This window comes from Polyangium jinanense, assembly GCF_028435365.1.
The window spans coordinates 1-174,768 of sequence record NZ_JAGTJJ010000022.1; the positions used below are offsets into that span (position 1 = coordinate 1).

At 68.9% G+C, this 174,768-nt stretch carries 128 protein-coding genes, 28 tRNA genes and 1 pseudogene; 52 read left to right on the forward strand and 105 right to left on the reverse strand.

The window, feature by feature from the left end:
• Nucleotides 1-750, reverse strand: a pseudogene (locus KEG57_RS29105) (M13 family metallopeptidase); the annotation flags it as partial.
• Nucleotides 751-1,407: 657 nt separating this feature from the next.
• On the opposite strand from KEG57_RS29105, the gene KEG57_RS29110 reads away from it, so the two are divergent.
• A complete protein-coding gene (locus KEG57_RS29110) occupies nucleotides 1,408-1,779 on the forward strand; it encodes a sigma factor-like helix-turn-helix DNA-binding protein (protein WP_272459046.1) in 372 nt (123 codons plus the stop codon).
• A 98-nt stretch (nucleotides 1,780-1,877) separates the two neighbouring features.
• Here KEG57_RS29110 and KEG57_RS29115 read toward each other — a convergent pair whose 3' ends face one another.
• The 7 genes from KEG57_RS29115 to bioB form a co-directional block, all read right to left on the reverse strand.
• The gene (locus KEG57_RS29115; RefSeq protein WP_272459047.1) at nucleotides 1,878-2,441 is read right to left on the reverse strand and encodes a hypothetical protein; all 564 of its coding nucleotides are present in this window, start codon (nucleotides 2,439-2,441) and stop codon (nucleotides 1,878-1,880) included.
• A 69-nt stretch (nucleotides 2,442-2,510) separates the two neighbouring features.
• Nucleotides 2,511-2,921 carry a hypothetical protein gene (locus tag KEG57_RS29120; RefSeq protein ID WP_272459048.1) on the reverse strand — a complete coding sequence of 137 codons (411 nt, stop codon included), beginning with the start codon at nucleotides 2,919-2,921 and terminating at the stop codon, nucleotides 2,511-2,513.
• 288 nt (nucleotides 2,922-3,209) lie between these two features.
• Nucleotides 3,210-3,887 carry a hypothetical protein gene (locus KEG57_RS29125; RefSeq protein ID WP_272459049.1) on the reverse strand — a complete coding sequence of 226 codons (678 nt, stop codon included), beginning with the start codon at nucleotides 3,885-3,887 and terminating at the stop codon, nucleotides 3,210-3,212.
• A gap of 25 nt (nucleotides 3,888-3,912) precedes the next feature.
• Nucleotides 3,913-4,998 carry an alpha/beta hydrolase family protein gene (locus KEG57_RS29130; protein WP_272459050.1) on the reverse strand — a complete coding sequence of 362 codons (1,086 nt, stop codon included), beginning with the start codon at nucleotides 4,996-4,998 and terminating at the stop codon, nucleotides 3,913-3,915.
• A 57-nt stretch (nucleotides 4,999-5,055) separates the two neighbouring features.
• Nucleotides 5,056-5,466: a GFA family protein gene (locus tag KEG57_RS29135; RefSeq protein WP_272459051.1), complete on the reverse strand. Its 411-nt coding sequence runs from the start codon at nucleotides 5,464-5,466 to the stop codon at nucleotides 5,056-5,058.
• 564 nt (nucleotides 5,467-6,030) lie between these two features.
• Entirely contained in the window at nucleotides 6,031-6,927 is an 897-nt protein-coding gene (locus KEG57_RS29140) for a GIY-YIG nuclease family protein (RefSeq protein WP_272459052.1), read from the reverse strand.
• Between the two features lie 622 nt (nucleotides 6,928-7,549).
• A complete protein-coding gene (bioB, locus tag KEG57_RS29145) occupies nucleotides 7,550-8,596 on the reverse strand; it encodes a biotin synthase BioB (protein WP_272422902.1) in 1,047 nt (348 codons plus the stop codon).
• A gap of 136 nt (nucleotides 8,597-8,732) precedes the next feature.
• On the opposite strand from bioB, the gene KEG57_RS29150 reads away from it, so the two are divergent.
• The gene (locus tag KEG57_RS29150) at nucleotides 8,733-9,644 is read left to right on the forward strand and encodes a CBS domain-containing protein (protein WP_272422901.1); all 912 of its coding nucleotides are present in this window, start codon (nucleotides 8,733-8,735) and stop codon (nucleotides 9,642-9,644) included.
• Here the strand turns inward: KEG57_RS29150 and KEG57_RS29155 are convergent.
• The 4 genes from KEG57_RS29155 to KEG57_RS29170 all read right to left on the reverse strand — a co-directional run bounded on the left by KEG57_RS29155 (nucleotide 9,641) and on the right by KEG57_RS29170 (nucleotide 13,736).
• Complete coding sequence (locus KEG57_RS29155; protein WP_272459053.1) at nucleotides 9,641-10,696, reverse strand: type IV pilus twitching motility protein PilT; 1,056 nt, start codon at nucleotides 10,694-10,696, stop codon at nucleotides 9,641-9,643. The genes KEG57_RS29150 and KEG57_RS29155 overlap by 4 nt on opposite strands.
• 34 nt (nucleotides 10,697-10,730) lie before the next feature.
• A complete protein-coding gene (locus KEG57_RS29160; protein ID WP_272459054.1) occupies nucleotides 10,731-12,248 on the reverse strand; it encodes a right-handed parallel beta-helix repeat-containing protein in 1,518 nt (505 codons plus the stop codon).
• Nucleotides 12,249-12,401: 153 nt separating this feature from the next.
• Nucleotides 12,402-13,037 carry a thiamine biosynthesis protein gene (locus KEG57_RS29165; RefSeq protein ID WP_272422898.1) on the reverse strand — a complete coding sequence of 212 codons (636 nt, stop codon included), beginning with the start codon at nucleotides 13,035-13,037 and terminating at the stop codon, nucleotides 12,402-12,404.
• A gap of 60 nt (nucleotides 13,038-13,097) precedes the next feature.
• Nucleotides 13,098-13,736, reverse strand: coding sequence for an immunity protein Imm33 domain-containing protein (locus KEG57_RS29170; RefSeq protein WP_272422897.1), 639 nt, complete (start codon nucleotides 13,734-13,736; stop codon nucleotides 13,098-13,100).
• Nucleotides 13,737-13,891: 155 nt separating this feature from the next.
• Between KEG57_RS29170 and KEG57_RS29175 the strand changes: the two genes are divergently transcribed.
• Nucleotides 13,892-14,674 carry a c-type cytochrome gene (locus tag KEG57_RS29175; protein WP_272422896.1) on the forward strand — a complete coding sequence of 261 codons (783 nt, stop codon included), beginning with the start codon at nucleotides 13,892-13,894 and terminating at the stop codon, nucleotides 14,672-14,674.
• Between the two features lie 339 nt (nucleotides 14,675-15,013).
• Here KEG57_RS29175 and KEG57_RS29180 read toward each other — a convergent pair whose 3' ends face one another.
• Nucleotides 15,014-16,015, reverse strand: coding sequence for a fatty acid desaturase family protein (locus KEG57_RS29180; RefSeq protein ID WP_272422895.1), 1,002 nt, complete (start codon nucleotides 16,013-16,015; stop codon nucleotides 15,014-15,016).
• A gap of 171 nt (nucleotides 16,016-16,186) precedes the next feature.
• On the opposite strand from KEG57_RS29180, the gene KEG57_RS29185 reads away from it, so the two are divergent.
• Both KEG57_RS29185 and KEG57_RS29190 read left to right on the forward strand, forming a co-directional pair.
• The gene (locus KEG57_RS29185) at nucleotides 16,187-17,464 is read left to right on the forward strand and encodes a tetratricopeptide repeat protein (protein ID WP_272422894.1); all 1,278 of its coding nucleotides are present in this window, start codon (nucleotides 16,187-16,189) and stop codon (nucleotides 17,462-17,464) included.
• A 56-nt stretch (nucleotides 17,465-17,520) separates the two neighbouring features.
• Nucleotides 17,521-21,567, forward strand: a complete 4,047-nt coding sequence (locus KEG57_RS29190) for a serine/threonine-protein kinase (RefSeq protein ID WP_272422893.1) — start codon at nucleotides 17,521-17,523, stop codon at nucleotides 21,565-21,567.
• On the opposite strand, the gene KEG57_RS29195 is transcribed toward KEG57_RS29190, so the two are convergent.
• Together KEG57_RS29195 and KEG57_RS29200 are read right to left on the reverse strand one after the other, a co-directional pair.
• On the reverse strand, nucleotides 21,548-23,521 hold the full coding sequence (locus KEG57_RS29195) for a coiled-coil domain-containing protein (protein ID WP_272422892.1): 1,974 nt from the start codon (nucleotides 23,519-23,521) through the stop codon (nucleotides 21,548-21,550). The genes KEG57_RS29190 and KEG57_RS29195 overlap by 20 nt on opposite strands.
• Nucleotides 23,522-23,524: 3 nt before the next feature.
• Nucleotides 23,525-26,176 carry a dynamin family protein gene (locus KEG57_RS29200; protein ID WP_272422891.1) on the reverse strand — a complete coding sequence of 884 codons (2,652 nt, stop codon included), beginning with the start codon at nucleotides 26,174-26,176 and terminating at the stop codon, nucleotides 23,525-23,527.
• A 98-nt stretch (nucleotides 26,177-26,274) separates the two neighbouring features.
• On the opposite strand from KEG57_RS29200, the gene KEG57_RS29205 reads away from it, so the two are divergent.
• The 4 genes from KEG57_RS29205 (at nucleotide 26,275) to KEG57_RS29220 (ending at nucleotide 32,390) form a co-directional block, all read left to right on the forward strand.
• Nucleotides 26,275-27,711 carry a P-loop NTPase family protein gene (locus KEG57_RS29205; protein ID WP_272422890.1) on the forward strand — a complete coding sequence of 479 codons (1,437 nt, stop codon included), beginning with the start codon at nucleotides 26,275-26,277 and terminating at the stop codon, nucleotides 27,709-27,711.
• A gap of 473 nt (nucleotides 27,712-28,184) precedes the next feature.
• Nucleotides 28,185-29,300: a hypothetical protein gene (locus KEG57_RS29210; RefSeq protein WP_272422889.1), complete on the forward strand. Its 1,116-nt coding sequence runs from the start codon at nucleotides 28,185-28,187 to the stop codon at nucleotides 29,298-29,300.
• 85 nt (nucleotides 29,301-29,385) lie between these two features.
• Nucleotides 29,386-31,566, forward strand: a complete 2,181-nt coding sequence (locus KEG57_RS29215) for a cation:proton antiporter domain-containing protein (RefSeq protein ID WP_272422888.1) — start codon at nucleotides 29,386-29,388, stop codon at nucleotides 31,564-31,566.
• Between the two features lie 8 nt (nucleotides 31,567-31,574).
• A complete protein-coding gene (locus KEG57_RS29220) occupies nucleotides 31,575-32,390 on the forward strand; it encodes a helix-turn-helix domain-containing protein (RefSeq protein WP_272422887.1) in 816 nt (271 codons plus the stop codon).
• Nucleotides 32,391-32,717: 327 nt separating this feature from the next.
• Here KEG57_RS29220 and KEG57_RS29225 read toward each other — a convergent pair whose 3' ends face one another.
• Together KEG57_RS29225 and KEG57_RS29230 are read right to left on the reverse strand one after the other, a co-directional pair.
• Nucleotides 32,718-33,467, reverse strand: coding sequence for a TerC family protein (locus KEG57_RS29225; RefSeq protein WP_272422886.1), 750 nt, complete (start codon nucleotides 33,465-33,467; stop codon nucleotides 32,718-32,720).
• A gap of 74 nt (nucleotides 33,468-33,541) precedes the next feature.
• On the reverse strand, nucleotides 33,542-33,856 hold the full coding sequence (locus tag KEG57_RS29230) for a hypothetical protein (protein ID WP_272422885.1): 315 nt from the start codon (nucleotides 33,854-33,856) through the stop codon (nucleotides 33,542-33,544).
• Between the two features lie 317 nt (nucleotides 33,857-34,173).
• Between KEG57_RS29230 and KEG57_RS29235 the strand changes: the two genes are divergently transcribed.
• From KEG57_RS29235 to KEG57_RS29250, 4 genes are all read left to right on the forward strand, one after another.
• Complete coding sequence (locus KEG57_RS29235; RefSeq protein WP_272422884.1) at nucleotides 34,174-35,181, forward strand: hypothetical protein; 1,008 nt, start codon at nucleotides 34,174-34,176, stop codon at nucleotides 35,179-35,181.
• Between the two features lie 108 nt (nucleotides 35,182-35,289).
• Nucleotides 35,290-36,546: a sugar MFS transporter gene (locus tag KEG57_RS29240; RefSeq protein WP_272422883.1), complete on the forward strand. Its 1,257-nt coding sequence runs from the start codon at nucleotides 35,290-35,292 to the stop codon at nucleotides 36,544-36,546.
• A 101-nt stretch (nucleotides 36,547-36,647) separates the two neighbouring features.
• Complete coding sequence (locus KEG57_RS29245) at nucleotides 36,648-38,495, forward strand: bifunctional metallophosphatase/5'-nucleotidase (RefSeq protein WP_272422882.1); 1,848 nt, start codon at nucleotides 36,648-36,650, stop codon at nucleotides 38,493-38,495.
• Nucleotides 38,496-38,751: 256 nt separating this feature from the next.
• Nucleotides 38,752-40,137, forward strand: coding sequence for a Kelch repeat-containing protein (locus KEG57_RS29250; protein WP_272422881.1), 1,386 nt, complete (start codon nucleotides 38,752-38,754; stop codon nucleotides 40,135-40,137).
• Between the two features lie 231 nt (nucleotides 40,138-40,368).
• On the opposite strand, the gene KEG57_RS29255 is transcribed toward KEG57_RS29250, so the two are convergent.
• From KEG57_RS29255 to KEG57_RS29275, 5 genes are all read right to left on the reverse strand, one after another.
• Nucleotides 40,369-40,929: a hypothetical protein gene (locus KEG57_RS29255; RefSeq protein WP_272422880.1), complete on the reverse strand. Its 561-nt coding sequence runs from the start codon at nucleotides 40,927-40,929 to the stop codon at nucleotides 40,369-40,371.
• A gap of 104 nt (nucleotides 40,930-41,033) precedes the next feature.
• Nucleotides 41,034-41,753 carry a hypothetical protein gene (locus KEG57_RS29260; RefSeq protein ID WP_272422879.1) on the reverse strand — a complete coding sequence of 240 codons (720 nt, stop codon included), beginning with the start codon at nucleotides 41,751-41,753 and terminating at the stop codon, nucleotides 41,034-41,036.
• 7 nt (nucleotides 41,754-41,760) lie between these two features.
• On the reverse strand, nucleotides 41,761-44,574 hold the full coding sequence (locus tag KEG57_RS29265; protein WP_272459055.1) for an acetate and sugar kinases/Hsc70/actin family protein: 2,814 nt from the start codon (nucleotides 44,572-44,574) through the stop codon (nucleotides 41,761-41,763).
• Nucleotides 44,575-44,640: 66 nt separating this feature from the next.
• Nucleotides 44,641-45,354 (reverse strand): hypothetical protein, encoded by a 714-nt coding sequence (locus tag KEG57_RS29270; protein WP_272422877.1) that lies wholly within the window; start codon nucleotides 45,352-45,354, stop codon nucleotides 44,641-44,643.
• 91 nt (nucleotides 45,355-45,445) lie between these two features.
• On the reverse strand, nucleotides 45,446-45,871 hold the full coding sequence (locus KEG57_RS29275) for a SpoIIAA family protein (RefSeq protein ID WP_272422876.1): 426 nt from the start codon (nucleotides 45,869-45,871) through the stop codon (nucleotides 45,446-45,448).
• 61 nt (nucleotides 45,872-45,932) lie between these two features.
• Between KEG57_RS29275 and KEG57_RS29280 the strand changes: the two genes are divergently transcribed.
• The 3 genes from KEG57_RS29280 to KEG57_RS29290 all read left to right on the forward strand — a co-directional run bounded on the left by KEG57_RS29280 (nucleotide 45,933) and on the right by KEG57_RS29290 (nucleotide 51,111).
• A complete protein-coding gene (locus tag KEG57_RS29280; RefSeq protein ID WP_272422875.1) occupies nucleotides 45,933-47,756 on the forward strand; it encodes an MYXO-CTERM sorting domain-containing protein in 1,824 nt (607 codons plus the stop codon).
• Between the two features lie 100 nt (nucleotides 47,757-47,856).
• On the forward strand, nucleotides 47,857-50,196 hold the full coding sequence (locus tag KEG57_RS29285) for a hypothetical protein (protein ID WP_272422874.1): 2,340 nt from the start codon (nucleotides 47,857-47,859) through the stop codon (nucleotides 50,194-50,196).
• 42 nt (nucleotides 50,197-50,238) lie between these two features.
• Nucleotides 50,239-51,111, forward strand: a complete 873-nt coding sequence (locus KEG57_RS29290; RefSeq protein ID WP_272422873.1) for a hypothetical protein — start codon at nucleotides 50,239-50,241, stop codon at nucleotides 51,109-51,111.
• Between the two features lie 16 nt (nucleotides 51,112-51,127).
• On the opposite strand, the gene KEG57_RS29295 is transcribed toward KEG57_RS29290, so the two are convergent.
• A complete protein-coding gene (locus tag KEG57_RS29295; protein ID WP_272459056.1) occupies nucleotides 51,128-53,725 on the reverse strand; it encodes a tetratricopeptide repeat protein in 2,598 nt (865 codons plus the stop codon).
• Nucleotides 53,726-53,856: 131 nt separating this feature from the next.
• On the opposite strand from KEG57_RS29295, the gene KEG57_RS29300 reads away from it, so the two are divergent.
• The 3 genes from KEG57_RS29300 to KEG57_RS29310 all read left to right on the forward strand — a co-directional run bounded on the left by KEG57_RS29300 (nucleotide 53,857) and on the right by KEG57_RS29310 (nucleotide 56,066).
• A complete protein-coding gene (locus KEG57_RS29300) occupies nucleotides 53,857-54,414 on the forward strand; it encodes a protein N-terminal glutamine amidohydrolase (RefSeq protein WP_272459057.1) in 558 nt (185 codons plus the stop codon).
• Nucleotides 54,415-54,477: 63 nt separating this feature from the next.
• Nucleotides 54,478-55,626: a PAS domain S-box protein gene (locus KEG57_RS29305; RefSeq protein ID WP_272422870.1), complete on the forward strand. Its 1,149-nt coding sequence runs from the start codon at nucleotides 54,478-54,480 to the stop codon at nucleotides 55,624-55,626.
• A 44-nt stretch (nucleotides 55,627-55,670) separates the two neighbouring features.
• Entirely contained in the window at nucleotides 55,671-56,066 is a 396-nt protein-coding gene (locus KEG57_RS29310) for a DUF7793 family protein (protein WP_272422869.1), read from the forward strand.
• A gap of 152 nt (nucleotides 56,067-56,218) precedes the next feature.
• Here the strand turns inward: KEG57_RS29310 and KEG57_RS29315 are convergent, their stop codons facing one another.
• The 3 genes from KEG57_RS29315 to KEG57_RS29325 are packed head-to-tail and all read right to left on the reverse strand — an operon-like array spanning nucleotide 56,219 to nucleotide 62,100.
• A complete protein-coding gene (locus tag KEG57_RS29315; RefSeq protein ID WP_272459058.1) occupies nucleotides 56,219-57,259 on the reverse strand; it encodes a hypothetical protein in 1,041 nt (346 codons plus the stop codon).
• Nucleotides 57,260-57,314: 55 nt separating this feature from the next.
• On the reverse strand, nucleotides 57,315-59,627 hold the full coding sequence (locus tag KEG57_RS29320) for a hypothetical protein (RefSeq protein ID WP_272459059.1): 2,313 nt from the start codon (nucleotides 59,625-59,627) through the stop codon (nucleotides 57,315-57,317).
• Complete coding sequence (locus KEG57_RS29325; protein WP_272422866.1) at nucleotides 59,617-62,100, reverse strand: LysM peptidoglycan-binding domain-containing protein; 2,484 nt, start codon at nucleotides 62,098-62,100, stop codon at nucleotides 59,617-59,619. The genes KEG57_RS29320 and KEG57_RS29325 overlap by 11 nt, the downstream gene beginning before the upstream one ends.
• Before the next feature lie 113 nt (nucleotides 62,101-62,213).
• Between KEG57_RS29325 and KEG57_RS29330 the strand changes: the two genes are divergently transcribed.
• Nucleotides 62,214-63,596 (forward strand): carotenoid oxygenase family protein, encoded by a 1,383-nt coding sequence (locus tag KEG57_RS29330; protein WP_272422865.1) that lies wholly within the window; start codon nucleotides 62,214-62,216, stop codon nucleotides 63,594-63,596.
• Between the two features lie 7 nt (nucleotides 63,597-63,603).
• On the opposite strand, the gene KEG57_RS29335 is transcribed toward KEG57_RS29330, so the two are convergent.
• From KEG57_RS29335 to KEG57_RS29345, 3 genes are all read right to left on the reverse strand, one after another.
• Entirely contained in the window at nucleotides 63,604-63,927 is a 324-nt protein-coding gene (locus KEG57_RS29335) for a rhodanese-like domain-containing protein (RefSeq protein ID WP_308215647.1), read from the reverse strand.
• A 133-nt stretch (nucleotides 63,928-64,060) separates the two neighbouring features.
• The gene (locus KEG57_RS29340) at nucleotides 64,061-65,350 is read right to left on the reverse strand and encodes a hypothetical protein (RefSeq protein WP_272422863.1); all 1,290 of its coding nucleotides are present in this window, start codon (nucleotides 65,348-65,350) and stop codon (nucleotides 64,061-64,063) included.
• A gap of 222 nt (nucleotides 65,351-65,572) precedes the next feature.
• A complete protein-coding gene (locus KEG57_RS29345) occupies nucleotides 65,573-66,055 on the reverse strand; it encodes a DUF433 domain-containing protein (protein ID WP_272422862.1) in 483 nt (160 codons plus the stop codon).
• A 130-nt stretch (nucleotides 66,056-66,185) separates the two neighbouring features.
• Here KEG57_RS29345 and zwf point away from each other — a divergent pair, with 130 nt between their 5' ends.
• Genes zwf through KEG57_RS29365 form a run of 4 tightly spaced genes read left to right on the forward strand, consistent with a single transcriptional unit; the run spans nucleotide 66,186 to nucleotide 70,650 of the window.
• The gene (gene zwf, locus KEG57_RS29350) at nucleotides 66,186-67,778 is read left to right on the forward strand and encodes a glucose-6-phosphate dehydrogenase (RefSeq protein WP_272422861.1); all 1,593 of its coding nucleotides are present in this window, start codon (nucleotides 66,186-66,188) and stop codon (nucleotides 67,776-67,778) included.
• Nucleotides 67,775-68,815: a glucose-6-phosphate dehydrogenase assembly protein OpcA gene (locus KEG57_RS29355; protein WP_272422860.1), complete on the forward strand. Its 1,041-nt coding sequence runs from the start codon at nucleotides 67,775-67,777 to the stop codon at nucleotides 68,813-68,815. Before zwf ends, KEG57_RS29355 begins: the two co-directional genes overlap by 4 nt.
• Entirely contained in the window at nucleotides 68,812-69,546 is a 735-nt protein-coding gene (pgl, locus tag KEG57_RS29360; RefSeq protein WP_272422859.1) for a 6-phosphogluconolactonase, read from the forward strand. The genes KEG57_RS29355 and pgl overlap by 4 nt, the downstream gene beginning before the upstream one ends.
• A gap of 42 nt (nucleotides 69,547-69,588) precedes the next feature.
• A complete protein-coding gene (locus tag KEG57_RS29365; protein WP_272422858.1) occupies nucleotides 69,589-70,650 on the forward strand; it encodes a glucokinase in 1,062 nt (353 codons plus the stop codon).
• A 12-nt stretch (nucleotides 70,651-70,662) separates the two neighbouring features.
• Here the strand turns inward: KEG57_RS29365 and KEG57_RS29370 are convergent, their stop codons facing one another.
• Nucleotides 70,663-71,235 (reverse strand): GNAT family N-acetyltransferase, encoded by a 573-nt coding sequence (locus tag KEG57_RS29370; protein WP_272422857.1) that lies wholly within the window; start codon nucleotides 71,233-71,235, stop codon nucleotides 70,663-70,665.
• 232 nt (nucleotides 71,236-71,467) lie between these two features.
• Here KEG57_RS29370 and KEG57_RS29375 point away from each other — a divergent pair, with 232 nt between their 5' ends.
• Complete coding sequence (locus KEG57_RS29375) at nucleotides 71,468-74,629, forward strand: AAA family ATPase (protein WP_272422856.1); 3,162 nt, start codon at nucleotides 71,468-71,470, stop codon at nucleotides 74,627-74,629.
• 80 nt (nucleotides 74,630-74,709) lie between these two features.
• Nucleotides 74,710-75,240 carry an RNA polymerase sigma factor gene (locus tag KEG57_RS29380; protein WP_272422855.1) on the forward strand — a complete coding sequence of 177 codons (531 nt, stop codon included), beginning with the start codon at nucleotides 74,710-74,712 and terminating at the stop codon, nucleotides 75,238-75,240.
• Here the strand turns inward: KEG57_RS29380 and KEG57_RS55755 are convergent.
• Nucleotides 75,226-76,347: an SUMF1/EgtB/PvdO family nonheme iron enzyme gene (locus KEG57_RS55755; RefSeq protein ID WP_272422854.1), complete on the reverse strand. Its 1,122-nt coding sequence runs from the start codon at nucleotides 76,345-76,347 to the stop codon at nucleotides 75,226-75,228. The genes KEG57_RS29380 and KEG57_RS55755 overlap by 15 nt on opposite strands.
• A 161-nt stretch (nucleotides 76,348-76,508) precedes the next feature.
• Here KEG57_RS55755 and KEG57_RS29390 point away from each other — a divergent pair, with 161 nt between their 5' ends.
• Together KEG57_RS29390 and KEG57_RS29395 are read left to right on the forward strand one after the other, a co-directional pair.
• Nucleotides 76,509-77,930: a c-type cytochrome gene (locus KEG57_RS29390; protein ID WP_272422853.1), complete on the forward strand. Its 1,422-nt coding sequence runs from the start codon at nucleotides 76,509-76,511 to the stop codon at nucleotides 77,928-77,930.
• A 2-nt stretch (nucleotides 77,931-77,932) separates the two neighbouring features.
• Complete coding sequence (locus KEG57_RS29395) at nucleotides 77,933-79,012, forward strand: hypothetical protein (RefSeq protein ID WP_272422852.1); 1,080 nt, start codon at nucleotides 77,933-77,935, stop codon at nucleotides 79,010-79,012.
• Here KEG57_RS29395 and KEG57_RS29400 read toward each other — a convergent pair whose 3' ends face one another.
• From KEG57_RS29400 to mltG, 6 genes are all read right to left on the reverse strand, one after another.
• Nucleotides 79,013-79,606, reverse strand: a complete 594-nt coding sequence (locus KEG57_RS29400) for a GTP-binding protein (RefSeq protein ID WP_272422851.1) — start codon at nucleotides 79,604-79,606, stop codon at nucleotides 79,013-79,015.
• Nucleotides 79,607-79,618: 12 nt separating this feature from the next.
• Nucleotides 79,619-80,767 carry a hypothetical protein gene (locus tag KEG57_RS29405; protein WP_272422850.1) on the reverse strand — a complete coding sequence of 383 codons (1,149 nt, stop codon included), beginning with the start codon at nucleotides 80,765-80,767 and terminating at the stop codon, nucleotides 79,619-79,621.
• Between the two features lie 199 nt (nucleotides 80,768-80,966).
• On the reverse strand, nucleotides 80,967-81,797 hold the full coding sequence (locus tag KEG57_RS29410) for a hypothetical protein (protein WP_272422849.1): 831 nt from the start codon (nucleotides 81,795-81,797) through the stop codon (nucleotides 80,967-80,969).
• A gap of 26 nt (nucleotides 81,798-81,823) precedes the next feature.
• Nucleotides 81,824-83,173, reverse strand: coding sequence for a hypothetical protein (locus KEG57_RS29415; RefSeq protein WP_272422848.1), 1,350 nt, complete (start codon nucleotides 83,171-83,173; stop codon nucleotides 81,824-81,826).
• 71 nt (nucleotides 83,174-83,244) lie between these two features.
• Nucleotides 83,245-83,880 carry a hypothetical protein gene (locus KEG57_RS29420; protein WP_272422847.1) on the reverse strand — a complete coding sequence of 212 codons (636 nt, stop codon included), beginning with the start codon at nucleotides 83,878-83,880 and terminating at the stop codon, nucleotides 83,245-83,247.
• Nucleotides 83,877-85,121 carry an endolytic transglycosylase MltG gene (gene mltG, locus KEG57_RS29425; protein ID WP_272422846.1) on the reverse strand — a complete coding sequence of 415 codons (1,245 nt, stop codon included), beginning with the start codon at nucleotides 85,119-85,121 and terminating at the stop codon, nucleotides 83,877-83,879. Before mltG ends, KEG57_RS29420 begins: the two co-directional genes overlap by 4 nt.
• Before the next feature lie 107 nt (nucleotides 85,122-85,228).
• On the opposite strand from mltG, the gene KEG57_RS29430 reads away from it, so the two are divergent.
• Nucleotides 85,229-85,996 (forward strand): hypothetical protein, encoded by a 768-nt coding sequence (locus KEG57_RS29430; RefSeq protein WP_272422845.1) that lies wholly within the window; start codon nucleotides 85,229-85,231, stop codon nucleotides 85,994-85,996.
• Between the two features lie 367 nt (nucleotides 85,997-86,363).
• On the opposite strand, the gene KEG57_RS29435 is transcribed toward KEG57_RS29430, so the two are convergent.
• From KEG57_RS29435 to KEG57_RS29455, 5 genes are read right to left on the reverse strand one after another with little or no spacing between them, the layout of a single operon-like run.
• Nucleotides 86,364-87,917 (reverse strand): vWA domain-containing protein, encoded by a 1,554-nt coding sequence (locus KEG57_RS29435; RefSeq protein ID WP_272459060.1) that lies wholly within the window; start codon nucleotides 87,915-87,917, stop codon nucleotides 86,364-86,366.
• A gap of 58 nt (nucleotides 87,918-87,975) precedes the next feature.
• On the reverse strand, nucleotides 87,976-90,231 hold the full coding sequence (locus KEG57_RS29440) for an NAD(P)-binding domain-containing protein (RefSeq protein WP_272459061.1): 2,256 nt from the start codon (nucleotides 90,229-90,231) through the stop codon (nucleotides 87,976-87,978).
• 17 nt (nucleotides 90,232-90,248) lie between these two features.
• A complete protein-coding gene (locus KEG57_RS29445; protein ID WP_272426708.1) occupies nucleotides 90,249-92,555 on the reverse strand; it encodes a cyclic nucleotide-binding domain-containing protein in 2,307 nt (768 codons plus the stop codon).
• Nucleotides 92,552-95,626 carry a serine/threonine-protein kinase gene (locus KEG57_RS29450; RefSeq protein ID WP_272426709.1) on the reverse strand — a complete coding sequence of 1,025 codons (3,075 nt, stop codon included), beginning with the start codon at nucleotides 95,624-95,626 and terminating at the stop codon, nucleotides 92,552-92,554. The genes KEG57_RS29445 and KEG57_RS29450 overlap by 4 nt, the downstream gene beginning before the upstream one ends.
• Nucleotides 95,623-96,870: a serine/threonine protein kinase gene (locus KEG57_RS29455; RefSeq protein ID WP_272459062.1), complete on the reverse strand. Its 1,248-nt coding sequence runs from the start codon at nucleotides 96,868-96,870 to the stop codon at nucleotides 95,623-95,625. Before KEG57_RS29455 ends, KEG57_RS29450 begins: the two co-directional genes overlap by 4 nt.
• A gap of 117 nt (nucleotides 96,871-96,987) precedes the next feature.
• Between KEG57_RS29455 and KEG57_RS29460 the strand changes: the two genes are divergently transcribed.
• Nucleotides 96,988-97,569, forward strand: coding sequence for a hypothetical protein (locus KEG57_RS29460; RefSeq protein ID WP_272459063.1), 582 nt, complete (start codon nucleotides 96,988-96,990; stop codon nucleotides 97,567-97,569).
• 1 nt (nucleotide 97,570) lies between these two features.
• Here KEG57_RS29460 and KEG57_RS29465 read toward each other — a convergent pair whose 3' ends face one another.
• The 3 genes from KEG57_RS29465 to KEG57_RS29475 are packed head-to-tail and all read right to left on the reverse strand — an operon-like array spanning nucleotide 97,571 to nucleotide 100,347.
• A complete protein-coding gene (locus tag KEG57_RS29465; RefSeq protein WP_272459064.1) occupies nucleotides 97,571-98,773 on the reverse strand; it encodes a hypothetical protein in 1,203 nt (400 codons plus the stop codon).
• Nucleotides 98,774-98,816: 43 nt separating this feature from the next.
• Nucleotides 98,817-99,146, reverse strand: a complete 330-nt coding sequence (locus tag KEG57_RS29470) for a hypothetical protein (RefSeq protein ID WP_272426713.1) — start codon at nucleotides 99,144-99,146, stop codon at nucleotides 98,817-98,819.
• A gap of 7 nt (nucleotides 99,147-99,153) precedes the next feature.
• On the reverse strand, nucleotides 99,154-100,347 hold the full coding sequence (locus KEG57_RS29475) for an acyl-CoA dehydrogenase family protein (RefSeq protein ID WP_272426714.1): 1,194 nt from the start codon (nucleotides 100,345-100,347) through the stop codon (nucleotides 99,154-99,156).
• Between the two features lie 74 nt (nucleotides 100,348-100,421).
• Between KEG57_RS29475 and KEG57_RS29480 the strand changes: the two genes are divergently transcribed.
• Nucleotides 100,422-101,186 (forward strand): crotonase/enoyl-CoA hydratase family protein, encoded by a 765-nt coding sequence (locus tag KEG57_RS29480; RefSeq protein WP_272426715.1) that lies wholly within the window; start codon nucleotides 100,422-100,424, stop codon nucleotides 101,184-101,186.
• A 6-nt stretch (nucleotides 101,187-101,192) separates the two neighbouring features.
• On the opposite strand, the gene tssD is transcribed toward KEG57_RS29480, so the two are convergent.
• The 6 genes from tssD to KEG57_RS29510 form a co-directional block, all read right to left on the reverse strand.
• On the reverse strand, nucleotides 101,193-101,678 hold the full coding sequence (gene tssD, locus KEG57_RS29485) for a type VI secretion system tube protein TssD (protein ID WP_272426716.1): 486 nt from the start codon (nucleotides 101,676-101,678) through the stop codon (nucleotides 101,193-101,195).
• A gap of 123 nt (nucleotides 101,679-101,801) precedes the next feature.
• Nucleotides 101,802-102,305, reverse strand: a complete 504-nt coding sequence (locus tag KEG57_RS29490) for an Hcp family type VI secretion system effector (protein WP_272426717.1) — start codon at nucleotides 102,303-102,305, stop codon at nucleotides 101,802-101,804.
• A 435-nt stretch (nucleotides 102,306-102,740) separates the two neighbouring features.
• A complete protein-coding gene (locus KEG57_RS29495; RefSeq protein WP_272426718.1) occupies nucleotides 102,741-103,655 on the reverse strand; it encodes an isoaspartyl peptidase/L-asparaginase family protein in 915 nt (304 codons plus the stop codon).
• Complete coding sequence (locus KEG57_RS29500) at nucleotides 103,652-104,374, reverse strand: hypothetical protein (RefSeq protein ID WP_272426719.1); 723 nt, start codon at nucleotides 104,372-104,374, stop codon at nucleotides 103,652-103,654. Before KEG57_RS29500 ends, KEG57_RS29495 begins: the two co-directional genes overlap by 4 nt.
• Entirely contained in the window at nucleotides 104,374-104,919 is a 546-nt protein-coding gene (locus KEG57_RS29505; RefSeq protein ID WP_272426720.1) for a hypothetical protein, read from the reverse strand. Before KEG57_RS29505 ends, KEG57_RS29500 begins: the two co-directional genes overlap by 1 nt.
• A 593-nt stretch (nucleotides 104,920-105,512) precedes the next feature.
• On the reverse strand, nucleotides 105,513-106,088 hold the full coding sequence (locus KEG57_RS29510; protein WP_272426721.1) for a hypothetical protein: 576 nt from the start codon (nucleotides 106,086-106,088) through the stop codon (nucleotides 105,513-105,515).
• Between the two features lie 353 nt (nucleotides 106,089-106,441).
• Between KEG57_RS29510 and KEG57_RS29515 the strand changes: the two genes are divergently transcribed.
• Together KEG57_RS29515 and KEG57_RS29520 are read left to right on the forward strand one after the other, a co-directional pair.
• Nucleotides 106,442-108,382, forward strand: coding sequence for a hypothetical protein (locus tag KEG57_RS29515; protein WP_272426722.1), 1,941 nt, complete (start codon nucleotides 106,442-106,444; stop codon nucleotides 108,380-108,382).
• Between the two features lie 13 nt (nucleotides 108,383-108,395).
• Entirely contained in the window at nucleotides 108,396-109,760 is a 1,365-nt protein-coding gene (locus tag KEG57_RS29520; protein WP_276074466.1) for a pyridoxal phosphate-dependent aminotransferase, read from the forward strand.
• On the opposite strand, the gene KEG57_RS29525 is transcribed toward KEG57_RS29520, so the two are convergent.
• Together KEG57_RS29525 and KEG57_RS29530 are read right to left on the reverse strand one after the other, a co-directional pair.
• The gene (locus KEG57_RS29525) at nucleotides 109,744-111,009 is read right to left on the reverse strand and encodes a hypothetical protein (protein WP_272426723.1); all 1,266 of its coding nucleotides are present in this window, start codon (nucleotides 111,007-111,009) and stop codon (nucleotides 109,744-109,746) included. The genes KEG57_RS29520 and KEG57_RS29525 overlap by 17 nt on opposite strands.
• A gap of 14 nt (nucleotides 111,010-111,023) precedes the next feature.
• Nucleotides 111,024-112,088: an alpha/beta hydrolase family protein gene (locus KEG57_RS29530; RefSeq protein ID WP_272426724.1), complete on the reverse strand. Its 1,065-nt coding sequence runs from the start codon at nucleotides 112,086-112,088 to the stop codon at nucleotides 111,024-111,026.
• A 95-nt stretch (nucleotides 112,089-112,183) separates the two neighbouring features.
• On the opposite strand from KEG57_RS29530, the gene KEG57_RS29535 reads away from it, so the two are divergent.
• Nucleotides 112,184-113,113, forward strand: coding sequence for a hypothetical protein (locus KEG57_RS29535; protein ID WP_272426725.1), 930 nt, complete (start codon nucleotides 112,184-112,186; stop codon nucleotides 113,111-113,113).
• Nucleotides 113,114-113,195: 82 nt separating this feature from the next.
• Here the strand turns inward: KEG57_RS29535 and KEG57_RS29540 are convergent.
• The 33 genes from KEG57_RS29540 to KEG57_RS29700 all read right to left on the reverse strand — a co-directional run bounded on the left by KEG57_RS29540 (nucleotide 113,196) and on the right by KEG57_RS29700 (nucleotide 120,674).
• Nucleotides 113,196-113,278, reverse strand: a tRNA-Ser gene (locus KEG57_RS29540).
• A 94-nt stretch (nucleotides 113,279-113,372) separates the two neighbouring features.
• Nucleotides 113,373-113,457: transfer RNA gene (locus KEG57_RS29545), tRNA-Ser, on the reverse strand.
• Nucleotides 113,458-113,889: 432 nt separating this feature from the next.
• The gene (locus KEG57_RS29550) at nucleotides 113,890-114,405 is read right to left on the reverse strand and encodes an HNH endonuclease (protein WP_272426726.1); all 516 of its coding nucleotides are present in this window, start codon (nucleotides 114,403-114,405) and stop codon (nucleotides 113,890-113,892) included.
• Nucleotides 114,406-114,464: 59 nt separating this feature from the next.
• A tRNA-Leu gene (locus tag KEG57_RS29555) sits at nucleotides 114,465-114,537 on the reverse strand.
• A gap of 10 nt (nucleotides 114,538-114,547) precedes the next feature.
• Nucleotides 114,548-114,632, reverse strand: a tRNA-Leu gene (locus tag KEG57_RS29560).
• Between the two features lie 5 nt (nucleotides 114,633-114,637).
• Nucleotides 114,638-114,719, reverse strand: a tRNA-Leu gene (locus tag KEG57_RS29565).
• A 2-nt stretch (nucleotides 114,720-114,721) separates the two neighbouring features.
• Nucleotides 114,722-114,799, reverse strand: a tRNA-Pro gene (locus tag KEG57_RS29570).
• 16 nt (nucleotides 114,800-114,815) lie between these two features.
• Nucleotides 114,816-114,889, reverse strand: a tRNA-Pro gene (locus KEG57_RS29575).
• Between the two features lie 17 nt (nucleotides 114,890-114,906).
• Nucleotides 114,907-114,988, reverse strand: a tRNA-Leu gene (locus KEG57_RS29580).
• 5 nt (nucleotides 114,989-114,993) lie between these two features.
• Nucleotides 114,994-115,067: transfer RNA gene (locus KEG57_RS29585), tRNA-Leu, on the reverse strand.
• A gap of 1 nt (nucleotide 115,068) precedes the next feature.
• A tRNA-Pro gene (locus tag KEG57_RS29590) sits at nucleotides 115,069-115,145 on the reverse strand.
• Nucleotides 115,146-115,232: 87 nt separating this feature from the next.
• Nucleotides 115,233-115,304 (reverse strand) — tRNA-Arg (locus KEG57_RS29595).
• Between the two features lie 45 nt (nucleotides 115,305-115,349).
• Nucleotides 115,350-115,423: transfer RNA gene (locus KEG57_RS29600), tRNA-Glu, on the reverse strand.
• A gap of 5 nt (nucleotides 115,424-115,428) precedes the next feature.
• A tRNA-Gly gene (locus KEG57_RS29605) sits at nucleotides 115,429-115,499 on the reverse strand.
• 6 nt (nucleotides 115,500-115,505) lie between these two features.
• Nucleotides 115,506-115,579 (reverse strand) — tRNA-Ala (locus KEG57_RS29610).
• A 9-nt stretch (nucleotides 115,580-115,588) separates the two neighbouring features.
• A tRNA-Asp gene (locus KEG57_RS29615) sits at nucleotides 115,589-115,660 on the reverse strand.
• Nucleotides 115,661-115,670: 10 nt separating this feature from the next.
• Nucleotides 115,671-115,743: transfer RNA gene (locus KEG57_RS29620), tRNA-Ala, on the reverse strand.
• 77 nt (nucleotides 115,744-115,820) lie between these two features.
• Nucleotides 115,821-115,891: transfer RNA gene (locus tag KEG57_RS29625), tRNA-Ala, on the reverse strand.
• Nucleotides 115,892-115,906: 15 nt separating this feature from the next.
• A tRNA-OTHER gene (locus tag KEG57_RS29630) sits at nucleotides 115,907-116,031 on the reverse strand.
• 90 nt (nucleotides 116,032-116,121) lie between these two features.
• Nucleotides 116,122-116,195, reverse strand: a tRNA-Asp gene (locus KEG57_RS29635).
• A gap of 59 nt (nucleotides 116,196-116,254) precedes the next feature.
• Nucleotides 116,255-117,913: a TROVE domain-containing protein gene (locus KEG57_RS29640; RefSeq protein ID WP_272426727.1), complete on the reverse strand. Its 1,659-nt coding sequence runs from the start codon at nucleotides 117,911-117,913 to the stop codon at nucleotides 116,255-116,257.
• A 138-nt stretch (nucleotides 117,914-118,051) separates the two neighbouring features.
• A tRNA-His gene (locus tag KEG57_RS29645) sits at nucleotides 118,052-118,124 on the reverse strand.
• 8 nt (nucleotides 118,125-118,132) lie between these two features.
• Nucleotides 118,133-118,205, reverse strand: a tRNA-Glu gene (locus KEG57_RS29650).
• 82 nt (nucleotides 118,206-118,287) lie between these two features.
• Nucleotides 118,288-118,360, reverse strand: a tRNA-Thr gene (locus KEG57_RS29655).
• Nucleotides 118,361-118,369: 9 nt separating this feature from the next.
• Nucleotides 118,370-118,442 (reverse strand) — tRNA-Asn (locus KEG57_RS29660).
• A 95-nt stretch (nucleotides 118,443-118,537) separates the two neighbouring features.
• A tRNA-Lys gene (locus tag KEG57_RS29665) sits at nucleotides 118,538-118,608 on the reverse strand.
• A gap of 58 nt (nucleotides 118,609-118,666) precedes the next feature.
• Nucleotides 118,667-118,745: transfer RNA gene (locus tag KEG57_RS29670), tRNA-Tyr, on the reverse strand.
• 118 nt (nucleotides 118,746-118,863) lie between these two features.
• The gene (locus KEG57_RS29675; protein ID WP_272426728.1) at nucleotides 118,864-119,022 is read right to left on the reverse strand and encodes a hypothetical protein; all 159 of its coding nucleotides are present in this window, start codon (nucleotides 119,020-119,022) and stop codon (nucleotides 118,864-118,866) included.
• Nucleotides 119,023-119,135: 113 nt separating this feature from the next.
• A tRNA-Gln gene (locus tag KEG57_RS29680) sits at nucleotides 119,136-119,211 on the reverse strand.
• 107 nt (nucleotides 119,212-119,318) lie between these two features.
• Entirely contained in the window at nucleotides 119,319-119,489 is a 171-nt protein-coding gene (locus KEG57_RS29685) for a hypothetical protein (protein WP_272426729.1), read from the reverse strand.
• A gap of 117 nt (nucleotides 119,490-119,606) precedes the next feature.
• Nucleotides 119,607-119,679: transfer RNA gene (locus KEG57_RS29690), tRNA-Gln, on the reverse strand.
• A gap of 319 nt (nucleotides 119,680-119,998) precedes the next feature.
• Nucleotides 119,999-120,072 (reverse strand) — tRNA-Lys (locus KEG57_RS29695).
• 410 nt (nucleotides 120,073-120,482) lie between these two features.
• Nucleotides 120,483-120,674, reverse strand: coding sequence for a hypothetical protein (locus tag KEG57_RS29700; RefSeq protein WP_272426730.1), 192 nt, complete (start codon nucleotides 120,672-120,674; stop codon nucleotides 120,483-120,485).
• Between the two features lie 316 nt (nucleotides 120,675-120,990).
• On the opposite strand from KEG57_RS29700, the gene KEG57_RS29705 reads away from it, so the two are divergent.
• From KEG57_RS29705 to KEG57_RS29720, 4 genes are all read left to right on the forward strand, one after another.
• Nucleotides 120,991-121,491 (forward strand): DUF2505 domain-containing protein, encoded by a 501-nt coding sequence (locus KEG57_RS29705; RefSeq protein ID WP_272426731.1) that lies wholly within the window; start codon nucleotides 120,991-120,993, stop codon nucleotides 121,489-121,491.
• Nucleotides 121,492-121,567: 76 nt separating this feature from the next.
• Complete coding sequence (locus tag KEG57_RS29710; RefSeq protein WP_272426732.1) at nucleotides 121,568-122,986, forward strand: NAD(P)/FAD-dependent oxidoreductase; 1,419 nt, start codon at nucleotides 121,568-121,570, stop codon at nucleotides 122,984-122,986.
• Between the two features lie 168 nt (nucleotides 122,987-123,154).
• Nucleotides 123,155-123,985: a hypothetical protein gene (locus KEG57_RS29715; protein ID WP_272426733.1), complete on the forward strand. Its 831-nt coding sequence runs from the start codon at nucleotides 123,155-123,157 to the stop codon at nucleotides 123,983-123,985.
• 252 nt (nucleotides 123,986-124,237) lie between these two features.
• Nucleotides 124,238-124,717 (forward strand): hypothetical protein, encoded by a 480-nt coding sequence (locus KEG57_RS29720; protein WP_272426734.1) that lies wholly within the window; start codon nucleotides 124,238-124,240, stop codon nucleotides 124,715-124,717.
• Nucleotides 124,718-124,798: 81 nt separating this feature from the next.
• Here KEG57_RS29720 and KEG57_RS29725 read toward each other — a convergent pair whose 3' ends face one another.
• The 3 genes from KEG57_RS29725 to KEG57_RS29735 all read right to left on the reverse strand — a co-directional run bounded on the left by KEG57_RS29725 (nucleotide 124,799) and on the right by KEG57_RS29735 (nucleotide 129,368).
• Entirely contained in the window at nucleotides 124,799-126,322 is a 1,524-nt protein-coding gene (locus KEG57_RS29725) for a tetratricopeptide repeat protein (protein ID WP_272426735.1), read from the reverse strand.
• A gap of 64 nt (nucleotides 126,323-126,386) precedes the next feature.
• The gene (locus KEG57_RS29730) at nucleotides 126,387-128,693 is read right to left on the reverse strand and encodes a serine/threonine-protein kinase (protein ID WP_272426736.1); all 2,307 of its coding nucleotides are present in this window, start codon (nucleotides 128,691-128,693) and stop codon (nucleotides 126,387-126,389) included.
• 15 nt (nucleotides 128,694-128,708) lie between these two features.
• Nucleotides 128,709-129,368, reverse strand: coding sequence for a hypothetical protein (locus tag KEG57_RS29735; RefSeq protein WP_272426737.1), 660 nt, complete (start codon nucleotides 129,366-129,368; stop codon nucleotides 128,709-128,711).
• 131 nt (nucleotides 129,369-129,499) lie between these two features.
• On the opposite strand from KEG57_RS29735, the gene KEG57_RS29740 reads away from it, so the two are divergent.
• On the forward strand, nucleotides 129,500-130,630 hold the full coding sequence (locus KEG57_RS29740) for an LNS2 domain-containing protein (RefSeq protein ID WP_272426738.1): 1,131 nt from the start codon (nucleotides 129,500-129,502) through the stop codon (nucleotides 130,628-130,630).
• A 110-nt stretch (nucleotides 130,631-130,740) separates the two neighbouring features.
• Nucleotides 130,741-135,633: a translocation/assembly module TamB domain-containing protein gene (locus KEG57_RS55760; RefSeq protein WP_272426739.1), complete on the forward strand. Its 4,893-nt coding sequence runs from the start codon at nucleotides 130,741-130,743 to the stop codon at nucleotides 135,631-135,633.
• Here KEG57_RS55760 and KEG57_RS29750 read toward each other — a convergent pair.
• Nucleotides 135,627-136,127, reverse strand: a complete 501-nt coding sequence (locus tag KEG57_RS29750; protein WP_272426740.1) for a hypothetical protein — start codon at nucleotides 136,125-136,127, stop codon at nucleotides 135,627-135,629. The two genes, KEG57_RS55760 and KEG57_RS29750, sit on opposite strands and share 7 nt — an antisense overlap.
• Before the next feature lie 127 nt (nucleotides 136,128-136,254).
• Here KEG57_RS29750 and KEG57_RS29755 point away from each other — a divergent pair, with 127 nt between their 5' ends.
• Together KEG57_RS29755 and KEG57_RS29760 are read left to right on the forward strand one after the other, a co-directional pair.
• A complete protein-coding gene (locus tag KEG57_RS29755) occupies nucleotides 136,255-137,016 on the forward strand; it encodes a class I SAM-dependent methyltransferase (protein WP_272426741.1) in 762 nt (253 codons plus the stop codon).
• A 196-nt stretch (nucleotides 137,017-137,212) separates the two neighbouring features.
• The gene (locus tag KEG57_RS29760; RefSeq protein WP_272426742.1) at nucleotides 137,213-137,845 is read left to right on the forward strand and encodes a hypothetical protein; all 633 of its coding nucleotides are present in this window, start codon (nucleotides 137,213-137,215) and stop codon (nucleotides 137,843-137,845) included.
• A 136-nt stretch (nucleotides 137,846-137,981) separates the two neighbouring features.
• On the opposite strand, the gene KEG57_RS29765 is transcribed toward KEG57_RS29760, so the two are convergent.
• The 3 genes from KEG57_RS29765 to pyk form a co-directional block, all read right to left on the reverse strand.
• Nucleotides 137,982-139,028: a hypothetical protein gene (locus KEG57_RS29765; protein ID WP_272426743.1), complete on the reverse strand. Its 1,047-nt coding sequence runs from the start codon at nucleotides 139,026-139,028 to the stop codon at nucleotides 137,982-137,984.
• Between the two features lie 86 nt (nucleotides 139,029-139,114).
• The gene (locus KEG57_RS29770; protein WP_272426744.1) at nucleotides 139,115-141,067 is read right to left on the reverse strand and encodes a serine/threonine-protein kinase; all 1,953 of its coding nucleotides are present in this window, start codon (nucleotides 141,065-141,067) and stop codon (nucleotides 139,115-139,117) included.
• Complete coding sequence (pyk, locus tag KEG57_RS29775; protein ID WP_272426745.1) at nucleotides 141,064-142,485, reverse strand: pyruvate kinase; 1,422 nt, start codon at nucleotides 142,483-142,485, stop codon at nucleotides 141,064-141,066. The genes KEG57_RS29770 and pyk overlap by 4 nt, the downstream gene beginning before the upstream one ends.
• Nucleotides 142,486-142,657: 172 nt before the next feature.
• Here pyk and lysA point away from each other — a divergent pair, with 172 nt between their 5' ends.
• On the forward strand, nucleotides 142,658-143,962 hold the full coding sequence (gene lysA, locus KEG57_RS29780) for a diaminopimelate decarboxylase (protein ID WP_272426746.1): 1,305 nt from the start codon (nucleotides 142,658-142,660) through the stop codon (nucleotides 143,960-143,962).
• Nucleotides 143,963-144,066: 104 nt separating this feature from the next.
• Here lysA and pnp read toward each other — a convergent pair whose 3' ends face one another.
• Entirely contained in the window at nucleotides 144,067-146,352 is a 2,286-nt protein-coding gene (gene pnp / locus KEG57_RS29785; RefSeq protein WP_272426747.1) for a polyribonucleotide nucleotidyltransferase, read from the reverse strand.
• A 370-nt stretch (nucleotides 146,353-146,722) separates the two neighbouring features.
• Nucleotides 146,723-146,989 carry a 30S ribosomal protein S15 gene (gene rpsO, locus KEG57_RS29790; protein WP_272426748.1) on the reverse strand — a complete coding sequence of 89 codons (267 nt, stop codon included), beginning with the start codon at nucleotides 146,987-146,989 and terminating at the stop codon, nucleotides 146,723-146,725.
• Nucleotides 146,990-147,310: 321 nt separating this feature from the next.
• Between rpsO and KEG57_RS29795 the strand changes: the two genes are divergently transcribed.
• Nucleotides 147,311-148,894: a serine/threonine-protein kinase gene (locus KEG57_RS29795; protein ID WP_272459065.1), complete on the forward strand. Its 1,584-nt coding sequence runs from the start codon at nucleotides 147,311-147,313 to the stop codon at nucleotides 148,892-148,894.
• On the opposite strand, the gene ruvX is transcribed toward KEG57_RS29795, so the two are convergent.
• Complete coding sequence (ruvX, locus tag KEG57_RS29800) at nucleotides 148,891-149,526, reverse strand: Holliday junction resolvase RuvX (protein ID WP_308215648.1); 636 nt, start codon at nucleotides 149,524-149,526, stop codon at nucleotides 148,891-148,893. The genes KEG57_RS29795 and ruvX overlap by 4 nt on opposite strands.
• Nucleotides 149,527-149,540: 14 nt before the next feature.
• On the opposite strand from ruvX, the gene hisS reads away from it, so the two are divergent.
• The 3 genes from hisS to KEG57_RS29815 are packed head-to-tail and all read left to right on the forward strand — an operon-like array spanning nucleotide 149,541 to nucleotide 153,401.
• Entirely contained in the window at nucleotides 149,541-150,830 is a 1,290-nt protein-coding gene (gene hisS, locus KEG57_RS29805) for a histidine--tRNA ligase (RefSeq protein ID WP_272426751.1), read from the forward strand.
• On the forward strand, nucleotides 150,827-152,533 hold the full coding sequence (locus KEG57_RS29810; RefSeq protein ID WP_272426752.1) for a hypothetical protein: 1,707 nt from the start codon (nucleotides 150,827-150,829) through the stop codon (nucleotides 152,531-152,533). The genes hisS and KEG57_RS29810 overlap by 4 nt, the downstream gene beginning before the upstream one ends.
• Before the next feature lie 52 nt (nucleotides 152,534-152,585).
• Nucleotides 152,586-153,401, forward strand: coding sequence for a hypothetical protein (locus tag KEG57_RS29815; protein ID WP_272426753.1), 816 nt, complete (start codon nucleotides 152,586-152,588; stop codon nucleotides 153,399-153,401).
• A 6-nt stretch (nucleotides 153,402-153,407) separates the two neighbouring features.
• Here KEG57_RS29815 and KEG57_RS29820 read toward each other — a convergent pair whose 3' ends face one another.
• On the reverse strand, nucleotides 153,408-154,286 hold the full coding sequence (locus tag KEG57_RS29820) for a PAS domain-containing protein (RefSeq protein ID WP_272426754.1): 879 nt from the start codon (nucleotides 154,284-154,286) through the stop codon (nucleotides 153,408-153,410).
• Between the two features lie 17 nt (nucleotides 154,287-154,303).
• Complete coding sequence (locus KEG57_RS29825) at nucleotides 154,304-158,290, reverse strand: serine/threonine-protein kinase (RefSeq protein WP_272426755.1); 3,987 nt, start codon at nucleotides 158,288-158,290, stop codon at nucleotides 154,304-154,306.
• A 165-nt stretch (nucleotides 158,291-158,455) separates the two neighbouring features.
• Here KEG57_RS29825 and KEG57_RS29830 point away from each other — a divergent pair, with 165 nt between their 5' ends.
• Nucleotides 158,456-159,742 (forward strand): tetratricopeptide repeat protein, encoded by a 1,287-nt coding sequence (locus tag KEG57_RS29830; protein WP_272426756.1) that lies wholly within the window; start codon nucleotides 158,456-158,458, stop codon nucleotides 159,740-159,742.
• A 45-nt stretch (nucleotides 159,743-159,787) separates the two neighbouring features.
• Here the strand turns inward: KEG57_RS29830 and KEG57_RS29835 are convergent, their stop codons facing one another.
• From KEG57_RS29835 to KEG57_RS29850, 4 genes are all read right to left on the reverse strand, one after another.
• Entirely contained in the window at nucleotides 159,788-162,232 is a 2,445-nt protein-coding gene (locus KEG57_RS29835; RefSeq protein ID WP_272426757.1) for an ATP-binding protein, read from the reverse strand.
• An 11-nt stretch (nucleotides 162,233-162,243) separates the two neighbouring features.
• Nucleotides 162,244-164,574 (reverse strand): tetratricopeptide repeat protein, encoded by a 2,331-nt coding sequence (locus KEG57_RS29840; RefSeq protein WP_272426758.1) that lies wholly within the window; start codon nucleotides 164,572-164,574, stop codon nucleotides 162,244-162,246.
• Nucleotides 164,571-166,970: an endopeptidase La gene (lon, locus tag KEG57_RS29845; RefSeq protein WP_272426759.1), complete on the reverse strand. Its 2,400-nt coding sequence runs from the start codon at nucleotides 166,968-166,970 to the stop codon at nucleotides 164,571-164,573. Before lon ends, KEG57_RS29840 begins: the two co-directional genes overlap by 4 nt.
• Before the next feature lie 66 nt (nucleotides 166,971-167,036).
• Nucleotides 167,037-167,798 (reverse strand): nuclear transport factor 2 family protein, encoded by a 762-nt coding sequence (locus tag KEG57_RS29850; protein WP_272426760.1) that lies wholly within the window; start codon nucleotides 167,796-167,798, stop codon nucleotides 167,037-167,039.
• 48 nt (nucleotides 167,799-167,846) lie between these two features.
• On the opposite strand from KEG57_RS29850, the gene hisB reads away from it, so the two are divergent.
• Entirely contained in the window at nucleotides 167,847-168,434 is a 588-nt protein-coding gene (hisB, locus tag KEG57_RS29855; protein ID WP_272426761.1) for an imidazoleglycerol-phosphate dehydratase HisB, read from the forward strand.
• Between the two features lie 2 nt (nucleotides 168,435-168,436).
• A complete protein-coding gene (gene hisH, locus KEG57_RS29860) occupies nucleotides 168,437-169,081 on the forward strand; it encodes an imidazole glycerol phosphate synthase subunit HisH (RefSeq protein WP_272426762.1) in 645 nt (214 codons plus the stop codon).
• A gap of 3 nt (nucleotides 169,082-169,084) precedes the next feature.
• Here the strand turns inward: hisH and KEG57_RS29865 are convergent, their stop codons facing one another.
• Genes KEG57_RS29865 through KEG57_RS29875 form a run of 3 tightly spaced genes read right to left on the reverse strand, consistent with a single transcriptional unit; the run spans nucleotide 169,085 to nucleotide 172,586 of the window.
• Nucleotides 169,085-169,513, reverse strand: a complete 429-nt coding sequence (locus KEG57_RS29865) for a nuclear transport factor 2 family protein (protein ID WP_272426763.1) — start codon at nucleotides 169,511-169,513, stop codon at nucleotides 169,085-169,087.
• Nucleotides 169,514-169,536: 23 nt separating this feature from the next.
• Nucleotides 169,537-170,913 (reverse strand): DUF1552 domain-containing protein, encoded by a 1,377-nt coding sequence (locus tag KEG57_RS29870; RefSeq protein ID WP_272426764.1) that lies wholly within the window; start codon nucleotides 170,911-170,913, stop codon nucleotides 169,537-169,539.
• On the reverse strand, nucleotides 170,910-172,586 hold the full coding sequence (locus KEG57_RS29875; RefSeq protein WP_272426765.1) for a DUF1592 domain-containing protein: 1,677 nt from the start codon (nucleotides 172,584-172,586) through the stop codon (nucleotides 170,910-170,912). Before KEG57_RS29875 ends, KEG57_RS29870 begins: the two co-directional genes overlap by 4 nt.
• 202 nt (nucleotides 172,587-172,788) lie before the next feature.
• Here KEG57_RS29875 and KEG57_RS29880 point away from each other — a divergent pair, with 202 nt between their 5' ends.
• Together KEG57_RS29880 and KEG57_RS29885 are read left to right on the forward strand one after the other, a co-directional pair.
• Entirely contained in the window at nucleotides 172,789-174,165 is a 1,377-nt protein-coding gene (locus KEG57_RS29880; RefSeq protein WP_272426766.1) for a hypothetical protein, read from the forward strand.
• Between the two features lie 7 nt (nucleotides 174,166-174,172).
• Nucleotides 174,173-174,697 carry a hypothetical protein gene (locus KEG57_RS29885; RefSeq protein ID WP_272426767.1) on the forward strand — a complete coding sequence of 175 codons (525 nt, stop codon included), beginning with the start codon at nucleotides 174,173-174,175 and terminating at the stop codon, nucleotides 174,695-174,697.
• Nucleotides 174,698-174,768: the final 71 nt, after the last annotated feature.

Consider the following 174,768-nt stretch of genomic DNA (forward strand, 5'->3'; position numbering starts at 1 on the left):
CGCCATCACGTCGTCGGCGGCCTTCTTTGCGTCGGCGGGCTTCTTGCCGGCAAGCTGCATCATGCGACCGACGTGGTCGAGATAGTGCGTTCGAATCTCTTTCGACCGCGCGTCGTCGTTCAGGTAGTCGTCGCGGTCGGGCAACCCGAGGCCGCCTTGGTCGAGGCGGGCGATGACGCGCGTCGCGTCCTTCGCGTCTTGCTCGCTGCCGATGACGAAGATCGAAAAGATGCCGTGTCGGTGCAGCTCGGCGACGGCGGCGACGAGCGAAGGCAGGTCACGCACCGCGCGCACTTTCTGTACAAGGGGGTCGATGCCCTTGGTGCCGGCGGCATCGCGCGCCGCTTCGTCGACGCACGTGCCGTAGAAGGTGCCGATGGCCTGAAGCGCCAGGTCGTCGGTCTGCGACGAAGCGCTCTCGAGAATGCTTCTGAGTGCGTTCTGGTTTCGTTCGACGATCTCGATATTGCGACCCACGCGGGTGCGGTCGGCGGGTATCTCGTTCTTGGCAAGCCAGCCGCCGCAGGCGTATTGATAGAAGTCTTGGCAAGGGTCGGCGGTGCGATCGAGCGCGGTCGGGTCGAGGCCGACGTCGCCGAGCGTGACGTGCTTTTGAGGGGGGGCTGGCGCCGTCACCGGAGTGGGGCTCGGGCGGGGCGACGCGGGGGTGGCCACCGAGGGGCGGCTGGCGTCACAGGCGGCCGTCGCTGCCGCGAGAACGGTCAGTACGAAATATCTCAACCCTGTCATGTTTGAAGATTGTAGGGCAAAAACCAGAGCTGTAACCATAATTTTGTTCTCGCCGTCGATGCTGCCTCTCGGCCGAAATCTTGTACGTCTTCGCCGTAGGCCGTCGTGACGGGTCGGGGGGGCGCGCGGCACGCGGGCGGGCCGGCGGGCCGCCAGCGACAAGCGCTCGGGGGGGGCGGAAGCGCCGGGGAGGCGCACGCGAGCCGACGGCGCGCCCCGCCGAAGTTTATTGACGTCGTTTACGCGCCCGTCACCGGCAGCGGGCTGTGCACGCCGTAAAGAGGACGCGACCCGGCCCTGGGCAGACGACCCCGGGAGCCGGGTGTCGGCGCTGGTGTGTGGGCGGGGGCGGCGTCGCTCGACCCGCACGCAGGACGACGCGCGCGTCCGCGCTGCAGCGTAGCGCACGGGACAGAGGCGAGGGAGATGCGGTTGGTCGGGGGGTTACGCTGAGACATCAGCAAGGCTTGCGGCAGCGGGTGTCAGGACACGACGTCACGAGGGCGAGAGGGAGCGGGCTTGGTAGGGCCAGCAGAAGCGGTGGGGGGCGCCCACGGGTCGGCCGTGGCTCCGAGCGTGGTCAACGACATAAGGACGACGAGCTCGATTCCTGTGGCGGTGGGTCGACTCGCATAGAGCTCGCAGCCCTCGGGCGAGATGCCCACGGGCACGAGATTCGTCGCCGCGCTCGCGTTGCTCGAAGCGCTCGACGAACTCCGCGACGAAGCGACGCGCCGCATGGTCATTGCAAACAAGGTCCCCGGGTACACCGAGCCCGAGATCGCCGAGCTGTTCGGCATGCCCGTGGGTACAGTGCACGCCCGCATTTCTCGGGCCTGCGTGAAGCTCGCCAAGCGGCTCCGCGCGAACGACGAGCGCCAAGAGCGACGCGGCGTCCTGCTCCTCCCCAGCGCCTCGAGCTCGCCCGCAGCGGTCTTTTCGTGCCGCCCCTGCGCATCGAGATCGGCCAGGCGCACGAGAGCGCGCAGGCGGCTGCTTTGTTGTTCTGGCTGGCGATCTTCGCTCTGATATCAGTGCCGGCAACCGAAGCACTTGCCGACCCCGTCCCTCAGCAATCGAAGACGGAGGCGCGAAAAAGACGCTGTGCCGCAAGCCTTGCCGATGTCTCAGCTGCCGCCGGGCCCTGCCGGCGGTGTCCGCTTCAATGGCGAAAGCGGAAGCCAGAAGCCTGGCGCCTGGAAGACGCAGTTTTTCCGCTCGATGAGCACCGCCTTGCTTCGCGGCGCATAACCAGGGTGCGACGCGCGCAAGGTGTACTCGCCCGCAGAATCGACGACCCAGGAGGACTTGCAGTCCCCAGGCCGTCGAGGTTGCCTGAGAATCTCTTTCCCCTGCGGGCTCGTCAACGTCACCGTTGCGTCGCAGAGCGGCCTCTCCGTCGACGCGTCCTGCACCTCGACGACCAGCGACTCGACCAGCACGAGGGATCGGTGTGTACAAGGCGGGGCGTTCGCGGCCGCTTTCTCTTCCTCGGTCGGAGGTGCCGGCGGCTCTTCCGCAGGCGGCGCCTGGGAAGGGGGAGGCGCAGCCGGATTCGAGGGGGGCGAGCCCGGCGCAGGCCCCTGCGTGGCCACAGGGCCGGGCGCCGGGCCAGGCGATGTCGCGCGCGCGCCGCAGGCGGCAGTGGCCAGCAAGAGGAGAATCGAGCCGATTGCGGAGCGAGCCTTCATGGAAAACCCTACGGTGCTGTTACCTGCGGCCTGTACAATACGTCGTTCGTGGGCGGAGGCGTGCGTGGCTCATTCGCTCTTGGGCTCCGTGTCCGGAATGGCCATGTAGGGTCCTCCGGCGCCGAGCTGCACCTCGATACGGTGACGAATGTACTCGTCCGCGTGCGTTCTCGCGATCTCGATGGCGCGTGCAATGAGCGGCCGCAGCTCCTCCGCGTAGGCTTCGGGCTCAAGACGGAGCGATGGAAGGATCCGGCGGCGCACCTGCAAGTCATCATTGCGAATGAACACCTGCAACTTGGCCGCTCGAATGCGTGACAGAAGTTCATCGAGGTCCTCATCCGGCCGTGGGCGCCACGCCCAGTAGAGCGCGCTGGCCGCGCCAGCGACCTCCTCGTTGCTTCCGGTCTCGAGATAGGAGAGCAGTACCGTGCAGACGCGTGCCGTACCGAACGAGCGCACGCACGGATCGATGAACACGCGGTTCGAGCTCGGATTTCTCTCGAGGACAGCAGCTCGGAGCATGGGCACGAGCAGACGCTTGGGCACGGGATGGAGCTGGAACACCGCGGCGACAAACCACTTCCGCTCCTCGTCACGCAGGGAGGTGCAGAGCCACTCCCAATCCTCGGGGCTGTTCTGAGGGACGCGTTTCCTCGCCGCTCGAAGCCGTAGGTGGAGCTCGCTTCTCCGATGTCCCGCCTCACGCCACAGGCGGTAGTGCTCGTCCCAAGTCATGCCGTACCCCGCCGGCCAACGTACCGGCGTTCAGCTGCGGGCGCCAGAGCGAGCCGAAGGCGAGCGACGGCCACCGCCAGCTGCAAAGGCTTGCTGGGCAGCCCCTCCAATGGATGAAGGATCGACTTTGCCGATGAGACCAGCAGCCTTCAGGAGCTGAAGTGTTCGGCCAAGCTGCGAAGGTACCACCGTTGTCGTGAGGTTGCTGCAGACGCCGTCAATCATGTCATTCAATGCGAGCACCCGAATAGGATTCCCCTCAATCGCCTGACGAAACGGCGCATGGTTCTCCCACAGTGAACGGTCACCACGAATCGCAGTCACCGCCAGCACGTAGGTGAACTTTCTCGTGCCGGTCATGGCTTCAACGGCATCGACGAAAGCTTCCGACCATTTGGGCTCGACGAGCTCCCGAAAGTACTTCCATGACTCGCGCCCGCCGCGTCGTTTGTTCTGCGTGACCTCCTCGAGCTTGCTTCTGACGTCGAACCCCGACTGCCAGCTTTTACAGCTCACGGCGACCACTCGGTCATCGCCAAGGCGCGTCGGATGAAAGCCCACAACGTCGATGTCACTGTGATTGGAATCGTGCCTCTTGCTGAAGGCGAGATGATCCGACCGGGGCTTGAACTTCAGGTTGTGACGCGTGAAGTAGCCCTGAAGCTGAAGATGGTCGTCGACGAGTTGTTCAAGGATGTCTTCGCGCATGCATACACCCGAGTCGCGGGCACAATCACTCCCGCAATTGCAGTGATAGCCAGTCGTCGATGGCTGCCGTCATTTCTCGTGCGTGGCTCAACCACAGGAAGTGATCGGCTGGAAACGTCTCGACGTTGACCCGAGCCCCGCTCCCCCGCAGCGATTCGGCCGTGCTCTGGATGTGGTCCAGCGGAAACCGTGGGTCGTCGGTACCTGCAATCAGAAGGACGTTCGCCCCCGGGTTCGGCTGCACGACCTCGCCGATCCCGGAAACGAGGACGAATCCGCGGAACTGCCGTGACAGCTCTGGATCCTGCAGGATCGCAGTCGCAGAAGTCGCGCCATTCGACAGACCGACGAGGAAGATACGCGATCGATCTACCTCGGGGGGCAAGTGCTTCGTGACGAGAGCGCTGACCACCGCCTTGCCGCGTGGTGTCCAGAATGCGCCCGTGTAGTCGAGGAAAGGCGCGACGATGACGAACCGGTCGCCGAACGCCTGGTGGAGCACCCGTACATAGGCCGTGAGTTGGCCACCGAAGCCGTGGAGAAAAACGATACACGGAACGGCCGCCCCGCCCCTCGGAACATGCTCGAGGTGTCTCGAGGCATGGGACGAGGACTCGATGAGAACAGCATTGGGCCAAGGGCGCGATGATTCCGCGTAGGCGTCGCGAAGGAGCTGGTCGAGGTGATCCCTCTCACGACCCTTGATGAGCCCCAGCACATCCGAGAAGTACAATCCAGCCAGGACCGTTTCCCGTTCGTCCGCGAGCCGGCTGAGCCATGGAGGCGACGCGTCGCGGCGACCTTCCTCGACGAAATGAAATTCCTGCGGCGGAGGTACGGCGAGCAATCTTGCGACGACGAACGTCGAGACGCCGATCAAACACAGGGCTGTGGTCGTGCTCCATGCGACCCGCCTGGATCCATCGGGCGGAGGTCGTACCATGGTCATCAGGCCGATCGCCACCGACAGCGCCCCGAGGGCCAGGGTGGACGTCGTCACGCCGTTCGCGGCAACGAAGAGGATCAGAACGAGGGCAAGCAACACCAGTGCAATGGCACCAAGCATCCGCGCGACGACACGCCCGCGCCCGACCGGCTTCATGGCGGCCATTTCGCGATCGACGTCGTCCGTGGGGGTCGCCTGCTGCATCCGTAGGTCCTACATCTGTCAGCTCGGCGGATTCTGGGGAGGGAACTCCGCGTACTGAGGGGCATCTCCCCCAATGTGATCCCAGGGCGCCTTCGAGCCGACGAAGATATGCATCTCGATCTGGACGCCCGGATCTCCATCCACGCTACCGAGCGTCACTCCGTGCACCTTCTCTCCGGACATGCCGCACAGCGTGCTTCCACAGGTCCGGCAGAAGCACAGGCCCCATCCAGGCGTCGTTTCATAGAAGGTGAGATTGTCCTCCCCACTGAGCCACGAGAATGAACCCGGCACGACTTCCGCGTAAGCGGACCCGGTCCCGCTGAATGCTTTTCTACATCGAGAGCAGTGGCAACTGCGCCCTGGTCCAAGCGGGGCATCGATCTGGTACCGAACTTTTCCGCAGAAACAACCACCAGTCAACGGCATGACCTCTCTCCTATCTTGTTTCTCTTGCCCAGTTGTTCAGTAGCTTGATTCGCCCGTCCTTCTCGACGGACCGCCATCCATATGGAACTTCCGGCCCCCTGATACGAAAGGGCGCAACAGGATCATCCTCGTCGACGGCCGAGGGTAAGTCACGCGGGAGTCTCTTCTCGTCTGCCGGAACGAAATCGTCGCTGCAGCACAAGCGAACATGGGTCGCGCTCGAGTCCAACGATGTGACATTCACATTGATCCAGGCTGGGACTTTGCCATCCATCCACAGGAGGTCGGCCGCACGCGCAGACGGAACGAACTGCAGTTCTTCCGGCCTGAGGAAGCGGCCACCGAGGAACTTGAGCGTTCCCTCTGGCCCCCGCCTGCCTCTCGGGTCATCGAAGGGTGGGAGTATATACAGAAGCGGCAATGGTAGGATCTCCACGACATACCGCTGGGCACATTCACGCGCGCGGTCCCCTGCCCGCTCCAGGCGTCGGCGGAATTCTCGTTTATCCATGCCTCGAGACCTCACGCGCCATGCAGGCACGGCGCGCCCGCAGCAGTGCCACGTCAGGCATTCATCATTGCAACAGCGTCCTCCATCTCGCCGAATGTCCGTCCGTCTTGGGCCTTCCAATCCTTACGTCCGTTTCTGGATTGGCCCGTGACGAATGCTGCAGCGTAGGATGGCGAGCTGAACACCATATTCTTCTTCACGACCATGGTGGTGCCGTTGCTCGCGAGGTCGCCGCTAGCCTTGGCAGTTTCCCAGAGCTCACGCATCACGCCGGGCATGCTCGCCGCCGGAGTGGCACTCACCTCGGAACCTTTGAGGAGCAAGAACCCTTCGTCAACCAACCGTCCCCGAGCATTGTAGGACTTGCCGCTCATCGAAAACTGCACGGATGACATCGGGGGCGGCTTGGCTTGAGGCTCTTTGGTTGCACGCGAAGAAGGGTCTTCGATCGGCTCCAGCACCGGGTACCCAAGCGTGCCGAGGACGAGGCGCAAGTACTCGAGGTACTCCTCCATCGCAGCGAGGTCGGCACGAGGCAGGCTTGGTGCATTCGATCCGTCGACGTTCTCCACCTGGAAACGGCGGGCTGTGGTGGCCTGCTGGATCAATCGCGCCTCCAAGAACTTCACATGGGACTTCGTGAGGTTCTCGTCCTTGCTGGAGAACACGACGAGCTCATTCCAGAAGTCCTTCTCCTTCAGGTGAGCTTTCAACCGGACGAGGACATTCTCCGCCTCGCCGACGTACGCGATGCCCGCACTCGATCCCGTTGGTCGCGAGAGCAGAAAGTAGACGCCTGGTCTTGACACCTCTGCCCAATGTTGGAGCTCCGAAAACCGAGCGCGTGGGCAGGCGATGGCTTGCCCGGTCCAGTTCACGATTTCGGCGTGCCGGATACCGGTCGGAACTCCGTCGGCCAGGTAAATTCGGACGCTCTTCCCGTGTGTCATAGAATGGCCTGTATCTCCTCGCTCGGCTCACACCCTCGGCCCGCCAGCGCCGGGACCGGGTCTCCAGGAATGACCGGCATCACTTGCATGACGCCGGAACAGGTGCGTTTACGAGGGGCGCCCGAATTTGAGCGAGCCGCTCATCTTCAGATTCAGGCACCGGAGTGCCGACGAACTTGTCGCAGATGCGCCTTGCCGCCAAGTATTCCACTTTCATTGCGTTCGGAGCGGCGTTCGCATTGTGATGAAGTGCCCCACAGCACCGCGAGGTGCGGCTCATCCAATGGTCCGAGCGTCGCTGTTGCGAAGGCTCGTCTTTGGCGGCAGGCGGTGGAATGGCGGATGCGGTCGGTGCACTCGACGGGGGCACATCCTGCCTCGTACGCACCGATTGGATCGGACTCGGGCCTTCCGCGCTCTCCGGCGAAGAGCACCCGAGTGACGACGGCATGTGAAATGCCACCGCAAAGAGGCTCGAAAGCCAACCAAGGCCGTTCGTCGTCGACTGCCACCGCATAACCGCCCCCCTCGTGCTGGTTAGCCCGCTGCGGCCTCAAGTGGCGATCGACAGGCCGCCCGCGTGTCCCCCAAAAACCCTTGACACGCGGGCCCCTGCCCTACCTCACTCCTCCGCCGCCGCGTCCGACAGCCCCACCGCAGGCTTCCGCGCCGTGAGCCCCGCATCCCGGATGAGCGCCGTGTCCTCGTCCGCCTCCGGGTTCGGCGTCGTGAGCAGCTTGTCGCCGTAGAAGATCGAGTTCGCCCCGACGTACAGGCACATCATCTGCGCCTCGCGCGACAGGTCCGTTCGGCCGGCCGACAGGCGCACCATGCTCCTCGGGAACACGATCCGCGCCGTCGCGATCATCCGGATGAACTCCACCGGGTCGAGCGGCGGCAGGCTCTCGAGCGGCGTGCCCGGCACCCGCACGAGCGCGTTGATCGGCACGCTCTCCGGGTGCGGACGAAGGCGCGCGAGCTCCACCAGCATCGCCGCGCGATCCCGCACCGACTCGCCCATCCCGATGATCCCGCCCGAGCACACCGTGATCCCCGCCTTGCGCACGTTGCGCAGCGTCACGAGCCGCTCGTCGTACGTGCGCGTCGAGATGATCGAACGGTAGTGCTCGCGCGACGTGTCGAGGTTGTGGTTGTACGCGTCGAGCCCCGCGTCCTTCAGCTTCTTCGCCTGCTCCTCGGTGAGCATCCCGAGCGTCACGCACGCTTCGAGCCCGCGGTCCTTCACGCCGCGCACCATCGCGAGCACCCGGTCGAACGCCGGGCCGTCCTTCACTTCGCGCCACGCCGCGCCCATGCAGAAGCGCGTCGAGCCCGCGGCCTTCGCGCGGTCGGCCGCCTCGAGCACGCCGTCGACGTCGAGCATCTTCTCCGGCGACGTGCTCGTGTCGTGGTGCGACGACTGCGGGCAGTAGGCGCAATCCTCGGGGCAGCCGCCCGTCTTCACGCTGAGCAGCGTGCAGAGCTGCACCTCCCCATCGACGTGGTGCGCCCGGTGCACACCACGCGCGCGGTCCATCAAAGCAAAGAGCGGCAGGTCGTGGATCGCGACGACCTCGTCCACAGTCCAGTCGTGGCGGATGGGGTTTGGGGCGAAGGGCGCCGAAGGCGACCCGGAGCCCCAAGCGTCAGAAGGGTGAGCCTCGGTCATGGCCGGCCGGTGTAGCCGACAATGGCCCGCGCGAAAAGTCGTTGCCCCACCCCGCCCGAGCTCGCCCCCCTGCGCGGCCAAGGCCTGGCACCGATCTGGCACGTTCTTCCCGGACAAAAACGCAGAGGAGTGCCCCATGTCCCTCGATCGATACCGTCGCCCCCGGTTGATCGTCCTCCACCCCCGGTCCACCACCTACGAGGCCGCCCGTGCCATGGCCGACAACCACGTCGGCGCCGTCCTCGTCGTCGAGGATCAGCGCCTCGTCGGCATCGCAACCGACCGCGATCTCGCCCTGGACGTCGTGGCCGCCGGCCTCGACCCGCGCACCACGTTCCTGCGCGACGTCATGAGCGACGAGGTCACCCCCGTGGACATCGACGACACCATCCAGGACGTCATTCGCGTGATGCGCACGCACGCCTGCCGTCGCGTCCCCGTGCTCGAAGAGGGCCGGCCCGTCGGCATCGTCTCGCTCGACGATCTCCTCATCGAGCGCGCCGTCGATCTCGACACCGCCCGCTCGATCATCACCGCGCAGCTCGAGGTCGCCGCGCGCTTCAAGCCAGCCGGCGCGACGAGCCCCGGGGCCGTGCCGCAAGGCCGCGGCGGCGAACGCGCTCGCCAGCGCCGCGCTGCGCGCGCGGAAAACACCTACGGGCGCCTCCTGCACGCCTGCATGCGCCAGACGGGCCTCGCCAAGCGCGAGCTGGCCGAGCGCGCGCTGCTCATCGTCCTCGGAAACCTCTGCAGCCGCCTCACCGAGGACGAGGCGCAACACCTGCTCGCGCAGCTCCCGTCGAAGCTCGTCCCGCAGCTCGACGCGACGATCGGCGGCTCGAACAAGAGCATCACGCCCGACACGATCGAAGCCGAGCTCCGCCGCGCCCTGCAGCTCTCGCCCGAGGCCGCGACGGACGTGCTCTACGCGACGTGCGAGGTCATCGCCGACAGCGTGTCCGCGGGCGAGATCGAGGACGTGCGCTCGGAGCTGCCGGCCGCGATGAAGGACCTCTTCCCGCCGATGCCGTATCGCCGCGCGGGCTAGAACTGCGTTGCGGTCCGCGCGACGTCCGCGTCCACGAGCCCCTCGGCGACAAGGCGCTCGATGTGCATCGCGAACGTCTGCATCCCGTAGGGCGTCACGCCCTTCTCCATCAGCTCGCGGAGCGACGGGTTTCCCTCGGGACGCTTGATCGCGGCGCGCACCGTGCCCGTCGCGACGAGCACCTCCGACGCGAGCACGAGCCCGCCGCCTTCACGCCGCGGCAGGAGGCGCTGCGCCACGATCCCCTGCAGACACTCGCTCAGCCGGTCGCGCGTCTCCTCTGGCATCGGGCTCATCGACAGGAGCCGACCCACGGTCCGGCCGACGTCGGGCGTGTGCAGCGACGAGAGCACGAGGTGCCCGGTCTCGGCCGCTTGCAGCACGACCTCCATCGTCGCCGCGTCGCGGATCTCGCCGACGAGCAGCACGTTCGGATCCTGCCGGAGCGCCGCGCGCACGCCCGACGCGAACGACTCGGTGTCGCTTCCGACCTCGCGCTGGCTCACGGTCGCGCGGCCGCCTGCGTGGACGAACTCGATCGGGTCCTCGATGGTGACGAGGTGCTTCGGGTACGTCTCGACGATGTGCGCGAGCATCGACGCGAGCGTCGTGGTCTTGCCTTGCCCCGCGGCGCCGACGACCAGCACGAGCCCGCGGCTCTTGTCGGCGAGCGCGCGCGCCGCGGGTGGCACGCCGAGCGCCTCGAACGCAGGGATCTTGCCGGGGATCACGCGCAGGACGAGCGAGATCGTCCCGCGCTGCAGGTAGACGTGGACGCGGAAGCGCCCGAGGCCTTCGATCTCGTAGGAGACATCGACCTCGCGGAGGGATCCGAGCGTGCCGAGGACCGAGGGCCGCCGGGCGAGGACGAGCCGGGCGACGGCCTCGGTGTCCTCGGGCGCGAGGGGTTCGGCGCGGAAGTAGACGATGTCCCCGTGGACCCGGGCCCCGGGCGGCTGCCCCACGCGCAGGTGGATGTCGCTCGCCTGGGCCGCTTGCGCCTTGGCCAGGATCTGGTGGAGGAACGCCTCGCTCGCGTAGGGAGTGGTCACGGGGGCGTCACGGTAACGCAAGTCGGCCGGGGCCTCACCCCCGCCGCCGCCTCCCCCAAAGCACCACCATCCCCGCCAAGAGCCCCCCGATCCACGCCGCGCCCGTCGTTCGTCCCGGCCCGACCGCGCACGCAACGCCGGCGGCATTCTCCTCGACGCTCACCGATTCCGCGTCCGCTTCCGCCTGCGCTCCCGCTTCCGCTTCCGCCTCCGCTTCCGCTTCCGCTTCCGCCTCCGCCTCTTCCTTGACGCCCCCGAGCCCTGCCCCCTCGTACGCGCCGATATCGATCGCCCCCGCCGCGGCCCGACCGAGCAGCCCCGCATCCGTCACGACCTTTTTTGCCGGCGGCACGAACAGCGGCGTCGCGAGCGGCGACGGGAAGGGATACCCTGCCGGGCTCGCCGGCACCGCGGCGCCCGCATCCCGAAGGGGACTATCCGCCGCCGGGCGCAGGTCGAACGCCGCGAGATCCGCGAATTTCGGGTTGCTCCCCTGGATCGTCCCCTGCCATTGCGACGGCACGGTGCTCCCCTGCGGCACCCAGTTGTTCTGGCCGCTGATCACCGCTTTGCCTGCCGCCCATGCCACGTCCGTGAGCTTCAGGATCGTGACCGCGCCTCCCCCGACCCGGTAAAACGCGTTGTTGTGCATCTCGATGCTCTCGATGCCCCAGAAAATCTCCACCACCGGCTTCGCGTTCTGCGGCAGGAGAAACGTATTGTTCACGAAGCGATATCGCCCGTTCGTCGACCCGCCTGTCGCGTCGCTCCCGATCCGCACCGTGTAAAACGTCCCCGTCTTGCGAAAGACGTTCCCCACGATGTCGCCGTCCTCGCGCGCCACGTCCTCGGCCTCGCCGTCCGGCGCCACGAGCTCGAGCTCCCGGTAATAGGCGCCCTCGATCCAGTTGTAATAAATCTCGTTCCGCTCGGCCCGGCTCTTCACCGCGTGCCCGCCGAGGCCGTCGTGCACGAAACAATGCTGCATCCGGAACACGGCGCCGGGATGGCTGATCTCGTCCGTGTCCATGTAAATGGGGTGGCGCTTGTCGCCGAGGCCCGCCTTGTAGACCTCGACGTATTCGAGCGTCAGCGAGCCCGAGCCGTCCATCGCGCCGAGGATGCCGTGCGAGGGACAATCGTGGACCGCCGTGTCCCGGATCGTGACGTCGTGCCCGCGGTGAAAGACACAACGGGAGCTGCCGCCCACCACCTCGAAACCCTCGATCACGTAATGGTTCGCCCCGACCTCGAGCGTGTTCGTCCCGCCCGAGAGCACCGGGCGCTTGCCGGCCGCACGCACGCCCCGGATCGTGATCTTGTTCGAATCCGTGCCCGATTTCGTGAGCTTGACGTCGCCCGCGTACGTCGTGTTCCCGGAGACCTCCACCACGTCGCCCGGCTGCAAAAGCGACGCCACCACTTTCAGGCTCGCATAGGGTTTGCCCGGCCCGACCTGATATGTCGTGGCAAACGCGCTCGACGAAAAGAAGAGCGTCGCCCCGAAAACCCCCGCCACGGCCCCACGGTGAATGGTCCATCCGTTTACCATGAACGGAGCTTCACCCGGCCCACGTGGTGCACTCAAGCAATACCAGCACCCATATCGGGCCACGAGCTGCCAGAAATGTGCTTGACCAACGAAATGGGAAGCCCGACTGGCGCGCCAAACCTTGGCGCTCCCGATGTTCCACCTTTTTCCAGGTCAGGGCGGATCAAGCTCGCTCGGGATTTTCGCCGGGTCGACGAGCTTTTTTTCCGCGAGCGCCCGCGCCGCCGAGACCGCGAGCGCCCGGTGATCCCGCGGAAGCGCGGTGTTCGTCGCGATCGTGAGCACCGCCGCGGCCGCCTCCGCGGCGCCCTCCGGATCGAGCGGCTCCCGCGCGGTCGCAGGCCGGCCCGCCACGCCGAGGAGAGCTTCGAGCGTGGGCCCACGCTCCTCGTCCGTGGCCGCGAGCGCCCGCTTCCCGAGCGCGCCAAGCGCGAGATCCGCGTCGTCCGCGAGCGGCAAGGCGAGCAGCGCCGTCTTCGTGATCGCCCCGCCGTCCCCGAGCGCCTCCACGAGCCCCGCCGCACCGAGCGCATCCGCAAGCCCCCCGAGCCCCGCCGGATCCTCATCCATCGCCCGCTGCCACCGCGGATCGTCGAGTCGCACGCTCCTCCGCGGCGGCGCGTTCGCCGAAGCCGGCGCCCCCGACGCCGCCGCCGCCTCGTTCGATCCCGACGAACCCCCCGACGGCGAAGAGACCTCCGACGGCGCGGATCCGCGGCTGCACGCGGCGAGAGTCGCCACGAAAAGCACGGTCCACGTTCTCCTCGGGCGCGCGTTCGAGTCCAGCATGGCCCCGGCGGCTTACCGCGCCTCGACGGCTCTGCCAAGCGTCCCCGTCGGGGAGGTCGGTCAGTTACGCGCCCGCTTCGGCGAATACACTTCCCGATTCCGCGCGTCGGCGATCCCGAGGAGCGTGTCGCCGTCGAATCGCGCGATGTACCCAACGGGCAGCGCCAGCACATCGAGCAGCCGCTCGCGGCCGAGACGCACGAGCCCACAACTCATGAAGCCCGCGAGCTCCTCGGCCGACGGTTTTCCCTTGGCATCCGCGCGGCCCATGTACCAGCCCGAGGCCCCGCCCTTCGCGACCCCTGTCCGGTGCAGAACCACCTCGCGGGCGCGCAGGGCCGCGCGATCCGCGACGATCTTGTCGTCGAAGCGGCACCCCTCGGGCTTGACGCCGAGCATCTTCACGAGCCCGACCTGCCGCGCCACGACGCGCAGCGACGCCGACACGTCGGACCGAAATTGCCGCGGATCCTCGTCGAAGTCGGGCTCGCACGCGAGGAGCTGGCCCTCGCGCCGCTCGAGCCGGTAGGCGGCCCAGCCGAACACGACCACCGCGCCTTCGAGCCCCGGCTTTCGTCCGGCGAGCGGGCCGAACCCCCGCTCGATCATCGTGCGCGCTTCGTGCGCCTGCTCCGGCGCGCACCGGGCCACGACCGTCTCGCCTGCGATCTTCGCCGTGACCTCGAGATAACGTCCCACCGGATCCCTCCGCGTCCCTTCGAGCGGCGCGAGTCTGCGCCTCCCACGGTCCGCTCCGCAAGCCCGGCGAGGCCTCGATCGGCAGTCTTTCGCCGCCGCGCTCGCTCGATCGTCCAGCCGAACCAGCCGCGCGCATGGCAAGGTGGGGCCGCCGAATGCTCTATCCGATCGTCCTCACGCTCCACTCCTGGCTTCGCTGGATCGTCCTCGGGCTCGGCCTCGGCGCCGCCGTCGCGTCGGCCCGCGCGCGTGGGCGATCCGGCACGTACGAGCGTTTCCACGACCGGCTCGGCCTCTTCTTCGTCGCCGCGCTCGACCTCCAGATCACGCTCGGGCTCGTGATGTACCTGTGGTTGAGCCCCATGACGCGCCTCGCGTTCCAGGATCCCGGCGGCGCGATGCGCTCTTCGGCGCTCCGATTTTTCCTCGTGGAGCACGTGTTCTCGATGGTGCTCGCGCTCGCCTGCGCCCACGTCGGCCGCGTGCGTGTGCGGCGAAGCGGGAACGACGCGGACAAACACAAGCGCGCGGCGTGGGGCGCGGGGCTTGCCGTCGTGTGTATTCTCGTGGGGATCCCCTGGCCGTTTATGCCTTATGCCCGCCCTCTCGCGCGGCTCTCGATGGAAGAAGCGCCCCGACAGGAGCTTTCGGGCGCGGCGCTCGAAGAGACGCGCAAGCTCTACGAGTCCCGATGCGGCCCGTGCCACGGTGCGAACGGGCGCGGCGATGGTCCGGCCGCGGTGAACCTCGTCCCGCGGCCGCGTGATTTCGGCGATCCGGAATGGCAACGCGGGACGAACGACGAATCGATCGAGCGGATCATCCGCCAGGGCGGCCGCCCCATGGGCAAGAGCATGATGATGCCCGCGAACCCGGATCTCGACGAGGCGACCGTGAAAGCCCTCCGCGCCTACGTCCGCCGCATGGCCCGCGACTGAGCATGGGTCTCATGTCGAAGCCGCTGCGCTGGGGCGTTGCCCCAGGCCCCAGCAGGGGCTATCCGCCCCTGCACCCGGACCAGCGCAAGCGCTGGACCCGGGGTCGATGAACTGCGCATCGCGCAGTTCATCGAACAGGCCGAGGCAAGACCAGCGAAGGCCCTGCCAATCAAGACCGCTGCGACCGGCAACGGCGTCCCTGGTCTTGCACCGGCCTTTGGGAAGAACTGCGCATCGCGCAGTTCTTCCCCAAATGGTCCAGGGCTTGCCCTGGTCCGGGTCGAGGGGCGGACAGCCCCCGCGGGGCCCGGGGCGGCGCCCCGGCGCGGCGGCCCCAAGTCAGGCCGGCTCTGCCACTTCCGCCGGGGGTGCGTCCTTCGGGTACGGCACCATCTTGCCGGCCTGCGGGTCCCAGAGCTTCAGCGAGAAGCAATGCAGGATGTCGCGCGGCGACAGACTCGTCTGCGGCTCGACCTGGAGCTCGGGGATCGCGGCCATCGCCTCGCGCAGCCGGTAGAACGGGATCGCCGCGTTCAGGTGGTGCACGTGGTGATAGCCGATGTCGCCCGTGAAATAACTCATGATGGGCCCGCAGCGCATGAAGCTCGACGACTCCACGGCCGCGCGCGCGAACGTCCAGGTTTGCCGCGGCTGCATGTGCACGCCCGGGAAGTTGTGCTGCGCATAAAAGAGATACGAGCCGAGCGCGCAGGCGATGAACAGCGGGCCCACGAGCACGAGCAGCGTCATCTCCCAGCCGAAGAAATACGTGATCGTCGTGACGAGCGCCGCGTGCAGCACGAGCGCCGCCGCCGAATCCCAGTTCTCCTTCGGATTCCGCAGGAACGCCGAGATGCACATCCCGCCGAGGAAGATCGTCACGTACCCGAAGAGGATCGTCAGCGGATGGCGAGCGAGCGCATACGCGATGCGCTTGCCGCGCGGCGCCCGCTTCCACATCTCCACCGTCATCACCGGATACGAGCCGATCTGCGCGCCCACGATCTTCGCCGTGTGCGCGTGGTGGTAGTTGTGCGTCTGCCGCCAGACCCGCGGCGGCGTCAGCACGAGCGCGCCGTAGAGGCCGAAGATCACGCTGCCGACCTTGGACTTGCGCAGGAGCGCGCCGTGCTGGAAGTCGTGCGCGAGAATGAACGCGCGCACGATCACGAGGCCCTCGATCACGCTGCCGAAGATCCGGAGCGGTTTGTACGGCGCGACCGCGGCCACGGCCGTCGCGAGCGCGAGGACCGCGAAGGTCGACGCGACGTGGTAGACGCTGCGGGCCCGATCCTCGGAGGCAAAGGGCCGCGTGACGGCGACGAGCTCGTTTCCCTGCATGGTCCGCAAAGATGGCCGGTGGAATCCGGGCGAAGAAGAAGCTTTGGTGCGCGTGCTCTTATCCAACCTCGCGCGCCGTGGCAAGGTCCGCAAGGGCTTCTTGGCTGCGCAAAAAGCTACGCGCCGAGCCTCTTGGATCCCGGACGCCTTTGGACTAGCCCCGAGCCCGTCATGCGCTCTGCCCTCCTCGCCCTCCCCGCCGCGCTGCTCCTCGGCTGCGCGACGCAGGCGGTCCCGAAGCCGGACGATCCGGCCGCCCTGGCCGCCGCGACGCCCCAGACGCTCCGCGCGCGTTGCCTCGAGGGCGACGGGCCGAGCTGCACCGAGCTCGGCATCCGCGTCGAGCGAGGAATGCGGAGCGGCCGCGAGACCGCCGCCTCGTTCTACGAAAAAGGCTGCGACTACGGCGACGCGAACGGCTGCAACGACCTCGGCTGGCTCCTGCACAATGGCAAAGGCGTCCCCGTCGATCTGGCGCGCGCCGGGCACGTCTATGCGCGTGGGTGCGACCTCGGCAGCGCCCGGGCCTGCACGAACCTCGGCAACCTCTACGAGGACGGACTCGGCGTGCCCATGGATGTCTTCAAGGCGCGCGAGCTTTACCGCAAGGCGTGTGAGCTCGGCTTCGGTGTCGGCTGCCGCAACGAGGGCCTGCTCCTCGAAAACGGCTACGGGGGTCTCACCCCCGCGTCTCCCGAGAGCGCGCGCGTGGCCTACGATCGCGGCTGCAGCCTCGGCGACGCCGGCGCGTGCGTGAACCTCGGCAACCTCGTCCGCGAGGGGCGCGGCGGCCCCGTCGACTTCGCCCGCGCGCACGAGGTCTTCACGCAGGCCTGCCGCGACGGCGATCTGCTCGGCTGCAACAACCTCGGATTCCTCTACGACAAGGGGCTCGGGGTCGCGCCGGACATGTGCAAGGCCGTCGCCGAGTACAAGCACGCCTGCGCGGGCGGCGAGCCGCTCGGGTGCACGAACCTCGGCAATGCCTACGACGAAGGCGCCTGCCTGCCCAAGGACGTGCGCCGAGGCCTCGCCCTGCACACCCGCGCCTGCGATCAGAAAGAGCCCCTCGGCTGCAACAACCTCGCCGTCTTCCTGGAGCGCGGCGAGGAGGTCCGGCGGGATCTGAACCGAGCGATCGAGCTCTACCACTTCGCCTGCGACAAGAAGGAGCCGCTCGCCTGCTCCAACCTCGCCCGCATGTACGAGCACGGAGAGCTGCTCCCGCGGAACCTCGACCTCGCCGCGAGGTACCACCGGATCGCCTGCGAGAGGGCCCATGGCAAGTCCTGCGCGGCCCTCGCTCGGATGCACCACGAGAGCCTGGGTCGCCTCGCGCCGGACCCGGACGAGGAGCGCAGGCTACGCGCACGCGCCTGCCAGCAGGGATACGTCGAGGCTTGCGAGAAAGCGGGGACCACACCGCCGGAAAATCCGTCTCCGCGGTGAAGCAACCCGCGTCCCCCTTGCGCTCCTCCCCCACCGCTGGTGCATCCTCGTAAGTGGTGCGCAAACCAGGTGACGTGATCGGCGGTCGTTTCGTGCTGGATGGGCGGCCCATCATCGGAGGGATGGGCATCGTCTGGCCCGCCTACGAGAAGGACACGCGCGCGCGCGTCGCGATCAAGTTCGTCGCGGAGCCGAGAGACGGATCGACGCCCAAAGAGAGCATGATCCGCAGGTTTCGCCGCGAGATCGAGATCCTCTCCCGGCACCTGCGCAACCATCCGCACATCGTCCGCTACGTCGACCACGGGATGATCGAGAGCGAGCCCTGGCTCGCCACCGAGTGGCTCGACGGTCGGGGCCTCGACGACGTGCTGAAGAACGGCCCGCTGCGCATCGACGACACGATCAAGCTCGGGCTCCGCGTGGCCCAGGCCCTCGGCGCGGCGCACACGGCGGACGTCGTGCACCGCGACATCAAGCCCTCGAACCTCTACCTCGTGGCTTCCGATGTCGAGCGCGTGAAGGTGCTGGATTTTGGCATCGCGCTGCTCGCGGGCGGACACATGACGTCGACGGGCGTGGTCATCGGGACCGTGGGGTACATGGCGCCCGAGCAGATCGACTACGGCGGGAACGTGGGCGCCGCGGCGGACATGTTCTGCCTCGGCGCCGTGCTCTTCGAATGCCTGACGGGTCGCAGAGCCTTCGAGGGAGGGCCGCAGCACGTCGTGCTCGCGAAGATCGTGATGGCCGAGGTGCCGCGCGTCGCCGAGATCCGCCCCGAGGTGCCGTACGCGCTCTCCGAGCTCGTGGCCCGCATGCTCTCGAAGGATCCTTCGCAGCGGCCGCAGACCGGCACCGCCGTCGCGAACACGCTCGAGGGCCTGGCGAAAAAAGCGTCGACGCGGCCGCCGGAGCGACGCTCGAGCCCGGTCATCACGACCTACCCGCCCGCCTCGCCGAACGACCCGTGGGCGCGCAAGCTCACGCCGATCCCGCCGCCGCCGGCCGTCCCCGGGAGCGAGCGGATGAGCCCGCAGGAAAAACAGCTCCTCTTCGTGGTCGCGGCGAAGCCCGTCCCCGATGTCGACGAGCTCCTCTCCGACAAACCCCCGCGCGGGATGCCGCCCGAGGTCGTCGCGGCCATCCGCGCCGAGGTCGATCCGAAGAAAAACGAGCAGTTCCACGAGCTGCCGGGCGTCGCGTTGCTCATCAAGATCCAGGGCCGCGGCAACCCCACCGAGATCGCGGGCCGCGCGGCCCGGCTCGCGCTCGAGATCGCGGGGCTCGCGAAGGGCTCGCGTGTGGCGATCTTCGCGGCGTACGCCGAGGCGAACGACAAGGCGCCCGTCGGCAAGATGCTCGACGGCGTCTTCCACCTGCTCGACATGCCGACGCTCGACGGGGGCAAGGGGCCGAGGCCCGTGCGCATCAACGACGTCGCGTGCGCCTTCCTCGACGCGCGCTTCGAGGTGGCGAGTTACCTCGGCGAGTTCTGGCTGCGCGGCGAACGCGAGGCCACGCGCGCCGTGCGCACGCTGCTCGGCAAACCCAGCCCCTACGTCGGCCGCGACGAGGAGCTCGGCACGGTCCGCAAGTACGTCGAGCAGGCGCTCCAGGGCAAGAAGCCGAGGGCCGTGCTCGTGCTCGGCGAGCCGGGCGCCGGCAAATCACGCCTGCGCTTCGAGCTCGTCGAGCGCCTCGCCATCGAGAAGCCGATCCTCAGCGTCGTTCTCGGCCGCGGCGATCCGCTGCGCGCCGGCTCGGCCTTCTCCATCGTCGGCTCCGCGCTGCGCAGCGCCGCCGGGATCTCCGCGGGTGAACCCGTCGACGCGAGCCAGGAAAAACTCCGCGCGCTCGTCGGAACGTACCTCGCGGGCTCGGAGAAACGGCGCGTGACGGAGTTTCTGGGCGAGGTCGTGGGCTTGCAGTTCCCCGACGAGGGCCGGACCGAGCTCCGAGCCGCGCGCAGCGACGCGGCCCTGATGGCCGATCACATCAAGGAAGCGTTCTTCGATTTCGTCCGCGCGCTCACGGAGACGACCCCGTTCCTGCTCGTGCTCGAAGAGCTCGAGTGGAGCGACGCCGCGTCGCTGAAGCTCGTGGACGCCGCGCTCGACGCGCTCCGGGATCGGCGGTTCGCGGTGCTCGCCCTCGCCCGGCCCGACGTACGCGAGCGGCTGCCAGGCCTGTGGGAAGGCCGCGAGGTGCAGGACGTGCGGCTCCACCCGCTCGACAAGGACGACGCCGAACGGATCGTCCGGAGCGCGCTCGGCCCGCAGACGCCGCGCGCCGTGGTCGATCACATCGTCGAGCTCGGCGCGGGCAACGCGTTTTACCTGGAAGAGCTCATCCGCGCGGTGAACGAGGGCCGCGGCGGCGCCCTGCCCGAGACGGTGCGCGGGATGGTGGACGCGCGCATCGATTCGAAGTCGCTCGACGACGAGGCGCGGCGGGTGCTGCGCGCCGCGAGCATCTTCGGCGAGGCGGCGTGGGAGGGGGCCCTGCGCCCGATCGTCTTTGGTCACGGCGAACCCACGGTCTCGCTCGGCAAGACGCTCGACCGGCTCTGCGACTGCGAGCTCCTCACGCGGCGAAGGCAGAGCCGCTTCGCGGGCGAGACCGAGTACGCCTTCCGCCACCCACTCCTGCGCGAGGCGGCGTATGGGCGGCTCACGGACGACGATCGGCAGTTCGGCCATCGTCGCGCCGCCGAGTGGTTGCTCTCGGCCGGCGAGAACGATCCGAGCGTGCTCGCGCTCCACTTCGAGCGCGCCGGCGACGGTCCCCGCGCCGTCGAGTTTTGCGTACGCGCGGCCGAACAAGCGCTCTCGGGCGGCGCCCTCGAAGCGGCCATCGAGCTCGCCAAGCGGGGCCTCGATCTCGGTGCCGATGGCGAGGCCGCGGCCGAGCTCTGGGCCATTGCGACGGACGCGCAGACCTGGCGATCGAGCCACGCCCGCGCCTACGAGGCGGCGCGGTGCGCCTTCATCTACGCGACGCCGGGCAGCCGCCACCACGCCCGCGCACTGGGCGGCGCCATCCGCTCCGCGCTCGCTCAGGGTGACGCGCGGGGCGCGGCCGAGCTCTTCCAGAAGCTCCTCCACGAGCGCCCCTCGCCCGACGCGGTCCTCGCGCTCTCCTGGGCCTTCAGCGCCACGATCGACTCGCTGCTCGATCACGAGCCGGCTTCAGCCCTGCCGTACCTCGAACGCATGCGGCAGGTCACGGCCGCCGCCGCCGAGCGCGAGCCCGTCGTCGCCGCGTGGACGCTGCACACGCACGCCCACTGGGCGCGCGCGGTCGAGCAGGATCCCTGGGCCGCGCTCGGGCTCGATCGCGAGAGCGTGCTGCGCTTCAATGCCATCGGCGACCGTCGCTACCTGCCCTATGCGCGCGTCCACGTCGGCCTCGATCTCTTGCTCCTCGGCGCGCACGAGCTCGCGGACAAGGCGCTCCAGGAGGGCCTCGATCAGGAGCCCGAAGGCAGCCTCACCTCGATCGTGGGCAGCACGTTCGAGGCCCTGCGCAGCCTGGAGCGCGGCGCGTTCATCCCGGCGCGCGAGATGGCCGAGGACGTGGTGAAGCTCGCCGCGTCACGAGGCGAACGGCTCGCGGAGCGGCGGGCGCGCCTGCTCGCGGCGCGCGCGAGCATCGCGCTCGGCGAGCTCGACAAGGCCGATCGGATGCTCGGCCCGCTGCGGGCCGCCGGTGCGCCTCCGGGTGCGCTCTACAGCGTGCGCGCGGCGTTTTTCCTCGCCTCGAAGGAGCCCGACAAGACGCTCACGCTCGTCGATCGCGCGCTCGCCTTGCGCCCTGTCCGCGGCGCGCATCCGGCTCCGGCGCCGCCCGAGATCACGCTCCTCCGCGTCGAGGCGCTCCTCCAGCTCGGCGCGCACCACGAAGCGCAGGCGACGCTCGCCGCGACCCGGGCCGACATCTACAAGCGCGCGGCGACCATCCTCGACGACGAGCTCAGGCAATCGTTCCTCGAGCGGCGCGCCGCGAACGCCCGCCTGCTCGGTCTCTGCAAGGAGTGGCTCGCCGGCGACGACCCGGGCGACGACCCGGGCCGGCGCCTGATCATCCGCCCCACGCCGTGACGCACGCGCCTTCGGCCACGTCGCAGAACTCGCGCTGGATCTGCCCGAGCGTCGCGTCCTGCGCGAGCAGCTCCGGATCGAGCTCCTTGTAGAGCCTGTCCACCACGGGCGCCGCCGCCTCCGCGGCTTCGAGCACGCGCGTCGTCACCTCGGCCTTCGGCTCCGTCGCGGCGACGAGAAGATCCCGCGCCGGATCCACGAACACCGGCCCCACGTGCGCGATCGACTTCTCCAGCGTCGAAAGCACCTCGCCCACGTGCCGCTCCACGCCGGCCCGCCGCTCGCGCGCGAGCTGCCGGAGCGCCTCCTCGCGGCCCTGCGTCGCGGCCGTCTCGGCGCTCTGCACCATCGCCGTCACGTGCTGCCGCTCCACGCCGATTTGCTTCATGCGATTCAGCACGCGCACGGCCTCGTCCTTCTGCCGCCGCATCTCGGCCTTGAGCGCTTCCATCCGCTCGGCCACGCCGAGCTTCGCCTGCTGCAGCGATCCGAGCGCCTTGCGCGCGTCGTCCGCGGACACCGCCCGCGATGGCCTCGCCGCCCCGAGCTTCGTCCCGATCTCCCGGATCGTGAGCTCCAGCGTCGCCGCCTTGCTCTGCGCCTCCACGATCTGCCGCTCGAGCAGCGCTTGCTTCTGCTGCTCCGTCTGCACCTCGACCGACACGCTCGAATGATCGATCTGAAACTGCTGCAGCGTCGCGAGCCTTTGCCCGTAGACCGCCTGCTGCTGGGCCTTCTGCTCCTCCATCGCGGCGACCTTCGCGCGCCACTCGTCCTTGCCGAAGAGAACCGGCTCGTCCTTGCGTGTCTCCACGAGCTGCGCTTCGAGCGCCCCGAGCTCAGCGTGCCTTCGCCGGAGCTCGTCTTCGAGCAGCTTGATCGCCGCCTCGATCTGCCGTTGCCGCGACAGCACCGCGCCCGCGCTCTCGACCCGCGACGCTCGCTGCGCCGCGAGCCCTTCGAGCTCGATCCGCGTCGCCTCCGCCTGCTCGGCGGCCACCGCGAGATCCAGGATCGCGTGTGCCGTCGCGATCTCCTGCGCGATCTCGGCGTCCTTCATCTGCGCCGCGGCCATCTCTCCTTCGAGCCTCGCTGCGGCCGTGGAGACGGCGTCTCGCGCGCGGCCGAGCTGGATCTCCTCCTCGGCGAGGGACGCGACGCTCGCGCGCGCCTGCGTGAGCTCCTGCGATCCGGCCGGCGGCACGGTGACGAGCTCCGGCGGCAGATCCTTCGTGATCGGCAGCGTGTCCGGCCACGACGCGGTGGGCTCGGCGTTCACGAACGCGTAGAGGTTCTGGATCGCCTTGCGCAGGAAGGGCAGGCACGTCTGGTAGACGTGATCGAGCTTCGCCGCGTACTTGCGGTACTCCTCGGCCGCGATCTCGGCGTTCGAGAGATCCGGGAACGGCACCGCGCGCACGGCCTCGATCGTCTGCTTCGCGCGCGTCACCACGGTCTCGGCAAGCGGGCCGAACGCGGCCATCTTCTCGGCCCGCTCGGCGGCGGCGCGCGCCTCCTCCTCGGCGCGCAGGCGCGCGGCCGCGGTACGCGCCGCGTTCGGCAGCTCGCGTAGATCGGAGAGCCTGCGCCGATGCCCAAGGATCTCGTTCCGCGCGGACGCGACGAGCCGCTGCACGCGCGCGAGGTTCTGGTTGTCCTCGCCCTGGAAGCCGAACCTCCCGGCGACCTCGTAGATATCGTTCAGATCCGAAAGGTCTTTCTCGTCGACCGGCCGCCAGAGCGCGGCGATCGCTTCCTCCGACGGCGCGGGTTCTTCCAGCGCGGCGAGGAGCGGCGCGTAGGCGACGGGCGCGAGCGGCTCGGCGAGCGGGGCGAGCGCGTCCTTCGCCGTGAAGTGCAGACGCGTGAGGTTCTGCCAGGCGGCCGCGAGCTGGTTCACGACCGTCTGGTAAAACCGCACGTAACTCGACAAACGCGCGAGATCGTAGGCCACGGATCACGCTCCTGCCGTCGCGGGGCGGGCCGCGGCGGGCTTCTGCGGTTCGGACTTCGTGACGGGCGCGCTCCCGCCGAAGAGCTCTTCGAGCGCCTCGATGTCCGCGCGCGCGCGATCCTTCTCCGCCTCGATCGCGGCGAACTTGTGCGGCCAGATCCGCGCGCACTCGCTGCGCACCCAGCGCCGGAGCGACTGCTCCCCTTCCCGATCGAGCCACGAGTCGTGCACCGTCCGCACCGCCTCCTCGTGGTATTTCTGCAGGCCGCGCGGGTGCTTCGCCAGCGCTTCGAGGAAGTCGCAGATCCGCTCCACGTCCACGCGCACCCGCGCGAGCATCTTCGACCAGTCGCGCACGTTCCCCGGCGTCGCCGCTTGCGCCGACGCCGCGCCGGGGTTCGTCTGCGGAGGCTTCGTGCTCCCGGCCGGCGCCGCGCCTGCTTGCGGGGCCGGCTGCTGCCTCGCCACGGGCATCGCGGCGCCCACCGTGGGAAAACCGCCGATCGCCGGCGCGGGCGCGGGGGCCGTGGCCGCCGTGGTCCCGTCGGCTTTTTCCTCGCCGAACCCGAGCTTCGCCTTCACCGAACCGATGACGCCGCTCGCGGTCGCGGCCGCGCCCGTCGCCTGCGCCTTGTCGGCGATCCCCATCCCGAAGAACTGCTCGAGCCCGCGCATCTCGCGCTCGCGGATCTCGCGATCGTACGGATCCGTCGCGTCGAGGATGTCCACGATCTGCCGCGCGAAGTACCGCGAGAGCACCTCGAACGCGACGTCCGCCTTGGCCATCTCCTGGTTCTGGTACCGGACCACGCTCTCCGACACGTGTCCCGACCGACCGAGCGCATCGATCCGCTCGATGAGCGTCTTGCCCGCCGGAAGCAGCACTTCGAGCCGCCCACCTTCGTAGCCTGCCTCGATGAACATCTCGTGCAGCATCCGCTCCACGCTCTCACGGGCCGTGTTGCGGAAGTCCTCGCCGAGCCCCGCGATCCGCGACGCCACGCGCTCGCGCATCTGCTTGCGCATCTCGATCTCGACGGCCGTCTCGTTCATGAGCCCCGGGCTCGGCATCTGCCGCCGCTTCGCCTCCGCCTCCTCGGGCGTGAGCCGCGCCAAGAGATCGTTCCGGATCTGATCGATCCGCACATCCGCGCGCGCGGCCCGGGCCGACCGCTGCGTGTCGCTCATCTCGAAGTCCATGAAGGCCGACATACGCTTGCGGATCTCGGGCAAGAGCCCCGTCGGATCCTCGCCCGACTGGATGTGCTCGTAGTGCAGATCGAAGACCTGCTCGGCGCGCCGATCGAACTCCCGATCGCTCAGCCCGTCCTTCACGGTCACGAGCACGCCGCGGAGCAGCGCCTCGACCTCGCCGAACTCCGCGTTGATCGCCTGCGTCACCTTGCGATCGAGCGCCTCGACGTCGGTCGAGAGGTACCGCTCGACGGCGTCCTTCAGTTTGTCGAGCCCGTTCACGGGCGTCGTCGTGCCGAAGAAGTCCATGAGCTGCCGCGCCACCGGGTGCTGCGTGTCGACGCCCTGGTGCACCCACACCTTCGAGTACGGGAAGATCCGATCGACGCCCTGCTCGCGGAAGTTCCGCGCGGCCAGCGACCAGTGCCAGTTCCCGTTCTCGTCGGCGTGATCGAAGAGGTCCACCTTCGTCAGGACCACGAAGATCCGGTCCTTCAGCGAGATGCTCCGATCGGCCGTCTGCGCCATGCGGAGCAGCTCGACCTCGTTTCGCACGAGCGACGGCCGCGTGATGTCCTTGACGAAGATCGTGACGTCGACGTCGTTCGCGAGCGCCTCCTCGGTGTCGCGCCGCGCCTTATCCGAGGGCGCGTCGATGCCGGGCAGATCCATCAGCTCGACGCCGGGCATCGCGCCCTCGACGGGGATCGTGACCGTGACGATCTTCACGGCTCGCACGCCCGGGTAGGGCCTGTTCCCGTTCTTCGTATCCTTGAGCGCGATGTAGGGCCGGATCTGCTCGGCGAGCGCGTCGAGGCTGCTCGCCGTGATCTTCTCGGGCGTTCGACCGAGCCGGGCCTTGATCTCGGACAGACCCGCGCTGATCTCCACGAGCTCGGCGAGCGCCGTCTGCTCGCGCCGCCCGGCGCGATCCGGATCGTCGACGTCGTAGCCTTCGCGCGTCTTGAAGCTCGCCTTGAGCCGCAGGATCTCGGCCTGGTTCAGGCCTTGCCAGCGCTCGACGCTCCCGGGCTCGAGCGCGTCGAAGTAGCTCTGGATGCGCGCCTTGAAGTCGGCCTCGTTGTAGTACGTGACCGTCGCGGAAAACTGCCCGGCCTCGCCCGGCTCGATGACCGTGGTGCTCCAGGTGCAGCGCTCCGCCTCGCTCGGCAGGAGTTTTTCGCTCTTCAGCCACGCCGAGAGGAACGCGCTCTTGCCCTGCTTCTCCAGGCCGACGACGCCGATCTTCACGACGCCCTTGGCGAGCCGCTTCTCCCGATCGAGCGCGCGCCCGCGCAGATCTTCGAGCTTGCTGCGGATCTGACGGAGCTGGCGGGCGTTGTCGCTCTCGGGCTGGAAGTAACTCGCGAAGCGGTCGCAGAGCTGGCGGTACCGGAGCACCTTGTCGGCGATCCGGCGCAGCTCGCGAGCGTTCTCCTTGCGGCCTTCAGGGCTCCACATGGCCGACATGGCAAGCCATGCCTGCCGTGGGTGTCAACAGGGATGAGGGGGCGAAAGCTTCCCTGCCTTGGGGCCGACGCTTGGTCTACACTTCCCTCGTGTCGAACACGAGCGTCCAGATCCCGAATCGCTTCGAGGGTCTGGAGAGAATGATAAGGCACGGCGACGAGCTCTCCTCGATTGTTCGGCCCGTGCGTGGGGCGCTCAACGCCATCGACGAAATTTACGACGACATGCAGAGCGCATGTCAGGGCGCCTTCCTGGTCCTCCACGGGCAACCGGGCTCCGGCAAGTCCACCTTCCTGCACACGTTGAAGCTCTTTCGTGACGGTGTGCGAACCATCAAGGTGGATGCCGAGCAGCCCATCCCCGAAGCGCTGGAGGAGCTCCTCGAGCCCCACGAGCGGCTGCGCGTCGTCGTCCTGGCGGGGCGCGAGGCGCTCCCGAGCACATCGGAGGCAGACATGGAGCTTGCGCTCCATGCCATCAACCAGTTCATCCGTTCACGCGAGGGGCAACGAACGCTCGTCGTGTGGCCATGTACCGGCGAAGACGTCGCGCAACGCATCCTCGCGAAGGCCAACAAAATCGGCGGCGACGCGTTGCTCGGCGTATACGACAAGGGTTATTGCTTCGAGGGGCCGCCCAAGTCCGAATACGTCGACATCGCGCGTGGCACCATCCAGGCCCTGAACGGCGGAGCCTCGCTGATCGCCCTGGGGATCACCGAAGAGCGCGCCCGAGAGCTCGCGGCGAAGGCGACGACCATTGGCAATTTCTTCAACAGCCTCCGGATGGAAGAGCGCCGCAACCGCACGGCCCTCGCCAACCTCTTGCCCGAGCAAGCGCGGCACAACCTCTGGATCGTGGTGATCGCAGGCAACGACCCCGAGACGGAGGTCGGCACACTCACGAGTGGTGCCCATTTCAGCGCGGACATCGAGAGATTGCTCGCCTCGACGGACGCGAACGTCGTGCAGGACCTCAAGCGGTACCCGGACAAGCTCGGTCTCCTCGGCCGCTCCTTCGACGCGCGGATCCTCTACATCCCCATCATGACTGCGATGTCCATCATGCGTGATTACGCGGACGCGGACCTCCGCGCGCGCCTCAAAGAAGCGAAGTTCCCCGTGACGGAGCCGGGCGATGGCCTCGACCGGCTGCGCGAGAGTCAACTCGGCCTTGCGTTCCAGGGGCAGCCGGTGACGATCCGGAGCGTCGGACGAAAGCCTGGCAAGGAACGCAAGGACGAGTTCCAGAAGCTGAGCCAGTACGCGAGCAAGGACGATGGCGCGCTCAATCGCACCATGGGCGAAGCGCTCGAGGCGGCGGGCCTCATCAAAGCGTACAAGCCCGAGGATGGTCTCGGCGTCACGCAGAACCGCAACAGCGATGTGCTGTGCGCGACAGCGGATGGGTCGGTCCGATTGGAGTTCATGTGGCGCGTTGAGACATCGGTCGGCGACATCGCCCGTTACGTGCTGGAGAAGCTCTATCAATACGGCAAGGCGATCGGTTACCTGAACGGCACCTGAACCGCCCTCCCCGCCCGGAAGCCTTGACGGTCGATCGCCCTTGGCCGCAGCCTCCCGCGCGCCGCCACGCCGGAGCCGCCCGCGGCAGAGACCACCCCCTGAAGCCCGGCGCACGTGCGGACGGCAGCTCGGGCGTCGGAAAACGCACCTGCGATGGTGCAGGACCCTTCGCAAGCGCCTGAGGAACCCTCCCGCGATGGTGCGGAAGCCTCTGCAATCGCCTGCGTGACGCCCCGCGGAGATGCCGGACCGTTCGCAAGCGGCTCTCCATGCGTTCCGCAGACGTGCGGGGAGCGCCTCGGCCGCCTGAGCGCGTCTCCGCACCATCGCGGTGGCCGCCGCGAGCCGGTTGCGGAGCTCTCTGCACCATCGCATGTGGCTTCTCCGACGACTGCGCGCGCTCCGGCACGAGATCGGCAGCTCCCCGACACGCGTCAACCCCCGAAGGCACGCCATGATACCGTGCGCTCGCCATGCCTCGCGCCCCGGGCTTCCCGCTCCTCGTCTTCCTCGCGGCTTGCGCCTCCCCGCCCCCGCCCCCGGCGCCCCCGCCGCTCGTCGCCATCCCGCCGCCTCCCGCCGCCGCGCCTCCCGCGCCCCCGGACCCGCCACCGCCGGAAAAGCCCTTGCCTCCGCCCGTCGCGCTCGACGCCCCGGTCGCGTGCGCCTTTGAAGCGGCGCAGTGGAGCGGCGCTGCGGACGTCACGAACCTCGCCTTGCTCCCCGACGCCACCCCCTTCGCCCGCATCCGGGGCGGCGCGGCTCGGCTCTCCATCCCCGTCGGACCCGTGGGCGACACCCTCCTCCGGATCCGCGACCAAGGCGTCACCGTCGAAGGCCACACCCCCGCCTCCGCCTCGGTCCTCCGCGCGAACGTACCCATCGTCATGAATGGGTTCGCCATTCCGACGATCTTCGCCCACCTCGGCTGGTCTACCGCCGAAGGCCAATCCCTCACCGTGACGCACCCCGACGCCGAGGAGCTCGAAGTCCTCGACCCGCCCCTCCGCGCCACGCGTCCGTGCGGCGACGTCGGCCTCGAAGGCGACTCCTTCTCGGCGGAGGACGCCGTCCCCGGCGGGGGGGAAGCGAAACGGAAGGAGGTCAAAATCATCCTGCCCGGGAGCCCCGTGCCCCTCTCGCTCGAACCCAAGGGCAAACCCGTCGCCCGCATCACGCTCTCGACGGCGACCCACGTGAGCGTCTTCGAATCCCGCGGCGGCATGTCGCGCATCTCGCTCCCGGTGGACACGCTCTACGTGTTTGGCTGGGTGAAAACATCGGACCTGAAGCCGTCCCGATCGCTCACCGGATACGGGTCCGGCGGCGGCCGCGGGGGCATCCGGCACCCTCCGTTCGTCGTGAAGGAACGATTGCGCTGCGAGCACGACGTGCCGCTCGTCGCGGAGGCCGGAGGCGAGCGCAGGACGGTGGGTTCGATCGGGAAAAACACCACCCTCGAGATCCTGGACCGCACCAAGGACGAGGCGCGTGTACGCGTCTGGACCAGGGTCATTCACATGGCCGAGAGCACGAGCTTCCTCGTACGCAGCGTCGACATTTCCGGCTGCTCCCGCATCGACGGCTGAGCACGAAAGCGGCCGAGCGCAGGTGGTCACGGCTCTTTCCGTCCGCCTGCGCTAAGTGATAACTTATCACTCAGGAGGCCGAGCCATGCATGCGATTACGCACAACCCGCTGACCCTGCTCATCTTGCAGATGACGGTCGTCGTGGCCCTGTCACGGCTGCTCGGCGCGCTCCTCCGGCGGATAGGCCAGCCCATGGTCATCGCCGAGATCACGGCCGGCATCCTCCTCGGCCCCTCCTTGCTCGGGTTGGTTGCGCCGGGCGTCATGGATGCGGTCTTCCCGAAGAGCTCGATGCCCGTGCTCGGCATGCTCAGCCAGGTCGGGCTCGTCCTCTTCATGTTCCTCATCGGGCTCGAGCTCGACCCGAAGCTCCTCAAGAACCGCGGCCGCGCCTCGGTCGTCATCAGCCACACGAGCATCGTCATCCCCTTCGCGCTCGGCGCCCTCGCGTCCTCGTGGCTTCGCAGCCGCCTCTCCGAGCCCGACGTCCCGTTCACCTCGTTCGCCCTCTTCATGGGCGTCGCCATGAGCATCACGGCGTTCCCGGTCCTCGCGCGCATCCTCGCCGAGCGCCGCCTGCTCCGGACCAAGGTCGGCGCCCTCGCCATCACCTGCGCCGCCGTTGATGACGTGACGGCCTGGTGTCTGCTCGCGTTCGTCGTCTCCACCGTCCGCTCCACGGGCCTCGACGGCGCCGTCCGCACGACCGTCATGGCCCTCGGCTACATCGCCGTGATGCTCTTCGTCGTGCGGCCCTTCCTCGCGCGGCTCGGGGCGCGCGTCGGATCGGGGCAACACGTCAACCAGGGCGTCGTCGCGATCTCGCTCCTGCTCCTGCTCGTCTCCAGCATGGTCACCGAGGCCATCGGGATCCACGCGCTCTTCGGCGCCTTCGTCCTCGGCGCCGCGATCCCCAAGGACGGCGGCCTCGCCGAGGCGCTCGCGCACAAGCTCGAAGACCTCGTCGTCGTGCTGCTCCTGCCCCTGTTCTTCGCGTACAGCGGCCTGCGCACGCAGATCGGCCTCCTGTCGAGCCCGCATCACTGGGGCATCTGCGCCTTGCTCATCCTGCTCGCCTGCCTCGGCAAGTTCGGCGGCAGCGCCCTCGCCGCGCGCTTCACCGGCCTCGGCTGGCGCGAGTCGAGCGCGATCGGAATCCTCATGAACACCCGCGGGCTCATGGAGCTCGTGGCCCTCAACCTGGGCCTCGATCTCGGCGTCATCTCGCCGACGCTGTTCACGATGATGGTGCTGATGGCGCTCTTCACGACCTTCATCACCACGCCGCTCCTCCAGCGCATCTACCCGTTCGAGCTCTTCGCCAAGGAGGTCGCCGACACGCCCGAGGCGACGCCCGTGCCCGTGAACCAGGCGCCGCCCTTCACCGTCGTCATGTGCGTCGCGGATGATCGCACCGGCCCCGGCATGGTCACGCTCGGCCACGCGCTCGGCGGACCCGCGGCGGCCGAGCGGCTCTACGCACTGCACCTCATCCATCCCGACGATCGCGCCTCGTTCGTCCTCCGCCAGGAGCGCGGCGACACCTCGAGCGACGGCGACGCACTCGAACCCCTGCTTTCCCGCGCCACGTCCCTCTCGGTCCCGGTCAAACCGCTGAGCTTCGTCTCCGGCGAACCCGCCGTCGACATCTGCCGCGTCGCCGAGGCCAAGCACGCCGATCTCCTCCTGCTCGGCTGGCGCAAGCCGCTCATCGGCAAGGCCGCGCTCTCGGGCACGGTCTACGAGGTCATGAAGCGCGCGCCGGCCGACGTCGCCGTGCTCGTCGATCGAGGCCTCACGCAGATCCGCCGCGTCCTCGTGCCCTTCCTCGGCAGCGCGCACGATCGCGCGGCGCTGCGCCTCGCCCAGCGGATCACGCACATCGCCGGGGCAGACGTGACCGTGCTGCACGTGGTCGCCAAGGGCCGCGACGGCGGCAAACCGCTCGGCGCGAAGGCGCGCGTGGAGGAGGTCTTCCAGGAGCCCGGGGCCGCGGGCCAGGTGAAGTTCGAGGTCGTCGAGCACGACGTGCCCTCCGAGGCCGCGCTCGCCGAGGCCGCGCGTGGGTACGACCTCGTCATCGTGGGCGCGGGGGCCGAGTGGGGCCTCTCGGAGCGCCTGTTCGGCCTGCAAGCCGAGCGCATGATCCACGCCTGTCCGATCTCGCTGCTCGTCGTCCACCAGCACGGCGAAGTCCGCGCCGCGGCGCCGAAGCCCTCGCTCGCCACGATCGTCCGGGCGACGGGTGAACAAGCTTCATCCTGAAACACGCCATGCACCTCGGAGCGACGATCCGCCTCTTGCGTCTCGACGCGGGTTTATCCCTGCGGGACCTCGCGCAACGCATTGGTGTCTCCAGCGCTTACCTGAGCCGCGTCGAGCACGGCCGCGACGCCGTCCCGACCCCGGATCGGCTGGAGGCCATCGCGCGCGAAATCGGCATCCCTCCACGATTGCTCGTGGGCGCCGCGCACAAGGTCGGCTGTGCAATCGAGGGCTATGCCGAGGACGTCCCGAGCGCGGGGATGCTTTTCCTCGACATTGCGCGCAGGAAGCTCGGTCCTGCCGAGATCGCGCGGATCCGCGCCTTCGTGGAGCGCGAGTTCCCAGCAGCCGAGCGTCGCGAGGAGCGCCCCTCCCTCGCGCGCCTGCTCGCGCCGGAGCGCGTGATCCTGCAGCTCACGTGTCCCGGGCTGGAGGATGCCATCGAAATCGCCGCGAGCCGGTTTCCCCGATTGCGCGGGGAGCCGAGCGTACGGCAGGTGGTGGCGGAGCTGTTAGCGCGGGAGCAGACAGCATCGACAGCGCTCGGGGGCGGTGTGATGCTCCCGCATGGCGTGTTTCCGCCTTCGGAGACGGCAGCAGCGCTGGTCACACTGGCGCGGCCGCTGGTCTTACCCGAGGCGCCGGACGGTCTGCCGATCCGGGTGCTATTGGTCTTGCTGCTCGGAAAGCCGGGCGGCGCGGCGCTCTCGCTCCTGGCGCACGCAGCACGGCTATCGAGTGATGGTCTCGCGGACAGGCTCGCCGCAGCGACAAGCCCCGCGGAGGCAATTCGCGGGGTCGAGGAGATCGAGGACGCAGGCTGAGCCGGGAGTGGCTGGGGCGTTGCCCCAGACCCCACCAGGGGCTATCCGCCCCTGGACCCGGACCAGCGCAAGCGCTGGACTCGGGGTCGATGAACTGCGCGATGCGCAGTTCATCGAACAGGCCGGGTCAAGACCAGCGATGACCCTGCCAATCTTATTTCGACCGGCAACGCCGTCCTTGGTCTTGCCACCGGCGCCTTGGAAGAACTGCGCATCGCGCAGTTCTTCCACAAAAGGTCCAGCGCTTGCGCTGGTCCGGGTCGAGGGGCGGACAGCCCCCGCGGGGCCCGGGGCAGCGCCCCGGCGAGGCGCCCCAGGCCCCGCCGCTTACGCCGCCTCCGGCGCGTTCTTCCGCCGCTTCTTGCGGAATCGCATGTTGAGCAGCTCCACGCCGAGGGCGAAGGCCATTGCGAAGTAGATGTAGCCCTTCGGGATCTTCTGCCCCATCCCTTCGGCTACGAGCATCACGCCGATCAGCAAGAGGAACGCGAGCGCGAGCAGCTTCACCGACGGGTGCGCGAGGACGAAGCCCGAGATCCCCTTCGCGAAGAGCAGCATCACGCCCACGGAGACCAGCACTGCGGTCACCATGACCCACATCTGCTCGGGCGGGATCATGCCTACCGCTGTGATCACCGAGTCGAGGGAGAACACCACGTCGAGTGCCAGGATCTGCGCGATCACGAGCCCTACGCTCACCGCCTTGGCTCCGCCTCCGTGCTCTTCTTCCTCGTCGTTCTCCACCTTTGCGTAGATCTCGTTTGTCGACTTGCCCATCAGGAACAGGCCGCCGACGAGCAGGATCAGGCTCTTGCCCGAGATCGCTGCGCCCACGAGGGGCAGCGTGAAGAGCGGCTTCGTGAGACCCATCAGGAAGCTGATCGTGAAGAGCAGACCGATCCGCATCACGAGTGCGAGCAGGAGCCCCATCCGCCCTACGCGGTCCCTCTTCTCTGCTGGCAGGCGCGCCGTGAGGATCGAGATGAACACCACGTTGTCGATGCCGAGCACGATCTCCATCGCGCAAAGCGAGACCAGAGCGACCCACGTCTCCGGATCCTGGATCCCTGAAAGCATCCTCTCACACAACCCTTTCGTAGCTCATGACTGGCGCGTCGAACTCGTTGCGGGACCAACTATCGCACAGCCGGTCATCCCCCTCTAGGGCCTGCGTCCTCGCCTGGGAAGCTCCTGCTCTGGAAACCTCGAACCAGTCGTTCGAGGAAATTCCTCTCCGGGGGTTCGAGAAACTCGTACACCTCGGACCAATCGGCCTCCGTCGAACGCTCCGTCAGATTGAGCACGCAGGCTCGGAACAGGTGGAACATCCCGACGAAGTCGTAGGGGGGATCTCCCCCCCAGTTACGAAGCAGGGACTCCAATTCATCGTACTTCACGGTGTTCACGCCTCCGGTTTCGCGATTCGTCAGGGTAAAATGGTGGCCGTAGCCCTCGACGAGCGTCAACCCACGCTGTTCATCGTGACCAGCGCCCCCTGACGCGCGTCAACACCCGCTGTTCATCGTGACCAGCGCCCCCCTGACGCGCGTCAACACCCGCTGTTCATCGTGACCAGCGCCCCCTGACGCGCGTCAACACCCGCTGTTCATCGTGACCAGCACCCCCTCGACGAGCGTCAACACCCGCTGTTCATCGTGACCAGCGCCCCCCTGACGCGCGTCAACACCCGCTGACCATTCTGTTCAGCGCCCCCTGACGCCCATCCACCCCTGAAGACCACGCCGATGCTGAACACCGCACGGTGGTAAGCTCACTCCGTGCCATGAAGACCACCTTGCGGATGCAGACCGACAGCCCTGCGCGTTGCCTGACGGTGATCCTCGATCCGGGCGAGTCCCTGGCGGGCGCCCTGGTCGACACGTTCGTGTCCCGGCATATCAATGAGATCAGCGAGCTCGTGCTCGTCGCGGACCCTTTCGACGACGACCCTCTCGCGGGCTGCGACGCCGTGCGGGCCCGCATCGCGCGGGGCGACCTCGTGCTCACCCTGCGTTCGCGCGCGGAGCAGGAGGACGTCGAGGTCGACGCGTTCGTGCAGCGCATCCATGGAGCGAGGCGCATCCCAGGCCCGAGTGCGCTCCCGAAAACCCCACGGATTCGCCCGCCCCATCCCGACGCGGCATCCCTCCGATCCCCGCCGATCAGCGGCAGCGACCGCCTTTCGCGCCTCACCGAGCAGGGCCGGCGCGGCCCCGCGTCCCCACCTCCGACGAAGCCCACCGGCCCGCTCGCGCCCTACCTCGGCGCCCAGCACGAGCTCGACGCGCTCCTCACCGAAACCGAGGGCCCCGAGGAAGCCGCATGTGTCCTCGCGTGGCCCGTACCCGCGCTCGTCGGCCGCGCGATCGTCGCGCCCGACTTCGAGGGCCTCGCGGGCGCGATCCGCGCCGTGTTGTTCGAGGCGCTCGGCGACCTGCCCATCGCCGTCGATGGGAGTGGGTATGGGGGCCTCGGAAAATACATGCACCTGCACACGAGCGTCCTCGCGCCGCCGATGGGCGACGAGCCAATGGCGCTCGAGCTTTATGGTCGCCTCGTCGCCGTGGGTGATTACGACTTCAGGACACGCGAAGCCGGACGTTACCTGCTCCACCGCGAGCGCGAGATGCATTCGCTCCACCCCGCCGATCCCCCGACCGACGCCGCGCACCTGCGCATGATGGATCTCATCCACGGCCGCGATTTTCCCGGGCCGCTCGTCGTGGTCCTCTCGGCAGCGACCTACGCGAACGTCCGCTTCCCCGGCGTGGGCGTGCCGTTCTACATGTGAACGCGCGAGCGTCGCGGGCGGAAGCGCTCGCCAGCCGAGCACGCGCGAGCCTTTCCACGGTCGCGACAATCGTGGCGCGCCCGCGCCGCCCGTGAGAAGACAAGGGGCATGGAGGTATCGACCCCTCGGGCGGCGGCGGTCACGGATGCGCCTTCCAGGACGTACATCGGCGCCCTCGGCGTCGTGACCACGATCTTTTTCATGTGGGGCTTCATGACCTGCATGAACGACATCCTGATCCCGCACCTGAAAAACGTGTTCCGTCTCGGCTATGCCGAGGGCGCCCTGGTGCAATTCTCATTTTTCTCGGCGTATTTCCTGATGTCGCTGCCCGCCGGCAAGCTCATCGCGCGGATCGGCTACAAACGAGGCCTGCCGTTCGGCCTCGCAACGGCCGGCACCGGCGCGCTGCTCTTTTATCCGGCCGCCAGCCTGCCCTCGTATCCCTTTTTCCTGGCCGCGCTCTTCGTCCTCGCCACCGGAATCACGATCCTCCAGGTCACCGCGAACCCGTACGTCGCCGTGCTCGGCCCGCCCGCCACCGCGTCGAGCCGCCTGAACCTGACGCAAGCCTTCAACTCGCTCGGCACGACGGTGGCGCCCTATTTCGGTGGTCATTTCATCCTCGGCGCCGTGAAACAAGCCGAAGACCCGCTCGCCGAGGCGCACGCCGTCCGTCTGCCCTACCTCGGTCTCGCCGTCATGCTCTTCGTGCTCGCCGGCGCGCTCGCGGTCCTCAAGCTGCCGACGATCCCGTCGGTCGAAGGCGAGGAGGCCAAACGAGGCACCTTCCTCGACGCACTCAAGTATCCGCAATTGCGACGCGCCGCCCTGGGCATCTTTCTCTACGTCGGCGCCGAGGTCGCGATCGGCAGCTTCCTCGTCAACTTCTTCGCGCTGCCCTCGATCGCAGCCTTCACCGAGGCCCAGGCCGCCAAATACGTATCCCTCTACTGGGGCGGCGCCATGGTAGGCCGCTTCATCGGCTCGGCGGTCCTGCGCAAAGCCGATCCGGGACGCGTGCTCGGGGGGAGCGCAATCGTCGCAGCGCTGCTGGTGACGGCAACCGTCGTGCTCGACGGTCCCGTGGCAATGGGGACCATTCTCGCCGTCGGCCTCTTCAACTCGATCATGTTCCCGACCATCTTCACGCTGGGCATCGAGGGTCTCGGCAAGCTCACGAGCCAGGCGTCGAGCATCCTCGTGATGTCCATCGTCGGCGGCGCAATCGTACCGGTGCTCTTCGGCTGGCTCGCCGACAGCATCGGCGTCCACCACGCCTTCCTGCTCCCCGCCCTCTGCTACCTCTACATCGTAGACTTCGGCTTTCGTGGCTCCCGCCGCGCGAGCATCGCTGCAGCGTAGCGCCGGGGCGGCGCCCCGGCGCGGCGGCCCCAGGTCATGCTGCCTCCCGTTCGTGACGAAATTTCACTACCGGAATCCGGCCTGCGGCGCATCTTTGGCGCATGCAGCGTGTACGTTCCGTTCTTGGATGGGTTTCTGCGGGGCTCCTCGGCCTGCTCGTCGTTGCCGGCTGTGGCGGCACCGAAACGCGGCCTTCAGATGCCTCCTCGTCCAGCTCCGGCGGCATGGCCGGCGCGGGCGGCGTAGGCGGCTCAGGTGGCGTGGGCGGCGCAGGCGGCGCAGGCGGCGCAGGTGGCTCGGGCGGCGCAGGCGGCTCGGGTGGCGCGGGCGGCAGCGTCGAGCTTCCGGTCCAGGTGCAGATCCTTGGCTTCAATGATTTCCACGGTGCCATCGAACCTCCGCCGGGCAGCGCCGGGCGGATCACCTTGCCTGACAACACCACCGTCGATGCCGGCGGCGCTGCCTTCTTCGCGCAGCACGTCGCCACCCTGCGCGCGGAAAATCCGAATAGCGTCGTGGTCTCGGCCGGGGACCTCATCGGTGGCAGCCCGCTCGTCTCCGCCCTCTTCCATGACGAGCCCACGATCGGCGCGATGAACCTCATCGGGCTCGATATAAACGCCGTCGGCAACCACGAGCTCGACGAGGGCAAAAACGAGATTTTGCGCATGCAAAGCGGCGGCTGCCACCCCCAGGACGGCTGCCAGGGCAGTCCGGATTTCCCCGGCGCGAGCTTCGCGTTCCTCGCGGCGAACATCCTCGACAAGACCACGGGGAAGACCCTGTTTCCGCCGTACGCCATTCGCACGTACGAGGACGCCAAGGTGGCGTTCGTCGGGATGACGCTGAAGGGGACGCCGACCATCGTCGACCCCAGCGGCATCCAGGACCTCTCGTTCCTCGACGAGGTCGAGACCGTCAATGCGCTCGTCCCCGAGCTCCAGGCGCAGGGGATCGAGGCGATCGTGGTGCTGCTCCACGAGGGCGGCGCCACCACGGGTTATTTCGACGAATGCGCGGGCATCTCGGGGCCGGTCGTGCAGATCGCGACGAACATGTCCGACGCCGTCGACGTCATCCTGAGCGGTCACACGCACGCGGCGTACAACTGCACGATCGGGAACAAGCTCGTCACGAGCGCCGCTTCCAATGGCCGCCTGCTCACGGACATCGACCTGGAGATCAGCCGCCTCACCGGGGACGTGATCAAGAAGAATGCGAAGAACGTGGTCGTCACCCGCGACACGGCCGACATGCAGGTCGAGACGTACGTGAATGATTATGCCGCGCAGGTGGCGCCGCTCGCGGAAAAGCAGGTCGGCACGATCACGGCGACGCTGAATCGGGGCGAGCCGCCGCTCGGCGCGAGCCTGTCCACGCTGGGCGTGGTGGTGGCCGATTCGATGCTCGCCGCGACGAAAGATCCGGCCCAGGGAGGAGCACAGATTGCCCTGATGAACGCGGGCGGCGTACGGGCGAATCTGTCATTCATGGCGGCCGCGGGCGAGGCGATGGATGGGATCATCACCTACAAGGAGATCTTCTCGGTCCTGCCGTTCGGCAATTCGATCGTGGTCATGAGCTTGACGGGCGCGCAGCTCGAGGCCCTGCTGGAGCAGCAATTCGGGACCGATCAAAGCGGCGTCCCCTTCATCTACCTCCTGCAGCCGTCGAGCAACCTCCGTTATACATACAGCGCGAGCGCGCCGACCGGGTCGAAAGTCGATATCGCGTCCATCACGATCGACGGCACGCCGATCGCTCCGGGCACGACGTACCGGGTCGCGGTGAACAGCTTCAACGCGGCCGGCGGGGACGGTTTTTCCGTGCTGACGATGGGTACGGATCGGATTGGCGGAGCGATCGACGTCGACGCGCTCCAGGCTTACTTCGTCGCGAATTCGCCTGTCTCGCCGCCGGCCGTGGATCTCGTGCAGGTCTTGCCCTGAGGCGGGCCCGCCGGTCAGGCGGGCGGCGCGCCGAGGACATCCTGCTCCACCGTTGCGTTGGTGCCCCAACCGTCTTAAGCGCGTAGTCTACGATACTCGTCCTTTTCCCGGAGCCTACGACATGCTGATCCACCGCACCCGTACCTGGGCCGTTGCCCTTCTCGCTGCTCTGCCCTTTTTCGTCTCCCTGCCCGAGGGCGGGGCCGCGCCGAAGGAGCCGTCGATATCGTCGGCCGCGTGGCAACCCATTTCGCCCATGACCTCCAAGCGCCGCGGGCAGGTGGCGCACTTCGTCGCCGACAAGGGGCTCGTGGTCCTCGGCGGATATGCGGGATCCGGCGGCACGGATACGGGCCTGCAGACGGCCGAGCGCCTCGATCCTGCGACCGGGACGTGGTCGCCCCTGAGCATGGCGCCGCGCGCGATCTCCAGCGGCCTCAGCCTCACGCTCCCCGATGGGCGCATTTTCGTCGTCGACGGCGACGGCACCAGCACGTACGACCCGGCGACCGATACCTGGGCGAGCGGGTCCGCTTTCCCGATGAACTGGGAGTACACCGGCACGCTCGGCCTGCTGCCGGACGGTGACGTGATCCTCGCGGGCCCCGTGCAGGGCGAGGACGTCACGAACAAGTCGATCCGCTACGACCCGGCCACGAATACCGTGGTGAGCAGCCCGAAGCTGAAGGAGTTTCGAAGCGGCCACACAGGGACGGCGCTGCCCGATGGCCGATTCCTGGTGACGGGCGGCTGGAAGTGGGGCTCGGACGAAGACGGAGGCGAGATCCACGTGACCCTCACGAGCGCGGAGATCTTCGATCCGGCGACGGATACGTGGACGCTCGTCGCGCCGATGGCGACGAGCCGGAAGGGGCACGCGGCGGCGCTCTTGCCGTCGGGCAAGGTGCTGGTCACGGGCGGCGTGCTGGAGGGCCAGGGCGTGATCACGTCGGCGGAGATCTACGATCCGGCGACGGATACGTGGGCCACGGTCGCCCCGCTGAACGAGGCGCGGTGGTATCACGTGATGACCGTGCTGCCGAGCGGCCGCGTGATGGTGTCGGGCGGCAGGACGGGGGGGCTGAACTACCTGTCGAGCGTGGAGATCTATGATCCCGATGTGGATGCGTGGGCCTCGCTCCCGCCCATGGCGTCGGGGCGGCTCGACCACACGGCGACGTACGCGCCGGGGCACGGCGTGTTCATCGCAGGCGGCTATGACGGCTCCACCAGCCTGAGCGGCGTGGAGCTCTATCCGCTGGGAAATGCCGCGGCGGGGACGGCGTGCGTGATCGGCGACGAATGCACGAGCGGGGTCTGCGAAAGCGGACAATGCATGAATTCAGGAAACGGCGCAGGTGGCGCTGGCGGCGAAGGCGGCGCGGGCGGCGGCACAGGCGGCGCGGGCGGTGCGGGCGGCGAAGGCGGCGGCGGCGAAGGCGGCGCGGGCGGCGAAGGTGGCGCTGGCGGCGACGGCGGCGCTGGCGGCGGCGAAGGCGGCGCTGGCGGCGACGGCGGCGCTGGCGGCGACGGCGGCGGTGAAGGATGCAGTGTCGGCGGCGCAGGGTCGAAGGGTCCTACCTCGGCCGGGCTCTTCACGGCGCTCGCGCTTGGGCTCCTCGCGATGAGAAGGCGCCCCTAGCAGGCTGTCCGGCTGGGGTTCGTGGGCCCCTCCCCCGTCGCCACGCGACCCTGCCAGCCAAGACCGCCGTGATTGGCGACCCTGCCGCTGGTCTTGCCACTGGCCCGTTGGAAGAACTGCGCATCGCGCAGTTCTTCCACCCTCGGTCCAGGCCGTGCCTGGTCCGGGTCGAGGGGCGGATAGCCCCCGCGGGGCCCGGGGCAGCGCCCCGGCGCGGCGCCCCCAGGAGCTTCACGGCACCTTGGATTCGTCGTACTTGAGACGCGCGCTCTTGCACATTGCGATGACGTCGGCTTCGCGCTCCTTCAGGCCGCTGCAGATGAAGGAGCACCCCGTCGAGCGCTTCGCGGCCTCTTCTCCGCGCCCCTGAATGCCGCTGAGGGGGGAGCTCGACGTGTCGATCCGCGCGACCACCACGTGCACGCCTCCGTCGGTCCCCTGGTATACCGGCGGATTCTTGTTGTACAGCTTGTGCTGCCCGACCAGCCCTTCGAGCCTGTAGAGAGCTGAACCGGCGAAGCCGTCGAACTTGAACGAGGCGCTCTCGTACGAGACGCTCACCCCGTCGCTCGACTTCTCCTTCAAGGCCTCGGGCGCATCGAAATCGAACGTGCACTCGTCCTTCGTGAACGTCGTGTGCACGAGGCTCCCGCTCTTCGCCTGGGCAGGCGCTGCCGCAGGCGCTGCCGACGATGTGGACGAGCCCCCCGCCTGCTTCGCGTCCTCGCTCTTGTTGCACCCGCAGACGACCAGGACCGCGACACAGAGGAACTTCCCACCGAGCTGCATCATCTTCGTCAAACCCTCCGCGCGTGGCGCTCGCCACGCAAACCGGCGGGGTTACTGCAACGAAGAAACCCGGTCAACGATGTTGAATGGCGGCCTCGGGCAGACTTTCACCCCGTCGCCACGCGCACCCGCGGGAACACCAGCATTCCTTCGGTCCCCGCCCGCCTGAGCCCTGGCAACATGCACTCGACGACGTTGCCCTCCTCCGCGGGATCACTCGCCGTCGCGGCCTTCTCCATCGAAGACGCCGAAAACCGCGTCCCGGGCGCGGGCGCCACGAGCTCGCACCCCGCCGCGGATGCGAGGGTCAGCAGCGGCGCGCGCTCGCGCTCGAGCAGCGGCGCGTGCGCGATCGAGCGGCCTCGCTCCTTGAATGCGCCCACCAGCACCACCTCGAGCCCCTTCGCCTTCAGCGCGGCGAAGAGCGCCGGGCTCGCCGCGAGATCACGGCCGAGCGCCGCGCGCAGCGCGCCCTCCAGCATCGTCCCGATCACCTCGTCGCATGCCGAGACGAACTTCTTCTCCGCCGAGAATTGCTCCTCCAGCGCGGACGCGGCCGCCGCCCCCGCGCGCACCTCGGCCTCGAGCGCCGCGATTCGCTCCCGCGCCGTGTCGAGATCCAGGGACAAGCGCTCGCGCTGCACGCGCAGCGTCGCGAGTTCCCGCGACAGCTCGTCACGCTCGGTGCGTAGCTTGGCGAGCTCGCCCTGCGCCGCCCCGGCGCCTTCGCGCTCGGCCGTCTCCACGCGGGAGGAGACGAGCGCCTCGTAGCGCATCACGATCGCCTCGATCTCGGCGCGCAGCGCCGCGGAAAACGTCTCTTTCATGGCGAGCTCACCGCATGTACTTCGCGAGGTTCAAGGTCGTCACGAGCGGGTCCTGCCCGTCGCGCTGCAAGGCCAGCGTGAGCTCGTCCGGGCCCGAGACACACACGAAGAGCCGGCCCACGAGACCGGCCGCGAGGCCCGTCGGGATCATCGACACGCGTGGATCGTTCGACGTCATCTTGCCGGCCACGTACTCCTGCGACACGCGGAGCGGCGTCTTCGTGTCCCACTTGCCGAAGTCCACGTAATGCGGCCCGAACACGCTCGGATCCGCCACCGGCGTGCCCATCTGCACGAGCGCCACGAACTTCGGCGGGAAGCCGCGCAGATCGCCCACGAAGTAGGAAAACCCCTGCGCGCGCCGCACGAGGTGCACTTCGCGGTTCGCGATCTTCAGCGCGCCGAGCGCCACGGCCGTCTTCGGCGTCACGCCCACGATCGTCACGCCGCGCTCGGTGCGTTGCGGCGTCTCGTAGAGCACCACCTGCTGGAACGGCTCGCTGCTGCCCGGCCGCCACACCGTGAGGCCCGGGATCCCGAGCTCGTCCGCGAGCGCCTGCTCCACGAACGCGCTGCGCGAGGAGTTGCCCGCGAGCAGGATCGTCACGCCCTGCTCGCGCCAATCCCCGTCGGTGCCCCACGGCGCAATCGCGAGCATGCTCTTCATGAGCTTCACGCCGTCGCGGATGCGCGTCTGCAGGTGCTCCGTCAGCTTCGCGTGCAGCGCCGGCACGTCCGTGGCCAGCGATTCGAGCCGCACCTCGCTCCCGTCGAGGCGCGCCGCCGAGAGATCCGCCGCGCGGCGCGGCTCGTGCTCCGGCGCGAACTTCACGGCTTCGAGGCCGAGCTCGCGCTCGAAACGGAAGCGGTTCTGCCTTCCGGCGAGGCTCCGCTTGTAGAGGTGCGGCTTGTTCGCGAGGTTGTTCGGAGGCACCGTCTGCGGCCGCATCATCGGCACCTCCTTCTCCTCCATCTCGGGCAGGTGCTTGTCGTGCTGATGCGTCAGCCACACGAGCTCGTGCGTCAGGTAGTCGCCGCCAAGGTGATCGTCGCCGCTCACCTGCAGCGTCTCGATCACCGTCCGGCTCCCGAGCTCCTCGGCCTCCTGCTCGGTCGCGGGCCGGAAGCGGCCGCAGGCGATGTCGAGCGTGCCGCCGCCGAAATCGAAGACCGCGAAGCGCATCTCGCCGAACTTCGAGATCACCGGCTCGAGCTCCGCGTACGTCGCGAGCTCGGGGCACACCTCGGCGGCGAACGCCTCGGGCTCGCTCGCGCTCATCTCCACGACGACCTCCTCGGCCGGGATCCCCTCCGGGATGCCGAGCAGGATCCCGCGGCGGATCTCCTCTTCGAGCAGCTTGCGCGCGCGCTCGTCGAACTTCGCCGGGTGCGTGAGCCAGTAGCGCAGGTACACGTCCTGCCCCGGGCGGTTGATCGCGCGCGAGAGCAGGTAGGCGTAGGCGCGCACGAGGATGCGGACGCGGTTTTCGTCGAGCAGGAAGTCGCGGCGGCGCTCGCGGTCGCGGAGCTGCGGCGACTGATCGAGGCTGAGCACGCGCTCGGGCAGGCTCTTGAGCTCGCCCACGACCGCGCTCGGCGAATCGGTCATCGCCTCGCGCGCCGAGTGGCTGCCGCGCACGATGCGCAGGAGGTTCGGGAAGCGCGCGTCGCCCGCCGCGGCGCGTTCGACCTCGGCCCAGAGACGCTCGTGATCCTCGACGAGCAGGTACGTCGGGTTCTCCGCCGACTTCGAGGCCGGCGCGCTGCCGCTGCCGAGCCGGAGCAGCGCGCGATAGCCCTTCTGGTAGAGGGCCGCGACGGTCGAGGTCGTGCCGAAATCGATGCCCACGGCCGAGAGCCGCTGGAACGATTTCAAGAGCGGTCGTGGATCCCGGAGGCGCACCGGCAGCGCCGCGTGCCACGTACAGATGCCCGTGTGCTCGCCGTACGTGAGCGCGTGCTCGACCGTCAGATCGAACGGCACGTCCTTGCCTTCCTCGGGGATCGGCAGGAGGTCCGGGTGCGAGGAATCGAGCACGAGCTCGGTGTACGTGCGCCGCCCGCCCGCGCGCCGCGTCGCGTCCTCGACCACCACGGCGGGCGCGTCGTCGTCGCGCTGGAAGCGGTGAACGACGTGCGAGGGCTTCGTGTCGATGACGAACGGCTCGCCTTCGAGCTTCGCCCAGTCCGCGAAGAGCCGCAGGCGCCACTTGCCCGTGCCGATCCAGAGCCCCTCCTCGGGGTTTTGCAGATCGAACAGCCTCCGCTCGGGCGCGTCGACGAGGACCGAGTCCGTCGATTCGAGCAGATCCAGCGCCGAGAGCAGCGGCCCGTAGCCCGGGATGCCCACGAAGATCGCCCGCGCGAGCGTGACCTTCCGCCCGCCCGCGAGCGAGCTCTGCGGCGACAGGACGAGCCGCAGCGCGCAACGTTTTCCCGCGTGCGGCGCGAGGAGCGCGAGCGGCACGACGAGCTCGACGGAGAACGACGAGAGCGTCCCCGCGCCCGCTTCTCCGGGGGCCGCTCCGATCGCCGCCGCGACGGTCGAACCGACCTTCGCGCCTTCGATCTCGAGCGCCGCGAAGAACGGGCTGTCCGTGAGGCCCGAGACGCGGACGCGTAGCTCGGCGCTCTGCATCCAGCCTTCGAAAAGCGGGAGCGCCTGATCCCACGCCGCCGTCACCGGTCGTTGTGGCCGGATCTCCATGCGCACGCCGTTCGGCAGGGCGCGCTGAACCACCGTGGAGATGACGTCGATGCGGACGCGGGGCGAAGGGTTTGCGCGCTCGGGCGCGGGGGTTTGCGTGGCGATGTCGTTCATGGTCGGCCCGAAAGGCCGCGCGATGCTACCACCACCTCCCCGCGCCGCGATACACGCCGTGCGCGCCTACCTTCGCGGCGCAGGCGGCGCCGATTGCACGGCCCTGCCACGTGAAGGCGGCGGCGCCGGGGGCAGACGCGCGCCGTCCGACGATGGGCTTCGAATCACGTCGGGCGCAGCCGGCGCCCTTTGGTAGGTCTCCACGCGCGAGGCAGGCGGCGCGACCTGCACGGGCGCGGACGGCGCGCTCCTGCGGTAGGTCTCCACGCGCGAGGCAGGCGGCGCGACCTGCACGGGCGGCGCGACCTGCACGGGCGGCGCGACTCGCGCGGGCGTTCGCAACGCCGGAGGCGCCACCTGGACCGGCGGCTGCGTCTCGTACGTCGGCGCGCGGTAGGCCGGATACGTGCGATAATCCGGCGTGCGATACCGCGGGCTCGCGCGGTAGGCCGGATACGCGGGATATTGCACGGCCGGCGGCGCGACCTGGACCGGCAGGGATCTCCGGTACTGATAGAGATCCCAGGGTTCTTCCTGGAAGATCACCCAGCCGTCACCCGCCGGATAATACCAGGACGAACCGACGAGATAGGCGTAGTTCCCGTTCCAGTAATAGCTCGGATAATTGTAAATGTCGTACGGAACGCCGGCCGCGTCGACCACGGTGTATCCGTAGACCGAGCCGTATCCGACCGGGAACGTGGCCCCGAGCGTCGCCCCGCAGCCCGCGCCGAACGCGAGGGCCATGCAAAGCCCCACGACGCGCGCGCAAAGTCCCATTCGATAGCCCAAGCTCGGCGCCGCCCATCTGGTTCCGATTTGCACAGCAAAACCTCGCGGTGTCCTTGCTGGGCAAGCGGGATGCCAGCCATTACCGTTCCGTAGGACGAACCCCCGCGGCGAGCACCCTCCGCTTCTCGTCGAGCCACGCCCGCGCGGCCGCCTCGTTCGGCGAATGCCACACCCAGCGGTTGCGACTCCCGCGCAGCCAGCTCGCCCGGGCCATCATCTGCGACATCACGCGCACCGTGAAGCTCCCGCCATGGATCGCGAGCGCGCGTGGCGGCAGCCTGTGCCCGTTCGAAGTGAGCGCGTGCCGCGCCGCCGGCGTGATCGCGCCGAGCGACGTGAGATCCATGAGCAGAAGCACGAACGGAAGGTCCTGCGCCAGGACGATGAGGTGCTCGATCATCGCGCTCGCGATCTCCCCGTCGAAGTCCCCGCGTGGTTTCACCACGAACGTGTCGGGCGCCTCGAAGATCATCTCGCTGAGGCCGAAGGTTGCCCGGGTCTCCATGCCGCTCCACGTGAGAATACAGGATTTGACCCTCACGCGCCCCCGGGTTAGCCATGGGAGCATGAAGCTTCGTGCACCTCTCCTCCTTGCATTCACCTGCGCCGCGCTCGCCCCTGCGTCTGCCTCCGCGCAGCAACTCCGCTTCACCGCGACGGTGCCCGGCGGAATCGCGGGCACGGGCAACGCCCTCGGCTTGAGCAAGGCCACGAATGTGAACGGGCCCGGAGATCGTGACTCCATCGGCACGTTCATCTCGCTCGGCAATACCGTCGACGAGCCCGCCGCGGACCCGCAGAACCCCTGGCCGATGGGCACCACGGCGGACTGGAAGCTGAATGGGTCGAGCGCGGTGCTCTCGCTCCCCGAGGCCGAGGTGCTCTACGCGGAGCTGCTCTGGGGCGGCAGCTACGACTATGGCGGGGAGAACGTCACGGCGCTGCTCAACACAGCCGTGACCCTCGCGGCGAACGGCGCGACGATGATGGTCACGCCCGACCCCGCGACGGCGCTCACGATGAACGAGACGGCGGCCTCGGGCTTCGCGGTCCGTTATTACATGCGCTCGGCGGACGTAACGGATTTCGTCAAGCAAGCTGGCAAGGGCACGTACGAGGTGTCGGGCGTCCCGGCCACGCAGCCGAGCTCGATCAATAGTCTGAACGCCGCCGGCTGGACGCTCGTCGTCGCCTACCGCGACGAGGGCGTCCCCATGCGCAACCTCAGCATCTTCGTGGGCGGCTCGTTCGTCGACGAGAACACGACCCAGGATTACACGGTGAGCGGCTTCTGCGCGCCGCCGGCGGGCGTCGTCGAAGGCAGCATCATCGTGAGCACGATCGAGGGCGACGCGAACTTCGTCGGCGACCAGCTCCAGCTCGCCCCCACGGCAAACGGGCAGTTCAAGAATCTTTCGGGCCCGAACAACCCCTCGAACAATTTCTTTTGCTCGCAAATCAACGACGAGAACGGAAACCTCGACACCCAAGGCACGTTCGGCGATCGGAACCAGGACGCGATCGGCGGCAAGAACGTCAGCGGGGGTCGGCAAGGCTGGGACGTGACCACGGTGCCCCTGAGCTCCCAGGAAGGGCAGCTCCAGAATGGGCAGAGCTCGGCCGTCATCCGCACGCTCACCACGGACGACTCGTTTGCCCCGATCCTCGCGGCGTTCTCCATCGACGTGAATGCGCCGGACTTCAAAGGCGTGGCGAGCAGCGTCATCGACGCGCCGAGCTCGGTCTCGCTCGGCGACACCTTCACGGTCACGGCCATCCTCGCGAACAACGGCGACGTCGCGGCCGAGCAGATCGACTTCTCCCTCCCGCTCGAAGCGAGCCTCGGCCTGGTCTCGTTCGCGGTCGACGGCACCCCCGGTGACATCTCTGGCAACCCGGTTGACGGTGCCGCGCTCACGGCCGGCGTGCCGGTCGGGGATCTTCCGTCCGGGAAGACGAAGACGGTGACGCTCGAGCTCGAGGTGAAGGACGCGCCGGCGCTCGCGGGCTTTTTCCTCAAGGCGAAGTGGGGCTACGGCTTCGAGGTTTGCCCGAACAAACCGCTCGTCACCGAATCGTTCTCGCAATCGAAGCTCGTGCAGTACGCGGGCGGCGGCGGCGCGGGCGGCGCGGGCGGAGGGAGTGCCAGCGGCGGCGCAGGCGGCGCTGGCGGCGCGGGCGGCGCAGGCGGGGACGGCGGCGCGGCTGGCGATGGCGGCGCGGGTGGTGCCGGCGGCGCGGCCGCGGGCGGCAGCGACGGCGGCGCCTCCGAGTCCGGGAGCTGCGATTGCTCCGTGCCTGGACAAACCGCGCCCGCGGGCGGCGCGACGGCGGCCTTCGGGCTCCTCGCGCTTGCGGCGTTCCGGGGCGCGCGGCGCCGCGGCCGTTAGTCCTTGCCGGACCGCCTCCGCGGCGTGGCATATTGGTTGCCACACCAAACAAGAGCGCCGTGGGCCGAATCACCGGCCCACGGCAAATCGCGGAGGACCTATGCGGTCTCGCCCTTCCCGTACCTCGCTCGCCCTCGTCGCGCCTTCCTTCGTCCTGGTCGCCTCCGGCCTCGTCGCCTGCGACGGCGCGGTGCGACCCGTCGTCTCCTGCGAATCGCTGAGCTGCACCCCGGAGCCCTGGATCGCACGGCTCGAGGCGCCCACGGTCCAAAAGCTCGACCTCTTGCTCGCCCTCGACAACTCGCGCTCGATGGCCGACAAGCAAGCGCTGCTCGCGAGCGCGGTGCCCGACCTCGTCCTCCGCCTCGTGAACCCGCCTTGCGTCAATGCCGAGGGCGTGGCGGCGCAGCAGCAGCCTGACCATCCCCTCGATCCTTGCCCGGCGGGCACCTTTCGCGTGACGCCTCCGGTGCTCGACATCCACATCGGCGTGCTCAGCTCGAGCATCGGCGGGCACGGCGCGGATAGCTGTCCCGACCTCGTGCCCGACGAGAAAGCGTGCGCAGGACAGACGAACACGACGAACAACGACAAGGGCCACCTCGTCGCGCGGCTCGACGCCTGCGGCGGCGCTGCGGCGCCGACCTACGAGGATCGAGGCTTTCTGGCCTGGGATCCGGCGCAAGCGCTTTCGCCGCCCGGCGAGGAGAACCTCGCCACGCTTGGCGCGTCGCTCCGGGACATGGTGGCCGGCGTCGGACCGATCGGCTGCGAGTTCGAATCGCAGCTCGAGAGCGTGTATCGGTTCCTCGTCGATCCCGAGCCTTACGCGTCGATCTCCGTCGTCAACAACCGCGCCACGCCCGAGGGCACGGATACGGCCCTTCTGCAACAACGCAAGGCGTTCCTGCGGCCCGACTCGATGCTCGCGATCGTGCTGCTCTCGGACGAGAACGATTGCTCCATCAAGGAATACGGGCAGTTTTATTACGTCGGAATGGGAAAAACTCCCGACGGCACAGACGTGCGGGTCCCGCGCGCGCGGAAGGAATGCGCGATCGATCCGAACGATCCTTGCTGCAAATCCTGTGGGCAGGACCCGGGCAGTTGCCCCGAGGAGGCCGAGTGCATCGGACCGAACGGCGGCCCCGCGTTGCTCACGCCCGAGGAGGACGACAAAAACCTCCGGTGCTGGGATCAGAAGCGCCGCTTCGGCATCGATTTTCTCTATCCAGTGGATCGATACGTGCAGGCCTTCTCGTCCTACGAGATCCAGAATCGCGCCGGGGAGCTCGTCCCGAACCCCATTTTCGCGGACCTCGATCCGAACGACGACGTCTGGCAGAGCCGCGAACCTCGGGACGTGTTTTTCGCGGGCATCGTCGGCGTGCCCTGGCAGGACGTCGCGCGTGATCCGACGGACCTCGGAAAGGGCTTGAAGAGCGCGGACGAGCTCGAAGCGCCGATCGACGCGGCGGGCACCACGACCTGGGACGTGATCCTCGGAGACCCCACGAAATACGTGCGCCCGCTCGATCCGTTGATGATCGAGTCCGTCGCGAAACGCGCGGGGACGAACCCGATCACGGGCGACGTCCTCGTCGACGCGAATGCCCCAACGAAAAACCCCATCAACGGGCACGAGCGGACGATCGCCGGGGACGACCTGCAATACGCGTGTATCTTTCCCCTGCCGGAAGGGCAGGCGCGCGATTGCACGGACGAGACCCTCCCCGGATGTGATTGCAAAGCCACGGACAACGACAATCCCCTCTGCGCGCCGAACGCCATGAACGGCGGCGCGCCCACCTTGCAGGTCCGTGCGAAGGCCTATCCGAGCCTCCGGCAGCTCGCGGTGATGAAAGGTCTCGGCGAGCAGGCCGTCGTGGCTTCGGTTTGTCCGGCGAGCATCGAGGACACGGGCGGGTCCGGCGCCGGATATCGCCCGGCCGTGGACGCGCTCCACGCGCGGATGGCGAGGGCATTCGAGGATACCTGCCTGCCCCGGAGCCTCGAGACCGATCCGGAGGGCGGCCTGCCCTGCGTGGTCATCGAAGCGCGGCACGTGGACGAGGCCGCGTGCGCATGTGATCCGTCGGAGGGGCGGGTCGAGATCCCGCCAAAGCACACCCCGCTCGTCAACCTCGTCATGAGCGACCCGCAAGCGGCGAGCGAGCAGTGGAATTGCCTCTGCATGGTGAACCAGGCCGAGGAGGGCGCGGCGCGGACGGCTTGCCAAGAGGACGTCTCCGATCCGCCGCTCGCCAATGGCAATCCGGTCCACGGGTGGTGTTACGTCGACGCCACGGCCTCTCCGCCCCTCGGCAACCCGGAGCTCGTCTCGACCTGCCCGGAAAATCAAAAAAGGCGGATCCGCATCCCCGGGAGCGCCGGGCTCGGCTCCCCCGGCAGGATGTTCCTGTCCTGTTCCGCGAATTGAGTCGGCCTTGAGCCCCCGCGCGGGCCCTGATACGGTCCGCATGTGCGGATCCTCTCGCTCCTCGTCGCCACGATTCCCCTCGTCTCCCTCGCCGCGTGTGGCGCGGCGCAGAACCACGCCGTCGAGCGCGGCCCCATGGCTCCGCCGCCGGGCGAATCGGCCCTCTGCAGCCCGCTCCCGAACGAGCCCGCAAGCCAGCGCGTCGTCGCCCTGCCGGCCGCCGAGCGCGAGGCGCTGGAGAAACGGCTCGAAGAAGGCCCCGTCGCCGTGAAACTCGAAGGGTGCAAGCTCGTGGTCGTAAAGGCGTGCGAGCTACGCGCCTCGGCAGCGTACAGGGCCGCGCCGGAGGATGGATCGTTCACCCTGTCGAACGAGGCGGACATCGAGCGCGAAGTGCCGCTCGGCAAAGGTCGGCTCGGCACGGTCGTGAACGGCGGGCGGGCGCTCGAGGTAAAACTCGCGCAAGCGGGTCGATTCACGTTCGGCGGCGCGACCGCGACCCCCGAGGCGACCGAGGCGTGCAAAGAGGCGACGCACGTCGTTCGTGGATACACGATCGGCGCATTCGAGGTGGCCGAGTCGGCGTCCGGCGCGCCGGTGGAAAAGGCCGGTGATACGGAGGCGTGCGCGAAAGGCGCGGCAAATGCGACGACGCCGCCCGCCGGCTGCGGCGCGCTCGTGTCGATTGACCTCGTGGCGCTGGACCTGGGGGCGGACGACGATACGCGCCGGGTCGAGGTGTCGAGGCCGCCGAGCCCGATCACGGGGGAGGGCAAGCGTGACGAAGACGCGGATGGCTTCGTGGGTGGCGTCGATCAAGGCGCGCCGGCGCGCGGTGCGGTCGACGTGAAAGAAGAGGGCAAACCCAAGCCCGGGAAGCACTGCCCGCCGAAGGACCCGCTCTGCGCGTATTGACGCGCCCGCGCGGCGTTCACTTCGCCGGCGGGAGCTTCTTCCGCGCCTCGGCCGCGCGCTTCACGGGCGGCAGATCCGCGTCCGCGCGCGGCCAGAACGCGGCGAGCGCGTCGAGCGTCGCGACGGCCTCCGCATTCGCGCCCCGCTTCTGCTGAAGCGCCGCGAGCCGGACGAGGCCGTCGGCGACGTAGGGCCCGCAGAGCAGGTGCATGTCGAACACGTGCTTCGCGCATTTCTCGCGCTCGCCGAGGATCTTTTCGTAGGCTTGCTCGGCCTCGGCGAGCTTGCCGCGGAGCTCGAAGGCGCGGGCCTGGAGGTGCATCCGCCGAAAGCGGGGAAAATTGCCGCGCGCCTCGGGCGCGTCCGGAATGACGACGTCCTCCTTCCGGGCGACGGCGACGGCATACCCGAGCTCTTCATTGCCGCCGGACGCGAGGCGTTTCAGCTCGGCGAGCTCGGTCTCGGCGCGGGCCGTGTCGCCTTTTTCCAGCGCGAGCATGCCTTTCAAGCCCTTCAGCATGATCTTGGCCCGCTCCTCGTCTGTCTTCGCGAGCCCGAATCCCTCCCAGATGCGCGAGAGCTTGGCGAATTTCGCCTCGGCCTGGTCGAATCGACCAAGCACCACGTCGGCATACGACGGCAAGAGCACGCAGCGAAGAAGCGTGCCTTGTTTGCCTTTCTCCACGGCGAACGCGACGGCCTCTTCGAGCAAGGCGTCGGCCTCTCGCGCGCGCCCTTCGCGCAGGAGCACGAGCGGGTGGGTGCACATGAACGCGAGCCGATCCTCGACGTTTTTCGTATCGAGCAAGGTTTGCCGCTCGCGGGCGAACAGCGCCTCGTCCTCGGGTTTGCCCGTGGTCAAGAGGGAGAGCGCATACGTCACGTGCGCCGAAAAGGGCCCGCGCCGGGCGATCGCCTGTTCGAGATCGGCCCGTGCGGCGGCGGTGTCGCCCATGCGCATCCGCACCATCCCGCGTTGCGCGATGATCCACGGGGAAGCCCCCTGCAACGCGAGCGCCTTCTCCGCTTCGGAGAGCGCCTCGGGGAACTTCCCCGAATCCATGTAAAACGTCGATTCGAGGACATGCGTGAGCGCGTGCCGCCCGTCGATCGCGCGCGCGGCCTCGAATCGCGCGATGCACTCGGGCACCGTCCCCCGGTACGTGAAGTAATAAGCGACGAGCAGGTGTGCCAGGAAAAACTTCGGGTGCTTGGCCTTGAACGTCTCCCAGGCCGCGAGGCCCTTCGCGGCGTCCTCGTCCGACATTTCGAGGATCGCGACGAGCTCCGCGTCGCGGCCCGTGGTCCCGCGGACGGCCGTGACCGCCTCGTCGAACTCGCGCGTCGAATCCTCGTAATGGCCCTGCAGGGCGGCCGTCATGCCGAGCCAAACGTGCGGCCACGGATCACGAGGCGCCTTGTCGCGCACGGAGAGGAGCGCCGTCTCCGCGCCGTACACGTCCGCCTTGAGCAGGCTCTCGATCCCCCGCCGGAACTCCGCCTGCACGGCCGGATCCTGCGAGATCGTCGGGATGTCCTCGTCCTCGACCGGGGCGGCGGACGCGCTCGGCGCGACGTCCGCCGAGGGCTTCGACCCGGACGACCCCTTCGTACCGAGCCAAACCCCGACCCCGCCGAGCGACAGCGAAACGGCCCCGATCACCGGGAAAAGCCATCCGGGCCGCGAGGTCTTTTGCGCTGCAACGGTTTTTTCCTGGCTCACGGCCGCCGCGACTTTTTCCTCGGCCTCCCCTGCCCCTTCGGGCGGGCGCGGCGCGGCTGTCTTGCGTGATCCCGGCCCGGACGGGCGTTTGTCCCCGCCGGCCACGAGCGCCGCGACGTCGGCGTCGAGCGAGGAAAACGCGGCCGCGAGCGCCTTGCTCTTCACCACGTCGCCGCTCGCGTAATCGAGGTACTCGGCCGCGTTGCGATATCCATTGAAAAAAAGCGCGCGCTCCCGCTCCTCGCCGCCCTCGAACAGCACCCACGGGTGGAGCGACGCGAAATGGCCGTCCTTCCGCAGGTACACCCGGCCCGGCAGGATGTCCTCCCCCGCCTGCGCCGCGCCCTCGCGCTCGGACGCGAGGCCTTCGAGCCGCACAATCTGGGCCTTGCGGTCGCCGTCCGCCCCAATCTCCACCTTCTCCACGAACACCAGCATGGCGTCGGGCGGGAAAAACATCCCGGCGCGCCAGGCGGGCTCGATCGCTTCCAGAAAGACCCGCGCGGCCTCCTGATTGAACGCGTCGTTCCGCGTGGATCCGTGCCCGATGACCTTGTTCCGGTACGCCGGCAGGAGCGCGAGCAGCTTCTGCGCGTTCGTCGATTTCGGCGCCTGCCGGCTGTCGGTCCCGACCTCCGCGAGCAGCGCGTGCAGCGCGAGCAGCGCCGGATCCATGAGGCTGCCCGGCCGCGGCGGCATCGCCTTCACCCAGTGCCCCGTCGAGGGCATGCCGAGCGTGCTCACGTCCGCGGGCGGCTCGGCCGCCACCGTGAGGCGGATGCTCGCCTCCCAGGCGTAATACGAAGCGAGGTGCTTCCGGGTCGGGTCCGTGGCGTTGCGCGCGCGTCGAACGAGCGCCGCAATCGGCAGCGGCAGGGGCGGGGCGGCCATCGCCGGCCACGCTAGCACGGCAGGCCAGGGCCACGGAACGCGCTTTCGTAGTGCGCGCGGGCCGAGCCGTCGCTTCCGCCTTCCGCGCCCGGCCCCGTCCGGGTTACGATGATTGCTTCGAGGTCCTTGCCATGAAACGACGCGCGGATGGGCGCGAGGAAACCCGCGCGCCGCGCCTCTTGCGCCAGCCCTTTTATTGCGAGGAGAACGTCTGGCACCTCTGCCAGGAGCCCGCGCTCGTGGACAAGCGGCGCGACGTGGTGTTCATCTCGAACGCCGAACGCGCATGCCCCATGTGGTCGCAGAAAGCTGGCCGGGGCAAACCCATCGTGTGGGATTACCACGTCGTCCTGCTCGTCCGGGATCCGCCGGAGATCTGGGACGTCGACTGCACTTTCGGTGTCCCCCTGCCCGCGATGGAGTGGCTCCGGGGAAGCTTTCACCCGGGCGTGCCGCCGCCGTACTTGCCCTCGTTCCGCGTCGTCCCGGCCGATCTCTTCGCCCGGACGTTCGCGTCGGACCGCTCGCACATGCGCTTGCCGGACGGTACGTTCCGTAAGCCCCCGCCGCCATGGCCGCCTGTAGGTGCGGAAAGCGTCCCCTCGAACCTGATGTCGTTCGTCGACGTAACGCGGCCGTTCCACGGCGAAGTGCTCTCGCTCGCCGCGTTCGCCGCGCGCGTCGGCTAGCCAAGGGCCGCGGTGTCGGTATATGCTCCCGCCCGAGGCAGCTTGGGTCCCCCGTAGACACCGATGGGAACAGACGATCGTGACGACGGACGACGAGACTGGCCGCCCCCGAGCGCGGGGCCGCCGAGCGACGCCGGTCTGCGCGAGGCCGTCACCATGCTGCGGCGCCTGCGCGCCGGCGATCTCGTGTTCCCGAGCCGCGAGCGCGTCGGGCTCGTCGGCGAGATCCTCCGCGAGATCGAGGCCCTCGGAAGCAAGGTCCTCTCCGAGCGCAAGTCCGAGGACGAGCGGATCGCCACGCTGACGAACGTGGTCGTGCAGCTCGCAGCGCTGAACTTCGAGGCGCGCGCATCCATCAGCCCCGCACACGACAAGCTCGACGGGATCGCAGCCGGGCTCAACATGCTGCGCGAGGAGCTGCAGAGCTCGACGGTCTCGCGGACCTACCTCGACAGCGTCTTCGCCTCGATGGCAGACGCGCTCGTCGTCGTCGACGCGGCAGGGCTCGTGCGAACCGTGAACCGCGCGACGACGGAGCTCCTCGGCTTCAGCGAGCGCGAGCTCCTCGGCAAGCCCGTGAGCACGCTCTTCCTGGAGGAGCACGATCCCGCGCAGATCCTCGCGCTCCACGGGCACGAGATGCAGTGTTTGACGAAGTCGGGCGCGGTCATCGAGGCCTCGGTGTCGACCTCGCCGCTCCAGAACGGGAGCACGATCGAAGGTTTCGTCTGCGTGCTGCGCGACATCACGGACCGCAAGCGCGCCGAGGAAGAGCGCATGCGCCTCGAGGAGGCGATCCGCGCGAAGAACGATCTCATCCGGACGATGAGCACGCCGCTCATCCCGATCACCGACGACATCGTGGTCATGCCGCTCGTGGGCACGCTCGATCAGGAGCGCGCCGATCAGGTGATCGAGTCCCTCTTGCGAGGCATCGCAAAGGCCCAGCCGCGCGTCGCGATCCTCGACATCACGGCAGTGCCCGTGGTGGACGCGGACGTAGCAGGCGCGCTCGTCCGCGCGGCGCACGCGGCGCGTATGCTCGGCGTGGACGTGGTCCTCACGGGCCTGCGCGCCGAGGTGGCGAAGACCCTCGTCGACATGGGGCTCGATTTGCCCGGTGTCAGGACGTGCAGCACGCTGAAGAGCGGCATTGCGCTCTCGATGAACCGCAAGGCACAGAAGGCCGAGGCTCCCAGGAGAAGTTCATAATGGTTTCGAGCGACGTTCCGGGCGAGATAGAGACGCGAGGGGCCGTGCTGACGTACGACCCGCGCGGATTCGTCAAAAAGGTGACGAAAGACGGAGCGGAATACACGCTGCAGGACGCCGAGGAAGATTTCGAGGCGGCCAAGAAGCTCGGCGGCGGGCAGCCGCGCCCCCTGCTCGTGGACGAGCGGGGCCTGCGCGGCGCCGATCACGCGGTCCGCAAGTTCTGGGTGAGCCCCGACGTCCCGGCCGTCTGTAAATGCGTCGCGGTGATCACAGGCAGCTCGCCGGTCAGCAACATGATCGGCAACTTCGTGATCACAGTCTCGAAGCCCGCCGTCCCGACGAAGCTGTTTGCCTCGGAGCAGGCCGCAATGCCGTGGATCGAGTGGTTTCTCGACGACGAGCACGATAGCCCGCCGCCGTCGATCCGTTTTCGCTGAGGGGAGTTCATTTCACAGCGTATCGCCGGGGTTTCACCCCGGGCCCGACCAGGGGCTCTTCGCCCCTGGACCCGAACCAGGGCACAGCCCTGGACCTCAGGTACATCGACCGCGATGCGGTCGATGTAAAACGCGAAAGCCCCGGCCGCCCGTCATTGTGCCCGCCGCGTTTCCTCCGCGTGCTTTCGGGCCGCCGCAACGCAAGCCTCTCGTTTCATGAAAAACGCCGGCCAGGCGTCGCCCGAGGTGTCTTCGAAGACGAGCCCGGCGAGCGCGCGGTTGATCCGCGGGATTTCGGCGGAGACGGCGTCCACAGGGCAAGCCGCGCACGCGGGGAGCGCCTCGCCTTCGGCCGGCCCCCTCCGCCCCCGGGCGACCGCGATCCCAAAGGCATGGCCTGGCTCGTGGGAATGGAGCTTCGCCACGAGGCGCGTGCACCGCGCGCAGGCGCCCACACCGCCGTCGGCCTCCGCACACGAATGCTCCTCGAACACCATGCACACGGCATGCGCGGAGACACGCGTCGCGCCATAAAGGATCGCGTCGTCGCGAATCTCGAAGAGCGTGCCAGACGGAGACCACGCCGATCCGTACGCTGTCATCGATTCGGTTTTCTGGCCGCGCGCGTCTGTCTGTATCGTCCGATTGTGCGGCCCATATAAGGTAACGTTCCGGTCGAGCTCGAGATGCTCGAAGGAGCCGGAGCGCGCGAGCTTCGGGCGGCCCTCGCCGCCGTCTGTTGGAATCTCGGCATGGAGGGATTCGGGCTGCACCTCGAACACGACGCGCCGGCAGAGCCCCTGCGGCGCCGGAGCGTCGTGCTGGAGCAGCTCTTCGGGGACGAAAAGCGCGACCGTGGGGCCGGCCTTCAAAAACCTCGAAAAGTCCACCGGCGTCGTGCCGCTGCGAAGGTCCTTTAGCTCGGGCAGGTGCGCGCGGGCATAGGCGAGGCGCTCGGCCTCGGGGAGCGCCGCGATGCGCGCGAGCTCCGGATCCTCGACCGGGGTCACCTTCGGCGCGGCAAGGACAGCGGGTCCGGCATCGCCGCTGTCGGGCCCCGCTTCCGAGGGACCCGCGTCGTCCACGGGCGGCGCCGTGCCCCCCACGCCCGGAGACGGCGCGCCGGCGCACGCCACGACGGCGGCGGCCACGAGCGTGAGAGAGGCGAAGAGCGGCAAAAGGGAAGTACGCATGCCCGAGGCGGATGGTAACCCGGGCCGCCGCCAGGCGCGAGCAGGACCGACGTGCTCAGCCGGAGAAAAGCGCCTGCACGAGCTTGCCGAACCGGTTCACGAAAAAGCCGGCGACGGCGAGGAAGCCGATCGAGAGGAGAGCGACGCGCGCGGCGAGGGGTCGCGAAAAGGTTTGTCGCCGAAAGAAGGCCTTGATGCGCCCGGGCAAACGCACGGCGAGCTCGACGAGCGAGGTGCGAGGTTTTCCCGAGGTCGCGCGATTCCGCCCGGCGCGCCGGTACAAGAACGAGCCGAGCCCTGCAAAAAGCCCGAGCACGAAGGCGAACTTCAGCGGGAGCAGGAGATACGCCCGGACGAACGGGACGCGGGCGCGGACGACGGTGCCGGGGCCGACCCAGTACCGCACGTGCGATTTCTCCGTGTTCGTAGCGATGAGCTCGGTCCATGTGGGCGCGACGGCGGGGGCCGCGCGCTCTTCGCCCTCCTCGGATTCGTTCCAGCGGACGGCGCGCTTCAAATGCGGCGGCTTGTGCCAGCTCGCGGCTCCGGCATAGACTTCGGCGGGGACGTCGGTCCGGAGGTCGAGATATTCGTTGTGAGCCGGCAGGTAGAGCCGCCATCGCCATGCGGCCGCGCCGAGGTCGAGCGCGGGGAGCGCGAGCTCGGGCGCGCCGAAGAGGCCAAGCGCGGGCAGGCTCGATTCGAGTACGATGTCGAGCGTGATGGGCTCCTCGTGATCGGCGCCGCGCGAGCGCTGGAGCGGCAAAAGGAGTTTTCCGTCCTCGCCACGGCTCGGCCGCGCGGGCTCGCCGTCGAGGCGGACCGCGCGGACCTCGGTATTCGGCGGCAATCCGAGGGCGAGGCTCGGCCGCGAGGCATTGCGGAGGACGACACGGAGATCCGTGACGAGCTTGCCCTCGGCCGCGAGGACACTCGTGGCCTCGACGACGTCGATCGCGCCTTCTTCGAGCTCCTGCTCGGGCAAACGCTCGACGGAGAGGCCGAGCGCGGGCGACGCCGCGTGATAACGATAGGCGTCGAGAATCGGGCTCACCGCGCTTGCGCGCGCCTCGGTCGGGAGCTCGGGGACGGCGACGGCGACGAGGCCCTCGCGCGAGGTCTCGCCGATGCGCATCTTGCCTGGGACCTCGACGGCAAGCCAGCCATGCTCGCGCTCGACGCCGAGGCAATGCGGGAGGCGCGCCATCACGCGATCCTTGGCGCCGCCGCGCAGGCGCAGGCGGAGCGAGAGCTCGTAGGTGCCCTCGATCGGGAAGGCGGTCTCGCCGCGGAGGAGGATTCCGTCGTCTTTGCGTTCGGTCGTGGAATGGAACGCGCCCTCGCCCTCCGCGGAGACGACCTCGACGCCGTCCGGGAGCGCGACCTCGAACGATTGCATCGTGCCGCGTAGAATGGTGTAACGGACGACGGTGAAGAGCTCGACGGCGCGCTCGTCGATGCTGAGGAGCGAGACGGTCTCGGCGACGGCGCGCGCGGCACCCGGGGCCTCGACGCCGCCGACGTCGCGGAAGCCGACGACGCGGATCTCGGTCGTGGGCGCGAGCGTGGCGCGCGCGGTGGTGCCGCCGCGCTCGGCGCGGACCTCGCTGACGACGGCGCCGTCGAAGCGGGGCGAGAGGCCCTCCGAGGGGAGGCGAATCGCCACGCGGGTGCTCGGCGTGCGCGCCGATCGAAATGCGTATTCGATGGATCCGCGCCCGCCGCGCGGGCCCACGAGCAAGGAGAGCTCGACGGTCACGACGCCTTTGCGATCGGTGACCCAGACGTGATACCCGGGCCGGCGCGTGACGCCGATGGGCTCACCGTCCGCGGTGGCCGAGACGAGCGCGACGTCGTCGCCGACGAGCGGCACGAATTTGAGCCCGTCGCCGGCGAGCGTGACGACGAGTTTTTCCCGGAGCGCGAGCACGCCGCCCTCGACCTCACCCTCGTACGACGCGGCGCCGAGGACCACGGGCGCCGCTGCGAAGGTCGCGCGGGTGTTCCGAATACGCGCGGCGCGGCGGGCGAGCTCGCTGTATTCGGCGAGCGGCACGGTCGCGGTGCCGCCTTCCGCGGCAGGCTCGGCTTCGTTCGCCGCGGCCTTCGCTTCGCCCTCGGCCGGCGGAGGCGCGTTGAGCTTCATGACCTCGTCGAATTGCGTCGTGGGGGCCTTGGGCGATTCTTCCGATTCGGCCTCTTCGCCCTCACTCCCCTTCCCTTCCTCGCTGCCCTCGCTTTCGGCCGCCTGGTCCTCTTCGGACGCCTGTTCGCTGTCGCTCTCCTCGGCCACGGCGTGCGTGGCCACGAGCGACGAGAGCACGAGCAGGAGAAGCGCGAAAAAAGCACCCGATCGATTACGTTGCATGACGAGACCTCCGCCGCTCCGCGAGGCTCCGCAAGCGGAACCACGCGGCGGATAGCAGCACGAGCGCAGCCAGGGACAAGAGCGTCGGACGAAGGGCGAGCTCGCCGAGGAGCCAGGAAAAACCCGCGGCTGCGACGAGCCTGCGGGCCGTGATCGCCCGGAAGAGGAGCCACGGCGCGCGTGCAAAGGCGCGCGCGAGGCGGCGGACGCGGGGCCACGCGCGGCGCGCGAGCGCGAGGAGAAGCGCGAAATCGAGGCCCCAGAGGATCCGGCGGTGAATGCCGGGGACGAAATGGGCGAGGCAAAGGACGAGGACGAGCGTGGCGACGAGCGCAAGGACGGGCGCGCGGCCGCGGCGCCGGAGCGCGACGGCGGCCGCGACGAACACGGCCGCGAGCGCGCCGTGCCGGGCCCAAGAGAGCAGGCCGTTCGACGCGTAGACGACGGTGATCTCGGGGACTTCACGGCCGAGGAGGATGCGGCGGAAGCGATACCGCTCGCCGACGAGAGGAAACTCGGTCAGCGCGGCGAAGGGCTCGCCGCCGCCCGTGGCCTCGTCGTTGTAGATGGCGCGACGCTTCTGGAGGATGTTTTCGTATCCGCCCGCCGACGCGGTCGAGACGCCGAGCGCCGATTGCAGGTACCATTGCAACCGGCGGAACGGGTCGTATTTGATGCGGGACGCTTGCCGGAGGTTGCCCCGGAATTCGAGGGGCTCGTGCGAGGACGGGAAGTAGACGTGCCAGACCGCCTTCGTGGTGTCGACGTCGAGGCCCGGGAGGCGGAGTTTTTCCAGGCCAAACGCGCCGAGCGCGTGGAGGGGGCGCTCGTAGGCGACCTCGATGACGAAAAACGCCTCTTTCGTGGCCTCGGCGGCGGGGGGAATTTCGAGGCGCATGTCCTTCGCGAGGGCGCCGCTCTCCGGAAGGACGGCGCGGTTTTTCGCGACGATGCGCTGCCAGGCGGAGGGGTCGGCATAATAAAGGTTCGCGACGTCGCTCAGGGTCTCGCCGGCGCGCACGACGTGAATGCGCGTCTGATCGGCGGCGAGGCGCTCGCTCTGGCGGAGCGGCAAGAGGAGGCGCTGGCCGAGCAGGGCGGGACGTACCTCGCGGCCGTCGATGAACGAGCGCAGCGGGCGCGCACCCTCGGGCAAGGAAAGCTCGACGTATTGCCGGCCGTCATTGCGAATCCGAAGCGCGACCTTCGTGCGTTCGGTGCCGTCGCCGAGGACGACCGTGGACGCCGAGAGCTCGTCGACGACCGTGCGCGCGAGCTCGAGCTCGGGCAAGGGCGAGGCCGAGAGCACGATGCGCGGCGCTTTTTCGAATCGATACCCGAAGAGCACGGGGCCCGTGCCAAGCGCCTGGAGCTCCTCCGGAATCTCGCGTGGCGCGAGGCGCTCGGCGGCTTCGACACCGCGCGGATCCAGGCGCAATCCCGGTGGACCGAGCACGCCGAGCGAGCCCACGGTGGGAATGGGCGCGGACGGCAAGGGCATCACGAGCTCGATGGGCGCCTGCGGCTGGTTCGCAAGCTGGAAATCGACGCGGATCTGCGCCTCGTCGGCGACGAGGTGACGGAGGAGGACGACGAGGACGCGGCCGTCTTTTTCGGTGACGAGGGGATGCCATTGCAGGACGGCGTTCCCCTCGACGCGCAGGACCTCCACAGCTTGCGGCAAGGAGAGCCGGATCGTGTCGGTCTCGCCTTCGAGGACGTGGAGGTCGATCCGGCTCTGGCCGGTGACGAGGGCCTCGCTGACGCGGAAAAGCGTGTGCTCGCGGGCCTCGATGCGAGCCTCGCCGCGCGGCTCGCTCGCCTTGCTCTGTTTCCAGGACAAACGGAGCTCGCCGCTCCCGTCGAGGTGGCCCGTGACCACGGTATCGCCGCCTTGCTCGGTGAACGAGGCGAGCGCGCCGCCGGCGAGGGTCGGCGTGATGCCCCGCTCGGCAATGCGTGCTTCGAGCGCGACCGGGCCTCCCTCGGGGAGCGAAAGGTCGAGCGTGCGGGTGAATCGCTCGGTCTCGCGGCCCCAGTGGAAATCGACCGTGAGCTCGTGGCGGCCGGGTTGATCGAGCGGGAGGGCATATCGCTCGCCGTCCTCGAGCAGCGCGGCGGGGTCGCCGTCGAGCGTGACCTCGCCGAGGACGGCGCGATGATCGAGGACGGGGACGCGTACGGGGCCGCCGCCGGGCAAGACGTCGAAGCGGGCGACGAGGCGGCCGGTCCAGAGGCCTTTGCGGAAGCGGCCCTCGATTCGTCGCGAGACCCAGAGCACGCCTTCGGCGGCGCGATGCGGGGGCGCGGGCGCGGCGAGCTGGTCTTCGAGAGCGCGCCACCGTGATAACGGTAGAGTTATGGTGCCTTTGGATTCTTTCGATTCCGGCGGCGCGGCGGCTGCGAGGGCGCCGAGGCCGAGGACGAAGAAAAACACCGCGAGAAAGAGGATGGCGTCACGCGGGCGTCGCATGGGGGCGCAAAACGCCGAACGAACGAGACGCATTCCAGGGACGAACCTTGACAGGCGAACGGGCCGGCGACTACTCCTGCCCTCGCGAGCGCGCAGCGCCGCCGGAGGAGCCCATGCAAATCGTCACGAGCGCTTATCTCGAAGGAAACTGGGGTCCGGTGCACGACGAGCTCGACGTGCCGAATTTGCAGGTGATCGGCGAGATCCCGCGGGATCTCCGGGGCACGTTCGTGCGCAACGGCCCGAACGCGCAGTTCGCGCCGATCGGGCGGTACCATTTTTTCGACGGCGATGGAATGATTCACGCGGTGCGCATCGAGGACGGCCGCGCGTCGTACCGAAACCGCTGGGTCCGCACGAAAGGATTTCAGTTCGAGCGCGAGGCGGGCCGGGCGCTCTGGACGGGCTTCGCGGAGCCGCCGAACGTGGCCGAGCCGCCGCACGGGATGATCTACAAGAACGTGGCGAACACGGCGTTCGCCCTCCACGGGTCGCAGCTCTATGCGACGTGGGAAGGCGGGCCGCCGCACGAGATTCGGTTGCCTGCTCTGGAAACCGTGAGGATGGTCGATTTCGACGGGCGGCTCGACCACCCGTTCACCGCGCATCCGAAGGTGGACGAGGTGACGGGGGAGATGGTGTTTTTCGGGTACACGCTCTGGCTGCCGTACATCAAATACGGGGTCGTGGGGCCGGATCGGCGGCTCGACCATTACGTGCAGATTCCGCTCGACGTGCCCGTGATGATGCACGATTTCGCGATCACGGAGCATTATTCGATCCTGCTGGACCTGCCCTACACGTTCCGGATGGAGCGCATGGCGCGTGGCGAGGTGCCGCTCGCCTTCGAGAAGGATCGGCCGAGCCGGTTCGGGATTCTGCCGCGGCGGGGCGATGCCTCGCAGGTGCGCTGGTTCGAGCTGCCTGCGTGCTTCATCTATCACGTGTGGAATGCTTACGAGGAGGGCTCGCGCGTGGTGCTGCTCGCGAGCCGGCTCGCGCACACCGACGTGATGGGGCATTCGCCCGAGCAGGCGAAGCGCGATTACGACGGCGGGCGCGCGTGGCGATTCACGTTCGATCTCGAGACGGGCGAGGCCAAAGAGGAGCAGCTCGACGATGCCCAGGCGGATTTCACGCGCATCGACGACCGGCTCGCCGGAAGGAAAAACCGGTTTGGCACGGCCGCGCGTTTCGTGCCGGGCGCGGATCTGCCTTGGATCGATGGGGTCGTGCAGTACGACTTCGAGAAGGGCCGGAGCGATACCCACGTGTTCGGGAAGAATCGCTTCGGCGGCGAGATGGTGTTCGCGCCGCGGGAAGGCGCTACGCGCGAGGATGACGGGTACGTCGTGGGGTTCGTGCACGACGAGGGGACGGGGGAATCCGAGATGATCGTGCTCGACGCGCGGGAGATCGGGCGCGGGCCTTTGGCGCGCGTGCGCATGCCGCGGCGCGTGCCGTACGGGTTCCACGCGGCATGGGTGTCCGCGTGAAGCGACGTCAGTAGCGGGGGATGCTCGGGTCGATCTCGCGCGACCAGGCGTCGATGCCGCCGCGGAGGGAGGCGACGCCGGGCAGGCCCATGCGCTCGAGCAGCGCGGCGGCCGAGAGGCTCCGCACGCCGTGGTGGCAGTAGGCGACCACGAGCGCGCCCGGCGGGGGCTCGATCTCGTCGGCGCGCTCCGTGAGCTCGTCGAGCGGGACGAGCACGCTGCCCGGCAGCGCCGCTCGTTCGTGCTCCCACGGCTTGCGCACGTCGATCAGGTAGACGGGTTTGCCCGCGGCGATCGCATCGGCGAGCTCACGAGGAAGAATTTGGGACACCAATGTTTGGTGCTCCAACCGCAGCCGCGGCGAAAGCCCCCTCTCCCGTCAGGGAGAGGGGGTTGGGGGATGAGGGAGTGTTACGGGGAGAGGAAGAGGAAAGAGTGGCGAGAGGAAGAGCGGCCGAGACCGATCAGTTGGTCTTGGCGCTCGCCGAGGCGGTCACGCTGACGCTCGCCTTGACGTTGAGGTCGATCGAGCTCGTCGCGTTCGCCGTCGCGTCCACGCCGGCCTTCACGCACGCGAGGGCCTTGCCGCCCGCGTCGCCGACCACGTCGATCATGCCCTTGCCCGTCTTCACGAGACCCTCGGCGCCGACCTTGATCTTCGCGCCCGAGCCCGCGGAGAGCTTGATGATGCCGGGCAGGTTGCGGCTCAGCGCGGCGACGAGCTTCTGCACGTCGGTGTTCACCTTGCCGTTCGCCACGACGCGCACGGCCGGCGGATCGCACTTCGCCGTCGCAGCCGCGCGGTTCGTGCAGCTCTGCTGGCACTCCACGTCGACCGTCGGGGGCTTGAACTCACCCGAGCACTTCGGCTCCTTGTACGCGACCGAGCAGCCGCCCGAGCAGCTACCCTCGCACTTCGCCTGACCCTTCACCTCGCACGCGGCGGAGCAAGAGCCCGAGCAGGTACCCGAGCAGGTGCCCTCGGCCTTCGCGTCGCACTTGCCCTCGCACTGACCGGCGCACGCGCCGCTCGCCTGCTTGCCGTCGCACTTGCCGTCGCACTTGCCGCCGCAGGTGCCCTTGAAGCCGGCCTCGCACTTGCCCGAGCAGCTCGCCTTGCACGTGCCCGTGCACTGCGCGCCCGCCTCGATCGAGCAGGTGCCCTTGCACTGCGCGTCGCACGAGCCGCTCACCTCGCCGCCCGAGCAGCTCGCCTCGAGCTTGCCCGGCTCGATCGGCGAGCCGCAGGCATCGAGGCACTTCGCCATGCCGTCGACGTCCGCGTAACACTTGGGCGGGTCGAACTCGATCGAGATCTTCGCCTCGGCGTTCGCCGCGAGCATCGACTTCACCTTCGCGGCGACCGCGGTGCAGACCTTGTCCGCGCCCTTGCCCCCGCCGGCCTCGGCGCGGAGCTCGTCGTCCTTCATGCCGAGGTCCTTGCCGAGCGCTCCGCACGAGGTGATGAGGCCCTTCTCGAGGTCGACGACGGTCTTGTTCACGTCGTACGAGACCTGGAGGAAGGACTTGATCTTGCCCTGGACCTTCGCGTCGCCCTTGATGGCGAGGGAGCCGAAATCGCCGGTCTTGAACTCGTCACAGCCCTTCGCGGCCTCCATGCCCTCCGTCACGGCGTCGGGAACCTCGACGCCGCCGACACCGGGGATCTTGCCGCCGCAGTTCGCGAGGAGCGGCGAGGCGATGCCGAGCACCACGATGGGCATGGAGAACAACTTCCAACGACTGACGCTCATCTGACTAACCCTCCGGCACCCGGGGCGGGCGCCTCTCTTTGTGCGGGGGCGCTCTGCGCCATGCCGCCTGTCACTACCGAGTGGCAGGTCCCGCAAGCGGAACTCACCAGGCGAAGAGCTGCCTGGACGCTCCGCGTCGATCCCTCCCAGCACGAGGGCCCTTCTGCCCTAGTCTCGTCGGGCTGTAAAGACCGTTGGATCGCCCGGGCTGTGCTGAGGTCTCTAGCGTTTGCGTGCGGGCTTCGTCACGGACGCAGCCGATTTGGTCGGGGCGGACACAGGCGGCGCGGGCGGCGGGACGACGGCCGACATGCCGGGGAGCATGGGCTGTCGCGAGAGGGCCGCGGGGGGTTGTTCGCTGTCCGGGGCGGCTTCGTCGAAAGGAAGCGGGAGCTGCGCGAGGGGGCGGGCGCCGACGGTGGGGCCGCCTTGTTTTTCGAAGAGCGCCTGCTCGCGGGCGAGGTCGGCGTCGATGAGGTCCTGGTTGTCGTACGCGAAGGAAAGCGCGTCGAGGATGCGGGCCGGGCCGAGGTTCGGGTAGCGGCGCAAGAGGGTCTCGACCGAGGCCCCGCCGCGGTGCCAGACCCAGAGGCGCCGGACGGGCACCCGCGATCCCTCGACGTGGGGGCTGCCTGCGAGGATCCTCGCGTCGCAGCGCACGTGCGGATGAGGGACCCGAACGCGCGGGAGGCTTGCGTCTGCCATACGTGCCGAGAGGGTAGCCAGGGCCGCGCCGGTAGCAAAGATATCAACCAACGGATGCGTCCTCCGCCGCGCCGGACGGGGCTCTGGTAGCCTGCCCCGCGGGACGGGGAGTCCCGCGAGGGAGGAACGCATGTCGTTTTCCGAGAACGTCGGCAGCGGCGAGGAAAACCCGCTCCGCGAGGGCATGCCCGACGAGCGAACGGTGCGGCCCGCAGCCGTCGTGATCTTCGGGGCATCCGGGGACCTGACGCGGCGCAAGCTCCTGCCGGCGATCTACAACCTCGCGCTGAGCCGGCTCCTGCCGGGTGGGTTCGCGGTGGTCGGCGTCGCGCGGCGGCCGAAGCCGGAGTTCGGCCACGAGATGCGCGAGGCGGTGGCGAAGTTCTCGCGCAGAAAGCCGCTCGACGAGGCAACGTGGAGCGAGCTCGAGAAGGGCATGGCGTACGTGCAAGGGGACTTCAACGATCCCGCGACGTACGCGCGGCTCGCCGCGGAGCTCGGGCGGCTCGAGGTCGAGCGGGGGACGGGGCAAAACCGGGTGTTTTACCTGGCGGTCGCGCCGACCGAGGTGCCCGCGATCGTGCGCGGGCTCTGTGACGCGAAGCTCGTCGTGCCCCCCGCGGACGGGCCGGACGCGAGCTACCAGCGGGTCGTCGTGGAGAAGCCGTTCGGCGAGGATCTGGCGAGCGCGCGGGCGCTGAACAAGGACCTGCTCGCGTGCCTCGACGAGCGGCAGATCTACCGGATCGATCACTACCTCGGGAAGGAGACGGTGCAGAACCTGCTCGTCTTCCGGTTCGGCAACACGATCTTCGAGCCGCTCTGGTCGCGGCAGCACGTGAGCCACGTGCAGATCACGGTGGCCGAGGAGCTCGGCGTCGAGGGGCGCGGGAAGTTCTACGATCAGACCGGCATCACGCGCGACATCGTGCAGAACCACGCGCTGCAGCTCCTCACGATGGTGACGATGGAGCCGCCGTCGTCGTGGGACGCGGACGCGGTGCGCGACGAGAAGGTCAAAGTGCTGCGCGCGCTCCGGCCCATCCGCGGGCGTGAGGTGCTGGAGAAGACGGTGCGCGCGCAGTACACGGCGGGCACGGTGCGCGGCGACAGGGTGCCCGGCTATCGCGAGGAGCCGGACGTGGATCCGAACTCGAAGACGGAGACGTACGTCGCGATGTCGCTGCGGATCGACAGCTTCCGCTGGGGCGGCGTGCCGTTCTACCTGCGCTCGGGCAAGCGGCTCGCGAAGCGCGTGGCCGAGGTGGCGCTGCACTTCAAACCGCTGCCGCACAGGCTCTTCCGCGACGGGCCGCAGGGCACCGATGGCGGCCCGCCCCCGAGCATCCGCCGCGGCGACGACGAGCCGAACGTGCTCGTGCTGCGCATCCAGCCGGACGAGGGGATCGCGCTGCGCTTCGCCACGAAGGTGCCAGGCGGCGGGATGACGATGCGCAACGTGGCCATGGACTTCCGCTACGGGACGGCGTTCGGCTCGAGCACGCCCGAGGCCTACGAGCGGCTCATCCTCGACGCGATGCGCGGCGACGCGACGCTGTTCACGCGCGCCGACGAGGTCGAGGCGCAGTGGGGCTTCATCGATCCGATCCTCGCGGGATGGCGCGATCAAGACGCGCCCGTCGCGACCTACGAGGCCGGGAGCTGGGGGCCGCGGGAGGCGGATCGGCTGCTCGTGCCGGGCGACAAGTGGAGGAAGCCGTGACGGCGCTCCCGGTCGGCGAGGCGCTCGCGCGGATCGAAGGGGAGCTCGCGTCCTTCTGGTCCTCGCCGGACGAGCAGGCGGGCGCGCCGATGACGAAGGTGCGCTCGTCCACGATGAGCTTCGTGTTCCTCGCGGCGCCGTCGGAGATCGAGCACGCGCGCGCGACCACGGACGCGCTCGCGGACACGCACCCGGGGCGCGCGTTCGTGCTGACGAGCGACGGGCGTCTCGCGCCCTGGGAGGTGAGCTACGACGTGCGCGCGGCGTGCAGGCTCGACGCGGGAACGCCGATCTGCTTCGACTGGATCGAGATGACGTTCGGCGCGATGGCGTGCGAGCGCGCCGGCTCGGTGGTGGCGGCGCTCGCGCTGCCGGAGGTGCCCGTCGTCGTGGAGATCGGTCGCGGGGCGCCACGCGCGCTCTTGCCGTCGCTCTTGCCGCGGGCCGATCGGCTCATCGTCGACTCTGCGCACACGAGCGTCGCGCGGATCGCGGAGATGCTCCACACGTCCACGGCGCCCGTCGGCGATCGTCAGTTCGTCCGGACGTACCAGTGGCGTGAGCTCGTGGCGCGGTTCTTCGACGACGCGCGGCCTGGGCTGGGATCGATCCGCGAGGTCACGGTGGGGCGGACGCCGGGCGGCGCGACCGAGCCTGCGGCGCTCTTCCTCGGCTGGCTCGGATCGCGGCTCGGCTGGGGCTTCGAGGCGCGGGATCGGGCGCGGGATCGGCACGGCGAGCCAGTGCGGATCACGCTGCGCGACGATCCGCGGGAGGGCCTTCCGCCGGGGCAGATCACGGGCGTGTGGATCGAGACCTCGATCGAAGGACAGCCGCTCTCGCTCGCGTGCGTGCGCGACCGGGAGAACCCGAAGCAGGTCGCATGGACGCGGCGCGGGGCGCGCGTGACCTCGCACGAGCACGCGCTCGGCTACCGGGACGAGGCGTGGGTGCTGGTGAAGGCGCTCGATGCAATGGAGGGCGATCGGGTCCTCAGGGATGCGCTCGTTCTCGGGGCGCAATGGAGTGAGCGATGAACAGGACAGCCGACGCGCGTTACATCGTCATCGATGCCGCGGACGAAGAAACGTTCGTGCAAAACGCGGCGACCAGCCTCGCGACGTTGATCAAGGCGGCGGTGAAGGAGCGCGGGACGGCGAGGGTTGCGCTCTCGGGCGGATCCACGCCGCGTCCCGTGCACCGGAGGCTGGCGGAGATGGAGCTGCCGCTCGATCGGATCGACTGGTTCTGGGTGGACGAGCGCGCCGTGGATCCGGCCTCGCCGCGCTCGAACTACGGGATGGCCTACGCCGATCTCGGACTCGATCGTGCCCCGGCGGGCCGCGTGCATCGGATGGAGGCGGAGGATCCGGATCTCGCAGCGGCCGCGGCGCGGTACGAGGCGCTCCTCCGGCGTACGTTCGGCGTGACGAGAGCGGTCGCGTTCGACGTCATGACGCTCGGCATCGGGGACGACGGGCACACGGCGTCGCTCTTCCCGGGGATGGGCGCGACCGCGATCGACGATCGGCTCGTGGCGGCGATCCCGGCGCAGCCGGACAAGGGCCTCGAAGCCCGGCTCACGCTCACCGCGCCGGTGCTCTGCGAGGCGCACTGGGCCATCTTCGTGGCTCGCGACGAGCAAAAACGGCAGCCCATCGCGGCAGCATGGATGGACGGGCCCGAGGAGGAGGTGCCCGCGCGCGTGCTCCTCCGAGCGCGGGGTCAGGTCATCTGGTTCCTCGAGGGGATGAGCGAGATCCCGTAGCTTGCTTTCCCGCCCGGAACTTCGTACGGGGCAAAGGTCATCATGAAGAAGCGCGGTGGGACCGGATCGATCCTCGTCGGCGACATCGGGGGCACGCGGACGCGGCTCTCGCTCTACGACGGCCTCGGGAAAAAGTTGCTGCTCGAAGCAGTCTTGCCGAGCCGCGAGCACGGGACGTTCGAGGAGATCGCGCGGAGCTTCCTCGCGAGCGCCGATCATCCGCACCCGTCCGTCGCGGTGCTCGGCGTGGCCGGGCCGATCCGGGATCGCGTCGCGACCGTGACGAACCTCGCGTGGCGGCTCGACGAGGTGAAGCTCGCGCGCAGCCTGTCGCTCGATCGCGTGGTCCTCGTGAACGATCTCGCGGTGGCGGCACGCGGTTGCTTGCATCTGCCCCCGGACGTCGCGGTGCCGCTCGGCGACACGCGGCCGAAGCCGAAGGGCAACCACCTGGCCGTGATCGCGGCCGGGACCGGGCTCGGCGAGGCGCTGATCGTATGGGACGGGGCGAAGCACCTGGTGCTGCCGACCGAGGGGGGTCACACGGATTTCGCGGCGCGCGACGCGGTCGAGGCCGAGTTCTTCGCGTTCCTGTCGAAGCGGTTCCCGGACCACGTGAGCTACGAGCGTGTGCTCTCGGGCGACGGGCTCGGCGCGCTCTACGATTTCTTCGTGGCCCGCGGCGGGCGCGAGACGAAGGCGAACGAGCGGCGGCTCGAGGAGGGCGATCGGAACGCGACGATCGCGGAGCTCGGTTTGTCCGGCGCGTCGAAGCCGGCCGCGAAGGCGGTGGACCTCTTCGCCTCGATTTACGGCGCCGAGGCGGGAAACCTCGCCCTGAAGCAGCTCGCGCTCGGGGGCGTGTTCGTGGCGGGCAACATCGCGCGGCACATCGTGCTTTCGCGGCGGGAGCAATTCCTGGAGGGTTTCCGCCAAAAGGGGCGGTTCGCCGGGCTCATGGCGCAGATCCCGGTCGCCGTGGTGACGGATCCGCTGGTCGGCGTGCGCGGCGCGCTCGCCATCGCGAAGGATCTGGTCGGCGACGGCGAGGCGCCCCCTGCCCGCCCGAAGCGCGTCGCGCGGCGCAAGCGTTCGTCCAAATAGAACCAGCCCGCGTCACGGCGGCGCGGCGGGCCAGTCCTCCGCGGTGACGGCGAAGAGCAGGTGATCCTGCCAGGCGCCGGCGATCTGGAGGTAACGCGCCGCGCGGCCCTCGTGCTGGAGTCCGCACTTGCGGGCGACGGAGAGGCTCGCGGCATTCTGCGGCATGATGGCCGCCTGGATGCGGTGCAGGCCGAGCTCGCGGAAGGCGACGTCGAGCGCAAGCTTTACACCCTCGGTGGTGAAGCCTTGTCCATGGTGCTCGACGTCGACCCAGTAGCCGAGGGCGGCGCGCTGGAAGATGCCTCGGAACACCTGGGTGAGGGCGACGCGGCCGATGACGGGCCCGTCCTCGCCGAGGGTCATGCAGAATCGGTAGTGGCGGTCGGCGCGGATATCGCGTCGATCGCGCAGAATGCGGGCGCGCGCGAGCGGGACGTCCAATTCGTCGGGGCCGGGGACGGGCACCCAGGGCCTCAGGAATTCGATCGACCACGAGCGAATCTCGACGATGCGGGGCGCATCCGAGACGCGGGGCGCGCGGAGGGCGACGCGCTTGCCCCGGAAGACGGCGCGGAGGGAGAGCATGGGCGCAGCATAGCGGAACCGAACAACGCAGCGGGAACGGAAGCACGAACACTGCGGGCGGCAGCAGCCGAAAATGCCGAAGCATTTCCTCGATTTCACCATTGGTGCACGGGCCTTGCGCCATGCTTTGCGAATCGTTTGTCCAATGCTTGCACATCCAACGATTCTGCACCGCGACGCTCGACGGAGGCGCGGGACCAGGGCATGATGACTGCGCGGCGGACGAATTCCTATGTCCGCGTCGAAAAACATGGCCATTCGCTCGTTCACGCCCGTGCCATTCCTCGTCCGCCGGCCTCTGGCTCCCGCGTTCGTCGGGCGCTCACGCGAGCTCGAGCTCTTGCACGCGGTGCTGCGCGGGGAGGAGCGCGCGATTGGTATCTGCGGGCGCTCGGGCGCGGGAAAGACGGCGCTCGCGCTCGCTTATGCGAATCAATACCGACACGCGTATCCGGGCGGCGTGTATTGGGTCGACGCGCCTTCGGGCTGCGACGAGGGATTCGCGGCGCTCGCTCGGGCGATCGGACTGCGCGTGGAGGGTCCTCTTTCCGATCGGCGGAGGCAGCTCGTTCAGGCGTTCGCCAAGGCTTTGCACCGGCGGCCGGACGCGCTGCTCGTGATCGATGGCGTGCCGGACCCCGCCGCGCTCTCGGCGCGCGTGCTCGGGTTCGTCCCGGCAGAACTCGCGTGCAGGCTCCTGTTCACGATGCGCGCGCCGCCGGGCAACCTCCTGCTCCCCACGTTCGAGCTCGGCCCGCTCGCGGAGGAATCGAGGGTCGAGCTCCTGCTTTCGGGACTGGAAAAGCCCGACGCGGCGGAGGTGGAGCAGGCGCGAAGGATTTGTCGGGCGCTCGCGCTCGATCCGCTCGTGGTGTCGATCGCGGCGGGCTGGCTCGCACGAAAGCCCGGGCGTTCGGCCGCGGATCTCGCGGAGCGGCTCGCGGGCGCGGACGTCGCAAAGGCGCGCGCGGTCGTTATGCAGCTCGGCTGGGACGACGTGCCCGAGGGTGAGGCGCGAGAGCTCGTCGCGCTGCTCTCGATGTGCGGCGGACAGGAGCTCGTGCCAGCGGCGCGGCTCGCCTGGCTCGCGGGGCGAAAGCCGGGAGAGCCGGCCCTTGCGGCGGTCCGGGCGCTCGCGGCGACGAACCTCGTCGACGTCGACGAGGCCGGGGGAGCGCGGCTCTGGCCCGACGTGCGGGCGTTCGTGGAGGGCGTGCTCGATCCGGTTTTTCGGGACGAACTTCGCACGGCGGCGGCGTCGTCTCTGGGACGGGCGCTCGGCGACGTCGGCAACATCGAGAGCGAGATTGCCGAGCGGGGTATCGCGGCCGTGCTCGCGGACGTGCGGGCGTCTTCGGCGTGGGCGGCGGGGGTCCGAGGGGTCGCGTCGATGCGCGGGGCGCTCGACCTCGAGGCGAACGCGCTGCTCGGCTGGGACGCGGCGCGCGAGCCAGCGTTTTTCCTGCAGCAGCTCCGGGCGCGGGCCGAGGAGCTCGAAGCGACGAAGCTCGCCACGGCGCTCGAGGGAGCCCTGACGGCGCGGCGTTCGCCGTGGATCCGGGTACGGGCGAGGACGAGCCGCCGCGGCGAGGCCTCGGCGCGGGTGCTCGAAGGGCATGCGGCGAAGGTGAACGCGGTCGTGGTCACACGGGACGGGCGCCTCGCGCTCTCGGCGTCCGACGATCGGACGGTGCGCGTGTGGGATCTCGACGCCGGACAGGCGCTCTTCGTGCTGACCGGGCACGTCTCGCCCGTCCGCGGGCTCGCCGTCTCGACGGACGGGCGGACGGCCGTCTCGGGGGCGGCGGATGGCTCGCTTTTCGTGTGGGACCTCGGGACGGCGCGGGTGACGCGGCAGCTTCGCGGGCATACGGGCACCGTGCACGCGGTGGCCCTCGCGGAGGGCGCGGGCACGGTCGTGTCGGCGTCCGAGGATGGGACAGCGCGCGTGTGGAGCCTCGCGACCGGCGAGCTCGTCCGGACGCTTCACGGGCACACGGGCGGCGTGCAGGGCGTGGCGGTGACGGCGGATGGTCGGTTCTGCCTGTCGGCGGGCGACGACGCGACGCTGGGGCTCTGGGAGGTCGAGACGGGGCGCCTCGGGAAGGCGCTCGACGAGCCGGCTTCGCCACGCGCGGCCGTGTCGATGAAGGCGGCGGGCCGCGTCCTCGTGGCGGCCTCGCACGAGGACGCCGTGCTTTGCTGGGCGCCGCTCGATGGCAGCCCGCCCGAGCTTCTGCCCGGGCACACCGACGGCGTGACGAGCGTCGGCATGACCCCGGACGGGCGCTTTCTGGCCTCAGGATCGTGGGATCGCACGGTTCGCGTGTGGGATCTCGACGCGCGGATCCCGCTCGGGGTCTTGCACGGCCACGCGCAAGGCGTGCAAGCGGTGGCGCTCTCGCAGAATGGGCGGACCGTGGTCAGCGGCGGGGAAGATCGCACGGTCCGCGTGTGGGATCTCGGCTCGCACGTGGCGCCCGGGGTCTCGGAGGGGCATCGCGAGCGGGTGAGCGCGCTCGCGGCGACGCCGGACGGGTCGTTCGTGGTGTCGGCCTCGTTCGACGACACGCTGCGCATCTGGGACGCGCGGCGCGGCGAGCTGCAGGGCGTGCTCCAAGGGCACGTGTTGTGGGTGCACGGCGTGGCGGTCACCCCGGACGGGCAGCGCGTGCTCTCGGCGTCGGTCGACGGCTCGCTCCGCGTGTGGGACGTCGCGACGGGGCAGCTCACGTGGGTGATCTCGTATCTGCCGGGGCGTGGGCCGGGCACGATGTCCCTCGGGCGCTCGGGCGTCCCGCTCTGCGCGCCGCTGCTCGTGAACGACCGGGCCACGATGGTGATCACGAAGAGCCAGGAGGGGCCGCTCGGCGCGTGGGACCTCACGGAGGGGCAGCGGGTGCGGACCTACACGACGACCAGCGGGGATCCGCTCTGCGCCGCGCGCGTGGGGAATCGGCTCGCGGCGGGGAGCGCCGAGGGGCAGGTCGCGCTCTGGGACGTGAGCTCCGGGGCGCAGGTCGGGGAGCTCGTCGGGCACGAGGCGGCGGTGCGGGCGGTTGCGTTCTCGCCCGACGGCGGGTTTTTGGTGAGCGCGTCGGAGGATCACACGATCCGGGTCTGGGATCTCGGCGCGGGGCGCGTGGTCCGCGTCCTCGCCGGGCACATGGCATCCGTGGGTGCCCTCGCGTGGCTCGGGGATTCTCGACACCTCGTGAGCGCCTCGGAGGACCGGACGATCCGCGTCTGGGATCTCGCGGGAGGAATGCCCGTCGCGCGGCTCGTGGTGCGTGATCCGGTGGAGGCCCTGATCGCGGGGCCGGGGGGGCGTTCGATCGTGGCGGGAGACCGCGCAGGGCACGTGCTTTTCCTGGAGCTCGAAGGAGCGAGCTGAGCGGTCCACGATGGCCCCTGCGGTCCCTGTCGAAACCTCACATTTTCTTCGGTAGCCGCTCCGCCGAGACATTTCGGTATGTGGCCCCTCTTCCTCCCCGCAACCCGTTCGCGCCGGAGCAAGCTTGGCTCTACGCGTACACCGCCGCCTCTCTTCGCCGGCGCCTTCGCCGCATGGGCATCTCACGCGAGGACGCGAAAGATCTCGTCCAGCATGCCTTCGTCGTCGCCCTCGAGCGCTGGCACGAGGTGGAGAACGCCCCCGAGGGGCGGATGCGCGCCTGGCTCGACAGCATCACCTGGCAGCTAGGCCAGAACTTCCTCCGCCTGAGCCGCCATCGGTACGAGCAGCTCGGGCACCGCGGGCTCGCGCTCGCCGCTGCGCCCGGATCCTACGCGGACGAACGAGCGCACGCCGCGCGCCTCGTCCGCGCGGCCCTCGGTCCCATGACGGACGAGGATCACGCGCTGTTCGTCGCTTCTTTTCTGGAGGACGCCACGCTCGATGAGCTCGCGCTGCGGTTCGGGATCACCCGCAATGCGGCCTTCCGCCGGATCACCACGCTCGAACGTGTGGCGCGCGCCCGCGTCGAGCGGCTATCGCCCCGGTGAACGCCCGCCGCGCGCGTAGCAGCAACGAAAGCCGAGGTGGTAGTTCACGTGGAACGCCTTCCGGATCGGCTGCACGTGCCAGCGGGGATCGTGCGCGCAGTGGTCCGAGTACACCTCGCGTCGTGGCGGCTCGTCGAGCCTGCGCGCCACGTCGACGTAGAAAAACGCGCTGCCCTTGAGCTGCGAGACCACCTTGTTCTCCTCGGGATCGAAGCGCGTCATCGCCTCGGCCACGTTGCCGTGCTGATCGAAGACGCCGAACCGCGAGCGGCACCGCGGGTACGAGCCCGACGGCTCGGTGTTCGTCGCGCACGTGGCCCAGGTCGTGTCGATCGTCCGTGGATCGCAAGGTTTATCCGACCACTTCGCCGCGGGTTTGTTGGTGTTGCAAATGTCGAGATCGAGCTCGCTCCCGTACGCGTAGGTGCTCGGCTCCCCTCCCCCGGGATCGCCGCGGCAGCCGAGGACCCACTCGTCCTGCGTGCAGAGGCGCTTTCCTTGCAGCTCGCAGAGCGCCGCGGCGTGGGCCGGCGGCACCCACACCATGGGCAGCTCGCAGGGGCGGTTCGGATACTCGAAGACGTCGACGCAGACCTTTGCCTTCTCGGGATCGCCGCCCTCGTACACCGGCACCATGTTCTCGTGCCCGCCGCACGCCTCGCGTTGCGCCTCCGTCTGCAGCGTGATCCCGCGTAGCCCTTCGAGGCATTGCGCCCGCGATATCACGTGCCGCGCGAGCGCGGGGTTGCCCTGGTTCGTTTGTCCGGGTCCATCGGGGCCCACATATCGCCGCAAGAACTCGCCCGGATCACGCTTGCGCCATTTCTTCCCCGGCGCGATCGAGATCAACGCGAGCAGTTCTTCCTGGGTCGTGTGGTGGAGCGGTCGATCGTCGACGACGCCCGCGTCTGACGCATCCGGCGCCTCGCCCGCGTCGTCTCGCTTCTCGCTCGCCGCAAGGGCCCCGCCCTCGGGCACCGGCGCGGCCGAAAGCACGGCGGATGCGCTCGGGCTAGGCGGCGCGGGTTTTACTTCGTCGTTCGAGCTTGCCTTGCAGCTTGCGAGCGCCGCCAGGACGACGACCAGGACGAACCACCGGACGGGCACGGGCGCGCACGATAGCAGGTCTCGGGACGAACGGAGATGCTCGGACGAACGAGGACGCGCGCGCCGCGCCCCGCGGCAACCTGCCGCGGCCTTTGCGCTCGACTGCGGCAACTTTGCCGTTGAAAAGGGCGCAGGGCACCCCTTACATCTTTCTCGTCACCGTGGATACCTCACCCCTCGGCGTCCCCTACTATCCCACGAACGATTTCGGCCCTCTCATGAAGGGCCTGGTCATCGGGGGACTCGGCATCTTCCACGTCTTCCTCGCGCAGTTCGCGATCGGCGGCGGCGTGCTGATGACGTATTTCGAGTGGCTGTCCGGCAAGGGCAAACTGCCGTCTGCCCGGCGGTTCACGAGCGGCTACTTCAAGGTCCTCGTGCTCGTGAGCTTCGTCGTCGGCGCCTTGACCGGCGTCGGCATGTGGTTCACCTCGATCCAGACGAGCCCCCGCACGATCGGGCTCATGGTGGACACGTTCCACTGGGTATGGGCCACGGAGTGGACGTTCTTTTCGCTCGAGGTCATCGCCGGGTATTGCTTCTACCGGTATGGCGATCGCCTCGACGGGCGCTCGCGCCTCTTCTTGCTCGGGCTCTACACGACGGCGGCCTGGTTCAGCCTGTTCTGGATCAACGGCATTCTCTCGTGGCAGCTCACGCCGGGCGCCTGGCTCGAGAGCGGCAATCTCTGGGCCGGCTTCTTCAACCCCACGTTCTGGCCGTCGCTCTTCTTCCGCACGTTCGCGGCCATGGCCATCGCCGCGCTCGTCGCGGCGCTCGTCATCAGCGTCTCGCCATTCGAACGAGACGAGCAGAAGGAGCTTTTGCACCGGGCGGCGCACCTGCTCGCGCCGATGGCGCTCATGCCGCTGCTCGGCGCCTGGTACCTCTTCGCGATGCCGAAGGACAGCCGGAGCTGGGTGCTCGGCGGAAGCCCCGCGATGAGCATGTTTTTCGGCCTGGGCGCGGGCGCCTCGCTGCTCGTCGGCCTCTACGCGCTCTTCGGCCTGCTCCTCCGCCGCCTTTACATCAACAGCGCGACGGCGTCCTTGCTCATCGTGCTCGGATTCGTGGCGACCGCGGGCGGCGAGTTCGTCCGCGAGGGCGCGCGCAAGCCCTTCACCGTGCGCGAGACGCTTTATTCGAACGCCATGACGCCCGCCGAGATCCTGACGCTGCGCGAACAAGGCTCGGTCACGCACGATCCCTACCCGCTGCGGGACGCGGCCGATTACCCGAATGATCAGGTGCTCCTCGGGGCGAAGGTCTATCGTTTCCAGTGCAGCGTCTGCCACACGGTGGGCGGCGTGAACGGGCTCGTGCACCTCGCGGGCACGTGGACGGAGGAGCAGACGCGGCTCAACGTGGCGAAACTCCAGCACACGAAGCCCTTCATGCCGCCGTTCGCCGGCACGCCCGAGGAGCTCGAAGCGCTCGTGCGGTTCATCGAGTGGGAGGCCGCTTCGAGGCCCAAGGACTTCGAGGTCACCCGCGATCCGGCCACGCTCGCGCAGATCAAGCGCTGGCTCGACGAGGCCGGCACGGCGCCGGGATACGCGGCCGCGTCGGAGAAAAAGAGGTAATCATGGACGCCCCCTTCCCCTTCGGTTTCCCCGGGCCGACCGCGTTTTACCTCGCGACGTACGTGCTCACGCTCGTCGCGCACGTGGTGTTCATGAACTACGTGCTCGCGGGGACGGGCGTCCTTTTGTTCCGGCAGATTCGCGGCAAAGCAGGGACGAGCGACGTGCTCGCGGACCTGCTCCGCGACTGGCTGCCGTTCGCGCTCTCGGCCGCGATCACGGCCGGGGTCGCGCCGCTCCTCTTCATCCAGATCCTCTACAAGAAAGCGTTTTACACGGCGAACCTGCTGCTCTTCCACCGCTGGATGCTCATCCTGCCGGCGCTCATCGTCGGGTTTTACCTGCTCTACGCGCAGAAGACGGCGTTCGTGAAGGCACGGCCGCGGCTCAAGCTGCTCGTGACGACGGGGGCGCTCGCGTGTTTTCTGTTCACCGCGCTCTCGTGGACCGAAAATTACCTGCTCGCGCGGAGCGAGGGGGCGTGGGCGCCGATGTACGCGTCGAAGTCGATGATCTACGAGAATCGCGAGATCCTGCCGCGCATGCTGCTCTGGACGCTCGGCGCGTTGCCGACGCTCGCGGTTTTGCTCGGCTGGCAGCTTCATCGACGCGATCGCGCCGGATCGCCCGTGGAGACGGCGACATTCCAGCGCCTTTCGCGTCTCGGCCTCGGCGGGCTCGTCGTCGCGGGGGCGTGCGCCGCGGGATACGCAATGCTCGTGGGGCCCGCGGCGAGGGCGCATGCGGTCGGGCCGATGGCCTTGCCGTGGTTCGTCGCGGCGGCCGTCGGGGTCGTCGTGGAGGGCGCGGGGTTCATCGGGCTGTATCGGGCCCAGGAAAACCGAGGAAAATGGCTGGGGATCGCGTCGGCGGGGCTGTTTTTCGTGATCCTCGGGACGACGGTCGTGCGCGAGGTCCTGCGCATCACGGCCGTTGATTTCGCAGCGCTGTATCCGGAGCACGCGCGGGCCGCCCAGGTTTCGGGCCGGTGGCTCTTCCTCGGGTTTTTCCTGGTGAATGCGGTGCTCGCCATCTGGGCGATCCGGACGGCGCTCACGCGGGCCGAGCGACCCGCCGCCTGATCAGGCGACCTTCCGGCCGCCCATCCGCTGAAGCACGCTGCGCGACACCGCCTGCAGCGTCTCCATCACGCCCACGCCGCTCTTCGCCGCGCTCTCGACTTCGGGCGCTCCCATCGGATTGAGCAGTTCCCGCAGGCGCGGGATGGGCTCGATCTCGGGCAGATCACGCTTGTTGTATTGCACGACGCACGGGATCTCCCCCCGCGCGGCGCCGAGCTCCGCGAGGTTGTCCCCGAGATCCTCCAGGGCCTCGACGTTCGCTTCGAGCCGCGCGGTCTGCGAATCGACGACGAAGACGACACCGTCGACGCCCTTCAGGATGAGCTTGCGGCTCGCCTTGTAAAACACCTGCCCGGGTACCGTGTAGAGGTGTAGCCGGACGCGATACCCGCGGATCTGGCCGACCTCGAGGGGCATGAAATCGAAGAAGAGCGTCCGTTCGCTCTCGGTCTTCAGCGAAACGAGATTGCCCCGCGACGCCTCGGGGGCGCGCGCGTGGACGTGCTCGACGTTCGCGGTTTTTCCGCACAAACCCGCGCCGTAGTACACGATCTTGAGAAAGATCTCCCGCGAGGGGACGTTGACGAATGCCATGTCGCCCCCTCCTCACGCCTCGGGCCCCGCGTCGGCGAGACAATGAATGGCGGCCACGATGCTCTCGAACGAGGCATCCCGGGCGCTCGAATGCTTGACGAGCCGCACGTTGAGCTCGACGAGCGCGAGGACCTCGCCCGCGACGCCGGGCGCGCGGAGGAGGTCGAAGATGGTGCGCGAGAGGCGCGGCGGCGGGGCGAGGCAAGCGAGCGCCGAGAGAGCGGCCATCGCGCGCGCAGGCAAAGACGCGACCAGGGATTCGCGGGCCACGTGGACGAGCGCCGCGGCGAAGGCCGCGCTCATCGCGGAGAGCAATCCTTGCGGCTCGTCGCGACCGGGAACGCCGCGCACCGCGGGCGCGCCGCGGGCCGCGCTCCATACGAGGGCGCAAAGTTCCGAGAGGGAGGAATATGCGCTCCGGTCGAGGAACGCGAGCACGACGTCGAGCCCATGCGCGTCCCAGGCGGCGCGTGTCCCGACCTGCGAGGCGACGAAGGCGCGGAGTCGTGGATCCATCTCGCCCGCGCGGATCGCGGCGACGGCGATCTCCACGAGGGGTTTTCGTGGCACGCCGTGCGCGGCAGCCCATTCGAGCAGCATGACGCGCTCCTCCGGGCTCCACGCATTCCGCGCACGCTCGACGATGGCCTCCGGCGCGAGCGAGGCGTCGATCGGCGTCGCGAGGCCGGCTCCTGCCGGCGCGATTTCGGCGAGGCTCGATTCGAGGAAGCCGGCCAGGTCGAAATCGTCCGTCGGGAGCGCCGCGCTCTCCTTTTCTTGGGGGACCTCGGCGCGGACGCGGCGGGCGGTGATTCGCTCGAAGATACGCGGCGGGACCTTGCCGCGCGTGAGGTCGGCGAGCTCGATCCACTCGTCGTCGTGGAGCGAGAATCGCGGCGCGTCGAGGACCTCGTGTTCGAATTGCGACGGATCTTCGAGCGCGATCCGGGCGAGCGCGCGCAAAACCGTACCGGTGAAGCCCGGCTCGCAGCGCGCGCGCCAGGCGAGCAAATCAGGGACGCCGAGCTCGGCGACGTGCTCGCGCAAAAAGGATTGATCGTCCTCGTCGAGCCTGGCCTGGCGGAGGACATGCAAAAAAGCCACGGGACGAGCCCGCCCCCGGTGCGCGCGCACCAGGGCATCGATTTCCGTTCGTTTCACGCGGACCCCCTATACCGGACGGAAATCGACATTCGTGGAGCCGTCGCTCCGCAATGTGATCCATGTCCAGCGCTGGGGTTGTTCGTCGTCGCCCGAGGGCGGCCCGCCGTGACTCGTCGGTCGGTGGAACGGCGGTTCCTTCTTCCTGACCGGTATCTCGTAATCTACGGAGAGGGCGTCATCCTGTCAAGCTCGCCCGTCAACTTCCCTGGGCCGCGACCGAGATCTCCGCGTAGGTCGCCCGGATCTGCTGGGCGAGCTTCTCAGGGAGCACGTGCGCGCGCCGGAGCGCCTCCTCGCTGAACGGAAGCGCCGAGACCGGCGCGCCTCCGTCCGAATACAAGTTCGCGAGCAGGTCGAGGAGCCAGGGCTCACCCGGGAGAATGGAGAGGCCGAGAAGCGTGATCCGCGCCGCGAGCTCGTAATGGCCCTCCATCGCGTGCTTCGAGGCCGACATGGAGAAGAGGCCGACGAACTTCTGAATGTGCGAGAAGAGCATGACGTGGCCGATGAGCTCGAGGCCGGCCTTGTAGGTCTGCTCCATGAGCACGCCCTGATCGACGCCGAGCGCCGCCTGCTCCGCAGCCGTGACGAAGACGGCGCCGACGCGCCTCGCGATCTCGTCGGGCAAGAGCTCGGGCGCGCGGCCCCGCGCGGCGATGATCGCCTTCTCGTAATCGACGAGCGCGCTCGCCATGGCCCCGCGGCTGCCGCCCGCCGCGAGCGCGAGGTATTTCTTTTCGGTCTCCGGATCATCGAGCACGAACTCGCGCTCGTCGACGTCGAGCCGCCGGACGAGGGTCTCGCCGGGGTAGAGGACGAGATCGAGGACGATGGGCTCGTCCTCGTGGTTCGTGACGACGTGATGGCGGCCGGAACTCACGTTGCAGAAGCCGCGGGTGCCCGGAGACGTGAGGCGGCGGAAATCGCCGCGCATGCCGTCGATGGCGCAATCGCTCCAGGTGTTGTCGCGGAGGACAAGGACGCCGCCGGTGCGGGCCAGCGTGAGGTCGTCTTGCGCGTGGGTCATGAGGGCCGCACGCTAGCACGGCCGGGTCAAGGCAGGGTGGCGATCGCGATCCGGCCCGAGGCGCTGCCCGCGAATGCGCGGGGGAGCCACGCGCCGCCGACGAGGCGCGTCGAATACACGCTGTTCAGGTTGTCGGCGTAAATCATTTCGACCTCGGCCCCCTTGCCGCCGCGCGTAATGGCCGGCGGCACGACGAGGATCGGATTCCCCCCGCCCGCGCCCTGCACCGGGACGGACCAGGTCGGCGCGTCGCCGGTCGAAAGCCGCGCCGTGTAGAGGCGCTGATCCGTGCCGCGATACGCGAGCAACGCGCCGCCGCCGGGCAGCGGCGCGAGGCTCGGTTGATCCAGCGAAGAGGCGCCCTCGATGGGCTGGGGGTTTGTCCAGACGATCCCCTTGCGGGAGAGCCAGTGCAGGCTGCCCGCCTCGTTCGCGAAGACCGCGACGAGCTCCGGGCCGGAGTCGAGCGCGACGATGCCGGGCGTCGCGGTCGCGGCCTTGCCGCCGATCGGATGCGGCGTCGGGGCCGACCAGGCGCCGCCAGCCCGCGATTGATCGTAAAACGTCCCATCCGCGCCGACGAACGCGATCACGGGCGCATTGCCGATCGCCGCCACGGCCGGCGGATTCGGGCCCGACGATGGTTGTCCATTCGCGGTGATCGCCTCCTTCTTGCTCACCCAGAGCTTGTTCTGGAGGCGGCCATAATAATAAAATCCGTCCGTGCCCCGATAGACGAGGTGCCCGATGCCGCCGGCCGCCGCGACCTGCGGCCCGCCCTGGCTCGCGAGGCCCGCCTCCAGCGCCGGCGGGGCTTCGTTGAACCCGGGCGTCCACGCCCCGGCCGAATAAAACGCGACCCGCAACTCGCCCGCCGCGCTCGATCGGAGCACGCAGATGCCGGTGCCCGCGCCGTCGGAGGCGAGGCCGATCGCGTCCGTGCTCTGCACCTGCCAGGGCGTCGACTTCGGCGCGCCCGATGCGAGGTCCGTCTCATTCGCGATGACGGCGCTGCCGCTGCCGTACACGCTGACGACCTTCGTCGCCGTGCCATTCTGCCCGCCGCCCATTCCCCCGCTACCGCCAGCGCCGCCGCCGCCGCCGCTGCCCGCCGACCCGCCAGCCCCACCGGAGCCGGTCATCATCCCGCCCGTGCCGCCCGTGCCGCCCGTCCCGCCGGGGCCGACCATCGTCCCGCCCGTGCCGCCCGAGCCGCCCGACCCTCCCTGGGCGCCGTCGCCTCCTTCGCCGCCGCCGCCCACGCCGGGTGTCTCGTTGCTCGCCGCGCAGCCGATCGGGCCAAGAGCGGCCAGAGAGACGAGGCCCGAGAACAGGAGGGCCGAACGGAGAACCGCCAAACGAGGAAGGAAGCGCATGTCGATGACCTCGCAGAAGAAGGGTGGCTCGAAGCCGGAGGAGTATGGCGCGCAGGCGAGGCGAGACAAGCTCAGGGCGTGAAACGGATCGAATAACTGACCATCGTCTTTTTGCCGCCCTTCGGCCGCAGAAATTCAATGGCTTCGAAAACGCCGACGACACAAGGCACGAACCCTTCGCCCTTGAGCGCGGTGCGGGGGTGGGAGACCTGGGCCTTGCCGCCCTTGCCATCGACGAGGAGGTCGACGCCGAAATCGCCGCCCTTCTTGAGATCGTCGACCTTGGCGAAGCAGCGGCGGAGTTCGTCGAAATGGGGCTCGACCGAGCGGTTGAAAGGAGCCTTCGTGGCGTCGTCGTTCGGTCCGCCGCCGATGTGCATTCCGATGTTCTTGACCTTGACGGCCGGGAGCGGCGCAGCCTCGGCCGGCGGCGCTTCCGGGGCCGCCGCGGAGGCGGACGCCGAAGGGGCAGCCGAGGCAGCAGGCTCGGGCACGGCGGCGGACGCGGACGCGGGCGCGGCAGCGGACGCGGGCGCAGGCGCGACGGCGGACGCGGGCGCGGCGGCCGTGGTCGTCGGCGCGGGCGCGGAGCCATCGGGAGCGGTGGCGCCCGAGCAGGCCACGAGGATCGGCGCGGCCACGAGGCAGGCGAGCCGCAGAATGTTTTTCGAGACGAACGTTTGGCGCTTTCGATCGGGGGGGTTCATTCGGGTCTCTCGGCGCTCGTCGTGGTCGCGCGCAGCTTGCGGACGGCCTCGTTGTGCTGGTCGAGCGCCTCGCTGAAGGTGTGCCGGCCGCCGCCTTTGGCCACGAAATAGAGGTATTTCGTCGCCGCAGGCGCGAGCACGGCCTCGATGGACGGAGCGCCGGGGTTCGCGATGGGACCGGGCGGCAATCCGTCGTTCACATACGTGCTGTATCGATTCTTCGAATCCCGGTTGATGGCCGGGGTGATCTTGCCCGTGAAGCCGGCGCAGGCCGGGACGACGTCGGGCTCGGAAAAACAAGCGTAAGCCGCGGTAGGATCCGATTGCAGGCGCTTCGGCTTGAACGTGGGATCGAGCAGCCGGTTCAGAAAAACGCTCGCGATGAGCGGGCGCTCATCCGGCTGGGCCGCCTCTTTCTCGACGATCGAGGCAAGGGTCAAGACCTCGCGGCGGCCATACCCGAGCGTATTGCGGAGCGACGCGAAGCCCGCGGCATGCTGGGTGGCGAGCGCAGCCCAGCGGCGATCGGCCTCCGTGACGAGACGGCGGACGATCTCTCTGGGATCGGTGTCGAGCGGGAAATCGTACGTCGCCGGAAAGAGGTATCCCTCGGCGCTCTCGATCCCGAGCGCGCCCTTGCGCTCGATGCCGAGCTCGTCGAGCAAGAGCGGATCGGCGCTCGCGCGGAGGAAGGCGTTCTTGCCAGCGACGCGGAGTTTTTCGAGGCGCGTCGCGATGTCGAACCGGTGAAACCCCTCGGGGATGGTGACGCGCGTGGTGGGGCGCTTGGGCGAACGTTCGAGGAGGTGGCGGAGATCCCAGGGATCGAGGCCCTGCGGGAGGAGGTGCGGGCCGGAGACGAACGCGCTCGTGCCGCCCGTCGTGCGCAGAAACATGGCCATCGCGCCCTCGCTGCGGACGAGGCCATGCCGGGCGAGCAGCGCCGCGGCCTGGTCGCTGTCGAGCCCAGCCGGCCAGTCGATCTCGACCATGGTGCCCGCATCGGGCGCGTGAAGGTGGCCGTAACCGAGGACGAGGGCGAGCACCGAGAGGCCGACCGCGCCCACCGCGCCCGCAAGCGCGAAGAGGGCCGAGCGGGCACGCCGCGAGAGGCGCGGGCGGACTTTCCGCGGCGAAGGCGACGGCGCGGACGACGAGCTCCGCGCGCCGGCCTCGGAAGGCGCTTGGGGCGACGCGCGGCGGCGGCGACGCCCGGGGGAAGACGGAGCTCTCGTAGGCACGACAGCCACGGTGCAAAGCATCAAACGCCGAAGGGCGTCAAGCCGAACGTTGCCACGGAGCGGCTCCGAGGGCGATGATGCAGCAGTCGAGGAGGTCCTTTCCCCGCATGGCATCCAAGGCCGTCACCGATCGGCAGAAGTCCGCGCGCGCCGTGACCGCGGCAGCTCACACGCACGCCAACGAGGTCGCGACGCGCATCGCCGAGCTGCTCTCGCCGCACCTCCGGCCCGACGAGGAGATGCCGGACGTGTCGCTGCTCCTGCGCCTCGTGGGGCGCCTGATCGCGACGGAAAACGAGGCACTCGTGCGCGCCGACGCAGCCCACGAGCGGGAGCTCGCAGACGACGCAGCGCCGCGCAAGGCGCGGGACGAGGCAGTGGAGAAGGTGCGGCGGATCCTGGTCGATCTGCGCGCAGCGGTAGAGACGACGTGCGGGATGGCAGGTTTGCCGCGGCTGCACCTGCTCGAGGCGGTGCCAACGGATCCCTCGGTGCTCGCGACGATCGGGCGCTCAGTGCTCGACGCCCTGCGCGACGAGTCGGTGCGGCTGCCAGCGCCACGGCGGCGGGGGCTGTCGCTCGATCGGGAGGCCTTCGCCGAGGAGCTCGAGCTCGAGCTTCCACCGCTGGAGAAGGCGCTCGCAGCAGTGGCACGCGAGGCGCGCGAGGCCGAGGCGACGCTTCGGCAGAAGCGGGTAGCAATGGAGGCGAACGATCGCGCGTTCAGCCGCGGGGCAGCAGTCCTGTCGTCAACGTTCGCGCTGGCAGACCTGGAGGAGCTGGCAGGGAGGCTCAAGCCCTCGTCGCGGCAGCCAGGCGAAACGAACGAGTTCGAGCTGGCAGCGACGAGGGCGGAGACAGGCGCGGACGGCTGAGAGGGACGCGCGGGGCGTTGCCCCGCACCCCAGCAGGGGGCTGTCCGCCCCCTGCACCCCGGACCAGGCACGGCCTGGACCGAAGGCGGAGAAACTGCGCGATGCGCAGTTTCTCCGACGGGCCCGGGGCAAGACCACGAGCGGCGTTGCCAGCTGAGACAGCAGCGCTGCCCGGCTCAGGTAGACACGTCAACGCTGGGGTTTTGACGGACAACGTCGTTGCCGGTCTTGCCTCGGCCTGTTCGATGAACTGCGCGATGCGCAGTTCATCGACCCCGGGTCCAGCGCTTGCGCTGGTCCGGGTCCAGGGGTGGACAACCCCTGGTCGGGGTCCGGGGTGGAAACCCCGGCGCTACGCTGACGTTCGTCAGAAGCCCATGTTCGTCGCCGCTTCCTGGTTCGAGCGGACGGCCTTGCGGCCCTGGCGCGACTCCGTGGGAGCGATCGGCGCTGCCGCGGGCGGAGGCGTGGCGAATGGGCCGGCGGCGGGCTCCGGGGCCGCGGCGGCGACGGGGGCTTCGGCGAAGCCGGATTGTGCTTGCTGCACGACGGCGAGCTGCCGATCGAAGTCCTGGGCGACGTCGGCGGCGCGGGCTGCGGGGGCGGCGGTCTTCGCTTTCGCGGCCGAGTCGCGCAGGGCTTGCTCGCGGCTCTCGATGCGGCGGCGGGCCTCGGCGACCTTGCCTTGCTCGAACAGGCGGTTTGCCTCTTCGAGTACGGAGGCGGTCTCACTGCGGTTCACGCGGCCGGCGACGACCGCGTCGAGATCACTCGCGTTTGCGTCGACGACCTCGACGCCGAGTTTGCCGCTGCAGCGGCCGTCCTCGCTCTTGACGAGATCCTTGTAACGCATGTCGACGGTCGCGACGGGCAGCTCGCCATTCGACCCTGCGGGCACACGCAGCTTCACGAGCACGGTCTTCACGTCGCCGCCGCTGAATGTGCCGAGCGGGACGGTGATGCGATTGCCGCTGCGGCGGAAGGAGCGATCGAAGACGCGATCGAGCTCCACGCCGGGGGCGAGATCGATGTCGACCTCGGCGCCGCTCGCGACGGCCTGCGTGAGGGCCTCGGCCTCGCCCTCGAAGACGCGGGCGAGTGCGGCGTCGTTCTCCACGAAGTAATGACGGCCGTTCGATTCGACGGCGATCGCGGAAAGGATTTTTTCGTTGTAATCGACGTCGACGCCCACCGTGGAAATCCCGATGGCGCGGTCGCGGGCGCGCTGCGCGAGGCTGCGGAAGCCGGGGACGTCCTTCAGGCCGTGGTTCGCGTCGCCGTCGCTGAGGACGATCATGCGGCTGATGCGGCCGTCGCTGGAGCGGCCCATCTCGGCCATGCCGGTCTCGATGCCGCAGGAGATGCAGGTGTCGCCGCCGAGCGTGATACCGGAGATCGAAGAGACGACCGAGCTGCGGGTCGAGGGACCGATGACAACGGCGGGGACGACGACCTGGGTGCGCGTGTCGAATGTGACGACCGAGACCATGTCGCCGTCGTGGAGGCGCTCGACGGCGCCGATCGCCGCGTTGATCGCGTTCCGGAGGCGGGTGCCCTTCATCGAGCCGGAGCGGTCGATGACGATGGAGAGGTTCACCTGGGGCGCGGTTTGGGCGCGATCGCCTCCGTTCGCGCGGGCTTCGAGCATGAGGAACGTCTCGCCGCGGGGGTTCTTGAGGACCTTCGGGTGACCCATGCGCCCGTCGATCATCACGGTCGAGCCCGCGGTGAAGTGGGCGAGCTCGATTTGGTTCGTCGCGTCGGTCGTCTTTTCGGTCGTGGAATCTTCTTCGATCGCCTCGGCGCCGATGGTGGGCTCGGGCGAGGACGGCAGGCCGCCGGGAGGGGTGAACGAGTAGACGGAAAGGCTCGTGAGCAGCATGCCTGCGAAGGCGAGGACGGCGACGCGAGACGATTTCATGGCTCTCTCCGGGTATCGAGCATCGGCGCCTGCAACAACGGTGCTCGCGAGCACGAGCTTACGGTGCGCCGGTGGGTCCTTGGACGAAGATCGAGGGGGAACGATCTGGTCCCATGTGCGCTTCTGCGGCCACGCGGACCCCGCAGGCCTTCAAGGTGTCCCAGGGAGGGATGGATCCGATGAGGACGAAGACGGCGTCGTAAGCGACGCGCTCGTCTCGGCCGCGGGCGCGGACGGTCGCGACGTCCGGGTCGAGGGCTCGGATTTCGGTCTCGAAGCGCAGGCTCAGGCGGCCGGCGGCGTGCATGCGCTTGACCTCGTCGATGTTGCGCGACTTGCCGCGCGTGAAGGTCGCGCCGCGGTGGACGACGGTGACCGTGGTGCCGGGCTGCCGGGCGAGGGCGACGGCGATCTCCATGGCGACGTCGCCGAGCCCGACCACGATGACTCGTTTGCCCTCAAAGCTCCGGGCGTCGGCCAGGTGGTAATGCACGCGGGCCTCGACGTCGGGCGAGAGCTCGATGGGGAGACGGCGAGGCGTTCCGCGCTGGCCGATCGCGAGCAGCACGCGGCGGGCGAGGACATCCCGCGGCGGACCACCTTCGCGGGGCTCGGTCGTGACGCGGAAGAGCTTGCCGTCGGCCTCGCGGGAGACGGCCGTCATGCGCGTGTCTTGCCGGACGGGGAGCTCTTCCTTGCGGATGATGCGCATCCAGTGCGAGAGGAGCTCTTCTTTCGTGGATTCTTTCAGCCAGAGCTTGCCCGTGAGGGGCAGGTCGAGGGGCTGATCGAAGACGAGCTTGCCGCGGGGAAAGCTGCGGATGCTCTGGGCGACCGAGCCTTGCTCGATGACCTCGAACGAGAGGCCGAGCTCCTTCGCGCGGAGCGCCGCGCTGATGCCCGCGGGGCCCGCGCCCACGATGACGAGGTCCTTCGGACGCTCGCCCGAGCCTGCAAATGGCCCTTCCGCTTCGAGGCTCGCGGCGATCTTCTCGACGGCGTGCGCGCCCTGGAGGATCGCGTTTTTGATGAGCGGCAGGCCTGTGACGTCGCCGGCGAGGAAGAGGCCCGGGGTGTCCTGGCTCTGGAGGGCGTCGTCAATGCGTGGCCTGTCGCCGATGGTGTCGCCGTCCGTGATGCGTAGCGAGCCGTTCGGGCAACGTTGCTCGCAGAGCGTGAGGCCGCAGCAAGCCTCGGGGCGCACGACGACCGCGACGTACTTCTGGACTTCGAGCACGTCGTAGGGGCAAGCGTCGACGCAGGCGTAGCAGCCGAGGCAGGTCTGGGTGTCGATCTGCGGGAGGCGCACGCGCGTTTGAGGCTTGAGCAGCGCCTCGGTCGTCTGGGGTTTGTCCTGAACCTTGCGGCGGCGCGCGCGGAGGGCGCCCGTGCCGCGGACGAGGCCGAGCGTGAGCGCGAACGCGAGCGTGCCCGTGCCGAGCCAGAGCCACGTGAGCGCGCTCGTCGCCGGGCGATCGAGCTTGGGGACGGCGAGGGCGACGTCGCGCGCGGCATCCCAGGCGACGGGACGATCGTCGCCGTGCTGCGCGGCGCAGACGCGGGCGCGGGGCTGGGCGCTGGGACGTTCGGGCCTGTCCGGAGGCAAGGCCGTTTGATGCTCGTCGAAGCAGAGGGACGGTTTGTCGGGGCCGAGTTTTTCGGTGCCAGGGGCGAAACAGCGCGAGATGGGATCCCGCGGCGAGCGCGGGTCGTGGCATCCCTTGCAGCTCGCAGCCGTGACGATGGGGACCGTGGCTTCGAGGTGCGCGGGCGGCGCGTCGTCGAGGGCGCGCTCGACGCCGGGGGCGAAGCGGATCGGCGGCTCGCCGGGGACGAAGGCGACGCCCTGATCAGCTTGATGGATGGGATGGCAGGTCGAGCAGCGGAGGGCGCCGGATTTGAAGAGGCGCTCGTGCGGGCGGCGGCGTGGCGCGTGCGGGCCGTGGCACGAGGCGCAGGCTTCGTCGGGGCGTTTTTCGGCCCCGGCGGTGCCGTGGCAGCTCGCGCAGGTGACGCTCGCGGCGCGCGCGTGTGGGCGCGAGAGGGGGCCGGGCGAGGCGTGGCCGCCGGCGGGCGGAACGAGGAAGGCAGAGAGGCCCGCGGCGGCGGCGGCGACGACCGTGGCCGTGAGGACGCCGCGGAAGCGGGTGACGTCGGAGGTCTTTTCGGCTCGCTTGGCCGCGCGGCCACGAGGAAGCTCGCGCGGGACGGCGGCACGATCACGGGCGTCGCCGAGGGGCGATGCGTAGAGCGTGGGCAACGCGGCCGGAGGTTTGCCCGCGGATGGTTCGTCCCGACGATCGCGATCTGCCATGGAACGATCGCCTCCCCTCACCGCTTCATCACCGCCGCCACGTGCACCACGAGCAGCGCCATCGCCATGCCGAACGTCAGGATGTGGAGCGGGAGCCCCACGCGGAGCAGCCGCAGGAGGAGCCTCTGCGCGGGCAGCGCGCGAAGCTCCACGACGATCCGCACGAGCCCGTCGAGCCCCGCCAAACGCTCCTTGCCGCGCCCTTCGAGGACCCGCTCGATGCGCGCTCGCAACACCTCTTCCTCCTGCCGCAAGGTCCGGCCGCTCGCGAGCAAGGCGAGCGGGCCGAACGTCGACATCGCGAAGGGCACGAGGATCTTCTCGAAGATCTTCTTCACGAGATCACTCTTGCCGCTCACCTCGCGATAGAGCCTGTCGACGAGGTCCCTTCGCGCGGCAGCGAAGTCTTCGGGCAGCGCGGCCGAGCGCTCGATGCGGGCCATGCGACGCGGAATCCAGGCATACGCGAGCGCCGAGAGGCCTCCCACGAGCGCGCTCACGAGGAAGACGAGTCGAAGCGCGCCGCCGGCCGTGGACGGGGCGATCGGGTGCATCGGGGCGTGCGCGAAGACGAGGCCCGTCGTGATGAGGCCGAGCGCGAGGTGAATCGCGAGCTGCGGGCGAACGCGGGATGCGATGGGTGTGCGCGGCTCGGCATTCTCGTCGCCCGCGCGCTTCCGCATCCACAGGCGCACGAGGCGCTTCGGCACGGCGTACAGGACGAGCAAGACGAACCCCACGGCCGCGAGGATGCCCGCCGCGCCGCCGAGGCCCGCGTCCGCGTGCCAGAGTCCGCGCGCGTGCATGATCGCGCCCACGACGCCGATCGCCGCGCCTGCGATCGCTCCGCCCGCGACGAGGCCGGCTGCGCTCGCGCCTTGTTTCTGCACCTCGGCGCGGGCCGTGGATCCGCCGAGGACGAGGTCACGCACGTCGGCGAGCTCCTCGCTCGGGTTCATGCGAAAGATCGATCCGGTGGGACAAACCTGCACGCAGGCGGGGCCCTCGTAGCCGCGGCAGAGGTCGCATTTGACGGCGACGTCGGGGTAGGCGCCGCCCGCGGGGCGCGGAGAGTCGGCCGGGCGGGTCGCCATCTGGATGTTGTCCCAGGGGCAGGCCTTGGCGCACGCCCCGCAGCCCGTGCAAAGCGCCTCGCGGATGAAGACCTCGCCGTCCGGTTCGCGGCCGATCGCGCCCGTGGGGCAATCGATCATGCAGCTCGGGTTCGCGCAGTGCTGGCACGAGTTCGGGAGGAGCAGGCTGCGCGGCGCCTCGGATCGTGCCTCCACCCGCGCGACCATCTTGTCGCCGCGCCGCACGATCCGCGCCTCGCCATGAAGCTCCGCGCAGCCCCACGCGCAATGGCCGCAACGCACGCAGGTTTCGAGGTCGATGACGAGCAGCGACCGCGCGACCTTGAGCCGGTACAGATCACGAAACGCATGCTGCGTGGCGTTCTCCGCGGCGCGGCCGATCACCGAGCGCTGCGACGCCTGCTGATCGAGCGCGATGCGGCGGAGCGCGCCGAACAGCTCCGGATGGCGCGCCGTGATGCCTCGCAACGTGCGCGCGTCGATAACGATGAGCAGCGACGGGCCGCTCGCGACGGCGCTCACGAGGCGCGGCGTTCCGACCTCGATCTCCGCGTCGCCGAAGAAATCGCCGCGACCGAGGTAGGCGCGGACGCGCAGGCGCTCGCCGTCGTCGGTCTGGATCTGGATCATCCCGTCCGCGACGAGAAACAGATCCGTCGAGGGATCGCCCTCGCGGTAGACGGGCTGACCGCGCTCGAAGCGCTGGTAGCGGGCCGCGTCGAGCAGGACGTCGACGTCCTCGGGATCGAGGGCACGGGCGAAGGCCATCGTGTGGAGCAGGTCGCGCGTGGCCGCGCGGCGAAGGATGCGTTCGAGCCGCTCGGCGACCTCGGCCTTGCCGCTGCGCGCCGCCGCGCGCTGAAAGACATGCGCCGGCACCTCGCAGAGCCGCGACGCCGCGCGCGCCGTGGCCGTCGCGCTGCGCGCCCCGAACGCCGTCGCCTCCTCGCCGAACGACGCGCCCTTGCCCGCGACACGCAGCTCGCTCTCCCGATCCTCGCCGCGACGCACGGCCGAGAGCGCGACGATCCCCTCGGCGACCACGAAAAACGCGCCCGCCGCCTCCCCCGCGCGGTACACGACCTCGCCCTCGACCACCGAGAGCATGCGCCCCGCGTCCTCGATCTCGCGGCGCGCGCGCGCGTCGAGGCCACGAAACACCGGCGTCTCCCACACCGCGGGAGGCCACGCCGCGCGCTCTCCGGAAGCCGCGGGCGAACCCGAGGTCACGGCACCTCCACGTCGGCGCGCGCGAGCTCGACGATCTCCAGCCGGCGCAGCATGTCCTCGGTCACGTTCGGTCCGTTCGGGCGCAGGCCGCGCCGCGCCTGCTCACGCTCGTACGCGGCGAAGGCCCGGATCAAGAACGGCGGGAAGGCGCGGAAGAGCAAGCGCGCCTCGACACGGAAGGGCCCGCGGCGCGCGCCGGCGTCGAGGTCGTATGTGAAGCGAATGGGCACGTTCGGCGGGAGCGACCGCGTGTCGACGATCGCGTCGGGCCCGCGTACCTGGCCCCGCGACGCGTCGAGCGCGCCGACAGGGAAATACGTCTCGAAAAGCGCGTGATCGAGCGAGAGGTTCGAGCGGCACTCGCCCGTGTCGATGTCGTAATCGCCGTCGTCGAAGCGATCGGCCCGGAAAAACCCTTGCCCGGGGCCAGGCTCGCAGCGCCCGTCGGGGCCGATCACGCCGATGCAGCGGACGCAGCGGAGAAAGCCGTTCTGGAAGTTGACGAGGCCCTTGCCGCGGAACGAGGTGCCGCCGCGCTCGGGCGGAGGCGACCAGCGCGGCACGTCGGGGCCGTCGCTCACGTCGGCGCCGAAGAGGCCGATCGGACGGCCGCGCTCGTCGAGCGACGAGGGGTTCGTGTTCACGCGGACGAACGTTTTGTCGTGGAGATCCTCGTCGGGACGGCCCACGCGGCCGACCTCGTAGACGACGCGGCCATCACGATCCCGCACGACGAGGTGCACCCAGAATTCGCGCTCCTGGCTGAATCCGGCGGGGACGCGGTGCCCGGCGCCCACGTTCTCCACGACGATCGGGATCTCGAGCCCCGTGCCGCCGCGGCGAGCGCCGTCGATCTCGAAGCGGAAGGTGTGACGCAGGAGCAGGTCGCGGCGGCGGCGTGCGCCGAGCGGGATGCCGTGCACGTCGATCGTGGTCTCGTCGACGAGCGAATTGGGGAACTCGTCGGAGAGCGGGAGATCGACGCCGGAGAAGTAATGCGTGCTGACGTTCGTCGCCTTGGGCGAATTGTCGGCGGAGCGCCCCGTGGGGAACACGCCCGGCGCGCGCGCGACGAAATGGGAGCCGGGCGGGCATTCGGGTTCGACCTCGCCGCTCGCGGAAGGACCCGGCTCGCACACGCCGGGATACGTGCTCATGTGGCAGTCCTGGCAGGTCGCGGGGGTTTTTCCGCGCCGCTCCTCGTCGCGGGCCCAGGCGGCCCACTCGGAGTAGGCGTTGCGCAGGCGCTTGAAATGCTCGCCCTTCTGCACGCCGAGGACGTCCGAGCCGAAGAGGCGGACGTCATGGCAACTCCCGCAGAACTCGCTCGTGCGGAGATAGGCGTTCGCACGCTCGCTCGGGCGGCGGTGGACGAGGGGTTCGACGCTGTCGGGCGTTCCGGCCGACGCCGAAGCAACAGTGCGCGGCTGGCGCGCGCCGTCGAAGAAGAGCTCTTCGTTTTGCAGCTCGTAGCCGCTGTTCGCGATGCCGAACAATCCGCGGTTGTCCTCGGGTCTGGCCGGAAAAACGGCGCCCGTGACGAACGAGGTCCACGTGGGGTTGCCCTCGTAGGTGCTGCGACTGCCGCCGCGACCCCCGACGGGGCCGTGCACGGTGTGGCAAAAGACGCAGGAAATGCCCTCGATGCCCTGTGCGCCGAGCAAGTCACGCACGGGTTTGCGGGTCGTGGGATCGCCGCCGGCGCGGCCATCCCAGGCCGGCAAGGGGCGCTCGATCTTCTCGGCGGGACTGTGGCAATTGACGCACCAGTGCTCGCCGCCCGAGCCGGTCACGGGCAAACCACTCTGGCGATTGCGGCACGCAGTCGAGGCATTGACGCGTCGGAGGATGCCGGCGCCGTTCGGGCAATCCTCGTCGCGGCCGACTTGCTCCTCGATGAGGCTCTCGAGGCCATTGAAGAGCGGGCTCTTCACCGAATGCGCCATCACCGAGCGGCGCCACTCCGCGGCCTGTCGCGGATGGCACGAGGCGCAGGCCTCACTCGTGGTGCCGACGGAGCTCATCGTGATGAGGGGCGCGATCTCCTGCTTGGGCGTCTCTGGCGGGGCGGGCGCGAGGCGCGAGAAAGCGAGCCCTGCGACGAGCAGGCCCGCGCCGATGGGCAGGCCCGCGGAGATCCAGGCGCTCTTCGCGGGGCTCGGTTTTCCCGCGGCGACACGTTGCGCCGGCGCAGGTCGTTCGGTGGGTTCGTCCGCTTTCGGCGTGCGAGTTTCGACAGGCTTTCGCTCACGGGCGGGCCGCGGGGCCGCCGCGGAGGCGCTCTCACCGCGCAGAAACCGCCCGAGCTCTTGCGTGATCGCCACGGCGCGATCCGGCCGCCGCGCCGGCTCGGGATCGAGCAGCCGCAAGGAAAGGCTCTGCAAGCCCGTGGGAAGCGCACGCGCCACCGCGTCCACGAACGGCGGCGCCTCGCGCTGCGCAGCCTCGTCGAGCGCATGCCGCAGGCCCGCGCCCGCGAACGGGTGCTCTCCCGCGAGCAGTCGGTACAGCAAAAGTCCGAGCACATACCGATTCGCGGCGCTGTCCCACACCGCCCCCGCGGCCTGCTCGGGCGGCGTCCAGCGCGGCGAGATCTCCGCCGATCCGCCGCGAGATCCACCCTCCGGCGCGCCCAGGATCGCGCCCACGAGCCGCGCCGCCGCGACCACCACGGCGCCTTCCTCGTCGACGTACACGCCTTCGAGCGAGAGCGGCCCCGGAAAGAGGCTCGCCTTCTCACACGCAGCGAGGCCCTCAGCGACCGCGAGCGTGATGCCGAGCGCCTCGCGCCACGGCCACGGCCCCTTCCGTTCGCGCATGAGCTCCGCGAGGTTCGTCCCGAACTTCCGGCGCACGATCCACACGCCCTCGTCGTCCACGCCGCCGAGCGTGAACCCGCCGATCGAGGCCTCGCCAAACCCGAGCAGCCGCCGCGCCGCGGCCTCGTCCGATGCAGGGAGACGAAACAGCTCGCGCCCGCCTTCGCAGGCGAAACGCGTCGCGCGCCCGAGCGGCGGCAAAGGCGCGCCGGCCTCGATCCCGCTCGCTTCGGGGCGCGCGCGTTTCATCATCGCCCCCGCACCTTGCCCGTCGCTGTGCTCTTTGTCGTCGCCGTCGCCGTCGCCGTCGGCGCGCCCGTGGAGGGCGTACCCTCCGTGGATTGCGTCGATCGCACGAGGTACGCGCCGAGCCCCGCGAGCAGCGAAAGCCCCACGATGATCCCGACCGCGACCTTCGTCGGCACCTCGCGCCCTTGATCCACCTGATCGACGAGCGCGATCGTGTCCTTGCGCGCGCCCGCGCCCGCGGTCTCGCGCCGCGTGGCCTTCGCCTCGTCGCCGGACCGATCCGATCGTGGATCACTCGAACGCGTCGCGGGTTTGCCCTCGTCGTTCGAATCGGGCGCCTCGGGGATCGTGCGGGGCGTGGGGGATTTCTGGTGTGGCGTGGTCGCGCCGTGGGAGCTCACGCGGCCGGGGCTCGTGCGCGCGGGCGCCGGCGCCGCGACCTGGAACGGTTCGAGCCTCTCGACCACGTCTTGCGCGAAGTAAGGCCGATCCTCCGGCGCTTTTTCGAGGAGCTGGAAGAGGAGCTGCTCGACGCCCTTCGGCAAACCGGCCCGCACCTCCGCTTCGAGCGGCGGCGGCTCGGCCGTGCACTGGAGGTTCAGGAGCTGCCGCGGCGAGGCCGACGAAAACGGCGGTTTGCCCGCGAGCAGCTCGTAGAACACGAGCCCGAGCGCATAGAGATCAGCGCGATGATCGATGGTGCGCGCGTCGATCTGCTCGGGGCTCATGTACTGCAGCGTGCCCACGCTCTGCGTGTTCGTCTGGTTCATCGCCTGCAGCATCTTGGCGATGCCGAAGTCCATGACCTTCACCGTTCCGTCGGTCAGGATCATGATGTTCTCCGGCTTGAGATCGCGGTGGATGATCGGCGGCTCCTGCCCGTGCGCCGCCGAGAGCGCCGAGGCCACGGCCGCGATGATGCGGATCGCCTCGGCCCAGGGCAGCCGCCCTTCCTCGCCGAGCACCGTGCGCAGCGTGCGGCCGTCGAGGTACTCGAGCACCATCGCGAGCTGGCCGTTCGCCTCGATGCTGGCCAGGCTCCGCACCACGTTCGGGTGCTCGAGATGCGCGAGGATCTGCATCTCGTTCACGAAGAGCTTGCGGCCCGTCTCACTCCTCGCGAGCTCGGGATGCAGGACCTTGAGGGCCACGCGCCGCTTCGACAGGCGCTCCTCGCCCTCGTAGACCTTGCCCATCCCCCCCTCGCCGACCAGGCGCCGGACGAGGTAATCACCGAGCTGCTCCATCACGCGTCTCCGATCCGCCGGACTACCTACGGATGACCCCCCCGGAGGACTTACAGGACGTGCGCATCTCCCCGGGATGGTGTAGCCATGGGCCAGGCGCCCCCTTCGACGTCTATCATGGTTTCCCGGTACGCTACCCTCCTCGTCCTCTCGCTCGCCGCCTGCTCCAAGAGCCCCGCGGAGCCCGAACCGCCCTCTTCCGCAGGTCCCACGACGACCACCATCGCCCCCCTCGCGTGGACGGCGCCCGCGGCCTGGACGGCGCAGGATCCGCCCAGGAGCGGGCCAAAGAAGGCCGCTTACAAGACGACCAAGGCCGGCGACGACAAGGAGGAGGCCGACATCGAGGTCTTCTTCTACGGCACGGGCGCCGCGGGCGATCCGGAGAAGCGGTTCAAGGAGTGGTTCGACCAGTTCGACGGGAACGTCGGGGCCCAGGCGAAACGCGAGAGCTTCGACGTGGGCGCGCTCAAGGTCGAGACGGTCGAGGTCGCGGGGACCTACAAGATCGCGCTCGGCCCGCCCGTGGGCCCGAAGAAACGCGCGCCGATGCAGATGGTGAAGGAGAACTTCCGGCTCGTCGGCGCGGCCGTGAAGACGCCCGATCGAGGCACCTGGTTCTTCAAGATGTCCGGCCCGAGCGACACCGTGCAGGCCGCGCGCGACGCGTTCCGGACGATGCTGCAATCGGCAAAATGACTCAGGGCGGAGGCGGGCCGCCCGGTTTGTCGTGGTCCCACGGGAACGCGTAGGTCACGCAGGGGGCCGAAAACAGCCGGAGATCGCCGTCGGTGCCGACCTCCTGCGCCGACGAGATCACGGCCTCGAAGCCCACGCTCGATTCGGCGAACCCGAGCAGCTCGCACATTTCCTCGTCCCCAAAGCCCCAGACCACGGTCTCGTCGCGGGGATTGTCGTACTCGCAGCCGAAGCGGTAGCCCTCGGCGCCCGTCATGTCGATGGGCTTCTCGTAGACCCGGCCGTGCGCCTCGCCGTTGTAGGCCGAAAGCTCCAGGATGGTCTCGCCGTCGCGCGGGCCGCCCATGATCTCCAGGAAAAACCGCTTCGCCATCGTGTGGGTGTGCGGCAGGATGTAATAGACCTTCTGATCGAACGTATTGCCCGAGGCCGCGAACGGGCCTTCCATCGCGCATTCGCCGTAGAAGCGCGATTTCGCGTGCGGCGGGATCGCAAGGCCGTGGTAGTCGAGGTGGAACGGGGTGAGCTTGTGCTTCACCTCCTCTTTCGGGATGCCATACAGCGTGAGCGTCAGCGTGCCCGTGACGGGCTCGAGCGACGTGTTGAGCAGGTGGACGTCGCCGATGATGCGTGAATACGGCGGAATGCGGACCGCCACGCCGTCCGGAAATTTCTGCACCTCGCGCTCGGTCTGCGTCGATTGCGCGTAGATGACACCGCCCGCGAGCGCGGCCGAGACCTGATCGTAATCGCGCTCCGAGCATTTCCAGATGCCGTCGGGCCCGTCGAACTTGTCCGCCGGGACGAACGTCCAGTTGGAATGGTGCGAGGACTCGTTCTGCTGAAGCTCGACAGCATTGACCCAGATCTCGGTCGCGTTGTTCAGCGTGACGCTCTGGCAGAGCCCCTTGATCTCCTGGCCTGCCTCCACCGTGAACTCGGCGAAGGTATGCGCGCGCGGCGTACCGGACAGTTTTTCGCATGTCCCCGAGGACGCGGCATACGCGCCGCTCGGGCACCCCTCGCAACGCGCGCCGGCCGCGTCCTCGACGCAAACCTTTTGATCGGCCGCGCAACCGAGCGCGACACAAGCGGCGCTCGGCCCGCCGCTCGGGATCCCCGGACCGGCTTCCCCTCCCCCGCACGCAGCAAGGACGAACGGCGCGAGGCTAAGCAAGAGTGATTTGAATGTTCGGCTTTTCATCGGCCCACCTCCAAGCCGTGGAGTGTAGGCCAGGCCGAGCAGCTCAATTGGGCAAACCCGCGCCGAGGCGGAAGTAGATCGACCGCCGCGCGCCACACGCCGGGCAGACGACACGCGCGATGCGGAGCCGCGATGTCCCGACCGTTTCCGCGAGATGCTCGTCGACGCGCACCTCGCCACCGCAACGCGCGCAAGGCTTCCCCCGCGCCGCGACTTCGACCTCGGAGGCGCTCGTGATCTCGATCGGCCGCTCGGGCGAGCCACCGGGCTCGAACGAGGCGAGGCGCTCGCGATCCCGCGCGAGCTTGACCGCGGCGCGTTCGGCTTCCCGGCGCGCCGCCCGTGGCGAAAGAGGCTTTTTCTTGCCGGTCATGCCTGCCCTACACGAGAAGCTCGAGCCCCCGCGTGAAGAAATCGCGGGCGATCACGACCTCGTGCACCTCGTCCGGCCCGTCCGCGATGCGCGCGCTCCGCGCATACCGGTACCAGGTCGAGAACGGGACGTCTTCGCTGTACCCGAGCCCGCCGTGCATCTGGATCGCGTCGTCGAGCACGTCGCAGAGCAGCCGCGCCACATGGAGCTTCGCCATCGACGAGTACGGGCGCGACTCCTTGTCGAGCCCCTTCTCCAGCATCGACGCGCAATGGTACGTCATCAGGTTGCCCGCGTGGATCCCGAGCGCGTGGTGCGCGATCTTCTGCTGGATGATCTGGTGCTGCGCGAGCTTCTTGCCGAAGCTCTCGCGCATCACGAGGTACTCCTTGCACATCGAGAGCGTGCGATCGGCGAGGCCGAGCCAGCGCATGCAATGGGTGAGGCGCGCCGGCACGAGCCTCTGTTGCGCGAGCCGGAAGCCGTCGCCCACGCCTTTGAGCACCGCGTCGTCGCTCACGCGCACGGCGTGGAACGCGATTTCGCCCTCGCGGTGATCGAGCAGCGGTTCGGACATCGTCGGGATGTCGCGCACGTACTCGACGCCCGGGGCATTCCGATCGACGAGGAACATCGTCGCCCCACCCTTCGGATCGTCGCTCGTCCGCGCCATCACGATGAGGAACGACGCGTCCCGACCGCCCGTCGAATACCACTTGCGCCCCGTGATCACCCAGCCGCTTCCGTCGCGCTCGGCGCGGGTGCGCAGATTCGAGGGATCCGCGCCGGCGCCGGGCGCGGGTTCGGTCATGCAAAACGCGCTCGTGATCACGCCGTCCGCGAGGGGGCGCAGGTAACGCTCCTTCATCGCCTCGGTGCCCACGCCGAGCAGGAGATCCATGTTCCCCTGGTTCGGCGCGTCGCAGTTGAACACCTTCGCGCCCACGGGCGAGCGGCCCATCTCGCGAAAAAGCGCGCACATGCCCATGATGCCGAGCCCGCGTCCACCGTACGCCGGCGGCAAATGCGGCACCCAGAGGCCCTCCGCCTTCGCCTCGGCTTGCAGCCGCGACAAGGTCTCGCGCTGGCCCGCGCGATCTTCGGCCACGATCTTCGCCTCGTTCGGGACGACGCGCGCCTCGACGAACGCCCGCACCGTCTGCCGAAGCTCGGCGATTTCCGGCTCCAAATCGAAATTCATGCTCGCCTTCTCCGTTCGTCTCGGGTCTCGCCCGCGGCCTTGCGGCGCGCGCCGCACGCTTCATACCATGCCCCATGAGCGTACGCGTCGAACGATCGGGCCCCGTGACCACCGTCATCCTCGACCGGCCGGAGAGCCGCAACGCCGTCGACCGCGCCACCGCCGAGGCGCTCGCCGACGCCTTTCGCGCCTTCGAGAGCGATCCGCACGCGTCCGTCGGCGTGCTGCACGGTGATCACGGCACGTTCTGCGCCGGCGCGGATCTCAAGGCGATCGCCGCGGGCGCACCAAACCGCATCGACGCGGAGGGCGACGGACCGATGGGCCCCACGCGAATGCTCCTGCAAAAGCCGGTGATCGCCTCCGTCGCGGGTTATGCCGTCGCGGGCGGGCTCGAGCTCGCGCTCTGGTGTGACTTGCGAATCGTCGAAGAGGACGCGGTCCTCGGCGTGTTCTGCCGTCGCTTCGGCGTCCCGCTCATCGACGGCGGCACGGTCCGCTTGCCGCGCCTCATCGGGCTCGGCCGCGCGCTCGATCTGATCCTCACCGGCCGGCCGATCGACGCCGAGGAGGCATTGCGCATGGGCCTCGCGAACCGCGTCGTCCCCAAAGGCCACTCACGCGAGGCCGCCGAGAAGCTCGCGCACGAACTCGCCGCATTCCCGCAGCTCTGCATGCGCGGCGACCGCCTGAGCGCCTACGAGCAGTTCGATCTCCCCCTCGGCGAGGCATTACGCAACGAGCTCCGCCACGGCCTCAATGCATTGAGCGGAGAATCCATCACAGGCGCCACCCGCTTCACGCAGGGCGCGGGCCGTCATGGCGGCACGGTCGGCTAATCGCCTTTATCTCGGCGTTTCCCAATCATCGTCCGCCGAGATCCCACCTTCATTCCACGTCCAGATGATCTTCTGGTACGTGAACGCGACCTCTTCGCGCTCGGGGAGCTGCGACGTGACCTTGCCGCGCGTGTTCGGCATTCGGAAGATGATCGAGCTGATGTTCGCGTTTTCGAGGCGCACCGTGTAGTGCTGCTTCTCGATGCCGGTTTTGTCCGGCGTGTAGAACTGGAGCTCGAAGCTTTTGATGTTCTCGTTGTGGGCGAGGACGCTGTAGAGCAGCGGCGAGGACCGATCGAGGACCTTGGTCACGACAAACGGCTTGTGCACGCGTTTGCCCGTCGGACGACCGCTCGCGGGGTCGCGTGGGCTCACGATCTCGTGCATGGCCGCGATGACCTGAATCGATCCTTCGCGTCCTTTTTGCGTGACCGAGCCCAGGATAGCGCCCTGTTTTTCCGCGACGATTCTTAAGTGCGCGTTCAGGGCCATGGGGGTTCCATCGAGCCTCGGCACCAATCTTGGAAGAGCTTACTCTGCCCCCGTCCTACGGACAAACGAAAACCGGGCGGCACGTTGGCCGCCCGGCTGATTTCGCTGGGCGTTAGCCCAACATCACATGAGGGGGGTCTCCCAGTCGTCCTCGGCCGTGATGCCGCCCTCGGTCCACGTCCAGATGATCTTCTGGTACGTGAACGAGATCTCCTCGTACTCGGCGTACTTCATGAGATCGGGGTTCCGGTTGTTCGGCATGCGGAAGTTGATCGACGCGATGTTCGCGTTGATCAGGCGCACCGTGTAGTGGTTCACCTCGGTGCCCACGCCCTGCTGCGCCTTCACCTGCGGCGTGTAGTGCTTGAGCTCCCACTCCGAGATGTTCTCGTTGTTCACGAGCGCGCTGTAGAGCAGCGGCGACGCCTTATCGAGCTCCTTCGTCACGATGAAGGGCTTGTGCATGCGCTTGCCGGTCGGCAGGCCGCTCGCCGGATCGCGGGGGCTCACGATCTCGTGCGAGACCGCGATGACCATGATGCTGTTCTCGCGACCCTTCTGGGTCACGGAGCCCTTGATCTCGCCCTGCTTCTGCCCCTTCAGACGGAGATACGCATTGAGAGCCATGTTGACCTGACCTGTTCCTTCGTCGGCAATCTACCTGGACTCAGTCTACGCCCCATTGCGCGCTGGCAGATATCTCACCCCTCGGGAACGATGGTTCACGGATTGAGCCGTTGCCGAATCCGCGACCTCACGGCGCCGAGAAGGTCACCGTGTGGTGGGTCCGTATGTTCGGGTTTTCTACGCGGCCGTCAAGCATTTCTTCCATCGCCCCCTCTCCTCTTTTTGCTCGGCTCTCCCCCCTCCGGCGCGCGTGCACGATAGGCGTAATATTCCCAAGACGACAAAACGAAAGCCGGCCACGTCCCCACGCCGATCTCCCCGGATTCACAAAGGATCCAGGATAAGCGCAGAGTCGGGCCAGCTTTCGTCGCAAAAGAATTGACGAGCCCGGGCCGGTTGTGCATCGAGGCCGATCGCCTCGCCGAACCGCAGGATCTAGAAGCCCGAGGCTTCCCCTTCGGCCCACGTCGCGGCCCACGACATCGACGCCGTCGAGCGCGAAAGGCCGTAGTTGCCACGCGGATCGATCGCGATCGCGCCGCCCGTCGATCCAATCCGCGCCCGCAAATGCTCGATCGAGCGGCGGACCGCCTCCTCCGCAGCGACGCCGCCACGCATGTGCTCGACGGCCGTGCGCGCGATGCAGAGGCGGATCATGCCCTCGCCGTGGCCCGTCGTGGACACCGCACCGGCCTCGTCATCGGCGTACGTGCCCGCGCCGATGATCGGTGAGTCGCCGACGCGCCCCACACGCTTGTTCACCATGCCGCCCGTGCTCGTCGCCGCCGCGAGCAAGCCATGGCCGTCGAGCGCCACCGCGCCGATCGTATTGCCCGCCCAGCCCATCGGCGCCGCCCCCTCTCGCGCCGTCGCGAGCGCCTCGCGCGCCGCCTCCGTGACGAGCGCCTCGTCCCCGACCGGGACGAACCCACGCGCGCGGGCGAACCGCGCGGCGCCCTCGGACGCGTAAAGCACGTGGCGACCATCGTCGAGCGCGGCACGCGCGATCGAGATCGGGTTCGCGAAGCCGCGCAGATCGCACACCGCGCCGGCCGCGAGGCCTCGCCCCTCCATGATCGAAGCGTCGTGCGCGACGCGGCCCTCCTCGTCGAGGCACGCGCCCGTGCCCGCGTTGAAGAGCGTGTCGTCCTCGAGCACGCGCGCTGCGCGCTCCACGGCATCGAGCGCGCAGCCGCCCTGCCGCAGCACCTCGAGGCCCGCGCGCGCGGCACGAAGGCACCCTTCGGCGTGCTTCGCGCGACGCTCGGGTTTGACGTTGCCGGCGCCGCCGTGCACGACGACGCCGAACCGGCCCAAGAATCCGCCCTGCGATACGATCGGTTCGCTCATCGGGGAGGGGCGCCACGGTAGCGCGAGACGAGCGCATGCGCGAGCAGGACGAGCGGCGGGACGCACACGACGAACGCGCTCGCGCGGCCCGCGGCGACGAGCTGAAACGCGGCGATCATGGCGACGACGAGGAGCACGGCGAATGCGACGCGGCCGGACGAACCACCTTCCCGCGTGGCGACGAGCGGCGCGGCAACCGCGAGGATCACGAGCGCAATGCCGACGGCCGCGCGGCGCTCTCCGATCGGCGCCCCCGCGAAGGCCTCCGCAGATCGCAAAGCGACCTCGAGCACGCCGCCCGGACCGAGCCTCGTGCCGCGGATCGTGTCGCGCATGCCTCCGTCCGGCTCGACGATCCATGCGCTCGGCGCCGCGGGCCTCGGGAAGAGCGGTTCGAGATCGGCGACCTCTGCGAGCACGAGCGCGGGCCCGATCGCCGCGACGATCGCCCCGCCGAGGACGGCCCCGCGCATCACGCGAAAAGGATCCGCGCCGAGCGCTTCGAGCGCGCGTGACTCCCCGCGCGCGCGGGCGATCCTCGCCGCCGCGAGCGCGCCGATCCCCCCCGCCGCCGGGGCGAGCGCCGCACAGAGCGCCGCCCGCTTCGCAAAACCGCCGCCCTCGTCCGTCGCCGTGACGACGAGCAGCACGATGCACCCGACGAGCGCGGCGATCCCGAGCGCGCGGCGCGCGAGGCTCCTGTCGTAGGCCGAGAGCATCAGGGCGGCGCTGCGGTTCGCTCGGCCGCGAGCACGTACGTCATCGTGCACGGCAGCGCGGTGAAGGTCGGCGCCGGGCCCACCACGAGATCCCCGCAGTCCGAGCCTTGCGACGGCGTGAACGTATACGCGAGCTCGCCCGAAAAACCGCCCGCGTCCTCGTCGAGCAGCCCTTCGGCGCGATCGCCGCGCACGATCGTGCAGGGTGGCAAGTTGCTCGGCGTCTCGCCCGCGCGCATGTCGACGACGAGGCTCGTATCGAAGGAGAAACGTCGATCGTCGGTACCGAGCGTTCCGGGAGTGACCTCGGCGCCGCTGTCCCAGTAGAGAACGCCGTCGCCGCGCGAGAGGCGCACCTCGAACTCCCACGTCGCAGGCGAGCCGAGCGCGCCTTCGCCGCACGTCGTCGTCTCGCGCGTGGCGGAGACCTCGTACGTGCCGAGCAGCTCGCCGGGGTGATGGGGATCGACCTTGCCGTCGCCGCAGCCGGCAAGAAGCGCCCCCGCGAGGCCGACGAGAAGGGTTTTTCCGATGGGGAGAAACATCGCGGTGAGCGTGGCGCGCCGCGCGCGTGGCGAACAAAAAAAGAGCGGGCCAGAGGACGTATCCTCAGGCCCGCTCAGGCCCCACATCCCTGGCCTGGAAATCCGCGTCGACTCCCGTCGATGTCGAGATCCAGGCGGAGGCCAACTCTGACCCGGCCCGCCGGTGAAGAGGCGCAACCTATGGCGCCTCCATGCCGGAGGACCTGATGCCCCGCGACGCGAACGCCGCTACGAGCACCTCGTGATGGTCAGTAGCCCGAAGCCTCCGGGTTAGAGCCACGGGTATTCTGCATGGTGACCATCCCTCCTCCGGCTTGCCGGCACCCCGTTGCCGAGCCTGCGCTTGCGCGCTCGGCAGGCGTGGGTGTTCGTTCGATGCATCGACGAGCTCGAGGCGCGACGATGTGGTTTCGTACCGACGCCAGGGTGCTCCCCAGCAGGACCAATCCCGGATGTGAATCCCTCCGGTACTGCTTCGACCCTACCATCTCAGCGTCCACGGTGCAAACCGCGAATCGCGAGAAAACCAGGCGATCGAGCGCTGGTTTGATGCTCTGGAGCGCCGAGCACGAGAGACGCGCTGGTTTGATGCTCTACGCGCCGGGCGACGGGTCGGTCGGCTCGAAGCTCGCGACGCCCGCGCTGCCCTGACCTTGCCGCACGCGCGACAGCACCGCGTCGAGGAACGACTTCGGATGCACGCCGCTGCGCACGATGCGACGACGCTGCGGGAGCGTGACCGACTCGACCGCGAGCGACGTCGCCGTGCCACGCCCGTACGAAGCGAGCGTGACGACCGCCGTCACCTTCGTGGCGTCGTGCGTGCGGCAGATCGTCACGGTGCGCCGCACCTGCACGTCGTCCTCGGACCAGCGCGCGAGCCAGTCGTCGGTCATCGCGTCGGGCTCGACGATCACGAGCCGCGCGGGCATCGCCACCGCCGGATCTTCCGCCGCCGAGAGCGCCTCGCGAAAGCCGAGCACGAGCCTGCAGGGCAGCGGCGCCTCGGCGTCGCCCGACAGCAGCACGAAGCCCATCTCCCCTTCCTCGCGCTCGCCGCGCCCCGATCGCTCGACCCGCGACGGCGGGCTCTGCTCACCGCGCGTCGACGGCTTGCCGCTACTCCCAGGCTCTACCGCGAAGAATGGCGAAATCACTTTCGTGACCACGGCCCGACGATACACGAGCCGCAGGCCGGAGCGCGCTTGATTTCGTGCGTGTTCCGCGCCTCTGTCACCTCCGCCCGAGGCGGGAAGATGAGCCCTTCCTGTATCTCCTCGGGAGCCTCTGGCGAGCGCTCCGGTCCTGTCCGCTCCTCCCCTCGGGCGCCTCCCGACGAGGCTGCGAAACGCCGTTTGCGGCGGGCGAACGTGGGGGACTGACGCGCTGCGTGAAGCGACGTGGCTCATCGCACTAGGCAATCGGCCAAGGTCCGCCTAAGGTGTCGCCGAACGTCCGGCCCGCTCTTGTCGTCTGCCGTCCGTGGCAGCGTGCGCGGACCTCCTTTCGCACGAAGCGTCGAATGAAGCAGCTCAGCATCCCGCAGATATTTCTGCTCGTCCTCGTCAGTGCCCTCTACTTCTTCCTTCTGTGGTTCGTGGACCGGTCCATCGACGAGCGTGTGCGCGTCTGGTTCCGGTACCTGGCGGTGATCGGCACGACCGCGCTCGCCGCGTTCGGGATCACGAAGCTCACCGACGACCACGCCCGCACCGTCGACATCATGAAGGCGGCGCTCGCCATCACGGCGGCGGGCTGCGTCTTCTACGAGCAACACCGCGCGGCGATGAAGCGCCCGGTCTCCGAGCGCTGGAAGAAGTACATCGGCGTGACGCTCGCCGTCGCCTCCATCGTGGCTTACTTCAACGGGTTCCGCTTCGGATACCCGCAGTATTACCACCGATGGGACCAATTCCACTATTACATGGGGGCCAAGTACTTCAAGGAAATGGGGTACGACGGCCTTTACAAGTGCTCGCTCATCGCGCAGGACGAGCTCGGGGTCGTCAATTACAAGCACGAGGACGGCCGGGTCGAGCGCATCGACATGACGAAGGAGGTGCGCCACCCGGACAAGAAGATCCGGAACCTCGGCGGCGACAACCTCCTCCTGCCCGCCGCGCAGTTCCTCGAGAACCCCGGCGAGACGTGCAAGAACCACTTCCCCCCGGAGCGCTGGGAGAAGTTCAAGGAAGACGTGAAGTTCTTCCGGGCCGTCTCGGGCAAGGGCTACTGGGAGGACATGCAGAAGGACCACGGGTACAACCCGCCGCCCGTGTGGACCATCATGGGCCGGTTCTTCGCGGAATTGCAGCCGGCCAGCGTGTGGTACTGCCAATTCCTTTCGGCCCTCGACATCGTGTACACGCTGGCCATGTTCGTCGCCCTATGGTGGGCGTTCGGATGGCGCGTCTTCGCGGTCGGGGCGATCTTCTGGGGCTGCCAGTCGTCGGCGCCGTTCTACTGGACCGGCGGCGCGTTCCTGCGGCAGGACTGGCTTTTCTTCCTCGTCCTCTCGGTCTGCCTGCTCCGGAAGAAATACCCGAAGCTCGCGGGCGCCTCGCTCGTGTATGCCGGCCTCTTGCGTATCTTCCCGGGCCTCTGCGTGGTCGGCCTGCTCGTGACGGTCGGCTGGTCTGTCGTGCGCAAGCGCAAGATGACGGGCGAGCAGGTGCAGATGCTCCTCGGCGGCACGGCCGCGGCGGCGGTGCTCATTCCGCTCAGCATCGCGGTCTCGGGCCCGCGCTCGTACCACGATTTCTACAAGCACACGCTCGAGGTCCACGACCAGACCCCGCTCACGAACCACATGGGCCTGCGCGTCCTCGTCGCGCACGACATGAAGGCGCAGGCGATCTCGCAGATCGGCGAAGCGCTCACGCCCATTTCGGAGCGGCTCAAAGCCCGGGGCATCATGAGCCCGGACACGGTCCAGAAGATCAGCGACGTGTTCCATTACAAGGAGGCCGCGAGCAAGGCCTCCGGGCGCATGAAGTTCACGAAGGACGTCAAGCTCATCGACCCCTTCGAGACCTGGAAGAACATGCGCAACGAGCGGTACAAGAAGTACAAGATCGTCGCGTACCTGATCATCGGCCTCACGCTCGCGCTGAGCATTTACGTGCAGCGCCGGCTCAAGAACCTCTGGGTCGCGCAATGCCTGGGGCAGATCTGGATGATCCTCCTGTCCCAGCTCACCTGCTATTACTACTCGTTCATGATCCTCACGGCGCCGCTCACGAAGGTGCGGAGGGATTTCGAGGCCCCGCTCTTCGGCCTCGCGGCGCTGAGCCAGTTCGTGTGGATCAGCTCGTACTGGAACGACGACAAATACACGGCGCTCACCCTGATCTCGCTCGCCTTCTGCCTCGGCCTCTTCCTCGCGCTGATGCCGAAGACGCTGGAGCCGAAGATCGTCCCGCTGAAGGACGCGCCCGACGCGACGCCCCCTGCCAAGGCCTGACGGATTCATCGCCATGAGCACGAACGACACGATCGACACGCCCCCGCCCGCCGAAACCGAGGTCGCTCCGGCGCCGAAGCTCCGCAGCGAGCCCGTCCTGCGGGGGCCGAACGAAGAAAAATCCCTCGGCGCATTCCGCAAGGTGCCGCGCACGGGCGTGATTTACGTCATGGGCGAGGCCACGAAGCACGGCTATCGCCCGGGCGTGGACGCAGGCGAGGACGCCTGGTGCAACCTCGGCCAGGGCCAGCCGGAGACCGGCCCGCTGCCGGGCGCGCCGCCGCGCTGCGACGCCGTGACGATCGCCGGCGACGATCAGGAATACGCGCCCGTCGCCGGCCTGTGGGAGCTGCGGGAGGCGATCGCCGATTTCTACAATCGCGCCTACCGGCGGGGCATGCCTTCGCGCTACAGCGCCGAGAACGTGAGCGTCTCCGGCGGCGGGCGCGCCTCGCTCACGCGCGCGGCCGCGGCCCTCGGGCAGATCAACCTCGGCCATTTCCTCCCCGATTACACGGCGTACGAGGAGCTGCTCGACGTCTTCCGCCTCTTCTCGCCCATTCCGATCCTCCTCGAGAGCGAGCGCGGGTATGCCTTCTCGGTCGGCGATCTCCGGCGGGAGATCCAGGGCCGCGGCCTCGGCGCGATTCTCACGTCGAACCCGTGTAATCCGACGGGCAAACACGTCCGGGGCGAGGAGCTCGCGGCGTGGGTCGGCACCGCGCGCGACCTCGATTGCACGATGCTCTTCGACGAGTTCTACTCGCATTACGTCTACGGCCTCGGGGGGCCGGCGCCGATGGAGAGCGCGGCGCGGTACGTGGAGGACGTCGATCAGGACCCGGTCGTCATCTTCGACGGATTGACCAAGAACTGGCGATACCCGGGCTGGCGCGTGACCTGGACCGTGGGCCCGCGCGAGGTGATCGACGCGGTGGCGAGCGCGGGCAGCTTCCTCGATGGCGGCGGCTCGAAGCCGATGCAGCGCGCGGCCGTGCCCCTGCTCGACATGGAGCACGTGCGGGCCGAAACGGCGGCCATCCAGCGGACGTTCTCGAAGAAACGCGACCTCATGCTGGAGGGCCTGCGGAAGCTCGGAATCCAGGTCGACGTGGCGCCCGAGGGGACGTTTTATTGCTTCGGCTCGGTCGCGGATCTGCCGCCCGGCTTGAGCGACGGGCATTCGTTTTTCCGGGCCGCCCTCGAGCACCGCGTGATCGTGGTGCCGGGCGAGTTCTTCGACGTGAACCCGGGCAAACGACGGGCGCATCGGGCCTCGCGGTTCCGGCACCACGTGCGATTCTCGTTCGGCCCCGGCGAGGAGTCGCTGACGCGCGCGCTCGGCCGGCTCGAAAAGATGATCAAGAGCCACGCGTGACGCGGAGCGCCCGTTCGAGCGTGGCGTCGTCGAGCTCCTCCTCGGCGGCACGCTCGAGCGCGGCGCGGAGCTCGTCGTCGGCGCTCGCCTCGGCGGCGATCCGAATCCGCGGCGCCGCCTCGGGCGCGGCCACACGCAGGAGCATCGCGGCCCCGATCCTGCGGCCCCGATCCTCCGCGGAATCTTGGAGTACGGCGAGCAGCGCCTCCTCCGTGATGGACGCATTCCGATAATCGCCGCCCTGGAGCAGCTCGGTCAGGGCTGTTCGCCATTCGGCGAGGCTCCTGCCTTTGCGATCGAGCAGCTCGCGGACGCGCGCGTGCGCGGCGCTGGCCCCTCCCGCCGCGCGCGCCTCTTCGATCCGGCTTGCCGCCGCGAGGACGAGCTCGGGCTCCCCTTTCACCTGGACCACCGCGTCGTCCGGGTTTTTCGGGAACAACCGCAATCGATCTCCGTCCATCTCCAGGTGATCGACGGACGAATACGGGATATACGTCTTCGAAAACGGACGTCGCACGAGCACGCCGTCCGTGCCCACGACGATCTCGGGGGGCTTCCACGCGCGCACGATGAGCAAGGTCAACGTGGCCGTGCCCATCGCGAGCCCAAAGCCGAGCAAGAGGCCCTTGAGGTTGGCGATCTTGAGCGCGACCATGAACATGGCCACCAACAAAAAGCTAACGGCCAATCCCACGCATCCAGCCGTCACCATTCGTTGAGGCGAGGCCAGCCGGATCGTCACGCGGTGCTCGTCCGCGGCGAACCCGAGCGCATTCACCGCGGCGCGCGCTTGCGCCTCGTCCGGCAGGTGGATCGCGAGGACATTGCCTCCCACGAGGTGCACCTCGATGCCCTCGCTCGGGGCGCATTGGACCATGGCATCCGTGATCTCGCTGCGCTCGATGCGACGCTCGTGTCCCTTTTTGCGGAACGAGATCCCGCTCGCGTCAAGTCGTGCCCAGGTGAGCTCGCGCCAGCCGGACATCGTGGGTCGCGCGAACATGCCGCTGACGAGGGCCAGGACGGGGCAGAGGAGAAGAAAGTAGATCCACGAGAAGGCGAGGACGCGCGCGACCTCCAGGAACCACACAAGGGGAAGGACGTCGAACAACGTCTGGAGCGTCAGGGAGACGATGGGCGGCGCGAACGCCGATACGAAGCCCGTCCAGCCGAGCCACCGCGCGATCCGCAGCCTGCGCTCGTGCACGGTGACGTGCTCGAAGACCACGGGCGGGCGCGGCTCGTTCATCGTCGATCGCCCTTCTACCGCCGCGAAAAGAGCCCCAGACGCCCGAGCATGCGACCCACCGCGCGGAAGGCGTCTGCCCGGCCAAACTGGAGCAAGTGGCCGCCGTGGAACGTCTCGAGCGGTGCGTTGAAATGCGCGGCGAGGCGGCGCGCGTGGTCCACGGGGGTGATCTTGTCCTCGCTCGCCGCGAGGACGAGCACCTGATCCGCAGGGACCCGCGAGGGCCGCGTGAATGGGCTCACGACGCGGTGCACGGCGTCGAGCTCCTCGTACTGGCGACGCTGCTCCTCGGGGCTGCCCACGAACCGGCCTGCGGCGCGCGCGATGTCGGCAATCGAAGCGAGCGGGATGATCGGGACCGCGAAGGCGACGCGATCGTCGACCGTCGAGAGCAAGCTCGTCGAGTATCCGCCGAGGCTCATGCCCATGACGCCGACGGCCTCGGAGCCACGATTGCGCAGGAACGAGACGAGCGCGCGCAGATCGAGCACGGTCTGGCGGAAGCCTTCATTCGTGACGCGCGGATCCCCCCCGGGAAAACGCGGCGACGATTCGTGCGAGCGCACGGCGTGGAAAGGCAATACGAACAGCGCGACGTCGAGGCCGCGCTCGTAGAGCCATTGCACGGGCCAGATCCGCTCTTCCAGGCGATACTGGCCGCAGCGGTATCCGTGAATCAAAATCGCCGCCGGCCGCGCCGGCCCCGCATGCAAGAAGAGCCGCGCTGCCGCCGTTGCATTCGCCTCGTGCGAGAGGTACCGTTCGCGGACGTCCGCGGCGAGCGGCTCGAACCGGCTCGGCCACGTCAGATCCAGCACCGTCCCCGGCTCGGGCCCGCCCATCGGACGCACACGCGTGACGGAAGGCGTGATCGGCGCGGGTGTCGGGAAAAACCCAATCTCGTCATGCTCGGGCCGATCGTAGATGCGCCGGAGCTCAGCGAGCGCTTCCATGCGCGCTGCGTGGCCGAGCGCCTCGGGATCCGCCTGCCCCTTGGGCCGGCTGCGCCGGAGGAGCAAGGCCCCGCCCACGGTGGTATCGAAGCGCGAGGCCGCCGTGCTGAGAAGGCTGCGTATCACGAGCCGTTCTTACCATGGAAAGCGCCCCCGACGGAAGCCTCGGGCCGACGCAGGCCATTGACGCACGACGTCGCATGGCGCAAACAGGCCGCTTCATGCGCGACGAACCCGCCACCGTGACCGTGTCGATGGACCTGCCCTCCTCGCTGATCTTCCAGCGCCTCCGCGCGCTCGGCCGCCTGATCGGGCTGCGCATCACGCTCGGCGGCCGCGCGCTCGGCCTCTCCCTCGAAACCGGGGCTTCCGAGCGCACGCCCTCCTGGTCCGCCGGCGACGTCGAGCGTCCGGAGATGCGGAACTTCCGCACGAAGAAGCTCGAGGTCGGCGGGCTCCTGTGCCCGAAGCTCTTCGGGGATCCGCCCGATCTCCGCCGATACGCGCATGTCGCGATGGTCGATCCCGTGGTCCCCTGGCCCACGCGGCTGCTGCTCGCGCCGCTCCTCGCGATGACCGAGGAGGAGCTTTTCGAGCTTTGCTACAAGGACCCTGCCACGCTGCTCGCGCGTGTCGGCGAGGCCGAGGCCGCGGGGCGGCGGGTGAATGGTTGGTCCCCGAAGGAGCTCGTCTGGTGGTCGGTCCCCGTGATCGCGGCCCCCTTGCGCGCGGCGAGCGTGGAGGAATCAAAGTCCTTCATCGGCGAGGCATGCTTCAGCCGCACGCTACACGACGCATATCGGCGCATCGTGAACCGGAGAAATCGTCTCCGTCGATTGAAGGAGCTCGACGCGCCGGCCGTCATCGTCGAAAACGAGCGCCGGATGGCGATCGAGGCGGTCGACCAGCTCCTCGTAAACCGGGATCTCGAAAACCCCTACGTGTACGAGGACGAGGACGAGGGCACGCGAACGCCGATGATGGACGCGACCACGCTGTTCCTCGCGGCCCTCACGCCGCTCGTGGAGATCGCTCAGACAAACCAGGGCGGCGGCGGATGGATCACGAAGGCAGCGAGCCTCCGCGACGCGCGGAGCGGCACGGGGCCACGCGTCTCCGCATTGTGGAGCCTCGCGGCGGAAGCGGGGTGAGTCGAGCACCATGCCAATGGCACGCACCGAGTAGCAAACGGGCTCGGCCCCACGGCCGATTCTCGCTTCCAGATACAGTCGGCGGAAGACGGAGGACTCGAACCCCACACCCGTAGGTGCCCACTGTTTTCGAAACAGGTCTGATCCCTGATCAGTTCGTCTTCCAGAATGGCAGAGAGCAGAGGAGTCGAACCCCGCAGCGAGGCTGCCCTCCGTGTTCAAAACGGCGCCGGGTCCACACCCGGAATGCTCTCCACGGCGGAAGAAGGAGGACTCGAACCTCACACCCCGGAGGGTGCGCACTGTTTTCCAAACAGGCCTGATCCCTGATCAGATCTTCTTCCAAATCCCCCTCTCGGCGCCGCAGCGCCGCGTGGGGGTGAGGTTAGAGGGTCACGTTGGATGGTCATGCTCAGAACCGGCGCCCAGGGCGTCCTCGATCTGCAAGCAACTGCGCCGAGTCGGGCGCGCTGGAAGGCGACGCCGCGCTCATCGAGCGCGCGCCTGCCCGCGATGAAGCCCCGTTCGCCTCGACGATCCGCGAGGCGATTGCGAGCAACAGGACACCAACGAGCACGATTGCAGCGACGGCTGCAGACTCCATGGGCAAACGAATCCGAACGCCCACGATTTGATTCGTTTCGAGCGTCACAAATGCCTCCTAAGTGAGGGATTGATCAAAAAAGGTCCCGCGGGCGCGCTTCGCCCCGGGGCAGCGCCCCGGGGAAGCGGCTCCAGATGAGACCCATGCTCAGCCGCGAAGCGCGAGGGGAACCTCAGCTCGCGGCGCAGTAATGCACCCAGATGTCGGGAATCCTGCGAGCGCCGAGCCGGATGACGGGGGCCGCAGGCAACCACCGGGGCTTCTCGGGCTTCTTCAAGAGCTTCATGCCCGCCTGCTCCGGAGTGCGACCGCGCTTCTTCGCATTGCAGCTCTGGCAAGACGCGACGATGTTCTCCCAGACCGTCCGGCCACCCTGCACGCGCGGCAGGACGTGGTCGTACGTGAGCTCGCCCGCGTCCTTCTGGACGCCGCAGTACTGGCAGCGAAAGTCGTCACGCACGAACACGTTCGTGCGGGAAAACTTGACGCCGCGCTTGTGCGAATTCCCATGACGCTTGAGCCGGACGACCGCCGGCGCGCGAATGGTCATCGTGGGCGAACGAATTTCGTCGTCGTACGTCTCGAGCACCTCCACCTTACCCAGAAAGCTCAGGGTCACGGCGGTCTGCCAGGAGATGACCTGATGTGGCACCATCCAAGGCGTGAGCAGCAACGTTTGCGCGGTCATGATGCACCTCTCCGTCTACCTCTTCTTCTTCATGGCTTTCTCCAACTGCAGATGTCCGGTGCTCGGAGGGGGATTCGAACCCCCAATCGACCAGGTTTGAGCTGGCCACGTTTGCCATTTCGTCACCCGAGCAGCGGGATGCTGGTGTCGTCGGTGGGACTCGAACCCACATACCCTTTCGGGCACAGGACCTCAGCCTGTCACGTATGCCATTCCGTCACGACGACATGAGTGTCCACGGAGGGAATCGAACCCTCAATGCCTCTCGGCACGGTATCTGAGACCGCTGCGTTTGCCAGTTTCGCCACGTGGACATTGGTCTGGGTGGAGGGATTCGAACCCCCAATCCCCGGCTCCCGACGCCGGTGCTCTAGCCAGATTGAGCCACACCCAGATGATTCGCGCGCCAGTCTGGGTGGAGGGATTCGAACCCCCAATCTCCGGCTCCCAAAGCCGGCGCTCTACCAGATTGAGCCACACCCAGATAAACTGCCAATTCGGTGTCATCGGTGGGAGTCGAACCCACACGCCCTTTCGGGCACAGGATCTCAGCCTGCTACGTATGCCATTCCGCCACGATGACATGTATATCCACGGAGGGATTCGAACCCCCAAGAAACGGTTTCTAAGACCGCCGCGTTTGCCCGTTACGCCACGTGGACATGGTCTGGGTGGGGGGATTCGAACCCCCAGTCTCCGGCACCCCGAGCCGGCGCTCTACCAGGTTGAGCCACACCCAGATGATTCGGACATACCCTCGCCAGGAGTCGAACCTGGAACGTCGAGCTTCGGAGGCTCGCGCCTGCATTGCCGGCAGGACGAGGGCATGGTCTCCCTGCGAGGAGTCGAACCTCGCCAGTCGGCTTCGTAGACCGACGCCTGGCCGCCAGGACAGGGAGAAGAAAGAGGAGGCGAGTCAGCAGCTCACCCCCTCGGCGGATTTGCGCACCCGGCGGGAATCGAACCCGCGTCACCAGATTGAGAATCTGGCTGCCTGACCCACTAGCAATACGGGTGCATGAGCGCGGTGAGGGAGAGTCGAACTCCCATCCCGAGTATGGCACACTCGGATTCTACCGTTGAAGTACCACCGCAATTCGTGGAATGACGGGGATTCGAACCCCGATCTCTGCCGTGCGAGGGCAGTGTTCTACCCAGATTGAACCATCACCCCATTCGAAGGCGCCCCCGAGGAGGATCGAACTCCCCTCGCCCGATCGACAATCGGGCTGCCTCACCAGATGCATACGAGGGCAAAACGAGAGTGGAGAAGGCCGGATTCGAACCGGCGACCCCCTGACTGCCAGCCAGGTGCTCTACCCACTGAGCTACGACCCCAGAGGGGAGCCGCCCAGAAACACCGCCTGGCCTCCCGCTCATGGCCCTGGTGCTTCCGAACGACTCCTGCGAACGAGTGGAATGACGGGGACTCGAACCCCGATCCCTGCCGTGCAAGGGCAGTGTTCTTCCGTTGAACCATCACCCCGAACCACGAAATCTGCGCCGTCGACGGGGCTCGAACCCGTGTCCGCCTCATGACAAATGATAACCTTCCCCTGCCGGCCCGACTCGGACGAGTTGTCGGAAAAGGTATTTTAGGTGCTCTACCCACTGAGCTACGACGGCAAAAACGTGGGACAATTGCGATAACCATCATCGTTCGGCCCGGCCCCCGGGCGAGGGTGTGATGACGGGTGTACACGACGATTGTCCCAGCGCCCCCGGGGGGATTCGAACCCGCCCTCACCTGATCGACAATCAGGCTGCCTCACCAGAATGCATACGGGAGCAAACCGGGCGAGGAGGCGCGTGTGGAGGCACGCGCTCCCTCGTCCTTTCGACTGCAACTTCAGGCCCTCGAGAAATCGGCCATTACCTGCGGTGCGGCCGCGTCGAAGCCCACGACGTCCAGCATGCCAGGGTCCTGCGGATCGGCAATCGTGAAGCCCGTGGAGGTCATGCCAACCACGACGAGCTTTGCGGGACGGCCCATCGCCTGACGGTAATCGCGAAGCGCCTGGAAAGGATGAATCTCACCCGCCCAGGTCTCGCTGTCCGTGTAGACGACGAACGTGTCGACCTCGACCTTGTTCTTCTGAGCCCAAATCATCGGCAGCGCGCAGTCCGTGCCGCCGAAGGGCAAACCGGAGACCATGCCAACCACGTCGTCGAGGCGTTGCTTCGGCGACAGAGGCAAGGACATGACACCCGAGCCGCGAGGGCCAAATGCGCCGCCCGCGGAGGCGAAGGCCAGGGTGCTGAACGACGGCTCGATGCGCGCCGTCGCCATGGCCATGGCCGCGCTCGCGACCCGAGGCGTGAGGCCCGGGATCCCCGCAATCGTGCCCGAATCCATCGAGCCCGATACGTCGAGGGCGAGCAGGTGCTTCTTTCCCGTCGGCTCGATGGACCGGAATGCGAGGTAAAACGCCTCGTCCAAGGCGTCCACGATCTCGCACACCGGCTCCCAGGTGAGCGCGTTTTCGCGCTTCTGGGCACGCTCGCCCCGCCCTTGCGCATACACGCGCAGCGCGGAGAGAACGCTCACCGGGTGAATCCGGGCCCGCCGGAGACGCTCGACGTCCGTGAGACGCTTGGCCACGAGCCTCGCGGCCGCGCTCATGGGCGCGAGGAGTCCGACGGCGGTCATCTTGCCGAGGTTCCGGAGCAGCGCCGTCTGCGGCATGTGGGGGAGCAGCGCTTCCCACACGGCAGGGTCGTTCTTCCACTCCGTGGGCACCATTTCGTGCGTGAGCCGCTGCTCGCGCACGAGCGTGACGAGCCGCTCGCGCGGCGCGTCCTTGGCCTCCTCGAAAGCCCGCACGAGGGCCGGCAGCTTCTCGGGGTCGAGAGCGCCGCCCTTGGCCGCCTCGTTCTTCAGGGCGGCCATACCGCCGACGATCCAGCGGTACATTGCGCCATGCTCGGCCGTGACGGGCGTCGGGTGCGAGAGCCGCAAGAGGTCCTTGTGGCTCCAGCCGTCCCGCTGCCGATATTTCACGGCCTGGTATGCCAATTCATCCGGGCTCTTGCCCTGGTACCACGCGCCGATCGCGCTCCGGAGGCCGCGGCCCCAGCGCCGGAACCCCTCCACCGCTCGCGCGAAGTGGAAGAGATCCGTTCCAGTGCGGCAAACCTCGGGCAAGGCCGCGAGCGCGGACTTGCGGACCTCGGGGCGGGCGTGCCCCGCGGCCATCGCCAGGGCGAAAATCGCGGGCTCGTTCTTGGGCGCGCGGCCCGAGCGGCTGATCTCAACGATCCGCCGCACCGTCCGCTCGCCGTCCGCATCGAGGCAACGGCCAAGGGCGCGCGCGTTGTCTTGCGTCAAGGCGCGCTCGGTCGCGTAGTAGGTGCCGCCCTCGCTGCCGAGAACGAGCCACCGGTCGAGGCGGGCCCAGTCGTCGAGCTCGAAGACGAAGCCGCCTGCGTCGTTTTCGACCTGATCGGGCCGCGCCTTGTCCGTTTGTCGCGTGAACAGCGCGGCGAAATGCTGGATGTAGTTGGCCATGGGAACCTCCGGCCCGCGCTGCGGGCGAGCGAAAGAAAAGGAAAAGCTAGTGATGGAGCGACGGATGAGCGTTTGGATCTCGGTGCTATTGCACCAATTTGCTGTTGGATAACCGAGATCGTCCGACCCGTCCCTCGGTTGGGCGTACGGGAATCGAACCCGCCTACACAGGGTCACAACCTGCCCTCTTCAGCCAGATGAGTAACGCCCACGCAAGGGTGCCCCGTGGGGGAGTCGAACCCACCACCCTCGGATTGAAAGTCCGAGTTCCTGACCGCTAGACGAACGGGGCTTGATGCATATCGGGGGGGTTGGTGGTGGGGTCGCCGGGCCCGTTTCAAGGAGCACGGCGACCCCACCACCGCCAGAAGCGGAGCCCTCGCCCGGAATCGAACCGGGCAGACCCTGGATACGAGGCAGGGCGCTCGACCATCGAGCGACGAGGGCAAAATGCGGCTCCAACGGAGGGCTTCGAACCCCCATCTCCTCGCTTAACAGGCGAGTGCTCTACCGGTTGAGCTACGTTGAAACGCGCAGGGGCGACGTGCCCCTGCGGCATTGCGTTGTGTATCGGAATCGATTGTCATAGAACGAGTCCCGCCTCCGGAGAGGTGGGATGCGTCGTGGATCCGGAGGGGATCGAACCCTCGCCTGCCGCTTAAGAGGCGGCTGCTCTACCCTTGAGCTACGAATCCGAAGCAGACGGCGCTCCTCGGGCGCACGTCTCCTCACGCGCGTGGTTTCACGCGCCGGTGTGGACGGGAGGACTCGAACCTCCAAGCAAACGCGGATGGTTTACAGCCACCTGGGCTCACCCATGCCCAGCGTCCACAAACTTCTCTTTTTCGTTTCCCCGGCGCCCCCCACCGCCGCGCTCGAGGCACGAAAACGAAGAAGGCCGCCAGGGTTTTCCCGGGCGGCCTCCTTGAACACGTCACGTCGTGACGATCCTAGGCTCCACCCGTATCGAGAGGCTTGAGACCACGCACCAAGCTCGATTCCTTGGCCGCATGATACCGCGAAGGGCTTTGCAGGAGGTCGCTCGGGTCCGCGCCCGGCAGCTCGCCGGCGTTCCCCATCGCGTCCTCGTTGTACAGATGCTTGCCCATCGCCATTCCCTCGCCCCGTTTATCTTTACTTCGTTTCGACGTTCGGGTCAACCATTTTATTCGCCGTCCCGTCGATTTTATTTTCATCGTCTGCCGTATTCGCATTCGGCAGATGGAGGATCCGGGAGGCCTCGAACCTCCACGCTTCCGCTTCAGAAGCGGATGCTCTGCCCATTGAGCTACGGATCCAAAACCGCGTCCCCACGCCCCCGTCGCCGCGCTCGAGGCGCAAAAACGACGAAGGCCGCCAGGGTTTTCCCGGGCGGCCTCCTCGGACACGTCACGTCGTGACGATCCTAGGATCCACCCGTATCGAGAGGCTCGAGACCACGATTCGCCGTCGAGCACGATTCGCTCGCCGCCTGATCGCGCGAAGGGCTCTGCCGCCCCGAGATCCCGAAGAAGCCCGCGACCGGCAGCTCGCCGGCGTCGCCCTTCGTGTTCTCGAGATACAGATGCTTGCCCATCGCCATTCCCTCGCCCGTCTCTCTACATTCATTTCGACGTTCGGTCAACCATTTTATTCGTCGACCCGTCGATTTCATTTTCTCCACTTCGTCGACTGCGTTTTCACGCAGCCGCAGAGGATCCGGGAGGCCTCGAACCTCCACGCTTCCGCTTCAAGGGCGGACGCTCTGCCGATTGAGCTACGGATCCGCAGCAGGCTGTCGATCAACTTGCTGCGCGCCCCGGATCGTCGGTCGTCGTCCGCGGAATACGGAAGTATTCCTGCGTCCTCCTCCCTAGCTCCGGGGCTCTCGCGGCGTTTCTCGACAGCCTGCGAGAGAGCCCATCCCGCGCGCTCACGCGCAGGCGCTCTCCCCTGCCCCTTCCCCGTCCCCTCGCGTTTGTTGTACATCCATTTCGACGTTCGAGGCAAGGAAATGTTTTGATGGCTCGTCGATTTTATTTTCGTATCTTTCCAACCCCGTTCGCTTCGAAATGGAGCCCCAAGCTTTCTCTCTATATAAGGAGGTGGATCCGGGAGGGCTCGAACCTCCACACTTCCGCTTAAAAGGCGGCTGCTCTACCCATTGAGACTACGGATCCGCGTGCTGCGAATACACCTCGGGCTTCATCGCATCCACGTCGATGCAATCCCTCACCGAGGACACACCACGACCCCGACACGCGCGCGCAATCGACGCTAATGCAATCGATACACGCCTGCCCCGAGCGCGTCACGCGCCCTCACGATCGGTCTTCAACACGAAGCCCAAGAAGGCCCCCGCGCCCCGCTACGCAAGGCGCACAGGACCAAGAAAGCCCCGCTCGATACACGTCTCCCCGCCAAGGATCTCAATACGAGACCCTCATTCGAGGACGAAACACTCCCCTTCCACCACCCCCACGACGCCCCAAAGAGGAAAACGCCGTGGAAGAGGCCTAAAACGCCGAAGGCCGCCTGGGATCTCCCGAGGCGGCCTTCGCAGTCGTCAGAATGACGCTTGCTCTACCGCCTACGTGCCCTCCGCCGGGTTGCCGAGCTGCCGCGAATCACCAAGGGTATACCCGCGAAACGACTCGGTTTTGCCGGACTTGGGCGCAAGTTGTCCCGCACGCTGCAGCCGATCGATGCCCACGCACACGACGCCCGCTGCCGTCAGCTTGGCTCGTTCGTGGTTTCGGTCGGTCGCAGGGCGGATCAACATGTGGAAAGTCTCGGGCGAGGAATACTCGTTTGGGATCGACTTTGCAACAAAAAAGTTCCTGCTTATCTCATTTTCTTTCGGCCCCCGCCCCGGACACGCACCGAGCACGAGATGCGCACCAAGCCGAGGCCCCATGACGCTCTGCATCGCGGATGCCATGGGCGGAGACCGCCCCGGGCGGCGCAGCAAAGTGCCGTCACCAGGAGGCTATGGATCGACGGCCCTCGCTGGTAGAGTCGCCGCCCTTCCCAGCCCCGAAGGCCCACGAAGCCCCGCGAGGCGCGAGATCGGCCCCGGGCAGACACCAGGAGACGTCATGGGCAAGTTCACCATCACGAACGAGATCAACTGCAACGAGGAAACGTTCTGGAAGATCTTCTTCGACAAGGAATTCAACGAGAAGCTCTACCGGGGCCACCTGGGCTTCCCCGACTTCCGCATCCTCGAGCAGCGCGACAGCGACACCGAAACCATCCGTAAGGTCGCCGGTACGCCCAAGATGAGCGTGCCCGGCCCGGTGGCCAAGGTGCTCGGCTCGAACTTCAGCTACACGGAAGAAGGCCGGTTCGACAAGAAGAGCAAGGTCTGGTCGTGGAAGATGACCCCCGGCACCATGGCCGACAAGCTGCGTAACGAAGGCGTGATGCGTATCGAGCGCATCGGCGACAGCAAGGTCCGCCGCATCGCCGAGATCGTCATCGAGGCGAAGGTCTTCGGCATCGGGGGTCTCATCGAGAGCTCGGCCGAAAAGCAGCTCCGCGAAGGCTGGGACGGAAGCGCCGTCTACATGAACGACTGGGTCAAGACGCATTCCTGAGGCCTGCCCCGGCCCCGGACGCCCGTCCGCGCCGCCCGACCACCTCGCCTGGACCAACGATTGCATCGCCCCGGGCATGAAAGGTCCGACAGGGCGAGCGAAGGGGCCGAAGCAGACGCCGCGCAGCGCGCGAATCGCACAGCGCCGCTCGGACGAACGCGGGAGCCCCATCACGTTCGGAGAGCCGGGCCGTACCCCGAAATCACGCAAGGAGCCGCTGCACCTGCCCCATGTGGTCATCGTGGGCGGCGGCTTCGGCGGGCTCTATGCCGCCAAAGCGCTGCGCCACGCGCCCGTGCGCATCACCCTGCTCGACCGCAAGAACCACCACCTCTTCCAGCCGCTTCTTTATCAGGTCGCGACCGCAGGGCTGAACCCGGCCGAGATCGCCGCGCCGATCCGACGCGTCCTGCGCGATCAACGAAACGTGCGGGTGCTCCTCGGCGAGGTCACGGGCATCGATCCGAAAGAACGAACGGTGACCTCGTCGGCCGGGACGTTCGTATACGATTACCTGATCCTCGCGACGGGCGCGAGTCACTCGTATTTCGGGCACGAGGAATGGGCACCCCTCGCCCCGGGACTGAAGAGCCTCGAGGACGCGCTGGAGATCCGGCGCCGCGTGCTCCTCGCATTCGAGAAGGCCGAGTGCTGCGCGCCTTCCCAGGAAGATCGCTCCGCGTGGCTGACGTTCGTGATCGTGGGCGGAGGGCCGACGGGCGTGGAGCTCGCCGGGACGCTGGCCGAGGTCGCTCACCATACCGTGGCAAACGACTTCCGGGTGATCGATCCGACGGCCGCGCGAATCGTGCTGGTCGAGGGGATCGATCGCGTGCTGCCCACGTATTCGGCACTGCTGTCGGCGCGCGCGGAGCGGCAGCTCCAGCGGCTCGGGGTGGAGGTACGCACGAACGCGAGGGTGACGGGAATCGACGCGGAAGGGGTGCAGATCGGCGAGGAGCGTATCGCCGCGAAGACCGTGCTCTGGGCCGCAGGCGTGAAAGCCTCGCCGCTCGGCGAGGCCGTCGGCGCGCCGCTCGATCGCGCGGGGCGGGTGAAGGTCGCGCCGGATCTGTCGGTGCCCGGACACCCGGAGATCTTCGTGATCGGCGATCTCGCCGCGCTGGAGCAGGACGGATCCCCCGTACCGGGCCTCGCGCCCGCGGCGATCCAGGAGGCGCGCCATACCGCGAGGAACATCGTGCGGTCGATCCAAGGCGAGCCGCGGCAGCCGTTTCGGTACCTCGACAAGGGCACGCTGGCCACGATCGGACGGAACGCGGCGGTGGCGAACTTCGGGCGCCTGGAGCTCTCGGGCTTCGTCGCGTGGCTCGCGTGGCTCCTGATTCACGTATTTTTCCTGATCGGGTTCCGGAATCGGTTCCTCGTGCTCTTCGATTGGGCATTTTCCTACCTGACGTACGAGCGCGGCGCGCGGCTCATCACGGAATCCAGCCCGAAGGCGGCCCTGACCGAACCGGCGTCGAGGCGCTGAAGGGCGCCCAATTCTCCGAGCGAACGCGGAGGGCCCCTGCCGCCCTGGACGCGCGGCGAGGGCCGTGATAACCTTCACAAAGGTACGCGAAGGCCGCACCTTTCTTTCGTGGCGCCGGCGCGCGGCGCCCTCAACCCATTCGCCGGAGCACCAATGACCCACGAGCGCATGGCCAAAGGCTTGATCCTGCTTTTTTTCGCGGCGGCGACGCTGTTCGCCGCCTGCGGCGGGGAAGACCCCGAGACAGCCGAGGACAAATACTGCAATCAGCGCTGCGATTGCAACAAGTGCACGGAAGACGAGCTGGCGTCGTGCCGCGACGACAAGATCAACCAGAAGGACGAGGCCGGGGACGCCGATTGCAAGGATGAATACTCGACCTACCTCACCTGCCTGACGAACGACGCCGCCTGCTCCGACGGCGATTACGATGAGTCGGTGTGTTTCGCCGAGGAGAGCGATCTCGATTCGTGCCTGAACCCGGCGCCGACCTGCAACCTCGCGAACAACGGCGTCTGCAATGAGCCCGCGCCGAAGGGCGACGGCCTCTGCGCGGCGGGATCGGACACGAAGGATTGCGCGATCCCGACGTGTCCCTCGGCCGGCGACGGGTACTGCGACGAACCCGAAGGCTCCGGCCTCTGCGCGGAGGGATCCGATCCGATCGATTGCGGGGTCCCGACGTGTCCCTCGGCCGGCGACGGGTACTGCGACGAACCCGAGGGCACCGGGCTCTGCGCGGAGGGCTCCGACCCGATCGATTGCTCCGCCCAGACCTGCCAGGCTTGCTACAATTACGTGCTCGATCCGTCCGCGGGCTCGCTCTGCGAGACGTCGACCTCGACGTACATCACCTTCCTCGACTGCGCGTGCGTGTCGTGCGCGGACGCTTGCGCCACGGGCGTGGACGTCTGCGATGCGTACCCCATCAGCTCGACGTGCCTGAGCTGCGCGCAGGAGCTGTGCTCCTCCACATTGAACACCTGCATCTCCGATTGAGCGAGGCGCGCCCGTTCTGCTCACGTGCGTTCCCCACGCACGGACAATCCTCGTAACATCCCAGCGATTCCCGCTTCCTCTCCCATTTCCTTCGTCATCGTCCGCTCTTCCCGATTGAATTCGGGAATGGCCTTCCCGCGGCCGGACGAGGCCGCCTGGCATTCCGTTTGCCCGAGGATGCTCGGGGACGCCCGTTCGGCCGCCTCTCGGCTCACCCGATCCGCGCCCCCGAACGGGAAAAGGAGGGAGGACATGAAGGTCGGGAGAGCATTCTTCGCAGGAATCGTCGGCGGCGCCGCGACGACGCTGATAATGACGGCCGCGCACACGGCCGGCGCGTCGGCGGACGTCATGCAGCTACTCGGCACGTTGCCCGGCAATGCGCCGAGCAGCATGTCGTGGCTCGTTGGATTCCTCGTAATCACCGTGACGTCGGGTCTCATCGGCATCGCCTACGGCGCCGCGTTCGAGACCATCACGCGGAGCGCAGGCGTCGCGACGGGCCTCAAGGTCTCGCTCGTGCACACCGCGCTCGCGGGCATCTTCGTGGGCCTGCTCGGCATGATGCACCCGCTCGTGCCGGAGACCATGCGCGCGCCGGGCTTCTTCATGTCGAAGTACGGCGGGCTCGGGATCCTCGCGTTCGTGGTCGGGCACCTCGTGTTCGGCGCCATCGTGGGGGGGCTCTACGGAGCGGTGACGACCGAAGACGAGACGACGCCGTTCAAGTGATTCGCGTCGAGGGGAAACAAAAAGGAAAAGGCGCGGGCCCTTTTCGCGGGGCTCGCGCCTTTTTCGTATTCGCGCCGAAAATCAGGTCGCCGCGGGCGGCGTCTCCGGATTGGACATCACGCCGCCGAGGGTCAGACCCTCGTCGATCGATTTCACCGCGCGCTTGGCGCGCTTGCGGATGTCGACGTGCAGCGACTCGTCGAAATTGATGGCCGAGAATGCGCCACGCGCCTCGATCTTCTTTTCGAGGCCGAGGTAGGCCTCCGCCTCGTTCCAGCGAAGCTTCCAATCGCGCTTCGCCAGGTTCTCGAGCTTGCCCGCGTCCTCGACGATCTCCTGGTAGCGCTTCTCGTTGCCGAGCTGCGTCCAGAGCTCGGCGCGGAGGTCGTCGTCCTCCGGGCGAAGCGCGACGGCCTTCTTGAGGAGGTCGATGCCCTCGTCCTTCGCGCCCGTGGCGATCTTCGCCCGCGCGAGCGAGCGCCACGCGCCCACCGCATTCGGGTGCGCCTCGGCGAACGCCGTGAGCGCCGGGATCGCGTTCGAGACGCCCTGGATGTTCGTGGCCGCGTCCGCGGGCCAGAAGCGATACTGAAGCGCGAGGAGATCGCCCGGATCCGCCTCGAGCGCCTTGTCGAGCGCCGCGCGCGCCTCGTCCGCGTTGCCCGCGGCCGCGAGCGAGCGCCCGAGCTCGACGTACGCACCCGCCGACTGCGCCTTCTCGACGTACGCCTTCGCCGCCGCGAGGGCCTCGTCCCGCCGGCCGAGGTCACGCAGGGCCGCGATCTTCGCGAGCTCGCCGCGCTCGGCGGAAGCTGCGTCGCCGAGCTTGATGATGCGCTCGGCGATGGCGAGCACCACGATCGGGCGGGCCTCGCGCTCGTGATACGCGAGCTGCTCCAGGTAATAGGCGGCGTCGCGCGCCTCGGCGTCCCACACGGAGGCGAGGTACTCGTCGACCTTGTCGCTGCGCACGTAGGTGAGCGAGGTGGCGTCGCGCGGGTTCTCGTAGACGGGCACGAGGACGCCGAGCTTGGCGAGCGCGTCGAGCGCGGGCTGGCAGTCGGGCTGCGCCTCGAGCGCCAGGACGAACTCGTCGATCGCCGCGTCCTTGTTGCTCATGGTCGCGTGGACCTGGCCGAGGCCGACGTGATAATCCGCGTCGCCCTCGAACGTCTTGCGGATCGACTGATAGGTCTTCAGCGCGGCCGGGTAATCACGCAAGGCCGTCTGCGCCGCGGCGAGGTTCAGGCGCGCGGCGTGATCGTCGGGATCCATCGACGCGATGCGCTTGAGCGCCGAGAGCGCCTTTTCGAAGTCGTTCTCGGCGAAGCCCTTCTGGGCGCGATCGAGCAAGGGCGCCTTGTCGAGGAAGACCTCCAGCGCCGAGACGAGCTGGCTGTTCTTCTTGCGCCAGTTGCCATCCTTGCCCGCGGGCGAGTCGTTGAGGAACGACTTGATCCACTTGCGGGCGTTTTCGATGGACAGGCCCTTGTCGGCCAGACCCTCGAACTCGCTCTTGGGAATGGGGAGCTGCGGCGGCATCCCCTGGCGGCGAGACATCTTCGGGTCCAGGGCAATCATGACCCATTCTTCGTCTTTGCTCATCGCGGATCACGGTAGCGAAAGGCCGCTTCCGAGATCAAGCGCCGAAGGCTCGCGCCACGGCGCGTCAGGAGATGCTGATCAGGATCACGACGACCAAGATGACGACCACACCAACACCGATGGCGATGAGCGCCGGGGTCTGCAAACCAAGCACACGCGGCCGGAGGCGCGTGGTGAACGCATCGGCGTCGAGCTCGGGCGCAGGCAAAGCGTGTCGATCCGGCAGGCGCGTCGCGCCCGGCGGCACCGAACGACCCGGCACGGGCGGCGCGGGCGGAATCGGCGGCGGCGCCGGAATGGAAGGGCCCCCGATCGGTGGCGCCGACGGGGACGGCATCGGCGCGGCGAGCGCCGGGATCTGCGGCGCAGGCGGAATCGGAGGCGGCGCCATGGCCGCGAAGCCCGGAGGCGGCGCGCTCACGGTCTGCGCAGCTGCGCCCTCGGTCGCGCGGGCCGATCGCTCCATCGCGAGCGCAACTTCGAGCCGGCGCAGGCCGTCCGTGATGCTCTGCGCTTTTCCGATGCGCAGCGCCTCCGCGGCGAGCGCGGCCGCGTCGCTCGTGGCCTTCGCGAGCGCGGCCTTCCGCTCGGCACGCGCGTACGCGGCTTTCGCCTCGTCCGCGAGGCGCATGGCCTCGATCGAGAGCCGCTCGGCCTCGCTACGCAGTCGATCCTCGCCGCTCGGCTCGGCGACGGGCGGGGGCGGAGGCGCCGACCCTCCGCTGCGGCTCGTGATGGGCGGCAAGGGCACGGAGGGATCGGCGGGGACGATCTGACCGGGCGGCGCCGGAGGCATGGCGCGCGCGGCCGTCGCGGCGCGCACCTTGCGCAGCATGTCGCCGATGGGCGCGGTGGGATCGTCGAGATCCTCGCTGTCGGGGGGATCCTCGCGGCGAGCTGGTCCGGCGGGGAGTTTGCCCTCGATGACGGTCGCGAAGCTCGGCAGCACGACGCGTTTGTCTTCGGGGGCCTCGGGCAGGGGCGCGGGGCGCGCGGCGGCGACGTCGGGGGCGACGAGCTTCGGATCGAAGGGTTTGCCCCCCTTGAACTGCTGCCGCAGCATGGCGAGCTGCTCGGGCGTACCTTTGACGAGGGTCGGGACCTCCTCGCCCCAGTCGACCTCGCCCTCGCCCGTACCGCGCCCCTCGACGATGCGCGGCGCGTTCCGCAGCGTCCCGAGCCGCCGCGGCGTCACCTTGGCCTCGGCGGTCGTGTCCTCGGTGAGCTCGTTCGCGTCGGTGCTCAGCGGGCCTTGGGCCTCGGCCGATCGTTTCGTGCCCGGGCGCTCGGTGGGCGGGGGCGAATCGCTTCGCTTCGGCGGGTCTCTCGGGAGCGGGGCCACGACCGAGCCGCCGGTGAACGTGGGCGGGCGGGGTTTCGCCTTTTTGACCTCGGGCGTCTGGCTCGCGATCACGCGCTCGAACCAGGCCATCTGGCGCATCGCGTTCCGGCGGACGAAGCGGCCGAGGGCCTCCTCGTTGTCCTCCATGTACCCGTGCGCGCTGAGCCACTCGTCGAGCCGCGCGAGGATCTCGGCGACGGACTGGAAGCGCGCCTTCGGATCCTTCTCGAGACACTTGCTCACGATGCTGACGAGCTCGCGATCGATCTTCGGCCGGAGCTTGAAGAGATCGGCCGGCGGCGCGGTCATGATCTGGCGCGCGAGCTCCATGTCGTTCGGCGCGACCCAGGGCCTGCGCGCCGCGAAGAGCTCGAAGAGCATGACGCCGAGCGAGAAGATGTCGGCGCGCGCGTCGATGTTGTTGCCCGTGGCCTGCTCGGGGGAGATGTACTCGAGCTGGCCCTTCACCATGCCCGTTAGCGTGCGCGTGAGCCTCTGCTTGGCCTTGGCGAGGCCGAAGTCGGTGATCTTCACGTCGCCCTGGAACGAGCAGAGCACGTTGCCGGGCGTGAGATCGCGGTGGACCAGGTTCATGTGCTCGCCGCTCGGCGCGCGCAGGGCGTGCGCGGTGCCGAGGCCGCGGCAGATCTGCCGCGCGAGGAAGACGACCATCCGCTCGGTGAAGGCCTCGCCCGTGTCGAAGATCGTCTTCATGAGCCGCGCGAGCGAGACGCCCTGCACGAGCTCGACGGCGAGGTAAAGGCCCTGATCGTCGCTGCCCCAGCCCACGACCTCGACCACGTTCGGATGCCGGAGCGCACCAGTCATCCACATCTCGTCGCGAAACTGGGCGACGAAGGCGGGATCACTGGCGAGGTGCGGGTGGAGGCGCTTGACGGCGACGAGGCGACCCTCGGCGGGGCCGTGGGTCACGCGGCAGAGATCGACCTTCGCCGACTCCCCCGCCGCGATCTCCGCGAGCATCAGGAAGGAGAGCGCGGACGGGTCTTGCCCAGGAGGCGGCGGCATTCGTTCGTCAGTGTATCAAACCGTTTGCCGCGCCGCAGCGATCGCTTGCGGGAGACCTCCGATGTTTGCCTTGAGGTGCACGTCAAGGTGATCGTCCTTGGTACGGATCGCACGGACCGACGCGACGGGCAGGGCGATCGAGAGATAACGACGAACCTTGGGGTTTTCCGCGATCTTGGGCACCTTCATGAGGTCGAGCGTGAGGCGATCGTCCTTGGCTTCGACCAGCATGGGCGGACGCTTGGGCATGAAGGCGACGAGGTTGCCGGGCTTCGAGAGATCGAGCGCGCCGGACTTCAAGAGGCCGGCGAGCGGCGAGCTCGAGTCGCCGAGCACGGTGAGGGTGAGGCCCTCGATGCGGACCCCGATGCGCATCTCCGTCAGGGAGATGTCGATCTCCTCGATGTGAACGATGAGCGAGGCGCGCAGCGGCGTGCCCATGGCGTCGACGGTCGCGGCGACGCGGATGCCGGGCGGCGCGGCCTCGATGACGATGTCCTTCGGGGCTTTCTTGTTGTCCGGAACGAACTCGCGCGCGAGGTAACGCAGGGCATCCATGGGGATGGAAGCGCGCAGGCCGAGGGCGCTGCGCAAGGCGCGGACGATCTCCTCGGGGTGCTCTTTCAGATAGTTGCCAGCGGTGCGTGCGAGGACGCGGGGATCAGGCTTGGGCATACGGGGGGCTAGAACCTTCGCAGAGGTGCGCTCGTCCGCGCAAGGGGCGCGAACGCCAGGGTTGTGGGGGCGAAGGACGCAACGCGTCGACGCGCTTTTTCTGCGGATCGATCGGGGTCACAATGGCGGGCATGCGTGGAACGTTCGCTTTCTTCTTGGCGGGGATCGTGGGCATGGCCGCATGTGGAACCGGCGGCGGCTTCGATGTCGTGACGAGCGGCGCCACGACGGGCGCGGGTGCCTCCGGGGGCTCGGGCGGCGCAGGCGGCGCGGGAGGCGCAGGCGGCGATGCGACGGGCGGCGGTGGATCGGGCAGCGTGCCGGGCGCGTGGTGCGCGCCGATCCCGGCCTGTGATGCGCCTCCCCCGCCACCGGGCGTGGCCATCGACTGGAACTCGATCCTCCCGCCGATCGGAGACCCGAACCACCGCGGGCGAGATCTCTTCCTGAACCCCGGCGATCCGCAGTGGATCCTGGCGAAGTTCTCGTACGGCACCTTCGACGACGACATCAAAGGCGAGTACGTCGACGTGTACGTGCAGCGCGACTGCGCTGGCACGTGGGAGCACCTCGGGACCGCGACGACGACCGAGGATGGCGAACACCAGGCGGTCGAGGGCGTGGAGGACACGGGAGGTCGCGTCTACTTCCAGATCCCAGAGGAGAAGGCCCTCGGGCTCGGCAGACACAGGGTTCATCTCGTTGTCAAGGGTGACCTCTCGACGACGGACCTCTTCCTCGAGGTCGTGCCGAAAGGGACGCCGGTCTTCGTGAGTGACATCGACGGGACGCTGACGACCTACGAGACGGAGGAGTTCGTCGCGCTCGCGCAAGGGGAGCTGCCCGAGGTGCGAAAGGACGCGGCGAAGCTCTTCGACGTGCTCGTTTCGAAGGGCTATCACCCGTTTTACATGACCGCCCGGCCCGAATGGCTCGGCGCGCGGACGCGGGCGTTCCTCGACCAAAACGGTTTTCCGCACGGGATCGTGCACACGACGCTGACGAAGTCGGGCGCGCTCGGGAGTGAGGCTTCGAGCTACAAGACCGGCGAGCTCGCGATGCTCGCCCAAAAAGGGATGGTCCCCACCTACGCCTTCGGCAATACGGACACCGACGCCGCGGCCTATTTCAACGCGATGGTGCAGCCCGACGAGCGGCGCGTGTTCATCGAGTTCGACGATACGGTGCACGGCGGGCGCCGGATCGAGAGTTACACCGAGCTCCTCGCCGAGGCCGAAGCGCTGCCGAGCCTCTGCCCATGATCGCCGCGGGCGGATCGTGATTCTCCGCGGACTTCCGCCCGTCCGCGAAAGCATGAAACTGCGGGGCGCGGAGGCCGTGAAACCCGGCGGTAATTCGTTATGCTACGGCCGTGGCCTCGAGCGCGCCGGCCGATCGTGATTCCCCATCGAAAGCCGCGCCGCGGCGGCCGGGACGGGTGCGCCGCGCGCTCGCCACCGGCGCCGCCACGCTCGGGCTTTGTGTGGTGTTCACCGGGTCCGCCGCCCTTGCCGTGGGACTGCACCTCGACGTCGGCCCGTTCCGCCGCCTCGCGCGTGATGTCGCGAATCAGGCGCTTGGATCGCTCTTCGAAGGGAAGATCGTCATCTCGGAGATCGATCACCTCGCGCTCGACGAGGTGTCGGTCCGATCGGCGGTCACACTCGATCCGCACGGCACGGAAATCATCCGGGCGAACCACATCCACGGGAGCTTCGACCTTCTCGCATTTGCCCGCGCGTCGCTCTTCGGTACGGGTGAACGCAAGCTCGCCTTCCCCCACATCCGCATCGAGGAGGCCGAGGTGGTGCTCGATCGCGGTCCCGATCAGCGGCTCGGGATCGAGACGGCGTTCAAGCCACGGCCGACGCCGAAGAAGCCCAAGAAACCCAAGAAGCCCGGGGAAGTCGACCGAGCGTCCGAGCAGCCGACGACGGTGGCGCTCGAACGGATCGAGATCGGGCATGCGCACGTGCGTGGGCAGGTGGCGCCGCCGCGCGCGCTCGACGCGGACGTGACGCGCCTGCTCGCTTCGGTGCACGTGACGCCACGCGGGGTCGCCGTGGACGTGGAGCAGACGGGCATTCGCGAGCGCACGCTCGCGCACGTGCCACTCGCGGGCACGGTCGATTACCACCTGCACATCGACACGCCGCCCGAGGCGACGACGACGAACGCGACGCCCGATCCGACGAGCCCGGCGGCGGTGATGCGGATGTGGAGCAGTTTCGCCGGGCACGCGGGGCCGGTCGAGGTGCTGGCGCGCGCGTCGCTCGAAGGCGCGCACGTCTCCGCGGCGGTCGAGCTGCCGCGCGCCGAGCCCGCGGATCTGCGGCAGCTCGTGCCGGATTTGCCCCTGCGCGATCGGGTCTCGGCAAAGGTCACGCTCGAAGGAGACGCGCCCTCGTTCGAGGTCGAGGGGCGGCTCGATGTGACGCCGGCGGAGCGATCGCCAGGCTCGGTCGCGCTCCGGGGCAAGCTCGACGTCACGCGCGGGGCGCGGCTTGCGCTCGACGTGACCGCGGACGACGTCGATCCGCGCATGTTCGTCGATGGTTTGCCCGAGGCGAACGTGGACATGAACGCGCGGCTCGTGCTCGATACGAACCCCGCGCTGCGGCTCGTGGCCGAGGCGAGGACCGAGCCGATGGTGGTGCAAGAGCAGCCGGTGCCGGCGGCCGACGTGCACCTCGTCTACGACCACGGCGAGCTCGAAGGCCGCGTGACCTTGCACGAGCAGGGCGCGCCGACATCCGGATCGTTTGTCGTGCGCCCGGGCGGCGCCGTGCGGTTCGAGGCGGAGACGTTCGTTGCGTCGCTCGAATCGGCGCCGCGGCTCGCAGGTCCCGCGACGGGCAGCGCACGCGTGCACGTGGAGGGCGCGATCCAGGCGGGGAAGATCGACGCGCGTGCCACCGGCTCGGTGCACGAGCTCCACGCGAAGGGCGGCGTGTCGCTCGAACGAGGCCGCGTGGAAGGACGCATCCGCGGGCCGTTCGAAAAACTCGACGTCGAGGCCACGCTCGAAGGCGAAGGGTTTTTCGCGGGCGGGCGCGGCGCGGACAAGGTGACGGCGCACGTGCGTGGTCCGGTCACGGCGCCGAAGGTGGAAGCGCGGCTCGAAGGTGGCGACGTGGGCGAGCTCGAAGCGTCGGCGCGGATCGAGACGAAGGAGAAGAGCGCGCGCGAGGTGGCGCTGCGTCTGTCGCGCGAGGGCGAGCAGATCGAGGGCAAAGCAAAGCGCGTCGCGCTCGAGGGCGGAGCGCTCGCGATCGAGGGGCTCACGGCCGAGGGGCCGGGCGTGGGCTCGCTCGGAGGGACACTCGCGGTGGACGGGCGCGAGCTCACGGGCAAACTCAAGGGCGAGGGCGTGGACCTCGGTCGGCTCGGTCGATTGCTCGATCTCGATCGGAACCTGCGGGGCCTCGCGGACGTGGACGTCGCGCTCACGCGCACGAGGGACGGGCGCAAAGGGCACGTGCACCTGCAGGTCGAGGACGCGACGTTCTCGGCCGGGGGATTGCCGATCACGGGGGCGAGCGGCTCGCTCGTGGCGACGTTCGACGGCTCGCGTGGGGCGATGGATGGCACGTTCCGCCTCGTCGATCGCGACAAGTCCGGCGCGGAGGACGCGTGCAACGGATCGATCGCGGAGGTGCGGATCTCCGGCGCCGAAGGGAATTTGCGCGGGCCGCTCCTGGATCCGGGAACGTGGGCGCGGCTCACGGGCTCGGCGCGCGTGGACGCGCCGGACTGGGATCTGCGGTGCATCGCGCGGCGCCTGCCGGTCGCGCTCGTCCTCAGCGAGGTCTCGGGTCGCCTCGGGACGAGCTTCGCGATCGAGCGGCCCGCCGGGCAGCGGTTCGTGTCGGTGCGTGATCTCGACGTGCGCACGCGTGGCCTCGTGGTCGCGGGGCCGGTGGGGTTCGGCGAGGACAAACCCGCGTGGGAGTCGCGCTCGATGGACGTCGCGGCCTCGGGCTCGCTGAACGGCGCGACGGGCGCGACGGACGTGACGCTGTCGCTCCTCGACACGTCGACGATGGTGGAGCTCGCGACCCACGTGGATCTCGATCTGCCGACGCTGGTGGATGATCCGAAGAAGCGGCGCGCCTCGCTTCTCGCATCGCGCGGGACGGCCGAGCTCACGATCCCGCGGCGAACGGTGCGCTCGTTCCAGACGTTGCCCTCGGTCCTGCGGGATGCGCTCCCGCCGATCCGGGGCGCGATCGCGCTCTCGGCCTCGGCGAGCGGGACGCTCGAAAAGCCGGCGATCCGCGTGAACGCGCGCGGGTTCGGACTCGCGCACGACGCGCGGACGCTCGGCCCGAGCCCGTGGGCGTTCCCCGTCGACATCGATGCAACCGCGACCTACGACGCGAGCAAGGCGACGTTGCGCGCGGCCGTGCGCAAGGACGCACGCGAGCTCGCCCTGGTCGAGGCAAACGCCGACGTCGACCTCGCCGCGCTGCGCGCGGGCCGCGCCATCAAGCCCCGCGGCAGCGCGCGCGCCACGCTGCGTGATCTGCCGCTGGAGCTAATCCCGTTCTTCGCGGATCGCGACGTCGCGGGCCGCGTGAGCGGCGTCCTCCGCTTCGATCAGCGCGGCGACGAGCCCGAAGCCGCGGGGCGCCTCGAGGTGTCGGGCCTGGAGCTCGGCAGCCAGTCGTCCTTCGATCGCGCCACGCTCGAGCTCTCGATCGGAAACCCTGGCGGCGCGGGCAAGCCTGCGCGTGGCGTGGCGCAGCTCGAGCTCGTCGGCCGCGGCGGCGGGCGCATCGACGCCACGGGCTACGCGGGCGTCGACTGGCAAGGCATCGCCCCGCAGATCGACGCGACGCGGCCCGCGGACCTGCTCCTCAAGGCGAACCGCTTCCGCCTCGCGAGCCTCACGCCGCTCGTCTCCGGGACGCTCTCGCGACTCGACGGTACGCTCGACGGCGATCTGCGCGTCGGCCTGCATCGCTTCGGCGAGGACGACGGGCGCATCGAGGCGAACATGGAGGTGCGCAACGGCGTCTTCCACGTCCCGCAGATCGGCCAGGAGTTCAAGAACACGCGCGTCTCGATCCGCACGACGGACAAGGGCGAGCTGCGCTTCGACGACCTCCGCGCCGAGGGCATCAGCGGCGCCGTCGAGGGTTCTGCGATCGTGCACATGAAGGGCCTCGCCTTTCAGGAGGCGCACGGCGAGCTGCGCATCGGTCGGGACGAGGAGCTGCCCGTGACGTTCGAGGGCGTGCCGCTCGGGCACGCGCACGGGAGGATCGTGCTCGCGGCGGAGAGGGAGGGGCGCGAGGTGTCGCTCACGGTGAGCGTGCCCCAGCTTCATCTCGCACTGCCCGCGTCGAGCACGCGTGGCGTGCAGTCGCTCGATGCGAACCCCGACGTCGCGGTCTCGCACGCGCTCGGCCCGCCGAAGGAGGAGCGCCCGAAGGACGCGCTCGCGTACCTGATCACGTTCGAGCTCGGCGACATCCGAATCGAAGGCATGGGCGCGGATCTCGAGCTCACGGGCGGCAGTGCGCCGCCGCGCGTCGCGCTCACGGACGAGACGCGGCTCTCGGGCGACGTGGAGATCGGCCGCGGCTCGTTCGAGATCGTCGGCAAGAAGTTCGAGATCGAGCGGGGTCTCGTGCGCCTGCGTCCGGAAGAAGCGGGCAACCCCTACGTGAACGTGACGGCGCGCTGGGATGCTCCCGACGGCACGCGCGTGTTCGTGGACTACGTCGGTGATCTGAAGCCGATCACCGAGCAGAAGCTCAGGTTCCGATCGAGCCCGCCGATGTCGCAGCAGGCGATCCTGTCGATGATCCTCATCGGCGAGTCGCCCGAGTCCAAGTCCGACACGCAGTCCCAGGCGACGGCGCAGTCGTCGCCGCGCGCGGCGGACGTTGCGGCCGGCGTGGTGGGAGGCGAGATCGCCTCGGCGCAGATCAACGCGATCCTGTCGCAGATCGCCCCGCTCCGTGGTCTGTCCACGCGCGTCGGGACGACCGAGGCCGGCCGGCTTCGCACGACCGTGATCTACGAACTCGGCGACACCGTGACCGCGCAGGCGAGCTACGAAGGTTCGCCCGCGTCGAGCCGCCTCGAAGGCATCCAGAGTCCCACGGGCACGACGCAGGGCACGGAGAACCGCACGGAGTTGAACCTCGACTGGCGCTTCAAGCGCAACTGGGCGCTGCGCGGATCGTTCGGCTTCGGAGGAATCAACCAGCAGCCGAGCTCGGGCCTCGATCTCTTCTGGCAGTACCGCTACTGAGCGGCGCGCGTTTCGAGCTCCGCCGACACGTCGCCCACACGCACGATCGGAGGCTCCGCCGAGACGAGCAGCGGCGCGAGGCCGGCCTGCGCGTGCCGCGAAAAACGCGCATCCTCCGCGCCCGCCTTCACCCGCGCGAAGACCACGCCCTCGCTCGACACCGAGAGCACGCGCGGATCGAGCGACTCCTCCGTGCCATCCGAGAGCACGAGCAGCGCCCTCTGCCCCTCGTCCTCGACGCGAACAGCGCGCACGACGAACGGCGTCTCCTCGGCGCGGAAGTAACACCAGTCGTAGCCGTTCGTGAGGATGAGCCGCCCATCGTCCGGGTGCCGCGCAATCCAGCGATGGAGCGCCTCTTCCAGCGCGGGGTGATCCACGCGCGCGCCGTCGTGCCAGAAGCGGCCCTCGCGATCGAGCACGATCGTGCTCTCGCGCGACGTGCCCGGCGGGGGCGCGAGTTTGTAGAAGTCAGGGTGATCGCCGGGCTTCATGGTCGCCTCCTGTCCGGCCGCCCGTTCAGGCAGCAAACGATCCATAGGGCCGGCAGCGACCGGCGTCACGCCCCGACACGCGCGGCGGTGCTGCGATCGCGCCCGCCTTGGGCTACAACCGGCCCCGATGAACGAAGCGCCGCGAGAATCACTCCCGCACGACGACCACCTCCAGGCGACACGCGCGTACTACGACGAGTTCGCCGAGCGCTACGAGGACCGCCGCGACGGACGTGACACCTCCGGCTACCACGATCTCGTCGACGACCTCGAGATCGACTTCCTCCGCCGCTTCGGCGAGGGCCGCGACGTGCTCGAGGTCGGCTGCGGCACGGGCCTGTTACTGCGGCGCATCGCGGACTTCGCGCGCACGGCCCGGGGCGTGGATCTCTCGCCCGGCATGCTCGAAAAAGCCCGCGCACGGGGCCTCGACGTCACCGTCGGCAGCGCGACCGATCTCCCCTTCCCCGACGCAAGCTTCGACGTCGCCTGCGCCTTCAAGGTGCTCCCGCACATCCGCGAGCTCGAGCGCGCGATCGCCGAGATGGCGCGCGTGGTTCGTCCGGGCGGAACCATCCTCGCCGAGCTCTACAACCCCGTGAGCCTGCGCGGCCTCGTGAAGCGCTTCCTGCCAGCCGGCGCCATCAGCGCGCGCACCAAGGAGGACGCCGTCTACACCCGCTTCGTGAGCCCGTGGGGCGCCGCCCGTCTTTTTCCGCCTGGTGTGCGTGTCCGCGCCTCGCGCGGCGTGCGTATCGTCACGCCCGCGGCCGCCGTCATGCGCGTGCCTCTCGTCCGCAGCGCCTTGGTTCGCGCCGAGCACGCGCTCTGCGACTCCCCGCTCCGGCACCTGGGCGGTTTCTGGATCGTCGCACTTGAGAAGCTTTGAGGGGGCGGCCCTCGTCCCTGTTGTTCCGGTCGGAAATCACTGATATTTTTGCTTCTCGTGGCCTTCGAGGTTCCGCTCGCCCCCATCGCGGAAGCCCGCCCCCCCCGGCGGCGATGTTGGCCCCGCCGCGAAGCAGAGCGATACTGCACGTTGCAGGGCCCCCTCCGAGCGCCCGTCGTCGCTGAAAGGACCCGCGATGCCTCCTACGTCCACGAGCTCGATCCCGACTCTCCTCACCGGCGCGGACAACGATCGCGGCGCACTCATCGGAGCGCTCGCGTTTGTCGAGGGTGTGGGCATCGGGGCCATGGGCGCGCGGGAGCTCAAGACATGGATCGAGGAGTACCTCGTGCGCGCCGGTCGCATGCAGCGCCCCATTCAGGTCGCCGAGCCCATGGCAGGGACGCTGCTGCTCGACACACTGAACACCGTGGGCGCGCCGCCCTCGGCAACAAAGGCGCTGCTCGATCGCATCCTCGGCCGCGCGCGATCGCGAGTGGTCTTCACGCTGCGCGGGCTCATCACGGATCCAGCCGAGGACGGCTTCCTCGAGCTCGCCACGAAGTCGAGCCGCGTGCAGCCACTCGGCATCGGCTCGAAGGTGTCGTGGATCGCGCGTCCGCAGAAAGAAGACTCGCTGAGCGACATCGTGCTCAGCCTGTTCGCCGCGGACATCCTTTCGAACCGCAACCTGTACGACCAGAACCTCTGCGTCTGCGACACGTGCGGCCGCGTCTCGTTCCGCGCAAAGATGATGTCGCGCACCGGCTGCCGCGAGCACAACGACGGCCCGCCAGGCGTGAAGCCCACGAGCAGCCGCAGCACCTGAGGGGTGTTCGATAGCGTAGCGCCGGGGTTTCACCCCGGGCCCGAGCAGGGGCTATCCGCCCCTGCACCCGGACCAGGGCAAGCCCTGGACCTTTGGTGCATCGACCGCGATGCGGTCGATGCAAAGGTTCGCGCGATCAGAAAGCGCCGACGACGCCCACGCCAAACCCGTCCGGCATCACCGCGACCGTCGGCACCACGCGCAGCGCAGGGCGCGGCGGTACGGGGCGTTTCTCGATCGTCACCTTCTGCGGCACGTACGCGATCTGCGCCTGCACGATGCCCGCCACGGTGAGCCCAGCCCAGAGGCCGAACGCGACCTGGTTGATGACCAGCGTGATCTGCTGGCGACGCACGAGCTCCTCGCGCTCGGCCCCCGTCGCGATCGTCTGATCGAAGCTCGCGTAGTAGTTGAAGACCTGCGACGCGACGATCGACGTCGCCCCCGTGAACGCCTGCGTGATGGCGAAGGTCCAGCCGAGCCTGTTGCTGCCGTTCTGGAACTGGCCGATGCCGAACGGCATCGCCGCGACGAGGCGCGAGTTCGGCACGACGATCTGTCGCTCGGAGGCCGCCTTCACGAGCGCCTCGATCCAGCGTTTTTCCTCTTCCTTCGCCTTCTGCAGGGCGATGCGCCGGTCTCGCTCCTCCGCAGCGCGCTTCTGCTCCGCCGCGTCGAGCTCCTGGCGCAGGCGTCCGCGCACGACGGTGAAACGATCGACGACCTCCTGCGGGAACACCGCAGGGTCAGGCGAATAACTCGGGTTCTGCCGAAGGATCGTGGCGATCTCCGCCTCGGCCTCGTCGTAGCGCTTGAGCGCGATGAGCGACGCCGCGCGGAGCGTGCGCGCGCGCTGGATGAGGTCCGGGTCCGTGAGTCGACACGGCGCGGTGCCGCTCGTCGGGACAGACTCGCAGGGCTTCTGCGCAGGATCGAGCATCGCCGTGAAGCGCGAAGCCGCCTCGTCGTACTCGGCCGCGTCGAAGCGCGTCTTGCCGAGCTCGAACTGCTGCAAATCGTCCGCACGCGCGGTTTGGGACACGAGGGCGAGCGCGAGGCCCGTCGCGGCCGCGAGCGCCGCGGGCCCGAACGAAGCGCGCCGTTTGGCCCTGGGGCCTCGGCGGTCCCGCCCGAACCGAAGCCCGCCGGGCAGAGCCCGCTGCAGACGAGGTCGCGCCGTCATTCCCCGTAACCGAGTAACCGAGGGACCCTTCTACCGGAATTTGGGCATCGTGGGGACCGCTATCCGCGACCCCGAAGCCCCCCGCCTCACCGCGCGGGCCAGGGCACCACGTTGTGCTCACCGGCGCGCAAACTCACGTTGCTCCGGAAGGGCTCCTCCCCCGGCGCCGTGAACTGGCACTTGTTGTCGTACGTGATCTCCTCGAGCTGCACCTTCTTGGTGGCACCTGGAAAAAGCGTCACTTTGATGTCCGAGCACACCACCTGCGCGTTCGCGGGCGCCGGGCCGAGCGAGACCGTGGACGGGAGCGGCGTGAGCCGGACGCGGTAACGCTGCACGTCGTCAGGATCGTTCTCGGGCGGGGGCTCGACGACGAGGGTTCCGTCGAACGTGCCGCAGCACTTCGAGTCCTTCACGCGGGCCGACACGGCGTGAGCGCCGGGCTTCAGCGTGAACACGCGCGAAAAATGCTTTTCTTCCTTGCCGTCGAGGACGAGGGTCGCGCCCTGCGGGCTGACGAGGAAAACGACCTTGCGCAGATCCGCGGACGGAGGTGGAGGCGCAGCGGCGGAGGTCGTCGGGGCGCTGATCGGGAGCTTGATGCGGATGCTGCGCGGCGTTTCGGCCAGGTTGATCGACGGCGGGGCGGTGCTCGGCGTCCGAGGGTCCGCGGATGCGTCGGGCGCGGAAGGGTTCTTGGGGTGCTCCGTGGAGGCCGTCGTGGCGTCCGTCTTCGGGCCTGCGTCGGCCTCGATCACGGCCGCGGGCTTGCGCAGGCGCGCGACGACGAAGGCACCGACACCGAGCACGAGCGCGCCCGCAACGAGGCCCGCCATCCTGCGCACGAGCTTCTGTCGCTCGGCGCTCACGGAGAGGCTCGTCACGCGCTTCAGGATCGCGAGGTCGTTCGGCGCGAGCGCGTGCGCGCGGTTGAAGTCGGCCGCGGCACCGGTGCGATCGCTCGCCTTGCGCGCGGCCTCGCCGCGGGCGACGAGACACGACACGAGCCGCGTCGTGAGGGCGTCCGCATAACCGACCGGGTCCTCGAAATAAGCCTCGATCTCGCGCCGCGGGTCGGTGATGCCGAGGGCCTCGAGCTCGGCGCGGATGAGCTCGCCGAGCTTGCCGGGGCCCGCGATGCGATCGGCCGCGGCGTGCGCGAGAGCGCCGTCGATGATGCGCGCGAACCGACCGCCCACCGTGGGCCGCTCGTGATCCGCGGGCGGATAGTCGCCTTCGAGCACACGCCGCAGGACCTGCGCCGGGTTTTTCCCTTCGAACGGCAGGTGCCCCACGAGGCACTCGTACATGAGCACGCCAAGCGCGAAGACGTCCGTGCGCCCGTCGACCTCGCCCGCCTCGATCTGCTCGGGCGCCATGTGCGCCGGCGATCCGAGCACCTGCCCGGTCGACGTCACGCCTTGCGCGTCGAGGAGCTTCGCGATGCCGAAGTCCGTGAGCTTGATGAGCACACCGAGATTACCGGCACGGCTCGGCACAGGCCGTGGTGTCGATCGCGGAGCGTCGGGGACGGGCGTCTCGTCGACCTTGTCGGCGCGCGTGCGCGACTCGCTCGTGCGATCGGCGGGCAGCTCGACGAGCACGTTCTCCGGCTTCACGTCGCGGTGCACGATGCCGCACGCGTGCGCGTGCTCGAGCGCCTCGCAGAGCACGAGGACGATCGACGCACCGATCTCGGCGGGCATGTCGCGGTGGCGCTGGAGGATCTTTCGTAGCGTGGTGCCGCGGCAGAGCTCGACGACGAGGTAACGCTCGCCGTCCTCCTCGCTGGAGACGTCGTACACCTCGACGATCCCCGGGTGCCGGAGCTTCGCGGCCGCGCGTGCCTCGGCGACGAACCGCGCGGCGACCTCGGTGTTCTCACGCAGGTGCTTGTGGATGAGCTTGATGGCGACTTCACGCCCGAGACGAACGTCCCTGGCGCGATAGACCGTCGCCATCCCACCGTGCCCGATCTCCTCGATGAGCTCGTACTTTGCGAGCCTGGGGAGCCCCGGCAGGGCGGAGGGTTCCGTCATTCCACGACCTTCACGCGGATCGAGTTCGTCGATCCACGCACGCCGATCGGCGCGCCGAAGATCGCGACGAACTTGTCCCCCGGCGAGACGAAGCCGTTCGCGAGCAGGATCATGCTCGCGCGATCGACCATCTCGTCCGCACTCGTGACCTTGTCGAGCGGCCAGGGCACGACGCCCCAGAGGAGCGCGAGCCTGCGGCGCGTCGCCGCGTTCGGCGAGAACGCGACGATCGGCACGACGGGCCTGTGCTTCGAGGCGTAAAGCGCCGTGGAGCCGCTCTCCGTGAAGGCCACGATGACCCGCGCGCCGATGTCGCGCGCGATGTCGCAGCCGTTGCGCGCCACGGCCTCGGGCACGTTCGCGCGCGCGCCGGGCATCTCGCTCGAGAGAGGCCGGAAGAACTTGCTCTGCTCGGCCTCCATGACGATGCGGCTCATCACGCGCGCGACGAGCGGCGGGTGCGCGCCCGTCGCCGTCTCCTGCGAGAGCATCACCGCGTCCGTCCCCTCGAAGACCGCCGTCGCCACGTCGCTCGCCTCGGCGCGCGTCGGACGCGAGTTCGTGACCATCGACTGGAGCATCTCGGTCGCGACGATGACCGGCTTCTGATGCACGCGCGCAAGTCCGAGGATCTCGCGCTGGATGACGGGCACGCGCTCGGGGTTGAACTCCACGCCGAGGTCACCACGCGCGACCATGACGGCGTCGGTCACCTGGATGATCGACTCGAGGTTCTCGACGGCCGCGGGCGTCTCGATCTTCGCGACGATGGGCGTCGGCCGGCCCCACGCTTCGCAGATGTCGCGCACGAGCCGGATGTCGTCCGAGTTGCGCACGAAGGAGAGCGCGACGTAGTCGATGCCGAGCGAGAGTCCGAACGAGAGATCGGCCTTGTCCTTCTCGGTGAGCGCCGCGAGACGCACGCGCCGCGCCGGCAGGCTCACGCCGACGCGATCGCGAAGCTGTCCGCCCTGCGTGGCCACGGCATGCACGCGCCGGCCATCGACCTTGGTCACTGTGAGGACCATGCGTCCGTCGTCGACGAGCACGATGTCGCCCGGCTGCAGATCCTCGGCGAGGCCCTCGTACAGGATCGGCATCTCGCCGGGCCCGCCGAACTGCTGCTCCTTCGTGGCCTCGATGAGGACGACCTGTCCGTCCGTGGGCACATCCATCGTGCCGCCCTCGAACTTGCCCGCGCGGATCTTGGGACCACAAAGGTCCTGCAGGATCGCCACGGGTTTGTCGCAGGCCTCGGCAGCGGCACGGACGGCCTGGAAACGGCGCGCGTGCTCGTCATGGGTGCCGTGGGAAAAGTTCAGCCGCGCCACATCCATGCCGGCGCGGATGAGTTGCTCGAGCTGGGGCTCGGATGCAGGGCCTATCGTGCAGACGATCTTCGCGCGACGTACGACCACGGGCGCAGCATGGCATGACGTCCGCGCCGCTAACAGGGCCTTACGCTAGGAAGCTCCGTGAGCCGTCCGACGTGGAACGGGGGGTCCTCCCGGGTCGCGGGGACGAGCCCGCTCGACGCTCCGCGCCATGCCGCGCTTTACCCGCTGCCCGCGCCGCGCTACCCGAGGGCGCATGCTGAAACGCGACGCGCGCGGGGCCGCCACGATGGGCGGCGTCCGCCTCGAGGACCTCCTCGACCTCGGGACGGAGCCCGGAGAAGGCACGGAACGACCGCGCACCCCCGCCTACGTGTACGACGTGGACGCGATCGTGCAGGCAGCGCGGGATCTTTCCGCTGGGTTTGAAGGCGCGCCTCACTTGGTCGCCTACGCGATCAAAGCGAACACGGCGGGCCCCATCGTGCGCGCGCTCGGCGCCGCCGGCTGCGGGGCCGAGGTGGTCTCCGGCGGCGAGCTCGCCGTGGCGCTCGGCGCGGGCATCCCCGCGGATTCGATCCTGTTCAGCGGCGTCGCCAAGACGGCGCGCGAGATCGATCAGGCGATCGGCGCCGGCGATCGCGGGATCTTCGCGTTGCAGATGGAGAGCGTCGAGGAGATCGGGCGCGCCGCGGCCCGCGCCCGCGCGCTCGGGCGCAAGGCGCGCGTGGCGTTCCGCGTGAACCCGAGCATCGAGGCCGACACGCACGCGCACGTGGCGACAGGCCACGACGAGGCGAAGTTCGGCATCGCGCTCGCCGATCTTACGGCGGCGTACGAAGCGGTCGACGCGGCAGAAGGTGCGCTCGAGCTCGTGGGCATCGGCTGTCACATCGGCTCGCAGCTCACGCGCACGGACGAATACCTCGCGGGCGCGCGCGTCGTGCTCGATCTCGCGGCCGAACGCCGCGCCGCGGGCAGGCCCCTCGCGTACCTCGATCTCGGCGGCGGTTACGGCATCGACTACGGCGCGGGTTGCCCTGTGTCGCCCGCGGATTTCGCGCGGGCGGCGACGCGCCTCGTCGCAGAGCGAGGCTTCAGCGGGACGCGCATCGTCGTCGAGCCGGGGCGCGCGCTCGTGGCGCCGTACGGCGTGCTCTGCGCGAGCGTGGTGATGGCGAAGCGCTCGCGCGGCGAGCCTGCGCGACGGTGGTTGATGATCGACGCAGGCATGAACGATCTCATCCGTCCCGCGCTCTACGGCGCCAAGCACCGCATCGAGCCGATCGACGCGCCGCCGCCGGCTGCAGGCACGGCGCCCGGCTACCGCGTCGTGGGGCCCGTCTGCGAGAGCTCCGACGACTTCGGCGAGCATCCCTTCGCGGATCCGCTGCCGCGCGCCGTGGTCCTCCGCGACGCCGGCGCGTACGGCTTCGTGATGGCGAGCGAGTACAACGGGCGCGGGCTGCCGACGGAGATCTTCCTCGCGGGCGGTCGCGTGGCGACGATTCATCCCTCGCGTGACGCCGCGGCCTGGGCCGCGTCCCGCCTCTTCGGCTGACAAAAAAAAAAACGAAAGGGGCGAGCCCGTGTGGCCCGCCCCTTTCTTTTGGGGATGTCGACATGCTCAACGTCGTCGACGTTGAGCATGTCGATCCACCTCGATCAGCGACGCTCGCGCGGCGGACGGTCGCCGCGCGGGGGACGATCCCCGCGGTCGCCACGATCGCCGCGCGGCGGACGATCGCCGCGGGGGCCGTCACGACCCGGATCACTCCGGCGCGGCGGCGGACCACCTCCCGCGTCGCGCTCGCGCGCCTGATCGAGACGGGCCTTCGCTTCCACGCCGGCTTGCCCCTCGGGGAGCGGCAGCACCTCGCGGCGGCTCAGGCGGATCTTGCCCTCGCGGTCGACGCTCACGACCTTCACCTCGACCGTGTCGCCTTCCTTCACCACGTCCTCGACGCGCTCGACGCGCGTGTGTGCGAGCTCCGAGATGTGGACGAGGCCGTCGGTGCCGGGGAGGATCTCGACGAACGCGCCGAAGTCCGTGATGCGCTTGACCGTGCCCTTGTAGACCGCGCCGACCTCGGGCTCCGCCGTGAGGCCCTTGATGATGTCGAGCGCCTTCTTCACGGCGTCCGCGTCCGGCGACGCCACGTTCACCGTGCCGTCGTCCTCCACGTCGATCGCCACGCCCGTCTGATCGACGATGCCCTTGATGGTCTTGCCGCCGGGGCCGATGATCAGGCGGATCTGGTCGGGCTTGACCTTGATCGTCGTGATGCGCGGCGCGTACTGGCTGAGCTCCGGCCGCGGCGCGGGCAGCGCCTCCAGCATCTTGCCGAGGATGTGCAGCCGGCCCTCGCGCGCCTGATCGAGCGCCTGCGCCAGGATCGCCCGCGACAGGCCTGCGATCTTGATGTCCATCTGGATCGCCGTCACGCCGCGCGCCGTGCCGCAGACCTTGAAGTCCATGTCGCCGAGGTGATCCTCGTCGCCGAGGATGTCGCTCAGGATCGCGTACTTGTTGTCCTCGGCGATGAGGCCCATCGCGATGCCGGCGACGGGCGACTTGATCGGCACGCCCGCGTCCATGAGCGAGAGGCAGCCGCCGCAGACGGCCGCCATCGACGACGAGCCGTTCGACTCGAGCGTCTCGCTCACGATGCGGATCGTGTAGGGGAACTGCTCCTGCGCGGGGATCATGCGGGAGAGCGCGCGCTCGGCGAGGGCGCCGTGCCCGATCTCGCGCCGGCCGGGGCCGCGCATCGGCTTCGTCTCGCCCGTCGAGAAGGGCGGGAAGTTGTAGTGGAGGTAGAAGCGCTTCCAGCTCTCCCCCATCAGGCCGTCGATCTTCTGCTCGTCCGTCGAGGTGCCGAGCGTCGTCGTCACGATCGCCTGCGTCTCGCCGCGCTGGAAGAGGGAGCTACCGTGCACGCGCGGCAAGAGCCCCGCCTCGCACATGATCGGCCGGATCGTGCGCGTGTCGCGGCCGTCGATGCGCTTGCCCTCGTCGAGGACGTAGGTCCGCACGACGTGCGCCTTGCGCTCCTCGAACTCCGCCTTGATGAGCTTCTCGTTCGCGACGTACTTCTCCGGGCCGAGCTCCGCGAGCAGCGCCTCGCCGAGCTTCTTCTTGAGCGCCGAATACCCTTCGTAACGCGCCTTCTTGTCGGTCACGCGGGTCGCCGACTTGAGATCGTTGTCCACGATCTCGGCGACGCGCGCCTTGATCGTGTCCTCGAGCTGCGGCGCCTGGAACGGCTTCTTCGGCTTGCCCACGGCCTGCCGCATCCGCTCCATGAGGTCGATCACCGGCTGCGCCGTCTCGTGCGCGAACATGAGCGCGTCGATGATGTCGCTCTCAGTCGCCTCGGCGGCGCCGCCCTCGACCATCACGATCGCGTCGCGCGAGCAGGCGACGACGAGGTCGATGTCACACTCCTCGATCTCGCTCGCGGTCGGATACGCCACGAGCTCGCCGCCCTTGCGGCCCACGCGCACGCCGACGACGGGCCCGTTCCAGGGGATGTCGGAGATGTGCAGCGCCGCGCTCGCGCCCGTGAGCGCGAGGACGTCGGCCTTGTTCTGCTTGTCGCTCGACAGGACGGTCGCGATGATCTGCGTGTCCTTCTTGAAGCCCTCCGGGAAGAGCGGACGGAGCGGGCGATCCATGATGCGGCAGGCGAGGATCTCCTCGTCGCGCTGGCGCGCCTCGCGCTTGAAGAAGCCGCCCGGGATCTTGCCGGCGGCGTACGTCTTCTCGACGAACTCGCAGGTGAGGGGGAAGAAATCGAGCCCGGGCCGCTCGTCTTGCGACACCGCGGTCACGAGGACCATGGTCTCGCCGTAGGTCACGAGGACGGAGCCATGGGCTTGCTTGGCCAGACGACCGGTCTCGAGCGTGAGGGCTCGGCCGCCGACCATGACGGATTCACGAACGTACATGTGTCTTGCGCTCTCTCTCGCGGCGCGCGATCGCGCTCCCGAAGACCCTGACATCCGAGCGCAAGGCGGATCTTCTTCCTCGATTCCTGCCCAGGAGCAGCAGCGCTGCTGGGCACGAAGCGAAGACGAAGACGCTCCGTAGCGCTCACGGCCTCGGGGAACGCCCCCGCGCCCCGTTCTATTGTCCAAACCGACGTATTTCGGCTCTCTGTGTAGAGCCTCCGGCGGAGCCCCGCCACTTTTTTCGGCGGACCGGCGACCCGTTCTTCCGGAAGTACTTCCATAAGTTGCACGGACAAAACGCACAAAAGCGAAGAGGGCTCGCTCCCCGTCCGGGGAACGAACCCTCTCGTCGCGCTCGCCTGTGCGCTTACTTGCGGATGTTGAGGCGGCTGATGAGCGTCCGGTACCGCTCGATGTCGATCCGCTTCAAGTAGTCGAGCTGGCGGCGGCGCTGACTGACGAGCTTGAGAAGGCCACGGCGCGAGTGGTGGTCCTTCTTGTGCGTCTTGAAGTGCTCCGTGAGCTGCGTGATCCGCTCGCTGAGGAGCGCGATCTGCACCTCGGGCGAGCCGGTGTCGCCCTCGTGCGTGCGGAACTTGTCGATGATCGTCGTCTTGTGAATCGGGTGAAGCATCGGTCTGTCACTCCTCGGCGTACCCTGGCGCTGCCGAGCGCCGGGTCGTCCAGGCGTCGCCCGACGGCGAGCGCGCGCCCGTAGCGGCGCGTGCCCACGTGATCGGGCCGAACGAAAAACGGAGGCGGAGTATACGCATCTCGTCCGTTCGGTCAACGCGCTCCTCCGGACGGAGGCGGACAGTCGGGGTGGGCGGTGGGATTGTCACCCTCGGGAAGCCGACTTCCGCTAGTCTGCGTCGCGATGGCCGGCAATTTTCGGCCCCCCGATTCGGGGGCTTCTCCCCATATGGCTGCGTCCTCGGCACAGCCATCGATCGTCGTGGGCCCCGCGACCACGAACCTCACCGGGATCGGATCCGCGGCCACCGGGTACGGATCGGCCGACTCGTTCGTGGCAGGCATCGCCGCCGCCCAGCGCGTATGCCCGACGTGCAACAGCCGTTTTCCGGGCGAGTACAAGGTCTGCCCGAAGGACGGCGCCGAGCTCCAGGAGGAGACGCACGACGAGCTCCTCGGCCAGACCCTGCGCGAGTCGTACACCATCGTCCGCGTGATCGGCGAAGGCGGCATGGGCCGCGTCTACGAGGCGCGCCACACACGCATCGGCTCGAAGCGCTTCGCCATCAAGATGCTGCACCCGGAGTACGCGCGTCAGCCCGACGTGCTCTCCCGCTTCCAGCGCGAGGCCGAGGCCGCAGCGCAGATCAAGAGCCCCCACGTCATCGACGTCTACGACATCGATCGCACGGCCGACGGGCGCCCCTTCATCATCAGCGAGCTGCTCGACGGCAAGGAGTTCGCCGACCTGCTCACGCAGATGGGCAAGATGGCCGTGCCGCAGGCGGTGCGCATCGTCCGCCAGGTCTGCAAGGCGCTCGCCGCCGCGCACGCGAAGGGCGTCGTGCATCGCGACATGAAGCCGGAGAACGTCTTCCTCATCGGCGATCTGACCCGCCCGACGGCGAAGGTGATCGACTTCGGCATCTCGAAGATCGAGGACAACGCGACCGGCAAGGCGCTCACGCGCACGGGCATGATCATGGGCACGCCCGCGTACATGGCGCCCGAGCAAGCGCGTGGTCACCGCGTCGACCACCGCGCCGACATCTACGCCGTCGGCGCGATGCTCTACTGCGCGCTCACGGGCAAGCGTCCCTTCGATCACGGCGATCCCGCGGCGACACTCATGGCCGTGCTCTCCGAGGATCCGCAGCGGCCACGCGCGCTCGAGCCGAGCATCCCCGAGACGCTGGAGATGGTTATCCAGCGCGCGATGGCCAAGGAGCCGGACGCTCGTCACCAGAGCATGGCCGAGCTCGACGCCGATCTCGCGCCCTGGGACACGGAGGAGCCAGCCAGCGCCGCGATGGTCCCCGTCGGGAATCCGACCGGGACCGGGACCGCGGCGCGCCCGTCGGCGCTCTTCATCAAGCAGCAGCAAGAGGCCACGATGGCGCGGCCGATGCTCGTGCTCATGACGGTGCTCGGCATCTTCTTCACGCTCGGCGGCCTCATCACGACCGCGGCGTCCATCTTCCGCATCACGCGCGGCGGCGGCGCGACGGCGAACCTGACCGTCTCGGAGTCCGTCCTGCTCCTGCTCCTCATCCCGGTCGCGCTCGCGACGCCGATCATCCTGTTCATCCGCCACATGCGGAAGGCGGTCTGGAGCAACACGGTGAAGGCGATCGAGCTGCTCGGGCGGCTGCGTCGCCCGGTGGTCGTGGGCCTGTGCGCCTACGGGTTCGGCTCGATGCTCGTGCGGCTCATCGAGTCCGTGCTGCTCCGGCGCGCGGTCGGCGTGGCGTGGCCTGTGTGGGATGTGCTCCTGCTCGTCATCGCGCTCGTCGCGGCGCTGATCGCGCATCTGATGCTCGACGGCGACAACAAGAAGGCGGTCTAGCGCCTACCACCGCGTCCGCGCGGCGGGGGCGGCGGCATGGCGAGCGCATCGGCGCTGCCGAGGCCCTGGGCCCGATCGAGGTAGGCCTGGAGCATCACGGCGGCGGCCATCCCGTCGATGACGCCTTTTTGTCGCTTGGCCGAGGTGCCGCCCTCCCGGAGCTTCCGGGCCGCCTCCACGGTCGTCCAGCGCTCGTCGAAGAGCTCCACGGGCACGCCCGTGGCCTGGCTGATCTCCTGGGCGAGGTCGGCGGCGCGCGTGGCCATCGGGCCGTATGCGCCCGACATGTCGAGCGGCAGGCCGACCAGGAAGAGCCCCACCCCTTCCTCGCGGGCGAGCTCGCCAAGGGCGCGAATCAGCGCCTTTTTATCGCGCCCGTCGAGTGGGGGCCGGGGGTGCGCGAGCAGGCCGAGCTCGTCGGCGATCGCCACGCCCACCCGGGCCTTGCCCAGGTCGAGCGCACATACACGCGGGGGGTTTGGGGGCACAGCTCCGCTTGTCGGAGCGGAGCCCCCATCGTTCGGGTTCGGGGGACGGCCAGGACGCTCTCCCATACCCGAGACAAGGGAGGACAGACCCCGTCGTACGTCAAGAGGTCGGCAGAGCTTGACCCTTCTCGGCTCTCCGACCATAAGCCGCGGCGGACATGGAACTTCGCGCGGTCAAGGGGATGAACGACATCCTGCCGGACGAGGCGGCGCGCTGGCAGCGCCTCGAGCAGGCGTTCCGCGAGCACGTCGCTCGGTACGGCTACGACGAGGTGCGCACGCCGATCCTCGAGCACACCGCGCTCTTCTCGCGGCAGATCGGCGAGACGACCGACGTCGTGGAGAAGGAGATGTACTCGTTCGCGCGTCACGGAGACGAGCTCACCGTGCGCCCCGAAGGCACGGCCGGCGCGGCGCGCGCGTACGTCGAGCACAAGATCCACACGAAGGAGCCCGTCTCGCGCTGGTACTACCTCGGCCCGATGTTCCGCGGCGAACGCCCGGCGAAGGGCCGCTACCGGCAGTTTTATCAGGCGGGCTGCGAGCTCTACGGCGACGCGGGGCCGCTCGCCGACGCCGAGATGATCGAGATGATCCTCTCGCTGCTCAGCAGCGGGCTCGGCATCAGCAACATCGAGGTGCGGCTGAACTCGCTCGGCGCGTCGGGCACACGCGCGCGGTATCGCGACGCGCTCGTCGCGTACTTCACGCCGATGAAGGACAAACTCTCCGAGGACTCGCAGCGCCGGCTGGAGAAGAACCCGCTGCGCATCCTCGACTCGAAGGACCCGCGTGATCGCGAGGCCTCGAAGGGCGCGCCCTCGATCCTCGAGCTGCTCGACGAGGCCGACGCCGCGCACTTCGCGGGCGTGCGCCGCCACCTCGATGCGCTCGACGTTCGGTACATCGTCGACCCCACGCTCGTGCGCGGACTCGACTACTACACGCGCACGCTCTTCGAGTTCGTCACGACCGCCGGTGATCTCGGCGCGCAGAGCACGGTCGTCGGTGGAGGCCGCTACGACAACATGATCGAGGGCCTTGGTGGCCCGAGCGTGCCCGCGATCGGCTTCGCGATGGGCATCGAGCGGCTGCTCACGTTGATGCCCGGCGAAGCCTCGCGCGAGCGCCCCGCGATCTACATCGCGCCCCTCTCGGACACGTGCACGAGCCGCGCGCTCGTGCTCGGCCGCGACCTCCGCGCGCGCGGCGTGCGTGTCGAGGTCGACGGACGCGGCGGACGCCTCAAGGCGATGCTCCGCCGCGCCGATTCGCTCGGCGCGAAGCTCTGCGTGATCCTCGGCGACGGCGAGCTCGAACGGGGCGTCGTGTCGGTGAAGGATCTTGCGGCACACAAGCAGGACGAGGTACCGCTCGCGGATGCGGCGGACGTCCTCGCGGCGCGGGCGCGGGCCGAGGTTTCTCCTCCGCCGGGCGAGGCGCGGTGAGCGTCCTTCGAAGGCGTGGCGCCTCGCTGGCCTCCCTCGTGATCGCGGCGCTCGTCGCGGTCCCGGGGCTCGCGCTCGCACAAGGCGGCATGGGCCCGGGCGGGCCTGGAGGTGGTCCACCTCCCTCGCAGGGGCGCCCGAAGCAGCCGCCATCGGACCAGCCGCAGACGCACGCCGCCTCCGGCGCCGAGGACGCTCCGCAGATGCAGACGCAGGAGCCCTCGCTGCCGCAGGATCCGCTCGCGGTCCCGCCGGCCGTGGCGAAGCGCCTCGGATCGAGCTCCGATCCGGAGGCGACCCCGCCGCTTTCGCCGTCCGAGCGGCGTTTTTATGGCCTGTGGTATTCGGAGAAGAGCCCGAAATACGAATTTCGCACGCTCTTTCCCCTGTGGGCCGAGTGGAAAAAGCCGCAAGAGAAGGACCGCGCCAGCCTCTTCGGCCTCTTTTATTACAACCGTCGCAGCCCCAAGGCCGACGCCGACGTCCTTTTCCCGCTGTTCTGGCGACTCCGTGACGGCCAGACCCGCACGACGGTCATCGGTCCGTACGTGCACCAGGAGCGTGAGGCCACGGCGAAGCAGCCGGCGAGCCACATGAACATCCTGCCCCCGCTTTTCTTCGAGGGAAAGACGGGGACGAAGAGTTACCTGCACATCCCGCCGCTGCTCACGTTCACGCAGCACACGGATCACGACGGCCTCGACATCGTCGGCCCGATGTTCTGCAAATGGAAGGGCGGCCCCGCGTGCGACACGCGCACCGCCGACGACATCGACCTCGGCGTCGCGCCTCTTTATTTCTACGGCCGGAACGAGACGACCGAATACGAGATCATCCCGCCGCTCCTCCATTACTATCGTTACAACGAGATCGGCGAGAGCTGGCTCAACGTCTGGGGCCCCTACATCCGCCGCCACGATAACGAAAGCGACAGCCGCCACGTCGTGCCGTTCTACTGGCATACCTGGGGCAAGAACAAGGAACACCTCACGGTCTTCCCGTTCTTTCATTATGGCTACGAGGGCAACGCCTCGCGCCTCGTGACGCCGCTCTTCTGGTGGGAGCGCGGCGAGAAGGGCGAAAAGACGTTCGCGACCTGGGGCTATGCCCATTACCAGGGCCGCACCGAGCTCGAGATGATCACGCCGCTCTACTGGCATTATCGTGATCCGGACATCGGGCTCGATCGGAAGCTCTTCTTCCCATTCTTCTACAAGGGCGAATCGCCGCGCGGCAAGGAGCTCGCGGTCTTCCCCTTCTATGGCCGATTCCAGCGATACGGCCTCAGCGACGAGACCTGGATCACGCCGCTCTTCCGCTATCGCACGGACACCACGGGCTGGGCGGCGAACCTCTTCCCCATCTTCCACATGGGGCGCACGCATCAATCGTCGCACCTCGTGCTCGCGCCGTTCGTGTGGGATTTCGCCTCGCCGACGTCGCGCGCGACCGTCGTGCTCCCGGGCTTCTTCCGCTTCGCCGACCAGGACGGCGTCTCGCAGCTCGCGCTGAACACGTTCTATCGCGAGAAGAAGGTCCCGGGCGGATCCGAATGGGAATTCCACTTCTTCCCGTTCTTCTCGTACGGCCAATCGCCCGTCGGCCACTGGTGGAACGTCCTCTACGGTTTGGCGGGGTATACGCGCGAGGGGACGATGTCCAAGATGCGCCTCGCCTATATCCCGATCACGCTCAGCAAATAGCTCGGCCACGCGAGGCCTTTCCGCGCGTCGAATGGCGTGGTAACGTAGGCGTGTGCTTGCTTTTCGTCGCGCGCTCACGCTGGGGATCGCGGTCGCCTCGCTCCTCGTGACCCGGGAGGAGGCGCAGGCAGCGCCGTGCGGGCGGGTTCGATTCGTCACGGTCTACGATTCGCACGGACTCACGGCGTTCGGCGACCGGATCGACGGCTGGCTCCTTTCGCAAAAAGACGCCGAGCTCGAGAGCTACACGCTCGGCGGCGCGTCGACGGAGTGGCTCATCACCGCGAAGGTATCGCGGAGAGGCTACCATTACCATAGCTGCGACAAATCGCCGATCGTCGCACGGGTCCGGTTGCCCGAGCGCAAGCTGCGCGCGCCGACGCTCGACGAATTGCTCGCGCCGCCCGGCACGTATGAAAAGCAGGTCGTGCTCGTCGGGCTCGGCAGCAACATGCCCGGGGAGCCTTCGCTCCAGGTCGGGAGCGTCGAGCAGACGATCCGGCGAATCAAGTCGCATCCGAATACCGTCTGCGTGTGGATCGGTCCGCCCTCGATGCGAAAATGGTCGCCGGGCTTCGGCGACAAGGTCTACGCAATGCTACGCGCCGGCATCAAGGCCGCCGAGGAGGATCCGAAGGCCGCGCCCGCCTGTCACCTCGTCGACAGCCGCAAGTTCTCGTCCTACCCCGACGGCGGCGACGGCTGGCATTACGGATTTTTCCCGGCCGGTATCGAGGCCGCCACGAAATGGGCGGACGGCGTCACCGGCGAGCTCGACAAGATCCTCCGCGCCTCGCACCCCGCCGCTCCGATGGCCAAAAACGAGGCAAGCACGCGGCAGCAACCGCTGTCGACACCCAGCCCCTGACGCGATTCAAGCGCGTCCGGTGGGCGGCCCTTTTCGCCGGACGCGTTGTTTCATCGCGAACGAGATCCCGTCCTCCAGGGTGGACCGCGTCGTGATGCGCCCGAAATCCACCTGGAGCTCCACGAGCGTCCGCGCGATCTCCGGGCCGATGCCCACGAGCACGCTCTGGCAGCCGAGCAGCTCCGCCGCTTGCACCGCGCGCGCGAGGTGCGCCGCGACCGCCGTGTCGAAGGTCGGGACGCCCGTCACATCGAGGATCACGATCTCGGCGCCCCGCTCGTGAATCGCGCCGAGCAACGTCTGCAGCGCGCGTTCGGCCCGCCGATCGTTCATCTCGCCGACCAGCGGCATGAGGAGCACGCCCCGCCCGACCTGGAGCACCGGCATGCTCATCCGGTCGAGCATCGTGGTCTGCGCTTCGATGACCGCGCGTTGCTCGCGGTTCTCCGCTTCGAGCCGCTCGGCCCGTTGCAGGCGCTCCTTCATCGTCGTGATATCGGTGACGATGCCGCAGAGGCCCACCACCTCGCCGCCGACGTTCCGCAGCGGGAACTTGCGCGTCCAGATCGTGCGCGTCACGCCGTCCGAGCTCGTGGCGAGCTCCTCGTTCTCGTTCGGCTGACCGCTGCAGAACACGACGTCGTCGAAGTGCCAGAAGACCTCGGCCTGTTCCTTCGGCATGAAGTCGGGATCACTCGCGCCGATCAGCACCTCGTACCGCTGACCGACCAGGCGGCAAAACCCCTGGTTGCAGGCGATCAACCGGTGATCGCGGTCCTTGACGAAGATGGGATCGGGGATCGTGTCGAGCACGAGCTGGAGGAGCAGGAACGTCTTCCAGTCGGCTCGCTCGATGCTCGGAAGGAGGAATGCCGCGACGCTCACGATGCCCCCCTACCCCCTCAGCCCGTGATCCCCCAGGCCTGCGCGATCTCGCGCGTCTCCACGTGCTCGGGGATCGCGACGAACGTCCGTCGCGCGTCCGCATCCGTGATCGTCGCGGTGCGACGCTCGATCTCCTGCAACGCCTCCGCGATCACGGCGCGCGCCTCTTCCACCTGACCCGCTGCGTGGAGCGCGCGCGCCAGGATGAGCCGCACGAGCCCCTCGCCCTCTTCGAGCGCGCCCACCTCCGCGAGCAGCTTGCGCGATGCGCGCGCGTTCGCGAGCGCCTCTTCCACGTTGCCCACGGCGAGCAGCACCCGCGCGAGCGTCGCGTGCCCGTGGCAGAGGTACGGCGGTGCGACCGCGAGCCGATCCACCGCGCGCCGCGCCTCGGCCTCCGCCTCCGCGAGGTCGCCCATCATCAGGTGGATCGTCGCGAGCTCGTCGCGCCCCACGCCTTCGAGCCGGCGATCGCCGTGCGCCGCGAACTCCGTGACGGCCTGCTCTTCGAGCGTCTTCGCCTCTTCCAGCCGGCTCATCCGCGCGAGCGCATACCCGAGGTCACGCTGCGCCGACGAGACGATGTGCTTGGCGCCCATGCGCTCGGCGTCCACGATCGCCGGCACGAGCGCTTTCTCCGCGCCGCTCCAGTCGCCGACTTCCAGGCAGGACGCGCCGTAGTTCGCACGCTGCAGGCACGCGTTCCGCACGTCGCCGGCCTTCTCGAACCCCTCGGCCGAGAGCGCGAAGTACCGCGCGGATGCGCCCGTCTCGCCGACGAACGGCGCGCGGAACGCCCGCGCGCGCTCGCGCCAGCCCACGGCCAGCGGCTGCTGCGAATTCCCCGCGAGCCTCTCGAGCTCCTTGAACAGCGACTCCGCGAGCTCGTTCTTGCCGAGCAAGAGCGCCGACGTCGAGGTGCGCGAGAGCGCCGCGATGTGGCCGTCGCTCACGGGCGCCTCCTGCATGCACGCGACCGTGAGCAGCGCGTCGCCGAGGACCTCGACGCGCTCGACGCTGCCGAGCTTGCCGAACACGCTCGCCATCTCGCCGACCGCGAAGAGCCACGGATCGCTGCCCGCGGGCAGGATGTGGATCGCCTCGAGGCCTCGCTCCTCGGCCTCGGCGAACTTGCCTTGCCAGCGATACGCCTCGGCCTGACGCAGCCTGAGGCGACCGAGCTCCTCGCCCTGCGCCCCGCAGGTGATCGCCCGCTCGCTGCGCTCGATCACGGCCTCGAAGTCGCTGCCTTCGAGCGCCGTCTCCGCCGCGCGCGCGTACCACGACGCCGCGCGGATCAGATCGCCGCCGCGCTCGTGGTGCTGCGCGAGCACCATCGCCTCGGTCTCGCCCACCGATTCGAGCCACGCGGCTGCGAGGCGATGGCCGAGCATGCGATCGGCGTCCGTGAGCGTCGCGTACGCCGCCTCGCGCACGAGCGCGTTGCGGAAGGCGTGATCCTCCTGCTCGAGAAACCTACGCGAGGTCCGGCGCAGGACGAGCTCGCGCTCGACGAGCATGCCGAGCGCCTCGCGCACCGACGCCTCTTTCTTCTCGCCGCCGATGAGCGCAGCCACGCCCGCGGGCCAGAAGACGTCGCCGAACACGCTGGCGGCGCGGAGGATGCGGCGCTCGACGGCCTCGAGCTCTTCGAGGCGCGCTTGCACCATCGCGAGCACCGTGCCGGGCAGCGCGTCGCCGCGGCCCGAGGCCACCGCGCGCACGATCTCTTCGAGGTAAAACGGATTGCCCGCCGCGCGCTCGATGATGCGCGCCGTGAGGTCCGGCGTCACGGTGTTGCCGAGCCAAACCTTGCAGAGCTGCTCGCTCGCGCGCCGCCCGAGCTCGCCGAGGCGGACCTCCTGCATGCCGCGCTCCTCCCAGAGGCGCGGGAACACACGCGAGATCTCCGGACGTGCGAGCGCGAGCACGCAGAGCGGCTTCTCCCGCGCGTGGCGCAGCGCCGCGTCGATGAGCCGCACCGTCGGCAGATCGCCGAAATGCAGATCGTCGAGCAGGAGCAGCACGGGCTTCTGCGTGCACTCGGCGAAGAGCCAGTCCTCGAACGCGCGGCGCATCTGATCACCCATCAGCATCGCGTCCGCGCGCGCCGCGGCGAGCAGGTGGCTACGCTCCGCGGGCAAACGCAGGCCGAGGATCTCGCCGAGGAAGACGGTCACGCGCACGACGTCCTCGGCCGGGACGCACGACGAGACACGTGCGAGGAGGTTTTCCTCTTGCACGGCCGCGAGCGCGCCGACCTCGATGTTCGCGGCGGCGCGCACGAGCTGCGCGAGCATGCCGAACGTCGAGCCCGCGGCCATCGGATCACCACGCGCGACCCACACTTCCGGATCGTGCCCCGCCGCGTCGAGCCTGCGCAGCACCTCCGTCGCGACGCGCGACTTGCCGACGCCCGCGGGCCCCGTCACCAGCGCGACCCGCGCGATCGGCTCGCCGATGCTCTCCTCCATGATCGCAACGAGCGTGCTGATCTCGCGCTCGCGCCCCACGCACGGGCTCGGCTTGCCGAGCAGCGTGCGCGCCGCGTCGGCCCGATCCCGCACGGTTTCGAGCACCCGCGTCGGCCCGTCTTCTCGTACGTCGAAGCGCGCGTCGAGCAGGCCTGCCGTCACCTCGTCGACGAACACCTGCCCCTCCATGCGCACGCCTTCGCGGCGCGCCGCGGAGAGCGTACGCGCGGCCGACTCCGCGGCGTCGCCGACCGGGAGCTGCTGCGCCACGAGGCCACGCCCCGTCGCCACCGCGATCGGAACGCCTGGCAAGAGCTCGCGCATCGCCATCGCCGCTCGCGCGGCCCGCGCCGCGAGATCGATCGCGGCCGCGGCGCCCGTGAACACCGTGAGCAGCGAGCCGTCGACGAGCCGCTCGAGCTTGCCGCCGTACGCGGCCGCGACGCCGTTCAGATCGTCGAGCGTGCCCGCGGTGCCGCTCACCGCGTCGCCGCTCAGGCTCGGCAGGCTGCGGCGCATGATCGCCTCGGCCATCATCCCCGGTGTGAGCGTCACGTCGGTCTCGGTGGCGTCACCGTCCGCGATCGTCTTCGAGAACGTGCTCGTCGCGAGCACGACGCAGAGGAGCTGCTGCTCGCGCACCGTGATCGCCGGCCGACTCATCACGGACGAGCTCACGAGCCCGCTGCTCGGCGGCCCACCGGGCAGAGGCCCGAGTGCGTCGAGCGCGGCGACGACCATCGCTCCGTCGCGCGGCCGGCCCGCGGGATCCTTGCAGAGCATCGACGAGACCAGGAGATCGAGCGCGACCGGCGTCTCGCTGCGGATCGTGCGCACGCGCGGCGGCTCCTCGAACAGGATGCGCGAGAGCGTGGCCATGAGCTGCTCCGAGGCGAACGCGGGCCGCCCCGTCAGGCACTCGAAGAGCATCGCGCCGAGGGAAAACACGTCGGCGCGCGCGTCGACGTCCTTGCGTCCTTGTGCTTGCTCGGGCGCCATGTACCCGGGCGTTCCGAGCAGCGTCCCCGTGCGTGTCGCGAGCGTCCGGCCGTAGCCGAGGCGCGCGATGCCGAAGTCGAGCAGCTTCGCCTCGTCGACATCGCCGCGCGGCAGGAACACGTTGCTCGGCTTCACGTCGCGATGAACGATCCCGCGCGCGTGCGCGGCTCCGAGCGCGTCGGCCACGCGCCGCGCGAGCCGGATCGCCTCGTCGAGCGGCAGGCGACCGCGCGCGAGACGATCGGAGAGGTCCTCGCCTTCGAGCCATTCCATGACGAGGAAGAGCTCTCCTTGGGGCAGCGATCCGTGCGACACGTACCGGACGATGCCTGGGTGCCGGAGCTCGGCGAGCAGCACGGCTTCGGCTGAGAAGCGCTCCATCTCGCGCACGTTGCGCCCGCCGAGGACCTTGACCGCGACCACGGCGCCCGACTCGAGATCGCGCGCGCGGTAGATCGTGGCCATCCCGCCCGAAATCGTGTGATCTTCGAGCTCGAAGCGCGCGGCAACCCGCATCCCTGGCTTCAACATCGCCCAGGAATTCTATCCGGGCGGATGCGCGATCATCCAAGTCATTTCGCGGCGCTCCGCACACGTACCCGATCGACCCGGGCGCTCGGGGTCAGCGGCGACTCCATGACAAGCCTTCCGCGAAAGCGCGCCTCCCCCCCTTGCTCGCGCACCTTCCGGCGGCGCATGATGCGTGCGCGCATGGGCCATTTCCTCATCGGTGACGCGGATTTCGAGTACCGGAGCTTCACGACGTTCCCGCTCCTCGAGCACGTCCTCGGGGTCGGGCGGATGTTCTGCGCGCCGCGCTTCGAGCTCGTCGACGAGGAAGGCGCGCCTCTCGACGACGAGGACGCGTTCCTGGCAGAGCTCGGCGAATCCGCGCCGGAGCTCTTTTTGCCGTACGGCGAGGACCTCGTCAGCCTGCCCTCCACCGCGGATCTCGACCTCGTCCTCGGGCACCTGCTCGCCCGCGTCAGGCAAGCGGACGAACGCATCCGCGCGCGGCGAAGCAGCGGGCAGGAAGGCGCGCGCGTGCGCTGGTCCCTGCCCTTCGTGTGGGAGCTGCGCAAGGACGAGTGGGGCGCGCTGCTCGCGACGATCCAGGCGGCCCTGCCCGAGGAGGCATCGCTCTCGCTCGAATTTTTGCAGGCAGAGGAGACGGAGGAGCTGCTCGATCGGCTCTTCGATCGGGATACGCGGCTCGGGCAGCTCCAGGCGGCCTTGTCGGAGACGCACGGCTTCGGCCTCGCGGCGCTGGCGTTCGCGGTCGCGCACGACATGCCGACGTTCACGGTCGAGGACGAACCGGTGTTTTACGAGTTCGACGAGGGAGGCGAGGCGCAGCGGTTCATGAACCGGCTCGAATCGACGGTGCTCGCGGCGCCGGAGGCGACCCGGATCGAGCAGATCGCCGTGCACGCGGATTCGGCGCTGCAAGCGCTCGAAGAGGAGCGGGTCGCGGACGCGCTCGCGGACGCGCGGCAGGCGCGGGCGTGGACGTGGGGCGTGCGGGACGCGGCGGCGATCGCGGCGGCCTATCGTGCGAGCGCGACGGCATGGCTCGAAGCGGGAGAGCTCGATCGCGCGATCACGGACGCATCGTGGGCGATTTACCTGGAGCCGGACGCGGACGGGTTCGATACCCGCGGGATCGCGCGGCACCTCGGGGGCGACGTGGAGGGGGCGATCGCCGATTACACGGCCTCGCTGGAGCTCGCGCCCGAGGCGGCGCGGGTGCTGTCGAATCGAGCGGAGGCTTATTTCGATCAGGGGAACGACGCGGCGTGTATCGCGGACGCGGAGCAATCGATTGCGCTGGATCCCGAATACGCGACGGCGTTCGTGTGGCGAGGGCGGGCGCTTTTGCGGATGGGGCGCGCGGACGAGGCGAGAGCGGACGCGGAGCGAGGGGCGGAGCTCGGGGATGCGGCGCTCTGGGACGAGCTCCAGGCCGCGTCGAGCCAGGGGTAAACGAGTTTTTCAGGAAAATGTAGCGGCGCGACAACCAGGCGCGGTTTACCGCCCTGCCCCGAGCGCCCGCCCGTGCCGCGTGACGACCTTCTGGATCACCGCGAGCGCATCCTCCGCGGAGAACGGCTTCTCCAGCACCGGCCGCCCCGACTCCGCGAGGAACCGCTCCACGTCGGCGCCGAAACCGACGCCCGTCATGAACACGAAACGCCTCGCGACCTCGGGTTTGTCCGCGGCGACCTTCTCGTAAAACGCCTCGCCGCTCATCCCGGGCATCCTGAGATCACAAAGGATCACGTCGAACCGCTGCGCCGACAGCGCCTCGAACGCGCCCTGCGCCCCGCCCGCCACCGAGACCTCGTGCACACGGCCGATCTCTTCCGCGAGCGCGCGCGCGAGCGGCGCCTCGTCCTCGACCACGAGCACACGCACGCCGCTCTTGATCGAGCGCGGCGGCGTCGACGGCATCGGTGGGATCGACGAGTCGCCCCTTCCTGCGGCAGGTAACACGATCACGAAGCGCGCGCCGCGCGGCGGATCTTCGCCCTCGATCGGGCTCTCGACGTAGATGCGGCCGCCGCTGCGCTCGATGATCTCGCGGCTGATCGAAAGCCCGAGGCCCGTGCCCGCGCCGGGCTCCTTCGTCGTGAAGAACGGATCCCAGATGCGATCGAGGATCTCCGGCGAGATCCCCACGCCCGTGTCCCGCACGTCGATCTCCACCGTGCGTGGATCCTCGCTGCGCGTCGTGACCGTGACGGCGGGCTCGCCGGGCGCATTGCGCGGGATCGCCTGCGCCGCGTTGACGAGCAGGTTCACGAGCACCTGCCCGAGCCGACCCTCGTCGATGATGACGGGCGGCACGTCGCCGAGGTCGCGGACGATCCGCGCGCGCTCGATGATCTGTCCCCGCGTGAGCGAGAGGGCACTCTCGACAGTGCGGTTCACGTCGACCGCGATGCGGCGCGTGCCGGCCGGCGCGCGGGCGAACATGCGGAGGTCGCGGACGATGTCGACGATACGCCGCGTGGAGTCGCGCAATTCGCCGAGCATGTGGCGCACTTGCTCGGAGACGGTGGGGCCGAGATCGACGCCGGGGCCGTCGAGCATGCGGGCCATCATGTCGAGGCCGAGCAGGATGAACGCGGCGGGGTTGTTGATCTCGTGCGCGACGCCGGCGGCGAGCGTGCCGAGCGTGGAGAGGCGATCGGCCTGGATGAGGCGCGTGCGCGCGGCGTGCTCGACGCTCACGTCCATGAAGAGGCCCTCGATCGCGACGACCTCGCCGCCCTTGCCGACGAGCGGGTAGATCGTGCCGCGCGCCGTGATCGCATGCGCGCCGCGGCGCGCGAGGCGGGCCTCGTACGGCGAGGAACGCATGCCCGCGCGGGCCCGGAGGACGGCCTCGTCGTACGCGGCGGCTCCCTCCTGATCGACGTGCACCCCGCACAGAAACCCGGGCGTCGCGAGCGCCTCGTCGAGCGGAACACCGAGCAAACGCTCGGCGCAGTGGTTCAGATAGACGAGCTCGAGTGTCCTCGGATCGAGCCGGAAGATCACGAGTGGGGCGTTGTCGAGCAGCGTGCGGTGCTGCTCTTCGAGCTCGCGGATGCGCGCGAGGTGCGCGACCACCTCACGCTCGCTCGCCTCCCACGCCGAGAGATCACGCAGAAGCGCGTGGCAGGCGACGAGCGGATCGTCCTCCACGGCCGTGATCGTCGCGGCCACGGGCAAACGTCGTGCTTCGCCTGCGGGCGTGCGCGTGACGAGCCCGAGGCGCGCGTCGGGCTGCGGCAAACCCACGGTCGGATCAGGCTCGGGATCGAGGAGCGATCCGATCTTCCGGCCGATGAGCTCCTCGCGCGTGTGGCCCGTGAGCGCGAGCGCGGCGGCGTTCGCGTCGGTCACGCGGCCGCTGCGATCCCAGGCGAGCATCGCGTCCCCCGAGGTGTCGAGGATCATCGCGAGCCTTCGCTCCCGCGCGGATCGGAGGGAACGCTCGATGCTCGCGCCGATGATGTCCCCGATCTCCTCGATGATGTCGACGGGCGCGCCGCGCGCGGCGCCCGGTTCCGCGAAGGTCACGGAGAACGAAGCGAGCGCGCGCTTGCCGTCCGGCGAGCGTACGGGCACGGCCACGTAGGACCGGTAGCCAACCTCGCCGACCGAACGCTCGATCTCGTTGCCGAGGCGCGTGTCGTCGCAGATGTACGGACGAACCTCGACGTAGACGCGCTGGTAGAAGTTCGGATCGAAGGGGATGCGGGCGCCGAAGCGGACGTTGCCGGGCAGGTTCGGATCGGCGTTGTCGGTGTAGAAGCGCTGGTAGCCCTCGTCGTCCGGCATGAGCACGGCGACGGAGGCAAACTTGATGTGCGCCGCGAGCGCGCGCGAGAGGTCCTCGAACGCCGCCGGCGCGAGCAGGCTCGGGTGACGAGCCGCCACGCGCAGCACGGCGTTGAGGACGACGAGTTTGTCCAGATCGGGCACCGATCCCTCCCTCATGGAAGCGCGCCCCCGGCCTTCGTGGCCTCGGGGACGGCCGGCGCGGGTGCGCCCGTGCAACGAGCATACAAGCTCGCCGCGGCCTCGCGGCGCGCGCGTGGCACATCTCTCCGCGCGACGTAGGCGAGCGTCATCCGTTCGGCGGTGGGACGATCTTCGAGCGCGCAGGCCGTGACCAGGCGAAGGCGCTCGGTCTCGGCGGCGACCCGGCCGATCACGAGGCGGCGCCCGAGCGCACGATCGAGCCGCCGGGCGGCCTCGGCGAAGTCGCCGCTGCCCACGTACGCGCGCGCGAGCAGGTAGTCGGGCAAACCGTCGTCCGGCGAGCTCGCGGCCCAGGCGCCGAGCTCCTCCGCGGCGCGCACCTTGTCGGGCCCGCGGCCCTTCGTGCCCACGAGCAGCGCGACGATCGCGTCCTTGCCGCGCGCGTTCTGCGCGGCTTCGAGCTTCACGTCGAGGGTGCGGAGCTGATCCTCTTCGACGGTGCGGGACATGACCTCGCGATAATGCACCATCGCGCGCTCGTGATCGCCGTCCGCGAGCGCGAGGTCGCCGAGCTCCTCCAGCGCGCGGTCCCGGACGTGGCGGGGAAAACGCGTGTCGTCGGCGATCGCCTGGAGCTCGGCCTTGCCGGCGTCGGGTTTGCCCAGCCGAACGAGGGCGCGTGCGATGGACACGCGCGCGCCGCTCTCGCCGGGATCGAGCGCGAGGGCCTCGCGGAGCGCCTCGATCACGCCTTCGTCGTCACCGCGGGCCCTCTGCTCCTCGGCGCGCTTGCGGCAGGCGTCGACCACGTGTGGGCATCGCCGGCCGAAGATCCCGGGCCGCTCGAAGCGCGCGCGCGCCTGGGCCGCGGCCGCCTCGGGGAGCACCACGCGATCGAGATCCTCGTGGAACGCACGTTCGAGCTCGTCCCAGCTCGCGCCCGTGATCTCGGGCAGCGATCCGCCGCCGTACCACGCGCGCACCGCCGCCGCGCCATAGCGTTCCTTGACGAACCCCACGAACGCGCCGCTCGCCGTGTACGCGACGCTGGAGTTTTCCCCGAGAAACCCGAGCGCGAAGAGGCGCGAGAGCTTGGGCAGCTTGCCGAGGTCCTTCATGGCCTTCGCCCACTCGCGGGCCGAGAGCGCGCCCTCGTGCGGCGAGGTCGCGACGGCGATGCCCTCGATGAGGCCGGGGTTCGGCAAGAGGCCGCCGAGGCTGCCGGCGATGCGGAAGGGTCCGCGGCCGAAGGATCCGGCCATCACGTGCGCGATCTCGTGGCCGAGCACGGGGTGCGGGTAGCCGTTCTGCTGGACGTAAACTTCGCTGCGCCAGGGCTTGGCGATGTAGGTGTCGGCCGCGCCCATGAGCGCGCCTTTTTGCGCGGGATCGGCGAAGAGGTACGCGGTGATCTTCGCGGGACCCTTCGTCTCCAGCCACGCCTCCTGCGCGACGACGTGCGCGGTGCAGTCGCGCGCGAAGCGGAGCGCGTCCTCGCGGGCCATGCCGCGCGGGTAGACGACGTCGCAACGCTCGCTCTCGACCTTGCCGCCGAGCGTCTCGGCGATGCTCGCAGGCGTGTGCCAGTGCCCGAGGCGATGACCGAAGAACGTCATCCCGAGGCTCGCCGCGGCCGCGAACACGCCGAGCACGAGCGCGCTCGGCCGGCTGATCGAACGGCGCGCGAGCTTCCCTTCGTCCGTGCGGTCGAGGTGCGCCGCGAGCACGGCGCCCGCGAGAAGCGTCGCAGCCGAGCCGACGCGGTACGCATAAAGCCCCGAAGCGTCGATGACCGTGTCGTAGAGGCTGCCGCTGAAGTAGCCGACGAACGGGTCGTACGCGAAGACCATCGGGCTCGTGTAGAAGCGGACGAGCGAGACACAGACGGACGCCGCGGGTGCCGCGAGCGCGAGTAGCACCGCCGCGAGCCGCCTTCGCTTCACGCGCCCCGCGATCTCGCCCGCCACCGCACCCCAGGCGCCCGCGAGCAGCGCGCCGACCCCAGGGCCGAGGGCGAACAGGACCGAGCCCGAGAGCGGATCACAAAACCCCGCGCGCAGGCCGTGGACGAGCGTGACGAGCCACGCGACGCCCGCGAAGAGCGCGCCCCGCGCGAGCCCCGAGGCAAACGCGTCGAACGGCGAAGGCCGCGCCTTGCTCGTTTCGAGCGCCGTCGTGATCGCCGCGATGCTCGGCACGACGAGGCCCGCGGCGAGCGCGCTCTCGTAGCCGGGCCCGTCGAACAGCGGCAAAAAGCCGATCGCGCCCACGAGCAGCACGACCGCCCCGATCCCGATCGAGGACGGCCGTGCGCTCCGCAGTCGTTCGAGGTGGTGTTTCACGCCTGAGGCGGCGGCGGCGTGCTCACGGTCGTTTGTCGCGGCGGTTCGAGCACGAGCGGGAGGATCTCATCCATCGCGTTGACGAGCGTCACCTTGACCTCGTCGAGGATGTCCTGCGGCACGTCTTCGAGGTCCTTGCGGTTCTTCGCCGGGATGATGACGTGCTTGATGCCGGCGCGGTGCGCGGCGAGCAGCTTCTCCTTCACGCCGCCCACGCTCATGATGCGGCCGCGCAGCGAGATCTCGCCCGTCATCGCGACGTCCGAGCGCACCGGGCAGCCGAGCAGGAGCGAGCAGACCGCGGTGAACATCGTCACGCCCGCGCTCGGCCCGTCCTTCGGCGTGCCGTGCTTCGGGATGTGCACGTGCAGGTCGATGTTCTTCAGCCACTCGGGATCGAGGTGCAGCTCGCCGGCCTTGCTGCGGACGAAGGAGACGGCCGTGGTGGCGGACTCCTGCATCACGTTCTTCATGTTGCCGGTGAGCACGACGTTGCCCTTGCCGGGCATCTTCGTGGCCTCGATGAAGAGGATCTCGCCGCCCGTCGGCGTCCACGCGAGGCCCGTGGCGACGCCGGGATCGAGGTTCCGCTCCGCGATCTCGGGACGATGCTTGTGCGGTCCCAGGACCTTCTCGACATGCTCGGGCGAGACGACCTCGAGCACCGCGTTGCCCTCGGCGAGCTTGACCGCCGTGGCCCGACAAACCGCCGCGATCTCGCGCTCGAGCCCGCGCACGCCGGCCTCGCGCGTGTAGTGATCGATCAGCGTGGCGATGCCGGGCTCGGTGAACTCGAGCCGCTCGTCCGTGAGGCCGTGCGCCGAGAGCTGCTTCGGCACGAGGAACTCGCGCGCGATGCCGAGTTTGTCCGTGCGCGTGTAGCCCGGAACCTCGATGACCTCCATGCGGTCGAAGAGCGCCGGCGGGATCGTGTCGCGGTTGTTCGCCGTGGCCAGGAACATCACCTGCGACAGGTCGAACGGCATGTCGAGGTAGTGATCCTGGAACGTCGAGTTCTGCTCGGGATCCAGCACCTCGAGCAGCGCCGCCGCCGGATCGCCGCGCAGGTCGACGCCCATCTTGTCGACCTCGTCGAGGACGAGCACCGGGTTCTTCGTGCCGGCCTTCTTCAGCGCCTGCAGGATGCGGCCCGGCAAGGCGCCGACGTACGTGCGGCGATGGCCGCGGATCTCGGCCTCGTCGCGCACGCCGCCGAGCGCGATGCGCTCGTACTGCCGACCCATCGCGCGGGCGATCGAGCGGCCGAGCGAGGTCTTGCCGACGCCGGGCGGCCCGATGAAGAGCAGGATCGGGCCCTTCTTATCGGCCCGGAGCTGCCGGATCGCGGCGTACTCGACGATGCGCTTCTTCACCTTCTCGAGGCCCATGTGGTCCTCGTCGAGGCAACGGCGCACCTCCTGCACGCTGATGCGATCGACCGTCGTCTTCGACCACGGCAGATCCGCGATCCACTCGACGTACGTCCGCGTGACGTTGTACTCGGCCGACTGCTGCGCCATCGAGCGCATACGGCCGAGCTGCTTCTTCACGACCTTCTCGACCTCGGTCGGGACCTTCGCGCGGCGCACCCGCTCGCGCAGCTCCTCGATCTCGTCGTCCTCGCCCGCCTCGCCGAGCTCCTCGCGGATGCTCTTCATCTGCTGGCGCAGGATGTACTCGCGCTGGCTCTTGCCCATCTCCTCCTGGACCATGGAGGAGATCTCCTTCTTCACGCGCAGCACCTCGAGCTGGCGGCCGACCATCGCGAGCACGAGCCGCACGCGGGCCTTCACGTCGAAAGCTTCGAGGATCTCCTGCTTGTCCGCGACGGACGCCTGCGCCTGCGGGAAGTTCGAGGCGATGAGGTCGGCGAGCGCGCCGGGCTCGCGGACGTTGTCGAGGATGCCCGCCGTGTCGCGCGGCAGGTTCGGCATGAGCTGCAGGACCTCGCGCGTCGCCTCGCGCAGACCCGTGCCGAGCGCGTCGAGCTCGACATCGCGGACGAGCGACTCGGGGATGCGCTCGATCTTCGCGCGCATGTACGGCTCGAGCGCGACGATGTTCTTCACGCGGAACCGGCCGAGCCCGTTCAGGACGACGGAGTAGTTGCTCGGTCCGAGGCGGATCACCTTCACGACCCGCGCGATCGTCCCGACCGTGTAGAGCTCCTTGAACGTGGGCTCGTCGATCTCGGGCGAACGCTGACTGATGACGCCGACCAGGGCCCGCTCACGTCCGAGGAGATCCTCGACGAGCCGGACGCTCCGAGGACGTCCGACGTTGATCGGGACCACCGACATCGGAAACAATACGGAATTCCGCAGCGGGAGGATCGGGACGCTATCCTCACCCGAGGAAGAGGGTGGTCGAGAGGGGGGCGCGCCGTTCGAGGCCATACGCGCGACACCCTAGTACATTTTTTGCGGACCTGCTCGTAACGCGCAGGTCCGTTGCGGGCCGCGTCAGAAGTCGCGAATTTTCCAGAGCCCGTGCTCGCGGATCAAAGCGACCGTACCGCCGGCGCCGTAGGACATCGATGCGCTGTCCCCGGTCTCCTCGATGACGGCCGTCGGGAGCGCGGTGCGAATGGCCTGGACGATGCGGTTGATCTGGTCCTTCTGCGGGCCTTCCCAGGCCGTGCGGAGTTTTTCCGCTGTGAGCTCCGTGCCGGTCGTCTTCTGCGCGGGCGCGGCGGTTTTTCCGGCCGGCGCGTTCTCGGCGGGCGCGGCGGGCGCGGGCTCTTCGCCGAGCGTGATGCCTTCTTTTTCGGCGTCGGGGACGTAGCGGAGGATGACGTCGTACCGCTTGCGCTCGAAGGCCCGCAAGAAGCCCGCGAGGGCCTGGCGCGGCGTGGCCTGGCTGTAGAGGTCGATCGCGGCGGCGTCGATGCGCCATTTGCCGTCCTCGTAGACGAGGAGCAGCTCGTCGCCGTTCGGCAAGCTCACGGTCGCCGTGACGAGCGGATCACTCGCGGGACGCGAGACGGCGCGGGCGATCTCGATGACTTCGTCCGGGCTCTCCTTCACCGCGCGGCGAAACGCTTCGAGGGACATCGAGCGCTTGGCGTCGTCGGAGAGCAGGCGGTAGGCGTCGTCCACGCGGCCTTCTTCGAGGGCGCGCGCGTAGGCGCGGAGCGTGTCGCTCGGCCCTTGCTGGACGAGGGTGCTCGGGCTGCAGGCGGCGCCAAGGAGCGCGAAGGCGACGAGCCAGGCGGAGAGCTTCACGAGGCGGGCATAACACATCTACGGACGAAAGGAGCTAGGATGCCCGCCATGCCGCGCGTTGCTCGGGTGGAACGAGTCACCCACGAGACCCGCATCGCCGTCGAGATCGATCTGGACGGCACCGGAAAAAGCCGCATCTCGACGCCGCTGCCGTTCCTCTCGCACATGCTCGATCAGATCGCGCGGCACGGGCTCTTCGACCTGACCGTGGAGGCGCAGGGAGACGTGGAGATCGACGGGCACCACACGACCGAGGATCTCGGGATCGTGCTCGGCTCGGCCGTCGCGCAGGCGCTCGGGGACAAGGCCGGGATCGCTCGGTACGGCGAGGCGACGTTGCCGATGGACGAGGCGCTCGTGACGTGCGCGCTCGATCTCTCGGGTCGAGCGTATTTCGTGTTTCGCGTGCCGCTCCCGAAGGCGAAGGTCGGGACGTTCGACGTGGAGCTCGTCCCGGTGTTTTTCGAAGCGTTCGCCCGGTCGGCACAGTGCAACTTGCACCTCAAAATGCACGAGGGCGAGAACCTGCACCACATCATCGAGATCAGCTTCAAAGCCTTCGCGAAGGCACTGATGCGAGCGACGCGGATCGATCCACGCGTGGCCGGGGTGCCTTCGACGAAGGGGAGCCTCTAGCCATGGCGCGCGTCGTGGTCGTGGATCTCGGAATGGGAAACCTGCGCAGCGTGGAGCGGGCGATCACGCGCGCGGCCGAGGATCGCGGCGTGGCAAGCGAGGTCGTTCGCAGCGGGCGGCCCGAGGACGTGCTCGGCGCGGACAAGATCGTGGTGCCCGGGCAGGGCGCGTTCCGCGATTGCGCGGCGGCACTCGCGGGTGAGCTCGGGGAGGCGCTGCGGGAGGCGGTTCGCCAGGGGAAACCGTATCTCGGCATTTGCTTGGGGCTGCAAGCGCTGTTCGAGACGAGCGAGGAGGCGCCGGGGGCCGCGGGGCTCGGGGTGTTCCGCGGCGCGGTGCGGAGGCTCGATCCGGGAGCGGGCGCGGACGTGGTGAAGATCCCCCACATCGGGTGGAATCGGCTGGAAATGAAGCACGCGCCCGAAGGCGCGCTCGCCGCGTGGGGATCAGAGACGCCGCACGTGTACTTCGTGCACAGCTATCACGCGGTGCCGGAGGATCCGTCGATCGTGGTGGCGACCGTGACCCACGGGCCGAACGTGGTCACGGCGGCCGTCGCGCGGGACAACGTGACGGCCGTGCAATTCCACCCCGAAAAGAGCCAGGGCGCGGGGCTCGTGCTGCTCGGGGCATTCGTCGCGGCGTAACGATTACCGCTCGAAGAGCATTGCGGTGAGCAGCGGGTAGAGCTTCCGCACGCCGGGAACGCTCGCGGCCACGGACGAGAGCACGTCCCAGTGATCGCGGTGGTAGACGACGACGCCGCTCTCCGAGCGGAACTCGCTCACGCCGGGCGCCGTGATCGTGACGCCGAACGGGCCCTCGATCGTCGCGGTCCACGACAGCATGAAATGGGGCTCTTGGCCGACGAGCGCGAGGTCGTCGAACCGCATTTCACGAAGGCGCTTGAAGAGGTTCTCGTTGATGCGCAGGAAGCGGTCCTTGCCCGTGACGTCGTTGAAGGGATCCACGAAGCGGACGTCGGGCGCGTAGATCGCGTCGAGGTCCGCGAGGACCTTCTCGCGGCGGATGTGGTAGGTGGCGAAGAGCGTGAGGATGCGCTCGGGCAGCGTGGGCATGCTGCCCGATATAGCATTTGCGCTTACGCGATGATCTCGGTGAGCAAGCCTTTCGGCAGCTCGGGGTCGCCGAAATCGTCGAGCGGGCCTCCCTCGGCATTCTTGCAGCCGAGGGCCGCGCCGATCGTGCTGAGGAGGCGGCCGTTGTGCACGCCGTTCACGTCGACGTACTGGCCCGTCTTCAGGTAGCCGTTCGCGCCGCCCACGAGGACGTACGGGACGTCGTTGTACGAGTGGTACTTGTTCGCCAGATCGTTCAGCCAGACCGCGACGCCGAAATCGAGGAGCGATCCGGAGCCGAAATCGTAGGCCGCGAGCTTGTCGAGCAGGTACTTGAACAGGCGCGCGTGGATACGGTCGATCTCGTGGTGCAAGAGGTACGCGCCCTCGATCGGCGGGCCCTCGGAGCCGTCGCTGTCGATGCGGTGCGAGATCTTGTGGAAGCTCTTCTGCCGGACGCCGTTGATGTAATACTCGGTGCTGTCGTTGCCATCGCCGATCTGGAGCGTCACGGCGCGCGTCGTGCCGCACGCCATCGCGAGCGCGATGATGTCCATCTGCATCCGCGCGACCTTCTCCAGGTTGTCGTTCGAGCGCGCGTCCGGGCTCATCGCCTCCATCGCCGCGACCTCTTCCTTCGTGAGCGCGCACTGGAGCCCGACCTCGAGGTCGCGGATCGACTGGAAATGCAGGTCCAATCGATCACGGTCGGCCTTGCCGAGATCGCCGCGCGTCATGAGCGATTGCATCTGCTCGCGCACGAGGTCGTTCACGCTCTTGCGTTGCGCGGCGAGCCTCTTCAGGACCTCGGGGTCGAGATTCGAGAGGCCGAACAGCGCCTGGTAGGCGTTGATCGGGTTGTGCTCGGCCGCGCGGATGACTTTCGCGTCGCGGTACGAGAGCACCTCGTTGATGTAGCCGGCCTTCTTGCCCGCATAAAGCGTGAGGGGCTCGACGCCCGCGGCGTTGAGCTCGCGCGCGATGCGGTTGTCGATCGACTCGCCCATCGACAGCGATTCGTTGCCGACCGGGTCCGTGGAGACCTTCTGCGCCGTGAGGCACTGGTTGCCGCCGCCGGAGTGGCCGCAGCCGTTGCCCGGGAACGCGAAGTTGATGCCCTTCACCAGGAGGAGGCGCGAGGCATACGCGCTGAGCTCGCTGACCGCGCGATCACTCTCGGCGTTCATCGACTCGGTCGTGAGCGCGCCGGTTTGGCTCGGCCAGAACATCTCCGGCTCGTCGTTCGTCTGCTGCACGACGCCGTTCGCCTGGCGCATGAAGATCGCGAACGGAGGCACGTCGCCCGGACCGGCCTCGGCCTTGCGCGGCGAGAAGCTCTCCAGGAACGGGAGCGTGAGGGAGACGCCGAAAAGACCTCGAAGAAAATGACGGCGATTCATGGCGCGACCTCCACGGGGCGGCGGGTCGAGAAGGCGTCGGAGGAGACGAGTTCGAGCAGGAGGTCCTTGACGGACATGCCGGTGCGCGAGGCCTCGCCGAGCTTCGTGATGAGCGCGGCGTCCTCGACCTCGGCGTCCCTGCCGTAGGCGAACTCGAGCCAGTTCTTCGCGAAGCACTCGTTCGCCTCGCGGCTCTCCGCGAGCAATTGGCTCCACGAGATGGCGTCGCTGAACGTCGCCATCCCGCCGCCGATCGGATACGCATCCGCGGCGTTGACCGGGAAGCCGTTGTCCTCGGACCGATAGCGGCCGATCGCGTCGTAGTTCTCGAACGCGAAGCCGGCCGGGTTGATGAGCGTGCCGTGGCACGAAGCGCCGCACGTGCCCTTGCCCGTGTGGGCGGCGACGATCTCGCGCGTGGTCTTGCCCTCCACGGGCGGGAGCGGCGGGACGTTGTTCGGCGGCGGCGGCAAACGCGCGCAGAGGACACGCAGGTTCACGAAGACGCCGCGGTGGATCGGATCGGACGCGCGGGCCGTGCCGTTCGCCGCGAGGAAGCCGGCGCGCGTGAGGATGCCGCTGCGTTTCTCCTTGTCGAGCTCGACCTTGCCGAACTCGGCGCCGTTCGGGGCTTCGACCTCGTAGATGGGCGCGAGTCTGTCGTTCAGGAACGCGGTGCGCGAGGTGAGCAGCTCGTGGAAGCCGCCCTCCTGCTCGAAGACCACGTCCTCGACGAAGAGCTCGGCCTCGCGAATGAGGTCCTGGCCGATCTCGGGGACGAACTCGGGGAAGACGGCCGGATCCTTGTAGAGATCACCGAACTTCCGCCAGTCGAAGAGCTGGCTGTGGAACGAGAGGATGACCGCGCGCGCCTGCGGATCCGCAAGCATGCGCTCGGCATGGGCGCGCAGGCCCTCCTTCGTGTCGAGCTCGCCCGCTGCGGCGGCCTCGAAGAGGACGTCGTCGGGCATCGTGTTCCAGAGGAGGTACGAGAGCCTCGAGGCAAGCTCGTAGGCGGCGAGCGGGATGAGGCCATCGGGGCGCGGTTTGCGCGTGCCCTCGACGCGGTAGATGAAATGCGGCGACTGGAAGAAGGCCGAGAGGACGTGCTCGACGCCGGCGAGGAAGGGATCGCCGTCGATGAGGGACGGGGCCTCGTTGAAGAGCGCGACGTGTGTGTCGATCTCCTGGGCCGTGAGGGGGCGGCGATACGCGCGTTTGCCGACGGTCTCGATGAAGGCGCGGGCGCGGGCCTCATTTCCTTGTCCCTCGTCGGCCGGCACGAGCGCCGCGACCTTCGCGGGATCCGAGACGACCAGGGCCGCGAGCTCCTCGGCGGCGCGCTGGTAATCGGCCCACAGGTTCGGCGTGACGGAAAGAACGACCTCGTTGTTGTCGAAGACGCCGCCGAGCGGATCTCCGGTGAACGACGCCGAAAATCCCGGGCGCTCTTCGAGGCGCAATACATCACGCACAGAGTTTTCCCATTGCGCATGGGTCAAGCGCGGGAAGGCGCTGCGCTCGGGAACCGATTGAACGGCTGCTTGATCATCCGTCGAACCGCCGATCGTCCCGACGCACGAGGGCAAGAGACAAGCGAGGACGAGCGCTCCGGCGCGTAGAAGCGTCGGAATGCGGCGCATGACGGAGGAAGGGGCGCTAAGAGTCTCCATGCCGGCCACCTCCAGGGCTTTGGCAATCACGGTGGTATGCCGGGTGTCCACGCGCGTCAACGCGCAATCACGGCTTCCGATCCAAGGGACCGCCGATTCCTTTGGAGCCCACACGAATTTCGCAATGGCATGGTATTTTGGTGCCGAGGGTGGTCCTGCGGAGGGCTTTACCCCCGGGCAGGGGCCCCTGTAGGCTCACGCCGTGCTTTTGATGAACGCGGTGCCGCGAAGGGCGGCGAATCGCTCGCGATCCACGCGAGCGGCGGCGTGGGCCTTCGCGCTTTCGACGCGCCTCGCGGCGCCAGTCCTGGGCTTCGTTCTGGCGAGCGCGCCGGCTTCAGCGTCAGCCGCGGAACCAGCGGCGAAGAAGGTGCTGGCCGTGCACGTGGAGGGCCAGGACGCAGACGCGGTGCGCGAGGCCATCGAGGCCACGCTGCCCGATCGGATCGTCGTGGCCCCGACGAAGGAGTTCGCGGCGGCGCTGAAGAAGGCAGGCCAGTCGAAGCCACTCGGCGCCGCGATGACGAACCCGAAGCAACGCGACAGGCTCGTGCCGCGCGTGCAGCAAGCGGCGTCGATCATCGACGCGGGCGCGGTGCTCGTGGGCATCGTGCAGAAGGTGCGCGGCGAGAAACGCGTGCACCTCGTCTGGGTGAACGCGGAGGACGACGCGACGCCCGTCGACGAGGCGGTGTCGCTCAAGGGTTCCGAGGACGAGCAGAAGAAGGCGATCGCCAAGGCGATCACGAACGCGGTCGAGACGTACGCGCCGGCGCCGCCGCCCGAGCCCGAGGAGACAACGCCGCCTCCGCCCGACGAGACGAAGCCGAAGGAGGAGGCGCCTTCGGGCCGCGTGCGGCATCAAGCGGGATCGTCGATCGTGTCGGCGGAGGTCGGCTTCGAGCTCGGCGGGCGCGTGTTCACGTACTCGGACGGGATCTCGGGGAACCTGCGGCGCTACGACGTGTACGCCGCGCCCGTGGCAGCCGTGCAAGTCGAGGTGTTCCCAGCGGCGATGACGACGATTCCCGTGCTGCGCGATCTCGGGATCTCGGCGGGCTACGCGCGCGCGTTCGGGCTGCAATCCGCGACGGAAGGCGGCGATCCGGTGGACACGGTCTACCAGCGGATCACGGCGGCGCTGAAGTACCGGATCCCGCTCTCGCGGCCGACGGGGCCCGTGATCGGCGTGCTCGGCGGGGTCCGGTGGCAGACGTTCCAGATCGACGCACCCGGCGCGCTCAGCAATCAGGTGGCAAGCGTGGACTACCTGGCGATTCGCGCGGGCGTCGACGGATGGATCCCGATCGGGCCGGTCGCGGCGATCCTCGGGTTCGAGTGGCTCGAGCCGCTCACGACGGGCGCGGTGTACGATCGGTTCTCGGGCCCGAAGGTGCATGGGATCACGGCGGCGGCGGGGCTCGCCGTGCGCTTCGAGTCGGGGCTGCAGATCCGGCTCACGGGCCACTACGATCGGTTCTTCTCGGACTTCGATCCCGTGCTCGGCGACGCGTACGTGGCGGGCGGCGCGCTCGACCAGTATTTCGGTGTCCGGCTCGGCCTGGCCTACATGGATTGAGGAGACGATGATGAACGCGCGCTTCCTTCGTATCTGCGTCGTGGCGCTCTCCGCGCCTCTCGTCGTCGCATTCGCGGCTGGTTGTCCAGGCACGTTGACCGAGGAGGAGAAGGCGATCTTCCAGGGCGGCGGCGCTTGCCCAGACGTGCCCGCGATGCTCGCCGCGAAGTGCGGCACGGCGAACTGCCACGCGTCCGGCTCGACGACGGTGGACCTCGCCTCGCCGAACCTGGAGTCGCGGCTCGTGAGTGTCGCGGGGACCGAGTCGTGCGGGAGTGTGATCCTGGCGAACCCAATCGATGCGGCGGGCAGCCTGATCTACGCGAAGCTCCTAGATCCGCCGCCGTGCGGACTGAAGATGCCGCTCGGCGGGTCGATGAGCGATCTCGAGATCAACTGCGTGAAGCTCTGGATCGAGAGCCTCGATCCAAACGCGGGCCCCGGCTCGGGCGGCATGGGCGGCATGGGCGGCGCCGGTGGCATGGGCGGCGCCGGCGGTATGGGCGGCGGCATGGGCGGCGCCGGCGGGTGAAGCCCCCTTTCGCCCGGGGTCGACCCCCGGCGAAGGTAAGGGAGGACCACCTTCGCCCGGGGTCGACCCCC

Coding starts and splice junctions, on each gene's coding strand:
- pnp (WP_272426747.1), bottom strand. CDS start 146,352: ATGTACGTTCGTGAATCCGTCATGGTCGGCGGCCGAGCCCTCACGCTC.
- KEG57_RS29865 (WP_272426763.1), bottom strand. CDS start 169,513: ATGCCCACGCTGCCCGAGCGCATCCTCACGCTCTTCGCCACCTACCAC.
- bioB (WP_272422902.1), bottom strand. CDS start 8,596: ATGACCGAGGCTCACCCTTCTGACGCTTGGGGCTCCGGGTCGCCTTCG.
- KEG57_RS29245 (WP_272422882.1), top strand. CDS start 36,648: ATGCAGCGTGTACGTTCCGTTCTTGGATGGGTTTCTGCGGGGCTCCTC.
- KEG57_RS29525 (WP_272426723.1), bottom strand. CDS start 111,009: ATGAACGAGCCGCGCCCGCCCGTGGTCTTCGAGCACGTCACCGTGCAC.
- KEG57_RS29150 (WP_272422901.1), top strand. CDS start 8,733: ATGTCCCTCGATCGATACCGTCGCCCCCGGTTGATCGTCCTCCACCCC.
- KEG57_RS29440 (WP_272459061.1), bottom strand. CDS start 90,231: ATGGCAGATCGCGATCGTCGGGACGAACCATCCGCGGGCAAACCTCCG.
- KEG57_RS29285 (WP_272422874.1), top strand. CDS start 47,857: ATGCGGTCTCGCCCTTCCCGTACCTCGCTCGCCCTCGTCGCGCCTTCC.
- KEG57_RS29825 (WP_272426755.1), bottom strand. CDS start 158,290: ATGTTGAAGCCAGGGATGCGGGTTGCCGCGCGCTTCGAGCTCGAAGAT.
- KEG57_RS29165 (WP_272422898.1), bottom strand. CDS start 13,037: ATGCTGGACTCGAACGCGCGCCCGAGGAGAACGTGGACCGTGCTTTTC.
- KEG57_RS29430 (WP_272422845.1), top strand. CDS start 85,229: ATGGCATCCAAGGCCGTCACCGATCGGCAGAAGTCCGCGCGCGCCGTG.
- zwf (WP_272422861.1), top strand. CDS start 66,186: ATGTCGTTTTCCGAGAACGTCGGCAGCGGCGAGGAAAACCCGCTCCGC.
- KEG57_RS29470 (WP_272426713.1), bottom strand. CDS start 99,146: ATGACCGGCAAGAAAAAGCCTCTTTCGCCACGGGCGGCGCGCCGGGAA.
- lon (WP_272426759.1), bottom strand. CDS start 166,970: ATGGCCTCGAACGGCGCGCCCCCCTCTCGACCACCCTCTTCCTCGGGT.
- KEG57_RS29885 (WP_272426767.1), top strand. CDS start 174,173: ATGATGAACGCGCGCTTCCTTCGTATCTGCGTCGTGGCGCTCTCCGCG.
- KEG57_RS29180 (WP_272422895.1), bottom strand. CDS start 16,015: ATGCAGGGAAACGAGCTCGTCGCCGTCACGCGGCCCTTTGCCTCCGAG.
- KEG57_RS29325 (WP_272422866.1), bottom strand. CDS start 62,100: ATGCGACGCCCGCGTGACGCCATCCTCTTTCTCGCGGTGTTTTTCTTC.
- KEG57_RS29640 (WP_272426727.1), bottom strand. CDS start 117,913: ATGGCCAACTACATCCAGCATTTCGCCGCGCTGTTCACGCGACAAACG.
- KEG57_RS29705 (WP_272426731.1), top strand. CDS start 120,991: ATGGGCAAGTTCACCATCACGAACGAGATCAACTGCAACGAGGAAACG.
- KEG57_RS29750 (WP_272426740.1), bottom strand. CDS start 136,127: ATGAAGCCCGGCGATCACCCTGACTTCTACAAACTCGCGCCCCCGCCG.
- KEG57_RS29235 (WP_272422884.1), top strand. CDS start 34,174: ATGAAGACCACCTTGCGGATGCAGACCGACAGCCCTGCGCGTTGCCTG.
- KEG57_RS29275 (WP_272422876.1), bottom strand. CDS start 45,871: ATGGAGACCCGGGCAACCTTCGGCCTCAGCGAGATGATCTTCGAGGCG.
- KEG57_RS29115 (WP_272459047.1), bottom strand. CDS start 2,441: ATGAAGGCTCGCTCCGCAATCGGCTCGATTCTCCTCTTGCTGGCCACT.
- KEG57_RS29260 (WP_272422879.1), bottom strand. CDS start 41,753: ATGAAAGAGACGTTTTCCGCGGCGCTGCGCGCCGAGATCGAGGCGATC.
- KEG57_RS29730 (WP_272426736.1), bottom strand. CDS start 128,693: ATGCCGCCGCCTCCTGGGCAAGACCCGTCCGCGCTCTCCTTCCTGATG.
- KEG57_RS29460 (WP_272459063.1), top strand. CDS start 96,988: ATGGTTTCCCGGTACGCTACCCTCCTCGTCCTCTCGCTCGCCGCCTGC.
- KEG57_RS29535 (WP_272426725.1), top strand. CDS start 112,184: ATGCGCGACGAACCCGCCACCGTGACCGTGTCGATGGACCTGCCCTCC.
- KEG57_RS29420 (WP_272422847.1), bottom strand. CDS start 83,880: ATGAACCCCCCCGATCGAAAGCGCCAAACGTTCGTCTCGAAAAACATT.
- hisS (WP_272426751.1), top strand. CDS start 149,541: ATGGAACTTCGCGCGGTCAAGGGGATGAACGACATCCTGCCGGACGAG.
- KEG57_RS29700 (WP_272426730.1), bottom strand. CDS start 120,674: ATGTTGATCCGCCCTGCGACCGACCGAAACCACGAACGAGCCAAGCTG.
- KEG57_RS29250 (WP_272422881.1), top strand. CDS start 38,752: ATGACCTCCAAGCGCCGCGGGCAGGTGGCGCACTTCGTCGCCGACAAG.
- KEG57_RS29685 (WP_272426729.1), bottom strand. CDS start 119,489: ATGGGCAAGCATCTGTATCTCGAGAACACGAAGGGCGACGCCGGCGAG.
- KEG57_RS29305 (WP_272422870.1), top strand. CDS start 54,478: ATGGGAACAGACGATCGTGACGACGGACGACGAGACTGGCCGCCCCCG.
- KEG57_RS29515 (WP_272426722.1), top strand. CDS start 106,442: ATGAAGCAGCTCAGCATCCCGCAGATATTTCTGCTCGTCCTCGTCAGT.
- KEG57_RS29295 (WP_272459056.1), bottom strand. CDS start 53,725: ATGGCCGCCCCGCCCCTGCCGCTGCCGATTGCGGCGCTCGTTCGACGC.
- KEG57_RS29225 (WP_272422886.1), bottom strand. CDS start 33,467: ATGCTTTCAGGGATCCAGGATCCGGAGACGTGGGTCGCTCTGGTCTCG.
- KEG57_RS29495 (WP_272426718.1), bottom strand. CDS start 103,655: ATGAGCGAACCGATCGTATCGCAGGGCGGATTCTTGGGCCGGTTCGGC.
- KEG57_RS29215 (WP_272422888.1), top strand. CDS start 29,386: ATGCATGCGATTACGCACAACCCGCTGACCCTGCTCATCTTGCAGATG.
- KEG57_RS29135 (WP_272459051.1), bottom strand. CDS start 5,466: ATGCCGTTGACTGGTGGTTGTTTCTGCGGAAAAGTTCGGTACCAGATC.
- hisH (WP_272426762.1), top strand. CDS start 168,437: ATGGCGCGCGTCGTGGTCGTGGATCTCGGAATGGGAAACCTGCGCAGC.
- KEG57_RS29490 (WP_272426717.1), bottom strand. CDS start 102,305: ATGGCTCTCAATGCGTATCTCCGTCTGAAGGGGCAGAAGCAGGGCGAG.
- KEG57_RS29725 (WP_272426735.1), bottom strand. CDS start 126,322: ATGAGCAAAGACGAAGAATGGGTCATGATTGCCCTGGACCCGAAGATG.
- KEG57_RS29125 (WP_272459049.1), bottom strand. CDS start 3,887: ATGCGCGAAGACATCCTTGAACAACTCGTCGACGACCATCTTCAGCTT.
- KEG57_RS29830 (WP_272426756.1), top strand. CDS start 158,456: ATGATGCGTGCGCGCATGGGCCATTTCCTCATCGGTGACGCGGATTTC.
- KEG57_RS29710 (WP_272426732.1), top strand. CDS start 121,568: ATGAAAGGTCCGACAGGGCGAGCGAAGGGGCCGAAGCAGACGCCGCGC.
- KEG57_RS29675 (WP_272426728.1), bottom strand. CDS start 119,022: ATGGGCAAGCATCTGTACAACGAGGACGCGATGGGGAACGCCGGCGAG.
- KEG57_RS29265 (WP_272459055.1), bottom strand. CDS start 44,574: ATGAACGACATCGCCACGCAAACCCCCGCGCCCGAGCGCGCAAACCCT.
- KEG57_RS29130 (WP_272459050.1), bottom strand. CDS start 4,998: ATGGCCGCCATGAAGCCGGTCGGGCGCGGGCGTGTCGTCGCGCGGATG.
- KEG57_RS29340 (WP_272422863.1), bottom strand. CDS start 65,350: ATGAGCGTCAGTCGTTGGAAGTTGTTCTCCATGCCCATCGTGGTGCTC.
- KEG57_RS29435 (WP_272459060.1), bottom strand. CDS start 87,917: ATGAAATCGTCTCGCGTCGCCGTCCTCGCCTTCGCAGGCATGCTGCTC.
- KEG57_RS29140 (WP_272459052.1), bottom strand. CDS start 6,927: ATGACACACGGGAAGAGCGTCCGAATTTACCTGGCCGACGGAGTTCCG.
- KEG57_RS29185 (WP_272422894.1), top strand. CDS start 16,187: ATGCGCTCTGCCCTCCTCGCCCTCCCCGCCGCGCTGCTCCTCGGCTGC.
- tssD (WP_272426716.1), bottom strand. CDS start 101,678: ATGGCCCTGAACGCGCACTTAAGAATCGTCGCGGAAAAACAGGGCGCT.
- KEG57_RS29220 (WP_272422887.1), top strand. CDS start 31,575: ATGCACCTCGGAGCGACGATCCGCCTCTTGCGTCTCGACGCGGGTTTA.
- ruvX (WP_308215648.1), bottom strand. CDS start 149,526: ATGGTCGGAGAGCCGAGAAGGGTCAAGCTCTGCCGACCTCTTGACGTA.
- KEG57_RS29770 (WP_272426744.1), bottom strand. CDS start 141,067: ATGACGGAACCCTCCGCCCTGCCGGGGCTCCCCAGGCTCGCAAAGTAC.
- KEG57_RS29300 (WP_272459057.1), top strand. CDS start 53,857: ATGAAACGACGCGCGGATGGGCGCGAGGAAACCCGCGCGCCGCGCCTC.
- KEG57_RS29480 (WP_272426715.1), top strand. CDS start 100,422: ATGAGCGTACGCGTCGAACGATCGGGCCCCGTGACCACCGTCATCCTC.
- KEG57_RS29475 (WP_272426714.1), bottom strand. CDS start 100,347: ATGAATTTCGATTTGGAGCCGGAAATCGCCGAGCTTCGGCAGACGGTG.
- KEG57_RS29755 (WP_272426741.1), top strand. CDS start 136,255: ATGAACGAAGCGCCGCGAGAATCACTCCCGCACGACGACCACCTCCAG.
- KEG57_RS29175 (WP_272422896.1), top strand. CDS start 13,892: ATGCTCTATCCGATCGTCCTCACGCTCCACTCCTGGCTTCGCTGGATC.
- KEG57_RS29330 (WP_272422865.1), top strand. CDS start 62,214: ATGCAAATCGTCACGAGCGCTTATCTCGAAGGAAACTGGGGTCCGGTG.
- KEG57_RS29760 (WP_272426742.1), top strand. CDS start 137,213: ATGCCTCCTACGTCCACGAGCTCGATCCCGACTCTCCTCACCGGCGCG.
- KEG57_RS29455 (WP_272459062.1), bottom strand. CDS start 96,870: ATGGAGCAGCTCGGTGATTACCTCGTCCGGCGCCTGGTCGGCGAGGGG.
- KEG57_RS29240 (WP_272422883.1), top strand. CDS start 35,290: ATGGAGGTATCGACCCCTCGGGCGGCGGCGGTCACGGATGCGCCTTCC.
- KEG57_RS29345 (WP_272422862.1), bottom strand. CDS start 66,055: ATGGCAGACGCAAGCCTCCCGCGCGTTCGGGTCCCTCATCCGCACGTG.
- pgl (WP_272422859.1), top strand. CDS start 68,812: ATGAACAGGACAGCCGACGCGCGTTACATCGTCATCGATGCCGCGGAC.
- lysA (WP_272426746.1), top strand. CDS start 142,658: ATGCTGAAACGCGACGCGCGCGGGGCCGCCACGATGGGCGGCGTCCGC.
- KEG57_RS29270 (WP_272422877.1), bottom strand. CDS start 45,354: ATGGGACTTTGCGCGCGCGTCGTGGGGCTTTGCATGGCCCTCGCGTTC.
- KEG57_RS29740 (WP_272426738.1), top strand. CDS start 129,500: ATGCGTGGAACGTTCGCTTTCTTCTTGGCGGGGATCGTGGGCATGGCC.
- KEG57_RS29505 (WP_272426720.1), bottom strand. CDS start 104,919: ATGTTTCTCCCCATCGGAAAAACCCTTCTCGTCGGCCTCGCGGGGGCG.
- hisB (WP_272426761.1), top strand. CDS start 167,847: ATGCCGCGCGTTGCTCGGGTGGAACGAGTCACCCACGAGACCCGCATC.
- KEG57_RS29550 (WP_272426726.1), bottom strand. CDS start 114,405: ATGACCGCGCAAACGTTGCTGCTCACGCCTTGGATGGTGCCACATCAG.
- KEG57_RS29415 (WP_272422848.1), bottom strand. CDS start 83,173: ATGCGCTTCCTTCCTCGTTTGGCGGTTCTCCGTTCGGCCCTCCTGTTC.
- KEG57_RS29870 (WP_272426764.1), bottom strand. CDS start 170,913: ATGAATCGCCGTCATTTTCTTCGAGGTCTTTTCGGCGTCTCCCTCACG.
- KEG57_RS29365 (WP_272422858.1), top strand. CDS start 69,589: ATGAAGAAGCGCGGTGGGACCGGATCGATCCTCGTCGGCGACATCGGG.
- KEG57_RS29280 (WP_272422875.1), top strand. CDS start 45,933: ATGAAGCTTCGTGCACCTCTCCTCCTTGCATTCACCTGCGCCGCGCTC.
- KEG57_RS29375 (WP_272422856.1), top strand. CDS start 71,468: ATGTCCGCGTCGAAAAACATGGCCATTCGCTCGTTCACGCCCGTGCCA.
- KEG57_RS29320 (WP_272459059.1), bottom strand. CDS start 59,627: ATGCAACGTAATCGATCGGGTGCTTTTTTCGCGCTTCTCCTGCTCGTG.
- KEG57_RS29520 (WP_276074466.1), top strand. CDS start 108,396: ATGAGCACGAACGACACGATCGACACGCCCCCGCCCGCCGAAACCGAG.
- KEG57_RS29315 (WP_272459058.1), bottom strand. CDS start 57,259: ATGCGTACTTCCCTTTTGCCGCTCTTCGCCTCTCTCACGCTCGTGGCC.
- KEG57_RS29720 (WP_272426734.1), top strand. CDS start 124,238: ATGAAGGTCGGGAGAGCATTCTTCGCAGGAATCGTCGGCGGCGCCGCG.
- KEG57_RS29210 (WP_272422889.1), top strand. CDS start 28,185: ATGCCTCGCGCCCCGGGCTTCCCGCTCCTCGTCTTCCTCGCGGCTTGC.
- KEG57_RS29370 (WP_272422857.1), bottom strand. CDS start 71,235: ATGCTCTCCCTCCGCGCCGTCTTCCGGGGCAAGCGCGTCGCCCTCCGC.
- KEG57_RS29500 (WP_272426719.1), bottom strand. CDS start 104,374: ATGCTCTCGGCCTACGACAGGAGCCTCGCGCGCCGCGCGCTCGGGATC.
- KEG57_RS29110 (WP_272459046.1), top strand. CDS start 1,408: ATGCCCACGGGCACGAGATTCGTCGCCGCGCTCGCGTTGCTCGAAGCG.
- KEG57_RS29200 (WP_272422891.1), bottom strand. CDS start 26,176: ATGTGGAGCCCTGAAGGCCGCAAGGAGAACGCTCGCGAGCTGCGCCGG.
- KEG57_RS29715 (WP_272426733.1), top strand. CDS start 123,155: ATGGCCAAAGGCTTGATCCTGCTTTTTTTCGCGGCGGCGACGCTGTTC.
- KEG57_RS29160 (WP_272459054.1), bottom strand. CDS start 12,248: ATGGTAAACGGATGGACCATTCACCGTGGGGCCGTGGCGGGGGTTTTC.
- KEG57_RS29400 (WP_272422851.1), bottom strand. CDS start 79,606: ATGGCATTCGTCAACGTCCCCTCGCGGGAGATCTTTCTCAAGATCGTG.
- KEG57_RS29395 (WP_272422852.1), top strand. CDS start 77,933: ATGGACGCCCCCTTCCCCTTCGGTTTCCCCGGGCCGACCGCGTTTTAC.
- KEG57_RS29765 (WP_272426743.1), bottom strand. CDS start 139,028: ATGACGGCGCGACCTCGTCTGCAGCGGGCTCTGCCCGGCGGGCTTCGG.
- KEG57_RS29875 (WP_272426765.1), bottom strand. CDS start 172,586: ATGGAGACTCTTAGCGCCCCTTCCTCCGTCATGCGCCGCATTCCGACG.
- rpsO (WP_272426748.1), bottom strand. CDS start 146,989: ATGCTTCACCCGATTCACAAGACGACGATCATCGACAAGTTCCGCACG.
- KEG57_RS29450 (WP_272426709.1), bottom strand. CDS start 95,626: ATGATGAAACGCGCGCGCCCCGAAGCGAGCGGGATCGAGGCCGGCGCG.
- KEG57_RS29735 (WP_272426737.1), bottom strand. CDS start 129,368: ATGCCCAAGCCTGATCCCCGCGTCCTCGCACGCACCGCTGGCAACTAT.
- KEG57_RS29465 (WP_272459064.1), bottom strand. CDS start 98,773: ATGAAAAGCCGAACATTCAAATCACTCTTGCTTAGCCTCGCGCCGTTC.
- KEG57_RS29410 (WP_272422849.1), bottom strand. CDS start 81,797: ATGACCCACGCGCAAGACGACCTCACGCTGGCCCGCACCGGCGGCGTC.
- KEG57_RS29255 (WP_272422880.1), bottom strand. CDS start 40,929: ATGATGCAGCTCGGTGGGAAGTTCCTCTGTGTCGCGGTCCTGGTCGTC.